We start from the raw sequence: 230,686 nt of genomic DNA on the forward strand, positions 1-230,686 counted from the left end.
GGTTCGATACTAACAGCAGGCCGATAAATGCAAAGATCATCAGAGTGAATAAAGCGGGCTTCATGATCATTTACTTTGTCCTTTCTTCTGATACTGCCAAATTCTCTCAATAAAAAAGAACATAACCGCAAACAAAATAGAAAACATGAACATGTCCAGCAGTGTCACGCCTCTATTTGGGTGCACAAGACCAAACCAAACGAATTGCAGAACAAAAGAAATCACAAAATAAAGAATGGATTTTTTCATTATTGTCCTCTTTTCACTTATTTTTTTGTCCCTTAAGCCACATCAGCCAAATGATGAAGGAACCAATCACACATGAGAGCAAAGTGACAGGCGGCAAGGTGTGCCAGCTAGTCAGCCCCTTTACAAAACACATATAAAAAAAGAAAATGGAAATGGATACGAGTACCCATTGCTTGAACCAGCGAGGGACACGCAGCCAAGCTGCTAGAATGATTGATGATAGCTTATCCAATGAGATAACTCCTTTTTTGAATCTGATTGGATTTTATCGTAAACAACAAAGTTTGTAAAATATGGATTTTAGGGGCTTTGATGGTATTCTTCTAGCATGAAACATTTTCGCTGTACTGACGTATAAGGTAAAGGAACCTCATGAAAGGAAGCGATCAAGTGAAAAGAATACCAGTGATTTTCCTCAGGTATATTGTCTTCTTTATTCCAGCAATCATTCTTAGTTTCTTGGTGTGGAACCACTACCAAGATGATTTGTCAGCAGGGAAAGCGACGCAATATGACGTCAGACGAATATTTACATTTGATGAAGGGAAACGAGTGGTGAGTGCTGTATCAAAAGACCAGCAACTCCATTTTGTAATGTATGATCCTCAATCAGGAAAAATAATCAGTGAATGGTCCACGGAAAGCGATACGTTTAATGAAATGGTGCCATCCATTCAAGGTAACAATCTCTTACTTGCTTTAAAAAATAAAGAGGGGCAGCTTTTGATCGAGAAACTAACGCCTAGCGGAGAAAAGAAAGAGCTCATTAAACAAAACTTGCAGATTCCCTCATTTTTAAAAACGAATACATACCAATGGAATGGACGGCTCGTATTTACAGGAGAAATGGAAGGTGCCGCTACAGTCCTAGGTGAGCTAAAGAATGGTCAGTTTTTTCATGTGCACAATCTCAACAAACTGAAGCTGCCAGCAAGACCCGTTTCCATCGATGCCGTCATGAACTCCTTTAGAGGCCAGACGCCTATACCTATATTTGAATTGACTTTAAAAAATGACCAGAAAGCATATGTCAGCGGAGTCTCAAACGATAAGCATCAGCTTGGGGTCTATGTCTCCAAAAACGCTGAACCGTTTAGCCTCATTAAAGATAAAGTGGAGAAGCAGCTAGCAAAAACAATTGGAACATCCCAAAACTTTGCCGTCGCTGTCGAATCTAACTATCCAAAAAGACCAAGGAAAGTGAATGCAGATGGAGGGCTTGGTGAAGTCGTCCCAACACCAAAACCGATTTATCAAACCTTTATCTACCAGCTTAATGAAGAAGAAGTTCTTCTTGTAGGCTCTACAGCAAAGGACGAAGCAAAAGGCAAGCTGACTGGTTATATTTACAACCACCGCACAAATAAGACGACGTCTGTCAGCAAGCTTTTTCAGTCGTTTTCATATGAAATTTTAAACAGAGAAGGACTATTTTTTCATAAAAATGTGAATAGTGATTGGATCTATTATTCATTCGAAAATCAATTAACGGGTGCATTTGAGACGAAAAGCAAACAGCTAAAGGAATTTCCTTTGCAAAAAGTCATCTCAATCGAAAACGCAAGCCCTGCTCACCAAACATCATTTGACACCTTTATGCAATATGTCATGAAAGGCGGACCGCTCATTCTCAACTGGGCAATATGGCTGTTTATTCCATTGCTGTTATTTGTACTAGCCATCTTCCTGCCGCCGATTTTGAGATTGGTGAGAAACAACAAAATCAAAGACAGTGTCACATTAGAAGCCAATATTGTGTCTGTTAAAGAAACGGGCACCTACATCAACGAACAGCCGATTATCAAAATGCAGCTGCAATTTCAATATGATGGGCAAAATATCGAGAAGACGATTAAAACGGTTGTATCCTATACCCAGATACCACAGCCGGGTCAGCGTATCGCCATTCTCTATAATCCGCAGAAGAAAAAGGCGATGCTCTTAAAAGAAGGTGACTTCTCGCAGCCAAGTCAGCCAAAGTTCATCAAAGGCGCTGTTTTAAGAAATATAGAATCATATGGAACCGTAGGACGAGGCACGGTCTTATCGCTTACATTTGAAGCAGATCAGAAAAGGTATACCATTCCGATGATTCAAGCCGCTGGTTTTGAATTTACAACAGGAGAAAAAGCCGATCTTGTCGACATCAACGGCCAGCTCAAAATGGCAGCCTATGGCCATGAAGTGCGGAATCGATCGGGGAAAGATGTGACGTTAACAGGAACGATCCAGCGTGTGAAGCAATATCCAATTGCCATCCATGAACAAAAGCCTATTCAGCTTGATGTGACGGTTTCAAACGGAGATGAGTCTATCACAAAAACGGTCAGCCAGTTTATCCCTGATCATATGCAGGTCGCAGCGGGCACTCAAATCACGATCCAGACAAAGAAAGAAGAGCTGGATAGAGAAATGGGTCTCATGCAAGAGAAACAAGGAAGTGCAAAAGTGACCAATGTTGAATTTGCGGGCGTCATCGGCAATCTGCCGTTAGCGATCATTCAGGTTGAGAGAAATGGCATGATGTATGAAGTGAAACAGCCAATCGATCCAATCACCAGCGTCTTGCCTGGTGATGAATTATGGGTGGCATATCACGACATGACGCGTCGAGCAGCCATTGTGAAATATGCATCAATATAAAAAAGCGTTCCTTTATCAGGACGCTTCAGCGTAAGGACTAAGGGCTAAAACGAATGTTGTTTTAGCCCTTTTTGATTAAGCTTTTGTATCATATTGGCGGAGCACCTTATCGTAGGCGAAGTTACCGAAAGGAATGAAAGCCGCAAAAAAACCAGCGATGGACCATTTCAAATGCCAGCGAACTTTAAAAGTCACATATGCCAAAATGAGCATATAGATGACAAACAATGCGCCATGAAGAGAGCCTACAATAGTGACTGCCATCGGAATATCCGCAAAATATTTTAGAGGCATGGCAATTAAAAGAAGGGTTAAAAGAGACATACCCTCAATAAAACCCGCCTGTCGAAGACGGCTAATACTTGTATGCATATACAAATCCTCCTGTATAAAAGCTAGTTTCTCATCTTCTAATATAAACGAAAGATCGTCTGGACATGCTGAAATCTACGAAAAATTCAAAATATGTTCATGGAATGCTTAAAAAATGGGAAAAGTCCTTTACTCTTTCTTTGTTTTAGAGAGTACTTGCTTTAAGTGCATGACATCATGTAATAAATGCTCTGTCATTGCTTGAACCGCTTCTGTGGAGCGGCGCTCTTTTATTTCAGAATAGATGGCTGTATGCTCCCTTTGAATGGTTTCAGCACGGGCCCCGCCGCTAAAATGGAAGATGCGGCAATAGTGAATGAGTGCATTCACGTGATTCAATTGTTTGGATAAACGGTCATTGTGACTCGCTAAAATGATTTTTTGGTGAAAGGCTTCATGTAACTGGACGATCTCTTTAGATGGCAGCTGCTGCTTGATCGCTTCATCCGCCTGCGTGAGAACCTTCTCAATTTCATCCATTTCTCTTTGCGAGGCTTCCCTACAGGCAAGCTCAACAGCAAGTGTTTCTAAGGCCACCCGAATTTGATAAAGCTCCTCAACATCTTTTTCTGTTAACGTATAGACGGAATAGCCTGAGCGATGATCCGCGATTAAAAGCTCGTCTTTTTCTAACAGCCTCATGGCCTCTCTTACCGGTGATCGGCTTACGCCAAATTGCTTGGCAAGCTGTGTTTCGTTGATGCGCTCGCCTGGCTGAAACTGGCCATCAAAAATCATTTGCTTCAGCTGTTCATAAAATTGCATGTGATACGGTGCTGGTTTTTCCAACTCGAATGAATTCATTCCATCGTTCCCTCTTTTATACATCATCTTTTGTCTCATGTTATCCAAGTTCTTCCCTCTAGGCAAGCCTGCATCGAAAAGTCAATATCGTACAATCCAAGAGAAAAAGGGTGTGCTACACTTATGATCAGTTCAGTGAAAAGAGGGATCGACATGAACACACAAGAGGAACGAACTGTACATTTTGATCAAAACTTGCAAATAGAAGCGTATCGCTTTCATGGCATCATGCAAAAGTTCCCGAATCATTTTCATACATATTATGTGATTGGATTTATTGAAGATGGTCAAAGACGTTTGATCTGCCAAAATCAAGAATACATCATTGAAAAGGGTGATATCCTTCTTTTCAATCCGTATGATAATCACGCATGTGAACAAATTGATCACAGGACACTCGATTATCGCTGCTTAAATATTGAAGCAGAGGTGCTAGAGAAGGTCTTTCAGCACAAACCGCATTTTAAAGCCCCTGTGTTTTCACAAAGTGAACTAACAAAGCCATTATATGATCTACATCAAATGATCACAGAAGAAGCTCCTGCTTTGAATAAACAGGAAACCTTCTATTTCTTTATGAAACAATTGATTGAAGCCTATGCTCATACATCAGAGGAAAAAGCATCACCCGCACATGCCAACGAACAAAAAGTCCAAGACGTACAGCAATATATCGAAACACACCTCACGGAAAATATCTCGTTAGATGACTTAGGTGAGCTTGTGTCCATGAACAAATATTCATTGCTGCGTGCTTTTACAAAGTTCAGAGGCATCACGCCATATCGTTATTTACAGACAGTCAGGGTGAACTATGCGAAGGAGCTTCTCGCCCAAGGAGTGAAGCCTGTAGATGCGGCTGCGGCCGCTGGATTTTCTGATCAAAGTCATTTGACACATTTCTTTTCGGAATTTATTGGGCTTACGCCAGGGCAGTATCAGCAAATTTTTGTAAAGCAGGTAACTGCTGATGAAAAATAAACAGCTACTTGGTCATTTGGCGGCCATGTTCACCATTTTTTTATGGGGATCTACCTTTATCTCTACCAAAATATTATTAACGGCTTTTTCTCCAACAGAGATTTTATTTTTCCGTTTTTTTATAGGGTACTTGGCTCTGATGATCATCTATCCAGTCACCATGAAGGTGCGAAGTAAAAAGCATGAAGGGATGTTTGCGCTGGCAGGTTTATGCGGTGTGGTCTTATATTACTTTTTAGAAAATGTCGCACTTACTTATACGTTCGCTTCAAATGCAGGTGTCATCAGCTCCGTTGTCCCATTCTTCTCCTTTTTATTGGCTTATTTTTTATTAAAAGATGAGCCGCTGCACAGCCGGTTTTTCATAGGCTTTTTCATCGCAATGACGGGAATCGTGCTGATCAGCATGAATGGAATGACCACGTTTCAATTGAATCCACTCGGTGATGCGTTAGCTTTAACGGCTACCATCGTCTGGGCATTCTATTCCATTTTATCGAAGATGATCAACCAATATGGCTACCATATCATTCAGGTAACAAGGCGTGTCTTCTTTTACGGACTGCTATGGATGATTCCACTGATCTGGCATTTTAAAATTCGTTTAGACTGGGAACGATTGACGAATCCATCGTTTGCCTTCCATTTACTGTTTTTAGGCCTTTTCGCATCTGCCATTTGTTTTCTGACATGGAGCTTTTCTGTGAAAACGCTCGGTGTGGTGAAATCGAGTGTGTATATTTACGGAGTGCCCATTATTACGATGGTCATTTCAATGATCGTTCTTCACGAGAGATTGACCTTCATGTCTGCGCTTGGAACGGCACTGACCTTAGGAGGTTTGCTGCTTTCAGATAAAAAAAGTACGGGAAGAAAGAAACAGAAGCCCCGTGTGCTGATGCAGGATAAAAAGGCGCTTTGATCAAAAAAGCGTCTTTTGTCCATTGTAAGAACAGACACTCTCTAGTAAACTCGAATTAAATGGTCGACGGTCGACTGATGATGAAGGGGGAAAAATCAATGAAGCATGTTTCAATTGCAGCAATACCAGGAGACGGGGTTGGAAAGGAAGTTGTGCCTGAAGCCATTCGAGTTTTGAAAGCGATATCAGAGGTGCATGGCGGTCTGTCTTTCAACTTTCAGGATTTTCCGTGGAGCTGTGAATATTATTTAGAGCATGGCGAAATGATGCCAAAAGATGGATTGGATCAACTGAAAGCCTTTGACAGCATTTTCTTAGGGGCAGTCGGAGATGCCAATTTAGTGCCGGATCATGTATCACTTTGGGGATTGCTCATTAAAATTAGACGTGAATTTGAGCAGGTGATTAACGTTAGACCTGCAAAACAGCTGAGCGGTATTCGCTCCCCGCTTGCTCAGCCAAAGGATTTCGATCTTCTTGTTGTAAGAGAAAACGGTGAAGGTGAATATAGTGAAATCGGAGGCCGCATCTATCAAGGGGAAGATCAGCTTGCCATTCAAAATGCTGTTTTCTCCAGAAAAGGGACAGAGCGAGCCATGCATTTTGCCTTTCAATTAGCAGAAAAAAGACGAAAGCATGTGACAAGTGCAACCAAATCGAATGGAATTGTTCATACAATGCCATTTTGGGATGAAGTGTTTCAAGACGTAGCAAAGGATTATCCAGAGGTGACAGCAGAATCGCAGCACATTGATGCGCTCTCAGCCTTCTTTGTGACAAGACCAGAGAAATTCGATGTGATTGTTGCCAGCAATTTATTTGGCGATATTTTAACTGATCTTGGGGCTGCGATTATGGGAAGTATTGGCGTGGCGCCTGCCGCCAACATCAATGTGAATGGCAAATATCCATCCATGTTTGAGCCTGTACACGGATCAGCCCCAGACATTGCAGGAAAAGGAATCGCCAACCCAATCGGTCAAATTTGGACCGCTAAACTCATGCTTGATCATTTCGGTGAGGAAGAACTGGGTACACACCTGCTCGAAATCATCGAGTCAGTCACAGCAGACGGCTTTTTAACGGCAGACATCGGCGGGGCTTATCAAACACAAGAAATCACAAACGAAATCATCACGCGCTTGAAGAAATAATCCGTCATTAGAACCACTTCTCCACGTCTGCTATAATAAAAGGATGGATAGAAGAAAGAGATGTGAAATCTAGTGTCAAAAACAGTTGTATTAGCAGAGAAACCTTCAGTAGGACGTGACTTAGCACGTGTACTGAAGTGTCATAAAAAAGGAAATGGTTTTTTAGAAGGAGATCAATACATTGTAACGTGGGCCCTTGGCCATTTGGTTACCCTGGCTGATCCAGAAGGCTACGGAAAAGAATTTCAATCCTGGCGTTTAGAGGATTTGCCGATCATTCCAGAGCCGCTAAAGCTTGTCGTCATGAAAAAGACAGGTAAACAATTTCAAGCAGTAAAAGCACAGCTTGCAAGAAAAGATGTAAAAGACATTGTCATCGCAACAGATGCTGGACGTGAAGGGGAGCTTGTCGCAAGATGGATTCTTGAAAAAGCACATGTGAAAAAGCCCCTAAAACGACTATGGATCTCATCTGTTACGGACAAAGCCATTCAAGAAGGCTTCAAACGACTAAAAGACGGCAGAGAATATGATAATCTGTATCGCTCAGCGGTTGCACGTGCAGAGGCAGACTGGATTGTAGGGATCAACGCAACAAGGGCGCTGACGACCAAATTCAATGCACAGCTTTCCTGCGGACGGGTACAAACACCAACGATTGCCATGATCGCCAAACGAGAAGAAGACATTCAGCAATTCCAGCCGAAGCCGTTTTATGGAATGACTGCACAAGTAGATGGACTTACCTTGACGTGGCAGGATGCCAAAACAAAGCAAAACCGCACATTCCAAGAGAATGTCATAAAAGAGCGTTTGGCAGGCTGCAAAGGAAAACCAGCAGTGATCGATGCATTGAAAAAAACAGCGAAAAAAGCTTTTGCCCCAGGGCTGTACGACCTCACTGAATTGCAGCGTGATGCGCATAAACGCTACGGATTCTCAGCGAAAGAAACCTTGTCTACGCTTCAGCGGTTGTATGAGCAGCATAAGCTTGTGACATATCCGCGTACAGATTCACGATTTATTTCAGCGGATATCGTTCCTACATTAAAAGATCGATTAAAAGGAATGAATGTCAGACCGTACGCTCAGCATGTGAACCGCATTTTACAATCAGGTGTGAAAGCGCACAAAGGCTTCGTCAACGATGCAAAAGTGTCAGATCACCATGCGATCATTCCAACCGAAGAAGAGCTGTATCCTGGTGCATTAAGTGATAAAGAGCGTAAATTGTATGATCTTATTGCCAAACGATTCCTTGCTGTACTCATGAATCCTTTTGAATACGAGGAAACAACGGTGATCGCCAAAATAGGCAGTGAAACATTCACAGCAAAAGGAAAAACCGTGCAATCAGCCGGCTGGAAAGCCGTGTATGATGAATCCTATGAAGACGAGGAATCAGCTGAAGCAGATCAGCATCTGCCGGTACTTTCCGAAGGGCAATCACTTGAAGTGCGCCAGCTGAAAGAAACAAAAGGAGAAACGAAACCTCCTGCCCGTTTTAATGAAGCAACCCTGCTATCTGCTATGGAGAACCCTGCGGCATTTATGCAGAATCAGGAAAAGGACTTAGTGAAAACCCTTGGTGAAACAGGCGGACTAGGGACAGTAGCCACAAGAGCCGATATCATTGAAAAACTGTTCAACAGCTTCTTAATCGAGAAAAAGGGCAAAGATATTTTCATCACATCGAAAGGGAAGCAGCTGCTCTCCTTAGTGCCTGAAGACTTAAAGTCTCCAGCATTAACAGCGGAGTGGGAACAAAAGCTTTCTAAAATCGCAAAAGGACAGCTGAAGGCTTCTCAATTCATGAGTGAAATGAAGTCCTATGCAAAACAAGCCGTATCTGAAATCAAACAGACGAACCAAACCTTTAAGCATGACAATGTCACTGGCACCCATTGTCCGGACTGCGGAAAACTTATGCTGAAAGTGAACGGAAAACATGGCACAATGCTCGTGTGCCAAGACCGAGAATGCGGCCACCGTAAAAATGTAGCGAAGAAAACAAACGCACGCTGCCCGAACTGTCATAAAAAGCTCGAGCTGCGCGGAGAAGGCGATGGCAAAATCTTTGCTTGTGTGTGTGGTCATAGAGAAAAACTGTCTGTTTTTGAAAAACGCAAATCACAATCCAATCAAAAGAGAGCCAGTAAGCATGATGTGTCTAAATATATGAAGAAACAAAAGAAAGTGGAAGAACCAATCAATAACGCACTGGCTGAGCAATTAAAGAAATTAAAATTAGATCAATAGTATTATAAAAACCCATGCGGAAACGCATGGGTTTTCCAATGTAATCAAGCATATCGGCATACTGTTTTTCTGAAAATGGGAATGTCTATGCGAAAAGACTCGTAATTTGGTATAAAATATTTATTTAAATTTAAACAGAAACAATCTATAATAAATCGTTGGAATGCTAAGAGAACGGGAGTTGAAAGGGACACGAATGGTTACAGCCATACATCGCACGGCTATTGTTTTACTCATTGTTTTTTTATTAGGCGGATGTACCTGGGAACAGCAGAAGGAATCAGCTGATCCAGTATCTCCACAGCCTGTATTGCCTGGAGAATATTTTATCACTCATCACCTCATGACAGATCAAGGCATGATTCGCACTTCATTTGCAGAGCAGCATATCTACTTATCTGAATCGCTTGGGCTTTGGATGGATTATCTTGTTCGAAAAAAAGACCAAAATTCTTTTGACCAACAATTTGGTGTCCTGCAAGATGAATTTTTACTAGACCATCATCTTCTCAGCTGGCAAATCGAATCTGATCAAAAAAGTAAGGCTAATGCTTTAGTTGATGATTTACGGGTAGTGGCGGCACTTCAAAAGGCAGATCGTTTATGGAAGAATGCAGCGTATCAAACCACAGCAAAAGAAATCGCACAAGCGTTAAAAGACAAGAATATGTATAGGGGCATCTTGTCCGATTATTATGATGCATCAACAAATCGAACTTCACACACAATCACACTCTCATATTTAGACCCAAAAGCAATCAAAGAATTGGAATCCCTCAAAATATTCACGACACAAATGACGAGTAACCAATTGACCATTCTAAAACAAGCACCGAGAAAAAAAGGATTCTTTCCTAAATCCTATGACATAAAGAAAAAAGCCTATTCATTTGATCGAGAAATCAATATGATTGATCAACTCTATACGGCTCTACATGCCGATCGTGCAAAGGTGAATACGTCCGCGATCATGAAATGGCTTAAAACGACTTTTAAAAAAGAAGGAAAGCTGTACGGTAGATATAAACTGAGCACATTGCAGCCATCAGTGACGTATGAATCTCCTTCTGTATATGCGCTAGTCATCTTGTATGCTCTTAAACGAAACGAACCGGAATTCGCAAAAGAGGTGTATGACCGCATGAAAGAATTACAAATTCAAGATCCTCTCGAGGATTATTATGGAGGGTACATGAACGAAAAAGACACACACTCATTTGACAACTTATTGCCTCTCATTGCAGAAAGGGAGCTTTTTAATGAATCGGTTATTCAGTAATACGTATCGTTTATATTATTCTCTGCTCCTCACGTTTGCAGGTCTTATTTTATTTATGGGCTACCTTGGTGTACATGATGCAGAGAGCTTTTTGATGATCACACTGACTTTTGTCGTGTTAGGATGCGGGATTTTATTTGGCATCTTACCAGCATTATTTTTTACTTTGCTGATGTTGTTCTTTATAGGAAGTGCTATGTTCTTTACAGAGCTTGGCCACACAAATCCCTTCTTTTCCAATCAAACATTGCAGGATGTGGTGGTTTGGGGCGCAGCTCTTCTCTTTTTCGCGATTTCAGCAGGAAGCTTGCATGAGCGAATCAAGACGATGCGTCACACCATAGAACAACAAAAGCAGGCGATGAAACAATTTGTGGCGATTGACTCGACAACTGGATTTGACAATGCAGATCGGATGAAGCTGGAATTATCCGAGGAAATGAAACGGGCAGAACGCTACAAACAGCCATTCGTTTTTATCCTTCTTCATATCCATTATGCAGCGGAATTCAAATCATTATATGGAGAAAAAGAAATGCAGCACCTATTTCAGCAATTAAGTATCAAGATTCGCGAAAGTGTCAGAGAAACTGATAAGAAATTTCGATTATCCGAAGAACGAATAGGATTGCTGCTTACTCACACACCAGAAGAGAATGTCTCTGTCGTCCTTGAGAAGCTAAAAGATAAATTGCAAAAGCATGTGCTGTTAAACGGTCGTGAAGTCACCCTAACTTTTCATGTCTGTCATTTAACAAGCAGTTCGGATTATCATACGCCAGAGCAATTTTTAGAAGAACTAGAAAAAGAGATGATGATGAATGAACTTTAATTCTTTGATGAAATGCTGTTTGATGATGGCTCTTTTTTTCATTCTTTCGTTTCAATACATGGCTTCAGCCGACGCTCTTGCCAAGCCAGATACCCTGATCGTTTATTCAACAGAATCGGGAGAAGCGACTCCAGCAGTGCATATGCTGGATCTACTCGCCGGACATTATTCCAAACAGACGACGATTGTATCTGATGAACATTTGGCTGAAAAGAAGATCAGCGAATTTCAGCAAGTCATCTATCTAGGGGAAGTAAAAAGAACCTTACCGAAGCAGACCCTTCGTATGATGAACGAAGCACAGAAGGTAATAGCTATTGGATATAATGCGGAACAGCTTCGCCCATTCTCCAAGCTTACTTTTCACAAACAAGATCATACAAGTCAAATTAAATATACAGATGATCCCACTTACCGTCAGCTAGAGAAAAGAATCAGTGCGTTAACGGTTCAAGGGGCAGACTTGCAAAAGGAATTTTTATTGAAGAAACATAAAGCTGCTCTTCCATTTGTGATTCAAACAAAGGAAGGTGCCGCCTATATTGGAATCTTAAATGTCGTGCAGCACAGCGAGCTACTTGCAGAAGTGCTAGAAAAAAACCTGCCTTCTTCTAATCAGCTGACCATAAAGTACTTAAGGCTTGGGAACATCAGTCCTGTCACTGACGAAAAGAAGCTGCTTGAGCTTGGACAATATGTATCCACTCGGCATATCCCGTTTCTGATAGCGGTAACCCCTGTTTGGGTGGATCGAACAACAGGCGATGAAGTGACACTGAGTGACCGCCCGAAGCTCGTAAAAGTGTTAAAACAATTGCAAAGTAATGGAGCCAGCATTATTCTTCATGGATTTAGCCGTACGTATCGAACAGAGGATTCTGGTCAGGACTTTGAGTTCTGGGATGCAAAGAATGATCAGTCCATTACGTCAAATGACCCAAAAAAAGCCGAGAAGAAGCAAAGTGAAAGCCATTTTTCGAATGAAAAAGACTTCCATGCTTATACGAGATCGAATCAGCAGCAAGAAACCATCTATACAGAAGAAAAACTGACAAAAGGTATTGAGTTTCTTGCGCAGCAAGGTCTCTATCCACTGGCATTCGAGGTGCCGCATGATGCCATATCTCAACAAGGCTATGAAGTGATATCAAGGCATGTGTCCAGTCTGTTTGGACAGGTACAGCTGTCGGACCATACGTGGAAAACAGCCGGTGCTCCGCCACTCGTGACGAAGCCCGCCATCCTTCATGGCATGACCTTATATCCTCAGCAATTAGTAGAGCCAGCATCTGACCAAGAAGGTTCAAATATTTTAACAGAACAAAAGATTCAATCCATCCAGCATCTTCAATCAGCCGCAATCGGGCTGTCCTATGATGTGGAATCCGGAATAACTGGATTGCAGAATCTGATGACGCTGATGGATGCAATTCCTTCTAGTGAATGGCTGGATTTAAAGAAAACAAAACAAACAGTCCAAACATCACATGTACAGATCAAAACATCAGGGAATGGACATATTCAAGTAGAACAATCCAATAGAGCGGAAACCACAACAGTCAAACGAAGCGGCATGGAAAATATGCTGCGAATTCTAACAGTCGTGGTGATGCTGTTTATTGCGGCATTTGCTTTTTACACATTGTATTTAAGGCTGACAATGAAAAAACGAATTTTTAAGGAGAGAAAATTGGGTGGCTGATGTCTTATTTTATCTTTCATTAATATTGATTTGGATCATGCTCCTATACCATATGTTTCTCATGCAGGGCGGCTTTCAGCACTACCTGACCTACGAAAAAGTGCTGCCTGAATGGACGAAACAAGGGAAAGAGCTGCCGACCGTCAGCATTCTAATTCCTGCTCATAATGAAGAAGTTGTCATCCGGCAAACGCTAAAAGCAATGGTCCAGCTATCCTATCCTAAACATTTTCTTGAAATCATTGTGATTAATGACAATTCCTCTGATGGCACAGGGGATATCGTGAAATCATTCAGTGAGCAATATGATCATGTCCATATGATTGAAACGAAGCCGCCATTTGCAGGAAAGGGAAAATCCACTGCACTGAATGAAGGCTTAAAGGCTTCAACAGGAGAAGTCATCTGCGTATACGATGCAGATAACATGCCTGAACAAAAGGCCGTCTATCATTTGGTTCTTGGTTTATTGAATGACCCGAAGGCAGGCGCTGTTGTCGGGAAATTCAGGGTTATCAATGCAGCCAAAAATCTCCTGACCAAATTTATTAATATTGAGACCATCTGCTTCCAATGGATGGCGCAGGGCGGAAGATGGAAGTGGTTTGGTATTGCGACAATACCAGGCACCAACTTCGCCATCCGCCGGCACATTTTAGAAGAGCTTGGCGGCTGGGATGTTCATGCGTTGGCTGAGGACACTGAATTAACGATTCGAGTCTATAACCTTGGCTATGTCATTCGATTTTTCCCGGCTGCGATTACATGGGAACAAGAGCCTGAGACATGGAAGGTCTGGTGGCGGCAAAGAACGCGCTGGGCACGAGGCAATCAATATGTTGTACTCAAATTTTTAAAGCAGTTTATGAAGCTGAAACGAAAACGAATGATTTTCGATTTGTTTTATTTCTTCTTTACGTATTTCTTATTTTTCTTCGGTGTCCTGCTCTCAAATGGCATCTTTATCGTGAACCTATTTGTTGACCTTCACTTATCTGTAGGAGCTGTTGCACTGATCCTGTGGGGATTGGCCTTCTTCCTCTTTCTAACAGAAGTGATGATTACATTAAGCATTGAGAAAACAGAGCTCACCAAACAAAATATACTCATCGTGGCACTCATGTACTTCACTTATTCTCAAGTATGGATTGCGCTAGTCGTGTACTCCTTATGTGTAGAGGCAAAGAGCCGATTATTCAAACAAGAAGTGAAATGGTACAAAACCGAGCGTTACGATCAACAACAAAAGAAAAGCGGGTGACAAATTGAAATCGGTAAAATGGATGATTTTTATATTGGTGATATCCCTTGCCATTCAGCCCTTTTTTATGGCGGGTCAAGCAATGGCGCAATCAAATCGAGTACAAGTGAAAGATGACTGGATTCGCTCATCTAAAGGAAGCCAGACAGAAACGCTGCATTTATCAGAAGATGTAGTGACCTTGTATGGACAAGAAGACGGCACTGAATTTTCCTATCAAATAGAAAAAGAAAAAGTAGAGTCTAGCACCTTTACATTGAATATAGAGGCTTCACCATTACTTATTTCGCCATCTTCGTTCACAGTCATGATCGATGGAGAGATTGAAAAGACCATTCTCGTATCAGGGAAAAACCAAAAGAAATCAATTCAAATCAAATTGAGCAAATCGCAATTGAAAAAAGGTTCTCATCAAATTCAGCTCGCATTTTATGGCGTGTTAAAAGAAGGTGTGTGTATCAACCAAGAGACACCTGCCAACTGGCTGAAAGTATATCCTGAAAGTGAGCTGGCTTTCAAAGGAACCCAAAAGAAAGACGTGACGTTAGACAGCTTCCCTTCACCTTTCATTCAAACAGGTGATCAGAAAGAACAAACAGATATTGTGATTCCAAATTCACCGGAAGCAGCTGAATTAGAAGCGGCTATGAAAATATACCGTACGTTGAAAAACAAAGACCGCCAAGCAGACCTCAAAATTGTCCAAGAAAAGGACATCAAGCAAATCGCGCATCCAACCATTGCTGTGGGAGCAAAAGGAAACTGGGATGGACGAGTAAAATCGATCGAGCAAGCTGCGAAAATGAAAACAGCAAGCAATCAGCTCACATTAGCGGTGAGAACCTTGACAGGAAAGAAAAAAGAACAGCCTATTTTATTTGTCACTGCTAAGCAGCCAAAAACAATTGCTGAAAAAATCAATGTCCTAACTCAACCAGAACTGACTGGTCAGCTCACTGGTAGCGATTTACTGCTTCAAAAGGTTACGGCTAAAGCATCAAAACCATCTCATCAAATTCGTTTAAAAGATTTCGGTGGAGAGGATGTCACAGTTGGAACCAAGAAAACGTCGTCTGAACATTACTATTATCCGAAGGCATTGATCGCTAATCAAAAATCAGGTGCAAAGCTAAATCTATCATTTAAAAAATCTGATATAGCGAACAAAGCGGAACGCTTAACAGTCATGATCAATAACGAACCACACGATGTACCGTTAACAAAACTAGGAAACAAAGATGAGAATGGATTCTATCATGTGTCAATTCCAGTAGATTCACAAGTACTCCAAAAGAACGAATATATTGATTTGCAATTTGTTACTACAGGCTTTAAAAACATGGAATCCTGCAGACATACGGATGAAGAAGGCTGGATTTACATTGATAAGAACAGCTCTCTTCAAATACCAGAAGGTACGACTAGTGATACACCGGATTTAGCCGCATGGCCGCTTCCTTTCACATCAAAAACGCAGCAAGGAAAAACATTGATCGTCATTCCAGATCAAATCAAGCAAGAAACGATCAATCAAACGGCGATGCTGACAGAATCATTTAGTCAGCCGGAAGCTGCCCAATATCATTTGATCAAAGCTTCAAATGTGACAAATGATCAATTGAAAGATCACTCTCTCATTTTCATCGGGGGCATTCAAACATTCTCTCTTTTAAAAGAAAAGGCAGACGATCTCATCGTTCCAGTGAAAAAGGATCAGTATGATGTATCCTCCTTTGGCATGATCAACGAAACGACTGCTCGTATCGTATGGACGCAGCCATCTGTATGGAATAAAGAACAGACAATGACCGTCTTTTCAGGAATGAATGCAGCTGACGCTGATCTTTCACATGAAGTGCTTCATTTCCTGCAAACAAATACGGAAACGGCAACAGTCGCAATCGAGAGCAAAAACAAAGACATGTTCTCTAATCATCAAACGGTCAGCAGCACAACAAATGATCTCCAAAAAGATGAAAAGCAAGGCATCGATGATTCTTGGATTTACTTTGCATGTATCGCTGCGCTGATTATTTTTGTGGTCGGGCTGATTATTTATTTCGTGCGAAAAAACCGCAAAAAGACTGATTGATAAACGATCAAAAGACCTTGAAAAAATGTCTTTACTTTGGTGTCAAACGGGAGTATGATCTCTTTTATAAAAGACCAATCGCTGAATCATTTCAATGAGCGGGGGAACCATTAGTGGTGCAGGACACCACGTGGGGTGAATCCTTTTTAGGTAGGGCAAAGTCTCATGCGCCCGAATCCGTCAGCTAACCTCGTAAGCGTTAAAGAGAGCAAAGACCAACCTGTGATCTAAACAATAGACGCAGGGGCATTCTATTGCCTCTGTGTCTTTTTGGCGATCTATCTTTTGTAACTTAAATCGTTTGACACTAAAGGAGCGGGCATCACATGTACAGTTTGATGAAGCGTATTTTAATTGGGAAACCATTAAAATCACAGGCAGCAGGAGAACAAAAACTATCAAAAATCAAAGCGTTGGCATTATTGTCATCAGATGCATTGTCATCCGTTGCATATGGTACAGAACAAATCTTGATTGTTCTTTCAGTTGTTAGTGCAGCAGCATTTTGGTACTCACTCCCGATTGCAGGTTGTGTATTAATTCTTTTAATGGCGTTAATTTTATCTTACCGTCAAATTATTTATGCTTATCCAGAAGGCGGAGGGGCTTATGTCGTCTCTAGCAGAAACTTAGGTGAAAAGCCAGGACTGGTCGCTGGCGGATCATTGCTTGTAGATTATATTCTGACTGTAGCAGTGAGTATATCAGCGGGTACCGATGCCATCACATCGGCTTTTCCGGCACTATACCCATATCATGTGCTGATTTCAATTATATTGGTCATTTTGATCATGGTGCTTAACCTTCGTGGATTGACAGAATCGGCATCTATTTTGGCTTATCCCGTATACTTGTTTGTCATATCACTCCTTATATTAATTGGAGTCGGCGGCTTTAAATTATTAACAGGAGGTGTGCCTCCAGCACCTGAGCATACAGCGATCGGCACACATGTACCTGGCATTACATTATTTCTTTTATTAAAAGCATTTTCGTCTGGCTGTTCAGCACTGACTGGGGTAGAAGCCATTTCAAATACCATTCCATCCTTTAAAAAACCAGCTGCACAAAATGCAGCGAGAACATTATTGATGATGGGTGGATTACTAGCTGTTTTATTTGTGGGTGTGACATTGCTTGCGTTTGGTTTTGGCATCTCACCAAAGCCAGAAGAAACGGTTGTATCACAAATTGCATCAGATACATTTGGACGTACATTTTTCTATTATGTCATTCAGGCTGTCACAGCTTTAATCTTGATATTAGCGGCAAACACCGGCTTTTCCGCCTTTCCTTTATTGGCGGTCAACTTAGCAAAGGATAAATATATGCCGCGCATGTTTACAGTAAGAGGGGATCGACTCGGTTACTCTAATGGCATTATCTTTTTAGGTGTAGCTTCTATGCTGCTCATTTGGTTGTTTGATGGGAAAACGGAACACCTCATTCCGCTATATGCTGTCGGTGTATTTATTCCATTTACCTTGTCACAGACCGGTATGTGTGTGAAGTGGATTCGTGAAAAACCGCAGGGCTGGAAAACGAAAATGCCTATCAATATAGTCGGAGCACTGATTTCTTTCACGGTTCTCATGATTCTCATTTTGACCAAGTTCCATCTTGTATGGCCAGTATTTGTTTTCATGCCAATTGTGCTATTGATCTTTCATTCCATAAAAAAGCATTATCTGTCTGTCGGAGAACAACTGCGTTTAATGAATGAAACAGAGCCTGTTGAGATTAAAGGAAATGTGGTCATCGTGCCAATAGCAGGAGTAACACGTGTCGTTGAGCAATCTGTTCAATATGCAAAATCCTTATCAGAGCAAGTCATAGCAGTTCATGTATCTTTTGATAAAGAAAAAGATAAGAAAATTGAAGCGGATTGGGAAAAACTGAACAGCGGTGTGCGGCTTGTGATATTGCATTCGTCTTATCGAAGTCTTATTCATCCGCTTGATAAATTTCTTGAAACGGTTGAGGCTAAAGCAAATGCGCATCAATATAAAGTGATGGTGCTTGTGCCTCAATTTATCCCGAAAAAAAGATGGCATACGATCTTGCATAACCAATCTGCCTTTTTATTAAGATTCCGTCTATTATGGAAACGGGATATTGTGGTCGCCACCCTTCCATATCATTTTAAAAAGTAGCAGCAAGTTGAAACGTTTGATCAAAAGGGTGCGGTGGTATGGAGTAAGAAAAAAGGAGTTTTCTCACATGCCGCAAAGAACCGCAGGAAAAGAAGTAACAGCGCTACTGGAAGAGTGGGGCGTAAAACATATTTATGGAATGCCCGGCGACAGCATAAACGAATTGATTGAAGAGCTTAGGCATGAATCAAGCCAAATACAATTTATACAAACGAGACATGAAGAAGTGGCGGCACTCTCAGCGGCGGCTGATGCCAAACTAACAGGTAAGCTCGGTGTCTGCTTATCCATCGCTGGACCGGGTGCTGTCCACTTATTAAATGGACTATACGATGCAAAAGCAGATGGCGCACCCGTTTTAGCAATTGCAGGGCAGGTTGCGTCGAATGAAGTAGGAAGAGACACATTTCAAGAAATCAAATTAGAGCGGATGTTTGACGACGTCGCTGTCTTTAATCAGCAGGTACAAACAGCAGAAGCGCTGCCTGATTTATTGAATCAAGCCATTAAAGCAGCTTATACCCATAAAGGGGTGGCTGTTCTCACCGTATCAGATGACTTATTTTCTCAAAAAATTAAGCGTAAGCCAGTTTATACATCTCCTCTTTATGTTGAGGGAGAAGTACGTCCAAAGAAAGATCAACTGCTAAAGGCAGCACAGCTAATTAACAATGCGAAGAAGCCAGTCATCTTAGCAGGTAAAGGATTACGAAATGCAAAAGAAGAGCTTCTTTCATTTGCAGAAAAGGCTGCTGCACCTATCGTCATCACACTTCCTGCAAAAGGGGTTGTGCCAGACAGGCATCCATACTTTTTAGGAAACCTAGGTCAAATTGGAACGAAGCCAGCTTATGAAGCGATGGAAGAGTGTGATCTCTTAATTATGCTTGGAACTTCCTTTCCATATAGAGACTACTTACCAGAGGACACACCTGCCATTCAACTGGATATTAAACCAGATCAAATCGGTAAAAGATATCCAGTAGACGTAGGGATCGTGAGTGACAGCAAGAGTGGTTTGCAGGAACTGACCTCCTACATTGAATATAAAGAGCAGCGTGGTTTCCTTGAAGCTTGTACAGAGCATATGATGAAATGGCGAGAAGAAATGGATAAGGAAAAATCCGTTGCCACATCACCGCTTAAACCGCAGCAAGTCATTGCTAGACTAGAAGAAGCAGTTGAAGACGACGCCATTCTTTCTGTAGATGTAGGGAATGTAACCGTATGGATGGCCCGCCATTTCGAAATGAAACAGCAGGATTTCATCATCTCCAGCTGGCTTGCCACAATGGGCTGTGGTTTGCCTGGAGCGATCTCTGCTAAGTTAAATGAACCGAATCGTCAAGCGGTTGCTGTCTGCGGTGATGGTGGCTTCACAATGGTCATGCAAGACTTTGTGACAGCGGTAAAATATAAACTGCCAATCGTTGTTGTGATCTTAAACAACAACAACCTTGGAATGATTGAATATGAACAACAGGTAAAAGGAAACATCAATTATGGTATAGAGCTGGAAGATATTGATTTTGCTAAGTTTGCAGAAGCATGCGGCGGCAAAGGAATCTCCGTGTCATCACATGAAGAACTAGCTCCAGCTTTTAGTGAAGCCTTTCAATCTGATAAACCCGTCATTATTGATGTTGCTGTCACCAATGAACCGCCGTTACCTGGGAAAATTACGTACACACAAGCAGCCGGTTTTAGTAAGTACTTACTGAAAAAATTCTTTGAAAAAGGCGAGTTGGATATCCCTCCACTCAAGAAAAGTTTAAAACGCTTTTTCTAAACAAAATGTAGTCGGTCCTCTCAAAAGAGGACTGACTTTTTTTTGCTGAAAGGAAAAAATATTTCAATTATCACTTGTTTTATTCCCTCTAAAAATATTTGGAAATTATTTTTGTAACTTAAAGCCTATTTTTCCAATTCGCTGAGAAAGGTAAAATAGACTTTATGATCAATAATGGAGGGAGTGACTTCTTCTGGGCAAGATACTTGATGCAAAAGCACTAACCAGTGCCATGGACACAAGGGCAAAACACTACCAGGAACTCCGCGAACAAATGGTAGATTTAAAAAAGGCATTACAAGGTGTGGCCAATCTCGGTGATGATTTCACTGGGAAAGGTGCAGATAATATTAAAAGTTTCTATAAAGAGCTTGCTGGAAATGTAGACATGTTTATCAGCTTCATTGATAAACAAAAAGCCTTTCATGAAGGTGTTTCTGGGACACTGGATGATACGAGCTTTGGCGGCGATACCTTTGTAGAAGAACACTTTTTAGATAACGCAGTACATATGGGCATCAAGAATGCCAAAAGCATTGTGAAGGATCAAAAAAAGGCACTCAAAACGATTTTTCAAGACATTGATGACCTCATTTCTCTAGAGGTATTTGATAGTCAAACCTTTGATGAAAAAATAGAGGATGCGGAAGATGAACGAAAAAAGACGGTCAAAGAACTAAGAGAGCTTGATCAAAATTTAAAAGATGAATATGCTTTGTCAGAGACGGAACAGCAAGCTACAATGGCATTGTACGCTGAAATGATGAATGCGACAAATGACGGAAAAGCGATTTCGCCTATGAATTTTGACAAGAAAGCCTATCAAAATAGCGAAATCTACAAGGCAAAAAGCGATATTGAGAAGCAAACTGCTGAATATCTGAAAATCAAAAAAGAACAAGAAGAAGCCCGCGAAATCGCAAAGGAACAAGAAGCACTCGCCAACCGCCCTTGGTATGAAAAAGCCCTCGATTATGGTGGAAACATCGTGAATGAACTGACCGGCGTGAACGATGCAAAACGTGCCGCAACAGGCGTTGATCCAATCACAGGCGAGGAACTCACCGCAGGACAGCGAGTCGCGGCAGGCGGCATGGCAGCAGCCGGCTACATCCCTATCGTGGGTTGGGCAGGCCGCATTTTTAAAGGCGGAAAAGCAGTCTATAAAACCACCCAAGCCACATCAGCCGCAGTCAGGGCAGTCGATATCTACAAGACATCACAAAAATCCTTTGACGCCCTAAAGACATCCCAAAAAGGTTTATACGGCCTCACCGCCACCAACGGCTTCAGCGAAGCAATTACAGGCCGAGACATGTTTGGAAATAAGATCTCGAAAGAACAGCAGGAGGCAAGTATGAACGCGGCGCTTGGAATGCTTTTGCCGTTTGGGGCGAAAGGGTTTCATGGGAAGATGGGGATTAAAGAGAACGCGACAAGTCGAATTGATTATTTGAGAAATAAATATGGAAAGATCGATTCAAAAGAATTAAATGAAAGAATTAATTTACGCGGAGAAACGGTGAAAGAACTAAATAAATTAAAAGAAACTGGCATTAGCAAGAAGAAAATGGGCCCTGCCTTTGCTGGAGTTTATGATAAGCAGACTGGGAAATATTCATATGCAATAAATGATTATGATGGAAAGTTACCAGATTTCCATCCCTTAATAAATGCCAAATATGATAGAATGCCAAAAGAGGTTATAGATTCATATACATTTACAAAAGGTGCGGGGTCACATGCAGAAGTGATCGCCTTAAATAAGGCCTTAAAGGCTAATCCGGATGCTAGTTTGGATAATTTTATTTTGAATGTTGTTAGGACAGGTCAGAGTAGAGTGAAACCGGCTGGAATGATGTTTCCAAGGTGTCCTCATTGTGCTTATCTTACGGATGGATCTAAAATTATCACGGAGGTTCCTAAAAATGTTAAATGATATATTGCAAAAAGAATTTATTTTAGAGAATGGCACTGAGTTTGAAGAATGTTTAGAATATGGAGGCCCTTATGAACTAGCAATAGTGGAAATTACGGAGGATGGTAAAGAAGAACTTTTTACAGGATTAGCATATGATATATATGAAAATGGGAATATTGAGAGTTATTTCTATGTTGAACAAGGAGTTAAACAAGGAAAGTATGTTGAATTCTATTCAAATGGGAATATTAAGAAAATAGGTCATATGAGTAAAAATGCAGCCGACGGCTATCAAGTTGAGTTTTTTGAAAATGGAAAGAAAAAGTATGAATCTGAATGTGTTGCTGGTCGAGAGATGACTTATATAAAGTATGATGAAAGTGGAAATGTTGTAGAGAAAAAGGCAGAACCTAGTGAATCCGACTTAAAATATGCCGAAAAATTCAACAGCTAGTCGTGTGGATCTTATGAATAATGATGAAATAAATGATTTATTAGAAAAATTTAAAAATGAACAAAAAGCGCTCTTGCCTAAAGTGCAATTGAAAAATAATTTTCAACTTGAGAACATAAGGTTTATAGCAGGTGTAGATGTAGCTTATTTTGATATGCATGGAAAAACGAGCGGTGTTTGTTGTATCGTCGTCTATGATTTGATAGAAAAAAAAATCATAGAAAAAGTGCATAGCCATGGAGAAATAAGGATTCCTTATATAGCAGGTTTTCTTGCTTTTCGTGAAATGCCATTAATTAAAGATGCAGTAAAAAAACTGACGAAACAAGCAGATGTCTATATATTTGATGGAAATGGTTATTTACATTATAGACACATGGGCATTGCTACACAGGCGTCTTTCTTCTTAAATAAGCCTACCATTGGAGTCGCAAAAAGTTATTTGAAAATTAATGGTGTAGATTTTACCATGCCCCAAAATAAAACAAATGCATACACAGATATTATTATAAATAACGAAATATATGGAAGAGTCCTCAGAACCAGAGTGAATGTTAAGCCTATTTTTATTTCATGTGGGAATTGGATTGATTTAGATACAACTACAAAAATTATTATGAAACTGATTGATAAAAACAGTAGATTACCAATACCCGTAAGGTTTGCAGATATTGAGACACATGCTATTCGAAAAGATTTATTAACAAAAGAATAGGGAAAGTGTAAAAATAGCACATTTTTTAGCTGTATTGAAAAGGGCTAACGACATTCAATCACCACAAAAAAGGAGCTAAAACCATGCTATGGATTTTCACACAAAACCAGCAAAGTTTCGTTCATGTCCACGAAATCACAGTAGCCGGCAAAAAGATTGAAGGGATGATCGCAGGAAGCGATACTTGGGTCAAGACGCTCGGTAAGTATGACTCAAACGATCGTGCAGCAGAGATCCTTCAAGACATTGTGAAAGTAATTGAAGCCAATCAAGATGCCACTGTGACTTACAGAATGCCAAATCAATAAAAAAGAAACCACCTTTCCATTGCGAAAAGGTGGTTTTTGTTTATGATGGTGTTTTTGTAAAGGCTAAAAATAAAGGGATGCCTGTGCCGACAAGGGTGGTGGCAAATAGGAACATACCGCAAATGAATAGAAAATGACTGGCTGAAAAGACAAGTGCCAGAATAAGAAAAACGATGCTGAGTCCTGCCATGCTATATGATGGGACAAAGCGGCGTTTGTATGTGGCTTTCTTTGTTAAGAATGAGAAGAAAATGCCAAATAATAATGGGACAATCCATAAGTAAAATAAAATAATAAGAGACATACTTCATACCTCGATTTTTCCTTCTATTTTATCAGATGCTGATCGCAATCGATACTACAAAGCTTCACTTTGTAAAATAATTCATGCAATCGACACAATTACGTGGGCTGATTCATAGAATGCGTTTTTTCTTTCATATATTCAGGCTGCAAAAGGGCGTATACACAATGATCCGTAAAGCGGTCGCCCAGCCATTCACATTGTCTCAAAATGCCTTCAAGCGAAAAGGATAATCGCTCTGCGATGCGTCTGCTCTTCAGGTTATCGACAGCAGCCCTGATTTCAATGCGGTGCAGTCCACAATCTTCAAATAAATAATGAATGACTGCTTTGCACGCTTTTGTCATAATGCCTTTTCCTTGATAGCCTTCTCCGAGCCAATAGCCAATTGAAACAGTTCTGTCGATCCAATGAATTTGGTGGGTGCCGATGATCCCGACAAGTTCTCCATGTGACCAGATGCCCGCTTGAAAACCGTTGTTCTGCATGGCTTGCTGCATTGCGCCTTGAATGAACGCCATGCTGTCTTCTTCTGTTTTCGTTGAATCCACCCAAAGCATCCATTCACGTAAATGCTCTCTTGACCGCTGAATGAGCAAATATAGACTTCGTGCGTCTCTTGGCTCAAGCAGCCGCATGGATATCTCTTGATCTTGATAAAAAAACATGTGCCCACATCCTCTCAGGGGAATTTTACCATAACCATATGAAAAGAAAAAGACAGCATCACTACTGTCTTTTACATAAATGTATCCACAATTAAAAAGAGATTGAGTGCGACAACAAGAGCTGCTATCACCCAAGATATTCCTGTTACCCAGCGGGCATTCGTTAATTCGCCCATAATTCGTTTTTTACTTGTAAATAAAATGAGCGGAATTAAAGCAAAGGCAATACCAAAGGATAAGACCACCTGACTCATCACAAGTGCGGATGTCGGATTCACCCCAGATGCAATGATCACAATAGGGGGAATCATGGTAATCAGCCGGCGGACATAAAGTGGAATGCGGTATTGAATAAAACCCTGCATAATGATATCGCCTGACAATGTACCGACAGAAGAGCTGGATAGTCCGGCTACAAGCAGGCCTACACCAAATAAGATAGCTGATACAGGACCTGCGAGTGTGCTAAAATGCTGGAACGCAACATCCAGATCTTCAACAAAGAGACCATTTTTATAAAATAGAGCGGCTGCCACAATCAACATACTGGCATTGATGGCTCCAGCGACTAGCATCGCAATGAGGATATCTAAAAACTCAAAGCGGAAAATCTGTTTTTTCTCCTTTTCCGTTCTGCCGACGACTCTTCTTTGGGTTAATGCTGAATGTAAATAGATCGCGTGCGGCATCACAGTGGCACCTAAAATTCCAGCTGCAAGCAGTACACTATCTGTGCCTTCAAATTTTGGAATGAAAAGCCCGCCTGCGACACTTCCTATATCAGGCTTGGCGACAAAGGTTTGCACAGCGAAAGCGATCACAACAACGAACAGCATGCCGGTGATGCCGGCTTCTAATGCTCGATATCCACGTCTTTGCAATTCTAAAATCGCAAATGATCCGATGGCTGCAATAATAGATGCTTCAAGCAAAGGAATCCGAAAGAGCAAGTATAAACCAAGTGCCGCTCCAATAAACTCAGCTAAATCTGTGGCAATAATAACGAGTTCTCCCTGAATCCATAAACCGATGGAGACGGGTTTTGGAAACTCTTCACGTGCGATTTCAGGTAAGTTTTTCCCTGTCGCTATTCCAAGCTTTGCGGATAAGGATTGGATGAGCAGCGCCATGAGATTTGATATGAGAATGACCCATAAGAGAAGATATCCATATTTAGAGCCAGCCGCAATGTTGGTGGCAAAATTCCCTGGATCAATATATGCAATGGCTGCGATAAAAGCAGGGCCTAGAAAAGGAAGAAGCCTTCTAAATCCTTTGACCTTACCTTCAAGTGCACGCTCAGCTGCCGCTGACATGTGTGCCTGTGCCTCGATGTATTTGTTTGTCATATGTCATCACCTAGATTCTACAAAGTTTTGCTTGGGCACAAAAAGTTTCCTTCATGCAATTTTTAATCATCATATGCCCATCTTCATGAAAAGTCAACTATCTGAACTAATAGGTTTGTTTATCATATGTAAGTGAAAAAAATAGATACCTTGTCAACGCGCAACATAAAAAACACCGTCCCTTAGACGGTGTCCCTACTGCTTCCTCTTTTATTTGTTTTTTTAAGATACCCTTGATCCCACGCTGCGGAAGATCAGGCTTAAAATAATGACAAAGATGGCTGCTCCTAAGATCGCTGGAATGATCGCAAAGCCTGCCAGACTAGGACCCCACGTTCCAAGCAATCCATGACCAATCCAAGCACCTGCAAGTCCTGCAATCATTGAACCGATCCATCCTCCTGGTACACTACCTCCAGCGAGTGCACTCCCAATGAGACCAATGACAATCGCCACAACTAATGAAATTAGAAATCCTAACATGTTGATCACTCCTCTTTTGTTTGTTTATTAAGCAATAACCGTTTTGAAAAAGATTAAAACCTTTCGGAACCGCTTCAATGTTCTATACGTATGATGGACAAGGATTGTGTATAATAACAGACAAATACTTCAGCGGCATCTAAGGAGGCATATGGCATGGAGGAAAGAGAATGGCTAAAAGCACAATTAAAGGAGATCGAAAAGTGGGAGAAAGACCAGCAAAAGGTATGGTTTTGGGAGAAACTCAGCCGCCTTCCATTTCAAATGCTGGACAAGCTGACGCCTGCTTTTATTCAGAAAAAAATCGGTGTGCTACTTGATGAAATGGGTCATTACATTCAATCTGGCGGTGCCTATTTGACATCGGAAAAAGGCATCATTCATCAATTTCAAAAGAAGTGTGAGGGCGAATCCATTCAGCGCATAGAGGATATTGGAAAGGCCCCAATCGAAATGATGGATGCCATTAGTGAACATATGGGGAAAAACAGAACGAATCTCGCGACTGTGCAAGGGGCGACAACTGGTGTCGGCGGAATGTTTACGCTAGCTGCTGATATTCCTGCGGTCCTGGGCCTCTCTCTGAAAACATTACAGGATATTGCCGTCACCTATGGCTATGATCCTAAAAACAAAGAGGAGCGGGTCTTCATCATTAAATGCTTGCAGCTGAACTCTGCGGATGTCGTTGGAAAGAAATCGATTCTAAAAGAACTCAAAAGCTATCATGCATCCGAAGGGAAGCATGAAAACATGATTTCCCAAATCCAAGGGTGGCGTGAGGTCGTCTATAATTACCGGGATTCGTTCGGCTGGAAGAAACTATTTCAGCTTGTTCCCATCGCTGGGATTTTGTTTGGTGCCGTTTCGAACCGCTCACAATTAAAAGGAATTGCCGAAACCGGCATGATGCAATACCGAAAGCGAAGAATTTTAACAAGATTAGAAGAGCTCACGCAGCAAGAACAGAGTGAGTCCGGCGCATAAAAAAATCCCATATCAAAGGGATTTTTTATTTGCTCTCAACCTCTTCCTGAAAAGCATGAATAGGTGAGTGTTCATAACGTGCACGCAGTTCGCGGATCTGTTTGATGAGGGTGGAGCCGATCGTTTTTTCGGCTTCATCATACAAAGGATCAAGGGCTCTCATCCATTTTTGTCTTTCAGCTGGCGTCAATTCATGAATGACAATCGGCGATTCACGTTTAATGTCCTCCAGCTGATCTTTGTTCATCTGTTCTGCATGCTTTTCATTCCAAGCCGTTGTTTCTTCCATGGCTTCAAGTAAAATTCGCTTCGTTTCGGGTGTCTGGCGGTCAAAGAAGGATTGATCTGTTAAGACCACATAGCCTAAATACCCGTGATTGCTGATCGTCATATAGTCTTGTATATGATAGAATTTTTTTGAATAAATATTTGAAATGGTATTTTCTTCACCGTCTACTTTTTTGGTTTCTAATAGCTGAAACGTTGAATTAAATGATTCCTGATAGGGCTTTGCGCCAAGAAGTTTGAATTGTTTTTCAATCATGTCGCTTTGCATAATGCGGAGAGACTGGTTTTTTAAATCAGCCGGCTGTTTGATTGGCCCTTTATTAGAAGTAATTTGCTTAAAGCCATTTGTCCAATAAGCCATTCCCTTTAACCCATCTTTTTGCAGCGTGCCAAACAACCTTTGTCCAATTGCACCTTGCAGGCCTTCTTGAACCGCATTGTAATTTGAAAAAGCAAAGGGAAGATCAAGTGCCAGCCACTCAGGGGACAGCATGCCGAGCTTCGAGGTAGACGGAGCAATAAATTGAACTTGATTCTCTTTAAGTGCATTTATTTCTTCAATATCAGAATAAAGGCTTCCATTGGAGAAAATTTGAATGCTGATCTTTCCATCGGATTTTTCGTGCACGAGCTCAGCAAATTTCTTTGCGGCAAGTCCTTTAGGTGTATTGTCTGCCACGACATGGCTGAATTTGAACACAAGCTGGTCCTTCAGTCCTGTCTGTTCATCATCAAAGGTTGTCGCTGATTTTGGCATCATATGATAAAAACCAAAGTATAAAGCGGTTACAAAACCGATCATGAGCAATAGTGTATAAGCGAGTAAATTCTTCATGCGTCAGATCCCCCTTATGTCAAGCATACTTGACAGAGGAAGAATCCGTAAAGATACAGGTGAAAAAATGATGAGAAATCGATTGAAATTACAACAATTATCTATTAGATGGAAGCTTACCATCCTCACATATTTCGTTGTCATTTTCGCCCTTTTAATCGGAGGGATTGTCCTTGTTGGGGGAATTCAGCAAACAGAGGAACGGGAGCTTCGAAAAAGACTCATGAACACGGCGAGAACCGTGGCTGAGATGAATGAGGTGAAGCAGGCGTTAGCTGATCAGACAAAGGATCGTGATCAATTACAGCATGCAATCGAAGAGATTCGGATTATTCAAGACGCTGACTATATTGTCGTGATGGATATGGATCATGTGAGATTAACGCATCCAGTGAAAACAAGGATTGGCCAGCGCTCAGAAGGAACTGATGAAGAGCCGGCTTTTGCAGAGCATATTTATTTCTCAGAAGCAGAGGGAGAGCTTGGAACAGCCATCAGAGCTTTTTATCCAATCAAGGATGATCAATTTAATCAAACAGGGGTTGTGCTTGTAGGAAGAACTCTGCCAAGTATGGCAGATATATTAGGAGAAATGAAGCAGGATATCCTCATGATCCTCCTGCTGACGCTCAGCTTTGGGCTTGTGGGTTCATTTTTGCTCGCCCGTCATATTAAACAGCAAATGTTTAAGCTGGAGCCGCATGAGATTGTCAGAATGCTAGAGGAACGCACTGCAACCTTTCACTCTATTAATGAAGGGGTCATCGCCATTGATAATCAGCACATGATCACCATTTTTAATGAGAAGGCGAAGCAGATTTTTGGCGTAACAGGTGATGTCGTGGGCCGGAATATTTGGGGTGTGCTGTCTGATACGAGACTTCCTGAGATTATTGATCGCGCACAACCTGTCTACAATGAAGAAATTCATATGAGCGGAAAGCGAATCATGAGCAGCCGGATTCCGATAGTCATGAAAAAGAAGATCATCGGAGCGGTCGCCATTTTTCAAGACCGGACAGAAGCAGCGAAATTGGCGGAGGAGCTCACAGGGGTTAAGAACTTTGTGGACGGTTTGCGGGTGCAAAACCATGAACATATGAATAAGCTTCATACGATTGCCGGGCTGATTCAGCTCGGTAAAGCCGATCAGGCGCTCGATCTAGCCTTTCAAACGACAGAGGAGCAGGAACATGTGACGGACTTTCTTCATCGCGTCATAGAGCATGATGCTGTCGCAGGGTTATTGATGAGCAAAATCAGAAGGGGCAAGGAGCTTGGCATCATGGTCGAAGTAGATGAACATAGCTGTCTGCGTGATTTCCCTGAACGGCTTGATCAGCATGATATGACAAAGCTGCTCGGAAATCTCATTGAGAACGCCTTTGCCTCGTATGATACTGTAGAAAGAGACACAAAAGTCATTTCCATTAGTATCGATCAAACGGAGGATGTCCTCGCGATTTTAATTGAAGACAATGGCTCCGGGATCGAAAAAGAAATGATTCCTTCTATTTTCGATAAAGGCTTCACACATGGCAAAGAGGGCGGAACAGGCTATGGCCTGTATATTGTAAAAACGATTATCGACAAAGGGATGGGAAATGTAGAGGTCACATCAAGCATCGGCATTGGTACCACCTTCTCAATCGAATTCCCAATGACCATAGAGGAGAGAGACAGATGACTCAGATTAAGGTGCTGTTAATTGAAGATGACCCGATGGTGCAAGAAGTGAATAAAGAGTTCATTATGAGTGTTCCTGGCTTTCAAGTAGCAGCTGTCGCTGGGAACGGGGAGCAGGGCATCCAGCTGATCAAAGAAATTCGTCCAGACCTCGTGGTACTTGATGTCTATATGCCAAAAAAGGATGGCGTCAAAACGCTGCAAGACATCAGAAAACAGAAGATGAAAGTGGACGTGATTGTCATTTCTGCAGCGAAGGACAAAGAGACCATCGGCATCATGCTTCAAAATGGTGCGCGGGATTATATTATTAAACCATTCAAATTTGAACGAATGAAAGAATCACTTGAAAGCTATAAGGCGTTTAAATCAAAAATCCAAACTGCAGCAGAATTCTCTCAGGAGATGCTGGATGATATCATACGAAAGCCTGCTGTTAAGCAGGAAGATACTTGGCTTCCTAAAGGGCTGAATGTGCATACGATGAACGAAATTAAAGCGTATATGGGCTTGCAGGAAGGCGCGCAGTCTGCAGAAGAAGTCGCCAATGCACTTGGCATTGCCCGCGTCACGGCACGCCGGTATTTAGACTTTCTCGTTAAAGAAGGCGAGCTGAAATTAGATATGCAATATGGCGGGGTAGGACGGCCTGTGAATAAATATATCGTACATTCTGACTAAAGACCAAAAAGACCAAAATGTACGATATGTCCATAAGCTTCACAGTCTTTGATGAAATCGCTATCATTTATCTACAGATAATAGTTAAGCGTTTACATCAAAGGGTGAGGGAGTTGATTTTTTATGAAAAGGATTTTGAAGAACCTGACATTTCAGGTAATTGCAGCTGTCATTATCGGGATCATTGTCGGGATGGTTTGGCCAAACGTCGGAAAAGAAATGAAGCCGCTTGGTGACACCTTTATCAATGCCGTTAAAATGGTCATTGCACCAATTATTTTCTTAACCATTGTTCTTGGTATTGCCAAGATGGGTGATATGAAAAAGGTTGGGAAAGTTGGGGGAAAAGCATTTATTTATTTTGAAGTTGTCACGACACTTGCTCTAGTCATCGGTCTTTTTGTGGTGAATATCATGAAGCCAGGTGCAGGTCTTGACTATAGCAAGCTTGAAAAAGGGGACGTTTCACAGTATACCCAAAATGGGGGACAGGGTATCGACTGGATGGAATTTGTTACACACATCGTGCCATCTAACATGGTTGATGCTTTCGCAAAGGGTGATATTTTACAGGTCTTATTCTTCTCTATTTTATTCGGTGTTGCGCTCGCTGCTCTTGGCGAGAAGGGGAAAGGCATTATCGAATGGCTTGATAAGCTGTCACTTGTTTTCTTTAAAATCATTGGTTATATCATGCGTGCTGCGCCTCTTGGTGCATTTGGGGCGATGGCTTATACGATCGGACACTTTGGTTTGGCATCGATTAAACCGCTGGCGAGTCTGATGCTCTCCGTTTATATGACCATGTTCTTGTTCATTTTCGTTGTACTGAACATCATTTGTAAAATGTATGGCTTCAGCCTGCTCGGTTATCTGCGATTTATCAAGGATGAAATTTTGATTGTTCTTGGCACAAGTTCTTCAGAATCCGTGCTGCCAAGAATGATGGATAAAATGGAACGCTACGGGTGCTCTAAGTCTGTTGTTGGTCTTGTCATTCCAACAGGTTATTCCTTTAACCTAGACGGAACTTCAATCTATTTATCAATGGCCGTCGTCTTCTTGGCGCAAGTGTTTGGTGTAGACCTGTCGATCGGTCAGCAGATCACTATTATCCTTGTGCTGATGCTTACATCAAAGGGAGCAGCTGGGGTGACAGGAAGCGGATTTATCGTGCTTGCATCTACTCTTGCGGCACTACAGGTCATTCCGTTAGAGGGTCTAGCACTGCTGCTTGGGGTTGACCGCTTCATGAGTGAAGGAAGAGCGATTACAAACCTCATTGGAAATGGAATCGCAACAATTGTTGTCGCGAAGAGTGAAGGTGAATTTGACGAAGCGAAGAGCAAAACAGCACTTCAGGAAATGCGGAATATGAAGCAGGCTGTTTAGTATAAAAACAACCAAAAACCGAAACCTTATGTTCTACATGGGTTCGGTTTTTTTGTGTAAAAAAGAAAAACCAATAAAATTAATACAAATCGTAAGACCTCTTTGACCTTTTATTATATAATTTACAGAAAGATCCGATATAATGTATATCAGATACGATGAAAAATAGACTTTAGTCCTGGCAGGTGTGTAACGTAATGACGGCATTTTTAAAATTGTTCGAAAAACCTGGTGTTAAGCGGTTTTCAGTATTTGTAGTATTAGCCACAGCATTATATCTATTAAGAGGAATGATGAATTTAATTCTTTTGACCTTCATTTTCACCTTTTTGATGAATCGGTTGGAAGAGGTCATTAGAGGCTTTTTAAATCGCTTCCTGAAAATAGGACAGAAATCGGTCATTACCATTTTGTATATTCTTCTGGCTGGTGGATTAACATTTGGCGGATTCGTTTTTGTACCAATCATCGCCAAACAGGTAGAGCAGCTATTCCGTTTAGGAAAGAAAATTGCAGATCACCCACAAGATTTACCCTTCTTTGACGTCATCACGAACGTATTCGGAGATTTCAAAATATCAGCTTTCTTTGAGAAAGGGTTTAATTTCCTCTATACATACATAACCGATTTCAGCACGTTCAGTATCCAGGTCATTATGTCCTTAATATTAAGCATGTTCTTCCTGTTCGAAAAAGAACGCCTCATTCAATTCATGAACAAGTTCAAAACGAGTAAAATCTCCGTGTTCTATCATGAAATTGCCTTCTTTGGACGTAAATTTTCCCGAACGTTTGGAAAAGTACTTGAAGCACAGTTTATTATTGCAACCGTTAACTGTGTGCTAACGACCATTGCGCTAGGCATTATGGGCTTCCCGCAGTTATTTGGATTAGCGGTCATGGTCTTTTTGCTAGGCTTAATCCCAGTAGCGGGTGTGGTTATCTCTCTTATTCCACTCAGCATCATTGCGTATACACTCGGAGGCGGAATGTATGTCCTGTATATTGTGCTGGTGATTGTGATTATCCATGCTATTGAAGCATACTTCTTGAATCCGAAGCTCATGTCAGCTAAAACAGAACTCCCTATTTTCTTCACGTTTATTGTGCTGATCTTCTCTGAACACTATATTGGCATTTGGGGACTTATTATCGGTATCCCAATCTTTGTGTTTATTTTAGATATTCTTGAAGTGACAAATAGGGAAGAAAGTAATTAAAAAGTTCATATGAACCTGTTTACAATTTTCTAAAAATAAGGTATAAATGGTATGAAAATATCATATATCCACACGCTTAATCCTTCTAAAGGAATGGGGGACCCATGTTTTTGGGGTGAATTTTTCTTATCTGAGAAAAAAGGACATCTCTTCGTCCTAACCCGTCAGCTAACCTCATCAGCGTGAAGAGAGTAGACAGTGGTACACGTATGGACACGCAGGCCCACGAGAAAACTCTCTCGTGGGTCTTTTTGACGAGGAAGGGGAGATTTTATTGAAGCTGGCGACAAAAATTATTATTGCCTTGTTTGTAGGTGCAATCACAGGATTGCTGCTTAACCTTTTTGCTCCAAATGTATTCAAAGTGTTAGACCCTTATTTATTTACACCTCTAGGTCAAATCTTCTTAAACCTGATTAAAATGCTGGTTGTACCCATTGTATTCTTTTCGATCACGCTCGGTGTAGCAGGCCTTGGTGATCCGAAGAAGCTAGGCAGAATCGGCGTAAAAACCATTACTTATTTCCTGCTCACTACGACTTTCGCCATTATCATTGGCATTTCATTAGCCTTATTGATTAAACCCGGAGCCTTCGGTAATTTTGATACAAAAGCGGCTGATTATTCCGCAGAGGAAGCCCCATCAATGGCAGAAACACTACTCAACATTATTCCAACCAATCCAGTCCAATCGTTAGTTGAAGGAAACATGCTTCAAATTATCGTCTTCTGCGTATTTTTAGGTCTTGGCATAGCCATGCTTGGTAAAAAAACGGAAGGCTTGCTGAAGCTGTTTGAACAAGGAAATGAATTAATGATGTATCTTGTCGGTGTTGTAATGAAATTTGCACCGTACGGGACATTCGGTTTGATTGCAACCGCGATCGGCAGTCAGGGACTGGATGCCATGAAAGCGATGGGACTTTACTTCTCGGTCGTGTTAATTGCGCTTATCCTGCATTTCTTCCTGACATATGGATCAACCATTGCTATCTTAGCTAAACGAAATCCAATGGCATTCTTTAAAGGATTTTCACCAGCGATGGTTGTTGCGTTTAGTACATCAAGCAGTAACGCAGTACTGCCGGTATCAATGGAAACAGCGCAAAAGCGTTTAAAGGTGCCAGAGCCGATTTCAAGCTTTGTGCAGCCGCTGGGTGCAACCATTAATATGGATGGCACAGCCATTATGCAAGGTGTTGCGACCATTTTTATCGCTCAAGTGTATGGGGTTGAACTGACGCTTGTTCAAATGCTGACGGTTGTCTTAACAGCTGTTTTAGCAAGTGTCGGTACAGCAGGTGTCCCAGGGGTAGGGCTCATCATGCTGGCCATGGTGTTAAATTCCGTGAATCTTCCTGTTGAGGGAATAGCGCTGATCCTTGGCATAGACCGCTTATTAGATATGGCAAGAACCGTAGTGAATATTACAGGTGACGCAGCATGTGCGGTGATTGTTTCTGAAACCGAAAAGAAACACGAGAAAGAAGCGCCGACACCTAACTTATCACTGTAATAAGCAAGAAGGGCTGGCTGGGTCAGTCCTTTTTTTCATGGATTGATTTGTCTCGCGTGATATACTTTTTACAGGATGAGCGGTCATAACTGCCGCCACAGGCTTTACATTAGAAGGAGGAACCACTTTGCAGTCTGCTGTTTTAAAAGTAGAGAAAGTCGATAAACTAATTGGCCGGAAAATGATCTTGCAGGATATTTCTATAGACATTGGGCAAGGAGAAATTGTTGGATTACTTGGACCCAATGGGTCTGGAAAAACAACTTTGATTCGATTGATCGTTGGCTTGATGAAAAAAAACAATGGCAACATCATGATCAATGGATATTCACAAGATGAGGATTTTCTTAAAGCGATGTCATCTGTTGGTGCGATCATAGAAAACCCAGAATTTTATTCGTATTTAACAGGCTTTGAAAACCTTGAGATGTATGCAGCGATGCACGATGGCGTGACGGAGGAACGCATTCAGGAAGTAGTGGAAAGAGTTCGTCTTGAGGATGCCATTCATCAGAAGGTCAAGACGTATTCACTAGGGATGAAACAAAGGCTTGGGATTGCACAAGCTATTTTGCATCGGCCGAACCTGCTCATTTTAGACGAACCGACAAATGGACTGGACCCCGCAGGAATGAAGGAATTCCGGGAGCACTTACAAATGCTTGTAAAGGAAGAAGGAACCTCGGTGCTATTTGCGACGCATTTATTGCATGAGGTAGAAGAGCTATGTGATCGAATGATTATCATTCAAAAGGGACAGATCAAAGCTAGTACTCATCTCCGGGATATGGAGGGGAAAGAGCAGGTGCTGATGAATATTCAGCCAGTAGAAAAGGCGGTCTCATGGCTTGACGCACACGACTATACATATGAACGAAATGGAGCGCGTGTACTGCTTCAACTGAACAAAGAACGTGTGCCAGAGCTGAACAAACAGCTTGTGCTGGCGGGGTTTGATGTACTTGAAATGATGCCTCAAAAGCAGTCAATTGAAGAGGCATTTATGAAATGGACGGAAGGCGGGACGACAGATGCTTAACCTCATCAAGAATGAGCATAAAAAAATCATGAAGAAAAAGATCACATTCATTGCTCTTTTATTGATCGTTGTATTTCAACTGGCCATGGCTCTAACCTTGAAACGAGTCATATCAAGCTTTGGTGGACAAGACACAGTCGCGAACTATTTTGCTTATTCCACGAACGTCGTGTTTATTTTGCAGGTACTTGCTGTTGTTATTGGCGCGACCTTGATCTCAACAGAGTTTCAGAAAAGGACGATCAAATTTCTATTGATCCGGCCAAAAACAAGACTGCACATTTTTCTGTCAAAATACATCACACTTGTGCTGACAGTCATTTATTTGTTTGTTTTTTATTATGTTTTGGCTTTTCTATTTGGTCTTATTTTCTTCGGTACGGATTTTGATGAAAGAACGGGGCAATTATTTCAGCATACGTTTGCCGTCATTGGATCTCAGTGGGTGGAAGTGATCATGATGGCAAGCTTTGCTTTTATGTGTTCCAGTTTGTTTAGAAACAGTCTTGTTGCCCTTGTGACCTCGTTTTTTGTTTTATATGCGGCGAAATCTCTTGTACCCATCATGTCTCTCTTAGAAAATCAGTGGGGGAAAATCCTCCTTTTCGCGAATACGGACTTTACTCAGTACAGCTTTCAAGGACCGCCGCCTTTTCATGGGATGAGCATTTTGTTTTCTCTATTTATAGTAGGGGCGCATTTTGTTTTCTTTATTGGATCGGCTTGGATTCTTTTTTGGAAATGTGATGTAAATGTGTAAAAAATGTGTCAAATAACAAGAAAAATTCGTGACATCTTTGTGAAAACGAGTCTGTATTTCACGATAACCGGCTGATTTTGTCTTATAATAAGAAGGAGTCATGGAGGTGGCACTATCGTGAAAAATTTCATTACGGCTTTACCAATTTTGTTGCTGCTGTCGTTTTCGTTTGTGTCTTTTGCCTTCCAGTTTGATCACCTTGTTTATTTCAGACTAGCGCTGGGGATCTTTTCGTTAGCGGGTCTTTTCTTTCTGTATACACTTAAAAGAAACATGAAATGGTTCATGGTCTATTTATATGCGAGCTGGATCGTTCTTGCTGCCGTCACAACATTTGAGGAACCAGTCTTTTCTCAATTTTTCTTCGGTGGTTTAACGATGACAATGGGTTATCTCACATATATGCTCATTTATTTAGGAATGAAGCAGGACCGTGTAGCGAAAGCAAATTAAAACAAAAGTCGATAAAATCGAATAACAGATTTTATCGGCTTTTTTTATTTTATTGAAGCAGACAAAAGAGCAGCCAGCGATGACTGCTCCTCTTGTGCTTATGATTCACGCCCAGCAGCTGCAAGCTGCTTCTGGTGTTTTTTGTCGATGGTTTCGTATATACTTTCCATCATTTGAGGATCGCGCATGATGGCCTTTTTGTTCTCTTCAATCAATTGCTGGTAGGTTTTAATTTTCTTCTTAGACATGTGACTCATCGCTCCTTAATAAGAATGGACGTCTATAGGATTTCACATAGATGAAATTGATAATCATTTTCAATTAGCAATTCCATTATACAAAGACAAATGTCAGAAGTAAAGATTCAATTCAGAAAATTCACGTAACCGACATATTCCAAGCTGGTTCGACGCTGCATTCTTTCCCAGGAAATAATTTTGTCATGACTTGTCGTAAGTGAAACATCAATTTGAAACGTTTTGGCTGTGCAGCTCGTCTTATGAAGAGATTTAAAAAGAAAAAAGACATCAGCAAGAGTTTGCTGATGTCCTTCGTTTCATCAATTAAGAAACGTGCTCTTGAAGAAATTCTGTCACTTCTTCAGGCGATTTTGCATTTGCACTGTGTAAATGACCTGTTTTTTCACCATTTTTGAAAATTAACAGGCTTGGAATGCCCATTACCTGATACGTTTCAGCTAATTCAGGGAAATCATCTTTATTTATTTCAAACCATTCATGGTGAGCATAAGCTTCTAGGATGTCTGGAATGAACATGTCCATTCTTGTACAGTCAGGACACCATGTTGCAAAGAATTTAACGATGACTTCTTTGTCTGATTGAATAATTTCATTGAATTGTTCAGTACTTGTGATTTTTTTCAATTTGTCACAACTCCTTTTCAATGTCATTTTAATATAAAATAAAGGCGAATGACATACAAATGCTCGGGAGGCGCTTACAACCTTTACAAATCATTTCAATTACGTAACAACAAAAATTAATTAGAGCATTTTTGCTTGAAAGTGATAAGATAGTAAAGATGAATTTTAGTGGGGGGAGTATCCATTGAAAATAAGTTTAGGATTGATTTACGGCGGAAAGTCAGCCGAACATAATGTATCACTGCAAACAGCTCTTGCAGTTACAAAAGCACTTAACACTGAGAAGTTCGATATACATCCAATTTATATTACAGAAGAGGGTGAATGGTTAAGAGGAGAAAAACTCACTGAACCAGTATCAAACGTCAAAATGCTTCAATTTGAACAGACCGCAAAGACGTTTTTACCAACTTCTTTAAATGAAAGCATGTTTCCACAGCCTGCATCGACTGATGAGAAAATTGATGTTGTCTTCCCGTTGCTGCACGGACCAAATGGAGAAGATGGCACAATGCAAGGATTACTTGAACTGTTAAATATCCCGTATGTCGGCAACGGCGTTCTCGCGTCTGCCGCGGGTATGGATAAAGTCATGATGAAAGATGTTTTTGCACAAGCAGGACTTGCACAAGCAAAGCACCTTTCTTTCAATAAAAAAGACTACGAGAAAGCGACACCAGACAGCTTAGAACAGGTTGAAAAAGTACTGGGCTACCCATGCTTTGTGAAACCTGCCAACATGGGATCAAGTGTTGGAATTAGCAAATGCCGCAGCAAAGAAGAACTGCAGACTGCATTTGACCTCGCTTTCCAATATGATCGTCGTGTGGTCGTAGAAGAAGGCGTCGTTGGAAGAGAAATCGAGATTGGTGTATTAGGCAATGATGAGCCGAAATGCTCTGTCGTTGGTGAGATTGCACCTAAAACAGATTTTTATGATTACAAAGCAAAATATGAAGATGGCGATACAGATTTGATCATTCCGGCGAGTGTGTCAGAGGATGAATATAAGACGATTCATGACATGGCAATTAAGGCATTTAAAGCCCTCGATGGATCTGGTCTCGTACGTGCAGACTTCTTCCTTACAGAAAAAGGTGAAGTGTTGATCAATGAAGTGAATACAATGCCTGGATTCACACCATTTAGTATGTTCCCATTACTTTGGAAGCACACTGGTGTAGAGTATCCAGAGTTAATTGAAAAGCTGGTGTCACTTGCAATTGAACGCCATCGAGAAAAACAAACCATTAAAACAACTTTTTAATGTGAGCAGCAAGCAGACACTATCCTTAGGTAGTGTCTCTTTTCCTTCAAACGTGAAATGAGAAAGAGAGGCGAAAAATCATGATCAAACGTACAGTGAAACAAATCGCCCAAATGGCTGGTGGAACCCTATCTAATCAAGCTTTTGGCGAAGAACAGATTCACGGAGTGACAACAGATACACGAAAAGTATCAAACGGCGCCCTGTTTATCCCGCTTATCGGAGAACATTTTAACGGTCACACATTTGCTTCAAAAGCAGTGGAGCTTGGAGCCTCAGCTGTTCTTTGGAATCAAAAAGAAGCCAATCCGCCAGAAGGCGTTCCAGTAATTCTTGTAGAGGATACACTAGCTGCGCTTCAACAGCTGGCGAAATCATACTTAAAAGAAGAAAACCCTCGTGTTGTCGGTATTACAGGAAGTAATGGGAAAACCACAACGAAAGACATGATTCATTCCGTCTTGCAAACAGCGTATCAAGTTCATAAAACAGACGGTAACTTTAATAATCATATCGGGCTTCCGCTTACCATTCTGGCAATGCCTGAAGGAACAGATATTGCGGTTTTGGAGATGGGCATGAGTGCAAAAGGCGAAATCGAATTTTTATCAGACCTCGCTGAGCCGGATGCAGCAGTCATCACAAATATCGGGGAATCACATATGCAAGATTTAGGATCAAGAGAAGCCATTGCTGATGCAAAATGTGAGATCGTAAAAGGGTTAAAAGAAGACGGCATCTTTTATTACTTAGGTGATGAGCCTTTGCTTCGCGAAAGAGCAAGTTCACTTTCTCAGCGTGTAAAAACCTTTGGAGAAGCAGAGGACTGTGATATTAAGGTAACGCACATCAACCAGCTTGCAGAAGGAACAGAATTTCAGGTCGAAGGGTATACCCAAGGTTTTCTCATTCCTGTATTAGGGAAACATAATGTGAAGAATGCACTTGCTGCTATTGCTATAGGCCAGCATTTTGGGCTGAATGAAAGACAAATAGCCCAGGGACTGATGCAAACGAAGTTGACGGGGATGCGTCTTGAGCTGTTTAAAACAGATAAAGGAATCACTGTCATTAATGATGCGTATAATGCAAGTCCTACTTCTATGAAAGCAGCCATTGATCTTGTGGGAGATATGGACGGCTTCGCCAATCGTATTCTTGTACTTGGAGATATGCTCGAAATGGGCAGCGAAGAAGAAACGTATCATTATGAACTTGGCCGTTACATCAAGCCGGAATTTATTGATCATGTCATGACGTATGGCCGACTAGGTGCATTCATTGCTGAAGGAGCGAAAAAATCATTCGGGGCTGAGCACGTATTCTCCTTTATGGACAAAGAGGACCTGAAGAAAAAACTAGCTGAAGTGGCAGGGCCTGACGATGTTGTGCTTGTCAAAGCCTCACGCGGTATGAAATTGGAAGAAGTCATTACTGCACTATAAAAGTGAGAAGGTGACAGAATGATTGGCTGTTTATGTATCCACGGTTTTACGGGTGCCCCTTATGAAGTAGAACCGCTGGCGCAATATTTAAAACAGACGGCAGATTGGGAAGTGCAGTCTGTCACGCTTCCGGGGCATGGGGATGAGCTTCAGTTAAAAGGCATTCTTTATCAAGAATGGATAGCGACAGCTGAACTCGAACTTCTATCCCTTTATCGAACTTGTGACACCGTGTATTTGATCGGCTTTTCTATGGGCGGAATGATTGCTTCTTACTTAGCAGCGAAGTACCCAGTTGCCCGTCTCGTCCTATTAAGTGCTGCGGCTAAATATGTGAACCCAAAACAAATGATGCAAGATACAAGGCAGATGGTGAAGGAGTCCCTGTCAGGGATCATTGATACAAACCCTTTATATGATCGATATCGCCATAAGCTCACAAGCACGCCGCTGTCAGCCGCGATAGAATTTATGAAGCTGGTCAAGCAAACGAAGAATTCGCTTGAGAAGCTTCATCTGCCTGTGTTAATTGTTCAAGGTGAAAGCGACGGAATTGTACCTGCTTCAAGTGCAGAATTTATTTATCATAAAGTCCCGTCTCGCCAGAAAGAAATGTTTTATTTGCCCGATTGTAAACATCATGTTTGTCATGAGCCATGTGCCCAGCAATTGTTTGAGAAAGTAGAACATTTTCTAAAAAAAGCAATTTAATATATAGAAAAGCTAAATTGTGGCTAAACTAATATAAATTGAATCCCACTTGTTAAAATTTGCATCATTTTTGTCGAATGAGTGACAGGCATATGGTACAATAGGAAAGAAAAGGTGGTTGATTCGGTTGTTTCAATATGACGGAAAAACCTTTATCCCGCAGTCTAATTCGAGTAACGGAGAAGTATCAGCAGGAACCATATTTCAATATCGTCAGGACGGGAATATATTAACGGGCACATATCAAGGCGGCAGTATTATATCTGGCGTACTTGTAGGAACTGTGAATGAGGATGGAACACTTCATTTTAGATACCACCATGTAAGCAAGGACGGCAGTATGAGAAGCGGGACTTGCAATTCCACTCCAAAGCAGCTGGATAACGGAAAAATTCAATTGTTAGAAAAGTGGAAATGGATGGACGGAGATCAAAGTGAAGGTGAATCTGTCATTGTAGAACAGTAGATATATCCATTTCTGTCTTGTTGAAAAACAAATAGTGTAATGGTAAGATATAAGGTAGGGTAATTCGGGCTTTGTATATAATGGACCTGTCCTTTCAGAAAAGGGCAGTTTTTAATGATCATTCACGAGATTACTGAAACAGCAATTAGAAGGAGTTTGAATAAATTGACTATAACGTTTCAAGATTTTCAATTAAGCGAAAGTCTCATGAAGGCTATTAACCGCATGGGATTTGAAGAAGCAACACCGATTCAAGCAGAAACGATTCCTCTCGGTCTTCAAAATAAAGATGTCATCGGACAAGCACAAACAGGAACAGGAAAAACTGCAGCATTTGGTATTCCTCTGGTTGAAAAAATCGACCCAGCGTCTCCAAATATCCAAGCGATTATCATTGCGCCAACAAGAGAATTAGCGATTCAAGTATCTGAAGAGCTATATAAAATCGGCCAAGACAAGCGTGCACGCGTACTTCCTATTTACGGTGGACAAGATATCGGCCGTCAAATCCGTTCGCTCAAGAAAAATCCTCATATCATCGTAGGGACTCCAGGACGTTTACTCGATCACATTAACCGTCGTACAATGCGTCTTCAAAACGTTGAAACAGTTGTGCTAGATGAAGCAGACGAAATGCTAAACATGGGTTTCATCGAAGACATTGAAGCGATCCTTTCAAATGTACCAAGTGAACACCAAACACTTTTATTCTCTGCGACAATGCCTGCACCAATTAAGCGCATTGCAGAGCGTTTCATGACAAACCCAGAACACGTAAAAGTAAAAGCGAAAGAAATGACTGTATCTAACATCCAACAGTTCTATTTGGATATTCACGAACGTAAAAAGTTTGATACATTGACTCGTCTTCTTGACATTCAATCACCTGAGCTTTCAATTGTCTTCGGCCGTACGAAACGCCGTGTTGACGAATTGACTGAAGCACTTAACCTTAGAGGGTATACAGCTGAAGGAATTCATGGTGACCTGACTCAAGCAAAACGTATGGTTGCGCTTCGTAAATTCAAAGAGGGTTCAATCGATGTGCTTGTCGCAACAGACGTAGCTGCACGTGGACTTGATATCTCAGGCGTAACACACGTGTATAACTTTGACGTACCGCAAGATCCAGAAAGCTACGTGCACCGTATTGGACGTACAGGACGTGCTGGACGTACAGGTATGGCGATGACATTCATCACACCACGTGAAAAAGATATGCTTCGTGCGATTGAGCAAACGACTAAACGTAAAATGGATCGCATGAAAGAACCTACACTTGATGAGGCGATTGAAGGACAACAGCAAGTAACAGTTGACCGTCTACGCACAATCATCAGTGAAAACAACTTGAACTTCTACATGACAGCTGCTGCTGAATTGTTGGAAGATCATGATTCTGTAACAGTGGTTGCAGCTGCGATCAAAATGATGACAAAAGAGCCGGATGCAACGCCTGTTCGTTTAACAGATGAAGCACCGATGATTTCTAAACGTCATCGTAACAACCGTAGCTCTTCTAAACGCAGAGACGGCGGCGGTGGCGGAGGCTACCGTGGAAAAGGCAAGAACAGCCGTTCATCTTATGGTGATAAAAAGCGTTCTTCAAATGACCGCAATCGTTCTTCTAGCGATCGTCGTCAAAAGAAATCTTATAACAACTAACATACAAGAGCGAATCCTTTGCAGGGTTCGCTTTTTTTTAACAGGCTAAAATTGAAACTTTTTAGGCTTTGTTACGTAATATATTGATAGAAAAGTAAGAGAATGGGGGAAGAATGTGAGAAAACAGCCGCAACGTCAAATTAGTTTAAATGGTTTAAAGGTATGGCGTCTTCAAAATGGAATTATCTCATTGATTTTCTTACTCATCATCATTGGGGTATTTGTTGCTAGCTACTATTTTCAATGGCCATATTGGATTGGAGCGATCCTTTCTGGTTTATGGGTCTTACAGGTCATTTTTGGCATTTGGCTCATACCAAAAATCCGCCACCACATCTGGCGCTACGAAGTATTCGAAAATGAAATTGAAATACAGCATGGACTCATTCGCGTCACACGTGTCATTGTGCCAATGGTTCGTGTTCAGCATGTTGATACATCGCAAGGGCCGCTTTTAAGGCGCTACCGTTTGGCCTCTGTTCAAATTTCGACTGCTGCCACAGTTCATGATATACCGGCGCTAGAATTAGAAGAGGCAGATGAGCTTCGTGATTACATATCTCGTTTAGCAAGGGTGACGGAAGATGATGTCTGAACCAAAACGTGTACATCCCATTTCGATGTTCATTGATTTTATATCAGATGCTGTATCCATGATCAAAAACTTCATTATCCCTTTTTTCGTGTTGATTTTTGTGAACTCGAATTCGAGCATTCGCTTTTATGCATTTATCATTCTTGGTGTGCTTCTTTTGTGGAAAGCCGTTTTTACCATTTTAGAATGGAGACGATTCACTTACCGGATGGAAGACGATGAATTTCGTGTGGAATCGGGTGTGATTACGAAAAAGAAAAAATATATCTCGTTAGAACGAATTCAAACGGTTAATACAAGTGAAGGCATTTTCCAGCGGATTTTCGGTTTAGTGCGGGTTCAAATCGAAACGGCAGGCGGAACGGATGGTCCAGAAGTGAGCCTGACCGCGATTACAAAAGCAGAAGCGGAACAATTAAAGCAGTCGATTTTCAACCGGAAGAAAAGCTTGCAGGAAGAAGAAATGACGGATGAAGCAGGTGATCTGAATGGCCATTTGACTGCGCAAAAACCTATGCAGGAAGAAATCAATGTCTCCTATCGTATGGGTGTGCCAGAATTGCTTTTGGCTGCGACCACTTCAAGCGGTATCGGTGTCATTATCTCAGGGTGTCTCGCCATCTACACGCAAATAGATGAAATTCTCCCTTTGGACGGGTTCTTCAAGCAGTTCTCTTTTTTAAGCCATGCGAGCATTGAAATCTATGCGATTTTGATATTTCTTGCCGTATTGATCGCTTGGATCTTGAGTGTTGGGGTAACAGCACTTCAGTATGCGAATTTTGCTGCAAAACGAAAAGGGAATGACATCATCATTACAAGAGGGCTCATCGAGAGACATCAAATGACCATTCCACTTGCGAGAATTCAAGCAGTGAAAATCAAAGAGAATATTATCCGTGAGCCTTTTGGCTTTGCGACAGTGATGCTTGTTAGTGCAGGAGGTTCGATTACAGAGAAAGAAACCTCTTCCGTCTTATTTCCGCTCATTCGGAAGAAAAAAATAAATGAATTGCTGTCACAATTCACCGATCATTATCATGTAGCACCAGAAACAGAGCTGAAAAAGGTGCCAAAGCGTTCACTCAAACGCTACCTGATCTCATATGGCTTTGTGCCGTTACTTGCAGGTGTCATCCTGTCGGTACGCTTTCCGCCATGGGGGTATTTGGGACTCATTCCGTTACCGCTTGCTCTATTCTTCGGCTACTTAGCTTATAAACAATCAGGATATACAATCAAAGATTCATTGATTCAAATGACATCAAGAGGCATTGGCAAGACCACTGGCATTGTCCTTAGAAAACGAATGCAAAACTATACGATGACGCAATCTTTTTTCCAAAAGAAAGGCCGGGTCGCAAGTATTCACACCTTTGTGAAATCCTCTGCGCTGCTTGATTCCTTTGGTGTGCATCACCTTGAGGAAGAAGATGCGGCACGTGTATTTGATTGGTATTCATATGAAAAAAATCAATCGTCTTAAACGAAAAATGTCGATCAGCTCCAGCTTAAGGAGGATCGACATTTTTTATGAGATTAATAGCGTCTTTTTTTCGAATGGAAAAGCAGCGTAATCGGTGCTAGAAGCATACCGCCGATCAATCCAAATAAGTGAGCCATGATATTGATGTTTGAATTGACGAACGTCATGATGACAGAAACAGCAAGAATCGTTAAAATCACTTGTGAATTCCCGCGGTCCATCATGTGCGGTTTAAACAGGACAAGGTATAGATAAACCCCAAACAAACCGAAGATCGCACCAGAAGCGCCAACATGTACATACTCTAAAGGCTCCACCCAATAGGTTCCGAGATTGCCAATGAATCCTGCACCAAGATAAATGATCAGAAATCGAACCTTCCCAAGCAAATGTTCAAGCGCTGGGGCGAATAAGAAAAGGGACATGGAATTAAATAAAATATGCGTGAGACTTCCGTGAAGAAAAATAGGTGTAACGAGCCGCCACCATTCCCCAGCCGCTACACCATAATTGAAACCGACGAGATGATCCTGTCCAAGCTGTATAAGAGGGATAGGAACCGCAAATATAAGCCACAGGCCAATTTGTAAAGCAAGGATCGCTGTTACGATTGGATACGATCTAATAAATTGTTGAAAGCTCTCCGTTCGAATAAACATAACAAACCCCTTTTGACTAGATAATGGTAAGTTTATAGTAACACGTTTATGAAGCGAACACTTAAATTAGTACGAGTATCATAGGAGGTACCTCATGATTAAAGGAATAGGCATTGATATTGTAGAGATCGACCGTCTTTCGCGAGTGCTCAGCAGACAGCCTCGTTTACCGGAACGCATTTTGACTTTAAGTGAACAGGACGTCTTTCGTACACTGAGTGAAAAAAGACAGCTGGAATTTTTGGCAGGGCGCTTTGCGGCAAAGGAAGCTTTCGCTAAAGCATACGGAACAGGAATCGGTCAGCATTTAAGCTTTCATGACATAGACATTCAAAAAGACGATAAGGGAAAACCCTTCATCAAAAGCAAGAAAGCAGAGGGAGATCAGGTTCATGTGTCCATTACCCATACAAAGGAATATGCTGCTGCACAAGTTTTAATTGAAAGGTTGTCAAGCTAGTCTGCATATTGTTTGTCCCCCCTTCATATATTGGGTAGTGCGATAAGGAAGGGCGAGTTGCTAACAGGCTTTGATGGTTCGCGGTACGCAGTTAACTCTTGAGGCGTACTGTTAAAGTCAAACAAGCGGTTTCTTCCTTTTAACACAATTAACGAAGGGGTTGAAAAGGGTGAGAAAAAGCTTTGTTTTGCTTGTAACGGGAATCCTTTTTGTACTGATTCTCTCCGCATGCGGTCAAAAATCTCAGCAAGATATCGTTGGAGATTTAAACAAAAAGGCAGAGGAAATGACATCATACAAAGCCAAAGCAAAAATGACCATTGAGACAGGAAATGACCCGCAGGAGTACCAGGTAGAAATTTGGTACAAAAAGCCGGAGCTTTACCGTGTCTATTTAGAAAATCCGAAAAAGGATCAGAGTCAAGTCATTTTAAGAAATGGCAATGGTGTGTTTGTGCTGACACCTTCATTGAACAAGAGCTTCCGTTTCCATAGTGATTGGCCGAATAATAGCAGTCAGGTCTATTTATTCGAATCACTTGTGAAGGATATTAAAAATGACAGCGCAGCTCAGTTCAAAGCGAAAGAGTCAAAGTATGTGTTCGAAACGAAGACCAATTATCAGCACAACCAAATGCTGCCTACCCAAGAGATTACCTTTCATAAGAAAACAATGGCGCCTGCCAGTGTGAAAGTGCTGGATAGCGACAAAAAGCCAATGGTGAAAGTGGAATTCTCTCACTTTGAATTCAATAAATCCTTTGACAAAGATGCATTTGATGAGAAGAAAAACATGACACTCTCTCAAATGGATGTTGCCACAAGTGCAGACCCATCTGACAGCTTTGCGGTGAAAACACCAGTTGATATGCCAGAAGGCGTGAAGAAGATGGAAGAGAAAGAAATGACGACAGATGCTGGGAAGCGTTATGTAATTACGTACGGCGGCAAGAAATCCTTCACACTCATTCAGGAAAAAGCGCGAGTAGCTGAAGCATCTACGCCTGTCACGATGAACGGCGAGCCGGTCGATCTTGGTATGACAGTAGGGGTTCTGACAGATCAATCCCTCTCATGGACATCTGACGGAGTTGACTACTTAATTTCCTCAAGTGATCTATCGAAAGAAGAGCTTTTGATGGTCGCAAAGAGTGTAGAAGGCCAGTCAGCTAAATAAATGAGATTCTCAGGCGGAAAGCCTTGATAAATGAAGCATCAGCCCTGTGCAAGGGCTGATTTTCTTTGATTTGTTTCACATTATTCTTGATTTTTAGTATCATATGAAGGGATTGAATCATTCAATAGGGAAGTGTGACTGATGGACACAAATGCCTTTTATAGAGACACATGGGCAGAAATTAATTTAACCGCAATCAAGCACAATGTTTCACATATGAAAGATCATATCGGTCAAAATGTTCAATTGATGGCTGTTGTGAAAGCCAATGCATATGGACATGGAGATATAGAAGTGGCAAGAGCTGCACTCAAAGCAGGAGCAGACTTGTTAGCTGTCGCCTTTTTAGATGAGGCCATTTCTTTAAGAAATCAAGGCATTAAAGCACCGATTCTTGTACTCGGCGCAGTACCGCCGGAGTATGTCAAAACCGCTGTTCGATACAATGTGATCATGACCGCTTACTCCATAGAGTGGCTGAGGGAAGTCACCCATATGGGGCAGATGGGACAACCCATTCGTTTTCATTTGAAAATAGACAGCGGAATGAACCGTTTAGGTGTGAAAACGTTGGAGCAAGTCAGCGAAGTAAAGAAGCTTGTCAGCGAGCATGCTTATTTACAGCTGGAAGGTGTATTTACTCACTTTGCGACCGCGGATGAAAAGGATGAGAACTATTTTGATCGGCAAGTCGACACCTTTCAAACCCTGCTTCAGCCGCTTCATACGGAAAAGCTGCTCGTTCATTGTGCCAATAGTGCAGCGGGTTTAAGGTTTAAAGAAGTGTTGTTTAATATGGTTCGCTTCGGCATCAGTATGTACGGGCTGTCACCATCAGAGGAAATCAAAGATGAACTTCCTTTCAAGCTGGAAGAAGCCATGTCTCTTCATACAAAGCTTGCCCATGTGAAGCTCATTCAAAAGGGTGAGAGTGTCAGCTATGGGGCGACGTATACAGCTAATCAAGATACATGGATCGGTACGGTACCAGTCGGCTATGCAGACGGGTGGATCCGGAAGCTGGCAGGCACGGAAGTACTTGTTGGCGGAAAGCGCCGGAAGATTGCCGGAAGGGTATGTATGGATCAATTCATGGTTGAACTGAAAGAGAACCTTCCAATAGGGGAGCCAGTCGTTTTGATTGGTGGACAAGGTGAAGAAATGGTATCAGTCGATGAAATTGCAAAAAGGCTTGAAACCATTAACTATGAAGTCACATGCTCCATTGGACACCGCGTCCCAAGAGTATATATAGAGGACGGCAAAAGGGTACATGTGCGGAATCCGCTGCTTCAAGGCGGGCCAAGCTTTTTCTAAGCAGCTTTCACAGGAACGATCGTCAAACTGACATCGTTCCTTTTTATTCTACAAAGAAGGGGTAAACATTCTCCCTTTTTTAGAGATTTTGGAAATACCGTATGATTTTCGGAAAAAAGCGTATAATGTGAAAGAGGAACTCCATTATCATCTTTGATTTACGGGTGAACAGCCGCTTCATGTTCTAATAAGAAATCATGAAAAAACAGCTTTGCTTGCGCATTGAATAATGGTATGATTAGTCTTGGAATGGATCGAAACGGTATCCGTAAGTTTTGTGGAGGTGTATGTTTTTTGTCTGAATCCAGCGCAACAAACGAAATGAAGATTCGACTACCGGAGGCTTTGATGTCTGAAATCGAACGAGTAGCAGAGCAGGATAAGGTAACAAGAAATGAATTGATCTACCGAGCGACAAAAACGTATATTCGTGAACGTAATATTCGACAAAATCGTGAATCGATGAGACGCGGCTACATGGAGATGGCGAAAATTAATCTGAATATCTCTTCAGAGGCACAATACGCAGAATTTGAGGCTGAGAATACAGTTGAGCGATTAGTCAGCGGGGGTTAAACATTTGATTGTTAAACGCGGTGATGTTTACTTTGCTGATTTATCTCCTGTTGTTGGCTCCGAGCAGGGCGGGGTTCGCCCAGTATTGGTGATTCAAAATGACATTGGAAATCGCTTCAGCCCGACTGCTATCGTTGCAGCCATAACAGCCCAAATACAAAAAGCGAAATTACCGACTCACGTCGAAATTGATGCAAAGCGCTACGGCTTTGAGCGAGATTCTGTCATTCTCTTGGAGCAGATTCGTACAATCGATAAACAAAGATTGACAGATAAAATCACACATCTTGATGATGAGATGATGGAGAAGGTTGATGAAGCCTTACAAGTTAGTTTGGCTCTTATTGATTTTTAATATGGTGAGATTTGGTTGCTCTCTTGGGAGCAACTTTTTTTTGTGTTCAATTTTTATTAACGTTATAATGAAGAAAGACTAAAAGAAGTGCTGTTTATGTACGTAGGGGGTAAAACATGTCGAATCATATCGTGTTAGCTTTTGCAAGAGAGCATCGAGAGGAATTACAAAAAGAGTGGACGGACATTTTTAGACAACTCGGAGAAAAAGAAACGGACATGATGCTGAACGACAATATGTATGAAACCATCTGTTCGGAATATGTTCAATTAATCATTACATCTCTTTCAGAAGGGTATGCTGAAGATTTTGAAGAAAAAGTGCAAACTTTTGCTTTAAAAATTGTTCAAATGGGTATATCACTTAAGTTACTGGCAAATGGTCTAACAGAAATCCGTTCACATTTATATCAAAAAATGAACGATGACAAAGATACAACAGAAGAAAGTCATGACCTCATCTGGCAAATTGATCGATTCATCACACCTATTCATAACGAGATCTTAAACCAGTATTCCATCTCATGGGAGAAAACAGTCAACCTTCAAAAAATCGCGCTGCAGGAACTTTCTGCCCCGCTGATCCCAGTATTTGAGCACATTACCGTCATGCCGCTTGTTGGAACAATTGACACAGAACGTGCCAAAAAAATTATGGAGAATCTGCTCAACGGTGTCGTTAAACATCGCTCACAAGTCGTCTTAATTGATATTACGGGTGTACCTGTCGTTGACACAATGGTGGCGCATCATATCATTCAAGCATCAGAGGCTGTGAGATTAGTAGGTGCGAAGTGCTTGCTTGTCGGTATTCGTCCAGAAATAGCCCAAACCATTGTGAACCTTGGAATTGATTTATCTCAAGTTACAACAAAGAATACCCTTCAAAAAGGAATTCAAACTGCTTTGGAAATGACAAATCGAAAAATTGTTTCATTGGAGGGATAACCCAGTGAGAAATCACCCGAAGATTCCAATCTTAAAACTATATAACTGTCTTCTGATTTCGATACAGTGGGAGCTTGATGATCAAACAGCTCTCCACTTTCAAGAAGACTTGCTGAATAAAATTCATGAAACAGGAGCAAACGGTGTTGTCATTGACCTCACATCCGTTGACATGATTGATTCCTTTATTGCAAAGGTATTAGGTGATGTGATCACGATGTCCAAGCTCATGGGGGCAAAAGTTGTATTAACAGGAATACAGCCGGCAGTCGCTGTGACGCTGATTGAACTTGGAATATCGCTTGAAGAAATTCAGACAGCACTAGATCTTGAACAAGGGCTTGAGACACTGAAGCGGGAATTGGGGGAATAGATATGAAAGACCAATCCTGTGTAAGAATATTGACGGAATGGGACATAGTCGCAGCAAGACAATTGGGGCGGAATGTTGCAAAAGAACTTGGATTTGGAACAGTTGACCAAGCAAGAATTACGACGGCCATTTCAGAATTAGCTCGAAACATTTATTTATACGCTGGTAAAGGTCAGATTTGTATAGATGAAGTGATGGAGCGCGGAAAGCGTGGACTCAAAGTCATCGCAGCCGATGAGGGGCCAGGTATCATGGATATACGTAAAGTAATGGAAGACGGATTTTCAACATCAGGCGGACTCGGAGCAGGTCTTCCGGGCGTCAGACGACTGATGGATGAATTTAAATTAGATTCTACACCAGAACAAGGAACGGAGATACAAGCTGTTAAGTGGCTTCGCTAGGAGGGAAACCATGGATTTTAAGGAGGTAATGGAGCAGCGGTACCATCAGCTGCTCAGTCGTTATATCAGTGATTTAACTGAAACATCGCTTTATCAAGCTCAAAAATTTAGCCGTAAAACCATTGAGCATCAAATACCTCCTGAAGAAATAGTGAGTGTTCACCGAAAAGTGATTCAGGAGCTTTACCCTGATTTGCCGGAAGATGTTTTTCATTCACTAGACTTCTTAATTGAAGTCATGATTGGGTACGGACTTGCCTACCAAGAACATTTAACACTCAGAGGCATCCAGCAAGAAATAAAATCTGAAATCGAAATTGCTGCAAATGTTCAGCAAACCCTTTTGGAAACGAAAATTCCAGAAGGAGATACCTTTGATATTGGTGCGATTAGTGTACCGGCAAAACAGATGAGTGGAGATTATTACCACTTCGTGACGGATCACGATACAATCAATATCGCGATCGCAGATGTCATTGGAAAGGGAATCCCGGCTGCGCTCTGTATGTCGATGATTAAATATGCGATGGATTCCTTGCCGGAGTCAGGGAGCGGCCCAACAAAGGTGCTGAAAACCTTGAATCGTGTAGTCGAGCAAAACGTAGACCCAAGTATGTTTATCACAATGTTCTATGGCAGCTATAATAAAGAAACGCATGAGTTTAAATACGCATCGGCTGGTCATGAGCCGGGCTTTTTCTATTGCAAAAAAGAGAACACATTTTACGATTTAGATGCAAAAGGGCTTGTCCTTGGGATCGCACCAGACTTTGACTACAGACAGTACGAGAAGCATTTGGACGCAGGAGACATGGTGATCTTATTCTCTGATGGGGTCACAGAATCCAAGTCAGAGGATGGTTTCTTAGAGCGGGAGGACATCAAAACACTCATATCTGAGCACCTATCCTACTCAGCTCAAGAAATGGTGGATGCCATCTACGCCAGCTTACTCAAACTGCAGGATTTTCAGCTGCACGATGACTTTACTTTACTTGTTCTCAAAAGAAAGGTTTAGAAAGTGAACATGCGGGTATATAAAACTTTAGGAAACAAGAATTTCGAGGTGAATGCATAATGAATATGTCTGTAAAAGAGCATCAAATAGATCAAAAAACGAAAATCAGTGTCAGCGGAGAAATTGATGTGTACTCCGCTCCTGAGCTAAGAGAAACGCTCATGCCTAAAGCTGAGGCGGGAGAGCATCTTGAAATCTGTCTAAAGGATGTTACGTATATGGATAGTACAGGTTTAGGTGTATTCGTTGGGCTGTTTAAAGCGGCTCAAAAAGCAGGTGGCACATTAAAGCTTGAGAACTTGTCAGAACGGCTTGTAAGGTTGTTTGAAATCACTGGATTAAAGGACATCATTGACATTTCTGCAAAGTCAGAGGGTGGGGTACAATGAACGAATCAGTAGATCTAATCGAGATGAAAATACCGGCGAAACCAGAATATGTAGGCATCATTCGTTTGACTCTGTCAGGCGTAGCGAGCCGGATGGGCTATGCCTATGAAGAGATAGAGGACTTAAAAATTGCCGTCAGTGAGGCCTGTACAAATGCAGTTCAGCATGCCTACAAAGGTGAAGACGGCGAAGATGGAGAGGTGGCTGTTCGCTTTCTTGTCTACGAGGATCGTCTAGAAATCATTGTCGCTGACAAAGGCGGTAGCTTTGACTTTAAGCAAAAACAGGAAGACCTCGGACCGTACACATCTGCTCATACGGTGGATCAATTGGCAGAAGGAGGTCTTGGTTTATACTTAATGCAAACATTGATGGATGAAGTCGAGGTGCAAGCAAACTCCGGAGTTACCGTAGCGATGACAAAGTTTTTAAACAGGGAGCGAGTTGACCATGACACAACCATCCAAAACTATGAAACTAACTAAAGATGAAGTAGACCGCCTCATCCAAAGCTATCAAACCAATCAAGACGAGCAGGCGCAGCTCACGCTGGTCGAATGCTATACAAACTTGGTTGATATGCTGGCGAAAAAATATTCTAAAGGAAAAAGCTTTCATGAGGACCTTAGACAAGTTGGAATGATAGGTTTACTTGGCGCTATTAAACGATACGACCCGCTCGTCGGTAAATCATTTGAAGCCTTTGCCATTCCAACCATCATCGGGGAAATCAAACGCTTTTTACGAGATAAGACATGGAGTGTCCATGTACCAAGGCGGATTAAAGAGCTTGGACCGAGAATCAAAATGGCAGTTGATCATTTGACAACAGAGACACAGAAATCACCTAAAGTCCAAGAAATTGCAGAATACTTAGATGTAACAGAAGAAGAAGTACTTGAAACCATGGAGATGGGCAAAAGCTATCAAGCGCTGTCTGTTGACCAAGGCGTAGAGGCTGATTCTGAAGGAAGTACTGTGACGATTTTAGACGTTGTCGGCTCACAGGAAGAGGGCTACGAACGTGTGAACCAAAAATTGATGCTTGAGAGTGTGCTTCATGTGCTGTCGGATAGAGAAAAAGAGATTATCAATCTGACTTACTTGCAAAATAAGAGTCAGAAAGAGACAGGCGATTTACTTGGCATATCTCAAATGCATGTATCGAGACTTCAGCGGAAGGCAGTGAAAAAACTGCGAGATGCATTATCAGAAGATGCGTCTATGGAGCTAGGGTAATGAAACAGATTGAACAGCATGAGCATGTAAACGCCATTATCTATCAATCGAATAAAGAAGGGAAGTCATGCTGCGGGGACAGTTTTTTTATTAAAGCAGATGATGAAGAACTAATTTGTGCTGTAGCAGACGGATTAGGCAGCGGCCAGTACGCCAATGAATCATCTTCTTTAGTCAGCGAAATTGTCGAAGAATATGGACATGAGGATGTGGCGGCCCTCATCGACAGATGCAATCAGGCTATGAAAAATAAACGCGGGGCCACTGTGGCCATATTAAAGGTGAATTTTTCCCAGCAGCAATTTACCTATTGTTCAGTTGGTAATATTCGGTTTATCTTGAATGCACCTTCTGGCGATTATATTTATCCATTTCCGACATCAGGATACTTATCAGGGAAACCTAGAAAATATAAAACATACACCTATTCCTACGAAAAAGGATCGATATTCATTATGTATTCAGACGGACTGAATGTGCCAAACATGCGCATGTGTTTAAAGCATGGACATTCAGTTGAAGACATCGCCAAACAGCTTGAAACATACACACAAGACAAAAAGGACGATCTCACCTATGTACTTGGTCAGCTTACGTAAAATAGCTGACCTTTTTTCTGTTTTGCCGGTTTTTTTGATACACTAAAAGAGAAGACACAGTGAGAGGATGCAAAGTATGAAGACATCTGACTTTTTATTGAAACAAATTGCGACAGAATTAAAGCTTTCAACAAAACAAATTGAAAGTGTGATTAAGCTTTTAGAGGATGGCAACACCGTCCCGTTTATTGCCCGTTATCGGAAAGAGCAGACAGGCTCACTGGATGAGGTGCAAATTCAAACCATTTCAGAGCGCTATACATATATCCAAAATGTCACGAACCGAAAAGAAGAAGTCATTCGCTTAATTGCTGAACAAGACAAACTGACTGATGAATTAAAACAGAAAATTGAACAAGCGCATAAACTGCAAGAGGTCGAGGATTTATACCGGCCATTCAAACAAAAGCGCAAAACAAAGGCGAATGTAGCCAAAGCAAAAGGGCTGGAGCCGCTGGCGGAATATTTACTCACGCTGCCAAGCGATCAGATCGAGAAGAAAGCAGCTACTTTTATTAACGAAGAAAAAGAAGTGGCAAATGTAGAAGAGGCACTTGAGGGTGCGCAGCACATCATTGCTGAACAGCTGGCAGATGATCCTGATATGCGAAAATGGATTCGCAGTGAAACGTACCAAAAGGGCAGTCTGGTCACATCAGGAAAAGACGTCGAAAGCGATGAGAAAAACGTCTATGAAATGTATTACGATTATCAAGAGCCAATCAAAAAGATTGTTCCGCACCGTGTACTAGCGGTCAACCGCGGTGAGAAAGAGGGCATTTTAAAGGCAGCCATCGAACCCCCTGCTGAAAATATTCGTTTCTATCTCGACAAACAAGTTCTAAAAGGCAAACAGACGACGGCGAGACCGTTTATTGAAGCGGCAATCGATGATGCGTATAAACGCCTCATTCAGCCTTCCATCGAACGAGAAATACGAAAAGAGCTGACTGAAAAAGCAGAGGAACAAGCGATTCATATTTTTGCTGAAAACTTAAGAAAACTGCTGCTTCAGCCGCCTATGAAAGGGAAGCGTGTACTTGGAGTCGATCCCGCATTTCGGACAGGCTGTAAATTAGCTGTCGTGGATGATACAGGCAAAGTCCATCATATTGGCGTCATTTACCCGCATCCGCCCGTGCAGAAAAAAGCGGAAGCGAAACAAAAAGTCAAAGAGATCATTCAATCATCAAACATCGAAGTCATTGCGATTGGAAACGGAACAGCCTCAAGAGAGACAGAACAATTCATTGCAGACTTGATTCAAGAGCTAGATCAGCCGGTGTCTTATTTGATCGTGAATGAAGCTGGTGCAAGTGTTTACTCCGCATCAGCGCTGGCACGAGAAGAGTTTCCAGATCTGCAAGTCGAAGAGCGAAGCGCCATCTCAATCGCTAGAAGATTACAAGATCCTTTAGCAGAACTTGTGAAAATTGATCCGAAGTCTGTCGGTGTGGGCCAGTACCAGCATGATGTCAGCCAGAAGCAATTAAACAGCTCATTAACCTTTGTGGTAGAAACAGTCGTCAACCAAGTTGGTGTAAACGTCAATACCGCCTCACAGGCGCTGCTGCAATATGTATCAGGCCTTTCAAAAGCCGTCGCAGGGAATATCATTAAACGACGCGAAGAGATTGGGAGATTCACAAGCAGAAAAGAATTGAAGGATATCCCAAGGCTCGGTGCTAAGACATATGAGCAGTGTATCGGTTTCCTTCGCATTACAGATGGACAAGATCCGCTTGACCGTACAGGCATTCACCCTGAGAGCTATAAAGAAACAAAACAGTTTTTACGCATGATCAACATGACACCAGACGATCTTGGCACAGAGCAGTTAAAAGAGAAAATTGCTGAAGTGAAACTGGACGATGCAGCCCAGCAGCTGAACATTGGGACAATTACACTTCAAGATATCATTGATCAGCTGACAAGACCTGAGCGTGATCCGCGGGATGAAGTGCCAAAACCGCTGCTCAAAACAGATGTGTTGAAATTGGAAGACTTGAAGCAAGGAATGGAGCTGCAAGGAACGGTGAGAAACGTTGTGGACTTCGGTGCATTCATTGATATTGGTGTAAAGCAGGATGGGCTTGTGCATATTTCCAAGCTAAGCAATCGTTTTGTGAAGCATCCGCTTGACGTTGTATCAGTTGGTGACATTGTGACCGTATGGGTGGACTCCGTTGACCAGACAAAAGGCCGCGTTGCCCTCTCCATGCTGAAACCAGAGTAACAAAAAAACGAGGCGCACCTTAGGATGGGGTGTGCCTTGATGTGACTGAATGTTTTTTTCTATAAAAGTACCAGCATTGATTCAGCAATTTGATTTGATAATGATTTTTCTCATAAAATGCCTTCTGCATCTGATTTTTCAGCCAGTTGGGCATCGCCCATTCCTCCTTTGATCGAAACAGTGGATGTACCTTCAATGTATGCATAGGGGAAATTGTCCCGTTCGAGGTTTTTATAGAAAGGAACGATCTTGATTGAACGAGAGAGAGTTACAGCAGTTAACAGAGCACATTTCCCAGCAGTTCTTTGGCAAGGCATTCCGCCATCAGGCTGTTTTTAATGACCGTCTAAAAACGACAGGCGGACGATATTTACTTGGTACACACAACATCGAACTGAACCGCCGATACCTAGAGGAGCATGGACGAGAAGAATTAATCGGGATCATCAAGCATGAGCTGTGTCATTATCATCTGCACCTTGAGGGAAAGGGCTATCAGCACCGTGACCGTGATTTTAAAGCGTTATTAAAACAAGTAGGAGCCCCGCGTTTTTGTACACCGCTAAAAACCATACAAAATAAGCGCCGTGCGGAGAAACGCCATGAATATATTTGCACAGGATGCGGCCGGTCTTTTATAAGGAAAAGACGGTTTGATACCTCTCGTTATGTATGCGGCGTCTGCAAAGGGAAATTAAAGTGGCTGCGCACAACCAATTCATTGTGAAAAGCATTCCTCTATGGGGATGCTTTTTTTGTTTCTATAGATGTGTGGACATATTGAGACAAAAAGAGACGCATGTCTCATTTTGTCTCTTTTTTCATCGGTATGATTCGTTCAAATCCTAAGTGTTCATGCGTCGTCATGTTGGCACGATTTTTGCTTGTATAGTAGTGCAAGCAAAAAAGATAGGAGGTTTTACTAAATGGAAATGGCATTGACTAAAGAAAAAGCCGTATGGATGTATCAAAAGATGCAGGAAATCCGCCAATTTGAAGACCGAGTGCACACGCTTTTTACAAAAGGAATCTTGCCGGGGTTTGTCCATCTTTATGCTGGCGAAGAAGCTGTTGCCGTAGGAGTCTGTGCTCATCTGAATGAAAAAGACAGTATTACAAGTACACACCGGGGCCACGGCCACTGTATAGCGAAGGGCTGTGATCTAAAAGGAATGATGGCAGAAATCTATGGGAAAGCAACAGGTCTCTGTAAAGGCAAAGGCGGATCCATGCACATTGCAGATTTTGATAAAGGAATGCTTGGTGCTAACGGAATTGTTGGAGGGGGCTTTCCTCTTGCGTGCGGGGCAGCCCTCACAGCTAAATATAAAAAGACAGAAAATGTAAGCGTTTGCTTTTTTGGGGATGGTGCAAACAATCAAGGGACTTTCCACGAAGGAATCAATCTCGCGGCCATCTGGAAACTGCCCGTCATTTTCATTGCAGAAAACAATGGGTACGGGGAGGCGACACCATTTTCTTATGCTTCAAGCTGCAAATCAATCGTAGATCGAGCCGCCGGTTATGACATTCCTGGGATTCAAGTAGATGGAAAAGATGTGATGGCCGTTTATCAAGCCGCAGAGCAAGCAATTGAACGAGCAAAAAATGGAGAAGGTCCGACATTGATAGAATGCATGACATATCGAAATTATGGCCATTTCGAAGGAGACGCCCAGCGTTACAAAACCAATCAAGAAAAAGCAGAACACCAAGAAGAGAGAGATGCGATCGCTCTTTTTAAAAATGAATTGATCAAGCAGCAGCTGCTGACGAATGGGGAGCTATCAAATATTGAAGCGGCTGTAGCAGAAGCGATAGATGAAGCCGTTACATTCAGTGAAGAAAGTGAATATCCAGATCAGGCCGAATTATTGACCGACGTGTATGTTTCGTATCAATAAATCAAAGGGGGAGAGGAAAATGACAAGAGAAATCAGCATGTCTAGTGCATTAAATGAAGCGATTAAACTTGCCATGAGAAGAGACGAGGATGTCATTTTAATGGGGGAAGATGTTGCTGGAGGCGCTCATGTCGATCACTTACAGGATGATGAAGCATGGGGCGGTGTGCTTGGTGTAACGAAAGGAATCGTTCAGGAGTTTGGACGTGAGCGAGTTCTTGACACACCGATTAGTGAAGCTGGCTATGTAGGTGCGGCCATGGCAGCAGCTTCCACAGGGCTAAGACCAATTGCAGAACTCATGTTTAATGATTTTATCGGCACCTGTCTGGATCAAGTGCTGAATCAAGGAGCAAAATTCCGATATATGTTTGGCGGAAAAGCAGAGGTACCGATCACGATCAGAACGACACATGGGGCGGGTTTTAGAGCAGCTGCTCAGCATTCGCAAAGCTTGTATGCGCTATTTACAAGCATTCCTGGATTGAAAGTAGTGGTGCCTTCTTCACCATACGATGCCAAAGGATTGCTGCTGGCAGCCATCGAGGATCAGGACCCTGTCATCTTTTTTGAAGACAAAACGCTTTACAATATCACAGGAGATGTTCCAGAGCGATACTACACGCTGCCGCTTGGCAAAGCAGATGTGAAAAGAGAAGGCTCAGATGTGACCATTTTTGCAGTAGGTAAACAAGTTCATACAGCACTCGAAGCGGCCGAGCAATTAGCTGCGCAAGGAATTGAAGCAGAGGTGATTGATCCTAGAAGCTTGTCGTTGCTCGATGAAGAAGCCATTCTGACTTCAGTAGAGAAAACAAATCGGCTTGTCATTGTGGATGAAGCAAATCCAAGATGCGGAATTGCCGCAGATATTTCTTCTCTGGTTGCGGATAAAGGATTCGATTTACTCGACGCACCAATCAAAAAAGTGACGGCTCCTCATACACCGGTCCCATTTTCACCACCGCTTGAAGATATATATTTGCCGACACCTGATAAGGTTGTGAACACTGTCTTAGAGATGGTTGGAAAAAGTCATGACAAGATCTTGAACTAAAGAAAGGAGAGAGGGAGATGGCTGTCGAGGTTGTGATGCCGAAATTGGGCATGTCAATGAAAGAAGGAACGGTATCTGTCTGGAATAAAGAGATCGGAGAGACCGTGAATAAAGGGGAAAGCATTGCAAGCATCAACTCTGAAAAAATTGAAATGGAGATCGAATCACCTGCAGAAGGAACCATATTGGATATAAAAGTGTCTGAGGGAGAAGGTGTACCGCCTGGCACGGTCATCTGCTATATCGGTGAAGGAAATGAACAGGTCGAGGAAAAGAAAGAAAAAGACCTGCCGCCAAAACAAAAGAAAGAGAGAATAAAAATCTCCCCTGTGGCACGTAAGATTGCTCAAAGCGCTAATCTGGACATTCATACTTTAGTGGGAACAGGACCAGATGGGAGAATCACGAAAGCGGATGTGCTTCGGGCACTTCCTGATGAAAAAGAAAACCAACAAAATGAACCAAAGCATCAGCCAGTCAGCATGATGCGGAAAACCATTGCTTCGCGAATGATGGAGAGCCTGCAAACAAGCGCACAATTAACAATAACGATGAAAGCGGATGTGACAAAGCTGACAGCATTACAGTCTGAGTTGAACGAAACAGCCGCAGCACGACACGATATGAAATTAACCCTGACCGATTTTGTAGCCAAAGCAGTAGTTCTTTCCCTGCTAGAGCATCCTGCAATGAACAGTCAATATCAGAATGATAGAGTCGAAACTTTTGAGTATGTTCATCTTGGAATCGCTGCTGCTTTAGATCACGGTCTGGCAGTGCCTGTTATTCGGCACGCGGAAAAACTTTCACTTATTGAGCTGGCGAAGAGCATCAAATCGTATGGCAAAAAAGCACGTGAAGGCAGACTTCTCCACGATGAAATTGAAGGCTCTACCTTTACAATCACTAACCTAGGCGCCTATGGTGTGGAACATTTTACACCGATTTTGAATCCGCCGGAAGCAGGTATTCTTGGCGTTGGCAAAGCGGATCACATGCCTGTATATCATGGGAATGAATTATGTAAAGGGACGATCCTGCCACTTAGTCTGACATTTGACCATCGCGTGCTGGACGGGGCGCCGGCATCACAATTTTTATCAACTGTTAAAGCGTATTTAGAAAATCCAGTATCCATTCTTTTATAGGAAGAAGGTGAAATGAATGACGCTTGTCATTATAGGAGGCGGGCCAGCAGGATATGTGGCGGCAATAACAGCCGCCCGTTTTGACAGAGAGGTTGTACTAATCGACCAAGGCCTGTTAGGAGGTACCTGCCTGAATGAAGGCTGTATTCCAACGAAAGCACTTTTGCAAAGCGCTGATATGTACGAGCATGTGAAATCAGCTGGACACTTTGGAATTGAGCTTCCAGGGAAGGAGCTTGTCATTCATTGGGATGCCGTTCAAAAGCGGAAGCGGTCAGTCGTCAAGCAGCTGACTGATGGTGTTCGTTATTTGATGAATAAAAACAAAATCAGCGTGTTAAATGGGAAGGCATCATTTCTTTCAGCACATGAGCTATTGATAGAAAGTGAAGGGAAATCAGACATCATTCAGGCAAAACAAATCATTATTGCTTCAGGATCAGAACCTGCTGCTTTACCTTTCGCCCCATTTGACAGAGAGTGGATCATTGATAGTAAGGATGCGATGACGCTCCCTTCAATACCAGATTCGCTTTGTATCATTGGTGGAGGGGTGATCGGCTGTGAGTTTGCAAGCATCTTTAGCCGAATGGGATCAAAGGTTGTCATGGTGGAACAGGCAGCACACATTTTACCTGAAGAAGATTACGATACGGCTAAATGTCTTCACGATCAGCTTCAAAAAGCAGGTGTGGAGATTTTGACATCAACCGTAGTCAAACAGCTTGATGCAATTTCAAAAAAAGTGGTCATTGAGAAGGATCATGGGGAGCGCTGTGACATCCAGTCTGATCATTGTTTAGTCGCCATTGGCAGAAAGCCGAGGCTGGGAGAGCTGAATCTTGAGCAGATCGGCATTGAATTTGACAGGAACGGCATCTGCGTGAATGAGCATATGCAAACCAATCTCCCGCATATCTATGCGTGCGGTGATGTGACAGGCGGCGTTCAGCTTGCTCATGCTGCTTTTCATGAAGGAACGATTGCGGCATCACATGCATCAGGTGAAGATGTAAAGGTCAATGAACAAGTGATTCCAAGGTGCATCTACACGTCTCCAGAAATCGCTAGTGTCGGTTTAAATGAAGAGAATGCTAGAAAACAATATGGGGAGATTCGAATAGGGAAATTCGCATTTTCTGCAAATGGAAAAGCATTAATTTTAAATCAGCCAGCTGGTCAAGTAAAGGTCATTGTCGAACCGCAATATCAAGAAATTTTAGGTGTATCCATTATCGGGCCGAATGCAACAGAACTGATTGGACAAGCGGCGGTGATGATGCATACAGAGCTGACAGCTGATACATTAGAGCAGTTTATTGCGGCACATCCGACACTCTCTGAGGCGATACACGAAGCCTTGCTGCAAACAAATGGACGAGCGGTGCACTGCTGATAGATAAACCTTCTATCCGAATGAATTCCTGGGTCAGCCAATAATTGAAAGCGCTTTTATAATTATCTATAATGGATAAAAAGCCCCCAGAGGAGAGGATGGAATGAATCCGACGCCTTGTTATTTAAATACTTGGAAACGTTTTGTTCATGAAGGTTTGCTTGATAGGTCTCGTCTGGATAAGAGAGTGATGGAGTCATGGCACAGATGTAAACAGGCAAATGTGAACCCGTATTTAGATAAAGGACAGTCGTTGTTAGAAAAGGAGTTATTCAGTGTTCAAAAAAAGAAGTACTCACTATTCCTAAATGCAGCTCTTCCTTACTTAAATAAAATCAGTCAGCAATTAAAAGAATCTGACATGATGGCATTACTTATCGATGCAGATGGTTATGTGCTAAGTCTGACAGGAAGTCAAAGGACGCTGGTAGAAGCGAAAAAAATAAATTTTATGGAGGGCGCGCGCTGGACCGAAGCCGATGTGGGAACGAACGCTATTGGAACGGCACTGGTCATTGGGGAAGCCGTAGCGATCAACGGAACTGAGCATTTTTCAGTCGCTTCCCACCATTGGAGTTGTTCAGCGGCCCCTATTCGTGATGCAGACGGCACGATCATAGGAGTCATTGATATCTCCTGTATGGCGGATCAAAGGCATCCTTTTATGCTTGGGATGGCTTCAACAGTTGCATATGCCATAGAGAGAGAAATTCAGGTCCAGCAAAAAAGGAAAGAGATGGAGCTGATCAGTCATTGTCTCCAGCAGGTAGAAGCGGACGAGCCGTATGTTGTCTGTAATGAGAAAAAGCAGATTGTTTTGGCAAGTAAGCCGATTAGAGACCGATTTTCAGACTGGTACGGAATGGATGTTGAGCTGCTCATGGACGATACATTTGTTACACGGGACAAGCAGATCATTCAGTCAGAACAAGACGGAAAGCTGCTTGGGATGTCTTTTTCTCTTGAAGAAGCAGCGAAGAGCAATATAACTGTTTCTTTTGCTCAATTTCCCGGGGAATCTGGAACAAGTACGGTATTTCAGCAGACGCTCAGCGAATTGAAACGAGCGGCACAAACAGATGCAAATGTCTATATTTGGGGAGAAACAGGTACAGGAAAAGAACTGGCCGCTCGAGCGATTCACTTAGCTAGTGAAAGACATAAAGGACCGTTTATTGCCGTGAATTGTGGAGCCATACCTGAAAGCCTGTTAGAAAGCGAACTATTTGGTTATGCTGAAGGGGCTTTTACAGGGGCAAAACGTCATGGAGCAAAGGGGAAATTTGAACAGGCGCATAAAGGAACGCTCTTTTTAGACGAAATTGGCGAAATCCCTTATGCGATGCAAGTGGCGCTTCTTAGGGTCATTGAAGAAAGGAAAGTCGTACCGCTCGGCGGGACACACGAAATCCCTTTGGATATTAGAATCATTACAGCGACACACCGGAATATGAACGAACTGCTGAGGGAAGGTAAAATACGAGAAGATTTGTATTACCGTCTTCATGTCTATCCAATCAACATCCCGCCGCTTAGGGAAAGAAAAGAAGACATTGTTGCTTTATATCGTTATTACCAAAAGAAACACCAATGGAATGCGACATTTCCTGAATCTTTTTTTCGTAAGCTGGAAGCGTACCATTGGCCTGGAAACATACGAGAGCTTTTTAATCTGTTTGAACATATAAGGGTTCTGTTTCCTAAAGGAGGATGGATTGGTGAATCGCAATATACGGCGGTATTAGAGACGATGGATCAGAAAAAGCAGAAGCTGCCTCCAGTAGAATGTACCGAGATTCCAAAAGAGCTCACGTTTAGGGAACGCATTCAAAAGCAAACAGTGATAGAAGCACTGCACAAAACAAAAGGTCATGTGTCAGAAGCAGCGAGGTCAGCAGGGGTGCCAAGAAGCACCTTTTATAAGTGGATGCGAAAGTATAAGCTGTCATGAACCTATAGGGAGCGCAGCAGCAAGGAGACCTTGGTCTTTCAGTTAGAGGTCGGGGTCTTTCTGTCATGTCTAAACAGAAAACAAAAAGGAAGGAAGAAAGGCTTGACTGTTATATTAGTATATGTTAAATTATAAAAGCCGTCGCTAATGAGACAGGAATGAAACACTTAAAAATTCTTGACACATTTTTCTGGCATAGATATAATGAAACATGTCTTATTATTCCGCAGTAGCTCAGTGGTAGAGCTATCGGCTGTTAACCGATCGGTCGTAGGTTCGAGTCCTACCTGCGGAGCCATAATGGAGAAGTACTCAAGTGGCTGAAGAGGCGCCCCTGCTAAGGGTGTAGGTCGCGTAAGCGGCGCGAGGGTTCAAATCCCTCCTTCTCCGCCATTATTGTATGGCCCGTTGGTCAAGCGGTTAAGACACCGCCCTTTCACGGCGGTAACACGGGTTCGAATCCCGTACGGGTCATGTTTTGTTTTTTGATTCGTTGGGCTATAGCCAAGCGGTAAGGCAACGGACTTTGACTCCGTCATGCGTTGGTTCGAATCCAGCTAGCCCAGCCATTTTTTATATATGTTTTTCTGCATAGCAGATGAGCCATTAGCTCAGTTGGTAGAGCATCTGACTTTTAATCAGAGGGTCGAAGGTTCGAGTCCTTCATGGCTCACCATTGTCACGCGGGTGTGGCGGAATTGGCAGACGCGCTAGACTTAGGATCTAGTGTCTTTATGACGTGGGGGTTCAAGTCCCTTCACCCGCATTGTTTTTCCAAACAGTGCACTTATGAATATATGAGCACATCATACACGCGGTCGTGGCGGAATGGCAGACGCGCTAGGTTGAGGGCCTAGTGGGTGAATAACCCGTGGAGGTTCAAGTCCTCTCGGCCGCATCTAAAAAACCAAAGGTGGTAGACCTTTGGTTTTTTTATTTTTTATAACTTCTAAATGAATCTGTCCACTGATCTTAAGTAAGTGGGCTTTTTTTGTTTGAGGTTGATATTTTTATATAATGTCATCCAATTTTTCTTCAGCCATAGCCTTTTGTTTGTTAGGAAATAAGTGAACATATACGTCTATTGTTGTCCGAATAGAGGCATGTCCTCTTTCTTTGATTGTATAATATTCTTCTTCTTGAAATTAATAAAGCAACATGAGAGAGCCTAAGATCATGCAGCCTAGCCTTATTTTCTTTGTTTTGGGCTCTATTAGTACATGATGTTCTCCATTAATAAATGTTGAGGCTTTGTTGACATCAATTTCTTTCTTATATCTATCGTGGTCTATTTTGTCACAAGAGTTTGCTGAATATCGTTACACATTTTACAAGACAAGTTATTTGCTGGATGGTCTAATGACGAGCTTAAAAATTTATATTGAGAAGCAAAAGATAAAAGGGTGTTACTTCGTGTAGCGTCCTTTTTATCTTGGAAAGAATGAAACAAATTGAAAAGAAGAAGAGTGGAAAAGATTTTAATTGTATTAGGGGACTTTGATAATAAATATTTATGATAAACTGATGTCATCAAAATTTTCTAATTGAAATGAATCTTAACGTAGGAGCAGTTGCTAGATAATGGAGGTATAACATGAAACAGATAGAAGCAATTTTTTTAGATAGAGATGGAACAATTGGTGGTGATGATACTATTCATTATCCCGGAAAATTTGAACTCTTTCCTTATACAGCAATTCAAATCAATAAACTAAAAAAAGATAATGTGAAAATATTCTCTTTTACAAATCAACCTGGTATATCAAGTGGATTTGCTAAAGTAGAAGATTTTAAAGAGGAATTGAAAGGTTTTGGTTTTGATGAAGTATATATATGTCCACACGGTCATAATGATGGATGCTCTTGTAGGAAGCCTGGCATAGGAATGTTAATGGAAGCTCAACAAAAACACGATTTAACTCTCGAAAATTGCGTCGTAATTGGGGACCGTTGGAGTGATATTGTTGCAGCTGATAAAGTAGGAAGTATTAAAATTTTGGTTAGAACTGGGGCTGGTGAATATTCACTTCGTGAACACTTTGATAAATTAAGTGGGATTAAAATAGATTATATAGCCAATGACCTTAATGATGCTATAAACTGGTTGTATAAAAATTCTTGTTTAAATAATCAAGTGTAATATTACCCTGCTAATGAGAGCTGTCAATACAAACAAGGTGTTTCAACATGTAGCATCTTTTTTTGAAATAAAAAGGTTACGAGTCCTTTCATAAACAGAGTGTTGAGGTCGTTGGAATTAAGGTAAACCAGTAGAAGTGATGGTGACGGAATTAAAACAGACCGAACTATGAAAAATGACAAGAAACATGAAAGCTAACCAGGGGGAAATTGCTTAGAAATCTATGAATGGAGAGTGAATCGAATTGCTCCATAAAAGAAAAACAAAAAGCACCTCGTGACCGGTCGAAGCTGATTGCAGTTACATTGTGGTCTTGTGTTGGGAGCCTGCTGCTGAAAACTTTCTGTCAGAGTTTATTAATGAAAACACCAGATTATGAAGAAGTAAAGGCAATAAGGACAAAGTTAGAGGAGTAGACCCACTTATCAAGGCCAAAATTAAAAAACATAGCATATAATTAATATGCTATGTTTTTTCTTGTTACACTAATGCACCCATTACTTTAATTGCTACATAAGGTTATCTTATGATGGAATAAAAACAAGTGTCAGTCAGCTTGTTGCCATCTGCGGATAAATCATCATTTCTTAAAGTGCCTTCAAATACAAAGCCAAGTTTTTCTGGGATAGCCCGACTTTTAAGGTTTGTAGATTCACACCTTATTTCAATTCTTCTAAATTTGATATTGTTTAATCCGAAGTCAGCTAATTTCTCCACTGCTTCTGTCATATATCCATTCCCACTAAATTTAGTATTTACCCAATACCCAATCTCACATTTAGGAATGGTCCAGTCAATCCTCTGAAGGCTAGTTGTCCCAATGAAGTGATTGCTGTTTTTATCAAAAATAAGAAAACGGAAACTTTCCCTCTTTAAAAAATTGATATGAGCATTTCTTAAATTGATCTCTGTTTCTTCAGCAGTAGGAAGTTTTTGAGCGAATGGCAACCACGCTTTTAATTCAGAAAAGGAATCCTTTATTGCTTGGTTTACAATTTTCCCGTCTCCTGTTTGGTGTGGTGCTCGAAGAATGAGTCTTTCTGTTTCTAACTGTAAAGGAATATCTAACAATAAAGGGTTCATTTCATTTCTCCTCTCGGAATTTTATATTTTAGCGTGTATGGAGAGTATTTAGTTCATACTGTTCGTTGTCAATTTATTGTAGCAGATACTTGATCGATTCTTTAGAATATGAAGGTGCATCTTAAGTAAGTGGAATTTTTGTTTGAGATTGTTCTCTGTTTAGTTATTTAAAATTTCCAACTGAACAACAAAATCATAAAGTGGGGTTGAGTAAATGCTTGGATTACCAAGAGGGGAAGTTTTTTTAGTTCCTTGGTTTGCTGAATGGGTCAAAGAATTTGATATGGAAAAGAAACGAATAGTAGAAGTTATCGGTCAGTACATAGTGAATGTCCACCATATAGGAAGTACAGCAGTAAATGGTTTGAGTGCGAAACCCATTATTGATATAGCGATCGAAATCAATCATTTTCTTGACGGAGAACAGTGCGTAACAGCTTTGCAAGGGCTGGGTTATTCTTATAGAGGGATCAATGTGTTACCTGAAAGACACTATTTCAGTAAAGGAGAACCACGTACACATCAAATCCATATGTATCAAACGGGCAATAGATATCTACTCGAACAAATAAATTTTAGGGATTACCTGAGAAGTAACGAACTAGCAAGAAGTGAGTACCAACAGCTTAAACTTAACCTAGCAAATGTAAATAAAAATGACAAACACAAATATGCAGAGGGAAAAACAGAATTTGTTAAGTCGATTTTAGATAAAGGTTCTCTTTAGGTGCTGAAAAAATTGATTTTATGCACAAGAAAAATCGCTGCAAAGAAGAGTTTCTTCTTTCTAATCAACAAATTGCAATTATTACCGATTCATGCTATAATGAAAAGTAATTATTTTTGTTCGGCGTAAAGGATAGTATGAAGATTGACTTTTCGTCTTGAGGGTACTTTGGGCAAGGATAGTATAATACATTGTGTGGTAAACGCACGAGGAGGCAACAATCATGGAACAAGGTACAGTAAAATGGTTTAACGCAGAAAAAGGTTTTGGATTTATCGAACGTGAAGAAGGCGACGATGTATTCGTACATTTCTCAGCTATCCAAGGCGACGGATTCAAATCTTTAGACGAAGGTCAAAAAGTATCATTTGACGTAGAGCAAGGTTCTCGTGGAGCTCAAGCTGCTAACGTTCAAAAAATTGCTTAATCTTCATTCTTTTAAAACAGGTTCTCTACGGAGAGCCTGTTTTTTTTGCATGAAAAAACCCTACTCAACGTACAAGTAGGGAGATGGTACAAGGTATTCGTAAAAATTTCATGCTTCAAAGGTTAGTTTAGTATAACATACTGGATTGACAATATGCGGAATTTCCATAAATTAATTTCTTTTATTTTCTTTATAAAGCGGACTGTTCAGTCATTCTGTTATTAAGAAAGATTGAAATGAAGTCATAATTTACTTATTAATCAATTAAATGAATATTTTTCCGGAGTGGAATATGGTAAAATCATTATGTTCTTTCTATAAAAATTGGAAATGTGGTGAATATATTGAAACGTATTTTGGGATCTTTTGTTTTTATATTTATCTTCAGTTTTTCTTTTGTTTTATTCGCAAGTGCAGAAGAGGTGAACATGTCATCTGGAGTCTCCATAAATGGAGAATTGAAATCCAAAAGTTCAATGAACCGATACAATTTTACAACGAATGCTGATGGAGAAGTATACATCAGGCTAGATAAGGCATCTGCCTCTTTTAGTATTACTCTATATGATTCGAAAGGGAATAAGATAGATTCTAATGAATCTTCATTTCCTGGTGAAGCTCTGGTTATCGATAATAAATTGAAAAAAGGGAATTATTATATTGAAGTTATGCCCAGTGAATGGGAAGGCGTAACTAAAGGTACATATCAACTAAAGGCGACATATCCAGGTGCTTTTAAGCGTAATTTAACAACCTTTGAACCAAACGACACTTTTGAAACAAGCATGAAGGTATCTAATGGTACCTATTATAAATCAACGATTGATAGTGAAATTGATAAGGATGTTTATCAGTTCACTTCCAACAAAGATGGTGAGTTATATCTTACTTTAGATCAGGAAACATCTGAATTAGAAGTCACTGTCTATAATGAGAACAAAAATGAAATTGTATTTGACTATACGTGGAATGCTGGAGAGAATATTGTCATTCACGAAAATATAAAAAAAGGAACCTATTATGTCAAAATAAAACCATACACCTCTAATTGGGAAGGAATATCAAATGCTAAGTACCGACTTAAAGTGACGTATCCAGGTTCTTTTAAAAGAGATTTAAATACTTACGAACCAAACGACACGTTTGAAACAGCAAGTCCGCTCATCTCAAATCAATATTACAAATCAAAGCACGAATCGGATTTGGATAGAGACGTATATCAATTTTCAACAGTGAAAGATGGAAAAGTGAAGATTAATCTAGATAAAATAACAGAAGGAGCCTCTATCGCTTTATACGACAAGAACGGTAATGAAATCACTAGGGAATATTTACCTGATATCTTTGGGACAAGTCCAGTTATTGATTTAAATCTAAAAAAGGGCAAATACTATATTGTTGTTGAGCCTAGACATTGGGATGGTGTATCCAGTCAAACATATCGTTTAAAAGCATCTTATCCAGATAAAACACCAAGCATAAACACAGTAACTGATCAATCAACAAATATCGTAGGTAATGCGGAAACGAATGCCAAAGTTTTCGCATATATTGGTCAGAAAAAATTAGGCTCTACAAATGCAAAAAAAGGGAAATATTCAATCAAAATTCCTAAACAAAAAGCTGGAACTTTAATCACTGTGTATTTAGTAGATTCTAATGGAGCGAGAAGTGGCAGTAAAACAATAAAAGTGTTAGATAGAACGCCTCCCGCTATACCAAGTGTTAATAAAATCACAAAAAATACAACGGTTATAACAGGTAAAGGTGAAAAATATGCTACAGTGTACGTTTATCATAAAAACAAGAAGTTAGGAACTGCAAAATTAAATAAAAATGGACAATTTAAAGTGAAAATAAAAAAACAGAAGAAAAATGCATTGATAACCGTTTATTTAAAGGATGCTGCCGGAAATAAGAGCAAATCTAAAGTGGTAAAGGTTTATTAGTGGACAATGTAAGACAACTTAAGGAGATATTGAAATGCTAAAACGATTCTTATTTATTTTTTCAACGCTCCTCATGGCGATTGCAGTATTGTTCATCGCCGCAAAGGATTCACCGGGTAGGAACACGATTTCGTTAGAGGACCCATTACCATTTATGCTGTCAGTAGGGATGGTGGTTTTCTTATTTATTCCTCCTTTGGTGATGTCGTTTTTTGATCATATTGTGGTTAGAGTAATATCTGGAATCTATCAATGTTTTATTGTGTTCTCATTCCTTGTCTTAATCCCTATAGGCTTTTTTATTCCGAACGGGGGAATGACTATTTTGATTTCAATTTTAGGCTTTTTGGTTAGCTTGTCCAGTATGGTCGTTACATTTATGCGAGGTCATCATAAAGAAAAAGGAGTTAGCATATAGCGATCCATAAAAAAGCCACGACTCAATAGAGAAGTGGCTTTTTTTACGTTTGATAAAAAATCATAGAATTCTCTTCGGTCAGTCATAAAGTAATAAAATACTGCCATTTCAAAGAATATCAATCATAACGTCGAAATATCAATCACAAACCGGTAACGCACATCACTTTTCAGCACCCGTTCATACGCTTCATCAACTTGATTAGCGTTGATGACTTCAATTTGTGGTGCGATGTTGTGAGCAGCTGCGAAATCGAGCATTTCTTGTGTTTCTTGGATGCCGCCAACGAGTGAACCAGCAATGCTGCGGCGGCCGGAAATTAATGAAAAGACGTGGAATTGATCCGGCTTAGGCGGTGCACCGACGTTCACCAAGGTTCCATCTACACGGAGTAAGGACAAATAGGCATCCACATTAATGTTGGCAGAGACCGTATTGAGAATAAGGTCGTACTGACCGGCTAGTGTCTGAAACGTATCAGGATCACTTGTAGCAAAGTAGTCTTTTGCGCCAAATGACAGTGCTTCTTCTTTTTTATTCAAAGAGCGGCTCAACACCGTCACTTCAGCACCTAGAGCGCTCGCGAATTGAATGGCGACATGACCGAAGCATCTTGCTTTCTTTTTCAAAATGGAGATGATGAGGAAAGGGAGATCGGAAGGTAAGAGAAAGAAGGAGAGTACAATGAAAATAGCACAAGCAGCAAAACAGCTCGATTTATCCACTGCGACACTTAGATATTACGAAAATATTGGTTTGATTAGGGAAATCAAACGTGACGATCATGGGATTCGTGATTATACAGAGGATGATCTTCAATGGATTGAATTTATCAAGTGTATGAGAAATGCAGGGCTCTCGATTGATGCGCTTAGAGAATATACAGCCTTATTTTTTGAGGATGATGATCATACGTTATCTTCGCGAAAAAACATTTTGGTCAATGAACGAGAAAGACTCGTCCAAAAACAAAAGGAAATCGAAGAGACCATTAAACGGTTGGATTTCAAAATAGAAAGTTATGAAGATATTATCCACAATCATGAGAAAAAACTCGCTCATCAGCTGAAAACTCATTCTAATTAAACGAAGAAAAACCTGTGACTTGTCACAGGTTTTTTTGATAGAGTTATCTTTTTGTGTAACGCACCCAGTTATAATGTGCGTGGAGCGGGGTAACACCGTTGTAGGAGCCAAGCCATTCATCGACACCTGCACCATTCCACAGGTTCATCATAATTTTCCCTGGTGTTTGAGGAATTTGAGTGGTGGCGGTATGTTTTAATTGTCCATCGACATACCATTTGATAGAGTTTGGCTGCCAGTCAAATGCATACGTGTGATAAGAGTTCGCTGCATCGAAACCAAGGTTGACGATCTTTTCATGATTTCCTACACCATTGGTATAGTAGTTAAACTGTACCTTTGTCGTATCTTTTCCTAGAAATTCAATGTCAATCTCATCCCAAGGCGTACCATCAGTCGGTCCCGTATAAGTGAAGAAAGAAGAGACGATCCCCACATTTTTGGCGGGCTTCATGTTGACTTCATATAGCCCATAGCCGTACGTTTGAACGGAGCGGTTTTCTCCGCAGTCAAACTTGTTATAGGCAGGACTTGTGAGCGATAAACGCATTTCACCTGATGATGTCATCGACACGTTATTTGCACGCCACGTACAGTTAAACATGTTTCCATTCGAGTATCCATCGGCTTTTTGCCATAACCCCGTATTATAGTTATTAAAAGGTTCATAAAACGATCCACCCGTTTGTGCCGAGGCACTCGCTGTAAAAGTGGACAAACTCAAGACTAATCCAGTGGCAACCAGCATCAACATTCGTTTCATACGGTACATATTCGCATTCTCCTCTCCTTTTATGGAAGCGCTTTCTTTATTGATCATACATGATTCTTTCAAAAGGGAAAATCGGTCTAATATATGATATTAAAAGAGACTTTTTGATAGATTCTTCTCTTCTTTCATGAGAAGTTATGAAAGAGAATGGTATAAACAGAAAAAGGCCAAAAACTCATAAAGGATAGTTGAGTTTTTGGCCTTTTTTATTTTAAAAAACTTTTGCTTTTTCTTTAGCTTGATCAACTGCCGCTGTTTTAATCTCTTCGGCTAAATGGGGTGTGTAAGACATGCCTTCTACTAAGATCTTGTCAAAGGAAGTTACACCGATGAAGTTTAAAACGGTTTGTAAGTGTCTGCTGCCAATTTCCTTGTCCTGCTGGGGTCCGGTCGTATAGATGCCCCCGCATGCCTGAATGTGAATTGCTTTTTTGTTATTTAATAGTCCAATAGGTCCATGTTCCGTATATTGAAAGGTTTTACCACGCATACAAATGGCATCAATGTAGGCTTTCATGACAGGTGGATGTGAAAAATTCCACATAGGATTGACGAACACGTACTTATCGGCCTGACAGAATTGATCAAGCAAATGTGCAAGGGCCTCTAGTTTTTTCTGATGATTTGGCTGTAATTCGTCAAATGATTGTCCAGATTGCAGCTTTGCCCAAGATTCAATCACATCTTGATCAATTTGCGGGATGTCTGTTTTATATAAATCAAGTCGAACCACTCGATCTTCTGGATGTGCTTCTTGATAGGCGCTGATGAATGCTTCTCCAACAGTTAAGCTGTATGATTCAGAAGGACTGCTTGGGTGTGCGGTAATATATAAAAGGGTACTCATAATGTTTCTCTTCCTTTCAAATGTAGTTTAAAGAGCAAATTGTGCAATTCCGTCTCCATAAGACCAGTTATCCTGGGTTACTTCGATCAAATTGATAAATAGATCTTCTGTTCTTACGTTGGCGGATTGGTGCAATTGTTTGCTTAATTCTTTATAAAATTCTTTTTTCATTTCTGTTGGACGGCCAATATTTAAAAATATTTGTACGATCAACAATTCGTCAGATCGTTCAATTTCTAAACAAGTCGGATGAAAATTGAAGTTTTCTTTCTCGAGTTCCTCTATAATTAAAAAACGATCATCACTAGGAACCTTTAGATGGTCAACAATGACCTGTCCAATTATGTCTCTTATTTCGTTTTTAGCCTCAAGGGAACGACCTTTGATCATAGATACACGGGTTAAAGGCATATTCATCACTCCTATTTGTTTGATGGGTACATGATGATGTTACCGCTAGAGAGGAATTTTAAGAATGTAGGTTAGTTCGTGTTTGTTCGTCTGAATAAAAGAAAATTGAATCTGGGTGATAAAATGACAAACCATGAAGCTTGGATTGATCAACTCATAAAACAATTAAGGACAAGACCGGCCCGTAATGCCAGTACAAAAATGAGGCAGATCGATTTAGCAAGGTTGATCGGTGTAGATACTAGAACTGTACAGTTATGGGAAAACGGTGACCGTATGCCAAGTGTAACGAACTTAAAAAAGCTCATTTATACCTTTTTGATAGAAGAAAAGTTTATAGAGGGTCAAGAAAAACAAGAAGCTCAACACCTTTGGGGAGCAGCAAAACGAGCGTTTGAGGCAAATTCTTTATCAAACCGCTCCTTTCCTTCATTCGATGATGTTTGGTTTGATCATCTGCTCACTCAGCCTGAGATAAGTGATCTGAACCTGATTGACACGCCAACGGAGACTTTACATACAGCTTCATTACAAACTGTGATGGGAAAAAGAATGGACCACTTTATCGGCAGAAACAAGGAAATAGAGGATCTACATCGTTTTCTAGCGACGCCTCAATGTGTAACGATTGTAGGTCCTGGAGGAATTGGCAAGACATCTTTAGCGATGAAAACAGCACAAACTCTGTCAAATCTATATGAAGATGGTATGTATGTATTGGAGCTCTCCTCACTTCAAGATGCAGCTTTATTCACACATTTCCTTTATTCACAGCTTGAAATAAAAGAAAGATCCAATCAGCCAGAATTACAATCAATCCTCGAGTTTATCGGGCATAAGAAACTATTGTTCATTTTTGATAATTGTGAACACCTGATTCAAAAATGTGCGGAACTCATTGATCAGCTTCTGTCTGCTGCACCAAATATCAGTATTATCGCAACGAGCCAGGAGCCGTTAAATATTCAGGGAGAGCGGGTATATCGGCTTTCTCCATTAACAAAACCAAAGAAAGATGAAAGCTATCAGATGGAACATCTACTAGAATTTGAAGCGGTTCGTCTTTTTATTGAACGTGCGAAATCCATTGTTCCTGATCTCGTTATCTCTCAACACAATATACAACTCATCGCTGATATATGTACTAGGCTGGACGGGATACCATTAGCTATTGAATTAGCTGCTTCCCGTCTGAATATTTTGACACTAGAACAGATCCTAGAGAGGTTAGATCAATTGCTCTCCTTCCTAACACAAGGAAAACGAACGGCAGCCCCGCGTCAACAGACTTTAAAGGCTGCGATTGAATGGAGTTATCAATTGCTGACACAAGAGGAGCAAAAATTACTTAGAAAAATAAGTGTGTTTGTAGGTAGTTTTACTTTAGAGGCCGTTGAAGAGGTTTGCGGATCATCTTCTCTAATAGAGGGAAAGAGTGACGAAGTGTTACATTTGGTTTCTAGCTTAGTGAATAAGTCATTGCTTTCGATTGAACAGTCAATTGACGGTCGTCGAGTGAGGTACTTTTTATTAGAAGGAATTAAACAATATGCACAAGAGCAGTTCAATGCATTAGAAAGTGAGGAATGTAGAAAAGTCATTCGTTTTCAATATGTGACGTACTATCAACAGTTTGTTCTTGAAATGGATAAGAAGTTTAGAACATCAAGCCGAGATATTATTCTAGCATCCATCAGAGATGAATATGCTCATGTTCTTCATATCCTCACATCCTGCTATGCACAGACTAATGAACAAGAGAAGAGAATAGGTTTGAGTATAATTGGGGCGATGTATTGGTTTTGGGTGCATGAAGGCAGCACAGATGAAGGAGCCCTTTGGTTTGAGCGTTTTCTTAGTGTACTGCCAGCAGGTGATGGGCATGATTCATTGCTGGCAAAAGTATATCATGGACAAGGCGTCCTGCTCTTTATTTTGGGGCAGGATCATCAGTCACTGATCAGTGCATCTAAAAGTTTAAAAATAGCCCGGAAATATAAAATGTCTTCTTATATTTCATCTTCTCTGCGCTTAATGACCTATATATCTTTAAAGACTCACTCCTTAGAGACAGCCGAACGTTATATTAAAGAAAGCATAGAGGTAGCTACAAGGGCAAAGGATGTATGGAATTTAGCTAGTTCTTATAATGCGTATGGTTTGATTCAAATGAAGCAAGGAAATGATGAGCAAGCAGCTAAACTGTTCAAGAGCAGTATTGAGTACTTTGAAGAAGTAAACGATAAGTGGGAGCTGTCAGCACCATATGAGAACCTAGGTTATCTAGCTTTGAAACAAGGTCATACTAAACAATCTATTTTGTATTTTAAAAAGGTCCTGATGCTGGGATTAATGTATCAAGGTGCGTGGATTTTCACTCGTGGATTAATAGGAATCATTCTTTCATTAGTGGCAAGACAATGCTATCACGAAGCAAGTATCATGATTGGCGTGTTTCAAAAAATAAATAGAGCTTCATTTCAACAGCCTGTGACTGAAGATTATCAACAGGCACTCATTCTTATCAGACAGAACCATGATCACCATCTGATAGAAGAAGCAGTAAGGTATGGGGAACAGCTTCATAAGGAGGAGCTCATCACATGGTTGGTTGAATATGAGAATAAGACAAAGGGCTAAAATAAAGATCATTTAGCCCTTCATCAAATATCTGAAAAGGTCATTGTCTAAGGCCTTTTTTGTATGCTATTTCATGTTTTACTGTGGCTGGGCAATGTCAACTAGGCACTCCACAAACTCTTTCTTTCGCGAGTAGAAAGGAAAATGATCAGCATCAAGGGTATAAATACGTTCAAAAGATCTAGTGGCATACATCTGTCTTTGCAAGTCAATCGGAATGGAGCGGTCTTTTGTTGTTTCAATATATACGCTAGGCACATGTCCAAAGCGTATATTTGTTAGAGAGACCTTATCTTCAAAAGGCTGAACAGGCTGTGGGCGTATATTCCTTTTGAACAATCGCAGATCTTCCTCCGAACTTTCGTTGAGCATATCCTCTGCAATGAATTCTTCTATTAATGTAAGGGTCTGATCCTTTTCGTTCAACGCTGCTTTAGGACCACCTGATGCAATATCACTGACGGCTTGTCCATTCTCTGGGACAAAGGCGCAGACGTATACAAGTTTTTTGATCTTCTCTGGTATTTCCTCTGCTGCTTGTGATATGACCATTCCGCTCATACTGTGTCCTACTAAAATGACAGGCTGGTCTATTTTTTCAATTGTTGAAACAACTTTTTTTACATAGCTTTTTAGTGATACGTCCTGTGGAGGCGTAACATCTTCGCCGCTGCCAGGTAAATCAATAGCAACTACTTTATGACCTTTTTGTTGAAGAGCAGGTGTTATTTGGTCCCAGCACCAGCCACCTTGAAATGCACCATGAACGAATAGGAATGTATTCAATGAGATCACCTCTATTGTTTGATGTAACTATTATAGTTACACTTAGAAATACAGTCAAATGATATCGATTAAAAAAGAATGATTGACAAAGCGGACAGTTGTCCGTAAGATAATACCGTTACAATTGTCCTAAAGAGAAGCAAAGAAATTTGATTTAACACATAGAGATAAGTGTCATGTGGATGAAGGTAAAGAAGGTGAGCATGGTGGAAAAGGATATTGGGGAGGAAATTGAAGAGATCGCATTCTCCTTGTTTCAAGAATTTGGTGTAGAAAATGTCAGCATGCATAAAATTGCGAAAACAGCTGGTGTTGGGCAGGGCACTTTATACCGCCGCTACGCCAATAAAAGTGATTTGTGCCTTTCTATCCTTGGGGAGAGATTTGAACAGCTGATCCCAGCTTTGCATCTTTACTTGAGCAAAATAAGTGATCAGCCGGTCCGTGAACGTTTGCGCTACGTTCTCGAAGAAATTCATCTGATCGTCGGTCACCATTTAGACTGGATTCGAATGCTCACAATCTCTGGGAATTTAGAGCAGACAAGTAAAGTGTATGAGAGTCATTACAGTCAATCACTTAGACAAATCATTCGTGATTTGCTTGAAGAAGCGAGAGAAAAGGGAGAAGCGAACATACAGGATATAGAACTGACAACGTTATGTATGTCCTCTCCAATGACGCCTGAGCTCATGTTTTATATACATGAATCTGGCTATTCAATCGAAAAAATTGCTCAATTTGCTGCAGAAAAACAGATTTTATCTGTCTTTCAATAGACATGAAAGTGGCTCATTTCTGACCACCCTGACTTCCTAAGGTTCATCTAAATTGAAAAAGAAAAGGAGCCAACTTAATATGAACAAACAGAAAGCAGTAGCTTCTGAAATTCGGACGCTGCCCATTATTATTTCTTTTATCACGGCTGGATTTATTGGCCTGTTCAGTGAAACGGCATTAAACATGGCGCTGAGAAGTTTAACGTTAGACTTTGGAATTGAAGCGACGACTGCTCAGTGGCTGACAACAGGATATTTATTAACACTTGGTATTCTCGTACCGATTTCAGGACTCATTCTTCAATGGTTTACGACAAGACAGCTTTTCATTACATCGCTCGTCTTTTCAATCATCGGAACATTTATTGCAGCGGTGGCGCCGGTCTTTAGTGTTTTAATGGTAGCACGTGTCGTGCAGGCAGTCGGCACAGCATTGCTTCTGCCATTGATGTTTAATACGATTTTGGTCATCATCCCGCCTCATAAACGAGGCAGATCGATGGGGATTATTGGTCTTGTGATCATGTTTGCACCAGCTGTCGGTCCAACCGTCTCTGGTCTTATTCTGAAATCGCTGACGTGGCATTGGATTTTCTGGATTTCACTTCCTTTATTAATTGCTGCACTCGTATTTGGTTATATCTTTATGCAAAATATTACAGAACCAACAAGACCGAAAATCGATATCTTATCAATTGTGCTTTCAACCATTGGTTTTGGCGGAATTGTGTATGGCTTTAGCAGTGCCGGAGAAGGCGGCGGCTGGAGCAGTATGCATGTCATCGTTGCAATTGTAGTTGGTGTCATAGGGATTCTCGTGTTCTCCTTAAGACAGTTGAACATGAAAGAACCAATGCTGAACTTAAGCCCGTTTAAATATCCGATGTTTGTCATTGGGTTACTTTTGATTTTAGTGTGTATGATGGTGATGCTGTCTGCTATGATGATTTTGCCATTGTATCTGCAAACGTCCTTGGCGCTTTCTACATTTACAGCAGGTTTAATGCTATTGCCAGGTGGAATTATCAACGGACTGCTATCCCCAATCATGGGTGGTCTATTTGATAAGTTTGGTCCAAAATGGCTTGTCATTCCAGGTCTTGTCATTGTCGCAGCGACGATGTTTGGCTTTACGAATCTAAGTGTGAATACGTCGATTGGATTCATTGTAACCCTTCATATTACATTAATGATCGGAATCGCGATGATCATGATGCCTGCTCAAACAAATGGATTGAATCAGCTGCCGCCAGAGCTATATCCGCATGGTACAGCGATTATGAATACATTGCAGCAGGTGGCAGGAGCCATTGGTACTGCGATCGGTATCTCGATCCTTTCATCAGGAGCCCGCAGCTTTATGGAAAATGTGTCTGATCCCGCAAATCCGATGAATCAACTGCTTGCCTTTACAAATGGCGTCCAGCATGCATTTATCTTTGCAGTGATCATGACGATCATCGGTTTGATTATTGCCTTCTTCATTAAACGAGTGAAGGTAGAACAGCAAGTATCATAAGAGAAATGAAAAGCACTGTGGACATAGCGTCGCAGTGCTTTTTTATTTGCTCAATGCTTGTTTCAAAGAGAGAGAAAAAGGGGAGATAGGTAAAAAGTGAACCAATGAAAATTGCTGCTGATTCAGTAGAAGGAAAAGAGGAAAAAGGAACGAATGAGTTAAGAAGGAATGAATAAGATAGGAGTCTGAGATCATGAACTTAGAAGAACAAATCAAAATCGCTGCTTCATTACGCCAGCCATCTGAAGATTCATTAGCGAGTCAATCGGAACTAAAGCCAGTACATCCTCCTGAAGTGAACAAAATGGAATATGATATTCCAACAAGTGCTGGCGAAACAAAGGTGTGGGTATTTAAGCCAGTGAACGCATCCAAACAGCTGCTTCCTGTTTTTGTGAATTTACATGGCGGCGGATTTATCATGGGCAGTGCTGAAATGGATAATCCATGGTGTCCAGTCATTGCAGACCGGGCGCAATGTATCGTTGTCAATGTCGAGTATCAGCTTGCACCCGAGCACCCTTTCCCAGCCGCTCTTCATGAATGCTACGATGTACTGAAGTGGCTGTATGAACATCCTGATGAGCTTCAAATCGATCGGAATGCATTAGCCATTGGTGGACATAGCGCAGGAGGAAATTTGGCAACGGCTGCTTGTCTATTGAATATTCAAAAAGGAAATACACTCCCAATTGCCTATCAAGTGCTTGATTATCCGCCGCTTGATCTTGCCACTGATCCAGCACAAAAACCAGCGTTTGAAGAAGCGATCCCAGTTGAATTGGCGAGACTCTTTAATTCCTTCTATCTGCAAGGTCAAGATCCGCACAATCCGCTCGTTTCGCCGGTTTTTGCAGATCGTTCATCCTTAGCACAAATGCCTCCAGCTCTCGTCATCACAGCAGAGAGGGATTCGCTGGCTGAAGAAGCCGAGCAATATGCTGCCAAGTTAAAAGAAGCTGGAGTAGACGTCACGTACAAACAATTTAAAGGTGTCCCTCACGGCTTCACGCATGCCGGAGATTTAGCTATAGCTGAAGAAGCTTGGCATCTGATGGGGGATCAATTAAAGAAGGCGTTCGAATAAGAAAAGCAGAGTGATTCAAAAGCACAGGAGACAATGGGCCTGTGCTTTTATTACTATTTCTGAAAAAGAAAAGTGAATGTAAAAAGGGTCAGATATCTTTCCTCAAGGAATTATCCCTGGCTACTATATGAATAAGACTCATTGGAATTCCATTTACCTTGATGCAGACATTTGTAGAGGAGTTAATTGAACATTCCTACCAATTGGTTTTTCAAAAATGAACAAAAAATTTCAACATGACATCCTCCAAAATGATTCAAAAGGAAGTGACTGCGGAGTTGTATGTAAGTTAGACATAATGCCATCATTTGACTCTCTTCAAAATTGACTTGAGCGAAACGCTGTCGTTATAATTTAACCAGTTAGAAGACGCGAATAGGGGGATATAAAATGGGCTATACAGTCATTACAGGAGCAAGCTCAGGTATTGGATATGAGGCGGCTCTCGCCTTTGCAGCAAGAGGGAAAAATCTTATATTAGCTGCACGCCGGCTCGATAAACTCCAAGAATTGAAGAAGAAGATTCATGATCAATATCCCGATATCAAAGTAGTCATACAGTCAGTCGATTTAACAAACATAGAGCAAGTGTATTCATTTTATGAGTCATTGTCAGATTATGAGCTGGATACGTTCATTAATAATGCAGGGTTTGGCCACTTTGGCTCTATAGGAGAACAAGATTTAAGTAAAATTGGGAATATGCTTCATCTGAATATCGAAGCATTAACGATTCTATCCACCTTATTTGTTCGTGATTATGAGCAAGTAGAGGGGGCTCAGCTCATTAACATTTCTTCACGAGCAGGCTATACAGTCGTTGGCAATGCGGTCACCTATTCAGCAACGAAGTTTTACGTGAGCGCCTTTACAGAAGGGCTGGCCCTAGAGTTGAAAGGAAAAGGAGCCAAATTACAGGCAAAAGTATTAGCGCCATCCGCGACAGAATCAGAATTTGCAAAGCGTTCATTGGATGTAGACGAATTTGAATATGAAGGCAATTTCAAGAAATATCATACATCAAAAGAAATGGCAGCTTGTATGCTTGAGCTTTATGACAGTGAAAAAACAGTCGGTATTGTGGACGGAAAGACATTCGAATTTGAATTAAAAGATCCGATCTTTTCACATGCTGGTACAGTTATGAAATAAAGATTCCATCACTGAGGGAGATATCCTCAGTGATTTTTTTATGGCATGATTGACTGTGTGGTGAAGCATAGGAGGAATGTACAAGTGAAGGCTATTAAGCAACACAAAATTTGCCCTTCGCCACTATACAGAAGAGGATTTTGTACGTCCTAGGAAGATCGCTCAAAATGGATACCGATTATTTGATGAGAAAAATGTTTTAAAGAAACTAATGAAAAAACACCTTCGCATTAGGTGTTTTTTTCATACATTCTTTGATAAAACAAAGAATCACAAGTCCAGTAGATAAGACTGCTCATGATGATGATGGGTAAAGACGCCTTACTCCCAATACCATCGATGAAAAAGAGCATGACAACCATTGCAATCAGTAAGTACGCAGCTAAATAAAGAGGATGGAAAGCCTTTGGCTGAAAAGAAAACAATAACTGCAAAGGAACCGCAAAGACGAAATAAAAAACAAAAAAGATAGGAATATAAAATATCAGAAACGCAGGCTCAGCTTGAATAGGTGGAAATAAGCAGACAAACAAGCCGAGTAAAATAGAGCTGATGAATAGTGTGATTAGGATTTTGTAAAAGGCTTGAAGCGAATGCAAAATGTATACTCCTTTTTTGTAAAATTTACTATATTTTATCATAAATTCATTATCAAGCGTCGGTTATTTTTAAAATACGGCACCTTCAATACTCAACTTAATTACAGCAAATTTAGGTAATAAGAATTGAATAAATCATTAATATAACGCCCTTTTTACCTTTATTTGGTTCTATATCTTTGGCCTCATGTCGATGAATGAAGGTATGGTATAAAGTAAAGCCTATAGAAAGAGATTTAGCCATGAAATCCATCAAATGAGGAAAAGAGATGATCCAATGAACATGACAAAATGGTTAGGTGCTGTCCTTCTTTCTGTTTTATTATTGGTGACAGCAGCCTGTGCGAACACAGGCACTCAAGAGAATACTCAAAGCGAAAAAGAAAACGTATCCAATGAAACAAAAGAGAAAAACAAGGCGGTTGAAACAGGGAATAAGTCCTTATCAAATATTAAGGTATTAGCCACGGGCGGGACGATTGCTGGCAGTTCAAACAGTGATACAGATACGACGGGTTATAAATCTGGTTCACTCGGCATTGATAAAGTCATTGCTTCCGTTCCACAGCTGAAGGATATTGCAAATGTCACGGGTGAGCAGGTTGTGAATGTCGGCAGTGAAAATGTTGATAACGCTCTTCTTTTAAAATTAGCCAAGCGAGTGAATGAACTATTAAAAGATGATCAAGTAGATGGCATTGTCATCACGCATGGAACAGATACACTTGAAGAAACAGCTTACTTTTTACATCTGGTTGTTAAAAGTGATAAGCCTGTGGTGGTCGTTGGCTCAATGAGACCAGCATCGGCAATCAGTGCGGATGGTCCGCTGAACTTGTATCATGCGGTGAAAATTGCATCAACCAAAGAAGCAAAGGGCAAGGGGGTCATGGTCACATTAAATGATCGAATTGCTTCGGCTCGATTTATTACGAAAACAAACACGACCACAACCGATGCCTTCAAGTCTCTTGAACATGGCTATATTGGAGAAGTTGCGGGTGAAGTGGTTTCCTTTTATAACGAACCGATCAGAAAACATACATCAGAAAGTGAATTTGATGTTTCAAACATAAAAGAATTGCCACAAGTTGATATTTTATACGGCTATCAAAATGACCAAAAATATCTGTATGATGCAGCAGTAAAAGCAGGTGCGAAAGGAATTGTTGTAGCCGCAGCAGGAAATGGAACGATGTCAACAGAAGCCATCAAAGGAGCAACAGATGCAGTGAAAAAAGATGTGGTTCTTGTGAGATCAAGCCGCACGGGTAATGGAATTGTCACCCACGAAAAAACGGATGATGAACATCACTTTGTGTCGTCTGATTCATTAAACCCGCAAAAAGCACGTATTCTGCTCATGCTGGCACTGACGAAGACAAAAGATCCAGTTAAAGTGCAAAGGTATTATGAACAATACTAATGAAGAAAAAGACCCGAGTAAAGGGTCTTTTTTTATGCATGTTCCTGATGTTCAGCACGCTCCTTTAAAGAGAGTAAAATATCTCGCCAAATATCGTCTACATCAGTAAGAAAGTGCCCTGCTTGATCTATATAATGGGTTTTGACGTTTGGAATCGCCTGAGCTATTTTTTCTATTTCTACAAATGGAGCCATTGTATCTTCTTTTCCGTGCCAGACATCAACAGGGATTTGAATATCTTTCATAGCGAATGCCCATGGTTTCGAGAGTAAAATGGGTTCACGAATACATTCATCCACCGATTGACGAGTCGCTTCGTATAAATGTGTCATCATCATCTCTAACTGCTCATCGGTTTGAAGGAATTGCCGATCCCACGGATGTAAATGCTTGTTCCCGTTTTTGGCCAGCTTCTTAAATTTCTCTGGTTTGTTCTCAATCATTTTCTTCTGGGAACGATAGCTTGCTTTCAATAGCCAAGGAAACTTCTTACTAAGGAAAAAAGCCAATTTGTTTTCTTTCAGCATGCTTTTCGGCGGTTTTCCGCCCTGAAAAGGGGTTGTACTTGAGATCAGAGCGGCTGAAAGGACGCGATCCGGCAATTGATAGGCACAACCAGCAGCGAATGCGCCGCCTCCAGATACACCCATCACTGAAAAATGTTGAATACCAAGATCATCTGCCACTTCCAGCACGTCTTTTGCCCAGTCTAAAATTGTACGGTCAGGTAGAGGGGTAGATAAACCAAATCCAGGTCGATCCAAACAGATGAGTCGAATGCCGATTTCTTGAGAGATTGGATCATCATCTAAAAACATCACTCTTGATCCAGGTGTACCATGAAAAAAGAATACTGGAAATCCCTCAAGATTACCGTATTGAGTCAAACCGATGTGACGTCCATCTTGTAAATGAATGCTTTGCATATTTTCATCCCCTTAATAGTTTAGGTAACTTAAATGTTAATGAGAGAAACACCGTATTAAGGCGCTTCTTTTGCAATCTGATAGATTTTTTCGTATAGAGATAGTAATGTTTTTAAATCTTCTTGTGGAAGCTTTGCATAGTATTTTTGTATAAGGTGCAGTTGAATGTCTTCCGTATTCTTGTGATAGTCATGGCCCTTTTGAGCACAATCAACAATGATTTCTCTTCGGTTATGTGGATTAATTTCTCGTTTGACATAGCCGAGTTTCTCAAGCTTTGATACAAGCTGGCTAGCTGCGCTGGCAGAAATCGAAAAGTAATCAGCTAATTCATTGATTGTTCTCGTTTTCGTGCGCAATAGCTCAAGTGTCAGCTCTTGTTTGGCTGATAAATCTGCATACTCATGTTTTAAAAATCGCTGATACTCTTCTACATAAATTGAGCCTAGAGCATTCGAGTATTCAATGATCTTTTTACCGTAATGAATGATTTCCTCATCCAATGACATCACCTCTCTTCTATTATAGGCAATCTTTATATTTAAGTGAATTTAAATATAAAGAAAAGTTAAATGAATGACGGATATACTGAAAGGGAGATCATCGGTATATCCACTTTTTCATCAAAAAGGGACAAAGAATACTTCCCATGATTCCCGCACATTCATAAAATGTCGTTGGCTTGAATTTGAACACGTAGTACGCCAAAGTAGCCATGAAAAGGTCGCAGAAGAAAAATACGTATAAGTCCTTTTTGGTGATAGTGCAAATGACTGTTCTGTTTGTTTTCACATGAATCACTCCTTATGAAGTCGATGCCTTTTTCATTGTATTATGATAAAAATCCATTTATAATAAAAAAATAAACCAACTGGTCGGTTTTATTTTGTCCGCATGAAGAAATGCAGGGTAGAAAGGGATTGTGACACATGACAAATACACAAAGCGGGACTGGAAAGAGTGAGAAGACGAAGCAAAAAATCGTCACCGCTTCTCGTGATTTATTTGCAAAAAAAGGATATTCAGAAACATCCGTGCGCGATATTTTAGAGGCTGCTGAGGTGAGTAAAGGCAATCTCTATCATCATTTCAAAGGAAAAGAGTTTTTGTTTCTTCATATTATGGAAGAGGATCACCGTTTGATGATGGAAACATGGCATGAGGAGAAGAAAACACAGCACCGGGCTGTCGATAAGCTCGCTGCATTTGCAGAGATGCTCAGTCAAATGGGCATTAACTACCCATTAATGAGAGCGAGTGAGGAATTTTGTGCCAGTGCCTTTACATCAGACGAAGTCATGGAGCGGCTGAACAAGATTGATGTCGATTTTGATGATGTGATGAGAGATATCTTACTTGAAGGAAACAAAGATGGCAGCTGGTCGATCCAGCATGTGGAGTCAAAAGTGAAAATATTACTTTCCGTTTTTTATGGATTAGACGTGTTATATAAAAATGACACCATTGAGCAGAAGAAAGAGTTACAAAAAGAGGCGATCTCATTGTTTATTCACGGAATCAACCATCATGAGTAACAAGTGAGTCAGTAAAGGGGAAACAAACATCATGCAAAAACCGATTCGTGAGCAAAAAGCAGTACTCGTGATTTTATTAAGTAATATATTTATTGCGTTTTTAGGCATCGGTCTCATTATTCCTGTCATGCCGCTATTCATGAATGTCATGCATCTAACAGGGAGTACAATGGGATACCTTGTGGCGGCGTTTGCCGTTGCCCAGCTCATCGCATCACCTATTGCAGGGAGATGGGTAGACCGCTACGGAAGAAAGATTATGATTGTGTCTGGGCTGTTTCTATTCGCGTTATCAGAACTCGTTTTTGGTCTTGGTACACACGTGTATGTTCTGTATTTTGCAAGGCTTCTAGGCGGTATTAGTGCGGCATTTATTATGCCGGCTGTCACTGCATATGTCGCAGATATTACGACCGTTCAAGAAAGATCAAAGGCGATGGGCTATGTCTCTGCGGCCATTAGTACCGGTTTTATCATCGGCCCGGGAATTGGCGGGTTTATAGCAGAATACGGCGTACGCCTGCCATTCTTCTTTGCGGCAGGAATTGCGTTTATTGCCGTCATTTCGTCTATGTTTATGCTGAAGGAGCCTTTAACAAAAGAAGAGCGAGAGAAGCAAATGAATGAAGTGAAAGAATCGACTTTCTTTAAAGATTTGAAAAAATCAATTCATCCAAGCTACCTCATCGCCTTTATCATTGTGTTTGTCCTCGCATTTGGACTATCTGCATATGAAACAGTCTTTAGCTTGTTCACAAATCATAAGTTTGGATTTGGTCCAAAAGATATTGCCGTCATCATTACCGTCAGTTCGATTGTGGCAGTCATCATCCAAGTACTTGTGTTTGGTAAACTGGTAAATGCCCTAGGAGAAAAAAGAGTCATTCAGCTATGTCTGATTATCGGGGCTGTCCTTGCTTTCGTTTCAACCGTTGTTTCAGGCTTTTTGGTTGTTCTGATTGTCACATGTGTCATTTTCCTTGCGTTTGATTTATTGCGTCCAGCATTAACGACCTTCTTATCCAAAATCGCTGGCAACCAGCAAGGATTTGTCGCAGGGATGAACTCTACCTACACAAGCCTAGGTACGATTTTCGGGCCGGCACTTGGCGGCATTTTATTCGATCAAAATATTCATTTCCCATTTTTATTCGCAGGTGTTGTCTTATTTCTTGGATTAGGCTTAACCCTGATATGGAAGGGGAAAGTGACAGAAGAAGCATCAGTAGAATAATATCATCCAGAATGTAAGAGACCTTTTAAATGAGGTCTCTTTTTTTTAAAAATTGCGCCTTTGATGCAAAATCCCTTTTTTGGCAAAGAATTCTCTATGTCAGCAGCTTTTTCTTTATAATGGAAGGAAAGGAGGAGAAATCGTGCATCTATTGAAGCAGCAAATGACACCATTAATGAAAAAAGGAATTCGGCAGATTGATCCGGCATATCCAGTGTTTGTAGATGCGGTCATGGATGGCATGATACAAGGACATCTTTATGTAGATGATGAAGCGCATCCGCTTGTTTATTTTCTCGAAGCTTCATGCGGCATTTATTATGTGGCAGGAAGGAGTGAAGCGGAGCTGTTGCGCTGTTCAGACTTCATTGTGGATGTGTACGAAAGGCAGAAAAGACAAAACGGCCGATTCACCTTATTTTCAGCAAATCCATTCACAGATGCGATGATGAAAAAATGTCTTGGGTTACATCTGAATGAAATGGAAAGACATGCGTACGTTTATTCACAGGCATATTCTCATGCCACTCAGCCTCATCCTGGCTATAGAGTAGAGCGGACAAATGAGCAGGTGATGACTGCAAGCAGTGCTTTCCCTCCTAGCTATTACGAAGCCTATTGGGGAGAAACAGCTCGTTTTCTATCAAAGGGAATCGGGATTGCCATTTTAGATAGAGAGAACGTGGTCAGTGAATGCGTCTCTATTTTTTCAAGTATGGATCGTGCGGAGATAGATATTTGGACAGATGAGTCTTATCGCGGAAAAGGTTTGGCGCTGCTGGCAGCTCAGCATATGATCAGCACCTGTCTTGAAAAAAAGAGGACACCGCATTGGGATTGCGATGTCCATCACCTAGCTTCAATCAAACTGGCAGAGAAGTTAGGCTTTCAGAGGCTCAAAACCTATCGATTGTTTTATGGTTCAAGATGAGAAGGTTTTGAGATACCAAGCATCCATTGCAGAATGCTCAGAGCCTTCAAGCGGTTCTGAAAGAAGAGAAAAGCCATATCGCTGATAAAGGCCTATAGCTGCTGTTAATTCCCGGCGGGTTTCTAAATAACACGCTTCGTAGTATGTAGAGGCATATTCCAGCGCCGTATCCATCAGTTTTTTGCCCGCACCTTTTCCTTGTGCTTTTGGACTTAAATAAAGCTTTTGTAATTCACATACTCCCTTTGTAAATGGAGCAATCCCTACACCGCCCACAATCTCACCCTGCTCTTCAGCAATCCAATAGGCTGCATGAGTCAATGATTGATAGTATTCGAAAAGCTGGTCAAGTTGGGGATCAGTGTAGGCTGTTCCTTCAATCGCTAGATTCGCTGATTCTAGTGACTGGCGGATAATCGCTGCGATATACGGGTTGTCTTTTTGCTCAATGGGTCTAATGTTCATTTGAAGTACCTCCATTGTTATAGGTTAGGAGTTGATATCACATGTTCTGGCTGCAAACCGCCTTTTTTACAATCGTTGTCTTGTGTCTCTCATGGTGGGCAGGGAAAAGAAGCCGGCAGCGCCATGCGGGGTTCATTGTTCCAATATGCTTGATTTTATTTGGTTTGGTTTTATTGATTGTCAGTTTTTTTATTGGCAGATGGGAAGGCATGGTGCTTAGTCTAGCGAGTATCTCTATCGTTCTCTCTTCCATCATTTGTTTAATCATCGTCACTGGGATTCAATTTTTTAAAAAAGACGCCTTTTCTTAAGCAGGAGCATCTGTATTCATCATGTGGTTATATTCTTCACGAAGGATGCCCATGATGATGACATCTGAGTATGTACCGTTGAAATAGAGCGCTTGGCGTCTTTTTCCTTCATATTGAAATCCGGCTTTCTCATAGCTTCGAAAGGCTCTTGGATTGTGGGAAAAGACTTCAAGCTCTAGACGGTTGAGTTCTAATGTGTCAAAGGCAAATGCTTGAACCATCCGAACAGCTTCAGTGCCATAGCCTTTTTGAAAATGCTCTGGCCCGTGAAGCGCAATGCGGAAGCTTGCCGTATGATTGATTGGATCAATGTCCACAATCGCCGCATCTCCAATCATCTCTTTCGTGTTTAGCAGACAAATGGCAAAATCTCGTCTGCTGTCATCTTGCAAAAAGCGGGTATAGGCGGAGCGAATTTCTTCTAGTGTGAACGTTTTGCGTGTGCCAGTCATATAAAGTGTTTCTGCATGCTGGCATCCTCTTTGAATACCAGGATAATCTTGTTCTTCAATCGGTCTCAAAAATATACGAGTCATGACGGATCACCCTCCTCTATATATCGAGAGATTTCAATTAAATTCAGATCAGGATCACGGATATAAACAGATTCAATTGGACCTAATGTACCGGTGCGTCTGACCGGCCCCTCTTCAATGGGGATCACTTGCTTCCGGAGGTGCAGCAGCAAACTGTCCATGTCTAAATCGGTGATAAAGCACAAATCATGAGATCCAGGAAGAGGATGAGCCGCTTTTGGCTCAAATTCATGACCAGCTTCATGGAGGTTGATCTTCTGTAAACCAAAACGAAGCGCTTTACGGCCTTCACCAAAAGTTTCTTCCTTCATCCCTAATACGTTTGTATAAAAGCGAATGGTGTCCTCCATATGTTGTACAGTCAACACGATATGATCAAGTCGTCGTATCATCAGTCTCTCCTCCAAGTATGATCATTGATTGAACTGACTCTATTATATCATCACCTGAAGAGGATACCTTATTTAATCACGGTTTTATAGCTCCAGCTTTCCAAGGACATTTCCTTTCCGCGCAGTACCCTTTCATCAAACTCCATCCAGCCATTTTTTCGGTAGAAATGACGATTGGCCTCGTTGTGTGTCATCAGTGTAAACAGTCCGCCGCCTTGCCGGGCGATAAAGGGAAAAAGGCATTGCTTTAACATGCGGCTTCCGAGTTTTTTTCCTTGCTGGTCTTTTGCCACGACAAGTGCTTCTAAATACCAGTAAGGCTGCTTTAAGGAAGAACATGCTTTTTTAGCCTCCTTTAACACACGGAACACATGCTGAACCGCCGATATACCGCCAATGAAGAGCAGCTTTAACCCACCTGATAACACATAATCCATGAAGCTTGGTTCAGGAAGACGCGGATGCTTTAAAAGGGCAGCAGACACAATGTTCTCGTTTTCAACCCCGACCAAACAGATTTGATGCTGAAAATACACCTTTGTATTGACCAAATGCAGCTGACGAGCGAAAGCAGAACGGTTTGAGACCTTTTCACATAATAGGTCAAAAAATGAATAGTCCTGAAACGAATCATCTAACAACTCTGCCACTTGAGGTAGTTCATCCTCTCTAGCAAGTCTAAAATGAAACATATAATGGTCCTCCTTTACTGAACACATATAGATTATTGAACATGTGTTGATTATAATAAGAAGTAAACCAATCGAACATCGGCAATGGATGAGATCCTGTTCATAAATAGACATTTGGCGCCTGATTGTTCAGCAATGGAGGGGATGTCATGAAGGACAGACGAACAATCAAAACAAAAAAAGCCATTCGGGAAAGCTTCCTTGAGCTGTTAAAGGAAAAGGAAGTGCAGCAGATTACGGTATCAGAGCTATCAAGGAAAGCGGATTTAGGCAGGGGAACCTTTTATTTGCACTATCAAGATGTGTTTGATTTATATGAACAGCTTGAGAAAGAACTATTCGATCAGCTCGGGGGATTATATGATGAAACCTTTCCGAGTCAGGACCCTCTTGATATGCTTTCCTTTTTAAACAAAACGACCGAGTACTTGAAAGAGAATCAATATATGTTGACGTTATTTGTAAAACCAAATGGCCCAACGACCAATCAATTCAAAGCGTTTTTCAAAGAAAAAATCATGAAAGAGTGGCAGCTTGATCAGCGGCCGATTACAGAGAATGAGCAAATAGAGGCCTCTTTTGTCGTGTCTGGTGTCGTGGGTGTACTCGAGGAATGGATTCACGAAGAAATGACCATTGATGCCGGCAAGCTCGCGCATAAATTATACGAGCTTCTCGTCAAGGTGGAACAGGAATCGTAAAAAGGGAGAACGCTATGTAGCCTTTGTCTTTCCTTTTTGATAAAATAGAATATATGTTCTTATTTGAAGTAAGGGAGTGGTGGGAGTGAGTGAGAAAAGGAAGCTGCTTTTTTATGGGGCGATGAGTATCGATGGATATTTAGCGAGAGAGGATCACAGGCTCGATTGGCTGATAGGGACAGAGGGCGAAGAAGAAACGAGCTACGACACTTTTTATGCGTCAGTCGATACGCTGATCATGGGGCGCAATACATATGAACAAGTTCTTCAGCTGTCACCAGATGGGTTTCCTTATGAAGGAAAGACTTGTTATATCATGTCACGTACGTTACAAGACAGTCTGGAAGGAACCCATATCATTCGCGAAGATGTCTTATCATTTGTGAAAAAATTAAAGAATGAAACAGGCCGGAATATTTGGATTGTCGGCGGCGGGGGACTGCTTCAATCTTTCATAAAAGAAAGATTGGTTGATGAGCTTTTTCTTCAAATCGTACCTGTCATGATTGGAAGAGGAATTCCTCTCTTTTCGCCGGCGGATCTGGAATCTAGGTTCTCATTACAGGAAGTACATCAATATAAACAAATTGCTGAAATGCATTTTATCTTAAAAGAAGAGGATCACTGAACCAAGGTGGTCTTTTTTTTATGAAATAAACTCGTTGACAAGAAAATATCCTAGTGTTAGGATAAATTTACCCTAGTTTTAGGATTTCTTGAAAAAGGAGTAGTTGCCATGGTGCAGCATGATCATGAATTAGATTTAAGGCTATTCCGCGTGTGGATGAAAGCCTATCAAGCCCTTTTTACAAATATCCAAAAAGACATTGAACGTTATGATATCGGATTTGAGAACTTTCAGATCCTTGAATTGCTCTACAGTAAAGGGCCTCAGCCTGTTCAAAAAATTAGCGATATCCTCTCAATCCCAAGTGGAAGCATGACATATGTCGTGAACAAACTAGAAAAACAAGAACTGGTGAAAAGGCAATGTGCGCCTTCAGATAAGCGGGTATTTCATGTATGGCTGACGGAAAAAGGGAAGCAATTGTTTGACGATATTTTCCCTAAACACACAGAGGTCATTTCGCAAAATCTAGCCTTTATTGAAAAAGAAGAAAAAGAGCAGCTCATTGAATTACTGAAAAAAATCGGTTTAGGTGCAAAACAACTTCGCGAAAAGGGGAAACAAGATGACACTCAGCTTTGATACGTTGGTACGTGAAAGACGATCCGCATCAAATTTTTTGCCAAATATCTCGATTTCGAGAGAAGAGCTTAACAGCATATTTGAAGAGGTCAAGCTGGCACCATCCGCTTTTAACTTGCAGCATACACAATATGTTGTCGTCCAAACAGAAGAGCTGAAAGAACAAGTAAGAGAAGCGGCATTTGGACAATATAAAGTGCACTCTGCTTCAGCAGCGATCATCGTACTCGGAGATCCAAAAGCTTATGAGCACGCAGGGAACATATATGAAGGCCTAAAAATGCTAGGCATTATCAATGCGCAGCAATATGAAGAAATGGTCAGAGACACCATGAGCTTTTATGTGCAGAGAGGAGCCGATTTCCAGAAGGAAGAGGCGATCCGCAATGCTTCCTTATCTGCCATGCTGTTTATGCTTGCCGCTAAAAATAAAGGCTGGGATACTTGCCCGATGATCGGTTTTGATCCCGAAGCAATGAAAAAGGTATTAAACATTCAATCAGATTTGGTTCCTGTGTTAATGATTACACTCGGAAAAGAAAAAGTAGAGAGCAGACAAGCGAGAGGCTATAGAAAGCCAGTTTCTGAATTTGTGACATATTTATAAGACAGGGGGTTCCCATCATGGAACTAGGAATTAGTACATTTGTTGAAACAACACCCGATTTTCAAACAGGAAAAACAGTCAGTCACGCACAGCGTATTCGAGAAGTAGTAGAAGAAATTATTTTAGCAGATCAAGTCGGTCTCGATGTATTTGGCGTAGGTGAGCATCACCGTGAGGATTTCGCCGCATCGAATCCAGCTGTCGTCTTAGCGGCTGCAGCCACACAAACAAAAAATATTCGTCTGACAAGTGCAGTGACAGTCCTTTCATCAGCAGATCCTGTTCGTGTATTTCAGGATTTTGCAACGCTGGATGGACTATCAAACGGACGTGCAGAAATTATGGCAGGCCGTGGTTCATTTATTGAATCATTCCCGCTCTTTGGCTATGACCTGGATGACTATGAAGAATTATTTGAAGAAAAGCTTGATTTGCTGTTGAAATTACAGCAGTCAGAGCGTGTAACATGGAGCGGAAAGCATCGCCCATCCATTCAGGATGTTGGGGTGTACCCAAGACCTGTTCAAGATCCGCTTCCAATCTGGATCGGCAGTGGAGGAAACCGTGAATCGGTCGTACGTGCTGGATTACTAGGGTTACCGCTTGTACTTGCCATCATTGGCGGAAGTCCTAGACAGTTCGCACCGCTCGTTCAGCTGTACAAGCAAGCGGCAGTGCACGCTGGACATGACCCTGAGAAATTAACTGTAGCATCACATTCTCATGGATTTGTTGCGGCAGAAACAGACCTGGCAGCAGATCAATTCTTCCCATCTACACAGCATGTGATGAACACATTAGCGAGAGAGCGCGGCTGGGGACCTTATACTCGTTCTACGTTTGATGCAGCGAGAACTTTAGAAGGCGCGCTGTATGTAGGAGATCCAGATACAGTGGCAGAGAAAGTCATTCACCTTAGAAAAAATGTAGGCATCACACGTTTTATGCTTCATGTACCGGTTGGTTCAATGCCGCATGATCAAGTGCTGAAAGCCATTGAGCTATTTGGAAAAGAAGTGGCTCCTAAAGTAAGAGAAGAGGTTGCCCGCTGGGAAGCAGAGCAAAAATAAATAAAAAGGCCGATCAAGAGAATAGGCTTGATCGGCCTTTTCTTATGCTTAAGGATCAATAACACATGGTTTCACTGTAGGGCATGAAGCAGCAGAAGCAAATGGTGTGATCGCCAAGGAGAAGAGGAAAACAAGTTGAAAACAGATGAGCCATTTTTTCATGAAATCACCTCCGTTCACAATTGTTTCACTAGGTTGAGATGAGGATAAAAGCATAGAAGTATGTAACACACTCTATCCAGCATAAGACAATGATATCATAATTTTCAAAAAAATGAAAAAATAAACTTACAAAAGTTCTAAATTATGGTATAGTTTATATGTTCAACAAAAAAGGGAGGGATTTTTTTGTGAAAAAGGTCATGTCTTCTGTTTTGGTTGGAGCAATTGTCTTAACGGGTGCTGGGATCACAACTGCTCCAGTGGAAGCAAAGGAGCAAACAAACAGTGAAGTAACGGCTCAGGCCAGTCGAACTGTTTCAGTAACAAGAACATATACGACATCAAACATCCCAGAAAGTATTGTATATGCAGAGGATGGCTGGGTAGGGATTTTAAAACAAACCTCTATTGAAGAATTAGGATTAGGAAAATATAGAGTCACATTTACTGGAACAGTGGTACGCGATCCGGGATTTAATTAAATAAACGTAAAGCTGACAGGTGGACAAGCCTGTCAGCTTTTTTCATGAGGATAATAAAGAATCATTTGCATCCGTACCATTTGTTCTCCGGTTTGTTTATACGTGTGCGTCCGGTCCGCTTTAAAACGAATAGAGTCTCCGGCTTTTAAGGTGTATTGTTCATCACCAATGGATAAATCAAGGACTCCCTCAAAAACAGTGATCAATTCCTCTGTTCCCCCAATGTGTTCACTCGCACGAAGCGACCCGCCTCGATCAATTTCCACTCGGTACATTTCAAATTTCCCCCGGTCGTCAAAAGGGAAAGTCGTGTATACACGATATTTTCCATCATCTTCAGTTAAAACCTGTGCATCTTCCTTGCGTACTACCTTGATTTCAGGCTGTGGTGCGTGAATGAGCTCACTAAAAGATACCTTTAATCCGTTGGCGATTTTCCACAAAGTCGTGATGGTAGGGGTTGATTCTCCTCTTTCAATTTGTCCAATCATCGTCTTGCTGACACCAGTTAATTCTGCCATCTTTTCGAGGCTTAATTTTTTTTGATCTCTCAGAAGCCTCACATTTTTAGAAATAATCGATTGTACGTCTTCCATGAAAAAAGCTCCTTTCTCTATTTACTTTATAAAGACCGAACGTTACAATAAAACGTAATGTACGCAATAAAGTAATTAAAGTCTAAATAACGTATAAGGGAGGCGGCATTTTGATTGTATCCATGTTGATCTATGCTTTTGTTAGCAGCTTTACCCCAGGGCCCAACAACATCATGGCCATGGTCTTTACAAATAAATATGGGGTCAAGCAAACATTTCGATTTTGTTTAGGTGTAGGTATCGGATTTCTCGTCATTTTGTGTTTGAGCTGCTTCTTTAATCTCATCCTTTATCAAGTGATGCCGAAAATAGGATGGGTCATGGCGTTCATCGGAGCTGCATACATGATTTATTTAGCGGTCAAAATCATGAAAAGTAAAGGCGGGGATGACGAAACACTTGATCGCTACAATCATTTTATCCCTGGTATGATGCTGCAATTTATCAACCCAAAAGCGATTTTGTATGGATTGACTGTGATTTCAACATTTGTTTTGCCATATGGACAATCTAATATGCAGTATGTCATATGGACGCTGATTCTCGCACTCATTGGCTTTCTTGGTACATTCAGCTGGAGCTTATTTGGCTCTTTGTATAAGCGTTTTTTGACTGCTTACGAAAAACCGTTCCAGTATGTGATGGGGCTGCTTCTGATATACAGTGCGATTTCGATGATATGGGGCTATGTGATGTAAGTAGTCAGGAGCTTGGCAGCTGTCTGCCCATCACAACAGTATCATAATATAATCCGTCACTCAGCCGTTTATCGTTTTTTAATACGCCTTCAATCAAAAAGCCGTGGTTCTCATATAACCGAATAGCTTTTTTGTTCGTTTCCAGCACTTGAAGTGACATCTTCTGTATACCCTGCTGATCTGCCCAGTCGATTGAAGCGGCTAAAAGCTCTTTCCCGATGTGATAGCCCCAAGCATCTTTCTGGATGGCGACGCCAAATGTCACTTTGTGAGCAAATCGCTTGAGTGAATGGCCCTCGCATCTTGAAAAACCGACAATTTTTCTTTCAATAGCAGCGACCAAAAATAAATGCCGGCTTTGCTTGCTATCCTCTTGAATCAAAGCCTCAAATGCTTTTTCATCAAGAAAGGCTTCGCCCGGTTCACGGTCTAAATACTCTGTTTCACCATCGATTTTCAGTCTGAGAGCTGATAACTGTTTGGCATCGGCCGCTGAAGCGGACCGAATATGATAGGTCAACCCACGAACTGTGAATATTTTTTCAGAGACGATCATGAAATAGAACACCAACCCTTCTTCTAATGTCTATCATACCTGAAACGTGTACATCGCACACTCAGATGTTTTGTATCTTTCAAAAAGGCTAAATGAATAGTATCAAACGTGGAGGTGGAACAAATGAGTAAAGAAAAAGGACATATGGATAAAGCGAAAGGAAAAACAAATCAAGTCAAAGGTCAAGTCAAAGAAAAGCTTGGTGAAGCAACCGATCATCAAAACTTGAAAGCAGAAGGGAAAAAGGATCAAGCAAAAGGAAAGCTTCAAGATAAAAAAGGGGATGTCAAAAATAAGCTGAACGAGTAGAACCGAAACAAGTGCGTTGCTTCATGTATTCCTCATCACATGTCTTTCATCAAAAAAATGAATAGATGTGTGAAAAGAATTGATTATACGTTCTCACGATCATCATGTAGACTTGAGAGAGAAGACATGATCAAGGGAGATGGATAAAATGGAGCACGTGTGGGGAAAAGTTGACGAGTATATCACAGACAAGTTGATTCCTAAAGATGATGTATTGGAGCAAACCCTTACTCATAATAAGCAAGCGGGTCTGCCAGAAATTGATGTGTCACCAGCCCAAGGGAAAATGCTTTATTTATTAGCAAAAACGAAGAATGCAAAGCGCATTTTAGAAATCGGGACACTCGGTGGATACAGTACTATTTGGCTGGCTCGTGCTCTTGAAGAGGATGGGGAACTCATCACATTAGAGGCTGTCAGCCATCATGTACAGATCGCACAGCAAAACATTAGCAGAGCGGGCTTATCAGAACGGGTGAGCATTTTGGAAGGAAAGGCATTAGATACGTTATCTCAGTTAAAAGAGAAGGCTGCGCTTCCATTCGATTTCATTTTCATTGATGCAGATAAACCGAACAATCCGAAATATCTGAAGTGGGCGTTACATTTCTCGAAAAAGGGAACAGTCATTATTGCAGACAATGTCGTCAGAAATGGTGCAGTCCTTCATGACTCTGATGAGGATGAACGAGTACAAGGAACTCGTGAATTTTTCGATTTACTCAAACAAGAGCCGAGAATAGAGGCAACAGCGATTCAAACTGTTGGGGAAAAAGGTTATGATGGATTTGTATACGGAATCGTCAAATGAAACAAAGCTTAACCACATGTGGTTAAGCTTTTTCTTTTAGAAAAACCATCTAGCAGTGCCCATCAGCATGACGCCGGCAAGAACAGTAAGTGACAGGCTTTTTGTCCAAACAGCAATGAGTACAGTAGGAGTCAAGACAACAAGATACATCCAGTGAATGGTGACGCCTGTGCCTGTTGATGTATGGATGAAGAGATGCTCTGCAATCAAAGCTGTAAAGATACAAATAGGAATAAACGATAACCATTTCAGCACCACTTCAGGCAGCTGAATACTCCGTACAAATATAAAGGGTACGACTCTCGGAATGACGGTGACGATCATACAACCAACAATGAGCCATAACATAAAGCTGCTAATCATTTATCTGTCACCACCCCAATAGTTGCGACAAGTACAGTTGCTATGAGAACAGCCACATGTGATGGAACAAAATGAAGCAGAACAAACATAGCAATGACCATATACAACACAAGCGACAGGCGATGAGTTAACTTATTTTTGGGTACTGTCTGTAACGAAAGGACTAACAGTGCAGCAAACATCGCTGATAAAGCAAAATCAAGACCAAGCGCTTCAGGATTTGAAATCCAATGTCCAAAAATGCCGCCAAGTATGCAGGCCGCAATCCAGCATAAATACGCCGTTAAGTTCAGTCCGTGCATCCACCTGTTATTCAGCTTTCCTTGCTGCGCTAATTTATTTATTGCTACACCGAAGGATTCATCAGTCAGCAATAGACCGAATCCTATATTTTGTTTCACAGAGTAGCGTGTGAAATGAGGAGCAAGCGTCAGGCTGAGCAATAAATGCCGCAGATTGACAATAAATGTGGTGAAAATAATAGCGGAAAGGGGACTCCCTGTCACAAGCAGTGCACAGATAATAAACTGTGAAGCACCTGCGTAAATAAAAATTGATAAAAGCGCAATATCCCATATACTTAACTGTGCGCTAATTCCAACAATTCCGAAGGCAAACCCAATACTCATATAACCGAGCAGGGTTGGCACACAATCTTTTATTCCCTCGAGAAACGGTTCATGTTCCGTGCTGGGAATGTGTTTTCTCGCTTCAATATCCAACGTCCTCTACTCCTTTTCTCCGTGGCCACCTATAGTTTTACTTACTATATGAAAACGAATTCAGCATGTCAATACCCGTTTATCTTCTATTATATGAAGAAAAATGGTGACAAAAAAGGATTGAAGTCAACCAGAATTTGTTATAAAGTAGTCTGAAAATAAAAATAAATGAGGTGACGACAATGCTATGGAAGCCTTTATTTGAACATGATGTACCAAACACCCTCCGTCCATAAAGGAGAGTGATCTCCGTTTGTGGATATGGCGATCAATATATCCAGTAACGGAGGGGAAAAGATGAAGGAAAAATATATAGGCGCCCTTTACCTAGCAATCGCTGCAAGTATTTGGGGCGGCATGTACGTTGTTGTCAAAGTAACAGTAGCGGTGGTTCCGCCGCTTGAGCTAGTATGGATGAGATATGCTGTAGCAGGAATCGTGCTGGTATGCACCATTTGGCGCTTGGGCTATTCCTTTCGATTAGATAAAAAAGATATCCCGCTTGTTGTCATGATCGGATTGATCGGAAATTTCCTATCAATTGTGACCCAAGAAATTGGCACCATGTATACGTCGGCACAAATGGGGGCTGTGATCACATCTGCGACCCCTGCTTTTATGGTGCTGTTTGCGTTCTTTCTATTAAAAGAAGCCATGACTGTTCGAAAGTGCGCATCCATCCTGCTTGCGACAGCAGGTGTATGGCTCATGATTGGACCAGTCGCAGTGCAAACAGATGAATTTGTTGGCGGTCTTTCATTAGTTTTCGCTGCTTTAACTTGGGCACTGATGTCTGTTTTGCTGAAACGAGTTCCAGGAAAATACCCTCAAGTCGTGACGACCACATATGCGATCATCATTGCATTCATTGTCTTAACACCAGCTGTTTTATTTCGCCTGCCTCATCTAGATGTGGAGCAGATGGCAAGGCCAGAGATTTGGGGCGGCATTCTCTATCTAGGCGTCATCTCAACAGCTCTAGCATTCTTTTTGTGGAATAGAGGGCTTCAATTGATGGATGCCTCGAGCGGCGGTCTGTTCTTTTTCTTTCAACCGATCGTAGGGGCAGCTCTCGGCTGGCTGCTTTTAGGTGAAGAGATGGGGATACGCTCATTCATTGGGATTCTATGTATCTTTGCAGGAGTCTATACTGTACTGCGTCAAAAGGAATAAGAAGAGATGTCCCTTATAAAAGGGGCATTTTCTTTAAAATGGACAGGGAAGAGAGTAGAGGTTGGGGGGAAGCAGAATGATACAATTTCCGCATTTGCAAAAAGGACAAACAATTGGCGTCACAGCACCTTCCTCAGGTGTACAGCCATCTTTGCATGACATGTTTCAGCTTTCATGTGAACGAATGAAACATAGAGGCTACGATGTCATATGTGGAGAGACGGTCTGGCAGCAGGAAAAGGCAAAATCTGCGCCTGCGATAGAACGAGCAAACGAACTTCAGTACATGATGACATGTGAGGAGATTGATCACATCATCCCGCCATGGGGAGGACAGCTGCTTATGGAAGTGCTAGAGCATCTCGATTTCTCATCGATGAAAAAAAAGTGGATTCTTGGTTACTCAGATACGAGTGCACTTCTGCTGGCGTTAACATTAAAAACAGGCATTGCCACAGCGCATGGACCGAACTTAGTAGATCTTCAGGGAGAAGAGCTTGATCAAACGACTGTTATGTGGGAAGAAGTACTTTCAACAAAAGAAGAAATGGACATAAGCCAGTTTTCTTCATCTATGTATCAAAAGGAATGGAAGCGTGACGATCCGATTAAACATGTCTTTCATTTAACAGAACCGACTGCATGGCATACGGTTGATCAACAAGAAAAGATGGTAAAGGGAAGACTGATGGGTGGCTGCATTGATGTCATACGTCATTTAGCAGGGACACCTTATGGGGACGTCAAAACTTTTCAGAAAACATTCATAAAAGATGAACCAATTCTCTGGTATTTCGAAAACTGCGAATTAAATGCTGCAAGCGTGAAGAGATCGCTTGTTCAATTAAAACTAGCAGGTTGGTTTGATCACTGTTCAGGTATCATGTTTGGGCGTAGTGCAGTAAATGTGCCTGTTGAAGGGTATCAGTATCAGGATGTATATGAAGAATTACAAAAGGAATTACAAATCCCGATTTTTTACGACATAGATTGTGGGCATGTCCCGCCGCAAATGACGCTGATTAATGGGGCATATGCAGAAGTACAGCTGCATCCTCAAGGAAAAGCCGTACTAAAGCAAACATTTTTAGCATAAAAAAGGAAAGGGCGAACCCTTTCCTTCATATCACATTACATCCCTTTTGTTTCTTCACCTGCTTTTGGAACTTCCCACGCCGACTCACGGAATACTTTTTCCCATTTAGATACGACAATACATGCAACGGCATGCCCTGGAACATTCACGCCTGTTCGTGCCATATCCATAATTCGGTCAACACCGGCTATGATGGCAACGCCTTCTGCGGGAAGACCGACTGCATGAGCGGTTGCCAAAAGAACAACGAGTGAACCGGATGGCACAGCTGCAATACCTTTACTCGTTAACACAAGAACAAGCATCATTAAAACCTGCTGTGACAGACTCATGTCGACACCAAACGCTTGTGCAAGAAATACGCAGGCAACCGATAAATATAAACTTGATCCGTCACAATTGAGAGAAAGACCAGATGGAATCACAAAGGAAACGATTCTTTTTGGACACCCGTATTTCTCCATTCGTTCCATCAATTGAGGAAGGACAGTTTCAGTACTCGTAGTAGAGAAGGCAACAAGGAACAAATCCCAAATCATTTTTAATACTTCGAAGTAGTTAAAACGGAAGATCAGTGCGACCAGAGGGAATAAAGCAAAGAGAATAATGAATAATCCTAAAAATACTGTTCCGACAAGCTTCATCATTGGGATTAATAAAACAATGCCATATTGGCCGACAGAAGCAGCCATTAATGCAAGAACCCCAATAGGTGCTGTCACCATCACCATCTGTGTGAGCTTAAACATAATTTGTGCCACTGATTCAAAGAAGGCGAGAACAGGAGCAGAAGCTTTACCGATGCCGCTTGCCGCTACACCAAATAAGATGGCGAAGAAAATGACAGCAAGTAAATCATTCTGAGCCATAACATCGACGATATTGGTTGGAATGATATCTAATACCATTTGTTTAAAGTCAACGACCTTCTCCGTATAACCATCTAATTCCCCAATATCTTTCTTAGCTAATTTAGAGAAATCGAGGCCAACGCCAGGCTTTAGCCCATTTGCCAATAATAGACCGATCCCAAGAACAATGGTTGTGATGACCTCAAACCAAATGATCGTTTTTAATCCAAGGCTGCCCATTTTCTTCATGCCGCCGCTGCCGGCTGCACCAATAACAATCGTAGAGAACACGATTGGAACAACGATCATTTTAATCAGCCTGATGAATCCATCTCCAATTGGCCTGAGGGCCATTCCGAAGTCAGGGAAGAAATGGCCGATAAGAGCTCCTATCACCAAAGCGATCATGATTTGAAAAGCGATAAACTTTTTCATCATCTCCTACCTCCTTTAAATGATTGGAAAAATATTGAGAATTTTCCAATAAATAAAAATTCTATGTGGCCATGTTTTGTCCTCCTTTGTATTTAGAAAGATTTTATTTAAGAATCATTGGAATTATGAAGAAAGAGAAGAAAATAGGGCTATTACATGTCTATTGATCTAAGAAAAAATCAATTTTAAAAAACATGAAACTTTTTTAGAAAAATGTATTGACCCTTTTATGTGATTCATGGTATATTTTTATTCGTCGCTGATGACGTTTCTGAAACACAAACGTTCACACGCATGCGGCAAACAAATTTTAAAAAGATGTTGACTTAATAAAAACGATATGTTAAGATAATTAAGTCGCCTGATTAAGCGCCCGTAGCTCAATTGGATAGAGCGTTTGACTACGGATCAAAAGGTTAGGGGTTCGACTCCTCTCGGGCGCGCCAATACAAACCACGCGGGTGTAGTTTAGTGGTAAAACCTCAGCCTTCCAAGCTGATGTCGTGAGTTCGATTCTCATCACCCGCTCCATTTTTGAACATGATCTTTGAAAATTAAACAAGACAAAACGTACCTGTTAATTCGAGTTTTTATAAAAAAATCCTATGATACTTCATAGGTAGTCAGTCAAACGCTGATGAAAAACAAAACTTCGGTTTTGTACTTTTTCGGAGAGTTTGATCCTGGCTCAGGACGAACGCTGGCGGCGTGCCTAATACATGCAAGTCGAGCGGACAGAAGGGAGCTTGCTCCCGGATGTTAGCGGCGGACGGGTGAGTAACACGTGGGTAACCTGCCTGTAAGACTGGGATAACTCCGGGAAACCGGAGCTAATACCGGATAGTTCCTTGAACCGCATGGTTCAAGGATGAAAGACGGTTTCGGCTGTCACTTACAGATGGACCCGCGGCGCATTAGCTAGTTGGTGGGGTAATGGCTCACCAAGGCGACGATGCGTAGCCGACCTGAGAGGGTGATCGGCCACACTGGGACTGAGACACGGCCCAGACTCCTACGGGAGGCAGCAGTAGGGAATCTTCCGCAATGGACGAAAGTCTGACGGAGCAACGCCGCGTGAGTGATGAAGGTTTTCGGATCGTAAAGCTCTGTTGTTAGGGAAGAACAAGTGCGAGAGTAACTGCTCGCACCTTGACGGTACCTAACCAGAAAGCCACGGCTAACTACGTGCCAGCAGCCGCGGTAATACGTAGGTGGCAAGCGTTGTCCGGAATTATTGGGCGTAAAGGGCTCGCAGGCGGTTTCTTAAGTCTGATGTGAAAGCCCCCGGCTCAACCGGGGAGGGTCATTGGAAACTGGGAAACTTGAGTGCAGAAGAGGAGAGTGGAATTCCACGTGTAGCGGTGAAATGCGTAGAGATGTGGAGGAACACCAGTGGCGAAGGCGACTCTCTGGTCTGTAACTGACGCTGAGGAGCGAAAGCGTGGGGAGCGAACAGGATTAGATACCCTGGTAGTCCACGCCGTAAACGATGAGTGCTAAGTGTTAGGGGGTTTCCGCCCCTTAGTGCTGCAGCTAACGCATTAAGCACTCCGCCTGGGGAGTACGGTCGCAAGACTGAAACTCAAAGGAATTGACGGGGGCCCGCACAAGCGGTGGAGCATGTGGTTTAATTCGAAGCAACGCGAAGAACCTTACCAGGTCTTGACATCCTCTGACAACCCTAGAGATAGGGCTTTCCCTTCGGGGACAGAGTGACAGGTGGTGCATGGTTGTCGTCAGCTCGTGTCGTGAGATGTTGGGTTAAGTCCCGCAACGAGCGCAACCCTTGATCTTAGTTGCCAGCATTCAGTTGGGCACTCTAAGGTGACTGCCGGTGACAAACCGGAGGAAGGTGGGGATGACGTCAAATCATCATGCCCCTTATGACCTGGGCTACACACGTGCTACAATGGACAGAACAAAGGGCTGCAAGACCGCAAGGTTTAGCCAATCCCATAAATCTGTTCTCAGTTCGGATCGCAGTCTGCAACTCGACTGCGTGAAGCTGGAATCGCTAGTAATCGCGGATCAGCATGCCGCGGTGAATACGTTCCCGGGCCTTGTACACACCGCCCGTCACACCACGAGAGTTTGCAACACCCGAAGTCGGTGAGGTAACCTTTATGGAGCCAGCCGCCGAAGGTGGGGCAGATGATTGGGGTGAAGTCGTAACAAGGTAGCCGTATCGGAAGGTGCGGCTGGATCACCTCCTTTCTAAGGATATATGGAGCAGCGTGCGTTTTCGTCTTGTTTAGTTTTGAAGGATCATTCCTTCAAAACATGTCTCTAGCGAGACAGGATTGTTCTTTGAAAACTAGATAACAATAAGTAATACATTCACATTGAATGCAATGCAAAGTTCATCACACATAGTGATTCTTTCTAAAGTAAGAAATGGTTAAGTTAGAAAGGGCGCACGGTGGATGCCTTGGCACTAGGAGCCGATGAAGGACGGGACGAACACCGATATGCTTCGGGGAGCTGTAAGCAAGCTTTGATCCGGAGATTTCCGAATGGGGAAACCCACTGCTCGTAATGGAGTAGTATCCATACTTGAATACATAGAGTATGAGAAGGCATACCCGGGGAACTGAAACATCTAAGTACCCGGAGGAAGAGAAAGCAAATGCGATTCCCTGAGTAGCGGCGAGCGAAACGGGAACAGCCCAAACCAAGAGGCTTGCCTCTTGGGGTTGTAGGACACTCTATACGGAGTTACAAAGGAACGATATAAGCGAAGAGGTCTGGAAAGGCCCGCCAAAGAAGGTAACAGCCCTGTAACTGAAATGTTGTTCTCTCCAGAGTGGATCCTGAGTACGGCGGAACACGTGAAATTCCGTCGGAATCCGGGAGGACCATCTCCCAAGGCTAAATACTCCCTAGTGACCGATAGTGAACCAGTACCGTGAGGGAAAGGTGAAAAGCACCCCGGAAGGGGAGTGAAATAGATCCTGAAACCGTGTGCCTACAAGTAGTCAGAGCCCGTTAACGGGTGATGGCGTGCCTTTTGTAGAATGAACCGGCGAGTTACGATCCCGTGCAAGGTTAAGCAGAAGATGCGGAGCCGCAGCGAAAGCGAGTCTGAATAGGGCGCATGAGTACGTGGTCGTAGACCCGAAACCAGGTGATCTACCCATGTCCAGGGTGAAGTTCAGGTAACACTGAATGGAGGCCCGAACCCACGCACGTTGAAAAGTGCGGGGATGAGGTGTGGGTAGGGGTGAAATGCCAATCGAACCTGGAGATAGCTGGTTCTCTCCGAAATAGCTTTAGGGCTAGCCTCAAGGTAAGAGTCTCGGAGGTAGAGCACTGATTGGACTAGGGGCCCCTACCGGGTTACCGAATTCAGTCAAACTCCGAATGCCGATGACTTATCCTTGGGAGTCAGACTGCGAGTGATAAGATCCGTAGTCGAAAGGGAAACAGCCCAGACCGCCAGCTAAGGTCCCAAAGTATACGTTAAGTGGAAAAGGATGTGGAGTTGCTTAGACAACCAGGATGTTGGCTTAGAAGCAGCCACCATTTAAAGAGTGCGTAATAGCTCACTGGTCGAGTGACTCTGCGCCGAAAATGTACCGGGGCTAAACGTATCACCGAAGCTGCGGACTGTTCTTACGAACAGTGGTAGGAGAGCGTTCTAAGGGCTGTGAAGCCAGACCGGAAGGACTGGTGGAGCGCTTAGAAGTGAGAATGCCGGTATGAGTAGCGAAAGACGGGTGAGAATCCCGTCCACCGAATGCCTAAGGTTTCCTGAGGAAGGCTCGTCCGCTCAGGGTTAGTCGGGACCTAAGCCGAGGCCGAAAGGCGTAGGCGATGGACAACAGGTTGATATTCCTGTACCACCTCCTCACCATTTGAGCAATGGGGGGACGCAGGAGGATAGGGTAAGCGCGGTATTGGATATCCGCGTCCAAGCAGTTAGGCTGGGAAATAGGCAAATCCGTTTCCCGTAAAGGCTGAGCTGTGATGGCGAGCGAAATTTAGTAGCGAAGTTCCTGATTCCACACTGCCAAGAAAAGCCTCTAGCGAGGTGAGAGGTGCCCGTACCGCAAACCGACACAGGTAGGCGAGGAGAGAATCCTAAGGTGATCGAGAGAACTCTCGTTAAGGAACTCGGCAAAATGACCCCGTAACTTCGGGAGAAGGGGTGCTTCTTAGGGTGTTAAAGCCCCGAGAAGCCGCAGTGAATAGGCCCAGGCGACTGTTTAGCAAAAACACAGGTCTCTGCGAAGCCGTAAGGCGAAGTATAGGGGCTGACGCCTGCCCGGTGCTGGAAGGTTAAGAGGAGCGCTTAGCGTAAGCGAAGGTGCGAATTGAAGCCCCAGTAAACGGCGGCCGTAACTATAACGGTCCTAAGGTAGCGAAATTCCTTGTCGGGTAAGTTCCGACCCGCACGAAAGGCGCAACGATCTGGGCACTGTCTCAACGAGAGACTCGGTGAAATTATAGTACCTGTGAAGATGCAGGTTACCCGCGACAGGACGGAAAGACCCCGTGGAGCTTTACTGCAGCCTGATATTGAATGTTGGTACAGCTTGTACAGGATAGGTAGGAGCCTTGGAAACCGGAGCGCTAGCTTCGGTGGAGGCATCGGTGGGATACTACCCTGGCTGTATTGACCTTCTAACCCGCTGCCCTTATCGGGCAGGGAGACAGTGTCAGGTGGGCAGTTTGACTGGGGCGGTCGCCTCCTAAAATGTAACGGAGGCGCCCAAAGGTTCCCTCAGAATGGTTGGAAATCATTCGTAGAGTGTAAAGGCACAAGGGAGCTTGACTGCGAGACCTACAAGTCGAGCAGGGACGAAAGTCGGGCTTAGTGATCCGGTGGTTCCGCATGGAAGGGCCATCGCTCAACGGATAAAAGCTACCCCGGGGATAACAGGCTTATCTCCCCCAAGAGTCCACATCGACGGGGAGGTTTGGCACCTCGATGTCGGCTCATCGCATCCTGGGGCTGTAGTCGGTCCCAAGGGTTGGGCTGTTCGCCCATTAAAGCGGTACGCGAGCTGGGTTCAGAACGTCGTGAGACAGTTCGGTCCCTATCCGTCGCGGGCGCAGGAAATTTGAGAGGAGCTGTCCTTAGTACGAGAGGACCGGGATGGACGCACCGCTGGTGTACCAGTTGTTCTGCCAAGGGCATCGCTGGGTAGCTATGTGCGGACGGGATAAGTGCTGAAAGCATCTAAGCATGAAGCCCCCCTCAAGATGAGATTTCCCATTCCGCAAGGAAGTAAGATCCCTGAAAGATGATCAGGTTGATAGGTCTGAGGTGGAAGCGTGGTGACACGTGGAGCTGACAGATACTAATAGATCGAGGACTTAACCTATATTCTATTGTGAAGCATGAACATTGTTATCTAGTTTTGAGAGAACATTCTCTCCATCAGGTTTGGTGGCGATAGCGAAGAGGTCACACCCGTTCCCATACCGAACACGGAAGTTAAGCTCTTCAGCGCCGATGGTAGTTGGGGGTTTCCCCCTGTGAGAGTAGGACGCCGCCAAGCTTGTAATATTTATATCATCGCGGGGTGGAGCAGTTCGGTAGCTCGTCGGGCTCATAACCCGAAGGTCGCAGGTTCAAATCCTGCCCCCGCAACCAAAATGGTCCGGTAGTTCAGTTGGTTAGAATGCCTGCCTGTCACGCAGGAGGTCGCGGGTTCGAGTCCCGTCCGGACCGCCATTTTTATAACTTGTAAACGAAAACGTATAGTTTCGTTTTTTTTTATGTCTTTTTCTTTCTATAAGTACCCACGATGCAATGAAATGATTTGTGTTTGGCTACACTATATGAAAGAATAGATAGATTACTTCAACCCAGCCTGGTTTTTACACACCAGGCTTTCTTTATATCATTTTTAGTTGGAACTGAGACTTATATTCGCTACACTAATACTAACTGTGTTTGACCTCATGTCTACTTAACCAATTGATTGCAAGAAGGGGCTGTCTTTTTATGGATGAATTTGATCTTATTCGCCGAATCACACCAAAAGATACATATCAGCGCTCTTTGATCATGGGCATCGGTGATGATGCAAGTGTTTATCAACCTCATTCACATTGTGAAGAGGTCGTTTGTGTTGATACAATGGTGGAGCATGTTCATTTTCGTTTTGACTTTTCCACACCTTTTGAAGTTGGCTTTAAGGCACTGGCAGTCAATGTCAGTGATATCGCTGCAATGGGAGGCACCCCAAAGTATTATCTTGTTTCAATTGCAATCCCGCCTCATGGTGATGAAACAATCGTCACGGCTCTTTATGAGGGAATGAAAGCGTTGGCTGACACCTATCGTATGGATTTGATTGGTGGAGATACAGTAGCCACCCGCAGTGACTTTGTCATTACCGTGACGGTCATTGGTGAGGTGTCAAAGGGAACGGCTTGTTATCGTCACAGTGCTCAAACTGGAGACGTCGTCTTTGTCACAGGTGAACTCGGTTCGTCGGCTGCTGGGTTATCAATCTTAATGAACGAAGCAGTCCCTTCTAAGGCGGTCGACGCTGATTTCTTTCTTAAGCGTCATAAAATGCCTCAGCCTCATATTGCTGCTGGTCACATTTGTTCAAGTTTCCCGCGGGTCACCTTGAATGATGTGAGTGATGGATTAGCGAGTGAGTTGAATGAGATAGCTGAAGCGAGCGGTGTGAGGATCGAGATAGAAGCTGATAAGCTTCCAATTCATCCAGATTTACAGGTGCTGCGCAAAGACTGGCTTGAATGGGTGTTATTTGGGGGAGAAGACTTTGTTTTAACTGGTACGATACCAGAATCTGATTGGGAAAGCTTTGAATCTCAATGTCAAAAAGAAGGCATTCAGATCACACGTATTGGACAAGTCAAGGATGATCAAGCAGCTAGTGTTATGTTAAAAGACAATGATCAACAAACAATGTTAATGAAAAAAGGATATAATCATTTTAAGAAATGAGGTGACATCAACGGTGAAATTAACATGGACAACAAAAGGTGCGGATGAGACGAAACGAATTGCCGCTGCTTTGGCCAAACTTGTGATGCCAGGCGATGTATTGACATTAGAAGGAGATTTAGGCGCAGGCAAAACCACTTTTTCAAAAGGTTTTGCGGAAGGCTTAGGAATTACCCGTATCGTCAACAGCCCCACCTTTACAATTATTAAAGAATATACCGATGGCAGACTGCCACTTTACCATATGGACGTGTACCGCATGGAAGATGCGGAAGAAGACATCGGACTAGAAGAATATTTTGAGGGTGAAGGTGTATGCTTGGTTGAATGGGCACATCTGATTGAACCTCAATTGCCTTCTTCCTATTTAAAAATTGAAATGCTGAGAACAGAACGTGAAGAAGAACGGCATCTCACGTTTGATGCAAAAGGGGAGCGTTATGAGTCCCTTTGTAAGGAGATGAAAGAATTTGACCATACTGGCCATTGATACATCAAACCATACACTAGGAATTGCTCTTGTAAGAGATCTCACTGTGATTGGCGAGAGCATTACGTATTTAAAAAAGAACCATTCCGTCCGAGCGATGCCCACTGTTGAAGCATTGATGAAAGAATGTGGTGTAGCACCAAGCGAACTAAGTAAAATCGTTGTGGCAAAAGGACCTGGATCTTACACTGGCGTCAGAATTGGTGTTACCATAGCAAAAACACTTGCGTGGACGCTGTCTATCCCGATATCGGCTGTTTCGAGTTTAGAAGCGCTTGCGGCAAATGGCCAATATTTTGATGGGTATATCTCACCTCTATTTGATGCGAGAAGAGGACAAGTTTATACTGGGCTATATACGTTTGAAAAAGGTAAGATCAAAGAGGTCGAACCAGATCAAAATATCCTGCTCACGGATTGGCTTCATGAGCTGAAGAAGACAGGAAAACCTGTTCTATTTCTTGGACAAGATGTGCACCTTCATGAAGAGAGCATTCGCTCCATTTTAGGAGAAACGGCTGTACTGGCAGAGGGGACATTTCATAACCCAAGACCTTCAGTGCTTGCATTTTTAGGCGCAGATCGTCCTGCTGAAGATGTTCATCAGCTTGTTCCTAACTATATTCGTTTGGCAGAAGCGGAAGTGAAATGGCTTGAAGGACAAAAATAACCTTAACATAGCAGAAATACGACAAATGACAGTAGCGGACATTCCAGAGGTGTATACGATTGAAGTGCATTCGTTTACAGCGCCTTGGAAAAAGGAATCGTTTGTCTATGAGATTCTTCATAACCAATACAGCCATTATTTCCTCATTGAAGAAGATAAGCAGCCTGTTGGATATTGCGGGGTCTGGATTGTCATGGACGATGCACAAATTACGAACATTGCGATTCTCCCTGAGCATAGAGGAAAAGGCTACGGGGAAGCATTGCTTCGATATGTCATGGAATTTTGCAAAGAAAAAAAGACAGATCATCTTTCTTTAGAGGTGCGGGTTTCGAATACACCAGCACAATCCCTCTATGAAAAGCTCGGTTTCAGACCAGCTTCTATTCGAAAGAATTATTATACGGATAATGGAGAAGATGCGTTAGTCATGTGGGTGAATATAAATGAGTGAACAAACAGATCGATTCATATTAGGAATAGAAACAAGCTGTGATGAAACAGCTGCGTCCATTGTGAAAAATGGAAAGAAAATCGTGGCGAATGTAGTGGCCTCGCAAATAGACAGTCATAAACGATTTGGCGGTGTTGTACCTGAAATTGCTTCGAGGCATCACGTGGAGCAAGTCACCATCGTATTAGAAGAAGTGATGACACAGGCGGGTATGAGCTTTAAGGATTTGGATGCGATTGCTGTTACGGAAGGGCCCGGTCTCGTCGGTGCCCTGCTGATTGGCGTCAATGCAGCAAAGGCACTGAGCTTTGCCCATCAAATTCCTCTTGTTGGTGTTCATCATATTGCAGGGCATATTTATGCCAACCAGCTTGTTGATGAATTGGAGTTTCCATGTTTAGCTCTTGTTGTCTCTGGCGGACATACTGAGCTTGTTTTAATGAAGGAGCACGGATCTTTTGAGGTCATCGGAGAAACATTAGATGATGCAGCTGGAGAAGCCTACGATAAAGTGGCCCGGACGATGGGTCTCCCGTACCCAGGCGGACCTCATATTGATCGGTTAGCACATGAAGGAGAGCCGACAATTAAGCTTCCTCGTGCATGGCTTGAAGAAGGGTCTTATCACTTTAGCTTCAGTGGTTTAAAATCAGCTGTGATCAACACCTTACACAATGCGTCACAAAAGGGAGAAACGATTGCCCCAGAGAATTTGGCCGCAAGTTTTCAAGCAAGCGTCATTGAGGTGCTTGTTGGTAAAACATTGAAAGCGGCTGAAGCCTATGGTGTGAAGCAGGTTGTTCTAGCTGGAGGAGTCGCTGCCAATAAAGGACTAAGAGAAGCTTTAACTTCAGCATTCACGAAACTACCAGATGTGAAGGTCATTATTCCACCATTATCACTTTGCACAGACAATGCAGCCATGATCGCTGCCGCTGGAACCATTGCGTTTGAAAAAGGAATCAGAGGCGATATGGTGATGAATGGCCAGCCAGGATTGCCGCTAGTCTCATATGATTAAAAACTCCTGTGGATTACAGGGGTTTTTATTTTTCTATGAAAGCGATTTATTCACATGTAAACGTTATATATCCACAATTGTTAGAAAATTTTGTTTTAAAATGAAGAGGATGTGTATAATTACGAACTTTTTTGTGGATATGTGATTAAAAACTTGTGGATAAAGTGGATAAGTCCAAAGTATTTAAGAATAATCAAGAAGTTGTTGTGGGTATCGTTGTGGATAATGAGTTTTCATTGAAAGAAAAAAGAGTACCCTTTAGGGCACTCTTTAAGAATCTGACAGCTCTTCCCACTCCGCAAAAAGTGATTCTAACTCTTGATTGAGCGTATCATTTTCTGTTTGAATGGCTTGAACCTTCTCGTGATCTTGAAAAATATCAGGATCACATAACAGCTCTTCATTTTCGCCGAGCTTGTCTTCAATGACAGCAATCCGTTTTTCAATTTCTTCAATCCTGCGCTGCTTTTGTCTTTCTTTCTTTTTCAGTTCTTTTTCTTCCGCATAAGAAAGCTTTGTTGTTTCTGCTGGCTGTGCAGCTTGTTTTTTAACAGGTTCATTTTCTTGAAGTGCCTTCAGCTCTAGTTGTTCATTTTTCTTTTCAAGGTAGTAGTCATAGTCGCCGAGATATTCTTTAGTTTCTGTAGGCGACAGCTCAAATACTTTCGTTGCCAGACGATTGATGAAATAACGATCATGCGAAACAAATAAGATGGTTCCTGGATAATCGATCAGTGCATTCTCTAAAATTTCCTTACTATCTAAGTCCAGATGGTTTGTAGGTTCATCGAGAATAAGGAAATTGGCTTTTTGAAGCATCAGCTTTGCCAGCGCAAGGCGTGCTTTTTCCCCACCGCTTAATGCATGGACAGGCTTTAAAACGTCATCCCCTGAAAAGAGGAAGTTTCCTAAACATGTCCGAATTTCTTTTTCATTCATATGAGGATAATCATCCCAAAGCTCATTTAGCACTTTTTTCGAGGATGTCAGTTTGGCTTGCTCTTGGTCATAGTAGCCGATCGTGACATGAGATCCAAAAGTGATGTCGCCTTTTACTGGTGTTAATGTGTTCGTTAACGTTTTTAAAAGGGTTGATTTCCCGATCCCGTTAGGACCAATGAGTGCCACACTATCCTCGCGTTTAATCTGAAAAGAAAGAGAGGATAGGAGCGGTGTTTTTTCATCATAACTAATATCGAGATCATGTACCTTCAGTACATCATTGCCGCTTTGTCTCGTAATATCAAAATGAAAGTTTGCAGATTTTTCATCTCCTAAAGGCTTATCTAAACGATCCATCCGTTCGAGCTGTTTGCGTCTGCTTTGAGCGCGCTTTGTGGTGGAGGCTCTTGCCAGGTTGCGGTCCACGAAATCCTGGAGCTTTGAGATCTCTTCTTGCTGCTTTTCGTATAGTTTCATATCCCGCTCGAGCTGCTCTGCTTTCAGATCCAGATACTTACTATAGTTCCCTGCAAACTTTTTCATCGAAGTTCTTGAGACTTCATAGACGTGGTTTACGACTTTGTCTAAGAAATAGCGGTCATGGGACACGATGAGAATGGCACCTGTATAATTTTGCAAATACTGCTCAAGCCATGATAAGGTATCAATATCTAAATGGTTTGTCGGCTCATCCAGAATTAAGAGTTCTGGTTTCATTAACAAGAGCTTTCCAAGTGCTAAACGGGTTTTCTGGCCGCCGCTTAAAGATTGGACGGTTGTCTCATCTTCAAAATGACTAAAGCCGAGTCCATGAAGAATGGAGCGGACATCTGCTTCATATTGATAGCCGCCTTGATCTTTAAATTCCTGCTGAAGCCTGTCATAGGTTTTCATCAGGGCTTCCAGCTCAGAACCTGTGGAAGAAGCCATTTTCTCCTCAATGGTTCTCATCTCTTGTTCCATCTCTTTTAAATGATCAAAAACCGATAATAATTCGTCTTTTAGCGTACGTGTAGACGTCACATCGGTATGCTGTGCTAAATAGCCGATCGATAGGTCTTTTGGTTTGATGATCTCACCTTGCTCGTAAGACATTTGACCGGCAATGATTTTCAAAAGCGTGGATTTGCCTGCGCCGTTACGACCTACAATGGCAATTCGATCCCTTGCTTTGACTTCCAATTTTATATTCGTTAAAACGGTATCAGCGCCAAACGATTTGGACAGCTGATTCACTTGTAGAATCATCATGTAACTTCACCTCTGCTATAATATGTTAAGTGTAGCTTATCAGCAGTAAACCGGCAAATGTTACATACAATCGCCATATTCAAATGAAAGACAGATAGGAAAAAATAGTGTATCATTTGAGTGAGGGAGCGTTGAAAGATGAGTCAATTTAGCCACTTTAACGAACAGGGGAGAGCAAAGATGGTCGACATTAGTGACAAATCGTCTACAGTGAGAACCGCCGTTGCTGTTTCAAGTGTTCGTATGATAAAAGAAGTGTTTCATAAAATACAACAGCATGAAATTGGAAAAGGGGATGTGCTGTCTGTTGCACAGGTTGCTGGCATCATGGCAGCAAAGCAAACATCTACCATCATTCCAATGTGTCATCCGCTTGCACTAAAAGGCGTGGATATCTCCTTTAATTGGGAGGAAGACGGAAATGCGCACATCCTGAACATACAAGTACAGGTGAAAACAAAAGGAAGTACGGGTGTGGAGATGGAAGCGCTCACTTCTGCTTCAGTATGTGCACTGACCGTTTACGATATGTGCAAAGCGATTGATAAAGGCATGATCATCGGTCCAACCTATCTAATTGAAAAGACAGGCGGGAAAAACGGTGATTTTCACAGAGCATCTGATATTTAAGTTGGAGGACCTTATATGAATATAGATCAGTCAAAAATTCCACAAGCGACAGCCAAACGTTTGCCGCTTTACTACCGTTTTTTAAAAAATTTGCATGCATCAGGAAAACAAAGGGTGTCATCAGCTGAGCTTAGTGATGCAGTCAAAGTGGATTCTGCTACCATTCGCCGAGATTTTTCGTACTTTGGTGCACTTGGGAAGAAAGGGTATGGCTATAATGTCGATTATCTCTTGACCTTCTTCAGAAAGACCCTTGACCAAGATGAAATGACCAATGTCATGCTCATCGGTGTCGGGAATTTAGGGACTGCTTTTTTACACTATAATTTCATAAAAAATAATAATACAAAAATTTCAATGGCTTTTGACGTCAATGAGAGTAAAATAGGAAGTGAGATAGGCGGCGTGCCTGTCTATGATTTGGATAAGCTTGAAGAGCATGTTCAAGAGGTAGGAGATATCCCTGTTGCAATTTTGACAGTACCTGCCGTAGCAGCTCAATCCATTACAGATCGTTTGATTGCCCTTGGCATCAAAGGAATCCTTAACTTTACGCCGGCTCGATTGAATGTGCCGGAACACATTCGAATTCATCATATAGATTTGGCGGTTGAACTTCAGTCTCTTGTGTATTTCTTAAAGCATTACTCTGTTACGCAGGAGGACTGACGAAAAGGGGTAAAGGGGGTGGAGCAAATGGGTCCGATCGGTCCTGGGAGTTTGATTCTGATTGCGATTGTAGCGCTCATTATTTTTGGGCCGAAAAAGCTTCCTGAATTAGGAAGAGCAGCAGGAGATACATTACGTGAATTCAAAAATGCCACAAAAGGCTTAGCTGATGATCAGGAAGAAAAAAAGAAAAAAGAAGATCAGTAGAATAGGATGAGCTTCATGAATGTCAAAGATATGCCGCTTATGGAGCATATTGTGGAACTGCGAAAACGCCTAGTGATCATTGCGATGTTTTTTGTCGCCTTTATGGTGGCTGGTTTTTTTCTCGCTAAGCCGGTCATTGTGTATTTACAAAATACCGATGAAGCGGCAACACTGACGCTGAATGCATTTAAACTTACAGATCCACTGTACGTGTTTATGCAGTTCGCATTTGTCATTGCTTTGGTTTTGACGTGTCCCGTTATTTTATATCAGCTGTGGGCGTTTGTGAGTCCTGGCTTATATGAGAAAGAAAGAAAGGTGACACTTGCTTACATTCCGATTGCACTGCTTTTATTTTTGAGCGGTGTGGCTTTCTCTTACTTTATTTTATTTCCGTTTGTCGTCGATTTTATGATGCGAATGTCGAATGATTTAAATGTAGAGCAAGTCATTGGGATTCATGAGTATTTTACATTTCTAATGCAGCTAACACTTCCATTTGGCTTTTTGTTTCAGATGCCCGTCGTGTTGATGTTTCTCACCAGACTCGGCATCATCACACCGATGTTTTTATCAAAAATACGGAAGTATGCCTATTTTGTCCTCCTTGTCATTGCCGCACTCATTACACCGCCAGAGCTTGTTTCTCACCTCATGGTCACCTTGCCAATGCTCGTTTTATACGAAGTGAGCATTATCATTTCAAGAGTGACCTATCGCAAAATGCAGCAAACAGAGGAGAAAGAAAAACATTATGTTTCATAAAAAAGCATCATGATCCAATAAGGGATCATGATGCTTTTTCTATTGTGTAAATTGATTGATCGCGTGAAAGAGGTGCTCATAATAGGCAGGCTCATGCGGGACAAAATTATGAATACCCACTTCGATGCTTTCCTCACGTCGTTCTCCGTTTGCATCAACTATAAAGCCCTCGATACGAATTCTTTCACATGATCCTGTTAAAAGCTGCTGTGCATCAGGCAGCTTTGCTCTGTACAGACCAGCGACTTCTTCTTTCTGTAGATGAACTTCCATGTGCTTTTCTTCATTCATATAAAGATACACATGACAGAACTCACGGTCGATGAAAGAAGGCAGGTGAATTTCATCTTTTATGATTCCTGTATAAGTAAGGTCCTCAAAAAGGATAGAAAGACCAAGTTCTTCTTCTACCTCTCTTAAGCCATCAGAAGGCTGTTCATCTGCGAGAAGGTGACCTGCTGCGGTGATATCAAACAGTGAAGGAAAATCCTTTTTTGCAGGACTCCTTAGCTGAAAATAGAGATACACGGTGCCAAGCTCCTTTTTAAGAAGCCAGAAATGAAATGTTTCATGCCAAAGACCTTGGGCGTGGACATCTGAACGAGCGGCAGCTCCAATGGTTTCATGCTGATCATTGAAGAAACGAAGTTTTTCATGTTCCATGAAGTTACATCCTCCATAAAAAAACCATTTTCCAAACGCGGAAAATGGTTTTTGATTTATTTTTGCTGCTGTTTTTTGAGTTTGACAGAGAAGGCAAACATTTTAAGCGCGATATTGATATTATAGGCCGCAAACACCATCAGCAAAATGCTGTAAAATGACCACATGTCACCTGGATTTTGAATGGCCATATAGGTGAAAGCCACACCTACGGCAAAATAAATGATGCCCCATACGACTGGGTTTCTCATGAGAAAAAGCCTCCAATAATCATTTGCATGGTTTGAGATTGTTCTTCAATCATTTTTTTCACTGGCTCAATCTGCACAAGAACGACAAGTGAGTTCATCAGCATATGAGCGCCGATTGGGACAATGATTCGTTTTGTTTTCGCATATAAAAAGGCAAAGGTAAAGCCCATTGCGGTATAGAGCAAGATATGGGGAAAATCATAATGTACAGCAGCGAAAACCACTGAACTGGCAAGTGCTCCAATGAAGAAATTCGTTTTTTCATAAATCACACCAAAGATGATTTTACGGAAAATGATTTCCTCTAATATCGGTCCAATCAGGGCGATGACGATCACAAGCCAAGGAACGGCATCCATAATGGATAAAATGTTTTGGGTATTTTCAGATTCTCGTCCAATGCCAAATGCATATTGTTCAATCGCCCCCGCAATTGATTGTGCAAAGAGAGAAAGAAAGAAACCGCCAATGATCCATGCGATAGCAGAACCGATTGAAGCTGGCGCTTCATTTCGCAGTGAAGCTTTTGGGACGGTTCGAAGGATGAGCAGAATAATGATCAATCCGATACAGAAACTGATGATTGTCCACGTTCCTGATAATTTTGAAAGCTCTGTTTGAGTCATCGGTGATTGAATGAATCCCAGCCATTTCATTATGAGAAAATAAGGAAACGCAGATACCTGTACCAATATATACGTTAAGATGATGTACCAATATTGTTTTTTCAAGTAACGAAAACCCCTTTACTAAAAGAACTAAATTTATTGTAACACAAGTCTTCTTTTACGATGAAAAGGAAAGAATCTGAGATTCAAAAAGATCGTGAAAGCGTAAAAATTTTTAAAGGTTTTCACTTGAAATTGCAGAAGACATTCTTTATTATAATAAATGTGTTAGCACTCACTGGTGATGAGTGCTAAAAAAGACTACATATAAAAATTGAGGAGGTTGTTTCTTATGTTAAAGCCATTAGGCGATCGCGTAATCATTGAACTCGTTGAATCTGAGGAAAAAACCGCTAGCGGTATTGTGTTACCGGATTCTGCAAAAGAAAAACCGCAAGAAGGTAAAATTGTTGCAGCAGGTTCAGGGCGTGTACTTGAAAGTGGTGAGCGCGTTGCGTTAGAAGTAAGCACAGGCGACCGCATTATCTTCTCAAAATATGCAGGCACTGAAGTGAAATATGAAGGAAAAGAATATTTAATCCTTCGTGAGAGCGACATTTTAGCTGTTATTGGTTAATCACATAAAAACATTGAGATAAATTTTTAAAAAGACTGAGGAGGTTTCGTTATTATGGCAAAAGATATTAAGTTCAGTGAAGAAGCACGTCGCGCAATGTTACGTGGTGTAGATGCACTTGCAGATGCTGTAAAAGTAACTTTAGGACCTAAAGGACGTAACGTGGTTCTTGAGAAAAAATTCGGTTCTCCACTTATCACAAATGATGGTGTAACGATTGCAAAAGAAATCGAATTAGAAGATGCATTTGAAAACATGGGTGCAAAACTTGTGGCTGAAGTTGCAAGCAAAACAAACGACGTAGCTGGTGACGGTACAACGACTGCAACAGTTCTAGCTCAAGCGATGATCCGTGAAGGTCTTAAAAACGTAACAGCTGGTGCAAACCCTGTTGGCGTTCGTAAAGGGATCGAAGAAGCAGTGAAAGTAGCACTTGAAGGCTTGCACGAGATTTCTAAACCAATCGAAGGCAAAGAATCAATTGCTCAAGTTGCGGCTATTTCTGCAGCAGACGAGGAAGTCGGCAGCCTAATCGCTGAAGCGATGGAACGCGTAGGTAACGACGGTGTCATCACAATTGAAGAATCTAAAGGATTCACAACTGAGCTTGAAGTGGTTGAAGGTATGCAATTTGACCGCGGATATGCTTCACCATACATGGTGACGGATTCTGATAAGATGGAAGCAGTTCTTGAAAATCCTTACATCTTAATCACTGATAAAAAAATCACAAACATTCAAGAAATCCTTCCTGTACTTGAGCAAGTTGTACAACAAGGAAAACCATTATTGCTTATTGCTGAAGATGTAGAAGGCGAAGCACTTGCAACTCTTGTTGTGAACAAACTTCGTGGTACATTCAACGCAGTAGCAGTAAAAGCACCTGGATTCGGTGATCGTCGTAAAGCAATGCTTGAAGACATCTCTGTTTTAACTGGCGGAGAATTAATTACAGAAGACCTAGGACTTGACCTGAAATCAACTGAAATCGGTCAGCTTGGCCGCGCGTCTAAAGTTGTTGTGACAAAAGAAAACACAACAATCGTAGAGGGCTCAGGAGATTCTGCTCAAATCGCAGCACGTGTGAACCAAATCCGTGCTCAAGTAGAAGAAACAACTTCTGAATTCGATAAAGAAAAATTACAAGAACGTCTTGCAAAACTAGCTGGCGGCGTCGCTGTCATCAAAGTTGGTGCTGCAACTGAAACAGAACTAAAAGAGCGTAAACTACGCATCGAGGATGCACTGAACTCAACTCGTGCAGCAGTTGAAGAAGGTATCGTATCTGGTGGTGGTACAGCACTTGTGAATGTATACAACAAAGTCGCTTCAATTGAAGCTGATGGTGACGTTCAAACAGGTGTAAACATCGTTCTACGTTCTCTTGAAGAGCCAATTCGTCAAATCGCTCACAACGCAGGTCTTGAAGGATCCGTTATCGTTGAGCGCTTGAAAAACGAAGAAATTGGCGTAGGCTTCAACGCAGCAACAAACGAATGGGTAAACATGATCGAAAAAGGAATCGTTGACCCAACAAAAGTAACTCGCTCTGCACTTCAAAACGCAGCTTCTGTAGCAGCAATGCTTCTAACAACTGAAGCAGTCGTTGCTGACAAACCAGAAGAAGGCGGCTCAGGCGGCGGAATGCCAGATATGAGCGGCATGGGTGGAATGGGCGGCATGATGTAATAAGCATCATAAAGCCTTGATATATCGGGGGTTTAAAGTTGAATAAAGGTAAATGCTCATACTTTTGCTCATATTAAGCAAAAAAAGCTCACTTTTTTCACAAAAACCATCTTATCAGAGAAGGTCTTTCATCAGTTTACTGAACTGGTGGGAGGCCTTTTCTTCCATATTTGCGGTCATATGAGCGTAAATATTCATGGTTGTATTGATGTCTGTATGTCCTAAACGCTGCTGAATCTCCTTCACTCCAACACCCGCTTCGATCAAAAGGGAAGTATGGGTAAGAAAGAAAATTTCCCTACCCAATGCTCATACTTTTGCTAATAGTAGCAAGAATAATCATGTACGTATTTATTCGTCCATCGGACCGACTACATTGGTGAATTAATTCTTCCTGCCCATGAGAACTACCGTCATACTAATTCTCGAGTAATCCGTCCGATTGTCCCCAGTGCTTTGTTGTTAAAAAAAAAGTGACCGTTTCTCAGTGGATACCGAAAAACGGTCTCATAGTAGTCGATTGCGTCAGTCGTGCAAACCCGAAGAAGAACATGCGCTCACTTCAGCGACAATAACGATCGAGGAGCGAGGATAAGTTATATCATGGACGTTCATGATTCTATAATTGTCCACTCTTTCATCAAATTGAAACACATCTACCATTAGTCGCATAAAGGCAATGTGCTGAATAGCTGCAACCACAAGAACTACTACCACAGTGACAAACCAATCTATCAACCAGCTTAGGATTTGGTTTAACTCGCGGGGAAGCGGAGTCTCTAACTGGACATCAATCTTTTGAGGATCAATGTATACGGTTGGTATAAGCATCACGCTGGATTGCCCTTCGCTTGGGGAATCGGAAAGTACGTTAATACTCCATTCTGTATGCGCGTCCATGATCGAAATAGAATACCCTACCGTTTCTTTAATAATCGTGTTTTTCAAGATAGGATCTCGAAGCCCCGCAGTTAAGCTGCCCCCTCCGCCAACGTTGACCGGAGCCCCAATACCGTTTCGCACGACTTGAATATCTCCGATTTCCGTTTTGAAGTAATTTTCAATACTTGCGTATAACGAGCCTCCCTTGGATTTTCTAGACTTTCCCCCCGATCTCCGGTGAGGAGTAGCCAGGACATTCAAGGCCGTCTCGCTGAAGGCGAGGGAAATCCAGCGTCGAGCATCCGGTATCGTTGTTTTCATCCGGGGAGGAAAGGTAATATCCTCCTTACATATACACGGCGGTGGGAAATCATGCGATACAAGCGTGAACAAAGGGAGTAGATAACCGACTACCTCTGAACCAGCGTCTGTATCTACAGTTACCGATCTATACTCGAACCTGCGGAAGATAAGCTCATACCCTTCAGACCGATTCCAAGAATTGGTCATAGGCGCCTCAAGGACTAAAGAGGAGAAGTATTGAGATATCCCTTTACCGGTGCCCACCATCATGTTCTCAATGGTTTTCTCCAAAAACTGAATTAAGACTTCATTAGTTCCGAAATGTTCAATTACTGACTCCGGATGAATGATACGTGTATCCATGCCAGGTTCCAACATGCTTTCATCAAGTTTTAACTGAAAGTATGGTGTAACATCCGACCGTCCCACAGCCATGTGTGGATCTGCCAATATTTTAAAAGAAACACGTGTACGGCTGATTCGATGTTCTGTTGTCCCGCTACCTTTGTATATATCCAGAAAAAGGTCTACGTTGACACGAATTTTCTTCTTCGATACATCGACAAACACTTCCATCGGTACGTGGTGAGACGGTGTAACCCCGTAATAAAGCTCCTCCTGCGTTTCGATCGGATATCTTGAATCGATTTTATTGTAAAGCCCCATCGCAATGCCATCCGCAATACAATACTCGCTAATCCCGACACAGACGGGGGCCTCCACTTTAGCTGAGGAAAGCAATTCATTCGTAACCTCACCCAAGTTCGAAGAAGTTAATAATTTTGATATCGTATTACTCGATTGTAGTTTATCCAAAAGAGTGTGCTTATTTACCTCTTTATCTTCTAGTTGGGACTTACGGGTCTGAACTAGAAGAAGTTTGCCATCGGGGGAAATATGGGAATTGTCTCCAGTATCCTCAGGTGATAGTTTCACTTGGTGAACCGTCCTTGAGGTCGTTTTATCCCATATTAACACGACGGCACTCTCGGTTTGAGTTGAAACGAACCAGTTATCGCCAATACTAGAGGGATGAGAATTGTGGTAAAAATTGTAACCTATCTTTCCCTCGTATATCTCACCTATCCTTCCCCCTGTGTCCGCAGACCACCGAATAGTGTCGATTTGCGACTCACCGTATTGAAGACATTCCAATAAGGGGGTCTGAATGTATGAAGCTAATATCTCTTGATTATCCTGATCGAACATCATTTTGGTTAAATTCTGTCCTTGCGGACTTGGAATTGAAACGATCTGTCTGCCTGAGTCGACCTCGTACACCTCAATGGGGCGATCCAATTTTTTGCTATAAGCGAGTTTCTTCCCATCGAACGAAATCGCAGGGGCTAGATTTAAATCAGCTCCCTGAAATCTTGGTCCGATCGCTTCCCCATTTCTTGCATCCCAAACTTGAATGTTCCCCTCCGAAGAAGTTGACATCAAACGAGATCCATCCGTTTGATTGAATACAATGCTAGTAATGCCGCTTTCATCTGCCTTCCATCGAAGGCTTGTCGGCTGCCCCTTCTTAAGGTCCCATATTTGAATATATCCCTTTTGATCTCCAACGGCTAGCTCATGGTTGTTCAGCGGGCTTATGGCAATGGATTTAACCAAATAAGGGGGATGAATGACTCGTATCGTATTTCCATTCTCATCGCAATATTGAATCGAGTATGTACTAGGAATAATAATATGTCCATCATTCGTAATTGCCGACTCGCCAAAGTACTCTAGTTCATCCCCATCTCGATCAAATTGTGTTTTGATATTTCTGTTCTCTAAATCTACGACCGTGATTCGGATTTTCTTTGCCAAAAACAGCACTCCTTTTTCGGAAACGTAATAAGATACTTGTTAACATTTTCTTAATACAACATCCTTATTCAGGATTTGTTTTATTTTCTGAGACACCTAAAGGGTAGGTGTCTTTATCTATTGATACAACCTACATGTCCGAGATGAAAATCGCTTTGAAGCCGTATGTAATGAATATTTTTTATTATAAACGCCAAGATAAAATATGTAATAAATAATTAGGAGGAATAAAAATGTCAGAACTTAAAGGTTTAGGAGTAGTTCCCTCTCCCCTAGATAAACGGGATATTCCCATGTCAGCCGTGCTACCTATTTTCACTGCCCCTGAGAAATTTGAAGTTGAAAACATTACACCCGTAAGAGATCAAAAAAATGAAGGTACGTGTGTTGGGTTTGCTTGCGCAGTAGGAATCAAGGAATGGCAGGAACAAAAAGAGCGTAATAATTTTATACAGCTTTCACCTAGATATTTATATGAAAAATCAAAAAGTGAAGATGAATTTCCAGATGATAGTCCAAGGTGTTCGCCTTTTGGTGACGGTACTTCAGTTAGAGTAGCTATGGACATGCTTAAAAAATATGGGGTATGTGAAGAAAGATATTGGCCTTATGTACCATGTGAACCTGGAAGCCCGACCTCAGAGGCAGAAGATAATGCCAAACACTATAGAATAAAAGCTTATGCAAGTCTTAACTCAATCGAAACCATGAAAAGAAGTCTGATAGTTAATGGTCCTTTTGTTGTTGGAACTTCTGTTTATGAAAACTGGAGTGAACCAGAGGTTTGGACAACAGGTAAAATTCCATTACCAAATGGACGATTTGAAGGTGGCCATGCAATATGTATCGTTGGATATGATGACACTGCCCAACTTTTAAAATTCAAAAATTCTTGGGGCAATGAGTGGGGAGACAATGGCTTTGGCTACTTACCTTACCAATATAAAGATTCACAGGCGGATCGTTTATTCTTTGAAGCATATGGTGCAACAGACCTAATTAACGATGTTGATGATTTAGTAAGAAGTAGAGAAAAGATATTAGAACAAATGAATGAGAACTTTAAAGAAGATGTAAAATTCGATTCTTGGGAAAACCAAGTTATTAAATATCACTAAAGTTACGACTTATGATGTATTTAATTGAGGAAAAAGATAGTGGTAGGGATTTCCATGTGAATATCGGTGATATATTACAGTTGAATTTGGAGGAAAATCCATCAACAGGATATATATGGTTAGAAGAGTTTCAGGCACATAAAATTGTATTGCTAAAGAAAGAGGAGCGAGTACTTGATACAATTTCAATCGGAGGAACAAATAAACATATATGGCTATACGAAGTTATAAAGGATGGTCAGGGAATGTTAAAACTACATTATCAAAGACCTTGGCTAAATGAACCTATAAAAAGCTTTAAAGTTACCATTACTGTCATATAGAACCCACATATTGGAGAAGCTGCTTGCTTTAAAGAAAAAAAAAGGGTGCTCTCGTCTCTGGAGCATCCCTTTTTGGATAAAGGGGGAAGAAAAAGACATGTCTTTTTTCTGATTTAATAAGCTCTATTCTTTAACCAAAAACCCTTTTCCAGCTTATACTTTTTTAAACATGTATCTACCATTTATAAATACAAACTTGATCTGTATTTACAAATGGTCCAATCGTCGATAAACACAATTGTTGTTTTCAAAAAAGGGGTCCCATAAACCATATTTAAGGACAAAGTAATAGCCGTTAGTCTTTTTATAGACTTAATAGCTGAATTAAAAATGCTCATATTTTTGCTCATAGTATTACTATATTGTATTTAAGATTATTTAATAAATTATAATGAAAAGCGGTAACTTCAAGATTATTTCATAATCATTTTTTTGTATTAGGCCCCTTCATGAATGTGGGACACGATGTGATAAACGTTTGAAACCATTGACACACAAGGTTTTCATCTGAAATCAAAGCAAAATAAATGATAAAAGAGGCTTCTCATTAATTCAACGAATTTTTGAGAAGCCTCTTTTTATTGATTCGTTGGTAATCTACTTTGTAATGGGACAAGGTACTGTCCTTGTGTCCCATTTAAATGTTTTTGCATTCATACATTCTACTTAGATTAGATAGCAAATAATGGATTTTTTAGTTGAGCCATGAGAAAGGTGAAATTTAAAATGGAATTATTTAGAGACCGAAAACGTGATAAATTTATTCTCATTTATAACTATTTATTTATAATAATTAGTAGAAGGAGATTAGTATTTTTATAAGATTTAAAAATAATCATAGGGAAAGGAATGCTTTTTTTGAAAGTTAGAAGGAAAACATGGGCTCAAATAATAGGCTTACTAATGATTTTTTCATTATTATCACTGCCTACAAAGGGATTTGCACAGGTTGATAACACACCACCAACATTGAACAGTTTAGACATTTCAACCAAAAGTGCAAAACTAGGGGATACGGTTTTAGTAACAGCAAATATTACAGATGACCTTTCGGGTGTTAATTATGTCGTTGTTGACATTACGGCAGGAGGAAGGGATAAGGATGTAACTTTATCTTATAACCCTGGTACAGGAAAATATGAAGGAAGTTTCATAGTTGGACAATATGATCCACCTGGGACCTGGGTAATTAGTTACATAACGATAGGAGATAACCAGCAAAATTATTTTTATTATTACAATTCGAACGTTTACACTTGGAATCCTTGTGTAACTAATTGTGAAATGAAGGATATGAGTCAATATAATCTTGATGTAACAGGGACTACCTTAGATAGCACTCCGCCAGCGTTAAACAGGTTGGACATTTCACCTAAGAGTGCTAAAGCGGGTAATACTGTTTTAATATCAGCAAATATAACAGATGGCCAATCAGGCGTGGGTCATGTTAACGTAGGTCTTGCACCACCATCAGGAAGATACAAATATGTAACTTTAACTTATAACTCTAGTACGGGAAATTACGAAGGGACCTACAATATTGGACAATATGGTGAAGTGGGACTTGGAAACTTGCTTTTATAGATATGTTTGATAATCGACAAAATGAATTTACTTATTACAATACGGATGTATACAAGTGGGCTCCGGAAAAAGAACAATACTACGAAAGAAAGGATATGAGTGAGTACAATTTTGATGTTTCAGGGACAATTTCCGATATCAGATCACCAAGGTTAAACAGCCTAGACGTTTCACCGAAGAGGGCTAAAGTCGGCGATACTGTTTTTATTTCAGGAAATGTTGAAGATGACCTTTCAGGCGTGAATTCAGTAAGAGTAGTTTTTATGCCGCCGAAAGGAAATGCGAAAGACATCGATTTATCCTATAATTCTAGTACCGGAAAATATGAAGGAAGTTTCACTATCGGACAATACGATGCAGCAGGGACATGGAAACCTGCAAATGTAACTCTTATAGATAACCAACAAAATACTTTTACTTACTATAATACCGATGTATATCACCGTTCTCCGGCTAGTGGATATTTTTACCAATATAAGGATATGAGTCAAAATAATTTTGAAGTAGTAATTGATGAGGTAAAACCTATAACAAATATCATATTAGACTCTTCTACTCCTATGAAAGGTGAATGGTACCACTCAAATGTTACGGCCACCTTGGTTGCAACCGATGATAATACTGGTGTTTCCAAAACAGTTTATCGAATTAATGGTGGCCATTGGATCACATATAAAGATTCTATTACTTTGACAGATGAAGGAACATTTAATCTTGAATATAAAAGTATTGATAAAGCAGGTAATGAAGAAGCTGTAAAGAATTCTATGATAAAAATTGATAAAACAAGTCCAGTAACAACATCTAGTTCAGTAAATGATAATTGGACAAATTCGGACGTCACAGTGACTTTAAACGCCAGTGATGAGTTATCAAAAGTTGCTCGTACTGAGTATCGCATTAACAATGGAGATTGGCAGGAATACACTACTCCAATCCATGTAATCCAAGAAAGTCAAAATAAAGTCGAGTATAGAAGTATTGATTATGCTGGTAATATTGAAGAACCAAAAAGCATTGTGGTAAAACTTGATAAAAAGCCACCGTTAACTTCCGTTTCATCTGTAAAAGATAGCTGGTATAATTCAGATGTAACATTGGAATTACAGTCAAGCGATTTACTATCAGGGGTGGCGAACACTGAATATAAGATTAATAATGGTGATTGGAAAGAATACAAAGATTCAATTGTGCTTACTAATGAGGGAATCAATAAAGTTCAATATAGAAGCATGGATCATGCCGGTAACGTTGAAGATGCTAAATCTGTTGAAGTTAAAATCGACAAAACAGCACCTAAGTTAAATGTTTTGTTTGATCAAACCGTCCTAACTGATAAAAATCATAAGCTTGTTCCAATAAAAGCTTTTGTAGGAACTGATGATAGCTTATCTGGCGTTGCTTCATTTGAATTGGTATCGATTATAAGCAATCAACCAGATAACACAAAAGGTGATGGAAATACGACTCAAGATATCCAAGGATCTGAATTTGGTACATCTGATACTGACTTCTTACTACGAGCCGAAAGAAGTGGAAGTGGAGACCGTATTTATACAGTTACTTATAAAGCTATGGACAATGCTGGAAACTCTGTTGCTATTTCTAAAGATATTATGGTAAAACATGATAACTCCAAATTTTAGAGGTTCCTGACCTAAATGGATACGGTTAAAAGAGGGATTGTTTGGGAAAGGGTAAGGAAATGCTCCCTTACCCAATGCTCATAATTTTGCTCATAGACTTTTTTTCTTCTGTTTTGAAATATTATAAGTGAAAGATGAAATCCTTATAATATCAATGATTCTATAAAATTATTATATGCCTTGATGAATGGGCGGCATGATGTAATCATGCTTCCTGAATCCCATTAAAATTGGGATCAGACCTATATTACTCTTAAGGTAACCAGGATAACGAAAGAGTAACATTAACTTCAATACAGGTCTAAATTAGAGGTTTTCCATAAGTTCTTTGAACTTTTGGGAAGCCTCTTTTTCATTTTTTTGTGACTTGTAAATAAACATTTCTTTATGACTAATGTCTTTTTGATTTATTGGATTCAGTATAATAAGTGGGAGTTATTTTGTTTCTAAAAGAGAAAAATTCATGTTGAGGTTTATGGAGAAAAACTGGTATGATGATTATATTATTCTGATTGAGGTGATTGATGTGGCAGCGTTTAATGAGTGTTTAGGGTCTGTTATACGTTTTTATAGAGAATCAAAAGGGCTAACGTTGAGAGAATTGGCTGGAGATTTAGCTGTTCCTTTTACATCTCTTTCAAAGATGGAAAGTGGAGATCAGAAAATAGACAGTGAATTTCTGGTGAAGGTAGCTGACTATTTTGGAGTATCAATTGATGCAATGCTTAATCGATCATTAGAAGATACAGAAAAAAATACCTACCAAAGAGAAGGTGAGCTAAGCATTCGAGAGGCACTAAAATATATACTCGATAATTACCAAGAAGCAAGATCTGAATCGTTCAAGAATCATGAAATGGGTAACCATGTACGGAATATCATTAAGAACACGATTGCTAACGAGGCAGAATTAGATGAAAATCAATTCTTTATAGTGGGTTCAGTTGGACAAGGACAATGGGCGGAAATACCATGGATTTCAATATTTATTAGAGATATCACCTCAACAGCTAAAAGAGGTTATTACATTGTTTACTTGTTCAAAGCAGATATGAGCGGTGTATATATATCCTTGAACCAAGGATGGACTTATTTTAAGAACAAGTATGGTACTAAATGGGGTCGTGAAAAAATACGGTCGACTGCAAATATCATTAAGAAAAAATTAAATATTGCACCAGTTAATATGACTGCAACAGCAATTACTTTAGGAGGACGAGGGGACCTAGCGCAAGGTTACGAAAATGGCCATATTTTCGGGCGTCTATATAGTGCAAATAATTTGCCTAGTTCAAAGGAACTTATCAGTGACCTTAAAGAATTGCTGACTTCTTACAAAGAAATTGAATATATGATGGGGGAAAGATCTGTAGATCAATTTAATGACTATTTGTTGTTAAGTGATGATGGTCACTATTTAGAAGAGGACCAATATCAAGAAGAGGATTTTCAAGATAGTGTGCAGTCAACCCTTGATAAAAAGGTAAAGGAAGCAGAAAAGAATTCAATGGCAGAATTGGAGACTGAGGATATTCCTTTGCCAAAACCAAATCCTGTTTTTGATAAATCAAGAAAGGAACGTTGGCCAAGAGATGCTCAAGTTGCAGCAAGAGCGCTTCGTTTATCCGAATATAAGTGTGCCTTCGATGATTCGCATACTTCATTTACTTCGAAAGTTACTGGGAAAAGATATTTGGAAATGCATCATCTAGTGCCAATGAAGTATCAGGGAGAGTTTGATGTAAATTTGGATAGGGAATCGCAACTTTTAGCCTTATGTCCTACGTGTCATCGTCAGATTCATCATGGTACAGATGAAGAAAAAGAGAACATACTAAGAAAGCTATTTTATGAACGACGTGAGAAATTAGAGGCAATAGGTATTGAGATAGGTTTTAAAGAACTACGTAAAATGTATGGTATCGGGAACTAAGTATAGGCGGAGAGGAGTTTATAATAATGGAAAATTTGAAAAAAGCTGTATTGCATTTTCGGAATGAGAGAGATTGGGGGAAGTTTCACAATGCAAAGGATTTAGTAATTTCCTTAAACCTAGAAGCAGCAGAATTACTTGAAAATTTCCAATGGAAGTCCAGCGTAGAAGCAACTGAAACTAAAATCGAGGAAATCAGAGAAGAAGTTGCTGATGTCATGATATATTTGCTCCTCCTATGTGACAGGTTGGATATTGATTTAGAAGATGCAGTTCATTCGAAATTAAAAATGAATGCGAAAAAATATCCAGTGGAAAAATCCTTCGGGAGAAAAACAAAATATAACGAATTGTAGGAGAGATTTGTTACATTTTTAAACAGAGTACGCAGCAATGTTATTCAAGAAGTTAATTATGAAAGTGAGTCGTTGATCCTGATGTTATTCCCGACAAAATTATCTTCATTTGAAGTGGTTAAGAAATCACGCAAGGAATTTGAACAAATTGATTTTAAAGACTTTGATATAGATACTGTGCCAGTGGTTTATATTCAACGTGATAAGAAAAATCTATATGTAGGAAAGTCTACAGACATATACGGTCGCTTTTCTGCACATTTAAAAGATATTAGTAAAACATTTACTGAGATCATTATTATTAAAAGTGAACTGTTTAACGAAAGCTCAATTAAACACATCGAAACTCTTTTAATCGATTATTTATTAGCTGATGGTAAGTTTAATCTACTTAACAAAATTAAAGGGCAGAATATTCATTCTTACAACGGCATTGAAGATGTAAATAACATGTTCGTGAAAATTTGGGATAAGCTTATTCAAGAAGGAATTGCTAGTGAACAGCTAAAGGAAATTCATAATAAATTTATCTATAAATACTCACCCTTTAAGGTGCTCTCAGCTAATCAAATTGAAGTCTGCCAAGACATCATAGAAGCAATGCTTACTACATCAGAAAGTCGACATCTGATTACCGGAGATCCAGGCACAGGTAAAACAATAGTATTGACGAATATTTTATATGCACTCATTTATGACCAAACAACTGGTAAGGATCGTGAAGATCTAGATCGTGAAGATGTGGCACTTGTGATTCCTCAAAACCATTCATTAGGTTTATATAAAGACTTAATTCGAAAAGTTGGTTTGCATGGTATTACCGTACTATCGCCTTCACAATTTATTAAAAAGGCAAAAGGTAAAGATGATAAATATAAATATGTTTTTGTAGATGAAGCGCATCGTCTAAAGCAATATTTCGGTAAGCAAGCTCGAGATTTGAAACATTTGATCACTGCTGATGGTCATAAAACGGAGTTAGAATTGATTTCAGACTATTCATATCATTTAACGGTTGTGTATGATCAGTATCAAACTATTCGACCAGCGGATATAGATACCGCTCGCTTTAAACAAATGACAGCTGATTATAAAAATTATATTTTACGTAAACAGTTTCGTTTGAAGTCTGGAGATCAATATTTAGCATGGTTGCGTAAATATCTACAGATTGCTAATGATGTCGGTGTTTATGAAAAAGGGTTGCTGAAGGGCTATGACTTTAAGGTAATGGACTCCATTTCAGAATTGTACGCAGCAGTAAAGAAACTGAATAATGAACATGAACTGTGTCGTGTTGTTGCAGGTTACTCTTGGAAATGGGCTACACAGAAGGATAAGAATCTACATGATATTACAGATCCTACTACAGGTGAAGGATTTAAATGGAATTCCAAAACAAAAGGTTGGATTAATCAAGAAAATAGCGTAGAGGAGATAGGTTGTATTCATACAACCCAAGGTGCAGATCTGAATTATGTTGGAGTTATTTTGGGGGAGGAAATTGATTGCGATTATGCTGGCGAAGAAGATGGGGGCTATGATTTAAACAAAGCAAAAATTATAGTCAATCCGGAAAAGTATAAGGATCGAAATGGTCTCCCAATTAAAGGTACTGACTTAAATAACGAGGAATTAAAATCTTATATAAAACGCATCTATTATGTGTTGTTATCACGTGGTATAAACGGTTGTTATGTATTCGCAACAAACCCAAATATGCATAAGTACCTGCAGGAGGTTGTTAGGAAAAGCCAATAAAGTTAGCTATAGGAAGAGGGTTGCAAATAGAGGATTTTCATAGAAGAGTAATAAAAAATATATATGATCTTTGGTGAAGTAGGCTTATACAGTATGTAATTATATAGGTCTTTTTGAGAAAGGAGAGCAGAATGGAATTTTTAAAAGTGGATAACGTCGATATAGAAAAATTATCGGACCGACAACTAACAGAATTGTTATCAATGTTGTTATATTTTGAGGCGGAAAAATGGGAGATTTCGACTAATTCAGTTGGAGTGGCTCTTAATATTACTGTCCCAGACGGTGGAGAAGATGGAAGGATAAAATGGGAGGGAGGAGTTAATAAAACAAATTGGCTGCCAAACCGTTTTACAATGTTTCAATGTAAAGCTACAGATATGCCTCCATCAAAATGCAAAGATGAAATTCTCTCAGATGATCAAGAACTTAAACCAATGGTTAAAGAAGTCATCGAGAATGTTGGAGCATATATTCTTTTTCATAATCGTACTCTAAATGAACAACAGCAAAAAGCGAGAATTAAGTCATTTAGAGAAGCAATTGGTAATTCTTCATTTGAAGGAGATGGCAAATCTGTGTCTATTCACATTTATGATGCAGGGAAAATAGCTAATTGGGCTAACGAGTCCATTTCAGCTGTTGTTGCTGTTTGGAAATGGGTAGGCAAATACTTGCCAAATGGTGCGAAGACATGGAAAGACTGGAGTGGTTATCAAGAAAATAGCTACACATATGTAGTAGATGATTCGAATGAGTCCAATATTTCTCAAATAAGAAGCCACTTTGTAGGTGTTAGAAAGATTGCGCGCATTATAGGTTTATCAGGTTTAGGTAAAACGAGATTGGCCTTTGAAGCATTTCGCCCGCCAGAGGATTCAAGTAATGTAGAACAACTGTCAAGAAGTAATCAAGTCATATACTTGGATGCAGCCGTTAATTCTGTTGGATTACCTGCTATTATTGCAACTTGGAGAACACAAGGCTTGAGGGGCACTGTTATTGTTGATAATTGCAATCCTGAAATGCATAGCATGTTAAAGGAAGAAATAGAGCACTCAGAAAGCCAATTGAATTTACTAACATTAGATTTTAATCCTGAGAGACATAATTCTGACCATCCTTATATTGAATTGAAACAGGTATCAAATGAAATAATTAAGGGGATCATTTCTCAAGGTTATCCCGGTATATCTCCAGAGGATATTGAACGAATTGTTGATTTTGCTCAAGGTTTCCCTAAAATTGCTGTGCTCTTAGCAAGAGCTAGACTTAACAAAGATGACGATATTGGGAGCTTAAGAGACGATGTTTTAATAGATAAACTGCTATGGGGTAGAAACGGCAAGGACCCTGTAAAACATAAAGCTATATCGGCCTGTGCCCTGTTTGAATACGTGGGGTTTGATGGTGAGGTTACATCACAACGTAAGTTTATAACAGAAAATATATGTAAAATTACTGATGAAGAATTCTATAGTGCTTGTCAGTATTTTATTGACAGGGGAATATTAGACGTAAGGGGAAGATACATCAGAGTTACCCCGCAACCGTTAGCTATACGCTTAGCTACGGATTGGTGGAAAAACTGTCCACCCGAAAGGGCATATCAAATTGTTACAGCAGATATGCCGAATGGAATGTCTGAAACCCTCTGTGATCAGATGGCAAAACTCCACTTTCTACCTAAAGCGCAGGAATTAACATCGAGTTTATGTGGAGAGCGAGCCCCTTTTGGCCAAGCGGAAGTTCTAAATTCTGAAAATGGTTCCCGTCTCTTCCGCTCTTTAGTAGAGGTGAACCCCGTAGCTACAACAAGAGCACTTAATAGAGTTTTTGGATCAATGAGTATTGAAGACTTATTACAAGTAGGCCCGGGAAGAAGAAATATAATCTGGGCATTAGAAAAATTATGTTTTTGGGAAGAAACATTTGAATCAGCATCAAGGGTATTATTACTATTTGCTGCAGCAGAAAATGAAAGTTGGGGTAACAACGCAACAGCACAGTTTCTACAGCTATTTCATTATGTTTTATCGGGGACACAAGCCCATCCCGATGTAAGAATAAAGATAATAGATTATGCCTTAGAATCTAAATCGCCTGAAGTACAGCTATTAGGAGTCGAAGCATTGGGACATGCTTTGCAAACCCAGCATTTTAATCGGATGGTGGGAGTTGAAAAACAAGGGAGTAGACCAGTACAACAGGAGTGGAGACCCAAGACTTGGAATGAAGTGTTTGAGTATTGGAAGAGCGCTCTCGAAAGGCTAACTCGAATAGCAATAGAAAGTGAAGAAATGTCTGAGAAGGCATGTGAATTAATAGCAAAAAGCATTCGGGGTTTAGTTTCTTATGGAAGAGTAGAAGAGATTGAAATTGCTTTACAAGCAATAATTGATAAAAGAGGACCTTTTTGGCCAAGTGCATTAGGAGCTATAACGGATACTATTAAGTATGAAGGACTTAAAATTCCAAAGGAGGAATTAGAACGTCTTAAAAAATGGTCTAAATGGTTACAACCAGATGATTTTTTAGATCAATTGAAATTAGTTGTAAGCATTCCACCATGGTCTCATGAAAAAGATGATACAGGAAAATACATTGATAAGGCAGCTGAAAAAGCAAAAGAGCTTGCCTTACACACTGTTCAGAATCACTATAATGAGTTATTAGATAATTTACAGTTGATTTTAATTGGAGAACAAAGAAAAGCATACATCTTTGGTTATGAAATCAGTAATTTAGTTGAAGATCCTGAATACCTCCTCTCTAAGATAATAAGTACTTTAAAAGAGACAGTTAATATGAAAATCGAAAATGTTAACTTATCTTTTGTCGGTGGGGTATTAGCAGCCTTGCAAATTAAAGAACCTGAATTAGTAAATAATCTGTTAGATGAGATGTCACAATGTTTGGATTTTAGCCAATTCACTGTAGAACTAACGCGATTCATTAAAATTGCTGAACAAGATCTAATTAGAATTATGGAATTATTAAGAGCGGGAAAAATTAATGTTAATACATTGAACATTTTTTCGTACGGAAGCGTGTTAGATCATTTAGCTCCAGATATTGTGTTAAGGTTTATCTCTGAAGTGATTGAGCATCGAGATGAAGGCTTTTCAGTCGGTTGGCGTATTCTTTATATGTACACTTACGGAGATGTTGAAAAATTCCGAGCGTTAGCAAGTACATTTAAAGAATTGCTTCTTTCACCAGGTGTCTTTATCAATGGGAAAATTGATAGCTACGAAATTGGTGATGTTGCTAAAAAGTTTGTTCAATACAATGAAGATGAAATAGAAAGTTTTAATTCTTCTATTGCTAAAGAAATAGTTGAATCACTAAGAGAAAGGTTGAATTTTGATCAGATTCAGAATCTAAGGAGTTATATTAATATCCTAATGGAATCAGGATGGCATTACTGTTGGCCAGTGTTAAGTGAAGCGTTGCTCTCTGATGATAACATAGTAGTATATAATACGATTGATATATTAGAGCCAGGTATGTTGGATGAAAGATTTTGGTTATTGGAAAGAGTTCCATATGAAGTTTTAAAAAATTGGTGTGAAGAACATGAAAAGGGCCCTGAGTTACTTTCAACAGTTGTACCTGTGCTGGGAGATAACGATGAAAAAATAAACCCGATCGCATACTATTTAGTCTCTGAGCATGGTGATAATGAAAAAGTGTTAAGAAATATCAGCAGGCGTCTAAATACATTCGGTTGGTCTGGCTCTCTGATCCCGTACTATCAAGAACAGATGTCTATTTTCAAGTCATTTGAAAAGCATAAACTGTCAAAGGTGAGGGATTGGGCTTGTACCCATATAGAGAGATTAATCAGCGCAATCGATAGAGAGAAGCAACGAGAAGAGGAAAATGATCTAAGGTATTAATCCTACTATGATTGAGAAAGTAACACTTCTGTTATAGGAAAGTAGCTCCCAATAAAAAGGGGAGCTATTTTTTTGTGAAAATTTTTCTGTTAACAATGTGCTTTTCGTATTTCTGGTTTTTTCATTTGTTATCTTCCTTAACATAAAATTAGCCTTTAATAATTCCAAATGGTTACATAACTATCCAGGTTATGGTTGATTATTTTCATAATTCAGTTAATAATTACTCTTACAGAGTTATGTGAATTAATAGGCTAAGTGGAGAAAGAATAATAGATAATAAATAAAAAGAAGGTATCATAATGAGTACAGATGTCATTGATGAATTAGTAACAAATTTTAGACGAAATGAAACAATTATGAAAGCTGTGTATTTTTTATTTTCAATGAGGTTCGCCTATTATGAGGTTTGGAAAATAGAAAATATTTTGGAAGAAAATAGTCACCGAGATATAATATTACCTGCATTAGCTGAAATTGAAGCAACGAGGAAGCAATGTAAAATTGATAGGAAAGAACTTATAAAGTATTTATGGGAAGTAGAGCCTTATTTAGCTTACTTGTTAGATGAGACAGAGGTAGAAACACCTCTAGTTATTTTAAGCTTTTTACAAAAAGAGCTAGATATAGTAACGATTTTTACTGTTCCATTAGAAAACCTCCCTGAATTTGCTGATGAGAAGTACGGTATTGTTTTGTTGAATGACGAATGTACTGCTAATCATCAGGGGATTTTCTTCGATCATAAATTTTATTACTATAGCCCTTTAGTGGTAACAAAAAGAGATGCCAAATTCCCTCCGGAATTGATAAATTTACTTCTTGGCCAATTGGAAAATAATAACTCAGTATTTTATCGGCTAGATAACAACCTTAGTATTGATAAGCATAGTTATAAGCCGTTTTATAGAGAACTTTCCGAAGTTTATCAGGGAAGAGAGATTAATCTCGATAATATTAACTTTCCGCTTCATACAGGAAAGAACGAATACTTTTGCGTTTATAATCCAAAGACAATGAAAAAAATTCAATTTAAAATATCATATAGGAAAGATGAGGAGCGGTGGATTGAGGTTGAGGAACTTTGGGATATTCACGGTAGAGATGAACAAGAATATTTTGTTACGAGATATTTGCACTCCATATATGAACCAACTTTAAATGCGTTTGTTCATGTTGATGGATCTATCAACATTTATAGGAATGAAAGTTATAAATTAAGAATTAGTCAGCAAATAAGTGCTCATGCAGACTGGCATATAAAACAATGGCTAGTGGAGGGAGAAATTAAGGTGTTAGATTGGGCAAAACTAATTCTTCACTTTTTTAATGATCCTGATCTCATTCTAGATGCTTTTCGAGGAGACTTAATCGAAGAGGTGTTTAAAGAATAACAGTTATAACTACCACTTATATTTCTTTAGTAATAAATATTGACTGTTTTTAGCCACTTTAAAAAGATCCGAATACAGTTCCTATATGGCCTATTTAATTTTTAACAATTAACAAGGTAATATCTGATATACAACTGTACTATTAATTAAAAACGGAGTAACAAAAGGGTAACATAACCCTGTGTTACTACGTTAATTAATGTTAAAGTTGTTACACTATTACCTTCAATAAAGCCTTTAATAGCGCGGATTATTTAACTTTCGTCAACTCATATTAAACATGTTACAAAGCAGTGGAGATATGGGCGGCATGATGTAATTACGGAATTAAACCCTTGATTAATAAGGGTTTATCCGTAAGTCACACTCATTTTGGTGCCATTTTGATGCCACATAGATAAATTAGAGGCTTTTCATTAGTTCTCCGAACTTTTGAGAAGCTTCTTTTTTCATTTATTCTTTCTTTGTGACCAAGACGGTTCAAAATTTGTTCAAGAGAAACACGGGTTTTGCAAGAAGTTATACATGGTTTTTATTTTAAACTGTGCTAAGTCAAACCCTCATTGAGGTTGTTTATTTTAGTAGCCTTTTCATTCGCTCTCTCGCATATTTTTAATCATGATGGGATATCCATATTATTGTGCATCTTAGCTGAACTAAAATAATGGTATAGGAAACATCTCCTAACAGCTTGTTGATCTTATCTTGCAATCTTATATGCTCCTTCAAAGCATAGATGAAATCTAGTTCTACCATGTCATCCCTTCATATTTGTCTTTTCTTTGGATTATCCATTTGTTATCGGAAATTCTCAAATTTATTCAAACTATTCAAAAACCTGATTATTTTTTCCGGAAATATTAGAATTTTATAATTCATTAGTTTTATAAAGTAAATCTTAAAGTGAAAAGTTGATTACCTTATAAATAAGAAACACAAAAAGGCAATTCTTTTTTTCTCACCAATGGTTTTCACAACATTTATATTTTCTATAGGTTTATTTCCTAAAAAATGTGTGAATTGAAATACTTTTAATTCCAGGAATCTTATTGGGGAAAACAACAACATAAAGATAAATATGTTATAATTGTTAAAATATATTAATTCGTGGTGATATTATGAATAGATCTATAAACGATGCAACTCTGGTGAAAGCTGGTGATATTTTTCAATATTACATTGCTTTACGTGATTGCTTTAAATTAAATAATGGGGATAAACTGCAAATTGAGGTAAATGGTGATGTTAGCCTTGTTACGGCGACAACAAAGAAATCGTATCAGAGAGAGGTGAAGCATCATTTTGGTGAAAAAAGACTTTCTGTTAGAGATATAGATTTTTGGAAAACTTTATCTAATTGGTATATAGAATATGATAGAATTACAAGTTTCTCAAGTTTAATTTTATACACAACAGCTACAATATCTTCTGATTCTCCTTTTTGTAATTGGAATACTAAAGAACCTAATGATAAAATCGCGGTTCTGCAATCAATTGGACAATTTACTAGAAAAAGAGAAGAGACTTTTAGAAAGTATTACAATAAAATTTTTGCAAAAGGAATATATGATGAGGTTAAATTATTAGATATATTATCAAGATTCACTATAGAAGCCTCTCAAAATAAAATTTCAGGTGTTTCAAAAGAATTTAGTTCCTATATAGGACATATTCCAGAAGAAAATCGCGATTATTATATTGGGGCATTACTTGGACGAATTGTTTCTATAGTTAAAGACCCCCCGCACCGTTGGGAGGTTACTAGAGAGGAATTTGATAAAATGTTACAGCAAGAATCACCTGCTTACTCAATTCCAAGTGAACAACCGTTACCGAGTGATTTTGCAGAGGTAAATATTTCTGAACAAACCGTACAATCACTACTAAATAAGGAATTTGTAGAGGCCATTCGAAAAATTGAATATGATAAACAAATTCCATATGCGGTTTCCGATTATTGGAAAGCTGAAATGACAGTTATGAGATATTTTAAAGATGACTTTTTATATCTCAAAAGTTTGCCACTATATAAAAATGAGTTGGAAGAACAATTAAAATATATAAAAGAAAGTAAAGTTATTGAGACTGAGGGGAGAAATAGGAATATCAAGATTAAACATTCAAAACTAATGTACACAGAGGTTATGAGATGGGATGCAAAAGATATTGGATCAATAGTTAGAAATCAGGGCTACTTTCAGAGAGGTATTATTCATACTATTGTTGACGATAAAAAGTTCAGCTGGGATGTAGGTGAAGAAGATGAGTATTGAGAGTATACAGGCTTTATCAATGAATGCTCATTTTTATAGTGTACTCTTGCAAGGCTTTTTATCAGGATATAATAAGCCTTGTGAGGTAAGATTAGTATTTATGGCGTTACCTATTCTATTAAATTCTGAATCAAGAAAAAAATTAGATTCTGCAAGAAGTAATAGTAAAATGGAAACTTTATTTAATAAACCAGAAACATTTAATGAAGATACTAAAGTTTCAGGGAAAGTGTCGCTTTCAGGATATTTAAGTCGATTCAATGAACTTAAACCTTTTTCGAAAAAGGCGGTAGTGATTTTGTACTCGAAAAAGAAGATTGTAATAAATGAAAAAAAAATAATACTTTTAGAGCCAATAAGTTATTTGAATTTTGATAGTCCATCAAGACAGTGGATTAGGGCAGCACATTATTTAGGCGTTGTTTTTGCTAAGACTAATGAAGATCATTTAAATTACTTCTTGGGGGTGGGAAGAGAATGAAAAGCTACTTAAAGGCTATTATGATGTTTAATGAATCAGGAGAATTACGTAGTGTTCCGTTACAACCGGGAGTCAATATTGTAACGGGAGAATCTAAAACTGGTAAAAGTGCTCTAGTCGAAATAATAGATTATTGTTTATGCAGTTCAAGATCGACCATACCAAAAGGAAAAATAACAGATTTTTCATATCTTTATGTCATGCCTATACTAATCAACAAAAGTACATATGTAGTTGCTAGATATAATTCAGAAAATGGAGGGAAAATGTATGTTTTAAAAGAATCCTCAGATTTTCCAATAGATAATATAACATTAGAATACTTTGAGAATAAGCCCATGTTATCCGTAAAGGATGCACAATATGCTATTGAATCTGCATTGGGATTATATGTAACAAATATTGTTACTGAGAGTGAAAAGCATGGTAAAAAAGCATCATTAAGAAATATGGTATCATATCTTTTTCAACATCAAAATTTAATGGCAAGTAAATTTGCATTATTTTATAGATTCTCTGACTATTATAAAAGAAAAGATATTATAGAGCAATTCCCTGTTTTTGCAGGAATGATTGGACAACAATATTATAGCGAATTAATCCAACTAAATAATTTAAAGGCTCAATTGAAGAAAAAACAAAAGACCCAAAAGGCAAACAAGAAAAGTTCAACATATATTAAAGAGCATTTAAAACCTCTGTTAAAAGATTATTACGCTTTGTTAGATTTGCCATTTAACTCAAATATCACGATGCAAAAAATGCTTAAACTCGCTTCGAATTTACCTGAATTTGACAATAATCAACTTTTCAATGAGAATGGAATCGCCAAAAGATACCGTCAGCTTAATAATGAGTTAGATGAATTAAGGGATCAAGAGAGAGAAGCTTTGCTTAGAATTGATAATTTAGATAATGCAAGCCAAAATGGTAAAAACTTCACGGGAATGTTACAGGAATTGAAAGATCAGACTAGTATTTCTGGAGGCTTCGTAAACGAATATTCATGTCCTTTATGTGGAGGTATTTGTGAAGAAATTTCTGAGGATGACGCTACACTCTTAGAAGCTTCTGTATGGCTTGATAAGGAATTGATGATTACTAGTAAGTTCACGAATGATTTCTCAGAGGATATTCGAAAGCTTAAAGATGCACATGGGGTAATAGAAAATAGAATAAAAGATGTATGGCAGCAGATTAAAAACATTGAACGAAAATTTATCAATTCAAAAGAGCTTGTTTCAAAAAGAGAAAAAGTTAATTATGCGAAAGCCAGAATTGAATTATATTCAGAGATGGCCAATTCAGGCTTGTTGGACACTGTAGATGAGGATATAGAAGATTTGAAAACGAAAATTTCTCAATTAGAAGTTAAGATAAGTGGGTTTAATTTAGATAATAAGAAGGCAAAAGCGCAAACCTTCCTATCTGATAATATGAATCGTTTATCTTTTACTTTAGATTTTGAAGAAGAATATCGCCCTTTAAATTTACACTTTGGACTTATGGATGAAACTTTCGACGTTTATCAACTGCAAAAAAATGATAAAATTCACCTTTATGAAATGGGGAGTGGAGCAAACTGGGTATCGTGCCATATCGCGCTATTTTTAAGTTTTTTAAGATATTTCGCTACTCAAGAGCATTCACCGATGCCGTTAATAATGTTTTTTGATCAACCTAGCCAAGTTTACTTTCCACAAGGGGCATTTGAAAAGAATAAAAGGAATGAATTATCAGACTCTGATTTAAAAGCAGTTAATCAAATGTATAAAACTATATTTGAAGAAATCAATTCCATTGGTGAAGATACTGGTATTGTTCCACAAATATTGATAGTTGATCACGTTGATGGACAAGATTTAGAAGTTAAAGATGAATTTGCTTCTTATGTAAGGGGAGATTGGAGAAACGGGAAAGCTTTAATATAAATTTATATTTTTTCCTAAAGTGGGTTTCCTCTTTACCCAATATGAAGAGAATGGGTGATTTTAAAAAGAAAAGCGGTGATCGTATGGGCTTGACGACTTTGGTGGCGATTATTGTTGTACTGGCTGTCGTGTTTGGATTGTTTGGATCAAAAAATCGTGATAAATAAGAGGTTGAAACCCACTTCCACAGAGGAAGTGGGTTTTTTATTGCAAATACAACATTAATGCAATATACTAATTTTAATAATTTGTTGTAAATGCAACAAAGAGGAGTCGTGATAAATGAGAGAGATTTTGCAGGAGATTGGCGTCATTGCTCGGGCGCTTGATTCCATTAGTAATATTGAATTTAAAGAGTACGATTTAACGAAGGGGCAGTATTTGTATCTTGTGCGTATTTGTGAGGAGCCTGGTATCATTCAGGAAAAGTTGGCGGAAATGATTAAGGTGGATCGAACTACGGCTGCTCGGGCTATCAAAAAGCTAGAACTGCATGGGTTTATTGAGAAAAAGAATGATCGTGTGAATAAAAAAATCAAAAAGCTGTTTCCAACTAAAAAAGGGGAAGCGGTCTACCCAATGATTAAACGAGAACATGATTATTCGAATCAAGTGGCGCTGGATGGGTTTTCTAAGGAAGAAGCGGAACAGATTTATGAGTATCTTCTCAGGGTGCGAAAGAATATAGAAAAGGACTGGGAAGGTGTGAAAAAAGGGATAAAGAGAGACTACTAATTAATAAGGAGGGACGACTTTATGACCGTCACTTTCATTCGGTGCAATGAACAACATGTAAAGGAGCTTCAGAAAATTGGAACCGATACGTTTAAAGAAACCTTTCTGGATCAAAACAAAGTGGAACATATCGAAGCGTATGTGAAGACAGCTTTTCACCTAAACCAGCTGTTAAAGGAATTACAGCATCCTTCATCACAGTTTTATTTTGTTCAAGTGAATGGGGAAGTAGCTGGTTATTTGAAGATCAATATGAATGATGCCCAATCAGAAGAGATGGGCAATGACGCGTTAGAGATTGAAAGAATTTATATCAAGCAGTCCTTTCAAAAGCAAGGGTTAGGCAGATATTTAATCGATCAAGCCATTGAAATTGCGAAAAATCATCATAAACGGGATGTTTGGCTTGGGGTGTGGGAGCACAATAGAGCGGCCATTGCTTTCTATCAAAAGCTTGGGTTTGTTCGAACAGGGGTGCACGCCTTTCTCATGGGGGACGAAGAGCAAATGGATTACATTATGACCAAAACATTGAGCTGATCAAAAAGGAGGAAGGGTACATGCATATCCCATCATTTTTTCGAGTGAAAGATATGGAGAAAATCAAATCATTTATTCAATCTCATTCATTTGCTACAGTTGTGACGACAATGAATGAAAAGCCCATTGCGACACATATTCCAGTGAGTTTTCATCAAGTTGGAGATTCGTATGTGATCTCAGGGCATATGGCGATTGGGAATCCTCAGTGGAAAACGTTTGAAGAGAGCGAGAAGACGCTCGTCATCTTTCAAGGGCCGCATGCCTACATATCTTCTTCATGGTATGAAAAAGAAGCAGTACCAACATGGAATTACCAGGCTGTTCATGTTTATGGAAAGGCGGAACTGCTTGAAAAATCGGAACTGGTTAAGGAATTAACCACAATGCTGGAGACATACGAAAGTCACAGAGAACAGCCGGTGCTATGGGATACGTTGTCTGAGGAACTGTTAGAGAAGCAAATGAAAGGCATTGTAGGCTTTAAGATCATCATTGATGAAGTTCAGGCTGCTTTTAAATTAAGCCAAAATCGCCACGAAAGGGATTATATCCGCATCATTGAACAGCTGGAAGCAGAGGGTGAAGTGGAAATGGCTGAGGAGATGAAAAAGAGTTCCATTTAAGAGACTTCTCGAAAGATTAGTTATCCTTATGGAGTAATAAAAAGAATGAAACGTTACTTATAAACAAAAACACTTTCTTCTAGGAAAGTGTTTTTTAGTGGTGATAAAAAAAGCCCTCATCATTCAAGGGCATTAGTGAAAGTTTATTTTACTTTAACTGTGAATGTCACGTCTTTACTATTCATGTAATCGTCAGTTGTGACATTTCCAAATTTCAGCTTTAATTCTTTGATGTTTTTAATGTTGATCTCTTTGCCTTCGGGAGCTAAGAATTGAATAACACCATCTTGTTTAACGCCACCTTCAACTTCGCCACCAATATCACCATCAGTCATAAACATATTCGCATCTAGTTGCATGCTTCCTGCTACAGCTTTACCTTGATCTGGATAGAAGTTTAGAACTTTATCTGTCGTATTTTCAATATTCATTCCAACATTGATTCTATCCTTCATAATTTTAATTTCGCCAAGGTTTACTTTCATTCCTTGAGCAGTTGTTTTGTGTTTGCTCGCATTTATTTTCTTTGAACCATCATCTTTTTTGTTTTTTGATTGTGTTTTTGTGCTTGTAGACTCTTTTTCTTTAGACGCACCTGTAGACACATCTTCTGTTGAGCCGCAAGCAGCAAGTGTAAATGTTAGCCCTAAAGCTAAAAATAAAGCATAGAATTTCTTCAAAATGAAAATCCCCTTTTGTTTAATTTATATAAGCGTCTTTTGCTTATACATTGACTATGACTATTATAATAGGATAAAAGAACCTACAAATCAACAAAAAATGATAAAAATAGAAAATAATTGTTTTTAAGTGTTTTTTGATAAACCAGTTAGCTTAAAATTACTTAAAATCCACTTCTGATGACTTAAAACGAACTTGAATTTCCTTATAATAGAATTATTATAAGGGATTGGGAGTGATTGAAATGGATGGTTCGTCAATCAAGACGGTTAATAGAGAGGATCAACATGAATTCTTGTTTCTGAATATATCTTCAAATACAATTGGGGCTCTTTCAAAGGAATCAGCTGAGAGGATTCTAAAGGTAAGGAACATCGATGAAATTCACCAATTGATGTATGTTCCTATTGAAAATCATGAAGACCTCAAATGGCTGATCCACTCTTTGCATAAAGCCATCATGAATGAAAAAGATGTACGTGTCGTTCTTGAATTGGCTGATCTACTCTATTTCTTTGTTGTCCCTGCTTACAAAGAAGAATTGATGAGCCAAGAAGATTTGTCACACATGGTGAATGATATATTATTTATGTTGGATCTTTGGACAGATGAAAACATAATAGAGTTAGTTGATGCGATTCAATATGAATTACAAAGAGTAGAGAGAAAAGGCTTGTAGAGCAATCTCTACAAGCTTTATTCTCTATTCTTATGCAGTTGTGTTATTGACGACAGGCTCTTTTCTAAACACACCCATGCAGCCTGCAATGATGATTAATACAGCTGGAAGGATGAAGAACATAGAAATAGAAATAATGCCGCCTACAGCAGATACTAATAATAAAATTCCACCAAGCTTTGCTTTTTTCTTTACGATGACAGATGCGACAATGGCAAGAATAGAGAAAAGCATTGCTGCCCAGCCTAATCCTGTAATTTCACTCGTACCTGAATCGCTAAATGCTGCATCGATTCCTCCGAAAGCAAGAGCAAACATTGCGCCGAAAAATCCAAAAATACCTCCAATTAAACCTAAAACAAATTCTGTTGTTCTTTTCATAATACTTTCCTCCGATATGTAAATAAGAATTATTGGTACTTAAGAACCAACACAATCTTACTAATCGGCATTCTTTTCATAAAGTTAATAGTTTTGTTAAAAAAAACAAGAAAATCCATAAAGGATTTTCTTGTCCAATTATTGGGCTCTTTCCCAAGTGATTTTTGTTTCATTTGTTGTTTTCTTACCTTTTGCTAGTACCTTACCGTTTTCTTGTTTCACGGTGATGTTTAGGTCATAAAAGGAATAGAGGGCGCCGAGGCTGTCATTTTCCGGTTTATGAAGATTGTTTTCTTTTTCAGTTGATGCTCCAATGGCCAGCGTTTTTGCAAAGTTTAAACCGATGACTTCAGCGTAATCACTATTGGTATCAGAGGAAGCCGTTACGTTTAAAGAAATGACTTTTTTCTTTTGATCAACGGTGATGTCAGTGTCTTTGATGAGCTTAGACTGCTCCATCACTTCTTTCGTTTCCTTTTGAATGCGTTCATTAATCGTTGGAAGTGCCTTAGATTCTGGTTTTTGTTCTTTTGTCGTATTTGAGCAAGCTGCTAGAATGGAGAGACTTGCAACTAGACTCATGAAAACAAGTAGACTTTTTTTCACGTTCGTTCTCCTTTTTTCGTCGAATGTTGTATGTTTATGTTACCACGAATCGTTGTTTTGATTAAAAGAGAAGTGTTGATAAGCTGTGAACAATAAAAAGCACCCAATGGAGGGTGCTTTTTTCTTATTGTGCTGAAAGGCTTGTACTTAATGGGATAGAAGAAATGACGGTGAATTTAGGAGCTGCGGCACCAGATTCTAAATTTTTACGTAAAAGTGACGATTTGATTGACCCGTCCCAATTTTTATAGATACTTCCTGATGTATTTGCACGAAGCTGTACATTCGAAAAGCTTGCTTGTGAATAGCTGTTTGCTCCATTATCCTGTACGCCATGTACCATTTTGACAACATCAAGGTTTTTCAGACGGCTAGGGTTGTAAACAGGCTGCTTATAGCGCAATTTCCCATTGACATATAGTGACACCGTGCCATCACCATTGTTGATGAGCTTTAAGTTGACACGTGCGCCATCTTTAATACTTGTATCGTATTCGCTGTTCCAGTATTTACTGCCGCCTTGTGAGCCGCTGCCTAGAAACACCTTATAGCCAGAAGACGTTTTTGAGATACCGCTCTCTACTACAGCAGAGCCGAGACCGAGATACCAGTCCGCATAGCCGTTTTTAATGGTGGCTGTTTTCGGCAGGACAATATCAGCAGAGATACCTGACCATTTGGCGTCATCTGTTTGCGTCACAATGGCGCCGTGACGAGGACTAGCCGCTGAGGCAGGAAGACTTGAAAACATCAAAACGAAGGCCAAACTTACAATCAAAACGGTGAAACACTTTTTCATGAAAATTCCCCCTTAAATTTGATTCACTTTTATTATATAAAATGAAAGAGGGGGGCTGCTTACCATGTTCTGACTGTTTATGGTAGTATTTATGAACTTTATCGGTCATAAAGTGGTCAACTTGTATTTGAATTGTAATGTGTCTGTAAAATAACTGGGTTCATCTTCATGTATAATGAGTGCAGAAACCAAAAACGGAGGATTTCTTAATGAATAAAAAGCTTATCACGACAATCGTAACAGTAGCTAGTTTATTTTTAGCATTCAGTTTCTCACATGGAGCAAGTGCAAAAAAAGTAAGCGGCAATATTACTTGGTATAATGGTGTCGGCAAAAAAGGCGCAGATGGAAAAAAACTCGGTCATTGGGATGCAGCAACTAAAATGGGCTTTGACGTACCGAAAAAAGGTACAAAACTAAGAGTGACAACAAAAGCGAAACCACATAAAGTGATTACAGTATATAAATATGATGTAGGCAGAATGCCAAATGCTGTATTAGACGTAAGTCCAAAAGCATTCAAAGCACTTGGGTATAAAACAAGTAAAGGTGTCGTAAAAGGGCATTACACTTATTAATACATAGGCATGCAAAGAAGCGGGAAAAGTTCATTTTCTGGCTTCTTTTCTTGTAGAGAGGGTCTGAAAGGCAATGAAAAAATCAACATGGTGGATCATCACAGTCATTGGCGTCGCAGTGATTGCGGCAGTTATTTTCTTCATGATGAAGCCTGATCAAGAGGCGAAACATACAGGAAAAGTTAAAACAAATCAAGATGCAAAAGACGAATTGCTCGTTTCATTTACAGATCAAAAGTTAAACAATACTTATTACTTGCATGATCGGGCGCTTCATACGGAGAAACTGACAGCATATCCTTCGATTGCTTATGATTCTACGAAACAGGTTTTATATTACACGTATACGGATGAAGACACGCAAAAGGTGAGTATTCGGGAATTAAATGTGAAATCTGACGAAGAAAAAACACTGTTTACGAGTGACGATTCTATCGACAGTATGAGGCTGTCTGGTGACGGAAAGAAGTTATTTCTAAGGTATAACAAGGATTCTGGAGAGCAATTTTATGTCGCATCTTTTGATTTGAAAACACACAAAATGAAAGAGCTGTATCCGGAAAAAAGCAAGGATGATACGGTGAGTTCATTTGCATATGATCCGACTTCAAATGATTTGGCGATCCAGCATTATTCTTTAAAAGAAGATTATCAAAAAACCGATGAAGCGAATGAAAAGGGCAGAGATCCTGAACCAACAACCATGAAAATCACCCTTCAAACAGGTGAGAAGGGAAAACGCATTGCACGTATCTCACAAACGATCAATGATATTTCATTTTCTCCAGATCATAAGAAATTGATTTATACAGAAGTAAAGGTTCGTAAAGAAAAAGAAATATCCTCGATTAAGTTGCTTGATGTAGAAACTGGAAAAACGACGACACTCGTTAAAAACAGCCAGGATGTTCATATTTTAAGTGCTGCACAGCCGCAATTTTCTACTGACGGGTCGTCTGTTTATTTCTTAGGTGTTGCAAAAAACGCAGAAGAATTAAAGGATGACACCGGACGAAAGGCGAAGGTAAGAACGATTTTTGAATACAATATGAAGAAGAAAACGGTGGAAGCCGCTTGGGAGAAGGATGGCGGAATTGTTAACAATTTCACTGTCAATCGATAAAGAAAACGTTCAGTTATTTATATAACTGGACGTTTTTTTATTTTGTCACTTGAAATGCTGGAGAAATGGTGGATTTATAGATGGAAAATCAATTTTTAAGCAGTGATACGAGGGCTATTTTCATATTTTGCTTATGTGACAGAGGAAAAGAAAAAGAGTAATATGAGTGAACATAAAAAAACGAGAGGACTGATGACATCTCGTTTTCTCTGTTTTATTTGTTTTCATCTAATAAGTTTTGAAAGATAAACAGGGCATTAATGGAGTGAGGGAAGCCAGCAACCTTTGTACAGTGTTTAATAATCTCCATAATCTCTATAACAGAAAGTCCGATATGTAATGCTTGTTCAAAATGAGTCTTTAACTCTTTATCACAATTGCCTTTTGTGATAAGGGAAGATAATGTGCTGATGGCCTTTTGTTTTTCATCTAATATGAAGTGATTGAATTCTTTTTGTTCACTGAGTTCAATGGTTAGTTGTTCAATGTTTGACCGAATGCTCTCGTTTTCATAAATTGAAAGCTTCTCTCTGTTACCTGCCGCTGTTTCTTGTTTGACCTGGCAAGTCTCTTTTTCTTCATTCAAATTGAACTCCTCCGTTTTTTATCGCAATTTTCCATTTGTTCGTTCATTATGGCTTATGTGCCTTTTGATAGATGTAATGGGTATATAGTAGTATTATCGGTTGCTGCGTCAACATTTTAAGTATGGAATGCTCCTCAAAGGAATGATTCATGCGATTTATTTTTCCATTTTGAAATGGATCATAAAAGGGCTAATGACTGGATGTCCGTTAGCCCCTTTGTAATCAGCAGTTTCATACAAGTTATACGCATTTGGCGGAAGAGTGGTTTCATTTTTACTGAATGATATCCATCGGCCTCATCATGTCATAATCTTCATGTTCTAAAATATGACAATGCCACACATATCGGCCGCTGTATGGAACAAATCGAGCAACGATCCGAATGACTTCACCTGCATGCGCCTGAATGGTGTCCTTGTAGCCTTGTTCATGTAAAGGAGGCGCTTCGTTTGGTCCTGTATATACGATTTCTCCTGTCGATTGATAGACTTCTGTATCAAATGGTCTTCTGTCTAAAACCCTAAATTGAACAAGGTGCAAATGAATAGGGTGTGTCCCTCTGGTTGGGTTGACGATAGACCATACCTCTAGACTGCCAAGACGAGGATTTTCAGTGACAGGATCATTCCAAAAATGGTTATCGAGCAATAGGATAGGGCGGCCGTATTTATCCTGTGTGCCGGTAAGTGTGAGTGTACGCTCTCTATCAGCTCGACTTGGCCGAAGCGGTGGCAGCGGTTTAAAAATCGGACGTAATGTTTTAGGTACTCTCCCTTTTAGTGGACGTGTGACTTTGAATTGCATAATGTTCGCATCTGTTTCAGGGTTCACATCCTGTCCGCAGCCGGCTGTATTTTTGAGAGTGATCGTTTTGTTTTCGTAAGCTGAAAAGTCGATGATGACATCGAAACGTTCAGCAGGCGCGATGCTAAAGGATTGATGGCGAACGGGTCTTGGCAAAAAGCCCCCATCGGAACCAATTTGCAAGATTGTAGCGTCATTATCTAGATGCAGCTCGTAAGTTCTAGTATTGGACGCATTTAAAATACGAAAACGGTATTTTCGCGGCTCTACTTCTAAATAGGGCCATACTTTTCCATTGACTAAGATCGTTTCTCCACAAAAAAAGGGCACGATGGATGGGTCTGGTATGTCACTGTCCTCTGGCGTATCGTTTGGTCTGCTAGGATAAAACAGTGAGCCATCCTCCTGAAACGTCCGGTCCATAATCATTAAAGGAATGTCATAGTCATCTTTCGGAAGCTCTAAAGACTTTTCAAATGCATCTGAGATCAAATAAAACCCAGCTAAACCGGCGTACACATTTAGTCGTGTCAATGCCATCGCATGATCGTGATACCACAATGTGCAGGCTTGCTGATGATTTGGGTAGACGTAAGTCTCTCTTTCAAAAAAAGGGCCGGTTGCTTCAAAGTCCCGTGAAAACCAGGCCTCTGGGTAGCCGTCACTGCTTGCTGGCGTGACGCCGCCATGCAGATGAACGACTGTTTTGACCTCTGGTTCATCGTGATGACCGGAGTGGATGGTGTGATCGACAGGCAGAAAATGTTTCAATGGCAATTTGTTCATCCATTTCACTTTGACCTTTTCATTTCGATTGGCTTTAATGGTTGGTCCAGGCAAGCTGCCATTATAGGTCCATAGCTTGGTTGGGGGCAGGTCTCTATGAACTTTTAAGAATACCTCCTCCATAGCAATTTCATAATACGTTTGTCTTGGGTTCTTTTTGACGGGCTCCGCGACTTCTGGAATTGGAAGCTCGTCAACAAATTTTTCTAGGTTCATGTTGACTAATCCTCACTTAAATTCAATTTGATACAGTATAAGTGCGGACATCCAAATAGGTGAATAAAATAAAAAAACCCGCTTTTCAGCGGGAGAATTACGGGTGTTTATTTTCAAGCGCCGCATTTGCAGGCACTTTTTTATTCGGTTTAAAGATGAAATAAGCAGCCAGTACGCCAAAGGTAATGATACTCGTCAAAATGAGCTGTGGCCGCATGGATTCGATAAACAGCATCGATGCCAAGATGGCGCAAATGACCAAAATGGTAAAGTACGTGAGGTATGGGAACAGCCACATTTTGATTTTGAGCTGTTCTGGATTTTCTTTTTCGATTTTGCGTCGCATTCTTAATTGTGAAACGGCAATGACCAAGTAAACAAGAAGGGCAATGGCACCAGATGCGTTGACTAAGAACAAAAAGATGGTTTCAGGATAAAAGTAGTTCATCATGACGGCAATGTAGGAAAAGAAGGTACCTGCGACTGTAGCCGCTACAGGAACACCACGTTTGCTGATTTTCATAAAGCGTTTTGGCGCTTCGCCTCTTTCTGCTAATGAATAAAGCATTCTGGACGTTGTGTACAAACCGGAGTTTAAACAAGATAGAACAGCTGTTAAGACAATGACGTTCATGACTTGAGCGGCTGATGGAACACCAATGTATTCTAATACCGCAACGAACGGGCTTGTTAAAATACTTGCGGAATTCCAAGGAAGCAAGGTGACAACGACAGCAATTGATCCAACATAGAATACGATAATACGCCATACAACAGAGCGGGTGGCTGTCGTCACAGATTTGACTGGGTCTGCTGATTCACCGGCCGCTATGGCCACAATCTCCGTTCCCATGAAGGAAAAGATGACGACGACGATTCCGAGTAACACAGAGCTGAATCCATTTGGAAGAAAACCGCCGTTCCCTGTTAGATTGGCAAGACCTGAAGTATGATGACCGCCAAAACCAAAGATAAATGCAAAACCAATGAGTAGAAAGAGAATGATGCTGACGACTTTAATTAATGAAAACCAATATTCAAATTCGCCAAAAGATTTAACAGAAAAGATATTTGTTAATGTTAAGAGGATTGTGAGGATAAGACTTGTGAGCCAAACAGGTGCATCTCCATACCAATATTGAATAATGGCAGCACCGGCAATGGCTTCAATGGCGATGACGATCACCCAGAAGAACCAGTAAAGCCAGCCGATTGTAAACCCGGCCCATGGACCGATGGCATCGCTCGCATATTGTGAGAAAGAACCGCTTGTCGGATAGGCACATGCCATTTCTCCAAGCATTCTCATAATAAAGATCACCAGAAGTCCGGCAAAAGAATAGGAAAGAATGGATCCAGGCCCTGCAGAATGAATGACAGCGCCACTACCAACAAATAGCCCTGCCCCAATGACCCCAGCAATGGAGATCATCGAAATATGTCTTGTTTTAAGGTTTTTTTGAAGACCGTTTGTCATGTTGGACATTTCTTTACCTCCAAACATTTCTCATGAATAGAGAATTTGTTTTTAGAATATTTTAAATTTTATCATACTGAATTGTCATTCAGCATTGGACAGGTTATCAAACTGACATTTCAAACCTCTTAACATGATGTTAAAAAGTAGAAAGGATTTGAGAGATTATGTTCCCTCTTTTCCCTCTGTTTATTTTTAAAATAGCATAAAAAAGGAAGGAGGGAAGTTGTGTCTCAAAATAAAATTATTCTGATAATTTACCAGAGAAGAGTGATTTGACGATATGTCCATTTCGAAGAGAATTGGAAAAAGGTTGATGGGAGTAGGTCTTGAGGTCATTTGACCTTGTAAAAATAAGTTTACTTAGGTCAACACATTTCTATTTATCCTATTTTGCTGACATAAGCGAATCATGTTGCTGTAGACCCACACGGGCTTTGCTTTGTAAGATAAATAATAGAAAAGTGATGTGTGAGGAGGCGCGGTTCAACATGGAGCGCTATAACGAATTAAGACAAGGTGAAACAGGTGCTTGGGTCAGCATCATTGCCTATGTGATCTTATCTGCGGTCAAACTCATTATTGGGTATGTGTTTCATTCAGAGGCTCTTTCAGCAGATGGATTGAATAACACGACGGATATTATTGCATCCCTTGCTGTGTTGATTGGGCTGCGTATTTCTCAAAAGCCGCCTGATGAAGATCATCCGTATGGTCATTTTAGAGCGGAAAATATTGCGTCTCTTGTGGCTTCCTTTATCATGATGCTTGTTGGACTTCAGGTTTTGCTGAGTGCAGGCCAGTCGTTCTTCTCATCTGAGCATCAAACGCCGGATATGATCGCGGCTTGGACAGCAGCAGGAAGTGCTGTTGTGATGTACGGTGTGTATATTTATAACCGCAATCTGTCCAAACGAATTAATAGCCAGGCTCTCCATGCGGCAGCTGCTGATAATAAATCAGATGCGTATGTGAGTATTGGAACATTTGTAGGAATTATGGCCTCTCAATTTCAGCTGGCATGGATTGATACGCTAGCAGCCTTTGTCATTGGCTTAATTATTTGTAAAACTGCGTGGGAGATTTTCAGAGATGCCTCTCATTCGTTAACAGACGGTTTTCATATCAAAGATATGTCTAAATATAAAGAGACCATTGAAGCAACACCAGGAGTAGGCGATTTAAAGGATATAAAAGCGCGTTATCTTGGAAGTACAGTCCATGTGGATGTAGTGGTTGAGGTCGAGCCTAACTTGAACATAGCAGAAAGCCATGATATTGCAGATGAAATTGAACGCAGAATGAAACAGGAGCATGATATTTTACACTCTCATGTTCATATGGAGCCAGCAAGTAAGTCAAAAGAAGAGAAGAAGTCTTTCCCATCGTGAGAAGGCTTCTTTTTTATACGTGCTGATGTTATATGCAAATGCGCGTTGTATGGTAAAGTTAGACTATATGAAATTTGACAGAAACGTGATAGGAGGATCAGGATGGCATTTGATGAACCGATGCATTCAGATTTACAAAAAATCGTAGATAACATCAATAAAGTCATGGTTGGGAAAAAAGACATTGCGATATTAAGCCTTGTTGCGATTTTGGCGAAGGGGCATGTGCTGCTCGAGGATGTGCCTGGTGTAGGGAAGACGATGATGGTTCGTGCTTTGGCAAAATCCATTGGCTGTGAGTTTAAGAGAATCCAATTCACTCCTGACCTTTTGCCTTCAGATGTAACAGGCGTGTCGATTTACAATAAAAAGACGAATGAATTTGAATTTAGGCAAGGACCGATCATGGGGCAGATTATTTTAGCTGATGAGATCAACCGGACTTCTCCTAAAACACAATCAGCATTGCTTGAAGCGATGGAGGAAGGCAGTGTCACAGTGGACGGAGAAACGATGCCGCTTGCGGATCCTTTTTTCGTCATGGCGACACAAAACCCAGTGGAATATGAAGGGACTTATCCGCTGCCAGAAGCGCAAATGGACCGGTTTTTATTCAAACTGCAGATGGGATATCCGACCATGCTCGAGGAGCTGGAGGTGCTCAACTTGCAGGAGAAGCAATCCCCGATTGATACGCTCCAAGCTGTCATGACAAAGGAACATATCCATGCGTTGCAGCAGGCTGTTCAGACCATTCATGTGGATGCATCCATTAAAGAATATATTGTTGAAATTGCTCAAGCGACGCGTAAACACCCATCTGTTTATCTAGGTGTGAGTCCAAGGGGATCGATCGCCTTGATGAAAGCGGCACAGGCGTATGCACTTTTGAATCAGCGCGATTATGTGATTCCTGATGATGTACAGTATTTGGCGCCTTATACATTACCGCATCGTATGATTTTGACATCAGAAGCGACATATGAAGGGAAGAAGGCGGAGACACTGCTGCGGCAAATGCTTGAGCAAATTGGCGTGCCAGTTCAAAAGTCGATGACTCAATGAAGTCACGTCATCGTGTAGCAATTTCATTATGGTTAAGGGTGATGATGCTCATCATACTCACTGCGGCAGCCTTTTGTTATGCCATGTTTCAGGGAGGGTTTGTGAGTTGGTTCCTTTTTTATGCATTTTTACCATATGCTTTGTATGCTTTGCTGTTTGCACTTGTTCCGCTTCGCGCGACAGCCAAGAGGACAATACAGCAAACACGCTTAAAGGCGGGGGATGTGCTGTCCGTTGACCTTGAAATCAAGCGGACACATCCATTTCCGTACGTTTACGTCATGATAGAGGATGCTCCGCCAGATACCTTTCACTTACAGGAACAGATTGAAATGAAGCAAATGCTTTTTCCTTGGTTTCGGAAAACTTGGCGATTTTCCTATCAATTGAATGATGTCATGCGAGGAGAGCATCATTTGACAGCGGTTAGAATCAAAACGGGTGATATGTTTGGGTTTGTTGAAAAAGAAATCATCATTCCGTTAGAGAAAAAGCTGCTTGTCTACCCAAAAGTGCTGGATATCCCTGTAGAGCCTGCTGAGTCAGTGAGTGAAAATGGAGGCAAAGCGGTTCACTCGTGGTTCAATGAACCGGCCCATGTGACAACAGGCGTACGGGAATATCAGCAAGGAGACCGTTTTGCTTGGGTGGACTGGAAGACGACGGCCAGAAGAGGCCAGCTGATGACGAAGGAATTTGAACAGAATCAAGCAAAGGACCTTGTTGTGTTTGCTGATTTTACTGATCAAGCTGTTTTTGAAACAGTCGTTTCTATTGCGGCATCTGTTCTTCAAACGGCTGTGAAAAAAGGCGTGCCGTCAGGTCTTGTCCCTCTAGGAGATCTGCATGCCTTTCGAGTCGATCAAGGAGAACTTCATTTACAGGACATGCTTTATTATTTAACAAGGGTGCAGCATCAGCCTTCCCGCGCACTAGAATATAAACCGTTAGCAGCGAGTGAGTACCAGCACTCAGGAAAATATGTCGTCACGGGTCAGCTGCAGGAGGAGCTTGCGGCAAGTCTCTTTGGAAATCGAAACAGAAAGAACATCACCGTGCTTTTAGTGAAGAAAGCCGTTGACCATTTCACGACAAAAGAAAAACAGCTTGTAGACCGGCTCAAGGCCTCTGGAATACGCATCACCCTTTTATTTGAAGACCGGCTGCACGAAAGAACTGTGAGGTGACAAACATTTATGCTGCATTCGCATCTGCGGCAAAGCCGTTTTGAATTGTTCATCTATTATGCTGTAGCTTTTCTGCTGCTATGGGAGTGGCTTCGTCCGCTTCAAGATTTTACAGAGACGAGCCATACGTCTTATTTCATCATTTTTATCGGGCTTACGTGTTTGTTTACGTTCTTTCGTCTGAAGTGGTATGTGACGTTTCCTATTTGTGTTGGACTGATTTTGCTTGCTTTATATTTGATCTTTTATCAATCAGCGTCAGGCTATCCGGCAGCTTTGTTTGCTGATATCAAGGATAATATCACGTTAATGAGCATGGGCATGTGGAGTGATATGTATCCGTCTTTCCGCACATTGTTGTTTTATATTTTGCTGTGGCTGCTTGTCTACTTGCTACATTATTGGGTGGTCTATCAGCAGCGAATCTTTTTCTTTTTACTGATGACGATTGTATATGTCACGATTCTTGATACGTTTACGCCATATGATGCGACCTTTGCGATCGTTCGTATTATGGTATTTGGCTTTTGTTTGCTTGGATTGCTGTATTTCGATCGACTGCGTTCAGCTGAGGGCGTTCAGGTGTCACAGAAAGCACGTCTAAAGTGGTTTTTGCCCATGCTGGCGCTTGTCCTTCTATCAGCGTCACTCGGGGCTTCTTTGCCAAAGTCTGATCCGAAATGGCCCGACCCTGTTCCGTTTTTTAAGGCGGTCACGAATCAAGATGGGACAGCCGGGCAGAATAAAGTGGGATATAGTGCAGATGATTCGGCGCTAGGCGGACCGTTTAGTGAGGACCGCACACCTGTTTTTAAATGGAGCGGAAAGGAGCCATCTTACTTTCGTGTAGAAACAAAAAGTATTTACACAGGAAAGGGCTGGGAGGATGCTTCAAATGATACGAAGCCTACTCGGCTAAAGGACGACACTGTGCCGAATCGGTGGTTTACTGAGCGAGTGAAAACAGAGGAGCATGAAACAAGAATTGATATAGAATCGGATTATCGATTTAATCATGCTGTTTATCCTATTGGAACGATCATGCTGACGCCAATGGAAAACATTCCGCTGCAAATCATGGGCAAAACGGAGAAAATTGTCCCGTCTATGCAAAACCCACCCAAAAATTTAGGGAACTATCAAGTCAGCTTTTTATCTCCTACATTTATCCTGGAGGATTTGCAGAGAATCAAAGTACCGACAAAGAAGCAGGTGAATCAGCAGGTTGGCCGTGAATACTTGCAGCTTCCATCGTCACTTCCAGAGCGTGTGAAAACTTTGGCAAACAGCTTAACGGAAACGAAGGACAATATGTATGATAAAGCGAAAGCCATCGAGGATTATTTAGGATCTGCGAAGTTTTCATATGAAACGCAGAATGTCGCTGTGCCTGGTCGTAATGAAGATTATGTGGATCAATTTTTATTTGATACGATGATCGGCTATTGTGATAATTTTTCAACCTCTATGATTGTGATGCTTCGTTCGATCGGAATTCCGGCGAGATGGGTGAAAGGGTATACGTCTGGCCAGTTATATGAAACACAAATGGATGGAAACAATGTGTATGAAGTGACCAATAACAATGCGCATTCATGGGTAGAGGTTTATTTTCCAAACAGAGGCTGGGTCACCTTTGAACCGACAAAAGGATTTACAAACCCAGAGACTTTTACGAATGAAGCTGTTTCAAGCGATCAAACGGATGATCAAAAGGAAGAAGAAGATCAGTCTAGTTCTGATGCAAGTGAAGAAAAGCAGCAAGACCAGCCGCAGCAGCAGGAGACAGAGCAGCCGGCACAACCAAAGGAGCGAGCAGCGCAGGCAAAGCCAAATATGGTGCATGTTGGTTGGGTTATAGGTTATGTGGCAGTAGCTATTGTCCTGCTTGGTTTCATCAGCTGGATGCTTTATCGATTTAGAACAAGATGGCTGCCATTCTTTATTGTAAGAAAGGTGAAACGTCTGCCAGAGGATGAAGCATTCTTCTATGCGTATGCTGCTCTATTAAAGCAGCTAGGGCGCAGAGGAATCGAGAAAAAGCCAGGTATGACGCTAAGAGAATTCGCTTCGTTGATTGATGAGAAGAATGGAGATCATCATATGTCAGAGCTGACCCAGCTTTATGAACGTGCGCTCTACCGGCGAGAGGATGCCTCGGCGCTTTGGCAGCAATCGGCAAAGTTATGGGAAAATTTAATAAACAGGAGATAGTCTTGACCGCGTACCTTCCTGTTGTTAGAATAGGTGAATATTAAAACCTTCTAAAATACATGAAATTGAAGCGTTCGGATGTGAGTCTGGGCGCTTCAAAAGCGTGATTCACACTGAGAGCAGGTTTTCTCCTCTCATTTTTTCTGTGCGTTTATAAAAAACTATATTGGACATAGAGGTGACACCATGACAAATTTAGTAAATGAAATGATTTTGGTTCTCGATTTCGGCAGTCAGTACAATCAGCTGATCACACGCCGTATTCGTGAATTTGGTGTGTACAGTGAGCTTCATCCGCACACTTTAACTGCTGAAGAAATTAAAGAAATGGCACCTAAAGGAATCATCCTTTCTGGTGGACCAAACAGTGTTTATGATGAAGGATCTTTCCGCTGTGATGAAAAGATCTTTGATCTGGACATTCCGGTTCTAGGCATTTGCTACGGCATGCAGCTCATGACTCACTATTTAGGCGGGAAAGTAGAAGCGGCCAGCCAGCGTGAATATGGAAAAGCAGATATCCATATTAACGGAACACCTGCTTTATTCAAAGACCTTCCAACTGATCAAGTCGTTTGGATGAGCCATGGTGACCTCGTTGTTGAAGTACCAGAAGGCTTTACAGTCGATGCAACAAGTGCACATTGTCCAAACTCAGCCATGAGCTTAGCTGAGAAGAATTTCTATGGCGTTCAATTCCATCCAGAGGTTCGTCACTCTGAGTACGGAAATGACCTATTGAAAAACTTTGTCTTCGGCGTGTGTGATTGTGATGGCAAATGGTCAATGGAGAACTTTATTGAAATCGAAATGCAGAAAATCCGTGAAACAGTAGGCGACAAGCAAGTATTGTGCGCACTAAGCGGCGGTGTGGATTCATCTGTTGTGGCGGTATTGATCCACAAAGCCATCGGCGATCAGCTGACATGTATTTTCGTTGACCACGGTCTTCTTCGCAAAGGCGAAGCAGAAGGGGTTATGAAAACATTTAGCGAAGGTTTCAACATGAACGTGATTAAAGTAGATGCGAAAGATCGTTTCTTAAACAAGCTAAAAGGTGTGTCTGATCCTGAGCAAAAACGTAAAATCATCGGTAACGAATTCATCTATGTATTCGATGACGAAGCGGACAAGCTAAAAGGAATCGACTACTTAGCACAAGGAACACTTTACACAGACATCATTGAGAGCGGAACAGCAACGGCACAAACAATCAAATCTCACCACAACGTAGGCGGTCTTCCAGAAGACATGCAGTTCGAATTGATTGAGCCACTCAATACGCTATTCAAGGATGAAGTCCGTGCCTTAGGTTCAGAGCTTGGCATTCCTGATGACATCGTCTGGAGACAGCCATTCCCAGGTCCAGGACTAGGTATCCGTGTACTAGGTGAAATTTCTGAAGAAAAACTAGAAATCGTCCGTGAATCGGATGCGATTCTACGCGAAGAAATTGCCAACTTCGGCCTTGAGCGCGACATCTGGCAATACTTCACGGTTCTCCCAGACATCCGCAGCGTAGGTGTTATGGGTGACGCAAGAACATACGACTACACAATCGGCATCCGTGCTGTTACATCTATTGATGGTATGACGAGTGACTGGGCAAGAATCCCTTGGGACGTGCTTGAAAAGATCTCAACTCGTATCGTCAATGAAGTGAAGCATATTAACCGCGTGGTGTATGATATTACGAGTAAGCCGCCTGCTACGATAGAGTGGGAATAAATGTAAAAGAGCTAAAAACCTTTGTGTATCAAGGGTTTCTAGCTCTTTTTTATTTTTAACTGCACTTTTCCCCTTCCGTTTTAATGTGTTAATGAATCATTCCATCCCTTACACACATCAATCCATTGTGAATAACCAGAGTGTTTTTCTAATTGTTTTATTGTGAGTTCAATGGCACTGTTACTGCTCCCGCAGGCTGGATAGACTGTCTCAAAACGTTTGAGTGAAATATCTAAATAAACAGAAACGCCATTCTTTATAGCAAAAGGACATACTCCGCCAATTTCATGACCGACCAAGTCAACGACCTCATGAGGAGAAAGCATTTTAGCTTTTGTTTTAAAATATTCCTTGAATTTTTTGTTATCAACTTTTGCATCGCCAGAGGTCACAATTAAAATAGCTTGTCCATTTACTAGAAAGGAGAGTGTTTTTGCGATTCTTTCAGGTTCACAGCCCAATGCAGAAGCAGCCAAGTCTACGGTGGCACTAGACACTGAAAATTCTTGAATTCGAGTATCCATATCATATTGTTTAAAATAATCTTTTACTTGTTTGATGGACATTATCATTTCTCCTCTTTATTATCTATTATTTAATCGATATTGATGTGGTGTTAGGTGATACTTTCTCTTAAATAAACGAATGAAATGCTCTACATTTTGATAACCTACGGCTGCCGCAATATGATCTACTTGTGAATTGCTGCCAGTGAGCATTTCGCAGGCTTTTTCCAATCTTATTTCTTGTCGAATCTCACGAAATGATTTGCCAAGCTTACGAGCTATATATTTTGACAGGTAAGACTGTGAAAGGTTAAATTCCTCTGCCATCTCCTGGATGGTGATATGCTCACAACATTGCTGAATATATTGGAGCATTTGAATCATACGTATATCACGATATTGTTTGACCTGATTTACATTCATTTGACTTGGTTTGAATCTTAATAAGAGACATAATAATATCTCAAACAAATTATTCATAATCAACTGGTAACTAGGAAACCGATTATAATTTTCTGTAAATAGTTGAAGAGAGCAGTCTAGCAAATGTTTATCCAAGTGACTATGGAAAATAAGAATATTTTTATTTTCTTTTATATACAATGCATTCAAAAAGAACTCTGAAATGACATTATTTCCTTTTAACATTTTAAAAAACACTTTTTGAAAAGTACTCTTACGGATCATGATTTGCATGGCGATTGTATTCTCCATTACAATTGGCTTGTGTATGGTGTCAGGTGGAATAAAGGCAATATCTCCTGATTTTAAAGTCATTTTTTTATCTTCCACTTCTACATACATCTCATTTTCCAGAACATAGATTATTTCAAAGAAATCATGGATAGCCGACAATTGAGGCATAAAACGGCTATACTTTCTCACTTCGATATCTTTCTCCTGACCTAACCACATGGTATCTTCCTTTTCAAATTCGTTCTGCCCTTTTTGCAAAAATTCTTCTATATATATTTGTTTATGCATTAAATTGTGTTTATCATAATCCTTCAAAAATAATTGCAATGATTGATTGTCGTGCTTTTTCTGTTGGTATTGTTGATAAAAGATTTCTTGCTCGTTATATTCTCTTAAATATTGCATCACTTCATGTTTTTCAAGTTTATCTTTTTCCATCTACATCCAAACCTCTAGTTTATTTACTGCAACCACCAGGGCTTTCACTGTTGCTTCTATAATATCTTTATCAATTCCAGCACCCCAATGCATGTTTCCTTGATATGAAATTCCAATCTGTGCACAGGCTTTTGCTTGGGAATCCTTGCCCAAAGAATTCTGTTCATAGACTTCCAAAACATATTCGAGATGAAAATATGCTTTTAATGCATTACTGATGGCATCTAAACTTCCAGTGCCAGTTCCTTGTATTTCAATTTGTTGATCATCTCTCAGCAAAGTTAAGGTAACTTCCTGCTTCTCTCCTTTATGAAATTGATAATCAAGCAGCTGGAAATGAGGGTGATAAACAACATACTGTTCTTTAAAAACATGATATATTTCTTCGACAGACAATTCCCTACTTGTCTGATCAGATACTTTCTTCGCTTCATAACCCATGGCTTCATTCATTTGATAAGGAAGTTGAATGCCATAGTTTGTTTCTAGTATATAGCCTATGCCGCCTTTTCCAGACTGGCTGTTGATTCGAATCACATCTGTTTGATAATTCCTTCCCAAGTCAACTGGATCTACTGGGATATAAGGAACGTCCCATTTATCAACATTATTTTCCTTTCTATATTTCATACCCTTAGATATAGCATCTTGATGTGACCCAGAGAATGCGGTGAAAACCATCTCGCCAGAATATGGCTGTCTCTCAGGAACAGTGATTCTTGTTAGTTTTTCATATTTTTTACGAATCGCTTCTAGGTTATTGAAATTCAATTTTGGATCATAACCTTGTGAATACATATTCATCGCCAAGGTAATCAAGTCAACGTTCCCTGTACGTTCACCGATACCAAATAATGTACCTTCGACTCTTTCTGCGCCAGCCAGAACACCAAATTCTGCATCACTCACCCCAGAGCCGCGGTCATTATGAGGATGAACAGATAATGTCACACTGTCTCGGTAAGACAGATTTTTGTGGATATACTCAATCTGACTTGCAAAGATATGAGGCATTGAATATTCAACTGTTGTCGGAATATTGATGATGGCTTTATGAGCTCGTGTCGGTTTCCAAATATCTAAAACACTATTACAAATATCTAACGCATAATCAACTTCTGTTCCTGGAAAGCTTTCTGGACTATATTGAAAATAAATATCACTATTTGTTTTTTCGGCAAGTTCTTTTACTAAAATAGCTCCATCAATGGCAATTTGTTTAATTTCATCTTTTGTTTTCTTAAATACCTGTCTGCGCTGCGCTTCTGAAGTCGAATTATATAAATGAACAATTGCTTTCGGTACTCCCTTAATGGCTTCGAAGGTTCGGCGGATAATATGCTCTCTCGCTTGTGTGATCACCATAATCGTGACATCGTCTGGAATCATATGATGATCAATCAGTGTCCGTAACAGCCTAAACTCCGTATCAGAAGCAGCTGGAAATGCGATTTCAATTTCTTTAAAACCTATCTCTACTAGTAACTGAAACATTTCTAATTTTTCTTCTAAGTTCATAGGAATAGGTAATGCTTGATTACCATCTCGCAAGTCCACACTGCACCATATCGGAGCACTTTCTAATGTTTCTTTCTTCACCCAATCATAAGTAAGGTTCGGTGGCAAAAAGTATTTCTTTTCGTATTTTTTGTGGTTAAACATCATCGATTCCTCCTAGAAAATAGAATATAAAAAAAGCCTTTCATCCCCAATATTTACCTTGGAGACGAAAGACTTCTTCTTACGCGGTACCACCCCTGTTTCATGATAACCATACATTATCATGCCCTTATTCGGATACAGATTGTTTAATCTTATATCCTTCCCATATAACGGTGGGGGGCCGTCCTTAACTACATTGATACTTTTCATTTCACTAAGGCTACTCTAAGGTGAGTTCCCTGCCTTTTTGTTATTGCTTCTCATCAGCCAGCAACTTTCTGAAAACATTTCGGCAAGTACTATTCCTTATCATCGCATTCTCATTTTTCTGATTTTTTCTATTATACCAAGTCTACAAAAAAGAGATAGTGATAGGGATATCTTTTTTAATTGATTTTTTTTGTTCTATGGGTGCTTATCTTTAATCCTCTTCACCAAATAAAATTCCAAGGCCACAAATAAAGGTGAGTGAATTCATAGCGAACAATAAAATCGCACCAATTTTTTTCATGGCAATGAACCTCCTCTTAAATTCAGTCTGCTAGCCTTCAAAATTTAAATTCACTGGTTCATCCTCTAAATGATCCACAGTATTTTGTTCTGTCACTGGCACACTTTCATCTACAATTTTAAAACTAAGTTCGTCCATCCAAATGTGACCTTGTCCATGTAGTAATATGCCAAACGCAATGACTTCACTTTTGACTGGAACATCCAATACTACACTAAAATGATTCCAGCCGTTTGTTCCTGTAATGGGGCGGTTCATCATGTTGTCAAACGCAAGAACTTCACCTGAAGAATGGTCAATCCTCATCCATAAACCAGCTGAACCTTTCACATCTTCGCTTTTGACAAAAGCAGAAAATTGAAGGCGTTCTCCACGGTAACGATCAGACTTAATTTGCTGCATCAAGGTCGCGAATCCTCGTGCTTTTTCATCCTTGGATTTCAGGTAAGCTGAGGTAGTACCACTGTGTACAATTCTGTTATCCAGACCTGTTTCATAATCAGATGGTGTTTCTCCCGTCATAATCCAGCCGGTAGGTGTGTTCTTATTTGCAGCCATATTCGTTTCCTCCTTATCAATGACATTCCTTAGTAATCTCCGATAACGTGCGGGTGACATGTCATATATCTTCTTAAAGGCTCTAGTGAAGGATTCCTGTGAACCAAAACGATACTGCAATGCGATATCAATCGCCCTTTGGTCCGTATGAATTAAATCCTTCGCCGCTTGGGTCATTCGACGTTCCCGTATATAATCAACAACTGACTTCTTAATCACTTTTTTGAACATACGGTGAAAGTGAAACCTAGAATAACCAGCGTGTTTCGCTAGAGTTTGAAGCGGTAAATCATCTTTCAGATGCTGTTCAATATAATTTAATGTTTCTTGAATCGTTTTCTCATGTTCTTGATAGGACAATCGAGCACCTCCTTGCCTTACGAGTTTAGTATAGCGGAAATGCTCTTTAGGAAACTTGACTTTTTGTGCTGTGTTGCAATTATAGAATGGACCTTTTAGTCCTAGGTTCAGGACTGGGTATCCGTGTACTGGGTGGAGTTTCTGAAGAAAATCTAGAAATCATCCGGGAATAAGATTTAATTCTACTCGAAGAAATTGCCACCTTGGGCTTTGAGTGAGACATCTGACAATATTTTAAGGTTCTCCCAGACATCCGCAACAAAGGTGCCATGGATGACGCCAGAATATACGACTAAACAATTGGATCGGTGCTATCACTTTGATTAATTACAGTTTCAGCAGAACTGCAAAAAATATTTAATTAGATAAATGTAGGTTGAGGGATATTGAAGGAAAATCAGATGTGAAGGGGATACAATGAATGAACAACTTAAAATTATTATTGATCTCATAATTAAAGCAGATAATACAATTGAAAAGAATATCATATTCGAAAAATTTTTTAATAAATCAGATCATATAAAAATAATCAAATATTAATGAAAGTTTTAAAAATAGGGAAATTAACGGTTATAAAATATTTCTCCTGACTATACAAAAATGTGGATTCTTGATAGTAATTATATTGGAGGGGATTACCGAAAATAAAAGTTGGTAAAGTTGTACATTTTGATTTGAATATTTTGACGTATTTAAACAGGTTATTAAATGATTATAGACAAAATATTCAGAAGAATGAATTTCTCGATTATCTAAATTTTTTTAAAAATAATCAATTCAATTATAATATTACTACTGCATTAATGGAACGCTCAATGTCCGATATAAGTGGTGTTGATAAGAATATTTGGAGGGTACTCTAAAAAAACTGTTGAGCCCATTTTAAATACAGTTTGGGATATTTACCATGTAAGATTAATAGAACAATCTTTTTTTATAGATAATAGTAATAAGGAAGAGATATTTTTATCATAATTTCAGTTCAAGAGATGATGCTTTTAATGAGTTATCTAAAATAAATCAAATAAAGGTTTTTGTAATTAATGATGGAAGACCGCTTGCAATTCGAGATATAGGTATAAAAGATATTTGTAACGACGAATTTTACAATGAGCTTTCATTCTTCATTTTTATTGCTATTTTGGGCATTCTTCTCTGTTTTGATTTATTAGCCATATCGATCCTACAAATATAGACATCCCAAACATCTTTAAAATAAAACTTGTCAAAAATGTATATCCTTCAATTTCAATACCTAGCATAATTGTGGCTATTATGATTCCTATAAAACCAGCTAAGAAATATAAAATCAAAAATACACCTCCTCTAAAAACATCCTACTAAAACATTGAAAAGAACCCCTAACCAGGAGTTCCTTTCTCTATTCAATATTTTCTTAATGGGATATTTCCAATAAAGTTTTTTAGTGAAATTTTATAATGTTGTTCAATGTCACGTCCAAGGTTTTCATGTAATACCTTCATTTGTTCAATTATATAATTAAGATCGAATACATTATATAACTGTTGAGTTTCCCAAATAGTGGTGAGTCGAGCCTTATTATCAAATGGTATTACTGAAATAATGGGGTCGTCTTCCTCATACTCCATTGTGTAATATCTATACTCTGTAACTTTGTTTTTTTTCTTTATCTTTTTAATCCAGTCGTGCAAAGATGCATAAAATTCTAATAAGGCGATATTTTCTTCAAAATATACTTCGCCATTTATAACTATTTTAAACTCTCCCTCTACTCTTAGAGCTGTTGATGGATCTTTCTTCATGTTCTTTGGAATATCTTTCTCATCAGATGTGAACATATAATCAAATTCTACTTGATTGGATAAGCTGTCCATATTTTACCATCCCAACCTATAACTATTTTTATTTTTGTCTCACCTTTTGTTCCGATTTTCTTTTTCAGATTTGCAGTGATGACAAAGGATAGTTTTTTATTATTGTTTATAGTAAACGAAACATTTTTAGATTGTAAAGCTTCTTTTATCCATTTATTTACTGTGCTCTTGCTTTTGGTATCAAATTTTCTGTATCTACCTTTTGCATTACTAAGATGTTTGTTGCTAACAGAAAACTTAGAAACTTTTTTTATACCTTGTTTAATTACCTGTTTTTTAAAAGTTTTTATTATTAGCTTCTTTCCGTATTTTTTAATAGCATATTGAATACCAAACCTAGAAACAATTCCAACTATTATTGCTGGAACAATTGATGACTGAGCTTCTATGGTGCTAACTTTATACTCTTTTCCTGTTTCATCATCCACAAAGGTTGCTGTAAAATCATTTCCTTCAATCTCTTCAATTAACACGTTGAATTTGTTAGTTTCTTTTTCCCCATTTTCTAACTCTGTAATACCATCAACTGTGATTTCACCTGTCTCATGATTAATTTTCATGTCAGTTTGGACATTCATACTCTCAGCTTCAAGCTGAGTAGATACATTAACTTCATCTAGGCTTTCCTTAACTTCCATTAACATATCTTGTTCTAGCTCTATCCCCAATTCTTTTTCAACATTCACTTCATATTCTTTACTAGCATTCTCTTCTATTCTTAAAGCATCAGAATCAATTTCGCCTGATTTTGCACTTGCAAATTCAGGAACAACTCCACACAAAAACAATGTTAACACAAGAATTTTTATTAAAACCTTTTTCAATCTAATTCTCTCCCTTGTTACAAATAATCATCCCATTGCCATACTCTCTGTCATAACCTAGCTTTCCAAGATCAACTGTATTTTTCTTGAGTGTTTGATGAACATTCTCTTTAGATTTGTATTTTTTAGAATACAAACAGCCTATAGCACCTGTTGCAAACGCAGTTGCAAAGGATGTACCTTTTACCTTTGTATATCCTCCGTGTATATCAGTTGTTTTAATATTTACTCCAGGCGCAGAAAAGTCAATTTTTCCTTTTGCTGAAATTGGATCAATTTTTAGTTTTTCGTTAAGTGAGGATATCGATAAGACGCCTTCATATTTTGCAGGGTATTCAACAGTTAGACCTAATGTATTTCCAGAAGCAGCTGTAATTGTTATATTGTTATCTAAAGCAATTTTTATAACATTTCGTAATTCATCGTAGTCTTTTCCAAATCCGAAACTTATATTAATTATGTCTACCTTTTGCTCAATACACCATTTAATCCCTTTGACAACATCTTCAACTTTTCCTTTGCCATTTTTATTTAGTACCTTGACATCATAAATAATGGGATTCTGTGAAATACCTTTTATTTCTTCACCAGTTGCAGCGATTATTCCGGCAATTGCTGTACCATGACCATAGTCATCTTCGATAGATTTTTTTGGTTTAATAGCATTGTACTCATAAAAAGTTAAATCTTTAAACTCTTTATGTGACTTATTAATACCGCTATCAAGGATAGCAATTTTGACATAATTCTTATGATTATTAGGTTTTTCATGACCTATAACTTTATATCCCCATAGCAGGTCTTTTTCCTTCTCTGTCTTGTATGATTTACTATTATCCTCAGAAACATCGCCAGATAGTCCCCAACATAATACAATTGCAAGAATCACTAGGCACGAAACAAATAGTAATAAGGCTTTTGACTTTTTCATTCAAGCTTCCTTCTCACATGCAGTATTTAGAATTAATACAGAATATACCTCCCTTCCCTTTTTATGAAATACAAGAATATATTAACCTATATTTATTTTGATGTAAATGTTATTTAAGGTAATATATCCTTATATATTTAAAATTTCCCATGCGTGTACTACTGTAAATATGCCAGTTCTTCTTCTTGACTCGTTTACTTAATAATTATCTATGATTTTTTGATTAAAAATGTTTTGCCACTGCCAACTATGACCTGATAACACAATGAGTTTATTCATTACTTGTTGTAACCTCACTCCAACTCCACATGTCCAACGTTCTCCAAAATTGAAAGCGAAACAAGTAAACGTAAAAATAATGTCACTAAAATAGATTTTGAAAATGAAAAATCTAAATTAATCAGTGAAATTGCAAATGGACAAAAGCTCTTTTTTTGGAATATGAATTATTCCAACTAAAACAGATTAAAGAATAGGCTATTTTTATTTGAATCTTGTACTTAGAAAAGAAAAGTAAGTGAAATAGTGTAATTACTTAAGTGTGGATCTGCATTTTGTTCAAAAATTTTTACTATTACTGATACTATAATTATAGAAAGGGTGTTGAATATTGCTGGAATTGTAAGTAAATTAGAAGGGTTACCATGCAAAGAAACTCTAGTCATAAACTTGACTAGAGGTTTCTTACTGGGTAATTGTGCAATTTTAATTCATTCACTTTAACGCTTCTGTTTAAAAATCATTCAGTTTATTTGAAATCCCTCTTCAAAATCGAATAAATAAACACATCATCAAACCCATTCTGACCAAGATCATACTCCCTCAATAAACCCTCTCGTACAAAATTAACCTTCTCCAATAATTGAACAGAAGACGTGTTTGCTGGATCAATAATCGCTTCAATCCGATTCAGGTTCATTTCCTGAAACCCGTATCGTAACACCGCTGCAATCGCTTCGCTCATGATGCCTTTTCTCCAATGATCGTGATGCAATTCATAGCCAATTTCCGTGCGGCAGTGCTGTTTTTCCAAGTTAAGAAATCCACAGCTGCCGATGATCGCAGGATCATCTTTTAAAGAAATGCCCCAGCGGATGCCTGTTTGTTCTTTGAAGATATTGTCATACCACTTGATTTCTCCTTTTGTGTCTTCAATTGTTTCATGAGCATCAATTCCCATGTAGCGGCACACGGTTTCATTGGATAAATAGATGTGCATATCCTCAGCGTCTTCGATCGTCGCTTGTTTTAAGATTAGTCTTTCGGTATGTATTGTTGGAAATGATTGCGGGAATATCAGTTTACGTCTAGTCATATTTTTCTCCTTGTGCAATTTTATTTAAATTATACCTGTACTGGTCGATTTTGTGTAATGCTTTGGTATAATATGAGAATATGATTGTGGGAATAATTCACATACAGAATTCGATTAAAAGCAAAAGAGGATAATTGAAATGGGCATTTTTCTAATTATGATCGTCATCGTGATGATCATCGTATCTTTAGCGATCTATTTGTTTAAAAAGGGAATCATCCATTCTAAAGTGTTAGTGATTGTAGGTTCTGTTTTAGGAGGAACCGCACTATTTGTTTGGGTGGCTATGTTTTTTAATTTTCACTCTGTATCTTTAACAAATGAATCGCTAGGTCATTTTAAGATCGGTGAAAAATTTGAGAGAGATCATACTTTTGTGGAGAATACTCAATTCTCTCATCCTAAACAGAGGGTCTATATGGAAAAAGAAAATCAAGATTTTGTAGTTTCAGCTGATCAATATCATCGAATTACATCTATTTACAATCAGTCAAAACAGAAAAAACTCAAAACATCTAAGGGAATCACTATTGGAGACGATTATTCATCTGTGATACAAACATATGGAGATCAATTCAAGAAGCTCTGGTTTGTCGAAGGGTATAGCAAAGGTATACAATATCAAGATCAATCAAACGGTATCATTCTAGAGTTCTTTTTCAATGACAATAAACTAGCACTCATTGAACTTCGTAGTAAACGGAAATAAAAAAGTAGAAAGTAAAAACAAGCATTTCAATTGAAATGCTTGTTTTTATGTTTCTTTTCCATAACATGTCTTACAATAAAAAACCCCTTCATTCCTGAGCCAAGCCTTTACCTCTGTCATTCCTTTTCTTTTTGGATAGACCAGCTTGACGTACACTTCTTCGTTTCCTTCTATCTTTTTCTGACAGCTAGCACACGTGGGTTTTTCGGATGGAAATAAGTGAAAAACCCTTTTAACTCAGTTTCTTCCATCATACCAAAAATTGAAATGTTTTCTATTGGTTTTCCGGTGTCTTTCGTTGGGCACGTTTGTGTAAATAAAAAGAATACCGAATCAACATCAACGCCACAAAACTAGCTAATCCGCCAATCCAACTTAAATTAGTCACATTTGTATACTGAATAATCACGCCGCCCATAGACGATCCAAGCATCATGCCGATGTTCATAATCGCTGTATTAAAGCTCAGCACGGTTTCTGATGCTTGGGGTTTAAGGGAGATCAGATAGTATTGCTTCGCTGGTGTTGTTGTCCATGTGGCGATGCCCCAAATGGCGAGTGTGATCAAGACGCTAATTGTAGAGAATTGCGTAAAGAATAAGGCAAAGAGAGCGAACATCTGGATCATGATGCTGATCGAGATGGTTCGGTTTGGTCCCCATTGATCGACGGCGAAGCCGCCAAAGCGTGAGCCAATAAAAGCAGAAATGCCTAAGACGAGCAAGGCCATGCTTGTCATTTCAAGTGAAAAGCCGGCGGTCTGTCGTAATAAAGGAGAGATATAAGCAAAGACCATCGTGTAGCCTAAGATCCAAAAGACCGTCGTGGCTAATCCGCTGATCACTCTGCGGTCTTGAAGGATGTGTAATTGCTGCTTCAATGGCAGATGAGAATGTCCCTCTATGCGTGGCAGCAATTGATAAAGAAGCAAGAAGAGACAAGCAGTACCTAGTGCAATGATGAGAAAAATATAGTGCCAATCCACATGGCCTGATAGAAATGTTCCAATCGGCACACCAAGTACGAGTGAAACGGTGAATCCAGTGATGACCGTCGCCATTGCACTTCCCTTTTTTTCTGGCGGGGCGATCTGCGCTGCATAATTCGTGGCGACGACAATATATAAGCCGCCGCTCATGGCCATGATGACGCGAGATAGCAGGAGCAGCACAAAATGATGGCTGAAAAAGGCGAGCATATTGCCTAAAATAAACACAAAAATAGCTGATAACAAAACCTTTTTTCGGTTCAGCTTCGACGTTGCCATGACTAAAAAGAGAGCGCCTACTGCATAAAAAAGAGAATAGACGGTGATGAGCTGTCCGGCAGCAGGAATAGAGATGTGTAAATCAACAGCAATGATATCTAGAATGCCTGACACAACGAATTCTGACGTGCCTGTGACAAATGAACCGACAGCTAAAAGAATGATCAATAGCTGATGAGATGTGTTTTTCATTTTGAACCCTTCCTTCATGTTGATACGTTGTCTTTAGTTTAAATTCCGTGCTAACATAAGTAAAATTGATGTTTTTCATGAAGGAGATGAGTAAATACTCATGAGCTTTGTTCGCTTTGATATTATCGCAAAAGTTGTGGAGCTTGGCAGTTTTACAGCAGCAGCTGAAGCATTAAATATGACGCAGTCAGCTGTCAGTCATGCAGTGGCAAATTTAGAGTCAGAGTGGGGCGTGTCTTTATTCATTCGTGACCGAAAGAAGGGCATTATGCTGACGGACATTGGTCAAACGCTTCTCCCGCATATTAGAGAAGTGTTAAATAGAGTGGAGAAAATCCAGCAAGAAATTGCGTTAACGAAAAATATTGAAACAGGTATGATTCGTATCGGCACATTTGCCAGTGCCTCTGCTTGTTTATTGCCTAAACTGCTTGTAAGCTATCAGAAAAAACATCAGAAAATCGAATTTAAATTTTATGAGGGAACGTATGAAGAAATATTGGAGTGGCTGGATTCTGGCATCATTGATGTTGGATTTGTTGTAAAAGGCCATGCGGATGAAGCCTTTGATTTACTGCCGCTTATGAAAGATGAGATGGTCGTCGCCTATCACCCAAATCATCGATATGAGCAGCAGCCCATTGTAGATATAACAGATTTGGCAGATGAACCATTTATTATGCCGACTGGCATGTATCAATCACATGTAGAGGATATTTTTTCGGAGGCGCAAATGAAGCCAGCTGTTTTATTTGAAGTTCATGATTGTACGACCATTGCCCGTATGGTCGGGGAAGGACTTGGCGTCACAATAGGCCCTGAGTTATTTTTAAAAACGCAGCATCTTGTGCATATTCGCCAGCTGAATGTCTCTCATCATCGTGAGGTTGCGCTTGCCTGTCCGTCGCTCTCTCAAGCTTCTCCGGCAGTGAAAGAGTTTTTCCATGTAGCCGAAGCGGTTTTTGCAAAAGAGAAGGATTTGGGGAAGGGTGTATAAAGAACTAGATGTGAATTTCCAAATTCGTGTAATAAGACGAATGAAGCGGACATTTCTTTGAAAAATGTTCGCTTTTCGTATTGTGTTTTAAAAATGAAGTTGGTACAATAGACACAGAAATCAAATAGATAGAAGTCGTATAATCGCGGGGATATGGCCCGCAAGTTTCTACCAAGCTACCGTAAATGGCTTGACTACGTCAATTCACACTCGTTTGATATAAATCATGCATTGTTCTTGTTTTATGTCACAGTCTGAATTCACATATGTAGTCAAGCGTCCCAAAATTGTTGGGGCGTTTTTTATTTGACTAGTGAATGGGGCAGGCTAAAGCAAAAGGACATGAAGGGAGTCAGTTGGCTTGAAACAGTTTTTTCAGTTTGATGAATTAGGTACGAATTACCGCAGAGAGATCATCGGTGGTTTAACCACATTTTTGTCGATGGCTTACATTCTGTTTGTTAATCCGATCACACTTGCATTAGTGTCTGTGCCGGATTTTCCAGATAAATTACGAATTGATCAGGGGGCAGTCTTTACAGCGACGGCGTTAGCTTCTGCTGCAGGGTGTATCCTGATGGGATTGATCGCCAGGTATCCGATTGCGATAGCACCCGGTATGGGTCTGAATGCGTTCTTCGCCTTTTCGGTTGTGCTTGGTATGGGAATCAAATGGGAAGCAGCACTTTCAGGTGTGTTTGTTTCAGGCTTGATTTTCGTTGCTCTTTCTTTAACAGGTTTCCGTGAAAAAATCATCAATGCCATTCCGGCTGAGCTGAAGCTGGCAGTTGGTGCAGGTATTGGTTTGTTCATTACGTTTGTCGGCCTTCAAGGCTCTGGGATTATCGCCAATAATGATAATACGCTCGTTTCGCTTGGAAATATTCATAGTGGTCCTGTTCTGTTAACGGTATTTGGTATCGTTGTGACGGTCATTTTAATGGTACTTCGAGTGAATGCAGGTGTCTTCATTGGGATGCTTGTGACAGCTATTGCCGGGATGATTTTTGGTCTTGTGCCAGTACCATCTCAAATTGTGGGAAGTATTCCAAGCTTGTCTCCAACCTTTGGTCAAGCCTTGATTCACTTGCCAGAAATTTTCTCCATTCAAATGCTTGTCGTGATTTTAACGTTCCTATTCGTTGGGTTCTTTGATACAGCTGGTACACTTGTGGCTGTGGCAACACAGGCTGGTTTAATGAAAAATAATGAGCTGCCTCGTGCAGGAAGAGCACTTCTGGCGGATTCTTCTTCTATTGTTGTAGGTTCTATTCTTGGTACATCTACAACAACATCTTATGTTGAATCTAGCTCAGGTGTTGCTGCTGGTGCGCGTTCTGGTTTTGCAGCTGTTGTCACAGGGATTTTCTTCTTGCTTGCGATGTTCTTCTCACCGCTTTTATCCATCGTTACATCGAATGTAACAGCACCTGCTTTAATCATTGTCGGTGCACTGATGGTCGCTCCGCTGGCGAAGATTGCATGGGATCGTTTTGAAATTGCGGTACCAGCTTTCTTAACGATGATTATGATGCCACTGACTTACAGTATTGCAACAGGGATTGCGGTTGGCTTTATTTTCTACCCGATTACGATGATCTTTAAAGGAAAAGCGAAAGAAGTGCATCCAATTATGTACGGATTGTTTGTCATCTTTATTCTATATTTTGCTTTCTTAAATCATTAATTGAACATCCGAAACAGCAGCTCATGGAAGCTGCTGTTTTTTTGTTAAAAAAATCAAAACATAGTTGACTTATAGGAATTATGTGTTTATGATAAAAAGACATAATTCGCTGATTGGATCACCAAAGGCGCTTTGATTTCCTTTTTTAAGAGAAGGTTTCAGGGTGCCTTTTTTTCTTGCAGACATTCAAAAGGGGAGGAGATGTCTTTTGTCACGCTGGCTTCGACAGGTGATTGAACGAAAAAAGCAGGTGCTGATTCAAAAGCTCCTTTTATGGGGGCATGAAGAAGGGCAGGAAGCACTCATGCATTACACGATTCATGAGCTGGAAAATGAGGTTCTCTATTTAAAAGAGCGAAAACAAAAATAGGGGGATGAGCGATGGATGAACAAAAGCTGAATTATATTTTATCTGCCTTAAAAGGGATCGACTATGGATCAGTGGTCATCACCATTCATAATGGACATATTACACAGGTTGATACGACCAAAAAGACTCGGTTCCCCGCTCATCAGGAGAATCTCCGGGTCCAGCAAGGAAAGCGGAGTCAATATCGTTGACCATGAATTTCAACATTGATAAAAAGCTGATGGAGGCCGTCAGCTTTTTTGTTTTGTCTTATTTTCTCTCCATTTTAAAACCTCTGCTGCCTTTTATCCGTCTATTCGTATGAACGTCAAGGAATCTTGACTGAATAGAGAGACTCCGCTACTTTAAGAGGAGTCATCCGAACAGTTCATGCACTTTTAGCACTGTAAGGATTGGATAGGAGTTGATATGAGATGTTAGAGAAAGATCAAGATCAGGGGACATCTGAAAAGAAAAACGAAGAGTCATCAATAGATCAAGAAACAAGGCAATCCCGCCTCAGCCGCAGCGCTGCAAAACGAGGAAGAACCTCAAAAACTGCGGATGATGAGCGTTCAGCTATCCAGCGTATACTGCAAGGTGTAGGAGGCGCGTTTAAGCGTTATGGTTCATATGGACTGGCGATGTTAAAATCACCGAGCCGGGCCATTAATCAAGCGGAAACATTGCGTATGAAGTACGCCTGGATCTCGATTGTGTTATTCAGCGTGTTTTTTGCTTTAGGCAACTATGTTCAATTAAAGGCGTCAAAGACCCGTTTATTAGGCTTTGGCATTCATTATTCTTTTGGTGACGCCTTTTTGAGAGTGGCAGTCTTTACACTCATTGTGTTGACATTGATGATGCTTACCGTCTGGCTCCTCGGAAAGTACATGCTAAAAGGAAACATATCACTGAAAGAAGTGATCATGAAGTTTGGTGCTGCGCTTGTGCCGGTGTTGGTTTTATCCATCCTTTGGCTTGTATTTGCCATGCTGAATATTCCATATGTGACCGTCATAATATCTGTGATGATGTTTGTCGGCCTCCAGTTGATTGCGGTCGTGCTCTTTCGCTCGATTCAATCGGAGCATGATGCCGTACGTGGAGATTTGATGTATGCAGGCTGGGTCTTTTTATTGGTTGAGCTTGTCATCATTGCGCTGCTCTGGGGCATAGTCGGGGAGTATTTGATTCCATCACTTGTTCCTGTTCGATTCGGATAAAACACACTGAAAACCTCCTTTTTTGAAAAAGGGGGTTTTCATGTTGAGAAAAGAAAAAAACGGGTAAACTCTTGGTAACAAACACCATCCTTGTTGTCGAAAGATATATGTGTTTTGATCGCGTAAATTTGATTGTATCAAGGTATGTTCTCTAGTAGAATATGGGGTGCTTTATTTGATTTTTTAGTGCAGGGGGTTCGAATCGTGCTTCAACAACTTTTATCCAATGCGTTCACCATGGTTTTAATCATTTTAGTGATTAATATTGTTTATGTTTCTTTTTCCACCATGCGTTTGATTTTAACGATGAAAGGCAGACGGTACGCAGCTGCTTTTGCGGGTACGATCGAAATGCTCATTTATGTCATTGGGCTAAGTATCGTTTTAGATAACTTAGATCAAATACAAAATGTCATTGCGTATGCGCTAGGTTATGGGATGGGGATCATTGTCGGGATGAAAATTGAAGAGAAGCTGGCACTTGGCTACACAACTGTTAACGTGATCACAAAAGAATTGGATGTCGATCTCCCAAGACAATTGAGAGAAAAAGGATATGGTGTCACCAGCTGGGTAGCAGGCGGTCTTGAAGGAGACCGGACAGCATTGCAAATTTTAACACCGAGAAAATATGAACTGCAATTATATGAAACGATTAAGACGCTGGATTCAAAGGCGTTTATCATTTCATATGAGCCCAAATCGATTCACGGCGGCTTCTGGGTGAAGGCTGTGAAGAAAAGGAGAATTAAAGAATGACCGCAAAACCAAAGAAGAAAAAATTCTATGTGGAAGACAACATGACGATTGATCAAGTGTTGTCCCAGATGGCAGCGGAAGGCTACTCGCCTGTCCGTCGAATGGAGGAACCGATTTTTCAAGAAAAGAAGGAAAATGGGTCGATTCAGATCATTCCGATTGGGAAAAAAATCGTATTTGAAGGAAAAATAGTCTAAATCCGAACATTAAAACGACGACTTCATAGATTGTTCGATAAATCCGTTGACATCATGAACATCCGTTGTTAAGATAAACATGAAATCAAAACACGAGCCTCATATAATCTTGGGAATATGGCCCATAAGTTTCTACCCAGTTACCGTAAATGACTGGACTATGCAGGATAGTGAACAAAACTGACATGGCAATTCAAAAGCGAACAGCGCTTACCATGGCCCGGTTTGTGTTGCTTCCTAACAATGCAATGCAAATCGGGCCTTTTTGTTCGGCGTTTGACAAGCTGCTTAGGTTTGGGAAGCGTGTCAAACGATACAAAATCGAATATCAGCTTAAAGGTGGGGACAAAATGAAGCCGCTTGTAGGTGTCATCATGGGAAGTACATCTGATTGGGAAACAATGAAAAATGCGTGCGACATCTTAGAGGAATTAAACATTCCGTACGAAAAACAGGTAGTATCCGCACACCGGACACCTGACTTGATGTTTGAATATGCGACTGAAGCAAGAGGTAAAGGACTAAAGGTCATCATTGCCGGTGCTGGAGGCGCAGCACATTTACCGGGGATGGTCGCAGCAAAAACGACACTGCCGGTCATTGGTGTGCCTGTACAATCAAAGGCACTAAACGGGCTGGATTCCTTATTATCCATTGTTCAAATGCCAGGCGGTGTACCAGTTGCTACAGTAGCCATTGGCAAAGCCGGTGCAACAAATGCAGGCCTTCTTGCCGCACAAATGATTTCAGCATTTGATGAAAAGGTCGCAGCTCGCCTTGAAGAAAGAAGAGAGCAGACAAAACAGACTGTACTAGAAAGCAGTGATCAGCTTGGCTAAGCAGACCATTTTTCCAAACGCAACCATCGGGATCATTGGCGGCGGACAGCTTGGCAGATATATGGCTGTCAGCGCAAAGCAAATGGGGTACCGGGCAGCAGTTCTAGACCCAGTTGCACAATCTCCTTGCGGACAGGTTGCCGATAAAGAAATCACAGCCGCATATAGTGACCTTGAAGCGATTCGAAAGCTGGCAGACATCAGCGATGTGGTGACTTATGAGTTTGAAAATATTGATTATGATGCACTCAATCAGCTGAAGGAAGAAGCCTATTTACCACAAGGAAGCGACCTTCTCCTTTTAACTCAAAATCGTGAGACCGAGAAAAAAGGAATTGTAGACGCAGGCTGTGAAGTAGCGCCTTACCGCATCATTCATGATGAAAAAGAGCTGGAAGACGCAGTGGACGTGCTTGGTTTGCCAGCCGTGCTGAAAACATGCAGAGGCGGCTACGACGGAAAAGGACAGTACGTCATTAAAGAAAAAGGACAGCTTCAGGAAGCAGCTGCACTGCTCACACATGGAACTTGTATTTTAGAAAGCTGGGTTCCATTCCAAATGGAGCTATCAGTGATCGTCACTCGTTCTGTTCATGGAGAGATTGCAGTATTCCCAGTCGCTGAGAACATTCATAAGCATAATATTTTGTTCCAAAGCATTGTGCCTGCAAGGGTAGAGAGCCGCATTCAGGAGAAGGCGAAAGAACTGGCAACAACACTGGCTGAAAAGCTGGGGCTGGTTGGTACTCTTGCTGTAGAACTGTTCCTGACAAATGACGGAAAGCTGCTCGTCAATGAACTGGCACCGCGCCCGCATAATTCTGGTCATTATACACTCGATTTATGTGAGACAAGTCAGTTTGAACAGCACGTCCGCGCTATATGTGGTTTGCCGCTTGGCGGTACAGCCCTTTTATCAGAGGGAATGATGGTGAATTTATTAGGCGATGAAGTGGACATTCCAAAAGAGCATCCTGAGCTTCTCAAAGAAGCGAAGCTTTATCTATATGGAAAGCATGAAGTAAAAGCCGGCCGCAAAATGGGGCATATGACGTTTATGAAACAGCTCGATGATGAGTGGATGACAAACATCACAAAGATATGGACTGAAAGAGATGGAGGAAACGGGAAATGATCGAACGTTACGCACGACCAGAAATGTCAGCAATCTGGACAGAGGAAAACAAATTTAATGCATGGCTTGAAGTAGAAATTCTCGCTTGTGAAGCTTGGGCAGAGCTTGGCGTCATTCCGAAAGAAGACGTTGTGACAATGCGCAAAAATGCAAGCTTTGATATTGGACGTATTTTAGAGATTGAACAAGACACGCGCCACGACGTGGTTGCCTTTACGCGTGCTGTCTCTGAATCTCTAGGAGAAGAAAGAAAGTGGGTTCATTACGGATTAACATCGACAGACGTAGTGGATACGGCGCTTTCATATCTATTAAAACAGGCGAACGATATCCTGCTCAAGGACATTGAGAGATTTGTTGACATACTAAAAGAAAAAGCAAAAGAGCACAAATATACGGTCATGATGGGCCGTACACACGGTGTACACGCTGAACCGACAACATTTGGCCTGAAGCTTGCTCTTTGGTACGAAGAAATGAAGCGTAACCTAGAACGTTTTAAACAAGCAAAAGATGGCATTGAATATGGCAAAATCTCTGGAGCTGTTGGCACATATGCGAACATCGACCCGTTTGTTGAGCAATATGTATGTGAGAAGCTTGGCATCAAAGCTGCACCAATTTCAACCCAAACCTTGCAGCGTGACCGCCATGCAGATTACATGGCTACTCTTGCTTTAGTCGCAACGAGCATTGAGAAATTTGCTGTTGAAATTCGTGGTCTTCAAAAGAGTGAAACACGTGAAGTAGAAGAGTTCTTTGCCAAAGGACAAAAAGGGTCATCAGCGATGCCGCATAAGCGTAACCCAATCGGTTCTGAGAATATGACGGGAATTGCCCGCGTGATCCGTGGATATATGCTGACAGCTTATGAAAATGTACCGCTTTGGCATGAGCGTGATATTTCTCATTCATCTGCTGAGCGCATCATTTTACCAGATGCCACGATTGCACTGAACTATATGCTCAACCGTTTCTCAAACATCGTGAAAAACTTAACGGTTTTCCCTGAGAACATGAAACGCAACATGGACCGCACACTTGGCTTAATTTACTCACAGCGCGTTCTTCTTGCATTAATCGATACAGGCATGGCACGTGAAGAGGCATATGACACAGTTCAGCCAAAGGCGATGGAAGCGTGGGAGAAACAAGTGCCGTTCCGTTCATTAGTAGAAGCAGAAGAAAAAATCACGTCACGCTTAACACCTGAACAAATCGCTGACTGCTTCGATTACAACTATCATTTGAAAAATGTCGATATGATTTTCGAACGTCTAGGTCTTGCGTAAGAAATGGGCCGCCTGCTTGCCAGGCGCCCAATCCTGAAAATTGCCAACATTCAAATTAGGAGGCCAACCTGAATGACTGTGAAACAAGAACTTCTCTACGAAGGCAAAGCGAAAAAAATCTATCAGACCGATGACGAGCATATTTTATATGTCGAATATAAAGACTCAGCTACAGCATTTAACGGCGAAAAGAAAGCCGAAATCGAAGGCAAAGGCAGACTGAACAACGAAATTTCGAGCTTAATCTTTCAAATGCTGCATGAGAAAGGAATCAACAATCACTTTGTGAAACGCCTTTCTGAAACAGAGCAGCTCATTCAAAAGGTGCAGATTGTTCCGCTTGAAGTGGTTGTACGAAATGTAGTGGCAGGCAGTATGTCAAAACGCCTCGGCATTCCAGAGGGAACGAAACTGGACACACCTTTGATTGAGTTTTACTACAAAGATGATGCGCTCGGCGATCCGCTCATTACAGAAGATCATATCCGCATTTTAGATGCAGCGACACCAGAGCAGGTCGAGGAAATGAAACAAATCACAAGACAAGTGAATGAAGAGTTAAAACAAATCTTCTCAGACTGCCATGTGAATTTAATTGATTTCAAGCTTGAATTCGGAATAGATCACGAGAATCGTATTTTGCTAGCTGATGAGATTTCACCTGATACGTGCAGGCTTTGGGACAAAGATACAAACGAAAAGCTTGATAAAGACGTGTTCAGACGAAACCTGGGCGGCTTAACGAATGCATACGAAGAAATTTTCAAAAGACTTGGAGGCCATAAACATGTATAAAGTGAAAATTTTTGTCAGCTTAAAAGAGAGCGTTCTTGATCCACAAGGAAGTGCCGTGCAGCACGCTTTGCACAGCATGTCTTATCAGGAAGTAAAGGATGTCCGTATCGGGAAATACATGGAGCTTGTCATTGAAAAATCAGATCGTGATTTAGACACAGTCGTCAAAGAAATGTGCGAAAAATTACTTGCCAACACGGTGATTGAAGATTACCGCTATGAGGTGGAGGAGGTTGTCGCACAGTGAAGTTTGCAGTGATCGTCTTGCCTGGCTCTAACTGTGATATCGATATGTACCATGCGATTCAAGATGAGTTAGGTGAACAAGTTGAATATGTATGGCACGACGAAACAAGTCTTGACGGATTTGACGGTGTACTCGTACCAGGCGGTTTCTCTTATGGGGATTACTTAAGATGTGGTGCGATCGCCCGCTTCTCAAACATCATGCCGGCGGTGAAAAAAGCAGCTGAGGAAGGAAAACCTGTTCTTGGTGTATGTAACGGGTTCCAAATTCTTCAGGAGCTTGGCATTCTTCCGGGTGCGATGAGACGAAATAAAGACTTGAAATTTATCTGTCGTCCAGTTGAACTCATTGTAGAAAACAACGAAACGCAATTTACAAGCGGTTATCAAAAAGGCGAATCCATTACGATTCCTGTAGCGCACGGTGAAGGCAACTTCTACTGTGATGAAGAAACTTTAGCGAAGCTCATTGAACGCGGCCAAATCGCTTTCACTTACGGAGACGATATTAACGGCAGTGTGAATCGTATTGCAGGTGTAACGAATGAAGAGGGCAATGTACTCGGCATGATGCCGCACCCTGAGCGCGCGGTTGATTCATTACTAGGCAGCGCAGACGGACTTAAATTGTTTCAATCTATCGTGAAAAATTGGAGGGACACTCATGTCACTACTGCTTGAACCAAGTCACAAGCAAATTAAAGAAGAGAAATTGTATCAGCAAATGGGATTGAGTGATGAAGAATTCGCTTTAATCGAATCCATTATTGGCAGGCTGCCAAACTACACAGAAACGGGCATTTTTTCTGTCATGTGGTCAGAGCATTGCAGTTATAAAAACTCAAAGCCTGTTTTAAGCAAATTCCCGACAAAAGGAGAGCACGTCCTTCAAGGTCCTGGGGAAGGCGCTGGAATCGTTGATATTGGAGACAACCAAGCGGTTGTATTTAAAATCGAATCACATAACCATCCATCTGCGATTGAACCGTATCAAGGAGCGGCGACAGGTGTCGGCGGAATTATCCGTGATGTATTCTCCATGGGTGCGCGTCCAATTGCTGTATTAAACTCTCTTCGTTTTGGTGAACTGACTTCACCGCGCGTGAAGTACTTGTTTGAAGAAGTAGTGGCAGGGATCGCAGGCTATGGAAACTGTATCGGAATTCCAACAGTCGGCGGAGAGGTTCATTTCGATCAAAGCTATGAAGGCAACCCGCTCGTAAATGCAATGTGTGTTGGATTAATCAACCATGAAGACATCAAAAAAGGGCAGGCAAAAGGTGTCGGCAACACGGTCATGTACGTTGGTGCCAAAACGGGACGTGACGGAATTCACGGTGCAACATTTGCATCTGAGGAATTTTCTGATGAATCAGAAGAAAAACGCTCAGCAGTTCAAGTCGGTGATCCATTCATGGAAAAACTGCTGCTTGAAGCGTGCCTTGAAGTCATCAAAAACGATGCACTCGTTGGAATTCAGGATATGGGAGCGGCTGGCTTAACAAGCTCAAGTGCGGAAATGGCGAGTAAAGCAGGTTCTGGTATCGAGATGAATCTAGACCTTATCCCGCAGCGTGAAACAGGCATGTCAGCATACGAAATGATGCTGTCTGAATCTCAAGAGAGAATGCTTCTGGTCATTGAAAAAGGCCGTGAACAAGAAATCATTGATATTTTTGAAAAATACGATCTTGAAGCGGTATCAGTCGGTCATGTGACAGACGATAAAATGCTTCGTTTACTTCATCAAGGTGAAGTAGTATGTGAGCTTCCTGTTGATGCACTTGCAGAAGAAGCGCCGGTTTATCACAAGCCATCAAGTGAGCCTGCATACTATCGTGAGTTTTTAGAAACAAAAGTTGAAGCACCTGCTATCACAGATGCAGCCGACACGTTAAAGCAGCTTCTCCAGCAGCCGACAATTGCAAGTAAAGAATGGGTTTATGATCAATATGACTACATGGTTCGGACAAATACAGTCGTTGCACCAGGCTCTGATGCGGGCGTTTTAAGAATCCGCGGAACGAAAAAAGCCCTTGCGATGACAACCGATTGTAACGCACGTTATCTCTACCTTGATCCAGAGGTCGGCGGGAAAATCGCAGTCGCAGAAGCAGCACGTAACATTGTGTGCTCAGGCGCTCGTCCGCTTGCAGTAACAGATAACCTGAACTTCGGTAACCCAGAAAAACCAGAAATTTTCTGGCAAATTGAAAAATCTGCTGACGGTATTAGTGAAGCGTGCCGCAAGCTAAGCACACCAGTTATCGGTGGTAACGTCTCTTTATATAACGAATCAAATGGTACAGCGATTTACCCAACACCAGTCATTGGGATGGTTGGTTTGGTTGAAGATACAACTCATATTACGACGCAGTCGTTCCAGCAGGCTGGCGATGTGATTTTCGTCATTGGTGAGACGAAGGAAGAATTCGCAGGCAGTGAGCTTCAAAAGATGACAGAAGGCCGTATTTACGGAAAAGCACCAGAAATTGATTTGGATGTAGAGCTCACTCGTCAGGAAGCCCTTCTTGCTGCGATTCAAAACGGACTTGTTCAATCAGCACACGATGTGTCTGAAGGCGGTCTTGGTGTTGCACTTGCTGAAAGTACATTTGGAACAGACGGTCTTGGCGCTCATATCCAAATTGATCTAAACAGCAAAGCTTCATTATTCAGTGAAACACAGTCACGTTTTGTCGTCACAGTAAAACCAGAGCACCGCGAAGCGTTTTCTGCGGCTGTCAAAGATGCGAAAGAAGTTGGAACGGTCACAAATGATGGGGTATTCACTGTCAAAAATCAAGAAGGACAACAATGGATTCATGCAGCGGTCAACGAGCTTGAACGCGCATGGAAAGGAGCGATCCCATGCTTGCTGAAATCAGAGGCTTAAACGAAGAGTGTGGCGTCTTTGGGGTTTGGGGACACGAAGAAGCCCCGCAAATCACATATTACGGATTGCATAGTCTTCAGCACCGAGGACAAGAGGGTGCGGGAATCATTGCAACAGATGGTGAAAACCTGACGGCACATAAAGGCCTTGGACTGATTACGGAAGTCTTTCAAAACGGTGAGCTAAAGGATTTGAAAGGAAAAGGTGCGATCGGACACGTTCGGTATGCGACAGCAGGCGGAGGCGGCTTTGAAAATGTGCAGCCCCTCTTCTTCCGCTCGCAAAACAACGGCAGTCTTGCCCTTGCTCATAATGGGAACTTAGTGAATGCAACGCAATTAAAGCAGCAGCTAGAGAACCAGGGGAGTATATTCCAAACATCTTCTGACACTGAGGTGCTTGCTCATTTAATTAAGCGCAGCGGCTATGTTGAATTGAAAGAGCAGATCAAAAATGCCCTGTCCATGCTTAAAGGCGCATATGCTTTCTTAATTATGACGGAAACAGAAATGATTGTGGCTCTTGATCCGAACGGCTTACGTCCGCTTTCACTTGGTATGCTTGGGGACGCATATGTTGTTGCTTCTGAAACATGTGCATTTGATGTTGTCGGTGCCACGTATTTACGAGATGTGGAGCCTGGAGAAATGCTGATCATTAATGATGAAGGCCTGAAATCTGAACGCTTCTCCATGAACATTAACCGCAGCATGTGCAGCATGGAATACATTTATTTCTCAAGACCTGACAGCAATATCAATGGCATCAACGTGCATAGTGCGAGAAAGAACCTTGGCAAAAAGCTTGCCGAGGAAGCGCATGTCGAAGCGGATGTCGTGACAGGTGTACCAGATTCGAGTATTTCTGCAGCGATTGGATATGCCGAAGCAACAGGTATTCCATATGAGCTCGGTTTAATTAAAAACCGTTATGTCGGACGGACTTTTATTCAGCCGTCTCAAGCATTGCGTGAGCAGGGCGTGCGCATGAAGCTGTCTGCTGTGCGCGGGGTCGTCGAAGGAAAACGTGTCGTGATGGTCGATGATTCCATCGTACGCGGAACTACGAGCCGCCGTATTGTGACGATGCTAAGAGAAGCGGGTGCGACGGAAGTCCATGTACGCATTAGTTCACCGCCTATCGCACATCCATGTTTTTATGGAATTGATACGTCCACACATGAAGAGCTGATTGCTTCTTCTCATTCAGTGGAAGAAATTAGACAGGAAATCGGTGCAGACTCCATTGCATTTTTATCCGTAGACGGTTTAATGGACGGGATTGGCAGGAAGTATGATGATCCGCAGCGCGGTCAATGTTTAGCATGCTTTACTGGGAAATATCCGACTGAAATTTATGAAGATACTGTTCTTCCGCATGTGAAGGAAACAGCACTGACGAAATAATCGAATAAAGGAGCAGCAGTCAAGATGATTTGATATGCTGCTCTTTCATTCTGCTGAAAATAAATGGAAGAGAAGCAGCTAAAAGGAGTGAATGGGATGTCAGAAGCATATAAAAACGCCGGTGTCGACATCGAAGCAGGATACGAAGCCGTCAAACGAATGAAAACACACGTGGAACGTACAAAAAGAGCAGGCGTCATGGGTGCTCTAGGCGGATTTGGCGGTATGTTTGATTTATCTGAGCTGCCATACAAAAAGCCCGTTCTTGTCTCAGGAACAGATGGTGTCGGAACAAAATTAAAGCTTGCCTTTTTAATGGATCAACACGATACGATCGGTGTTGATGCCGTGGCAATGTGTGTGAACGATGTGCTGGCACAAGGGGCAGAGCCGCTCTTTTTCTTAGATTACTTAGCAGTTGGTAAAGCAGATCCGATAAAAATTGAATCAATCGTCAAAGGTGTGGCTGACGGCTGTGAGCAGTCTGGTTCAGCGCTTGTCGGCGGAGAAACAGCAGAGATGCCGGGTCTTTACACAGAAGATGAATATGATATTGCTGGTTTTTCAGTAGGCGTCGTTGAAAAGGATGAAATTGTGACAGGAGAGAGCATCAAAGAGGGGCACTTGCTTATTGGACTCAGCTCAAGCGGAATTCATAGCAATGGGTACTCTCTTGTTCGTAAAGTATTGCTGGAAGACGCTGGTCTGGATCTGCATCAAACGTATGAACCTTTTACAAGACCGCTTGGAGAAGAGCTTCTTGAACCGACCAAAATTTATGTGAAGCCTGTTCTTAAACAAGTGAAAGCCGGCAAGATTGACGGCATGGCACATGTGACAGGCGGCGGCTTTATTGAAAATTTACCGCGTATGCTGCCTGAAGGGCTTGGCGTTGAGATTGATAACGGCTCATGGCCAGTACCGCCAATTTTCTCCTTTATTCAAGAAAAAGGACAGTTAAAGGCAGAAGAAATGTTCAACGTGTTTAATATGGGCATTGGTTTTGTCTTAGCGGTAAAAGAAGATGACCTTGTCGAAGTGATCAGAGGACTTGAAGAAGACGGAGAGAAAGCATTTCTCATCGGCCGTGTTCAAAAAGGAGAAGGTGTCACATTCGGCGGTGGAAGCCTCTCATGAAGAAGTTTGCGATCTTCGCCTCTGGAAGCGGGACGAATTTTCAAGCCATTATGGATACATTAAAAAAAGAACAGTGGCAGGCAGAGGCCGCCATTGTGATTTGTGATAAACCGGGTGCAAAGGTGCTGGAGCGTGCTGAGAAAGAGGGCATTCCCTCCTTTGCCTTTACCCCGAAGGCTTTTCCGAATAAAGCCGCTTTTGAACAAACGATCATTGAACAGCTTAGGCTGCATGAAGTGGAATGGATTTTCCTTGCTGGGTATATGAGACTGATTGGTCCAACATTACTTGAAGCATTCAGAGGGAAAATTGTCAATATCCACCCGTCCTTGCTGCCAGCCTTCCCAGGGCTGGATGCCATTGGACAAGCCTATCAAGCAGGCGTCAAAGTGGCGGGTATCACCGTCCATTTTGTCGATGAAGGCATGGATACAGGTCCGATCATTGACCAAGCGTCGATTTACATCGAACAAGGGGAAGAGCTTGAATCGATTGAAAAAAGAATGCATGAACTAGAACACACACTATATCCAAAAGTGATCAAATCACTTTTAGAATTATCTTAATGAGGTGACGAAGGCATGACGATCAAACGCGCATTAATCAGTGTTTCCGATAAAACGAATCTTGTACCTTTTGTGAAAGAATTAACAGAACTTGGCGTTGAAGTGATTTCAACTGGAGGTACACATAAGCTTCTTCAAGAGAACGGCATTGATGTCATTGGAATTTCAGAAGTCACTGGATTCCCTGAAATCATGGACGGACGACTCAAAACACTTCACCCGAACATTCATGGCGGGCTTTTAGCAGTGAGAGAAAACGATGAGCATATGGCACAGATTGAGAAGCATGGCATTCAGCCGATTGATCTTGTTGTCGTGAATCTCTATCCATTCAAAGAGACGATCTCAAAAGACGATGTGACGTATGAAGAAGCGATTGAAAACATTGATATTGGCGGACCGGGAATGCTTCGTGCAGCATCAAAAAACCACCAAGACGTCACAGTGATTGTCGATCCTCGTGACTATGATACAGTCATCCAGCAAATCAAAGAAGGCGGCGTGTCACTCGAGAAAAAACGTGAGCTCGCTGCAAAGGTATTCCGTCATACGGCTGCTTACGATGCTCTGATTGCGGATTACTTAACAAACTTTGTGGGCGAAACAGAGCCAGAACAGTTCACTGTCACGTTTGAGAAAAAACAATCCCTTCGTTATGGAGAAAACCCGCACCAAGCGGCGACTTTCTATGAAAATGCTCTTCCAGCCAAAGGTTCTTTGGCTACTGCAAAGCAATTACATGGAAAAGAACTTTCCTACAACAATATCAAAGATGCAGATGCCGCTCTTCAAATTGTACGTGAATTCACGGAGCCAGCAGCTGTTGCTGTGAAGCATATGAACCCGTGCGGCGTTGGTACAGGAGAAACGATTGCAGAAGCATTTGACCGAGCATTCAAAGCAGATGAGACGTCTATTTTTGGCGGCATTGTGGCACTTAACCGTGAAGTAGACAAACAAACGGCTGAGGTGCTGCATACGATTTTCTTAGAAATTGTCATCGCCCCATCGTTCAGCCAAGAAGCACTTGACGTGTTAACAGCGAAAAAGAATCTTCGTCTATTAACATTAGATGTAGAAGCGGATCTCGGGAAAAAGGAAAAGCAGCTGACAAGTGTCCATGGCGGACTGCTTGTTCAGGATATTGACACGTACGGCTTAGAGGAAGCAACGATTTCTATTCCAACGAAAAGAGAACCAACAGAAGACGAATGGAAAGACTTAAAGCTTGCTTGGAAAGTAGTCAAGCATGTGAAATCAAATGCTATTGTCCTTGCGAAAGATCAAATGACAGCAGGAATCGGTGCTGGTCAAATGAACCGCGTGGGCTCAGCTAACATTGCAATTGAGCAAGCTGGTGAAAAGGCAAAAGGAAGCGCACTAGGCTCTGATGCATTCTTCCCAATGGGCGATACAGTGGAAGCTGCTGCAAAGGCAGGCGTCACAGCGATCATTCAGCCAGGCGGATCTATTCGTGATGAAGAATCGATTCAAAAAGCAGATGAATACGGCATCGCCATGGTCTTCACTGGCGTTAGACATTTCAAACATTAAGGGGATGACAGTGTGAACGTATTAATTATCGGCAGAGGCGGAAGAGAGCATACCATCGCATGGAAAGTGAATCAAAGTGAACTTGTCAGCCAAGTATTTGTCGCACCCGGCAATGATGGAATGACAGATGCTGCGAAGCTTGTACCAATCGACGAAGGCGATCATGAGGCGTTAATTCGTTTTGCAAAAGAAAACGAAATCGGCTTAACCATTGTCGGTCCAGAGGTCCCTTTAATCGCAGGTATCGTTGATGCATTTGAAGAAGCAGGTCTAAAAGTATTTGGACCGAATGCAAAAGCTGCGGTCATTGAAGGCTCAAAGGAATTTGCAAAAGACTTAATGAAGAACTACGATATCCCAACAGCCGCTTACGCTGCTTTTACATCGTTTGAAGAAGCAAAAGCATATGTAGAAGAAAAGGGTGCGCCGATTGTCATTAAAGCAGACGGGCTTGCCGCAGGAAAAGGCGTCACAGTGGCCATGACGCTGGAAGAGGCCGTCGATTGTCTGCATGATTTCTTAGAGGATGAAAAGTTTGGCGATGCAAGTGCATCTGTTGTCATCGAAGAATTTTTAACAGGCGAAGAATTTTCACTCATGGCCTTTGTCAACGGAGAAAAGGTGTACCCGATGGTGATTGCGCAGGATCACAAACGGGCCTTTGAAGATGACAAAGGGCCGAACACTGGCGGAATGGGCGCTTATTCACCAGTTCCGCAAATTTCAGATGAAGTGGTTCAGAAAGCCGTGGAAGATGTTGTGAAACCGGCAGCTCGCGCGATGGTGCAGGAAGGGCGTCCATTTACAGGCATTTTATATGCAGGTTTAATGCTGACACCAGAAGGCTCAAAGGTGATTGAATTCAATGCACGCTTTGGCGACCCTGAAACGCAGGTGGTTCTCCCTCGTCTTGAATCAGATTTAGTCCAAGTATTCCTCGATATTCTTGATGGAAAAGATGTGGACTTACAGTGGAAAGACACTGCGGCTGTCAGTGTGGTTCTTGCATCAGAAGGATACCCAGAAGACTATGCAAAAGGCACACCGATCGGTGCCTTGCAAACGACTGTCTCTGATGTCGTGACCTTCCATGCAGGAACAAAAAAAGAAAACGATCAATTCGTCACAAATGGCGGACGTGTAGCGAATGTGACCGCATTTGACGACACATTTGAAGCGGCAAGATCAAGAGTGTATGAAGCGGTTGAAGAAATCATACAGCCAGGTCTATTTTATCGCCGTGACATCGGTGCCCGTGCACTGAAGGCTGCGGGGAAAAACGTTTAATCAAAACACCTTTCTATCTGATGAGATGGAAAGGTGTTTTTTGTTCATGAGAAGGGATGCCGGCGGAATATGAAGAAGTAGTATGGGATGACGAGTTTATGAGGAGGCAGCATGGTCATTCAAGGAATTATTCTATTTGCAATCGTGTTACTTATTTTATTTATACTGTTCTCAAATCTCATCATGTATGAAGCGAGAAAGCAAAACAAAGCCAAAAAAGGCTCAGCCATTCGGTATATGATCATGTCGATTTTTTCTGGTATCGTCATTGTTTCATTTTCCATTTGGATTTTTTTTATTAGCTGATTTATAAGAGAGGATGAGTATATGGTGCAATTGAAGGAACTTGCGAACAAGCGTTTTTCTGCCTCGATCTGTATTGATTCATTTAATGAGCGAATCCGTTTGGATGACTACAGCGGCAGGGTGCGGGATGTGATTCAGTCGGTTCTTCAGGAAGCGGCAGACTCCAAGGCTTCTAAGGTCATTGTGAAAGTCAGGCGTGAGCATATGCCTCTTTTTTTAGAAAAAGGCTTTCGGCTTGAAGGCGTGTTTTCTCATTATTTTCTTGGAAGTGATGCGTACGGCATGTCGCTCTTTCTGACGGAGGATCGAATGAACAGCCCGTATTGGCTGAAGGAAGATGAAATTGTTGCGTCTATTCAGGAAAAGCCTCTCAAAAAAGACCAAGGCACGTGGCAGGATGAGTATGTGATGCGGAAAGCGGATACGCAGGATATTCACAAGCTGGCAAAGCTCTATGATGCCGTTTTTGAAACGTATCCTACGCCAATGAATGAGCCAGATTACATCCAAAAGGTGATGGAGGAAGGGACCGTCTTTTATGCCGTTGAACATGACGGTCACATTGTGAGTGCAGCATCCGCTGAAATCAATGCGCCGTATGGTCATGCGGAATTAACAGATTGTGCGACCCTTCCATCATACAGAAAACTAGGATTCATGCATCATTTGATTCTAGCACTCGAAAAAGAACTTCAATCCATGCACATCTATGTCTTTTATTCTCTCGCACGTGCACTGTCCTATGGAATGAACCAAGTGTTTTATCAGCTCGGCTATACGTATACCGGGCGTTTCCAAAACAACTGCTATATTTTTGACAAAATTGAAGATATGAATCTATGGGTGAAAACGCCGAATGAATCATGAAATGGTTCTCATCTGATCAAGCAGACCAGATAGGCGGTACGCCATGATACTGAGCTGCAGCTTCATCCGATCATCTGTTGATTTGAGGCTGCAGCCTGTTCTCGTTTCAATTTGTTTCAGCCGGTAGCTTAATGTATGCCTGTGAATAAACAATTCTCCCGCAGATTTTTGAATATTTTCATTGTGTGCCAAATACACTTCGAGTGTATGGATCAGGTCAGCGCCCTGTTTTTTCGTATAAAGCAAGGGACTTAACAGCTCCACGTAAAAGTCATGCAAATTCATACCCGCTTCATTCATTTCAAGCAGCATCCCGTATAAGCCGAGCTTTTGATAATGAATGATGCATTCGTCTGTCTTTAAAAGCGGAAGAAGCCTTGCTGCATACTGCGCTTCCTTCGCGCTTTTTGAAAAGAGACCGATCTGGTCATAGGCTCTCCCAATGCCAATCACAATCGGGTGGACGGGAAAAAAATAAGACCAAGTGCTTCGGCACTCTTCTGCTGCACGATACCACTCCGCTTCTTGAAACGCTTTTTTTCCTGCTGGTGTAAGAACAAAAATGGAATCGAGCCTTGTCTTAAGTAAAAAAGGAATATGTCTGCGTTCAAATATCGACGTGAGTAATTGAGATAGGCGCTGCATCATTTGGTGATCGAGCTGTGTGTGCTGATGCTGAAATTGAAAGTAGATGACCACCTGCTCATCGCTCATATCGTATTGCAGCTTTGTTGCCTGTTCGACCACATAGCTTTCTTCTGTGTATTGCTGCTGCAAAATATCATCTAACAAATGACCTTGCATTTGGTTTTCTGTATCTTGAATGGCTTTTTGCTTCAGCCATTCAATCGCATACACCGCCCCGGCATGCTCGATGGCAATCGCGTCGAGATGATGCCACGCATCCTTTTTCTTTAAAGATACAATAAATCCGAAAATATCGCCCATCGCAATTACTGGGCATGCAGCGAGGACAAACGCACCGCACGTGTCATAAACGAGCCTTCCTTTCTCCTCAGCCTGCTTGAGAAGAGGCGTCGTTTCGATTGGTTCATGATCTGTCAAAAAGCCAAAAGCAGGAGAGTACGTCACTTCATCTTTGATGAGATGAGCTGCTGTTTGCTGTAAAAAAACATCAAGCACAACGATGTTCGCCGAAGTGAGATGTGCCAGCTCATCTGTAATTTGGGTGACATTTTTATTGCTGACATTTAAATGGGTTAGTCTTTGGTGAATGGCTGAAGAATATTTAAGCTGATGGAGCTGGCTGCTGACGATTTGCTCTAGAACGGCTTTTGTAATGTCTGAGAAGTTGACATGTGAAGGAATCTCGATGAGTGGAATGCCGCTGTTTTTGGCAGCTTCGATCAGTGATGCCGGAATTTCCGTTAAGTATACGCCTTTATAAATCGCAATGGCCGATAGACGTTGAGATTGAATCAGCTCCTCAAGCCGGGCACGCCTTTCTAGATTGTCTGCAAGCCCAAAGCCGGTTGTGACGAGCAGCTCCCCTTCTGAAAGCCTTGAAGTATCTTCGATAATTTCCACGATGGTCACCCACTGAATGAGGCGGTCCAGTCCATTTTCCCCAGCAAGCAGCTTTGTTTCCTTCATGATATCGAGCGAGAGTGCATCTTTGACGAGAATCGCCATAGACTCATGACCTCCTTTTGAACACTCTTATACACGATGTATAAAAAATGCGTGTGAAATTCGGGCATGTGGCGAATGGAGGATGACTGCCCTCTTGATTAAGCTAATCTTATAACAAGTATACAAAATTTTCTTGCGATTCATGAAAAAAGAAAGATGCAGCTGCTGACGAGAGAGGGAGGAATGACAAAGTGGAGACCCGGGATTACTTAATCAAACCAATGTTGAATCAGCATTATCCTGTGGCTGTGAAAGGAGAGGGGATTTATTTATATGATCGGGACGGGAAAAAATATTTAGACGGCTCATCGGGTGCTGTCACGGCGAGTATTGGACATGGCATACGAGACATCATTGATGCCATGACAGAGCAAGCGGAAAAGGTGAGCTTTACGTACAGGTCACAATTCACAAATGAACCAGCAGAAGAACTTGCCTATGAATTGAGTACACTCTGCCCAGGGAACCTGAACTGGTCTTTTTTTGTCGGAAGCGGATCAGAGGCAACAGAAACCGCCATGAAAATAGCCATTCAGCATTGGCAGGAGCAGGGGAAGGCTGAGAAGAATCACATCATCTCAAGATGGATGAGTTATCACGGCATCACACTCGGTGCGCTGTCGATGTCAGGACATATTGCAAGGAGAGAGCGCTTTGAACCACTGCTCGAAAAACACCCGGTGCTGTCTCCGCCATACAGCTATCGTTCGTGGCTGCCAAAGGAAGAAAGCAAGCAGGTCGAATGGTATGTACAGGAATTTAAAACCGTCATCCAGCGTATAGGAAAAGAGAGGATTGCGGCTTTTATTGCAGAGCCGATTGTTGGAGCAGCGGGCGCGGCGCTTGTTCCGCCAGATGGATATTTTGCGGCGATGAAGCGAGTTTGTGAGGAAAACGATATTTTAATGATTGCAGATGAAGTCATGACAGGCTTTGGACGAACTGGGAAAATGTTTGCCATGGAACATTGGGGCGTCGTACCAGATATTATGGTACTCGGAAAAGGCATGAGCGCCGGCTATTCACCGATTGCGGCAGCTGTCTCAGCGGATCATGTGATTGCACCGATTCTCAGCGGTTCGGGCTCTGTGATGGCAGGCCACACTTATAGCGGCAATCCGCTTTCAGCAGCCGTCTCACTGGCTGTCATTCGATATATGAAAAAACACCAGCTTTCAGAACGGGCTGATCTGTCTGGCCGATATTTAATGAATGCTTTAAAGGATTTGCAAACAAATCATTCCATCATAGGAGATGTGAGAGGAAAGGGGCTGCTCATTGGCATTGAATTTGTCGCAGACCGATTATCGAAAACACCATTTCCTGCTCATGCTCAAATGACACATTTAGTTGTGGAGACGGCCAAGCAAAATGGTTTGCTTGTTTACCCAGCAAGCGCTGGAGAGGATGGTGTAGGAGGTGCAGCGGTCATGATCGCACCGCCGCTTTCCATTACGCAGCAGGAGATGGATGAACTGATTCATTTATTCGGGCAGACAATGACGCAGGTCGAGCAAGAAGTCATCAATCGAGGGTTTTTCCCATCTGCCATGTAGGGAGGAAAGATGATGAACAAAACAGCGAACTTAGATCAAGTCATCACGCATTTTAGAGACGGAATGACCATTATGTTTGGCGGGTTTGGCGGTGTGGGGTCCCCGCCATCATTGATCGATGCCATCCTAGAAGCCAATATTAAAGACCTGACATTGATCGGAAACGATGCAGGCTTCCCGCAAATCGGTGTTGGCAGGCTGATCACAGAAGGAAGAGTGAAGAAAATCATTGCCTCTCATATTGGCTCAAATCCAATTGCCGGGCAGAAAATGCAGGCAGATACACTAGACGTTCTTTTTTACCCGCAGGGCATCCTAGCAGAAAAGATCAGGGCAGGGGGGATGGGTTTAGCGGGCATTGTGACAGATGTCGGCATGGATAGCCTCAATCTTGATGAGAAACAATTGGTTCAGCTGGATGGAAAGAAGTATATTCTTGAGCCTGCACTGACCGCGGATATCGCGATTGTGAATGCCCTCAAAGCAGATGAAGCAGGCAACCTGATTTTTGATAAAAGTGCACGGAATACAAACCCGATTGTGGCGATGGCAGGAGACTGGACCATTGCGGAAGTAGAAGAGATTGTGCCTGTGGGCGGGCTTCATCCAGAGGAAATCGTCACACCAGGCGTATTTGTGAACCAGATCGTGCAATCAAAAGGAGTGAACTGGACATGGGCATGGGAGACATCGATTTAAGACACCGCATAGCCAAACGCGCGGCACAGGAAATTGAAGATGGCATGATTGTGAATCTTGGGATCGGAATCCCAACCCTTGCGGCTGATTACATTCCAGCGCATTACAACGTTTGGCTGCATGCAGAAAACGGCATTATGGGGGCAGGCGCTTCACCAGCACAAGGGGAAGAAGATCCGAATTTGTGCAATGCCGGGGGTTTTCCCATTACGTTAACAAAAGGCGGATCATATATGGACAGCACAACCGCTTTTGGCATCATTCGCAAAGGGATGCTGGATATGACCATTTTAGGTGCACTTGAAGTCAGCAGTCATGGGGATCTTGCCAATTGGATTGTGCCAGGGAAACGAGTGCCGGGTATGGGTGGAGCCATTGAACTTGCGCAAAAAGCGAAAAAGGTGGTGGTCGTGATGAGCCACCTTGATAAACATGGACAATCTAAGATAAAAGCAGCCTGCACGCTGCCCTTAACTGCTAAGTCTTGTGTAGATCTGATTATTACGGATATGGCAGTCATTGAGGTCAAATCACAGCTACTCATTTTGCGTGAAGTCATGCCGCCGTTTCAGCCGGAAGATGTCATGAGGGCGACAGAGGCGCCGCTCATTTTAGCGCCTGATGTCAAATCTGTTGTGTAGAAAGGATGACCGACTTTGCAGCCAACCACACGTATCAGAAACTGGATGAAAGAACATAAGGAGGAAGCCGTGACGCTTCTTCAGCAAATGGTGCAATGTGACAGCACACAAGGAAATGAGCAAGAAGTACAGCAAATCGTAGCAAATAAGCTTTCTGCCATTGGCTTTGATGTTGACGTATGGGACATTGGCGGGGATGACTTGCTGAACCACCCGTATTTTTATTCCCCGAGACGTTCCTTTAAAGGAAGTCCTAATGTCGCCGGACGATTGAAAGGAAAAGGGGGCGGCAAATCTATTTTATTAAATGGGCATGTCGATGTTGTCCCGGCAGGTGATCACAAACAATGGACATATCCGCCCTACAGCGGGCATATCATAAACGGGAGACTTTATGGACGCGGGGCAACAGATATGAAAGGTGGAAACGTTTCTTTACTCTTTGCACTTGAAGCACTGCATGCGCTTCAGATTCCGCTGAAGGGAGATGTCGTGTTTCATAGTGTTGTCGAAGAAGAGAGCGGCGGCGCAGGCACCCTTGCAGCCATACTGAGAGGATATACAGCAGATGCAGCCATCATTCCAGAGCCAAGTCATATGAAAATCTTTCCGATTCAGCAAGGATCTAAATGGTTCAGACTGCATATTAAAGGAAGGGCTGCTCATGGCGGAACAAGATATCACGGCGTTTCTGCTATTGAAAAGAGCACGATGGTCCTTTCACATATAGCGGCACTTGAAGAAGAAAGAAATCAGCGAATCACTGAGCCGCTGTTTCAGCATATCCCAATCCCGATCCCAATCAATATCGGGAAAATTCAAGGCGGTGATTGGCCATCCTCCGTAGCAGACCTTGTCACAATGGAAGGCAGGCTCGGGGTGATGCCGGGTGAAACGGTAGAACAGGCAGAGAAGGAATTAGAAAATTGGATGGCAGGACTCGGAGAAAAAGATGAATGGTTTCAAGAGCATCCTGTTGAGGTCGAATGGTTTGGTGCAAGATGGCTTCCGGGTTCAATCGATACGGATCATCCGCTTTTAGGTTTATTGAAGGAACAATATGAAGCGGTCATGAAGCAGCCGCCGAAGATCGAAGCCGCCCCTTGGGGAACGGACGGCGGATTACTGTCACAGGCGGCTGGTATTCCGATCATCGTGTTTGGACCTGGAACAACGGAGCTTGCCCATTTTCCGAATGAATCCATCGACATTGAACATGTGATTGAAGCAGCAGAAATTATTGCAGGTACAATTGTAGAATGGTGTGAAGCAGCGGAATGAGATGAAAATGATCACAAAAAAAGAAGGCTGCCTACTCAGCCTTCTCTTTATGTGTGTCCTGCTGCTCACACATGTATGTCACTGGACAAAAACGAAGAATGCCAGATCCCAGTTTCATACCGCCAAACATGATGCCCAAAAGCAGCATTTTACTCCATGGTTTTCTAGCATATAAGGATCCAGCCACAGTACATATTGTCATTCCGCAGGCAATTCTAATGAGCGCTTCCATTAAGCCGAGATTAGGTTTCATTGAAGGTGAATCTCCTTTTTTAAATTATTTTAAGTGTGATTTCAAGAAATTGTAACGTTTCATTAATGCGTAACGTAGTTCGTTATGTTACGATAGGGCTAATACAAATGAAGGAGAGTATGTGAATGTCCGAACGTACTTTTAATTGGAGAAACAATGACATCCGCACACAAATCGATGTAGTCGACTCAAAAATAGTTCCAACACTCCTTTTAACGAATGGACTCGTGCTTAACCCGTTTTTAAAGCAATGGGTGAAGGCAAATATTTGGATACATGATGATCGAATTGTTTATGTCGGAGCAGAGCTTCCTCAAAATAAATCAGCTAAACGTGTGATTGATTGTGAAGGGAAATACATTGTGCCTGGGTATATAGAGCCTCACGCGCATCCGTTCCATATTTATAATCCCCAATCACTTGCAGAATATGTGTCTCAATTTGGCACAACAACGATGGTCAGCGATAACTTATTTCTTCTTTTGCAAAGCAATGAAAAGAAAGCGCTTTCCACTCTATGTGAATTAAAAAAGCAGCCATTTCAGTATTTCTGGTGGTCCAGATACGATCTTCAAACGGAAGTCAGATATGAAGATGAGATGCTGCCAGTCAACTACCGGAAGGAATGGATTGATCATCCTGACGTCCTCCAAGGCGGCGAATTAACAAGCTGGCCAAGATTGATGGACGGTGATGATCTCATTTTATATTGCATGCAAGAAACGAAGAAGCAGAGAAAACGAATTGAAGGGCATTTCCCAGGAGCTTCTGAGAAAACGCTAACAAAAATGAAGCTGTTTGGCGCGGACAGTGATCATGAAGCGATGAATGCGGACGATGTGTTAAAACGCTTGTCCCTTGGCTATCATGTTTCATTGCGGCATTCTTCCATCCGCCCAGATTTAGTGAATATTTTAAGAGAATTGCATGAGCGTGATTTTAGACACTATGACCACTTTTTCTATACAACAGATGGTGCTGCTCCTCACTTTTATGAGGAAGGCATGATTAACCGCTTGATTTCGATCGCCCTTGAAGAAGGCGTGCCGATCATTGATGCGTATAATATGGCGACATTTAACATTGCAAAATACCATCAAATTGATGACTTATTAGGCGTTGTCGGCCCAGGCCGGCTGGCTTCTATAAATATTTTAGACGATCCAATGAACCCAAATCCTGAAACGGTGATATCTAAAGGGGTTATTCTCAAATTAGATGGCGAGAACCAGCATCAATTCCAAGAAACAAAATGGGAAAATGGCGGGCTTCTTCCATTAGATTTAAGCTACGACCTCACGATGAGTGATTTGCAATTCTCTATGCCGCTAGGTGTGAAGATGAGAAATGCCGTTATTATGGAGCCTTATACAGTGGAAATTGATAACTCAATCAACCAGCTGTCATGTGACCATGATCAAAGCTTCTTTAGCCTGATTGACCGAAAAGGCGAGTGGCGTGTGAATACGATGCTAAAAGGGTTCGCAAATAAAGTGCAGGGCTTTGTCAGCTCATTTTCGCTCACGGGTGACATTTTAGTGATCGGGAAAAATAAAGAAGATATGATGCTGGCACATAAGCGGATGAAAGAAATTGGCGGGGGAATCGTCCTCACAGAGAACGGGAAAATTTTGCACGAAATCCCGCTGCAATTATCAGGCTGTGCATCGGCTGAACCGTTTGAGACTGTTCTTCAGCAGGAACAAACATTACGCGAGCTGCTCATTGAGCGCGGCTATCCATTTGACTGTCCAATTGATACACTTGTCTTTTTCCAAAGTACACATTTGCCGTATATTCGAGTGACACCAAGAGGAATATTTGATGTCATGAAAAAAACTGTACTCTTTCCGTCTATAATGCGTTAAAATATAACAGAGTGGAGCTGTATCATCTTTGCCGCATTTCTGACTGCTGTTATAGGGCAGAAGTGAGCCAGTGGTTCTCTTCACTGCCATGTAAGTGATCATGATCTTATGTGGAGCTGTTGACAAAGCAGAGGGCTTTGACATGACGAATGAAGTACTCTAATTGTAAAATGAATTTGCCGGTTACGCTGACCGGCCAACATATTTTGAATAACCCGAGCAAGGCGGGGCGCATATTTGTGGTCTCGCCGAGCTTTCTGCAAAGCCTGTATATGAGGGCAGAAGACCTAACCAAGCAGAAGTCATCTTTATACCGAAAGCAAACAAGTTTGTCAGATTGTCATACAAGGAAAATGACAGAACTTGTCGAATTTGTTTACGATAAAGAAGCTTCGGCTTACGAAAGAACCTGACGGCATTTTCAGCGTAGAACCAAACCTGTCAAGATCTGTTCAAAGCTCATTGCTAAGGTTTAAAAAAAATTAGTCAGGAAAGATACCGCTTTCTTAGAAGAAGATCGTGCGAAGCGGTGTGGCAATAGTAAAGGAGAAGATGTATTAAGATGCAAATTGATAAATTAAGGGGCAAAAGCTTAGATCAGTTATTCAACTCCATCTTATCCCTTAAAGACCTGGAAGAATGTTATCGATTCTTTGATGATTTATGTACCATCAATGAAATCCAATCTTTATCACAGCGTCTTGAAGTAGCGCGTATGCTTCGCGAGGGAAACACGTATCATAAAATTGAGACGGAAACAGGTGCAAGCACTGCAACTATCTCACGTGTTAAACGCTGCTTGAACTACGGAAACGATGCCTATACGATGGCTCTTGACCGCGTAGCAGAACAGCAGGAAAATAACGAAACAAAATAAAGCAGCTTTCACTGTAAACAATCCTTTTTACGAAAAATGGACTTGTTTGCAGTTTTTTTATGAAAAGGCGGGCAGGGGCTGATAAAGTGCCCCTGTTTTTTACTTTAGCTCGCCCATAAACCATCTTTTCTCCCTCATAGGAAATGCCATCTTCGCTTGAGATGATTTCCTTAAACTCTACTGCTTGCTTACTTTATACGAAAATGTCAATAAAAAAAGGTGCGTTTCCGCACCTTTTCGAGCTAGACAGATGGCTGTGTGCCTGAGAACATCGGCACTTCGCTTGTTTCACCATTCTCTTGTCTAAAAATAATATGTTTTTCATTAAAATGAATAGGCGATTCTATTCCCGCAGCTGCGGATAAGTTAAACAAACCTTCTCTAAGAGACAGGATATAATTGCACACTCGGTATTTTTTTTCTTCAATTGATAAACCCTTTTGCAGCTTTGGATCAGTCGTGGCGACCCCGACTGGGCATTTATTCGTGTGGCAGACTTGGGCGCGAATACATCCAACTGAAAACATGAGACCTCTGGCAATATTCACAAAGTCAGCTCCCATTGAAAGGGCAATCGCAATTTTATCAGGCGAGAGAAGCTTGCCAGAAGCAAAGAGCTTCACTTGATCTCTGACACCGTATTCTTTCAATATTTGATGAACCATGGGGAGTGCCGTGAAAATCGGAAGCCCTGCGGAATCTGCCAATTCATGAAAGGACGCCCCTGTACCGCCTTCTCCGCCATCCACTGTAATGAAATCAGGGTGTTTTCCGCTTTTTTTCATATAGCTGGCAAGCTCTTCAATATTTTCTTTATGTCCGACAACAAGTTTGATTCCAACTGGCTTTCCGCCTATGCTTCGCAGCTGTTCAATGAAATCAAACATGTCAGGAATGGAGTGAAACATCTCAAAGCGGTTTGGGCTGTCAATGGATTGGTGAGGCGGTAATTTACGGATATTCGCTATTTCTTCCGTCACCTTTTCGCCGTCAATATGACCGCCGCGTGTTTTTGCTCCTTGTGCCAGCTTGAGTTCAAAGGCTTTGACTTCCTCGTGTTCGCTTTTTTTCTTGAATTCTTCAAAGGAAAATGCGCCATCCTCTGTTCTAACGCCAAATAAACCGGGCCCAATCTGGCAAATGATATCTGCGCCGCCTTTGAGGTGATAAGGAGAAAGCCCGCCTTCACCTGTGTTCATCCACGTCCCGCCGGCCATTTTTAATCCTGAGGATAGAGCTGTAATCGCCCTGTCGCCTAAGGAGCCGTAGCTCATGGCAGATTGACCGATCAGTCCTTTCACATGAAAAGGCTTTTGACATGTGTGTTCGCCAATGACTTGTACATCCTCTTGATGGAGAAAGTAAGGATTTGCTTCGACTTCTTTGAAATGTTCACTTCTTCGCAGTAAATTGTCTTGATCAATCTGATACACTTTTGTTTTGATTTTTTCTGATTGATCGATTCGTAGTTCATCTCGCTGCTTTGGAAACAGGACGTTTCGAATGTAATAGCCTGGCTTGTCAAAATCACGTTTTGATCCAAAGCCCATCGTCCGGCTTTTGTACTTCCCAGACATGACCGCCTGCTCGTATTCTCTTCTTGAGAAGGGCAGCTCCTCTCGGTCATTCAGAAACAGATATTGGCGAAGCTCAGGTCCTATTTTTTCAAAGATAAACCGCAGCTTTCCAATGACCGGATAATTTCGCAGAACTGAATGTTCCTCTTGTTTTTCATCCCTCATCCAAATCCAGATCAATAGAATGATTGGGATGATCAAACAAATGACTAGCAATGCGCCGATGACAATTAAAGTTGTTGTCACGAAGATCCCCTCTTTTCTCTTTCATTGCTGTTGTTATTCCACTTTTTAATGAAAGAGAAACCACACCAGCATATTGTGACGTTTAGAAATGAAAAGGCGGGGTAACTTACAAATAAGATCATAAGGGGAGGGAACATACATGAATAAGCGTCCAAATGCGTATGTACTTGCAGGATTAGGGGTTGGAGGAGCTGTGTTATTAGCGGTAAAAAATAAACAGCATCTGAAAAAATGGGCAAGCATGTTCCGGTCAGATGAAAAGATTCCTGAAAAAGCCGGCCACCCAGATCCATTAGATATCCAAGACAACAAAATGGTCGACGAAGGGGCCATGACATCCGTCCATTATTTTAATGAAGTGAGACAATAGTTTGAAAAAACCGTTTTGAAAGATCAAAACGGTTTTTTTCTTGTGATGTTATAGCGAAGAGGATCGACAATAGTAAAACCGATCAGCTCATTGTGATCAGGTGTTGAGAATTGGAATTCAACGCCTGACAGTTGATAGGTTGAGAGAATTTCCTGATCCGTCAAACGTAAAGAAAGCTCATCCTCATAAACCGGTACGTTCCGCAGCACTTCGGATTCTTGTGCAAATAACTCCAAGCCAGCCACTCGGCCCTCTTGATCGATATCTACATTGACACATTCATTGACATCTAATTCAATGGTTTCTTTGATTTTCATATGCTCCGCTTGCGGGGTGATATAGATGTATCCGATGTCTATATTTTGTTCATATGTAATCGTTCTTTTCAACTGAATCACCTCTGCTCAATAGATGGTTTTTAAATCTATAGTAAAATATTCCTTTATTGTATAATAGCATGTGACAAAGTGCCAAAATATCAACCTCTTTCAGCTCCTCTTCTAGTGGATTTTTTATCTATTCTCCAGCAATTTTATGTAAAGTCACAATCACCCATTTTCAAAAGAATGAAACTTTTAGCTAAAGGAGGTTACCCATTTTTTGCAGACACTGATTTTGTTATAATATTTAAATGGAATGAAACGAATGGAGGAACGTTTTTCATGTATGATGTTACCGAGTGGAAGCATGTCTTTAAACTCGATCCAAATAAAGAAATTTCTGATGAACAGCTAGAAGCGATTTGCGAATCTGGGACGGATGCCATATTGATTGGCGGAAGTGATCATGTGACAGAGGACAACGTGCTTCAATTGATGTCAAAAGTCCGCCGGTTTCTAGTGCCATGTGTGCTCGAAATCTCTACACATGAGATGATTGTGCCTGGCTTTGATCTGTATTTCATCCCAACCGTCTTAAACAGCTCTCACCCTGACTGGATTGTTGGGCTTCATAAAGACGCGATGAAGGAATTCGGTGATTTGATGTCAATGGAAGAGATTGTGCCTGAAGGTTATGTCATCTTAAATGAAGATTGTAAAGCGGCCAAGCTCACAGAGGCAAATACAGCGCTGGATATCGATGACGTCAGGGCATATGCAAGAGTGGCAGAGCATTTGATGAAGCTGCCCATTTTTTATCTGGAATACAGCGGAACGCTTGGAGACATAGAGCTTGTCAAAGAAACAAAAGCAGTGCTTGATGAAACAGTTCTTTTTTATGGCGGCGGCATTAAGAACGCTAAGCAGGCAAAAGACTTCTCCCAGCATGCAGACGTCGTGGTTGTAGGAAACGTCATTTATGACAATTTCAAAGAAGCATTAAAGACAGTCGAAGCAGTCAAAAAGTCATCATAGTCAAATAAGACGAAACGGGTTAAAATAGAACATAAGTTCGAATTGGCGGTGAATGGAATGAATGAAATATCGAATCATCTATTAGAAGGGCTGAATGACGCACAGAAAGAAGCAGTCAAAGCAACAGACGGTCCTTTATTGTTGATGGCAGGAGCAGGAAGCGGGAAGACACGGGTGCTCACACATCGAATTGCCTACTTAATGGCAGAAAAGCATGTGGCTCCGTGGAACATTTTAGCGATTACATTTACAAATAAAGCAGCACGTGAAATGCGTGAACGTGTCCAAGCTATTTTAGGGCCTGGCGCTGATGACATCTGGATCTCTACGTTCCACAGCATGTGTGTCCGCATTTTAAGACGTGATATTGACCGCATTGGTGTAAATCGCAACTTCTCTATTTTAGACACATCTGACCAGCTTTCAGTCATCAAAAACATTTTAAAAGAACGGAATATCGATCCTAAAAAGTTCGACCCGCGCAGTATTTTAGGATCAATCAGCAGTGCAAAAAATGAACTCATTGACGCAGAGGAATACGCCAAAACAGCTGGTGATTTCTATGATCAAGTGGTCAGCGATGTCTATACAGATTATCAAAAGCGTTTACTCAAAAACCAATCACTCGACTTTGATGATTTAATTATGATGACAATTCGTCTGTTTGAGCGCATTCCTGAAGTGTTAGAGCACTATCAGCGGAAATTCCAATACATTCATGTGGATGAGTATCAGGATACGAACAGAGCACAGTACATGCTTGTGAAACTGCTCGCGCAGCGCTTTCAAAATATATGTGTTGTCGGTGACTCGGATCAGTCTATTTATCGCTGGCGCGGAGCGGATATTACAAACATTCTCTCCTTTGAAAAAGATTATCCATCCAGTGAAGTGATTCTGCTTGAGCAAAATTACAGATCGACGAAACGCATTTTGCATGCCGCAAATACGGTCATTCAAAACAATGCAAACCGGAAGCCGAAAAATCTTTGGACAGAAAATGATGAAGGAGCGAAGATTGCCTATTATCGTGCAGATAATGAATTTGGTGAGGGTCAATTTGTCGCAGGAAAGATTCGTCAGCTTCATCAGAGCGGAAAGCGCAAATTATCCGATTTTGCGATCCTTTACCGGACAAATGCCCAGTCTCGTGTCATAGAGGAAACGTTAATGAAAGCCAACATTCAATACAACATTGTCGGCGGCACGAAGTTCTATGACAGAAAAGAGATCAAGGACATTTTGGCATACTTACGCCTAGTGGCAAACCCAGATGACGATATTAGTTTTGCGCGAATTGTCAACGTACCAAAGCGCGGAATCGGTGCGACATCTGTTGATAAAATTGCAGCATATGCGGAGATGAATGACCTGTCTATGTTTGAAGCACTTGGTCAGGTGGATTTCATTGGACTGAGTGCACGGGCAGCCAATGCGCTTGATGAATTCAAACAGCTCATTGATCAAATGACGAACATGCAGGACTATTTATCTGTCACTGAATTAACAGAAGAAATTCTAGAGAAAACAGGCTATCGTGAAGCGCTGAAGCTCGAAAAAACGATTGAAGCACAAAGCCGCTTAGAAAATATTGACGAGTTTTTATCCGTCACTAAGAACTTTGAAGAACAAAATGAAGACAAGTCACTTGTGACCTTCCTAACAGATCTCGCCCTCGTCGCAGACATTGATAAGCTGGATGAGAATGAAGAAGAAGATCAGGATGCTGTCATCTTAATGACACTTCACGCCGCAAAAGGTCTAGAATTCCCTGTTGTTTTCTTAATGGGAATGGAGGAAGGTGTCTTCCCGCACAGCCGTTCATTAATGGAAGATGCAGAGATGGAAGAAGAGCGCCGCCTCGCTTACGTAGGCATCACACGGGCTGAAGAAGAGCTTTATTTATCAAGTGCAAAAATGAGAACACTTTTCGGCCGGACAAACATGAACCTTGAATCTAGATTCATTCGAGAAATACCAGCCGATTTATTGGACAACCTAAATGAGAAAAAAGAAACAAAAACACCGTTTGGCCAAACAAGAGAAAGACCGCAAAGACGGGGACCTGTCTCACGTCCGCAAACACAAACGATTCAAAACACAGGCGGCGGCAGTATTGGCTGGGCTGTGGGCGATAAAGCGGCCCATAAAAAATGGGGCGTTGGTACGGTTGTCAGTGTGAAAGGCAGCGGAGACAGCACAGAGCTTGATATTGCGTTCCCAAGCCCTACAGGCATTAAGCGTCTTCTCGCAGCATTTGCACCAATCGAGAAGCAATAAACTGATAGGACAAAACGGATGAATTGAAAGGAAGAAGCAGATGGATAAAGAAGCAGCGAAACGCCGGATCGAGGAACTGCACCAGATTTTGAATCAATACAACTACGAATATCATACACTTGATCGTCCAAGTGTTCCTGACGCTGAATATGATGCGCGGATGCGTGAGCTGATCTCTCTGGAGGAAGAACACCCTGACTTAAAAGCAGCGGATTCTCCTTCACAAAGAGTAGGCGGCGCTGTTTTAGACGCCTTCCAAAAAGTGCGTCACGGCACACCGATGCTCAGCCTTGGGAATGCGTTTAATGAACAGGACCTTCTTGATTTTGACCGCCGGGTTCGTCAAGCAGTCGGTGACGATATCGCATACAATGTCGAGCTGAAAATTGATGGACTCGCTGTTTCTCTCCGTTATGAAAATGGCGTGTTTGTCCGAGGAGCGACACGCGGAGATGGAACAACGGGGGAGGATATTACTGAAAACCTCAAAACGATTCGTTCCATCCCGCTTAAAATCAAACGCCCTCTGTCGATTGAAGTGAGAGGCGAGGCATTTATGCCAAAACCTTCTTTTGAAGCATTAAATGAAAAAAGAATACAAAACGAAGAAGAGCCGTTTGCAAACCCGCGTAATGCGGCTGCAGGTTCACTTCGTCAGCTTGATACGAAAATTGCAGCGAAACGAAACCTTGATATATTCGTCTACAGTATAGCGGAGCTTGATGAAATTGGTGTTGAAACGCAAAGCGCAGGACTTGATCTTCTCGACGAACTTGGCTTTAAAACAAACAAAGAAAGACGGATGTGCCAAACGATCGAAGAAGTCATCGACCTTATTGAAACATTAAAAGTAAAGCGTGCCGATTTTTCATATGAAATCGATGGAATTGTCATTAAAGTCGATTCACTGGCTCAGCAGGAAGAACTCGGCTTTACAGCAAAAAGCCCGCGCTGGGCGGTTGCGTACAAGTTTCCGGCTGAAGAGGTCGTAACGAAGCTGCTTGATATTGAACTAAGCGTCGGGCGAACAGGCGTGATTACACCAACAGCGATTCTTGAGCCTGTCAAAGTAGCAGGGACGACAGTGCAGCGTGCATCTCTTCATAATGAAGATTTGATCAAAGAAAAGGATATTCGCTTGTTTGATCAAGTGATTGTGAAAAAAGCCGGCGATATTATTCCTGAAGTCGCAGGTGTCCTTGTCGATCAGCGTACAGGCGAAGAAAAGCCGTTTCACATGCCAACTGAATGTCCAGAGTGTCGTAGTGAGCTGGTGCGAATCGAAGGCGAAGTGGCCTTGCGATGCATCAATCCAGAATGTCCTGCCCAAATACGTGAGGGACTCATTCACTTCGTTTCCCGTAATGCAATGAATATTGATGGGCTTGGCGAGCGGGTCATTACACAGCTCTTCAAGGAACAGCTAGTCTCTCGTGTGTCCGACCTTTACCGTTTAACGAAAGAAGAGCTCATTCAGCTTGAACGAATGGGCGAAAAATCTGTCGACAATTTACTGCGTTCAATTGAGCAGTCGAAAGAAAACTCTCTTGAGCGTTTACTATTTGGACTCGGCATTCGATTTATTGGATCAAAAGCGGCAAAGACCTTGGCGATGCATTTCGAAAACATCGATCAATTAAAGCAAGCAACGAAAGAACAATTACTTGAAGTCGACGAAATTGGTGAAAAAATGGCTGATGCCGTCGTCACGTACTTTGAGAAAGAAGAAATACTCGATCTGCTGAACGAACTAAAAGAGCTTGGAGTCAATATGACCTATACAGGACCGAAGCCGGTAAAAGCAGAAGAAAGTGATTCCTACTTTGCAGGAAAAACCATTGTGCTGACAGGAAAGTTAGAAGAAATGGCGCGAAACGATGCAAAAGCAGCGATCGAAGCGTTAGGCGGCAAACTGGCAGGCAGTGTGAGTAAAAAAACAGACCTAGTCATTGCCGGAGAAGCAGCGGGGAGTAAGCTGACAAAGGCAGAAGAACTCAATATTGAAATTTGGGACGAAGCTAAAATGCTCGAGGAGCTAAAGAAATAAGAGGAGTGTTTTCTATTGAAAAAGTTGTTATTGCTGCTGACAATGCTCACACTGGTATTGTCAGCGTGTGCACCTTTTGGGGGAAAGGAAGAGGAAGAGGTCACACAAAAAACGGATGAAACGAAGGAAACAAAGGAAACAGCCATCATCCCGATGTACAATATCTCAGACTCCTATTACAAAATGGTGCTGCCGTTTAAACAAGGAGCTGCGAGAGGTTTAACAGCGGAGCGTCTCAACACACGCTTGGACATTGATGAATTTGAAACAGGACTCATGCGTCTTGCAACAGAGTCATTTAATACAAACGACTATCTTTTCCAAGAAGGACAGCATTTAGATGAGGACACCGTTCTCAGCTGGCTGGCACGCAAAAAAACAGGCAGTGATCTGAAAAAGGCAGAAAAAGATGATAAAGACTTTAAGAATCTAGGCTTGAATCCTGCTCTTCCAAACTCAGGTTCAACAAAGTCTAAAAATGAAAATAGTCCCATCTACTTAGCTTCGATGCTAGAGCATAATTACTTAATTAGAAAAGATAAAAACAGCTTACAGCTTGGCGGAGTTGTCATTGGTCTTGCACTGAACTCTGTTTATTATTACCGTGAAAAGATCGGTGACCCGCAGCAAGAGGTGACCATCGATTCATCGAAAAATTCAAAGAAACTTTTGGCAGAGGGTGAAAAAATCGCTGAACAAGTGATCAAGCGCATTCGTCAAATGGACGGTCTGCAAAAAGTGCCTGTCATGATTGCCCTTTATAAGCAAGCACCAAAATCATCTATCGTTCCAGGTAACTTTATCGCCAAAACGGATGTGAAAGCAGGCTCCGCTGATATCGGAAATTGGGATACGATCGATGAGGAGAATGTATTCTTCCCTTCAGATAATGCGAAAAGCAGCTACAAAGATGATTCAGAGCGATTTGACCGCTTCAAGACAAAGGTCGAAGACTACTTCCCGAATTACACTGGTGTTGTAGGAAAAGGCTTTTACAAAAACGGCAACCTGCAAAAAATGAAAATCGAAATTCCAATGCAGTTCTATGGAAAAACGGAAGTCGTAGCCTTCACACAATATTTAACCGGTGAAGTCATGGATTACTACAAGAGTACCAATATTGAAATCAACATTACATCTTCTGATCAACAAGAAGCCTTGATTACGAAAAATGCTGAAGACAAAGAACCGACTGTTCATATATATGACTAAATAAAAACCGCCTTTTGGCGGTTTTTTAAATTAGTAAAAATGTATCAAATTATGAAAATATTGTTATAAAAAGTAGAAGTGTAGAAAATAATGTATTATTATGGGTGATAATGAAGAGAAAATGGAGATAAATATGAAAAACAAATCATTTTACTTTTTATTAGGGGGACAATCCCTAGCTAATTTCGGGGATTCACTATATGTCCTCGTTCTGACCATCCTGACATACCAATTAACAAATTCTACACTAATTGCTTCAATGGTGGCTGTCTCCCAGTTTGTTGGACAAGCACTTGGAGCGGTACTCATTCCTTTCTTTATGTATCAATTTAAGCTGAAAAGACTCATTATCTATTTGCAAATGTGTCAAATTGCTTTCTTCGGTTGCTTGATTTTCATTTATATTTTACAACTATCAACATTTACTATTCCTCTCTTTTTTATCATTGTATTTTTCCTTTCTTTGATAGATGGGGGAACCATTCCTGTTCGAAATTCGATGATCCCGCGTTTAGTAGAAAAGAACTTTTTACTAAAAGCCAATAGCTATATCTTAACTTCTGACCAAATTGTCCTTTTACTAGGATGGCTTTTAGGAGGGCTGTTTATTGGCATTCTTGGACCGCAGTTTCTCCTCATTACGACACTTGTTTTATATAGTTTGTCGCTCATATCTATGCTCTTTATCATTGATACTGGGGCTGCAGCTAAACAAGAGCAACAGTCTGAATCATTTGGTACACGAATCTTTTCAGGCTGGAAGATCATGTATGAAAAGCCAACCATTCGAACATTAACGATTTTAGAAATGCTGTCCATGAGCGGCAGAAGTATCTGGACTGGTGCTATTATTCTTGTGTATGTCACTGAAGTCTTACACCAGCCTGAAACATGGTGGGGCTTTATTAACGCAAGCTATTTTGGCGGAACCATTCTAGGCGGTCTGCTCGTGCTGCGGTTCGCAAAGCATGTGGAACAGCGTTTGTTTGATCACATTTTTTACAGCTCGGTGATCGTAGCTCTGCTAACCCTTTGCTTAGGGTTGAATCATTCAGCATGGATGAGTTTATTGTTTGTCTTTTTATTAGGGCCGGCTTTTCAGCTTCGCAGTATTTCTATTCGTACCTATGTACAAGATACACTGAGTCAAATTGAATTGCCTAAAATACTATCAGCTCAACATACACTATCGACTTTTATATATGGAATGTCCATCCTCGTTATGAGCACCATGACCGATCTCTTTGGGGCAAGAGTCGTCTTTTTTATCAACGTTGTCCTGTTTACTGTGTCGGCTTTCCTAGCGTCTAGATTAAAAAATGAACAAATTTAGACAGTTTATCTCAATTATTTACAAAAATACCATTATGTGATTTAATAAGTTCGTAGAAATGTTAACTATATGAAAAGTAGAGGTGGCGTAATTGACTAGTAGTTTAGTATATTGGCCATTAACACATCCGCAGCGGCGCGTGATGAACATGGAAACATTTTATCCAGAAACACCAATTAATCATATTGGCGGTATTATTTTCGTCAATGGGCCGTTGCAGCTCGATAAACTGAAGCAGGCCATTGCAACATGTATCATGACGACAGAATCTCTTCGTCTCAAGCTAGTAGAGAAAGATGATGAGATGCTTCAATACGTTGATCCAAACGCCGATCATCATATTCCTGCCTATGAGTTTTCCACACATAAAGACATGCTGGAATGGGCTGAAAAAGCCTTCAAAACACCATTTCAATTACTAGAAACCTCTCTCGCCGAATTTGCTGTATTAAAAATCGGTGAACAACAATCCGGTTATTTCATCAAATGCCATCATACAGTAGCAGATGGATGGTCGATGAAAGTAATCATCGATAAAATTAGCCAGCTTTACACTGCTCTTACACAAAGCTCCTCTATTGAACAAGAAGCAGACAATCATTCTGTTTTTATTGATAAAGAATCAAAATATATGAACTCCCCAAGATTTAAAAAAGATCAGCAATTTTGGAAAGAAACATTATCTGATGTGTCTGACAGTTATTTGGTACAGGGAACTGACCAAATCAAAGGCCATCGGCAGAGCCATTACCTTGATCGACAACTCTCAGAACGAATCTATGAATTTATAGATACCCATCATTGTTCAATCAACTCTTTATTTACTTTAGGACTCTTCGTTTACTTGCATAAAAGATACCAGCAAAAAGATTTTATTATTGGGACGCCAGTTCTCAATCGTTCCGGGCAAAAGGAAAAAGCCACGTCCGGTATGACCGTTAGCACAATGCCATATCGAATGAAGATGAACCCTCATTTATCTCTATTAGAAAGTTTGTCAGACGTTCAAAAAAGCTATAAGACTTACTTCCTGCATCAGCGTTATCCCTATGATGCACTTGTCAAGGATTTAGAGCTTGCAAAGGCAGGATATGATCAGCTTTTTCAAATCTATATCAACTCCTACAGCACAAATATGGTGCAGGAGATGGAAGGATACAAAGTGGAATACATGGAGCTTTACAATGGATTCCAGCCATATGGCTTGCAAGTAGCTGTGAAAGAATGGGATGAAAAAGGGCAAATCGAGCTGCAATATGACTACAAAATCTCAGATTACAGCAATGAAGACATCAACTTTCTACATAAAAGGATGCTTCTCTTTGTCGAGAACATACTTACCCAGCCCAAGCAGCTCTTAAAAGACGTACTGCTTATGACAGAGGAAGAGGAACATCGAGAGCTATATCAATGGAACGACACAGGCGTGCTATTCCCACAAAAGCAAAAAATTCATGAATTAATCACAGACATGTCAAAGACTTCTCCTGATCGAATCGCGATTCAGGACGGCTCTCATATCATGACATACGGTGAACTTGAGAGAAAAACCAACCAAATGGCGCATTTCCTGCAAACACATGGCTTACAGAGACATGACTTTGTTGCAATATGTATGAATCATTCACCAGAACTGATTGTACTATTGCTGGGGATTTTAAAGGCTGGAGGTGCATATGTACCGATTGATCCTGAGTATCCGCAGGAACGCATTCAGTTTATTTTGGATGACAGTCAGGCAAAGCTGTTTTTTACAGATCATGCATCTGCATACCATTTTAATGGTGATACGTACAATATCTACAACGTGTGGGATCAGTTGGATCCGTATGATGTGGAACATTCATTCATTGGAGATGATGAAGACGTCGCATACATGATTTATACGTCTGGTTCTACAGGACAGCCAAAGGGAGTGATGATTGAGCATCAAAGCTTAGTGAACTATATCATGTCTGCCAAAACAAACTATACAGATTCAGAAGATGACCATTTTGCTCTGTATTCGTCCATTGCATTTGATCTAACCATTACCTCCATTTATACGCCATTGGTTATTGGCAGTACAGTAGTCATCTATCGTCAAGAGGATCAGCCAGGCTTTTTATTAGAACATATTTTGTTTGATCAAAAAGCAAAGGTGATCAAGCTGACACCAGCTCATATGGCACTGTTAACAGATGCTGCACTGTCTCAGTCAGTGGTTAAACGGATGATAGTAGGAGGAGAACAATTATCGACTTCTTTGGCTAAAAGAATTACTGAGGCAAGTGATGGAAGGATATCCATCTTTAATGAATATGGACCAACTGAAGCAACCGTTGGCTGTATGATCCATCAGTTCCATCAAGATGATGGCGGCACATCGGTGTCAATTGGAGTGCCGATGCCGAATACAGAGATTTACCTTTTAGATGAAAATCAGCAAGTGGTGCTGCCAGGGACGATAGGAGAAATATATATTTCAGGCGCGGGTGTTGGAAGAGGATACTGGCAAAGACCTGATTTGCAGAAATCACGCTTTCTGCCCAATCCATTTGTAAGTCATCGCCGCATGTACCGAACCGGTGACATTGCGAAACGTGCAAGTGATGGAAAGATTGAATACATTGGCCGGATTGACCATCAAATCAAGCTTCGGGGCTACCGGATAGAGCTGGGTGAAATCGAACTTGCGCTTATGGCAATCGATGAAGTGGATAAAGCAGCTGTCATTGATCTAACTGATGAATCTGGAGAAAAACAGATGGCTGCTTATATTGAATTGAAAGATGAAGAGCTAACCTCCTTTTTACTAAGGAAGAAATTATCAGATCAGCTGCCAGCTTATATGGTACCTGCCTATTTTGTTGTATTAAAAGAACTCCCGCTTACCCAAAATGGAAAAATCAATCGGGCAGCACTGCCTGATCCATTGTTGTCTCAAGTGGAAACAGCTGTTGAATGGTCGAAGGAAACAGCGGACATTGAAGGGATCATAGTAGACACAGCAAAAGCCATCTTAGGGCATGAAAAGGTCGAACCGGCTGATCATTTTTATCAGCTTGGCGGCGATTCCATAAAGGCGATTCAATTTATTGCGAAGTTAAAAGACAAAGGACTCTATTTAAAAACCAAAGATCTATTTACTTATCCCATTTTTAGAGAAATGGCACAAGTTGTTCAGCAGGAACCAGTCTTACATATCTCACAAGAACAGGCTGTGGGCGATGTGAAATCGATCCCAATCATCGAATGGTTTTGGTCCCAGCGGTTAAAAGATAAACATTTCTGGCATCAATCTATCATTGTTCATTCAAAGAAAAAGATGGATGAAAGAATCGTGCAGAGTGCTTTAAAAGAGCTGGTCATTCATCACGACGGATTAAGGTTAAAAGTACATGAGGCGACAAACACCCTCTATTATGATGAAAACATTCAGGATATCCCGCTGACGATACACGATTTTACGGCATTGTCAGAAGAGAATGTGGAAGAAGCGCTGCAAGAAGTAGGATGTCAGATCAAGCAAAGGACTCATCTTTATCAAGGACCATTGATTCAGGCAGCGCTTTGTCAAACTGATTCTCAATCACATCTCATTTTTGCCGCCCATCATCTTTTAGTTGATGGTATGTCTTGGCAAATTCTTGTGGAGGATTTGATTCAATTATTTCATGCAGAGAAGGGATCAGCAGAAGTGCTTCCGCCAAAAACTCATTCATATCAAACATTTACAGAGCGGGTTAACGAGTATGCAGTATCAGAAGATGTAAAAGAGGCGTTCAATTATTGGAAAAATGTGGTTCAAGGTATTCAGCCTCTGTATCAAGTTTCTTCTAATGAGGGATATGTCAAAGACGTAGTCAAATTAACGAAGGCTTTATCAGTGGAGCTCACGGATCAATTGACCAATCAAGCGAATAAAGCGTACCAAACGCAGCCTCACGAACTGTTAATTTCAGCCTTAACGCAAGCCTGTTATCAGCAAACGAATCAAAAACGGATTTCTTTGGAATTAGAAGGTCATGGCAGAGATGCTGTGGAGGAAAATATTGATGTATCTAGAACGTGCGGCTGGTTCACCACCATGTATCCTGTGAATGTTCATGTTTCTGAATCTCTCTCAGATCACATACGGGCTGTCAAAGAAACGATACGTGAGGTGCCGAATAAAGGTGCAGAATATGGGCTGTTGTCATTCATCAATAGGCAGCTTCCTGATCATTCAGCGCCGCAATTACGGTTTAATTATTTAGGTGAAATCGATCAGGTGCTTAAACAATCATCTGATTATGAGATGTCTTACTTTACATCGGGGATAGATTCGTCATTGGATAACCCGTTAACAACCGTCATCGATATGGTCGCTACCATCAAGGGCGGTCAGCTGATTTTCCATCTTTCTTTCAGCGAAAAACAGCTGTGTGAAACAGATATGATGCAGCTATTGCAAGAGATAGAACAGCAAATTGAGCGTATGGTACAGCATTGCTTAGAACAAGAAGGGATCGAATTTACACCGTCTGATTTTGAAACAGTTGATATGTCTCTTGAAGAAATGGATTCATTATTTACATGAGGAAAAATCAGCATGTTATCTACATTTCATTTTTGTTAGCTGTCTTATGGATAAGCGGCTTTGCCGGGGGGACACATGCAAAAGCAGTGATTTCATCTAAAGCCATTGATCAAGTGATAGAGGAACAGATGGAGCTTGGGCGCATTCCCGGCATGTCCGTTGTGGTTGTGAAAAAAGACGAAGTGGTGTACCAAAAAGGGTTTGGCTATGCGGATCAAAAGAAAATGAAGAAAGTGACAGCCAGTACTTTCTTTGAAATTGGTTCTACATCAAAGGCGTTTACCGCTCTTGCTATTGTGGAGTTAGAAAAGCAAGGGAAACTTCATTTGAAAGAACCGGTGAGCAGCTATATTCCAGGCTTTTTTCCAACATACCATGGAAAGCCTCAGCGTTTGACGGTGGAGCAATTAATGCATCACACAAGCGGCATCCCCTTTCAATCCATTGCGCTTATCCAGCCAGATCATGCAAAAGATGCGCTAAAGAAAACAGTCCATCAACTGAAATCAATTGAGCTCCATCACAAGCCTGGTAGCTCCTTTGAATATGCCACCATCAACTATGATGTTCTTGGTCTCATCATTGAAAATGTGACAGGAACGTCATATGAGGCATATATGAAAGGACTGTTTAAAACGCATCATCTTAACCAAACAGAAGCTGGGCTAAAACGCATGAAATCTGGTGTTGTTTCAGAAGGATTTAAACTGCATTTCCTTGCTCCACATGCTTATGAAGCACCAGAATATCGTGGCAACACCCCTGCAGGCTATATTGTGATGAATAATCAGGATGTGGGGACTTGGCTGCAATATCAATTGACCGATTCAACTTGGTCTCGTTTTGTAAAAAATCCTGATCAGTTAACTGTGAAAGTCCCAGAAGAAGGGGAGCATGTCTATTACAATGCCGGCTGGTATATAGAAAAAACACATGGGCAGGTGGAATCACTATTTCATGCTGGATCTAATCCGAATTATTCATCATTTTTTCTGATCCAGCCAAAAGAAGACGTTGCTATCGGAGTGTTAGCCAACATGAATAGCAGCTACACAGAGAAAACGGCACGTCTTATTGCCAAAACGATGACTGGTACAAATGAAGAAGCAGAGTCATCCATGGATCCATTTCAGCTCATTGATCAATTGAGTGTGGCAGCCACATGTCTTTTTATTTTGCTGCAAATAGTGTCAGTCGTTCGTTTTATCAAATGGAGGAAACGTGTAAGAAATGGCGTTCTGGTTCGCAGGCACATTTCACTTGGCGTATGGCTGAAAAGTATCGGCTGGGTACTGCTCCTAATTGGGATATTGCTTCTGCCAATGATTCTTTCGCAACTAGCCTTTAAGGGACTGCCTTGGAAAATGACTTTTGTATGGGGACCTTTTTCTCTCATTGAATTAGCGATTTCTTATTATTTGTTTTTCATTTGGTTTTGTACGATTGGTTTCATCAAAGGATTTATGGTGACATCTACTGCTGGAAAGAGAGGACAAGAAGATGACCGTCAAACAGATTTCAGGCATTCATCCTTATAATGATTTGTTTTATCGCAGCTGTTTCTTCAATTGCTTTTTTCCAATTGTGAAGCTGAATGGTCAAGAAGTCGCTCCATATTTATTAAATGATCAATTTGCATATGGACTTACAGAAGACGGTTTGCTGCAGATTGACTGGATGTCGGCACACGATCCAGAAAAGATTATGAATTTACAGGGCATTCAAGTTGAAAAAATGACGCATTGTACCAATCTCATTGAAAAGGTCAAACAAGATGTGAGGCGTGACCGCCCGGTGATTGTATGGGTAGACCCTTACGTTCAGCGAGGTAGAAAAGAGTATTTGACAACACATAGCCGTCATTCGATTTTAATCACGGGTTTTCATGAAAATCAGCAAACCTTTCAGGTATTAGAGAATCGTCATTTAGATAATTTGTCGTATGAGCATCAAGTGCTGTCATATGGAGATGTGCAGAAAGGGTATGATACCTTTCATGATCATTTTCAGCCGAATGATCAATTCCATTCCTATGCGGCCTTCCACTTTGATCCGGTCAAGGTCTCGACTGAATTATTTGATCAAAAAACGGCTTATTTCCTGAGAAATATGCATGGTCAGATTGACGCAATCGAAAAAGGAATTACAGCTCTTGAAACATTTTATGAACAGTTTCCTCAATGGGATGATATCGAGAAGCTCGTAGCATCTTTCAATCAGATCATCAATACGAAGAAAGTAGAGATGTATCGACTGAGACTCATAAAAGGCGATCTACCTGAGCTGTTTCAATGGATGGAAAGTATTTTAGCAGAATGGGAGAAAGCGAGGCACCAGGCAGCAAAACTCTTTTTTTCAGGGGAAATGTCTAGTCGGTACCAAGCCAACATTAAAGCTTCCTTACTACAAATCATCCAAGATGAAAAAAAATGGCTGGAAATGTTGAAAATCAAATGCAAAAGGGAGTGTGGCGTGTCGTGAAGTTATTTTGCTTACCGTACGCAGGTGGAGCAAGTACCGTATTCAGTAAGTGGAAATCATATATAGACCGGTCTATAGAAATTCATGCCCTTGAACTCCCTGGGCACGGGACAAGAATGACAGAGCCTGTGCTGACAAATTTACAGCAGGTCGCAGATGATCTTTATCTACAGGCGTCCTCTTCCTTAAAAGAAGGAGAACCCTATGCCATTTTCGGTCATAGCATGGGAGCTGTACTTGCATACGAATTACAAAAAAGAATGAAAACAAGATTAAACAAAGAGCCTTGCCATGTCTTTTATTCTGGACGCTTTCCACCACATATTCCAGAGAAGAAAGTCTATCATCAGCTGTCAGATGCCAAATTAAAAGAGGCGATTATTGCGATGGGGGGCGTTCCTGAGGAACTTGCCGATAACCATGCAGTGCTTGATTTCTTTCTGCCGATTTTAAGAGCAGATTTTCAGCTTTTGGAGACTTATCAGTGTGATGAAGTCGTTCCAGCTGCTTGCCCAATTTCTATTTTTTATGGTACTCGTGATCTGCCTTCTGTGCTGTTTGATTTAGACGATTGGGATCAATATACAAGCAAAGATTGTGCGTTTTTTGAATTCGATGGAGATCACTTTTTTATTCATTCATTAACAAATGAAGTCGTAGAAAAAATCAATGTTATTTTAAAGCGAATTGGAGTGTTGGAGAAATGAACACGAAGCACGTAGGCGTGATTGGAGCAGGTGTGATGGGGGCTGATATGGCATTAGACCTTTCAGCAAATGGCTATCAAGTCACATTGGTTGATGTCACAGAAGAAAAACTAAACGAAGCACTAGAAAAGATCAAGAAAACCTATCAATTGGTGCAATTTGTGAGAAAAAAGAAAATCTCATTGTCCTTAGAAGACGTATTGTCTCAAATTCAGCTATCGACTTCATTTGAAGGCTTACATGACGCACATATCGTCATTGAAAATGTGACGGAAGATTGGGAGATAAAAAAACCCATTTATGAAGAGCTGCGAGATATCTGTTCGAAAGAAACCATCTATTTTGTAAACACGAGCTGCATTTCCATTACAAAGGTAGGGTCCCTTATGCATCATCCTGAAAAAGTTATTGGTGCACATTTTATGAACCCTGTTCCTCTTAAAGCGTTAGTTGAGGTGATTAGAGGAAAAGCAACTTCTGATGAAACAGTTGAAACGGCAAAAGGTTTCTTGAAATCCTTTGATAAAACACCTGTTGTGGTGCATGATCTTCCAGGGTTTGTTTCCAACCGTGTGCTCATGCTGACAATCAATGAAGCGATTTGGGCGGTGCAAGATCAAGTCGCGACACCAGCTGATGTCGATAAAATTTTCCGCGGGGGCTTCGGCCATAAAATGGGGCCGCTTGCGACAGGAGACTTAATTGGGCTTGATACGATTTTGAATTCATTGCTTGTTTTATACGAGAGCTACAAAGATCCGAAATTCCGCCCATGTCCTCTGCTTGTCAAAATGGTGGATGCTGGTGAGTATGGCAAAAAATCAGGTAAAGGCTTTTTCCAATATGACATGTGAGAGGAGAAAAACAAATGGCTAAACAAATCAAGTGTGTTGTCTGGGATTTAGATCATACATTATGGGATGGAATTTTACTTGAATCAGATGAAGTGACGTTAAAGCCATCGATGAAGGAAGTGCTAACAGAGCTAGATGAGCGCGGGATCCTTTTATCCATTGCAAGCCGGAATGATGAAGCTGCTGTGAGGGAAAAGCTCTCCGCCTTTGGGATCGAACATTTCTTTCTCTATCCAGAGATTCATTGGAATGCCAAATCTAGTTCATTAGAGAGAATCAGTGAGCGTTTAAATATTCATAAAGATACCATTCTCTTTATCGATGATCAGCCATTTGAACGAGAAGAAGTGAAGGCAGTTCATCCAGAGATTACTTGCTGGGATGCGGTGGATTATATGACATTGCTCACAGATGATCGACTGCGACCAGCTTTTATCACAGAGGATGCAAAACGGCGCAGAGAAATGTACATGGAAGCAGATCAAAGGCAGCAGGAAGAAGAGAAATATGAAGGGCCGCCTGAAAAATTTTTGGCCTCTTTAAATATGAAATTCGTTATATCAGAAGCAGGAGAACAAGATCTCCAGCGAGCCGAAGAACTTACCGTTCGAACCAATCAATTAAATGCAAGCGGGAAAACCTACGATTATGCAGAGCTTGATTATTTCCGTCAATCAGACAATCACTTGCTTCTCGTCTGTGAACTTGAAGATAAATTCGGTTCATATGGAAAAATAGGACTCTCTTTAATAGAAGAAACAGGTGATACATGGCATGTCAAACTACTGCTTATGTCTTGCCGTGTTATGTCACGTGGAGTCGGGACCATTTTACTGACAACGATTTTGCAAGAGGCAAAAAAGAGAGGAAAACGGCTTGTAGCTGATTTTAAACAAACCGATCGAAACCGCATGATGTATATCACTTATAAGTTTGCGAATTTCAAAGAAATCGAGAATGGGGAAGATGGCTATATTTTGTTCGAAAACGATTTAAGCATGATTCAGCCTTTCCCAGAATACGTAGATGTCAACATTGAGATAAAGCAGAAGGACCCTGCCAAATAAAAAAGCGAAAAGCGAGGAGATTGAATGATGAACCTACACGAACAAGTAAGAGCATATATCGAGCAAAACCTAGTGGTATTTGATGAGGAAATGGAGCTTGGAAATGATGATCATATTTTTGAACAAGGCTTTGTCAATTCACTATTTGCGATGAAACTAGTGAACTATATTGAACATGACTTTCACTTCCAATTAGACAATGAAGACCTCGACATTGCTAATTTTAGTACGGTCAACCGTATTGTCGCCTTAATTGAGAAAAAACAACAGGGGGCGGCTCTTCATGAAAACAGCTGAACAAACAATCGATGCTATTGAAGAAATACGACAATATTGCAATGAACATATCCGTCCATTTGCCAATGAATTCGATGAGACAGAACATTTGCCGGAGTCGCTGATTCGAGATATGGCGAAAAGAGGCTATTTGGCGGCAGGTATCCCATCCTCCTATCAAGGATTGGGGCTTGATCCGATTGCATATGGACAATTCACGGAACAAGTGGGGAAAGCTTGCTGTAACGTACGGACATTATTAACAGTGAATTCACTCGTAGGGGAAGCCATTCTTCGTTATGGAACAGAAGAACAAAAACAAGGCTGGCTCGTTGAATTAGCTAAAGGGGAAAAAATCGGTGCCTTTGCTTTGTCAGAGCCGAATATTGGCTCAGATGCCAATCATGTTGAAACTAGCTATCAAAAAAAAGGACAGTCCTATGTATTAAATGGAAAGAAAAAGTGGATTTCCTTCGGAGCGATTGCAGATTTCTTTATTGTGATTGCACGAGACGGCGAACAAGTCACGGCATTCCTTGTCGATCGAGATCAGACGGGTGTAGAGATTGAGAGAATTACTGGAATGATGGCAAATCGAGCGTCTTATTTAGCAGAAATCACTCTTGATCATGTGCAGGTACACGAAGACTGTGTCTTAGGGCCAGTTGGGGGCGGTTTTAACCACGTAGTGTCTCTGGCTTTAGACCATGGACGATACAGTGTTGCCTGGGCAGGGCTTGCCATTGCACAAGAAGCCGTTGATTCTCTCGTTACGTATTCGCGCAAAAGAACTCAGTTTAATGAAAAACTGTACAAGCATCAAATGATCAAAGGAATGATCGGAGATGCAGTCACTCAGCTCCATGCAGCGAGAGCTTTATGCCTAAAGGCTGGAGAAATGCGAGAAGCGAATCATCCTGATGCAATCACAGAAACATCCATTGCAAAATATTTTACCTCCAAAATTGCTGTCGACATTACAAATACAAATGTCCAAATCCATGGTGGGAGTGGATTTAGCCGGGAAAACTCAGCTTCAAGATTATATCGTGAAGCGAAGGTACTTGAAATTATTGAAGGGACTTCGCAAATTCAGCAGCAGGTCATTGCTAACTATGGTTTACGCCATTATTTCGTGAAACATTCTTAGAAAGAAAGGAGATGATCCCATGGCATTACAGCCGAAGAAGCTGGATAAACAGAACATTGAAAATATGTTAGGTATCACTACGATCCAAGAAGGACTGCTTTTTCATCATTTAATGCAACCGGACGGAACGGCTTATTTTGAACAACTGCTGATCCAAATAGACGGGCCGGTTGATCGAGATCTCTTTGCACATTCATGGACGCATGTCACCAAACAGCATGAAATGCTTAGAACATTGTTTAGATGGCAGGAACTCGCAAGGCCAGTACAAATTGTGCTGAAGCAGCATCAGCCTGACATTCGATACCGTGATTTGACCCAAGCTGAGGAGCCTCTTCATTTGCTGAAAGAGGAAATAACAGCAAAGGATCGAGAGGAACGATTTGATCTACAGGAAGTTCCATTTCGCTTGACATTATGTGAAGTAAATGAAGAAGTCAGCTGGGTTCTCATTAGCTTTCATCACATTTTATTGGACGGGTGGAGTCTTGGGATTGTATTAAGTGATTGGATGAATGCATATGAGCGCTTATCAAATGAAGACAAACCTCTTCTTGAAAAAAGACCGTCCTATCAATCATTTGTTAAATGGCAGCAGCAAAATCTTCAACAGACAGAAGCACAAGCTGTCTACTGGAAAAATGTTTTCGATGGCTGGAGTTATGCAGAACTGCTTCCAAAGTCAGGCGGCGCATATGAAGATTCAGGTGCTTTTCATCAATATGAACATCAAGTGGATGCTTCTATTGCGGAGAGGCTAAGCAAATTTACGAATCAACATGATGTGACATTGGCATCTGTCATGTATACGCTGTGGGGAGTTTTGCTATCTAAGTACGCCAACCAAGATGATATTGTCTTTGGAACAACAGTATCAGGAAGAAATGCGGATGTTCCTCAAATTGAAAAGATGACAGGTTTGTTTATTAACACATTACCGCTGCGTGTCTCATTCGAACAGGAACGGCCGATTGTTGAACAGATGCAGGAAGTGAGCCGGGAAATCGCAGTGAGAAATGAATATGAACATACTCCGCTATCCGACTTAAAGAAATATGCAGGAATGACGGCTGAGCAATCATTATTTGATTCAATCGTCGTCATTGAAAACTATCCACTAGATCGAATGCTCACGAAAAGCGATCAGCCTGTGCGTATTCGCAGATTTGAGATGAAAGAACAGACGGAATTCGATCTCACGCTTAGTGTACAGGCGTTTGATGAACAGCTGCATTTTTCATTGGTGTATAACCCCGTCAGCTTTTCTGCTGAACAAATTGAAAAGTGGTGTCAGCATTTTCTTCATCTCCTGTCTGATGCTTGTGCTCACCCACAAAAATCTGCTGCTCAGTTACAGCTGCTATCAGAAGAAGAGATAGAAAAGCAGTTAACAGTTTTTCAGCAATATGGCGGGGCAACGTCTATCAATGAACCAACGGTGATTGACCTATTTGAAGAGCAAGTGGAGCGAACGCCAACGGCAGCCGCAGTTGAGTTTGGCGGTACGACGGTTACATATGAACAACTCAACAAGAGAGTGAATCAGCTCGCACGCTATTTACAAAATAAAGGGGTCAAACAGGAGCAGCGTGTCGGCATTTTAGCAGAGCATTCCATTGAAATGGTGATAGCATGCTTAGCTATTTTAAAAGCTGGCGGGGCTTACGTGCCAATTGATCCTGAATACCCGCAGGAACGAATAGAGTATTTACTAGAAGACAGCGGAGTAGAATGGCTCCTAACTCATCCGATTAAAGGACTCACCTATGCCTATAACGGAGAAAAAATTGATATCACACAGCCGGATCTATATACCGGATCATCAGATAACTTGGCAGAAGCCATCACCTCAGACCAAACAGCCTACTGCATTTATACATCAGGAACGACAGGAAGACCTAAAGGTGTACTCATTCATCATCTTGGTTTAGCCAACTATATTGATTGGGCGAAACAAGTATATGTTCGAGGAGAAACAAGGCATTTTGCTTTGTACACATCATTGTCATTTGACCTGACAGTTACTTCAATTTTCACACCGCTCATTTCAGGAAATACCATCATGATTTATCACCATGAAAACCGGCAGCTACTTGTCGAAGATATCATAAAAGATAATCGCGTACATGTGATGAAACTAACACCATCTCATTTACAGTTTATTAAGCACCTGTCTTTCCCGGAAAGCCAAATGAAATGTTTTATTTTAGGCGGAGAACAGTTGGAAACATCTTTAGCGAAATCCATTCAGCAGTCATTCCCGCAGCCTATAGAAATTGTGAATGAATATGGACCAACTGAAACAGTGGTTGGCTGCATGATTCATCGATATGACCAGGACCTTGATCAAGACGTGTATGTACCGATCGGAAAACCTGCACAGCATACAGATATTCTTCTTTTTGACAGACATATGAATCTTATGCCGGAAGGAACCATTGGTGAATTATATATTGGGGGGAAAGGTGTTGCAAAAGGGTATTTGAATCGTCCAGAACTGACCGAAGAGCGGTTTGTCGATCATCCTTTCCAGCCAGGTGAAAAAATTTATAAAACAGGTGATGCTGCCCGCATTCTGCCTAATGGGCTCATTCAGTTTTTAGGCCGAAATGATGATCAAGTGAAGCTGAGAGGCTATCGTATTGAAACAGGTGAGATTGAATTTTGGCTGAATGAACAGCCAGGGGTCAAAGCAGCAGCTGTTGCTGTAAAGCCAGATGTTTCTGGTACACCATGTTTAGCCGCATATGTTGTCACGACAGCCATACTCGATCAAGCTGCAATGAAACAAGCACTAGCCGATCAGCTGCCAGATTATATGATTCCAACTCACTTTGTTCAATTGGATGATATGCCGCTGACTGCCAACGGCAAATTAGATAAACGGGCTTTACCTGCTTTGAAACAGGGGCAACAAATGAAAAAGCAGGCGGGCTCTGACAATCTTTCTGATACTGAGAAAGTCATTCAAGACATCTGGAAAAAAGTCCTCGGCTTAGATGAGGTAAGTGTTCATGACAAATTCTTTGACATTGGCGGGCATTCTCTAAACCTGATTCATGTCAATCAACAGCTCGCTAAGCAATTGAATCAAAGCATTCCAATGGTCGAAATGTTCCGCCGTCCAACGATTAGAGAGCTAGCTGCATATTTAAGCGGTGCAACAGAGCAGAAGGGATCTGGCACACAGCCTGCGAACCAAAAGAAAAGAAAAGCCAACGAGCCGATTGCGATTATTGGAATGGCAGGTAAATTCCCTGGTGCAGAAAATGTTGAGGCATTTTGGCGAAATTTGAAGAATGGAGAAGAATCGATTTCATTCTTTTCCGATGAAGAATTGCTAGAGGCTGGAATTGACCGCCAAACCTTTGAGCGTTCCGATTATGTAAGAGCAAAAGGTGTGATTGATGGACCTGATTTATTTGATGCATCCTTCTTCGGCTATTCACCAGGTCAGGCAGAAATGATGGATCCTCAAATACGGCTGCTGCATGAATACGCCTATAAGGCGCTGGAAGATGCGGGGTATGTGCAGGAAGATTATCAAGGTAAGGTCGGTTTGTTTACTGGGTCCACATCCAACTTTCAATGGATTCAGCGTTTTGCATCTTCGCTTGATAGCAGCATGTCAGAGCTGTTTGAAGTGGGCTCGCTCAATGATACGTATACCGTGAGTACAAGAATTGCCCATAAATTGAATTTGAAAGGACCAGCGCTTACATTGCAAACCGCTTGTTCGACTTCTTTGGTCGCCTTGCATTTGGCCTGTCAATCCATTGCAAATGGTGATTCAGATGTAGCGCTTGCGGGAGGCGTGTCGATTTTACACCCAGTGAAATCAGGCTACATTTATCAGCAGAACATGGTGAAATCAAGCGATGGTCATTGTCGTGCCTTTGACGATCAAGCAGATGGAACTGTTGGCGGAGATGGTGTGGGTCTTGTTGCTTTAAAAGCACTTAGTGAAGCCATAGAAGATGGTGACCATATTTATGCGGTCATTAAGGGCTCTGCCATCAACAATGATGGTGATCAAAAGGTTGGCTTCAATGCTCCAAGTGTTGAAGGTCAGACAAGGGTCATCCAGGATGCCTTACATCAAGCAGATGTTTCACCAGATACGATTGAATATATAGAAACACACGGAACTGGAACGTCACTTGGAGATCCGATTGAAATAGAGGCGCTCACAAAAGCTTTCGACACAGACAAAAAACAATTTTGCCGCATTGGGTCTGTGAAATCAAATATTGGACATTTGGATGCAGCGGCAGGAGCAGCTGGCTTGATTAAAGCTGTGCTTTCTCTTCAGCATCACACATTTGTGCCTAGTCTTCACTTCAAAAAAGCCAATGAAAACATTGCATTTGAGCATAGTCCTTTCTTTGTAAACACTGAGCTGACCGACTGGAAGCAGCCAGTATCACATTTGCGGAGGGCTGGTGTGAGCTCATTTGGAATGGGCGGAACCAATGCGCATGTCATATTAGAAGAAGCGCCGCAAAGGGATCGTCAGCAAATGCCTCGTTCGGCTGAGCTGCTTGTCCTTTCAGCAAAGAGCAAAACGAGTTTGGAACGAATGAAAGACAACCTTGTGAATCAGTTGGAAAACACGCCTTCTCTCAATTTGGCAGACGCAGCTTATACCTTGCAAACAGGCAGGCAGTCCTTTGGATTCCGTCAAGCCTTTGTTGCGGCCAGCAGAGAAGATGCATTGCGTGTATTAACAGAAAAGCAAGGCAAGGGTATTGGGAAGCTCATGCATTCACATGTGGAGAAACAAAAGATTATTTTTATGTTTTCTGGACAAGGCAATCAATACCTCAATATGGGATTAGATTTGTACCGGGAGGAGCCGTACTTTAAGAAGCAAATGGATGCTTGTTTTCAAGCATATGAAGAAGCAACAGGGCAAAGTCTTGCCCGCATTCTTTATCCATTAGCGGCTGAAACAGAAAAGGCACGCGAAAAATTGGCAAGCACTCAATATGCACAGCCAGCCATTTTTGCCATTGAATATGCCCTTTCCATGCTCTTCATTGAATGGGGGATTCGTCCTGATGCAATGATCGGCTATAGCTTTGGCGAATTAACGGCAGCCGCTATATCAGGCCTTTTCAACTTAAAGGAAGCGATGTCGATGGTCGCCTGCCGGGCGGATGCGATGCAGTCGTCGCCAGCTGGCATCATGATGAGTGTTCCATTACCTGAAGCAGAGTTAAAACCGATGCTTCCAAAAGATATTTCTCTCGCTGTTGTCAATGATTCCTCATGTATCGTGTCAGGTCTTGAAGCAGCGATAAGTGAATTTGAACAAGAGCTGAAGAATAACAGATTGATGTGTATGCGATTAGGTGGAACCATTGCTGCTCACTCACATGTCATGAAGGAAGCAGCGGAGCAATTTGGTGAAAAATTAAAGGATATTAAAGCCAAGCAGCTACGTATTCCATTCATTTCGAATTTGACAGGAGACTGGATGACAAATACGAGTGCTCAGGATATGTCCTATTGGAAAAGGCATATGACCGATACGGTTCGTTTTGCTGAAGGCATCACAAATATTTTACAGCAGAACAATATTCAATTAATTGAGATTGGACCGGGTCAAGATTTAAGCGTGATGGTCAACCGGTCACTGAACGGCATGAATCAGCATGTATGTCATGTGCTCAGACATGCAAAACAAGATGTGACGGATACTGAATTTTTACTTGGACAGATTGGACGTCTCTGGACACACGGAATAACCATCGACTGGAACAGGTTCCATCTAAACCGTCAGCCGCAGAAAATGCCGCTGCCAACGTATGCGTTTGATCAAACCTCCTATTGGTATGATGCATCAGACCGTGTAAAACGCGATAAACCTAAGCAGTCTGGACGAAAGGAGCAAATGGATGAATGGTTCTATACCCCTTATTGGGAGGCGGACCTTTCCCCTTATGTGTCATCAGATGATTCCTCTTTTGGAGCCTTGCTTTTGTTTGCGGATTCATCTGCCTTCGGAGAGAAGGTTGCAGCCGAGCTTCTGACGAAACGGAACAAGTTCGTAGTGGTTCAGAAAGGAAATGAATTTACGAAGCATGATGAAAAAAGCTACACCATTCGGTCACATAAGCCATCTGATTATGAAAAGCTCATATCAAATCTGGCAGATGACCAAATCAACGTGTCAGAAGTTTGTCATCTATGGGGGCTTTCAGAACGACAGCCGTCTCAATCGGAAGAAGAATGGGTGAAACAAACGCAGCAAGATGCTTATTACTCCTTGCTTTATATCGGACAGGCTTTGAAAAAATCTGTTTTGGACCAAAAAGTATCCATTACAGTTCTTTCCTCATTGACGTATGCCGTTGGCGGTGAGTCTATCCTTTATCCTGAAAAAGCAATCCATCTTGGACCTGCCATGGTTATTTCACAAGAAACACCGAACTTGCGTTACCGCATTCTTGATGTCGATCGCCCGGTGGCAAATGGGGTGCAGGAAAAGAGGTTGCTGAAACAAATTAGCGATGAGTTAGATCGAACATCTGGACAGCTTCTCACGGTCTATCGAAGAAATAAGCGATATGTGAAAAAGTATGCCAAAGCTATAGTTCCCGAAACAGGACATACTCAGTTGGCTAAAAAAGATGGTGTATACATTTTAATTGGCGGTCTTGGGTTTATTGGATTGAATATTGCACAGTCTTTGACCGAGCAAACGAAGGGAACGTTGATCTTAACGAGCAGGTCTGGACTGCCTGATAGAAGCAAGTGGCAAGAGTGGCTTGCTACGCACGATGAACAGGATCCAACTAAGAAAAAAATACAAAAGGTAATGGCACTTGAAGAGGCTGGTGCAGAAGTTCTCATAAAGAAAGTAGATGTTCGCCACAGGGAAGATATCCAGCAATTGATCAACACGGTGGATGCGGCCTACGGACAGATTGACGGTGTGATCTATGCAGCTGGAGTGACGGGTGATCAATCCTTCAGAGTGATGGAGCAAACAGATGTCACATTCTCAGAATCCCACTTTGAAGCGAAGATGAATGGTGTACTTCATCTTGATGCCGCCTTAGGTGACCGATCACTTGATTTCTGTTTTGTACTGTCATCTTTGTCACCGATCTTAGGCGGACTCGGTTTCACAGCCTATACAGCTGTGAATCATTTCATCGATGCGTACGTGTATGAACGAAATCTTCGTTCAGAAAT

At 41.1% G+C, this 230,686-nt stretch carries 212 protein-coding genes, 11 tRNA genes, 3 rRNA genes, 7 pseudogenes, 4 riboswitches and 1 other annotated feature (2 of these 238 running past the window's edge); of the genes and pseudogenes, 173 read left to right on the forward strand and 60 right to left on the reverse strand.

Going from position 1 to position 230,686, the window contains the following annotated elements; genetic code table 11:
- The 3 genes in view from H7F25_RS00635 to H7F25_RS00645 are tightly spaced (at most 13 nt apart) and all read right to left on the reverse strand, a layout consistent with a single transcriptional unit that may run on beyond the window.
- Positions 1-70, reverse strand: the start of a protein-coding gene (locus H7F25_RS00635) for a hypothetical protein (RefSeq protein ID WP_103132435.1). It extends 110 nt beyond the left edge of the window; 70 of the gene's 180 nt are visible here — the first part of the coding sequence; it begins with the start codon at positions 68-70; its stop codon lies off the left edge, out of view.
- Complete coding sequence (locus H7F25_RS00640; protein WP_172881211.1) at positions 67-249, reverse strand: hypothetical protein; 183 nt, start codon at positions 247-249, stop codon at positions 67-69. The genes H7F25_RS00635 and H7F25_RS00640 overlap by 4 nt, the downstream gene beginning before the upstream one ends.
- A gap of 13 nt (positions 250-262) precedes the next feature.
- Positions 263-481: a hypothetical protein gene (locus H7F25_RS00645; protein WP_034283837.1), complete on the reverse strand. Its 219-nt coding sequence runs from the start codon at positions 479-481 to the stop codon at positions 263-265.
- Positions 482-639: 158 nt separating this feature from the next.
- Here H7F25_RS00645 and H7F25_RS00650 point away from each other — a divergent pair, with 158 nt between their 5' ends.
- Positions 640-2,892, forward strand: coding sequence for a hypothetical protein (locus H7F25_RS00650; RefSeq protein ID WP_243837432.1), 2,253 nt, complete (start codon positions 640-642; stop codon positions 2,890-2,892).
- Between the two features lie 75 nt (positions 2,893-2,967).
- Here the strand turns inward: H7F25_RS00650 and H7F25_RS00655 are convergent, their stop codons facing one another.
- Together H7F25_RS00655 and H7F25_RS00660 are read right to left on the reverse strand one after the other, a co-directional pair.
- Positions 2,968-3,264: a DUF3817 domain-containing protein gene (locus tag H7F25_RS00655; RefSeq protein ID WP_008347156.1), complete on the reverse strand. Its 297-nt coding sequence runs from the start codon at positions 3,262-3,264 to the stop codon at positions 2,968-2,970.
- 129 nt (positions 3,265-3,393) lie between these two features.
- Entirely contained in the window at positions 3,394-4,068 is a 675-nt protein-coding gene (locus tag H7F25_RS00660; RefSeq protein ID WP_185854105.1) for a GntR family transcriptional regulator, read from the reverse strand.
- 153 nt (positions 4,069-4,221) lie between these two features.
- Between H7F25_RS00660 and H7F25_RS00665 the strand changes: the two genes are divergently transcribed.
- From H7F25_RS00665 to H7F25_RS00735, 15 genes are all read left to right on the forward strand, one after another.
- Positions 4,222-5,049 (forward strand): AraC family ligand binding domain-containing protein, encoded by an 828-nt coding sequence (locus tag H7F25_RS00665; protein WP_185854106.1) that lies wholly within the window; start codon positions 4,222-4,224, stop codon positions 5,047-5,049.
- Positions 5,039-5,971 (forward strand): DMT family transporter, encoded by a 933-nt coding sequence (locus tag H7F25_RS00670; RefSeq protein ID WP_185854107.1) that lies wholly within the window; start codon positions 5,039-5,041, stop codon positions 5,969-5,971. The genes H7F25_RS00665 and H7F25_RS00670 overlap by 11 nt, the downstream gene beginning before the upstream one ends.
- Positions 5,972-6,069: 98 nt before the next feature.
- Entirely contained in the window at positions 6,070-7,125 is a 1,056-nt protein-coding gene (locus H7F25_RS00675) for a tartrate dehydrogenase (RefSeq protein ID WP_185854108.1), read from the forward strand.
- A gap of 72 nt (positions 7,126-7,197) precedes the next feature.
- On the forward strand, positions 7,198-9,384 hold the full coding sequence (locus H7F25_RS00680) for a DNA topoisomerase III (protein WP_024427348.1): 2,187 nt from the start codon (positions 7,198-7,200) through the stop codon (positions 9,382-9,384).
- 196 nt (positions 9,385-9,580) lie between these two features.
- Positions 9,581-10,663, forward strand: a complete 1,083-nt coding sequence (locus H7F25_RS00685) for a glycosyl hydrolase family 8 (RefSeq protein ID WP_185854109.1) — start codon at positions 9,581-9,583, stop codon at positions 10,661-10,663.
- Positions 10,644-11,495 (forward strand): GGDEF domain-containing protein, encoded by an 852-nt coding sequence (locus tag H7F25_RS00690; protein ID WP_185854110.1) that lies wholly within the window; start codon positions 10,644-10,646, stop codon positions 11,493-11,495. Before H7F25_RS00685 ends, H7F25_RS00690 begins: the two co-directional genes overlap by 20 nt.
- Complete coding sequence (locus H7F25_RS00695; RefSeq protein WP_185854111.1) at positions 11,485-13,197, forward strand: DUF2334 domain-containing protein; 1,713 nt, start codon at positions 11,485-11,487, stop codon at positions 13,195-13,197. Before H7F25_RS00690 ends, H7F25_RS00695 begins: the two co-directional genes overlap by 11 nt.
- Before the next feature lie 37 nt (positions 13,198-13,234).
- A complete protein-coding gene (locus tag H7F25_RS00700) occupies positions 13,235-14,458 on the forward strand; it encodes a glycosyltransferase family 2 protein (RefSeq protein WP_249117556.1) in 1,224 nt (407 codons plus the stop codon).
- A gap of 4 nt (positions 14,459-14,462) precedes the next feature.
- Positions 14,463-16,550: a cellulose biosynthesis cyclic di-GMP-binding regulatory protein BcsB gene (locus H7F25_RS00705; protein ID WP_185854113.1), complete on the forward strand. Its 2,088-nt coding sequence runs from the start codon at positions 14,463-14,465 to the stop codon at positions 16,548-16,550.
- A 69-nt stretch (positions 16,551-16,619) separates the two neighbouring features.
- Positions 16,620-16,764, forward strand: a riboswitch (cyclic di-AMP (ydaO/yuaA leader).
- A gap of 112 nt (positions 16,765-16,876) precedes the next feature.
- Positions 16,877-18,703 carry an APC family permease gene (locus H7F25_RS00710; RefSeq protein WP_185854114.1) on the forward strand — a complete coding sequence of 609 codons (1,827 nt, stop codon included), beginning with the start codon at positions 16,877-16,879 and terminating at the stop codon, positions 18,701-18,703.
- A 67-nt stretch (positions 18,704-18,770) separates the two neighbouring features.
- On the forward strand, positions 18,771-20,492 hold the full coding sequence (locus H7F25_RS00715; RefSeq protein WP_185854115.1) for a pyruvate oxidase: 1,722 nt from the start codon (positions 18,771-18,773) through the stop codon (positions 20,490-20,492).
- A gap of 232 nt (positions 20,493-20,724) precedes the next feature.
- Positions 20,725-22,431 (forward strand): T7SS effector LXG polymorphic toxin, encoded by a 1,707-nt coding sequence (locus H7F25_RS00720; protein WP_260627227.1) that lies wholly within the window; start codon positions 20,725-20,727, stop codon positions 22,429-22,431.
- Positions 22,421-22,867, forward strand: a complete 447-nt coding sequence (locus H7F25_RS00725) for a toxin-antitoxin system YwqK family antitoxin (protein ID WP_122631452.1) — start codon at positions 22,421-22,423, stop codon at positions 22,865-22,867. Before H7F25_RS00720 ends, H7F25_RS00725 begins: the two co-directional genes overlap by 11 nt.
- Positions 22,868-22,880: 13 nt before the next feature.
- Entirely contained in the window at positions 22,881-23,582 is a 702-nt protein-coding gene (locus tag H7F25_RS00730) for an endonuclease V (RefSeq protein ID WP_122631582.1), read from the forward strand.
- A gap of 83 nt (positions 23,583-23,665) precedes the next feature.
- The gene (locus H7F25_RS00735) at positions 23,666-23,890 is read left to right on the forward strand and encodes a hypothetical protein (RefSeq protein WP_024425367.1); all 225 of its coding nucleotides are present in this window, start codon (positions 23,666-23,668) and stop codon (positions 23,888-23,890) included.
- Between the two features lie 40 nt (positions 23,891-23,930).
- Here the strand turns inward: H7F25_RS00735 and H7F25_RS00740 are convergent, their stop codons facing one another.
- The 4 genes from H7F25_RS00740 to H7F25_RS00755 form a co-directional block, all read right to left on the reverse strand.
- Positions 23,931-24,194, reverse strand: a complete 264-nt coding sequence (locus H7F25_RS00740) for a hypothetical protein (RefSeq protein WP_008346966.1) — start codon at positions 24,192-24,194, stop codon at positions 23,931-23,933.
- Positions 24,195-24,292: 98 nt separating this feature from the next.
- Positions 24,293-24,862: a GNAT family N-acetyltransferase gene (locus tag H7F25_RS00745; RefSeq protein ID WP_024427358.1), complete on the reverse strand. Its 570-nt coding sequence runs from the start codon at positions 24,860-24,862 to the stop codon at positions 24,293-24,295.
- Between the two features lie 71 nt (positions 24,863-24,933).
- Complete coding sequence (locus tag H7F25_RS00750; RefSeq protein ID WP_073203919.1) at positions 24,934-26,211, reverse strand: Nramp family divalent metal transporter; 1,278 nt, start codon at positions 26,209-26,211, stop codon at positions 24,934-24,936.
- Positions 26,212-26,433: 222 nt separating this feature from the next.
- Positions 26,434-26,694 (reverse strand): GlsB/YeaQ/YmgE family stress response membrane protein, encoded by a 261-nt coding sequence (locus H7F25_RS00755; protein WP_003214275.1) that lies wholly within the window; start codon positions 26,692-26,694, stop codon positions 26,434-26,436.
- A 156-nt stretch (positions 26,695-26,850) separates the two neighbouring features.
- Here H7F25_RS00755 and H7F25_RS00760 point away from each other — a divergent pair, with 156 nt between their 5' ends.
- Positions 26,851-27,681 carry an EcsC family protein gene (locus H7F25_RS00760; protein WP_073203922.1) on the forward strand — a complete coding sequence of 277 codons (831 nt, stop codon included), beginning with the start codon at positions 26,851-26,853 and terminating at the stop codon, positions 27,679-27,681.
- A 25-nt stretch (positions 27,682-27,706) separates the two neighbouring features.
- On the opposite strand, the gene H7F25_RS00765 is transcribed toward H7F25_RS00760, so the two are convergent.
- On the reverse strand, positions 27,707-28,804 hold the full coding sequence (locus H7F25_RS00765; protein ID WP_185854116.1) for a DctP family TRAP transporter solute-binding subunit: 1,098 nt from the start codon (positions 28,802-28,804) through the stop codon (positions 27,707-27,709).
- 67 nt (positions 28,805-28,871) lie between these two features.
- Here H7F25_RS00765 and H7F25_RS00770 point away from each other — a divergent pair, with 67 nt between their 5' ends.
- The 8 genes from H7F25_RS00770 to H7F25_RS00805 all read left to right on the forward strand — a co-directional run bounded on the left by H7F25_RS00770 (position 28,872) and on the right by H7F25_RS00805 (position 37,551).
- Positions 28,872-30,491: an ATP-binding protein gene (locus tag H7F25_RS00770; protein ID WP_395960180.1), complete on the forward strand. Its 1,620-nt coding sequence runs from the start codon at positions 28,872-28,874 to the stop codon at positions 30,489-30,491.
- Positions 30,488-31,171 (forward strand): response regulator, encoded by a 684-nt coding sequence (locus H7F25_RS00775; protein ID WP_024425373.1) that lies wholly within the window; start codon positions 30,488-30,490, stop codon positions 31,169-31,171. Before H7F25_RS00770 ends, H7F25_RS00775 begins: the two co-directional genes overlap by 4 nt.
- Before the next feature lie 123 nt (positions 31,172-31,294).
- Positions 31,295-32,563 carry a C4-dicarboxylate transporter DctP gene (dctP, locus tag H7F25_RS00780; protein ID WP_133744976.1) on the forward strand — a complete coding sequence of 423 codons (1,269 nt, stop codon included), beginning with the start codon at positions 31,295-31,297 and terminating at the stop codon, positions 32,561-32,563.
- 197 nt (positions 32,564-32,760) lie between these two features.
- Positions 32,761-33,783 carry an AI-2E family transporter gene (locus H7F25_RS00785; protein ID WP_041107476.1) on the forward strand — a complete coding sequence of 341 codons (1,023 nt, stop codon included), beginning with the start codon at positions 32,761-32,763 and terminating at the stop codon, positions 33,781-33,783.
- Positions 33,784-33,846: 63 nt separating this feature from the next.
- Positions 33,847-33,980: riboswitch (cyclic di-AMP (ydaO/yuaA leader) on the forward strand.
- Positions 33,981-34,057: 77 nt separating this feature from the next.
- Positions 34,058-35,299, forward strand: coding sequence for a dicarboxylate/amino acid:cation symporter (locus tag H7F25_RS00790; protein WP_166644710.1), 1,242 nt, complete (start codon positions 34,058-34,060; stop codon positions 35,297-35,299).
- 127 nt (positions 35,300-35,426) lie between these two features.
- Positions 35,427-36,338, forward strand: a complete 912-nt coding sequence (locus H7F25_RS00795) for an ABC transporter ATP-binding protein (RefSeq protein ID WP_024427364.1) — start codon at positions 35,427-35,429, stop codon at positions 36,336-36,338.
- On the forward strand, positions 36,331-37,098 hold the full coding sequence (locus tag H7F25_RS00800) for an ABC transporter permease (protein WP_185854117.1): 768 nt from the start codon (positions 36,331-36,333) through the stop codon (positions 37,096-37,098). The genes H7F25_RS00795 and H7F25_RS00800 overlap by 8 nt, the downstream gene beginning before the upstream one ends.
- 117 nt (positions 37,099-37,215) lie before the next feature.
- Positions 37,216-37,551, forward strand: a complete 336-nt coding sequence (locus H7F25_RS00805) for a hypothetical protein (protein ID WP_024427366.1) — start codon at positions 37,216-37,218, stop codon at positions 37,549-37,551.
- A gap of 98 nt (positions 37,552-37,649) precedes the next feature.
- Here the strand turns inward: H7F25_RS00805 and fbpB are convergent, their stop codons facing one another.
- On the reverse strand, positions 37,650-37,799 hold the full coding sequence (gene fbpB, locus H7F25_RS00810) for a Fur-regulated basic protein FbpB (protein WP_065215285.1): 150 nt from the start codon (positions 37,797-37,799) through the stop codon (positions 37,650-37,652).
- Between the two features lie 315 nt (positions 37,800-38,114).
- Positions 38,115-38,435, reverse strand: a complete 321-nt coding sequence (locus H7F25_RS00815; protein ID WP_012008983.1) for a thioredoxin family protein — start codon at positions 38,433-38,435, stop codon at positions 38,115-38,117.
- 184 nt (positions 38,436-38,619) lie between these two features.
- On the opposite strand from H7F25_RS00815, the gene H7F25_RS00820 reads away from it, so the two are divergent.
- The 7 genes from H7F25_RS00820 to H7F25_RS00850 all read left to right on the forward strand — a co-directional run bounded on the left by H7F25_RS00820 (position 38,620) and on the right by H7F25_RS00850 (position 46,070).
- Positions 38,620-39,702, forward strand: coding sequence for a D-alanine--D-alanine ligase (locus tag H7F25_RS00820; protein ID WP_185854118.1), 1,083 nt, complete (start codon positions 38,620-38,622; stop codon positions 39,700-39,702).
- Between the two features lie 80 nt (positions 39,703-39,782).
- Positions 39,783-41,147 (forward strand): UDP-N-acetylmuramoyl-tripeptide--D-alanyl-D-alanine ligase, encoded by a 1,365-nt coding sequence (gene murF, locus H7F25_RS00825; protein ID WP_024425380.1) that lies wholly within the window; start codon positions 39,783-39,785, stop codon positions 41,145-41,147.
- 18 nt (positions 41,148-41,165) lie between these two features.
- A complete protein-coding gene (locus H7F25_RS00830; RefSeq protein ID WP_024427369.1) occupies positions 41,166-41,858 on the forward strand; it encodes an alpha/beta hydrolase in 693 nt (230 codons plus the stop codon).
- A gap of 127 nt (positions 41,859-41,985) precedes the next feature.
- Positions 41,986-42,324, forward strand: coding sequence for an avidin-fold protein (locus tag H7F25_RS00835; RefSeq protein WP_103132678.1), 339 nt, complete (start codon positions 41,986-41,988; stop codon positions 42,322-42,324).
- Between the two features lie 165 nt (positions 42,325-42,489).
- Positions 42,490-43,989: a degradosome RNA helicase CshA gene (gene cshA / locus H7F25_RS00840; protein WP_024425382.1), complete on the forward strand. Its 1,500-nt coding sequence runs from the start codon at positions 42,490-42,492 to the stop codon at positions 43,987-43,989.
- Between the two features lie 115 nt (positions 43,990-44,104).
- Positions 44,105-44,584 (forward strand): PH domain-containing protein, encoded by a 480-nt coding sequence (locus tag H7F25_RS00845; RefSeq protein WP_024425383.1) that lies wholly within the window; start codon positions 44,105-44,107, stop codon positions 44,582-44,584.
- Positions 44,574-46,070: a PH domain-containing protein gene (locus tag H7F25_RS00850; protein ID WP_034622599.1), complete on the forward strand. Its 1,497-nt coding sequence runs from the start codon at positions 44,574-44,576 to the stop codon at positions 46,068-46,070. The genes H7F25_RS00845 and H7F25_RS00850 overlap by 11 nt, the downstream gene beginning before the upstream one ends.
- Before the next feature lie 53 nt (positions 46,071-46,123).
- Here the strand turns inward: H7F25_RS00850 and H7F25_RS00855 are convergent, their stop codons facing one another.
- Positions 46,124-46,729, reverse strand: coding sequence for a rhomboid family intramembrane serine protease (locus tag H7F25_RS00855; protein ID WP_103132679.1), 606 nt, complete (start codon positions 46,727-46,729; stop codon positions 46,124-46,126).
- Positions 46,730-46,823: 94 nt separating this feature from the next.
- Between H7F25_RS00855 and acpS the strand changes: the two genes are divergently transcribed.
- From acpS to H7F25_RS00925, 14 genes are all read left to right on the forward strand, one after another.
- Positions 46,824-47,189, forward strand: coding sequence for a holo-ACP synthase (acpS, locus tag H7F25_RS00860; RefSeq protein ID WP_041089202.1), 366 nt, complete (start codon positions 46,824-46,826; stop codon positions 47,187-47,189).
- A 160-nt stretch (positions 47,190-47,349) separates the two neighbouring features.
- Entirely contained in the window at positions 47,350-48,366 is a 1,017-nt protein-coding gene (locus H7F25_RS00865; protein WP_087975235.1) for an outer membrane lipoprotein-sorting protein, read from the forward strand.
- 141 nt (positions 48,367-48,507) lie between these two features.
- Complete coding sequence (gene alr, locus H7F25_RS00870) at positions 48,508-49,683, forward strand: alanine racemase (RefSeq protein ID WP_103132680.1); 1,176 nt, start codon at positions 48,508-48,510, stop codon at positions 49,681-49,683.
- A 294-nt stretch (positions 49,684-49,977) separates the two neighbouring features.
- Complete coding sequence (locus tag H7F25_RS00875; protein ID WP_003214273.1) at positions 49,978-50,259, forward strand: hypothetical protein; 282 nt, start codon at positions 49,978-49,980, stop codon at positions 50,257-50,259.
- A 4-nt stretch (positions 50,260-50,263) separates the two neighbouring features.
- A complete protein-coding gene (gene ndoA, locus H7F25_RS00880) occupies positions 50,264-50,614 on the forward strand; it encodes a type II toxin-antitoxin system endoribonuclease NdoA (protein WP_024425388.1) in 351 nt (116 codons plus the stop codon).
- A gap of 116 nt (positions 50,615-50,730) precedes the next feature.
- Positions 50,731-51,561, forward strand: coding sequence for an RsbT co-antagonist protein RsbRA (locus tag H7F25_RS00885; protein ID WP_044334717.1), 831 nt, complete (start codon positions 50,731-50,733; stop codon positions 51,559-51,561).
- A gap of 4 nt (positions 51,562-51,565) precedes the next feature.
- The gene (gene rsbS, locus H7F25_RS00890; RefSeq protein ID WP_003214235.1) at positions 51,566-51,934 is read left to right on the forward strand and encodes an RsbT antagonist protein RsbS; all 369 of its coding nucleotides are present in this window, start codon (positions 51,566-51,568) and stop codon (positions 51,932-51,934) included.
- 2 nt (positions 51,935-51,936) lie between these two features.
- Complete coding sequence (locus H7F25_RS00895) at positions 51,937-52,338, forward strand: anti-sigma regulatory factor (protein WP_073203956.1); 402 nt, start codon at positions 51,937-51,939, stop codon at positions 52,336-52,338.
- Positions 52,339-52,348: 10 nt separating this feature from the next.
- Positions 52,349-53,356 carry a PP2C family protein-serine/threonine phosphatase gene (locus H7F25_RS00900; protein WP_024425391.1) on the forward strand — a complete coding sequence of 336 codons (1,008 nt, stop codon included), beginning with the start codon at positions 52,349-52,351 and terminating at the stop codon, positions 53,354-53,356.
- A 59-nt stretch (positions 53,357-53,415) separates the two neighbouring features.
- Positions 53,416-53,745 (forward strand): anti-sigma factor antagonist, encoded by a 330-nt coding sequence (locus tag H7F25_RS00905; RefSeq protein ID WP_024425392.1) that lies wholly within the window; start codon positions 53,416-53,418, stop codon positions 53,743-53,745.
- Positions 53,742-54,230, forward strand: a complete 489-nt coding sequence (gene rsbW / locus H7F25_RS00910) for an anti-sigma B factor RsbW (RefSeq protein WP_024425393.1) — start codon at positions 53,742-53,744, stop codon at positions 54,228-54,230. The genes H7F25_RS00905 and rsbW overlap by 4 nt, the downstream gene beginning before the upstream one ends.
- Positions 54,196-54,984, forward strand: a complete 789-nt coding sequence (gene sigB / locus H7F25_RS00915; protein WP_024425394.1) for an RNA polymerase sigma factor SigB — start codon at positions 54,196-54,198, stop codon at positions 54,982-54,984. The genes rsbW and sigB overlap by 35 nt, the downstream gene beginning before the upstream one ends.
- Positions 54,984-55,583: a PP2C family serine/threonine-protein phosphatase gene (locus H7F25_RS00920; RefSeq protein ID WP_024425395.1), complete on the forward strand. Its 600-nt coding sequence runs from the start codon at positions 54,984-54,986 to the stop codon at positions 55,581-55,583. Before sigB ends, H7F25_RS00920 begins: the two co-directional genes overlap by 1 nt.
- A gap of 76 nt (positions 55,584-55,659) precedes the next feature.
- Complete coding sequence (locus H7F25_RS00925; RefSeq protein ID WP_103132681.1) at positions 55,660-57,819, forward strand: Tex family protein; 2,160 nt, start codon at positions 55,660-55,662, stop codon at positions 57,817-57,819.
- Positions 57,820-57,838: 19 nt separating this feature from the next.
- On the opposite strand, the gene cmpA is transcribed toward H7F25_RS00925, so the two are convergent.
- The gene (gene cmpA / locus H7F25_RS00930; protein WP_008346893.1) at positions 57,839-57,973 is read right to left on the reverse strand and encodes a cortex morphogenetic protein CmpA; all 135 of its coding nucleotides are present in this window, start codon (positions 57,971-57,973) and stop codon (positions 57,839-57,841) included.
- Positions 57,974-58,072: 99 nt separating this feature from the next.
- Between cmpA and H7F25_RS00935 the strand changes: the two genes are divergently transcribed.
- The 13 genes from H7F25_RS00935 to H7F25_RS00995 all read left to right on the forward strand — a co-directional run bounded on the left by H7F25_RS00935 (position 58,073) and on the right by H7F25_RS00995 (position 66,173).
- The gene (locus H7F25_RS00935) at positions 58,073-58,546 is read left to right on the forward strand and encodes a SprT family protein (protein WP_073203962.1); all 474 of its coding nucleotides are present in this window, start codon (positions 58,073-58,075) and stop codon (positions 58,544-58,546) included.
- Positions 58,547-58,745: 199 nt separating this feature from the next.
- The gene (locus H7F25_RS00940; protein ID WP_073203964.1) at positions 58,746-59,723 is read left to right on the forward strand and encodes a thiamine pyrophosphate-dependent dehydrogenase E1 component subunit alpha; all 978 of its coding nucleotides are present in this window, start codon (positions 58,746-58,748) and stop codon (positions 59,721-59,723) included.
- A 19-nt stretch (positions 59,724-59,742) separates the two neighbouring features.
- The gene (locus tag H7F25_RS00945; protein WP_185854119.1) at positions 59,743-60,780 is read left to right on the forward strand and encodes an alpha-ketoacid dehydrogenase subunit beta; all 1,038 of its coding nucleotides are present in this window, start codon (positions 59,743-59,745) and stop codon (positions 60,778-60,780) included.
- Positions 60,781-60,797: 17 nt separating this feature from the next.
- Positions 60,798-61,928 carry a dihydrolipoamide acetyltransferase family protein gene (locus H7F25_RS00950; RefSeq protein WP_185854120.1) on the forward strand — a complete coding sequence of 377 codons (1,131 nt, stop codon included), beginning with the start codon at positions 60,798-60,800 and terminating at the stop codon, positions 61,926-61,928.
- A gap of 16 nt (positions 61,929-61,944) precedes the next feature.
- Entirely contained in the window at positions 61,945-63,324 is a 1,380-nt protein-coding gene (lpdA, locus tag H7F25_RS00955; protein ID WP_185854121.1) for a dihydrolipoyl dehydrogenase, read from the forward strand.
- 103 nt (positions 63,325-63,427) lie between these two features.
- Complete coding sequence (locus tag H7F25_RS00960) at positions 63,428-65,275, forward strand: sigma-54-dependent Fis family transcriptional regulator (RefSeq protein WP_185854122.1); 1,848 nt, start codon at positions 63,428-63,430, stop codon at positions 65,273-65,275.
- A gap of 223 nt (positions 65,276-65,498) precedes the next feature.
- Positions 65,499-65,573: transfer RNA gene (locus H7F25_RS00965), tRNA-Asn, on the forward strand.
- A gap of 4 nt (positions 65,574-65,577) precedes the next feature.
- Positions 65,578-65,668: transfer RNA gene (locus H7F25_RS00970), tRNA-Ser, on the forward strand.
- A gap of 9 nt (positions 65,669-65,677) precedes the next feature.
- Positions 65,678-65,749: transfer RNA gene (locus tag H7F25_RS00975), tRNA-Glu, on the forward strand.
- A 20-nt stretch (positions 65,750-65,769) separates the two neighbouring features.
- Positions 65,770-65,844, forward strand: a tRNA-Gln gene (locus H7F25_RS00980).
- Positions 65,845-65,875: 31 nt separating this feature from the next.
- A tRNA-Lys gene (locus H7F25_RS00985) sits at positions 65,876-65,951 on the forward strand.
- Positions 65,952-65,958: 7 nt separating this feature from the next.
- Positions 65,959-66,041 (forward strand) — tRNA-Leu (locus H7F25_RS00990).
- A 48-nt stretch (positions 66,042-66,089) separates the two neighbouring features.
- A tRNA-Leu gene (locus H7F25_RS00995) sits at positions 66,090-66,173 on the forward strand.
- A gap of 112 nt (positions 66,174-66,285) precedes the next feature.
- Here the strand turns inward: H7F25_RS00995 and H7F25_RS19450 are convergent.
- A pseudogene (locus H7F25_RS19450) lies at positions 66,286-66,460 on the reverse strand (site-specific integrase); the annotation flags it as partial.
- A gap of 120 nt (positions 66,461-66,580) precedes the next feature.
- On the opposite strand from H7F25_RS19450, the pseudogene H7F25_RS19455 reads away from it, so the two are divergent.
- The 3 genes and pseudogenes from H7F25_RS19455 to H7F25_RS19250 form a co-directional block, all read left to right on the forward strand.
- A pseudogene (locus tag H7F25_RS19455) lies at positions 66,581-66,720 on the forward strand (hypothetical protein); the annotation flags it as partial.
- Between the two features lie 149 nt (positions 66,721-66,869).
- Positions 66,870-67,415 carry an HAD-IIIA family hydrolase gene (locus tag H7F25_RS01000; RefSeq protein WP_008346879.1) on the forward strand — a complete coding sequence of 182 codons (546 nt, stop codon included), beginning with the start codon at positions 66,870-66,872 and terminating at the stop codon, positions 67,413-67,415.
- Between the two features lie 254 nt (positions 67,416-67,669).
- A pseudogene (locus tag H7F25_RS19250) lies at positions 67,670-67,747 on the forward strand (hypothetical protein); the annotation flags it as partial.
- Positions 67,748-67,934: 187 nt separating this feature from the next.
- Here the strand turns inward: H7F25_RS19250 and H7F25_RS01010 are convergent.
- A complete protein-coding gene (locus H7F25_RS01010; RefSeq protein ID WP_008346769.1) occupies positions 67,935-68,498 on the reverse strand; it encodes a GNAT family N-acetyltransferase in 564 nt (187 codons plus the stop codon).
- A 214-nt stretch (positions 68,499-68,712) separates the two neighbouring features.
- On the opposite strand from H7F25_RS01010, the gene H7F25_RS01015 reads away from it, so the two are divergent.
- From H7F25_RS01015 to H7F25_RS01030, 4 genes are all read left to right on the forward strand, one after another.
- Positions 68,713-69,225, forward strand: a complete 513-nt coding sequence (locus H7F25_RS01015; protein WP_008346767.1) for a GrpB family protein — start codon at positions 68,713-68,715, stop codon at positions 69,223-69,225.
- 223 nt (positions 69,226-69,448) lie between these two features.
- Positions 69,449-69,652, forward strand: a complete 204-nt coding sequence (gene cspC, locus H7F25_RS01020; protein WP_008346765.1) for a cold shock protein CspC — start codon at positions 69,449-69,451, stop codon at positions 69,650-69,652.
- A 335-nt stretch (positions 69,653-69,987) separates the two neighbouring features.
- Positions 69,988-71,601, forward strand: a complete 1,614-nt coding sequence (locus H7F25_RS01025; RefSeq protein WP_247721759.1) for a PPC domain-containing protein — start codon at positions 69,988-69,990, stop codon at positions 71,599-71,601.
- Between the two features lie 34 nt (positions 71,602-71,635).
- The gene (locus tag H7F25_RS01030; RefSeq protein WP_008346761.1) at positions 71,636-72,019 is read left to right on the forward strand and encodes a hypothetical protein; all 384 of its coding nucleotides are present in this window, start codon (positions 71,636-71,638) and stop codon (positions 72,017-72,019) included.
- 122 nt (positions 72,020-72,141) lie between these two features.
- Here the strand turns inward: H7F25_RS01030 and H7F25_RS01035 are convergent.
- A pseudogene (locus tag H7F25_RS01035) lies at positions 72,142-72,624 on the reverse strand (zinc-binding dehydrogenase); the annotation flags it as partial.
- Positions 72,625-72,703: 79 nt separating this feature from the next.
- Here H7F25_RS01035 and H7F25_RS01040 point away from each other — a divergent pair.
- Complete coding sequence (locus H7F25_RS01040) at positions 72,704-73,105, forward strand: MerR family transcriptional regulator (RefSeq protein WP_008346757.1); 402 nt, start codon at positions 72,704-72,706, stop codon at positions 73,103-73,105.
- Between the two features lie 43 nt (positions 73,106-73,148).
- Here H7F25_RS01040 and H7F25_RS01045 read toward each other — a convergent pair whose 3' ends face one another.
- The 3 genes from H7F25_RS01045 to H7F25_RS01055 form a co-directional block, all read right to left on the reverse strand.
- Positions 73,149-73,877 (reverse strand): beta-glucanase, encoded by a 729-nt coding sequence (locus tag H7F25_RS01045; RefSeq protein ID WP_008346755.1) that lies wholly within the window; start codon positions 73,875-73,877, stop codon positions 73,149-73,151.
- Positions 73,878-74,088: 211 nt separating this feature from the next.
- Positions 74,089-74,724, reverse strand: coding sequence for an FMN-dependent NADH-azoreductase (locus H7F25_RS01050; RefSeq protein ID WP_008346753.1), 636 nt, complete (start codon positions 74,722-74,724; stop codon positions 74,089-74,091).
- Positions 74,725-74,751: 27 nt separating this feature from the next.
- Positions 74,752-75,135, reverse strand: a complete 384-nt coding sequence (locus H7F25_RS01055; RefSeq protein WP_008346751.1) for a tautomerase family protein — start codon at positions 75,133-75,135, stop codon at positions 74,752-74,754.
- A 123-nt stretch (positions 75,136-75,258) separates the two neighbouring features.
- On the opposite strand from H7F25_RS01055, the gene H7F25_RS01060 reads away from it, so the two are divergent.
- Positions 75,259-77,775 (forward strand): helix-turn-helix domain-containing protein, encoded by a 2,517-nt coding sequence (locus H7F25_RS01060; RefSeq protein WP_247721760.1) that lies wholly within the window; start codon positions 75,259-75,261, stop codon positions 77,773-77,775.
- 78 nt (positions 77,776-77,853) lie between these two features.
- On the opposite strand, the gene H7F25_RS01065 is transcribed toward H7F25_RS01060, so the two are convergent.
- Positions 77,854-78,561, reverse strand: coding sequence for an alpha/beta fold hydrolase (locus tag H7F25_RS01065; protein ID WP_024425405.1), 708 nt, complete (start codon positions 78,559-78,561; stop codon positions 77,854-77,856).
- 203 nt (positions 78,562-78,764) lie between these two features.
- On the opposite strand from H7F25_RS01065, the gene H7F25_RS01070 reads away from it, so the two are divergent.
- From H7F25_RS01070 to H7F25_RS01085, 4 genes are all read left to right on the forward strand, one after another.
- Positions 78,765-79,340: a TetR/AcrR family transcriptional regulator gene (locus H7F25_RS01070; protein ID WP_206698596.1), complete on the forward strand. Its 576-nt coding sequence runs from the start codon at positions 78,765-78,767 to the stop codon at positions 79,338-79,340.
- Between the two features lie 79 nt (positions 79,341-79,419).
- Positions 79,420-80,859, forward strand: a complete 1,440-nt coding sequence (locus H7F25_RS01075) for a DHA2 family efflux MFS transporter permease subunit (RefSeq protein ID WP_151040807.1) — start codon at positions 79,420-79,422, stop codon at positions 80,857-80,859.
- Positions 80,860-81,052: 193 nt separating this feature from the next.
- On the forward strand, positions 81,053-81,946 hold the full coding sequence (locus tag H7F25_RS01080; RefSeq protein WP_024425408.1) for an alpha/beta hydrolase: 894 nt from the start codon (positions 81,053-81,055) through the stop codon (positions 81,944-81,946).
- Between the two features lie 390 nt (positions 81,947-82,336).
- A complete protein-coding gene (locus tag H7F25_RS01085; RefSeq protein ID WP_185854125.1) occupies positions 82,337-83,098 on the forward strand; it encodes an SDR family NAD(P)-dependent oxidoreductase in 762 nt (253 codons plus the stop codon).
- Positions 83,099-83,328: 230 nt separating this feature from the next.
- Here the strand turns inward: H7F25_RS01085 and H7F25_RS01090 are convergent, their stop codons facing one another.
- Complete coding sequence (locus tag H7F25_RS01090) at positions 83,329-83,697, reverse strand: hypothetical protein (protein WP_185854126.1); 369 nt, start codon at positions 83,695-83,697, stop codon at positions 83,329-83,331.
- Positions 83,698-83,974: 277 nt separating this feature from the next.
- Between H7F25_RS01090 and H7F25_RS01095 the strand changes: the two genes are divergently transcribed.
- Positions 83,975-85,123 carry a type II asparaginase gene (locus tag H7F25_RS01095; RefSeq protein ID WP_073204005.1) on the forward strand — a complete coding sequence of 383 codons (1,149 nt, stop codon included), beginning with the start codon at positions 83,975-83,977 and terminating at the stop codon, positions 85,121-85,123.
- 32 nt (positions 85,124-85,155) lie between these two features.
- Here the strand turns inward: H7F25_RS01095 and H7F25_RS01100 are convergent, their stop codons facing one another.
- On the reverse strand, positions 85,156-86,049 hold the full coding sequence (locus H7F25_RS01100; RefSeq protein WP_185854127.1) for an alpha/beta fold hydrolase: 894 nt from the start codon (positions 86,047-86,049) through the stop codon (positions 85,156-85,158).
- Between the two features lie 56 nt (positions 86,050-86,105).
- A complete protein-coding gene (locus H7F25_RS01105; RefSeq protein WP_185854128.1) occupies positions 86,106-86,558 on the reverse strand; it encodes a MarR family winged helix-turn-helix transcriptional regulator in 453 nt (150 codons plus the stop codon).
- A 420-nt stretch (positions 86,559-86,978) separates the two neighbouring features.
- Here H7F25_RS01105 and H7F25_RS01110 point away from each other — a divergent pair, with 420 nt between their 5' ends.
- The 3 genes from H7F25_RS01110 (at position 86,979) to H7F25_RS01120 (ending at position 89,749) form a co-directional block, all read left to right on the forward strand.
- Entirely contained in the window at positions 86,979-87,584 is a 606-nt protein-coding gene (locus H7F25_RS01110; protein WP_185854129.1) for a TetR/AcrR family transcriptional regulator, read from the forward strand.
- Between the two features lie 31 nt (positions 87,585-87,615).
- Positions 87,616-88,818 carry an MFS transporter gene (locus H7F25_RS01115; protein WP_044335126.1) on the forward strand — a complete coding sequence of 401 codons (1,203 nt, stop codon included), beginning with the start codon at positions 87,616-87,618 and terminating at the stop codon, positions 88,816-88,818.
- Between the two features lie 142 nt (positions 88,819-88,960).
- Entirely contained in the window at positions 88,961-89,749 is a 789-nt protein-coding gene (locus tag H7F25_RS01120) for a GNAT family N-acetyltransferase (RefSeq protein WP_185854130.1), read from the forward strand.
- On the opposite strand, the gene H7F25_RS01125 is transcribed toward H7F25_RS01120, so the two are convergent.
- Positions 89,741-90,214, reverse strand: coding sequence for a GNAT family N-acetyltransferase (locus tag H7F25_RS01125; protein WP_024427799.1), 474 nt, complete (start codon positions 90,212-90,214; stop codon positions 89,741-89,743). The two genes, H7F25_RS01120 and H7F25_RS01125, sit on opposite strands and share 9 nt — an antisense overlap.
- Positions 90,215-90,255: 41 nt before the next feature.
- Between H7F25_RS01125 and H7F25_RS01130 the strand changes: the two genes are divergently transcribed.
- Positions 90,256-90,525 carry a YesK family protein gene (locus tag H7F25_RS01130; RefSeq protein ID WP_185854131.1) on the forward strand — a complete coding sequence of 90 codons (270 nt, stop codon included), beginning with the start codon at positions 90,256-90,258 and terminating at the stop codon, positions 90,523-90,525.
- Here H7F25_RS01130 and H7F25_RS01135 read toward each other — a convergent pair.
- From H7F25_RS01135 to H7F25_RS01145, 3 genes are all read right to left on the reverse strand, one after another.
- The gene (locus H7F25_RS01135; RefSeq protein ID WP_185854132.1) at positions 90,522-91,061 is read right to left on the reverse strand and encodes a GNAT family N-acetyltransferase; all 540 of its coding nucleotides are present in this window, start codon (positions 91,059-91,061) and stop codon (positions 90,522-90,524) included. The two genes, H7F25_RS01130 and H7F25_RS01135, sit on opposite strands and share 4 nt — an antisense overlap.
- Positions 91,058-91,453, reverse strand: a complete 396-nt coding sequence (locus H7F25_RS01140; protein WP_122631429.1) for a VOC family protein — start codon at positions 91,451-91,453, stop codon at positions 91,058-91,060. Before H7F25_RS01140 ends, H7F25_RS01135 begins: the two co-directional genes overlap by 4 nt.
- A gap of 68 nt (positions 91,454-91,521) precedes the next feature.
- Positions 91,522-92,145 (reverse strand): GNAT family N-acetyltransferase, encoded by a 624-nt coding sequence (locus tag H7F25_RS01145; RefSeq protein ID WP_103132694.1) that lies wholly within the window; start codon positions 92,143-92,145, stop codon positions 91,522-91,524.
- Positions 92,146-92,294: 149 nt separating this feature from the next.
- On the opposite strand from H7F25_RS01145, the gene H7F25_RS01150 reads away from it, so the two are divergent.
- From H7F25_RS01150 to H7F25_RS01175, 6 genes are all read left to right on the forward strand, one after another.
- A complete protein-coding gene (locus H7F25_RS01150) occupies positions 92,295-92,846 on the forward strand; it encodes a TetR/AcrR family transcriptional regulator (protein WP_044335136.1) in 552 nt (183 codons plus the stop codon).
- A gap of 85 nt (positions 92,847-92,931) precedes the next feature.
- Positions 92,932-93,474, forward strand: a complete 543-nt coding sequence (locus H7F25_RS01155) for a dihydrofolate reductase family protein (protein WP_052503029.1) — start codon at positions 92,932-92,934, stop codon at positions 93,472-93,474.
- A 108-nt stretch (positions 93,475-93,582) separates the two neighbouring features.
- Positions 93,583-94,056, forward strand: coding sequence for a MarR family winged helix-turn-helix transcriptional regulator (locus H7F25_RS01160; protein WP_025093552.1), 474 nt, complete (start codon positions 93,583-93,585; stop codon positions 94,054-94,056).
- Positions 94,040-94,663, forward strand: a complete 624-nt coding sequence (locus H7F25_RS01165) for a nitroreductase family protein (protein WP_185854133.1) — start codon at positions 94,040-94,042, stop codon at positions 94,661-94,663. Before H7F25_RS01160 ends, H7F25_RS01165 begins: the two co-directional genes overlap by 17 nt.
- Before the next feature lie 17 nt (positions 94,664-94,680).
- Positions 94,681-95,733 (forward strand): LLM class flavin-dependent oxidoreductase, encoded by a 1,053-nt coding sequence (locus tag H7F25_RS01170; RefSeq protein WP_024425426.1) that lies wholly within the window; start codon positions 94,681-94,683, stop codon positions 95,731-95,733.
- A 350-nt stretch (positions 95,734-96,083) separates the two neighbouring features.
- On the forward strand, positions 96,084-96,377 hold the full coding sequence (locus H7F25_RS01175) for a hypothetical protein (protein WP_103132697.1): 294 nt from the start codon (positions 96,084-96,086) through the stop codon (positions 96,375-96,377).
- Positions 96,378-96,409: 32 nt separating this feature from the next.
- On the opposite strand, the gene H7F25_RS01180 is transcribed toward H7F25_RS01175, so the two are convergent.
- A complete protein-coding gene (locus H7F25_RS01180; protein WP_024425428.1) occupies positions 96,410-96,973 on the reverse strand; it encodes a helix-turn-helix domain-containing protein in 564 nt (187 codons plus the stop codon).
- Positions 96,974-97,083: 110 nt separating this feature from the next.
- On the opposite strand from H7F25_RS01180, the gene H7F25_RS01185 reads away from it, so the two are divergent.
- Positions 97,084-97,671: a LysE family transporter gene (locus tag H7F25_RS01185; protein ID WP_024425429.1), complete on the forward strand. Its 588-nt coding sequence runs from the start codon at positions 97,084-97,086 to the stop codon at positions 97,669-97,671.
- A gap of 4 nt (positions 97,672-97,675) precedes the next feature.
- Here the strand turns inward: H7F25_RS01185 and H7F25_RS01190 are convergent, their stop codons facing one another.
- Positions 97,676-98,227 (reverse strand): GNAT family N-acetyltransferase, encoded by a 552-nt coding sequence (locus H7F25_RS01190; RefSeq protein WP_024427791.1) that lies wholly within the window; start codon positions 98,225-98,227, stop codon positions 97,676-97,678.
- Between the two features lie 123 nt (positions 98,228-98,350).
- Between H7F25_RS01190 and H7F25_RS01195 the strand changes: the two genes are divergently transcribed.
- On the forward strand, positions 98,351-98,536 hold the full coding sequence (locus H7F25_RS01195) for a CsbD family protein (RefSeq protein WP_024427790.1): 186 nt from the start codon (positions 98,351-98,353) through the stop codon (positions 98,534-98,536).
- Between the two features lie 148 nt (positions 98,537-98,684).
- Complete coding sequence (locus H7F25_RS01200; RefSeq protein ID WP_024425432.1) at positions 98,685-99,347, forward strand: O-methyltransferase; 663 nt, start codon at positions 98,685-98,687, stop codon at positions 99,345-99,347.
- Between the two features lie 36 nt (positions 99,348-99,383).
- Here H7F25_RS01200 and H7F25_RS01205 read toward each other — a convergent pair whose 3' ends face one another.
- Positions 99,384-99,710: an AzlD domain-containing protein gene (locus H7F25_RS01205; protein ID WP_024427789.1), complete on the reverse strand. Its 327-nt coding sequence runs from the start codon at positions 99,708-99,710 to the stop codon at positions 99,384-99,386.
- Positions 99,707-100,432 carry an AzlC family ABC transporter permease gene (locus H7F25_RS01210; protein ID WP_024427788.1) on the reverse strand — a complete coding sequence of 242 codons (726 nt, stop codon included), beginning with the start codon at positions 100,430-100,432 and terminating at the stop codon, positions 99,707-99,709. The genes H7F25_RS01205 and H7F25_RS01210 overlap by 4 nt, the downstream gene beginning before the upstream one ends.
- Before the next feature lie 297 nt (positions 100,433-100,729).
- Between H7F25_RS01210 and H7F25_RS01215 the strand changes: the two genes are divergently transcribed.
- The gene (locus H7F25_RS01215) at positions 100,730-101,605 is read left to right on the forward strand and encodes a DMT family transporter (protein WP_025093546.1); all 876 of its coding nucleotides are present in this window, start codon (positions 100,730-100,732) and stop codon (positions 101,603-101,605) included.
- Positions 101,606-101,681: 76 nt separating this feature from the next.
- Positions 101,682-102,701 (forward strand): S66 family peptidase, encoded by a 1,020-nt coding sequence (locus H7F25_RS01220; RefSeq protein WP_185854134.1) that lies wholly within the window; start codon positions 101,682-101,684, stop codon positions 102,699-102,701.
- Between the two features lie 35 nt (positions 102,702-102,736).
- Here H7F25_RS01220 and gltP read toward each other — a convergent pair whose 3' ends face one another.
- Positions 102,737-103,987 (reverse strand): glutamate-aspartate/proton symporter GltP, encoded by a 1,251-nt coding sequence (gene gltP / locus H7F25_RS01225; protein ID WP_185854135.1) that lies wholly within the window; start codon positions 103,985-103,987, stop codon positions 102,737-102,739.
- Positions 103,988-104,356: 369 nt separating this feature from the next.
- Here gltP and H7F25_RS01230 point away from each other — a divergent pair.
- The 12 genes from H7F25_RS01230 to tsaD all read left to right on the forward strand — a co-directional run bounded on the left by H7F25_RS01230 (position 104,357) and on the right by tsaD (position 113,553).
- Positions 104,357-104,433, forward strand: a tRNA-Arg gene (locus H7F25_RS01230).
- 11 nt (positions 104,434-104,444) lie between these two features.
- Positions 104,445-104,518, forward strand: a tRNA-Gly gene (locus H7F25_RS01235).
- 134 nt (positions 104,519-104,652) lie between these two features.
- A 16S ribosomal RNA gene (locus H7F25_RS01240) occupies positions 104,653-106,201 on the forward strand.
- 182 nt (positions 106,202-106,383) lie between these two features.
- Positions 106,384-109,314: ribosomal RNA gene (locus H7F25_RS01245) — 23S ribosomal RNA — on the forward strand.
- A 61-nt stretch (positions 109,315-109,375) separates the two neighbouring features.
- Positions 109,376-109,491: ribosomal RNA gene (gene rrf, locus H7F25_RS01250) — 5S ribosomal RNA — on the forward strand.
- The 16S, 23S and 5S rRNA genes sit together here with 4 tRNA genes alongside, the layout of an rRNA operon.
- 18 nt (positions 109,492-109,509) lie before the next feature.
- Positions 109,510-109,586: transfer RNA gene (locus H7F25_RS01255), tRNA-Met, on the forward strand.
- A gap of 4 nt (positions 109,587-109,590) precedes the next feature.
- Positions 109,591-109,667 (forward strand) — tRNA-Asp (locus tag H7F25_RS01260).
- Between the two features lie 273 nt (positions 109,668-109,940).
- The gene (gene thiL / locus H7F25_RS01265; protein WP_185854136.1) at positions 109,941-110,918 is read left to right on the forward strand and encodes a thiamine-phosphate kinase; all 978 of its coding nucleotides are present in this window, start codon (positions 109,941-109,943) and stop codon (positions 110,916-110,918) included.
- 13 nt (positions 110,919-110,931) lie between these two features.
- Complete coding sequence (gene tsaE / locus H7F25_RS01270; RefSeq protein ID WP_059376127.1) at positions 110,932-111,408, forward strand: tRNA (adenosine(37)-N6)-threonylcarbamoyltransferase complex ATPase subunit type 1 TsaE; 477 nt, start codon at positions 110,932-110,934, stop codon at positions 111,406-111,408.
- Positions 111,389-112,078, forward strand: coding sequence for a tRNA (adenosine(37)-N6)-threonylcarbamoyltransferase complex dimerization subunit type 1 TsaB (gene tsaB / locus H7F25_RS01275; RefSeq protein WP_185854137.1), 690 nt, complete (start codon positions 111,389-111,391; stop codon positions 112,076-112,078). Before tsaE ends, tsaB begins: the two co-directional genes overlap by 20 nt.
- A 25-nt stretch (positions 112,079-112,103) precedes the next feature.
- Entirely contained in the window at positions 112,104-112,532 is a 429-nt protein-coding gene (rimI, locus tag H7F25_RS01280) for a ribosomal protein S18-alanine N-acetyltransferase (protein WP_024424460.1), read from the forward strand.
- Positions 112,525-113,553 carry a tRNA (adenosine(37)-N6)-threonylcarbamoyltransferase complex transferase subunit TsaD gene (gene tsaD, locus H7F25_RS01285; RefSeq protein ID WP_185854138.1) on the forward strand — a complete coding sequence of 343 codons (1,029 nt, stop codon included), beginning with the start codon at positions 112,525-112,527 and terminating at the stop codon, positions 113,551-113,553. Before rimI ends, tsaD begins: the two co-directional genes overlap by 8 nt.
- A gap of 270 nt (positions 113,554-113,823) precedes the next feature.
- Here tsaD and H7F25_RS01290 read toward each other — a convergent pair whose 3' ends face one another.
- On the reverse strand, positions 113,824-115,746 hold the full coding sequence (locus H7F25_RS01290) for an ABC-F family ATP-binding cassette domain-containing protein (RefSeq protein ID WP_041086992.1): 1,923 nt from the start codon (positions 115,744-115,746) through the stop codon (positions 113,824-113,826).
- A 138-nt stretch (positions 115,747-115,884) separates the two neighbouring features.
- On the opposite strand from H7F25_RS01290, the gene moaC reads away from it, so the two are divergent.
- From moaC to tatC, 4 genes are read left to right on the forward strand one after another with little or no spacing between them, the layout of a single operon-like run.
- A complete protein-coding gene (gene moaC / locus H7F25_RS01295; protein WP_039176857.1) occupies positions 115,885-116,376 on the forward strand; it encodes a cyclic pyranopterin monophosphate synthase MoaC in 492 nt (163 codons plus the stop codon).
- Between the two features lie 15 nt (positions 116,377-116,391).
- Positions 116,392-117,045 carry a redox-sensing transcriptional repressor Rex gene (locus H7F25_RS01300; RefSeq protein WP_008355687.1) on the forward strand — a complete coding sequence of 218 codons (654 nt, stop codon included), beginning with the start codon at positions 116,392-116,394 and terminating at the stop codon, positions 117,043-117,045.
- A 27-nt stretch (positions 117,046-117,072) separates the two neighbouring features.
- The gene (locus tag H7F25_RS01305) at positions 117,073-117,252 is read left to right on the forward strand and encodes a twin-arginine translocase TatA/TatE family subunit (RefSeq protein ID WP_008355689.1); all 180 of its coding nucleotides are present in this window, start codon (positions 117,073-117,075) and stop codon (positions 117,250-117,252) included.
- Between the two features lie 6 nt (positions 117,253-117,258).
- On the forward strand, positions 117,259-118,017 hold the full coding sequence (gene tatC / locus H7F25_RS01310; protein ID WP_098676753.1) for a twin-arginine translocase subunit TatC: 759 nt from the start codon (positions 117,259-117,261) through the stop codon (positions 118,015-118,017).
- A 39-nt stretch (positions 118,018-118,056) separates the two neighbouring features.
- Here the strand turns inward: tatC and H7F25_RS01315 are convergent, their stop codons facing one another.
- Genes H7F25_RS01315 through H7F25_RS01325 form a run of 3 tightly spaced genes read right to left on the reverse strand, consistent with a single transcriptional unit; the run spans position 118,057 to position 119,662 of the window.
- Positions 118,057-118,680, reverse strand: a complete 624-nt coding sequence (locus tag H7F25_RS01315) for an NUDIX hydrolase (RefSeq protein WP_059376132.1) — start codon at positions 118,678-118,680, stop codon at positions 118,057-118,059.
- Positions 118,681-118,736: 56 nt separating this feature from the next.
- Entirely contained in the window at positions 118,737-118,931 is a 195-nt protein-coding gene (locus H7F25_RS01320) for a YdiK family protein (RefSeq protein ID WP_003213897.1), read from the reverse strand.
- Entirely contained in the window at positions 118,928-119,662 is a 735-nt protein-coding gene (locus tag H7F25_RS01325) for a CPBP family intramembrane glutamic endopeptidase (RefSeq protein ID WP_058837872.1), read from the reverse strand. Before H7F25_RS01325 ends, H7F25_RS01320 begins: the two co-directional genes overlap by 4 nt.
- A gap of 229 nt (positions 119,663-119,891) precedes the next feature.
- On the opposite strand from H7F25_RS01325, the gene groES reads away from it, so the two are divergent.
- Together groES and groL are read left to right on the forward strand one after the other, a co-directional pair.
- Entirely contained in the window at positions 119,892-120,176 is a 285-nt protein-coding gene (gene groES / locus H7F25_RS01330) for a co-chaperone GroES (protein WP_024426730.1), read from the forward strand.
- Between the two features lie 54 nt (positions 120,177-120,230).
- On the forward strand, positions 120,231-121,865 hold the full coding sequence (gene groL, locus H7F25_RS01335; protein WP_185854139.1) for a chaperonin GroEL: 1,635 nt from the start codon (positions 120,231-120,233) through the stop codon (positions 121,863-121,865).
- A gap of 114 nt (positions 121,866-121,979) precedes the next feature.
- Here groL and H7F25_RS01340 read toward each other — a convergent pair.
- Both H7F25_RS01340 and H7F25_RS01345 read right to left on the reverse strand, forming a co-directional pair.
- Positions 121,980-122,147 (reverse strand): annotated as a pseudogene (locus H7F25_RS01340) (tyrosine-type recombinase/integrase); the annotation flags it as partial.
- A 243-nt stretch (positions 122,148-122,390) separates the two neighbouring features.
- Positions 122,391-124,868, reverse strand: coding sequence for a WD40 repeat domain-containing protein (locus tag H7F25_RS01345; RefSeq protein WP_185854140.1), 2,478 nt, complete (start codon positions 124,866-124,868; stop codon positions 122,391-122,393).
- A 233-nt stretch (positions 124,869-125,101) separates the two neighbouring features.
- Here H7F25_RS01345 and H7F25_RS01350 point away from each other — a divergent pair, with 233 nt between their 5' ends.
- The 15 genes from H7F25_RS01350 to H7F25_RS01420 all read left to right on the forward strand — a co-directional run bounded on the left by H7F25_RS01350 (position 125,102) and on the right by H7F25_RS01420 (position 145,471).
- Positions 125,102-125,986: a C1 family peptidase gene (locus H7F25_RS01350; RefSeq protein WP_185854141.1), complete on the forward strand. Its 885-nt coding sequence runs from the start codon at positions 125,102-125,104 to the stop codon at positions 125,984-125,986.
- Between the two features lie 11 nt (positions 125,987-125,997).
- Entirely contained in the window at positions 125,998-126,309 is a 312-nt protein-coding gene (locus H7F25_RS01355; RefSeq protein ID WP_185854142.1) for a protease inhibitor I42 family protein, read from the forward strand.
- 858 nt (positions 126,310-127,167) lie between these two features.
- A complete protein-coding gene (locus tag H7F25_RS01360) occupies positions 127,168-127,893 on the forward strand; it encodes a DUF7743 domain-containing protein (RefSeq protein WP_185854143.1) in 726 nt (241 codons plus the stop codon).
- A gap of 2 nt (positions 127,894-127,895) precedes the next feature.
- Entirely contained in the window at positions 127,896-129,539 is a 1,644-nt protein-coding gene (locus H7F25_RS01365; protein ID WP_185854144.1) for an OmpL47-type beta-barrel domain-containing protein, read from the forward strand.
- A gap of 463 nt (positions 129,540-130,002) precedes the next feature.
- Complete coding sequence (locus tag H7F25_RS01370; RefSeq protein ID WP_228280408.1) at positions 130,003-131,472, forward strand: MrcB family domain-containing protein; 1,470 nt, start codon at positions 130,003-130,005, stop codon at positions 131,470-131,472.
- Positions 131,473-131,498: 26 nt separating this feature from the next.
- Positions 131,499-131,828 (forward strand): nucleotide pyrophosphohydrolase, encoded by a 330-nt coding sequence (locus H7F25_RS01375; RefSeq protein WP_047202830.1) that lies wholly within the window; start codon positions 131,499-131,501, stop codon positions 131,826-131,828.
- Positions 131,829-131,909: 81 nt separating this feature from the next.
- Positions 131,910-133,589 carry a DUF2075 domain-containing protein gene (locus tag H7F25_RS01380; RefSeq protein WP_260627228.1) on the forward strand — a complete coding sequence of 560 codons (1,680 nt, stop codon included), beginning with the start codon at positions 131,910-131,912 and terminating at the stop codon, positions 133,587-133,589.
- A gap of 131 nt (positions 133,590-133,720) precedes the next feature.
- Positions 133,721-137,491, forward strand: a complete 3,771-nt coding sequence (locus H7F25_RS01385) for a hypothetical protein (RefSeq protein ID WP_144490755.1) — start codon at positions 133,721-133,723, stop codon at positions 137,489-137,491.
- A gap of 302 nt (positions 137,492-137,793) precedes the next feature.
- Positions 137,794-138,885: a hypothetical protein gene (locus H7F25_RS01390; RefSeq protein ID WP_144490756.1), complete on the forward strand. Its 1,092-nt coding sequence runs from the start codon at positions 137,794-137,796 to the stop codon at positions 138,883-138,885.
- A 1,118-nt stretch (positions 138,886-140,003) separates the two neighbouring features.
- The gene (locus H7F25_RS01395) at positions 140,004-141,158 is read left to right on the forward strand and encodes an ABC-three component system protein (protein WP_144490757.1); all 1,155 of its coding nucleotides are present in this window, start codon (positions 140,004-140,006) and stop codon (positions 141,156-141,158) included.
- Entirely contained in the window at positions 141,148-141,639 is a 492-nt protein-coding gene (locus H7F25_RS01400; protein WP_144490758.1) for a three component ABC system middle component, read from the forward strand. Before H7F25_RS01395 ends, H7F25_RS01400 begins: the two co-directional genes overlap by 11 nt.
- Positions 141,636-143,570, forward strand: coding sequence for a DUF3732 domain-containing protein (locus H7F25_RS01405; protein WP_144490759.1), 1,935 nt, complete (start codon positions 141,636-141,638; stop codon positions 143,568-143,570). Before H7F25_RS01400 ends, H7F25_RS01405 begins: the two co-directional genes overlap by 4 nt.
- Positions 143,571-143,852: 282 nt before the next feature.
- Positions 143,853-144,305: a MarR family winged helix-turn-helix transcriptional regulator gene (locus H7F25_RS01410; protein ID WP_144490760.1), complete on the forward strand. Its 453-nt coding sequence runs from the start codon at positions 143,853-143,855 to the stop codon at positions 144,303-144,305.
- 21 nt (positions 144,306-144,326) lie between these two features.
- Positions 144,327-144,845 (forward strand): spermidine/spermine N(1)-acetyltransferase, encoded by a 519-nt coding sequence (locus H7F25_RS01415; RefSeq protein ID WP_144490761.1) that lies wholly within the window; start codon positions 144,327-144,329, stop codon positions 144,843-144,845.
- A gap of 20 nt (positions 144,846-144,865) precedes the next feature.
- Positions 144,866-145,471 carry an FMN-binding negative transcriptional regulator gene (locus H7F25_RS01420; protein ID WP_087976359.1) on the forward strand — a complete coding sequence of 202 codons (606 nt, stop codon included), beginning with the start codon at positions 144,866-144,868 and terminating at the stop codon, positions 145,469-145,471.
- 143 nt (positions 145,472-145,614) lie between these two features.
- Here the strand turns inward: H7F25_RS01420 and H7F25_RS01425 are convergent, their stop codons facing one another.
- Positions 145,615-146,151, reverse strand: a complete 537-nt coding sequence (locus H7F25_RS01425) for an LptM family lipoprotein (RefSeq protein ID WP_126681416.1) — start codon at positions 146,149-146,151, stop codon at positions 145,615-145,617.
- Between the two features lie 236 nt (positions 146,152-146,387).
- Here H7F25_RS01425 and H7F25_RS01430 point away from each other — a divergent pair, with 236 nt between their 5' ends.
- On the forward strand, positions 146,388-146,831 hold the full coding sequence (locus H7F25_RS01430; RefSeq protein WP_185854145.1) for a hypothetical protein: 444 nt from the start codon (positions 146,388-146,390) through the stop codon (positions 146,829-146,831).
- A 30-nt stretch (positions 146,832-146,861) separates the two neighbouring features.
- Here H7F25_RS01430 and H7F25_RS01435 read toward each other — a convergent pair whose 3' ends face one another.
- From H7F25_RS01435 to H7F25_RS01445, 3 genes are all read right to left on the reverse strand, one after another.
- The gene (locus H7F25_RS01435) at positions 146,862-147,212 is read right to left on the reverse strand and encodes a DUF4064 domain-containing protein (RefSeq protein ID WP_024424475.1); all 351 of its coding nucleotides are present in this window, start codon (positions 147,210-147,212) and stop codon (positions 146,862-146,864) included.
- Between the two features lie 138 nt (positions 147,213-147,350).
- On the reverse strand, positions 147,351-147,818 hold the full coding sequence (locus H7F25_RS01440) for a hypothetical protein (protein WP_024424476.1): 468 nt from the start codon (positions 147,816-147,818) through the stop codon (positions 147,351-147,353).
- Between the two features lie 124 nt (positions 147,819-147,942).
- Positions 147,943-148,617 carry a hypothetical protein gene (locus H7F25_RS01445; RefSeq protein WP_149125937.1) on the reverse strand — a complete coding sequence of 225 codons (675 nt, stop codon included), beginning with the start codon at positions 148,615-148,617 and terminating at the stop codon, positions 147,943-147,945.
- Between the two features lie 209 nt (positions 148,618-148,826).
- Here H7F25_RS01445 and H7F25_RS01450 point away from each other — a divergent pair, with 209 nt between their 5' ends.
- On the forward strand, positions 148,827-149,195 hold the full coding sequence (locus H7F25_RS01450) for an RlpA-like double-psi beta-barrel domain-containing protein (RefSeq protein ID WP_024424478.1): 369 nt from the start codon (positions 148,827-148,829) through the stop codon (positions 149,193-149,195).
- Positions 149,196-149,268: 73 nt separating this feature from the next.
- On the forward strand, positions 149,269-150,318 hold the full coding sequence (locus H7F25_RS01455) for a hypothetical protein (protein ID WP_024424479.1): 1,050 nt from the start codon (positions 149,269-149,271) through the stop codon (positions 150,316-150,318).
- A 214-nt stretch (positions 150,319-150,532) separates the two neighbouring features.
- Here the strand turns inward: H7F25_RS01455 and H7F25_RS01460 are convergent, their stop codons facing one another.
- The 3 genes and pseudogenes from H7F25_RS01460 to gabP all read right to left on the reverse strand — a co-directional run.
- Positions 150,533-150,904 (reverse strand): carboxymuconolactone decarboxylase family protein, encoded by a 372-nt coding sequence (locus H7F25_RS01460; protein WP_024424480.1) that lies wholly within the window; start codon positions 150,902-150,904, stop codon positions 150,533-150,535.
- Between the two features lie 274 nt (positions 150,905-151,178).
- Complete coding sequence (locus tag H7F25_RS01465; RefSeq protein WP_024424481.1) at positions 151,179-152,711, reverse strand: multicopper oxidase family protein; 1,533 nt, start codon at positions 152,709-152,711, stop codon at positions 151,179-151,181.
- 89 nt (positions 152,712-152,800) lie between these two features.
- A pseudogene (gene gabP / locus H7F25_RS01470) lies at positions 152,801-154,197 on the reverse strand (GABA permease); the annotation flags it as partial.
- 482 nt (positions 154,198-154,679) lie between these two features.
- On the opposite strand from gabP, the gene H7F25_RS01475 reads away from it, so the two are divergent.
- The 5 genes from H7F25_RS01475 to guaA all read left to right on the forward strand — a co-directional run bounded on the left by H7F25_RS01475 (position 154,680) and on the right by guaA (position 161,773).
- Complete coding sequence (locus tag H7F25_RS01475; protein WP_024426719.1) at positions 154,680-155,579, forward strand: cation diffusion facilitator family transporter; 900 nt, start codon at positions 154,680-154,682, stop codon at positions 155,577-155,579.
- 102 nt (positions 155,580-155,681) lie between these two features.
- Positions 155,682-156,644: an AAA family ATPase gene (locus H7F25_RS01480; protein ID WP_024426718.1), complete on the forward strand. Its 963-nt coding sequence runs from the start codon at positions 155,682-155,684 to the stop codon at positions 156,642-156,644.
- Positions 156,645-156,745: 101 nt separating this feature from the next.
- On the forward strand, positions 156,746-157,831 hold the full coding sequence (locus H7F25_RS01485; protein WP_253207504.1) for a DUF58 domain-containing protein: 1,086 nt from the start codon (positions 156,746-156,748) through the stop codon (positions 157,829-157,831).
- Positions 157,832-157,840: 9 nt separating this feature from the next.
- On the forward strand, positions 157,841-160,045 hold the full coding sequence (locus H7F25_RS01490; protein ID WP_185854146.1) for a DUF4129 domain-containing transglutaminase family protein: 2,205 nt from the start codon (positions 157,841-157,843) through the stop codon (positions 160,043-160,045).
- A 186-nt stretch (positions 160,046-160,231) separates the two neighbouring features.
- A complete protein-coding gene (guaA, locus tag H7F25_RS01495; RefSeq protein WP_024424487.1) occupies positions 160,232-161,773 on the forward strand; it encodes a glutamine-hydrolyzing GMP synthase in 1,542 nt (513 codons plus the stop codon).
- An 80-nt stretch (positions 161,774-161,853) separates the two neighbouring features.
- Here guaA and H7F25_RS01500 read toward each other — a convergent pair whose 3' ends face one another.
- From H7F25_RS01500 to H7F25_RS01515, 4 genes are all read right to left on the reverse strand, one after another.
- On the reverse strand, positions 161,854-162,339 hold the full coding sequence (locus H7F25_RS01500) for a YbaK/EbsC family protein (protein WP_149125932.1): 486 nt from the start codon (positions 162,337-162,339) through the stop codon (positions 161,854-161,856).
- A gap of 18 nt (positions 162,340-162,357) precedes the next feature.
- Positions 162,358-163,413, reverse strand: a complete 1,056-nt coding sequence (locus H7F25_RS01505; protein ID WP_185854147.1) for a helix-turn-helix domain-containing protein — start codon at positions 163,411-163,413, stop codon at positions 162,358-162,360.
- Positions 163,414-165,075 (reverse strand): 2-isopropylmalate synthase, encoded by a 1,662-nt coding sequence (locus H7F25_RS01510; RefSeq protein WP_122631716.1) that lies wholly within the window; start codon positions 165,073-165,075, stop codon positions 163,414-163,416.
- A gap of 57 nt (positions 165,076-165,132) precedes the next feature.
- Positions 165,133-165,397: a binding site (T-box leader), on the reverse strand.
- Between the two features lie 219 nt (positions 165,398-165,616).
- On the reverse strand, positions 165,617-166,504 hold the full coding sequence (locus H7F25_RS01515; RefSeq protein WP_122631718.1) for a helix-turn-helix domain-containing protein: 888 nt from the start codon (positions 166,502-166,504) through the stop codon (positions 165,617-165,619).
- A gap of 104 nt (positions 166,505-166,608) precedes the next feature.
- Here H7F25_RS01515 and H7F25_RS19255 point away from each other — a divergent pair.
- Positions 166,609-166,800, forward strand: a pseudogene (locus H7F25_RS19255) (GMP synthase (glutamine-hydrolyzing)); the annotation flags it as partial.
- 1,089 nt (positions 166,801-167,889) lie between these two features.
- Here H7F25_RS19255 and H7F25_RS01520 read toward each other — a convergent pair.
- The 4 genes from H7F25_RS01520 to H7F25_RS01535 form a co-directional block, all read right to left on the reverse strand.
- Entirely contained in the window at positions 167,890-168,360 is a 471-nt protein-coding gene (locus H7F25_RS01520) for a DUF7878 domain-containing protein (protein WP_024424493.1), read from the reverse strand.
- Positions 168,336-169,184 carry an SAR2788 family putative toxin gene (locus H7F25_RS01525; RefSeq protein WP_073204090.1) on the reverse strand — a complete coding sequence of 283 codons (849 nt, stop codon included), beginning with the start codon at positions 169,182-169,184 and terminating at the stop codon, positions 168,336-168,338. Before H7F25_RS01525 ends, H7F25_RS01520 begins: the two co-directional genes overlap by 25 nt.
- 1 nt (position 169,185) lies before the next feature.
- The gene (locus H7F25_RS01530) at positions 169,186-170,115 is read right to left on the reverse strand and encodes a S8 family peptidase (protein WP_024424495.1); all 930 of its coding nucleotides are present in this window, start codon (positions 170,113-170,115) and stop codon (positions 169,186-169,188) included.
- Between the two features lie 748 nt (positions 170,116-170,863).
- The gene (locus H7F25_RS01535; protein WP_185854148.1) at positions 170,864-171,430 is read right to left on the reverse strand and encodes a GNAT family N-acetyltransferase; all 567 of its coding nucleotides are present in this window, start codon (positions 171,428-171,430) and stop codon (positions 170,864-170,866) included.
- Positions 171,431-171,569: 139 nt separating this feature from the next.
- On the opposite strand from H7F25_RS01535, the gene H7F25_RS01540 reads away from it, so the two are divergent.
- Positions 171,570-172,139 carry a hypothetical protein gene (locus tag H7F25_RS01540; RefSeq protein ID WP_185854149.1) on the forward strand — a complete coding sequence of 190 codons (570 nt, stop codon included), beginning with the start codon at positions 171,570-171,572 and terminating at the stop codon, positions 172,137-172,139.
- A 45-nt stretch (positions 172,140-172,184) separates the two neighbouring features.
- On the opposite strand, the gene H7F25_RS19260 is transcribed toward H7F25_RS01540, so the two are convergent.
- Both H7F25_RS19260 and H7F25_RS01545 read right to left on the reverse strand, forming a co-directional pair.
- Positions 172,185-172,313: a Fe3+ hydroxamate ABC transporter substrate-binding protein gene (locus H7F25_RS19260; protein WP_253207512.1), complete on the reverse strand. Its 129-nt coding sequence runs from the start codon at positions 172,311-172,313 to the stop codon at positions 172,185-172,187.
- 100 nt (positions 172,314-172,413) lie between these two features.
- Complete coding sequence (locus H7F25_RS01545) at positions 172,414-173,598, reverse strand: MFS transporter (protein ID WP_185854150.1); 1,185 nt, start codon at positions 173,596-173,598, stop codon at positions 172,414-172,416.
- 100 nt (positions 173,599-173,698) lie between these two features.
- On the opposite strand from H7F25_RS01545, the gene H7F25_RS01550 reads away from it, so the two are divergent.
- The 21 genes from H7F25_RS01550 (at position 173,699) to ablB (ending at position 193,139) form a co-directional block, all read left to right on the forward strand.
- Positions 173,699-174,595 carry a LysR family transcriptional regulator gene (locus H7F25_RS01550; RefSeq protein ID WP_185854151.1) on the forward strand — a complete coding sequence of 299 codons (897 nt, stop codon included), beginning with the start codon at positions 173,699-173,701 and terminating at the stop codon, positions 174,593-174,595.
- Positions 174,596-174,710: 115 nt separating this feature from the next.
- Positions 174,711-174,812: riboswitch (purine riboswitch) on the forward strand.
- A gap of 144 nt (positions 174,813-174,956) precedes the next feature.
- Positions 174,957-176,282, forward strand: coding sequence for an NCS2 family permease (locus H7F25_RS01555; RefSeq protein ID WP_024424502.1), 1,326 nt, complete (start codon positions 174,957-174,959; stop codon positions 176,280-176,282).
- 208 nt (positions 176,283-176,490) lie between these two features.
- Entirely contained in the window at positions 176,491-176,652 is a 162-nt protein-coding gene (locus tag H7F25_RS01560; protein ID WP_162860200.1) for a hypothetical protein, read from the forward strand.
- 11 nt (positions 176,653-176,663) lie between these two features.
- Entirely contained in the window at positions 176,664-176,843 is a 180-nt protein-coding gene (locus H7F25_RS01565) for a YezD family protein (protein ID WP_024424503.1), read from the forward strand.
- 222 nt (positions 176,844-177,065) lie between these two features.
- The gene (locus H7F25_RS01570) at positions 177,066-177,857 is read left to right on the forward strand and encodes a hypothetical protein (RefSeq protein ID WP_034623017.1); all 792 of its coding nucleotides are present in this window, start codon (positions 177,066-177,068) and stop codon (positions 177,855-177,857) included.
- Between the two features lie 204 nt (positions 177,858-178,061).
- The gene (locus H7F25_RS01575) at positions 178,062-178,616 is read left to right on the forward strand and encodes a DUF2179 domain-containing protein (RefSeq protein ID WP_024424505.1); all 555 of its coding nucleotides are present in this window, start codon (positions 178,062-178,064) and stop codon (positions 178,614-178,616) included.
- Complete coding sequence (locus tag H7F25_RS01580) at positions 178,613-178,813, forward strand: NETI motif-containing protein (protein ID WP_012009137.1); 201 nt, start codon at positions 178,613-178,615, stop codon at positions 178,811-178,813. Before H7F25_RS01575 ends, H7F25_RS01580 begins: the two co-directional genes overlap by 4 nt.
- Positions 178,814-178,892: 79 nt before the next feature.
- Positions 178,893-178,994, forward strand: a riboswitch (purine riboswitch).
- 169 nt (positions 178,995-179,163) lie between these two features.
- Positions 179,164-179,652 carry a 5-(carboxyamino)imidazole ribonucleotide mutase gene (purE, locus tag H7F25_RS01585; protein WP_024424506.1) on the forward strand — a complete coding sequence of 163 codons (489 nt, stop codon included), beginning with the start codon at positions 179,164-179,166 and terminating at the stop codon, positions 179,650-179,652.
- Positions 179,645-180,787, forward strand: coding sequence for a 5-(carboxyamino)imidazole ribonucleotide synthase (gene purK / locus H7F25_RS01590; RefSeq protein WP_056767523.1), 1,143 nt, complete (start codon positions 179,645-179,647; stop codon positions 180,785-180,787). The genes purE and purK overlap by 8 nt, the downstream gene beginning before the upstream one ends.
- Entirely contained in the window at positions 180,784-182,079 is a 1,296-nt protein-coding gene (gene purB, locus H7F25_RS01595) for an adenylosuccinate lyase (protein WP_024719396.1), read from the forward strand. Before purK ends, purB begins: the two co-directional genes overlap by 4 nt.
- Before the next feature lie 72 nt (positions 182,080-182,151).
- Positions 182,152-182,874, forward strand: coding sequence for a phosphoribosylaminoimidazolesuccinocarboxamide synthase (gene purC, locus H7F25_RS01600; RefSeq protein ID WP_106051973.1), 723 nt, complete (start codon positions 182,152-182,154; stop codon positions 182,872-182,874).
- On the forward strand, positions 182,867-183,121 hold the full coding sequence (purS, locus tag H7F25_RS01605; protein ID WP_003214349.1) for a phosphoribosylformylglycinamidine synthase subunit PurS: 255 nt from the start codon (positions 182,867-182,869) through the stop codon (positions 183,119-183,121). Before purC ends, purS begins: the two co-directional genes overlap by 8 nt.
- Positions 183,118-183,801, forward strand: coding sequence for a phosphoribosylformylglycinamidine synthase subunit PurQ (gene purQ / locus H7F25_RS01610; protein ID WP_185854152.1), 684 nt, complete (start codon positions 183,118-183,120; stop codon positions 183,799-183,801). Before purS ends, purQ begins: the two co-directional genes overlap by 4 nt.
- Positions 183,785-186,016, forward strand: a complete 2,232-nt coding sequence (gene purL / locus H7F25_RS01615) for a phosphoribosylformylglycinamidine synthase subunit PurL (RefSeq protein WP_185854153.1) — start codon at positions 183,785-183,787, stop codon at positions 186,014-186,016. Before purQ ends, purL begins: the two co-directional genes overlap by 17 nt.
- The gene (gene purF / locus H7F25_RS01620) at positions 185,992-187,422 is read left to right on the forward strand and encodes an amidophosphoribosyltransferase (RefSeq protein ID WP_024424615.1); all 1,431 of its coding nucleotides are present in this window, start codon (positions 185,992-185,994) and stop codon (positions 187,420-187,422) included. Before purL ends, purF begins: the two co-directional genes overlap by 25 nt.
- A gap of 96 nt (positions 187,423-187,518) precedes the next feature.
- Entirely contained in the window at positions 187,519-188,559 is a 1,041-nt protein-coding gene (gene purM / locus H7F25_RS01625) for a phosphoribosylformylglycinamidine cyclo-ligase (RefSeq protein ID WP_024424511.1), read from the forward strand.
- Positions 188,556-189,125, forward strand: coding sequence for a phosphoribosylglycinamide formyltransferase (purN, locus tag H7F25_RS01630; protein WP_041108687.1), 570 nt, complete (start codon positions 188,556-188,558; stop codon positions 189,123-189,125). Before purM ends, purN begins: the two co-directional genes overlap by 4 nt.
- A gap of 15 nt (positions 189,126-189,140) precedes the next feature.
- Positions 189,141-190,679: a bifunctional phosphoribosylaminoimidazolecarboxamide formyltransferase/IMP cyclohydrolase gene (gene purH / locus H7F25_RS01635; RefSeq protein ID WP_025092624.1), complete on the forward strand. Its 1,539-nt coding sequence runs from the start codon at positions 189,141-189,143 to the stop codon at positions 190,677-190,679.
- 12 nt (positions 190,680-190,691) lie between these two features.
- Positions 190,692-191,966 (forward strand): phosphoribosylamine--glycine ligase, encoded by a 1,275-nt coding sequence (gene purD, locus H7F25_RS01640; protein WP_025092625.1) that lies wholly within the window; start codon positions 190,692-190,694, stop codon positions 191,964-191,966.
- Between the two features lie 111 nt (positions 191,967-192,077).
- The gene (locus tag H7F25_RS01645) at positions 192,078-192,272 is read left to right on the forward strand and encodes a hypothetical protein (protein ID WP_024424515.1); all 195 of its coding nucleotides are present in this window, start codon (positions 192,078-192,080) and stop codon (positions 192,270-192,272) included.
- Positions 192,273-192,293: 21 nt separating this feature from the next.
- On the forward strand, positions 192,294-193,139 hold the full coding sequence (ablB, locus tag H7F25_RS01650; RefSeq protein WP_056767534.1) for a putative beta-lysine N-acetyltransferase: 846 nt from the start codon (positions 192,294-192,296) through the stop codon (positions 193,137-193,139).
- Here ablB and H7F25_RS01655 read toward each other — a convergent pair.
- On the reverse strand, positions 193,134-194,792 hold the full coding sequence (locus H7F25_RS01655; RefSeq protein WP_185854154.1) for a PucR family transcriptional regulator: 1,659 nt from the start codon (positions 194,790-194,792) through the stop codon (positions 193,134-193,136). The genes ablB and H7F25_RS01655 overlap by 6 nt on opposite strands.
- Before the next feature lie 191 nt (positions 194,793-194,983).
- Here H7F25_RS01655 and H7F25_RS01660 point away from each other — a divergent pair, with 191 nt between their 5' ends.
- From H7F25_RS01660 to H7F25_RS01675, 4 genes are read left to right on the forward strand one after another with little or no spacing between them, the layout of a single operon-like run.
- Positions 194,984-196,348 carry an aspartate aminotransferase family protein gene (locus H7F25_RS01660; RefSeq protein WP_039176960.1) on the forward strand — a complete coding sequence of 455 codons (1,365 nt, stop codon included), beginning with the start codon at positions 194,984-194,986 and terminating at the stop codon, positions 196,346-196,348.
- Positions 196,349-196,360: 12 nt separating this feature from the next.
- Positions 196,361-197,047 (forward strand): CoA transferase subunit A, encoded by a 687-nt coding sequence (locus tag H7F25_RS01665; RefSeq protein WP_084096353.1) that lies wholly within the window; start codon positions 196,361-196,363, stop codon positions 197,045-197,047.
- Complete coding sequence (locus H7F25_RS01670; protein WP_024424520.1) at positions 197,023-197,688, forward strand: 3-oxoacid CoA-transferase subunit B; 666 nt, start codon at positions 197,023-197,025, stop codon at positions 197,686-197,688. The genes H7F25_RS01665 and H7F25_RS01670 overlap by 25 nt, the downstream gene beginning before the upstream one ends.
- A gap of 15 nt (positions 197,689-197,703) precedes the next feature.
- A complete protein-coding gene (locus H7F25_RS01675) occupies positions 197,704-198,969 on the forward strand; it encodes a peptidase (protein ID WP_185854155.1) in 1,266 nt (421 codons plus the stop codon).
- Between the two features lie 31 nt (positions 198,970-199,000).
- Here H7F25_RS01675 and H7F25_RS01680 read toward each other — a convergent pair whose 3' ends face one another.
- The gene (locus H7F25_RS01680; protein ID WP_024424522.1) at positions 199,001-199,222 is read right to left on the reverse strand and encodes a YgaP family membrane protein; all 222 of its coding nucleotides are present in this window, start codon (positions 199,220-199,222) and stop codon (positions 199,001-199,003) included.
- A 125-nt stretch (positions 199,223-199,347) separates the two neighbouring features.
- Between H7F25_RS01680 and H7F25_RS01685 the strand changes: the two genes are divergently transcribed.
- The gene (locus H7F25_RS01685) at positions 199,348-201,090 is read left to right on the forward strand and encodes an adenine deaminase C-terminal domain-containing protein (protein ID WP_025092632.1); all 1,743 of its coding nucleotides are present in this window, start codon (positions 199,348-199,350) and stop codon (positions 201,088-201,090) included.
- 562 nt (positions 201,091-201,652) lie between these two features.
- Positions 201,653-201,967, forward strand: coding sequence for a YerC/YecD family TrpR-related protein (locus H7F25_RS01690; protein ID WP_024424524.1), 315 nt, complete (start codon positions 201,653-201,655; stop codon positions 201,965-201,967).
- A 242-nt stretch (positions 201,968-202,209) separates the two neighbouring features.
- Here the strand turns inward: H7F25_RS01690 and H7F25_RS01695 are convergent, their stop codons facing one another.
- Positions 202,210-203,790: an FMN-binding glutamate synthase family protein gene (locus H7F25_RS01695; RefSeq protein ID WP_024426687.1), complete on the reverse strand. Its 1,581-nt coding sequence runs from the start codon at positions 203,788-203,790 to the stop codon at positions 202,210-202,212.
- A 139-nt stretch (positions 203,791-203,929) separates the two neighbouring features.
- Here H7F25_RS01695 and H7F25_RS01700 point away from each other — a divergent pair, with 139 nt between their 5' ends.
- Entirely contained in the window at positions 203,930-204,160 is a 231-nt protein-coding gene (locus tag H7F25_RS01700) for a hypothetical protein (protein WP_003214314.1), read from the forward strand.
- A gap of 23 nt (positions 204,161-204,183) precedes the next feature.
- Here H7F25_RS01700 and H7F25_RS01705 read toward each other — a convergent pair whose 3' ends face one another.
- Complete coding sequence (locus tag H7F25_RS01705) at positions 204,184-204,549, reverse strand: DUF2283 domain-containing protein (RefSeq protein WP_034667492.1); 366 nt, start codon at positions 204,547-204,549, stop codon at positions 204,184-204,186.
- Positions 204,550-204,822: 273 nt separating this feature from the next.
- Here H7F25_RS01705 and H7F25_RS01710 point away from each other — a divergent pair, with 273 nt between their 5' ends.
- From H7F25_RS01710 to H7F25_RS01775, 14 genes are all read left to right on the forward strand, one after another.
- The gene (locus H7F25_RS01710; protein WP_044335900.1) at positions 204,823-205,515 is read left to right on the forward strand and encodes a heptaprenylglyceryl phosphate synthase; all 693 of its coding nucleotides are present in this window, start codon (positions 204,823-204,825) and stop codon (positions 205,513-205,515) included.
- A 57-nt stretch (positions 205,516-205,572) separates the two neighbouring features.
- Positions 205,573-207,795, forward strand: a complete 2,223-nt coding sequence (pcrA, locus tag H7F25_RS01715) for a DNA helicase PcrA (protein WP_024426683.1) — start codon at positions 205,573-205,575, stop codon at positions 207,793-207,795.
- Between the two features lie 40 nt (positions 207,796-207,835).
- Entirely contained in the window at positions 207,836-209,842 is a 2,007-nt protein-coding gene (gene ligA / locus H7F25_RS01720) for an NAD-dependent DNA ligase LigA (protein WP_025092635.1), read from the forward strand.
- Positions 209,843-209,884: 42 nt separating this feature from the next.
- Positions 209,885-211,054 carry a CamS family sex pheromone protein gene (locus H7F25_RS01725; RefSeq protein WP_224427106.1) on the forward strand — a complete coding sequence of 390 codons (1,170 nt, stop codon included), beginning with the start codon at positions 209,885-209,887 and terminating at the stop codon, positions 211,052-211,054.
- A gap of 133 nt (positions 211,055-211,187) precedes the next feature.
- Positions 211,188-212,387, forward strand: coding sequence for an MFS transporter (locus H7F25_RS01730; protein WP_024424533.1), 1,200 nt, complete (start codon positions 211,188-211,190; stop codon positions 212,385-212,387).
- 91 nt (positions 212,388-212,478) lie between these two features.
- Positions 212,479-216,948 carry a non-ribosomal peptide synthetase gene (locus H7F25_RS01735; RefSeq protein WP_185854156.1) on the forward strand — a complete coding sequence of 1,490 codons (4,470 nt, stop codon included), beginning with the start codon at positions 212,479-212,481 and terminating at the stop codon, positions 216,946-216,948.
- Positions 216,945-218,486 (forward strand): serine hydrolase domain-containing protein, encoded by a 1,542-nt coding sequence (locus tag H7F25_RS01740; RefSeq protein WP_185854157.1) that lies wholly within the window; start codon positions 216,945-216,947, stop codon positions 218,484-218,486. The genes H7F25_RS01735 and H7F25_RS01740 overlap by 4 nt, the downstream gene beginning before the upstream one ends.
- Complete coding sequence (locus H7F25_RS01745; protein ID WP_151040292.1) at positions 218,449-219,429, forward strand: C39 family peptidase; 981 nt, start codon at positions 218,449-218,451, stop codon at positions 219,427-219,429. Before H7F25_RS01740 ends, H7F25_RS01745 begins: the two co-directional genes overlap by 38 nt.
- Positions 219,426-220,136, forward strand: a complete 711-nt coding sequence (locus tag H7F25_RS01750; protein ID WP_056767853.1) for a thioesterase II family protein — start codon at positions 219,426-219,428, stop codon at positions 220,134-220,136. Before H7F25_RS01745 ends, H7F25_RS01750 begins: the two co-directional genes overlap by 4 nt.
- Complete coding sequence (locus H7F25_RS01755) at positions 220,133-220,990, forward strand: 3-hydroxyacyl-CoA dehydrogenase family protein (RefSeq protein ID WP_024424537.1); 858 nt, start codon at positions 220,133-220,135, stop codon at positions 220,988-220,990. The genes H7F25_RS01750 and H7F25_RS01755 overlap by 4 nt, the downstream gene beginning before the upstream one ends.
- Positions 220,991-221,004: 14 nt before the next feature.
- The gene (locus H7F25_RS01760) at positions 221,005-222,057 is read left to right on the forward strand and encodes an HAD-IIIC family phosphatase (protein WP_025092642.1); all 1,053 of its coding nucleotides are present in this window, start codon (positions 221,005-221,007) and stop codon (positions 222,055-222,057) included.
- 27 nt (positions 222,058-222,084) lie between these two features.
- Positions 222,085-222,354, forward strand: a complete 270-nt coding sequence (locus tag H7F25_RS01765) for an acyl carrier protein (RefSeq protein WP_024424539.1) — start codon at positions 222,085-222,087, stop codon at positions 222,352-222,354.
- Complete coding sequence (locus H7F25_RS01770) at positions 222,341-223,483, forward strand: acyl-CoA dehydrogenase family protein (protein WP_103132282.1); 1,143 nt, start codon at positions 222,341-222,343, stop codon at positions 223,481-223,483. Before H7F25_RS01765 ends, H7F25_RS01770 begins: the two co-directional genes overlap by 14 nt.
- 19 nt (positions 223,484-223,502) lie before the next feature.
- Positions 223,503-230,686: the 5' portion of a non-ribosomal peptide synthetase/type I polyketide synthase gene (locus tag H7F25_RS01775; RefSeq protein ID WP_185854158.1), read on the forward strand. Its footprint extends 1,906 nt past the window's final position; 7,184 of the gene's 9,090 nt are visible here — the first part of the coding sequence; its start codon is at positions 223,503-223,505; the stop codon falls past the right edge of the window.

It is taken from the genome of Bacillus sp. PAMC28571 (assembly GCF_014250435.1).
Taxonomy (GTDB): domain Bacteria; phylum Bacillota; class Bacilli; order Bacillales; family Bacillaceae; genus Bacillus; species Bacillus safensis.

What these genes read in the sequence shown, in the direction of transcription:
- H7F25_RS00740 (WP_008346966.1), bottom strand. Translation starts at nt 24,194, where the DNA reads ATGTCTCTTATTATTTTATTTTACTTATGGATTGTCCCATTATTATTT.
- H7F25_RS00770 (WP_395960180.1), top strand. Translation starts at nt 28,872, where the DNA reads ATGATGAGAAATCGATTGAAATTACAACAATTATCTATTAGATGGAAG.
- tsaD (WP_185854138.1), top strand. Translation starts at nt 112,525, where the DNA reads ATGAGTGAACAAACAGATCGATTCATATTAGGAATAGAAACAAGCTGT.
- H7F25_RS01145 (WP_103132694.1), bottom strand. Translation starts at nt 92,145, where the DNA reads ATGTTTCATTTTAGACTTGCTAGAGAGGATGAACTACCTCAAGTGGCA.
- H7F25_RS01450 (WP_024424478.1), top strand. Translation starts at nt 148,827, where the DNA reads ATGAATAAAAAGCTTATCACGACAATCGTAACAGTAGCTAGTTTATTT.
- H7F25_RS01490 (WP_185854146.1), top strand. Translation starts at nt 157,841, where the DNA reads ATGCTGCATTCGCATCTGCGGCAAAGCCGTTTTGAATTGTTCATCTAT.
- H7F25_RS00700 (WP_249117556.1), top strand. Translation starts at nt 13,235, where the DNA reads ATGCTCCTATACCATATGTTTCTCATGCAGGGCGGCTTTCAGCACTAC.
- H7F25_RS01465 (WP_024424481.1), bottom strand. Translation starts at nt 152,711, where the DNA reads ATGAACCTAGAAAAATTTGTTGACGAGCTTCCAATTCCAGAAGTCGCG.
- H7F25_RS01510 (WP_122631716.1), bottom strand. Translation starts at nt 165,075, where the DNA reads ATGTTTAACCACAAAAAATACGAAAAGAAATACTTTTTGCCACCGAAC.
- purS (WP_003214349.1), top strand. Translation starts at nt 182,867, where the DNA reads ATGTATAAAGTGAAAATTTTTGTCAGCTTAAAAGAGAGCGTTCTTGAT.
- H7F25_RS01010 (WP_008346769.1), bottom strand. Translation starts at nt 68,498, where the DNA reads ATGAACCCTTTATTGTTAGATATTCCTTTACAGTTAGAAACAGAAAGA.
- H7F25_RS01380 (WP_260627228.1), top strand. Translation starts at nt 131,910, where the DNA reads ATGTTATTCCCGACAAAATTATCTTCATTTGAAGTGGTTAAGAAATCA.
- H7F25_RS00800 (WP_185854117.1), top strand. Translation starts at nt 36,331, where the DNA reads ATGCTTAACCTCATCAAGAATGAGCATAAAAAAATCATGAAGAAAAAG.
- H7F25_RS00755 (WP_003214275.1), bottom strand. Translation starts at nt 26,694, where the DNA reads ATGTTAGGATTTCTAATTTCATTAGTTGTGGCGATTGTCATTGGTCTC.
- cmpA (WP_008346893.1), bottom strand. Translation starts at nt 57,973, where the DNA reads ATGCCCAACTGGCTGAAAAATCAGATGCAGAAGGCATTTTATGAGAAA.
- H7F25_RS00920 (WP_024425395.1), top strand. Translation starts at nt 54,984, where the DNA reads ATGAAACAGATTGAACAGCATGAGCATGTAAACGCCATTATCTATCAA.
- fbpB (WP_065215285.1), bottom strand. Translation starts at nt 37,799, where the DNA reads ATGTCTAAGAAGAAAATTAAAACCTACCAGCAATTGATTGAAGAGAAC.
- H7F25_RS01125 (WP_024427799.1), bottom strand. Translation starts at nt 90,214, where the DNA reads ATGAACATTAGACCCATTGAGCAAAAAGACAACCCGTATATCGCAGCG.
- H7F25_RS01710 (WP_044335900.1), top strand. Translation starts at nt 204,823, where the DNA reads ATGTATGATGTTACCGAGTGGAAGCATGTCTTTAAACTCGATCCAAAT.
- ligA (WP_025092635.1), top strand. Translation starts at nt 207,836, where the DNA reads ATGGATAAAGAAGCAGCGAAACGCCGGATCGAGGAACTGCACCAGATT.
- H7F25_RS00830 (WP_024427369.1), top strand. Translation starts at nt 41,166, where the DNA reads ATGATTGGCTGTTTATGTATCCACGGTTTTACGGGTGCCCCTTATGAA.
- H7F25_RS01050 (WP_008346753.1), bottom strand. Translation starts at nt 74,724, where the DNA reads ATGAGTACCCTTTTATATATTACCGCACACCCAAGCAGTCCTTCTGAA.
- H7F25_RS00945 (WP_185854119.1), top strand. Translation starts at nt 59,743, where the DNA reads ATGACAAGAGAAATCAGCATGTCTAGTGCATTAAATGAAGCGATTAAA.
- H7F25_RS01520 (WP_024424493.1), bottom strand. Translation starts at nt 168,360, where the DNA reads ATGGACAGCTTATCCAATCAAGTAGAATTTGATTATATGTTCACATCT.
- H7F25_RS01755 (WP_024424537.1), top strand. Translation starts at nt 220,133, where the DNA reads ATGAACACGAAGCACGTAGGCGTGATTGGAGCAGGTGTGATGGGGGCT.
- H7F25_RS01200 (WP_024425432.1), top strand. Translation starts at nt 98,685, where the DNA reads ATGGAGCACGTGTGGGGAAAAGTTGACGAGTATATCACAGACAAGTTG.
- H7F25_RS01740 (WP_185854157.1), top strand. Translation starts at nt 216,945, where the DNA reads ATGAGGAAAAATCAGCATGTTATCTACATTTCATTTTTGTTAGCTGTC.
- H7F25_RS01095 (WP_073204005.1), top strand. Translation starts at nt 83,975, where the DNA reads ATGAACATGACAAAATGGTTAGGTGCTGTCCTTCTTTCTGTTTTATTA.
- H7F25_RS01060 (WP_247721760.1), top strand. Translation starts at nt 75,259, where the DNA reads ATGACAAACCATGAAGCTTGGATTGATCAACTCATAAAACAATTAAGG.
- rimI (WP_024424460.1), top strand. Translation starts at nt 112,104, where the DNA reads ATGACAGTAGCGGACATTCCAGAGGTGTATACGATTGAAGTGCATTCG.
- H7F25_RS01070 (WP_206698596.1), top strand. Translation starts at nt 78,765, where the DNA reads ATGGTGGAAAAGGATATTGGGGAGGAAATTGAAGAGATCGCATTCTCC.
- H7F25_RS00940 (WP_073203964.1), top strand. Translation starts at nt 58,746, where the DNA reads ATGGAAATGGCATTGACTAAAGAAAAAGCCGTATGGATGTATCAAAAG.
- H7F25_RS01690 (WP_024424524.1), top strand. Translation starts at nt 201,653, where the DNA reads ATGCAAATTGATAAATTAAGGGGCAAAAGCTTAGATCAGTTATTCAAC.
- H7F25_RS01480 (WP_024426718.1), top strand. Translation starts at nt 155,682, where the DNA reads ATGGCATTTGATGAACCGATGCATTCAGATTTACAAAAAATCGTAGAT.
- H7F25_RS01300 (WP_008355687.1), top strand. Translation starts at nt 116,392, where the DNA reads ATGAATATAGATCAGTCAAAAATTCCACAAGCGACAGCCAAACGTTTG.
- H7F25_RS01400 (WP_144490758.1), top strand. Translation starts at nt 141,148, where the DNA reads ATGAGTATTGAGAGTATACAGGCTTTATCAATGAATGCTCATTTTTAT.
- dctP (WP_133744976.1), top strand. Translation starts at nt 31,295, where the DNA reads ATGAAAAGGATTTTGAAGAACCTGACATTTCAGGTAATTGCAGCTGTC.
- H7F25_RS00950 (WP_185854120.1), top strand. Translation starts at nt 60,798, where the DNA reads ATGGCTGTCGAGGTTGTGATGCCGAAATTGGGCATGTCAATGAAAGAA.
- H7F25_RS01320 (WP_003213897.1), bottom strand. Translation starts at nt 118,931, where the DNA reads ATGAGAAACCCAGTCGTATGGGGCATCATTTATTTTGCCGTAGGTGTG.
- H7F25_RS01315 (WP_059376132.1), bottom strand. Translation starts at nt 118,680, where the DNA reads ATGGAACATGAAAAACTTCGTTTCTTCAATGATCAGCATGAAACCATT.
- H7F25_RS00715 (WP_185854115.1), top strand. Translation starts at nt 18,771, where the DNA reads ATGCCGCAAAGAACCGCAGGAAAAGAAGTAACAGCGCTACTGGAAGAG.
- H7F25_RS01770 (WP_103132282.1), top strand. Translation starts at nt 222,341, where the DNA reads ATGAAAACAGCTGAACAAACAATCGATGCTATTGAAGAAATACGACAA.
- guaA (WP_024424487.1), top strand. Translation starts at nt 160,232, where the DNA reads ATGACAAATTTAGTAAATGAAATGATTTTGGTTCTCGATTTCGGCAGT.
- H7F25_RS00925 (WP_103132681.1), top strand. Translation starts at nt 55,660, where the DNA reads ATGAAGACATCTGACTTTTTATTGAAACAAATTGCGACAGAATTAAAG.
- H7F25_RS00730 (WP_122631582.1), top strand. Translation starts at nt 22,881, where the DNA reads ATGAATAATGATGAAATAAATGATTTATTAGAAAAATTTAAAAATGAA.
- H7F25_RS01130 (WP_185854131.1), top strand. Translation starts at nt 90,256, where the DNA reads ATGTTCTGGCTGCAAACCGCCTTTTTTACAATCGTTGTCTTGTGTCTC.
- H7F25_RS00745 (WP_024427358.1), bottom strand. Translation starts at nt 24,862, where the DNA reads ATGTTTTTTTATCAAGATCAAGAGATATCCATGCGGCTGCTTGAGCCA.
- H7F25_RS01115 (WP_044335126.1), top strand. Translation starts at nt 87,616, where the DNA reads ATGCAAAAACCGATTCGTGAGCAAAAAGCAGTACTCGTGATTTTATTA.
- H7F25_RS01655 (WP_185854154.1), bottom strand. Translation starts at nt 194,792, where the DNA reads ATGGCGATTCTCGTCAAAGATGCACTCTCGCTCGATATCATGAAGGAA.
- H7F25_RS01350 (WP_185854141.1), top strand. Translation starts at nt 125,102, where the DNA reads ATGTCAGAACTTAAAGGTTTAGGAGTAGTTCCCTCTCCCCTAGATAAA.
- H7F25_RS00760 (WP_073203922.1), top strand. Translation starts at nt 26,851, where the DNA reads ATGGAGGAAAGAGAATGGCTAAAAGCACAATTAAAGGAGATCGAAAAG.
- H7F25_RS01385 (WP_144490755.1), top strand. Translation starts at nt 133,721, where the DNA reads ATGGAATTTTTAAAAGTGGATAACGTCGATATAGAAAAATTATCGGAC.
- groL (WP_185854139.1), top strand. Translation starts at nt 120,231, where the DNA reads ATGGCAAAAGATATTAAGTTCAGTGAAGAAGCACGTCGCGCAATGTTA.
- H7F25_RS01530 (WP_024424495.1), bottom strand. Translation starts at nt 170,115, where the DNA reads ATGAAAAAGTCAAAAGCCTTATTACTATTTGTTTCGTGCCTAGTGATT.
- H7F25_RS00895 (WP_073203956.1), top strand. Translation starts at nt 51,937, where the DNA reads ATGAAAGACCAATCCTGTGTAAGAATATTGACGGAATGGGACATAGTC.
- H7F25_RS01410 (WP_144490760.1), top strand. Translation starts at nt 143,853, where the DNA reads ATGAGAGAGATTTTGCAGGAGATTGGCGTCATTGCTCGGGCGCTTGAT.
- H7F25_RS00785 (WP_041107476.1), top strand. Translation starts at nt 32,761, where the DNA reads ATGACGGCATTTTTAAAATTGTTCGAAAAACCTGGTGTTAAGCGGTTT.
- purE (WP_024424506.1), top strand. Translation starts at nt 179,164, where the DNA reads ATGAAGCCGCTTGTAGGTGTCATCATGGGAAGTACATCTGATTGGGAA.
- H7F25_RS01665 (WP_084096353.1), top strand. Translation starts at nt 196,361, where the DNA reads ATGAACAAAACAGCGAACTTAGATCAAGTCATCACGCATTTTAGAGAC.
- H7F25_RS01670 (WP_024424520.1), top strand. Translation starts at nt 197,023, where the DNA reads ATGGGCATGGGAGACATCGATTTAAGACACCGCATAGCCAAACGCGCG.
- groES (WP_024426730.1), top strand. Translation starts at nt 119,892, where the DNA reads ATGTTAAAGCCATTAGGCGATCGCGTAATCATTGAACTCGTTGAATCT.
- purH (WP_025092624.1), top strand. Translation starts at nt 189,141, where the DNA reads ATGACGATCAAACGCGCATTAATCAGTGTTTCCGATAAAACGAATCTT.
- H7F25_RS01415 (WP_144490761.1), top strand. Translation starts at nt 144,327, where the DNA reads ATGACCGTCACTTTCATTCGGTGCAATGAACAACATGTAAAGGAGCTT.
- H7F25_RS00660 (WP_185854105.1), bottom strand. Translation starts at nt 4,068, where the DNA reads ATGAATTCATTCGAGTTGGAAAAACCAGCACCGTATCACATGCAATTT.
- H7F25_RS01395 (WP_144490757.1), top strand. Translation starts at nt 140,004, where the DNA reads ATGAATAGATCTATAAACGATGCAACTCTGGTGAAAGCTGGTGATATT.
- cspC (WP_008346765.1), top strand. Translation starts at nt 69,449, where the DNA reads ATGGAACAAGGTACAGTAAAATGGTTTAACGCAGAAAAAGGTTTTGGA.
- H7F25_RS01080 (WP_024425408.1), top strand. Translation starts at nt 81,053, where the DNA reads ATGAACTTAGAAGAACAAATCAAAATCGCTGCTTCATTACGCCAGCCA.
- murF (WP_024425380.1), top strand. Translation starts at nt 39,783, where the DNA reads ATGATCAAACGTACAGTGAAACAAATCGCCCAAATGGCTGGTGGAACC.
- H7F25_RS01140 (WP_122631429.1), bottom strand. Translation starts at nt 91,453, where the DNA reads ATGATACGACGACTTGATCATATCGTGTTGACTGTACAACATATGGAG.
- H7F25_RS00885 (WP_044334717.1), top strand. Translation starts at nt 50,731, where the DNA reads ATGTCGAATCATATCGTGTTAGCTTTTGCAAGAGAGCATCGAGAGGAA.
- gltP (WP_185854135.1), bottom strand. Translation starts at nt 103,987, where the DNA reads ATGAAAAAGTTTATCGCTTTTCAAATCATGATCGCTTTGGTGATAGGA.
- H7F25_RS00710 (WP_185854114.1), top strand. Translation starts at nt 16,877, where the DNA reads ATGTACAGTTTGATGAAGCGTATTTTAATTGGGAAACCATTAAAATCA.
- purC (WP_106051973.1), top strand. Translation starts at nt 182,152, where the DNA reads ATGACTGTGAAACAAGAACTTCTCTACGAAGGCAAAGCGAAAAAAATC.
- H7F25_RS01370 (WP_228280408.1), top strand. Translation starts at nt 130,003, where the DNA reads ATGTTGAGGTTTATGGAGAAAAACTGGTATGATGATTATATTATTCTG.
- H7F25_RS00720 (WP_260627227.1), top strand. Translation starts at nt 20,725, where the DNA reads ATGGACACAAGGGCAAAACACTACCAGGAACTCCGCGAACAAATGGTA.
- H7F25_RS00735 (WP_024425367.1), top strand. Translation starts at nt 23,666, where the DNA reads ATGCTATGGATTTTCACACAAAACCAGCAAAGTTTCGTTCATGTCCAC.
- tatC (WP_098676753.1), top strand. Translation starts at nt 117,259, where the DNA reads ATGAGCTTCATGAATGTCAAAGATATGCCGCTTATGGAGCATATTGTG.
- H7F25_RS00640 (WP_172881211.1), bottom strand. Translation starts at nt 249, where the DNA reads ATGAAAAAATCCATTCTTTATTTTGTGATTTCTTTTGTTCTGCAATTC.
- H7F25_RS01180 (WP_024425428.1), bottom strand. Translation starts at nt 96,973, where the DNA reads ATGGAAGACGTACAATCGATTATTTCTAAAAATGTGAGGCTTCTGAGA.
- H7F25_RS01150 (WP_044335136.1), top strand. Translation starts at nt 92,295, where the DNA reads ATGAAGGACAGACGAACAATCAAAACAAAAAAAGCCATTCGGGAAAGC.
- purN (WP_041108687.1), top strand. Translation starts at nt 188,556, where the DNA reads ATGAAGAAGTTTGCGATCTTCGCCTCTGGAAGCGGGACGAATTTTCAA.
- H7F25_RS00725 (WP_122631452.1), top strand. Translation starts at nt 22,421, where the DNA reads ATGTTAAATGATATATTGCAAAAAGAATTTATTTTAGAGAATGGCACT.
- moaC (WP_039176857.1), top strand. Translation starts at nt 115,885, where the DNA reads ATGAGTCAATTTAGCCACTTTAACGAACAGGGGAGAGCAAAGATGGTC.
- H7F25_RS01680 (WP_024424522.1), bottom strand. Translation starts at nt 199,222, where the DNA reads ATGAAACCTAATCTCGGCTTAATGGAAGCGCTCATTAGAATTGCCTGC.
- H7F25_RS01135 (WP_185854132.1), bottom strand. Translation starts at nt 91,061, where the DNA reads ATGACTCGTATATTTTTGAGACCGATTGAAGAACAAGATTATCCTGGT.
- H7F25_RS00695 (WP_185854111.1), top strand. Translation starts at nt 11,485, where the DNA reads ATGAACTTTAATTCTTTGATGAAATGCTGTTTGATGATGGCTCTTTTT.
- H7F25_RS01165 (WP_185854133.1), top strand. Translation starts at nt 94,040, where the DNA reads ATGACACTCAGCTTTGATACGTTGGTACGTGAAAGACGATCCGCATCA.
- acpS (WP_041089202.1), top strand. Translation starts at nt 46,824, where the DNA reads ATGATTAAAGGAATAGGCATTGATATTGTAGAGATCGACCGTCTTTCG.
- pcrA (WP_024426683.1), top strand. Translation starts at nt 205,573, where the DNA reads ATGAATGAAATATCGAATCATCTATTAGAAGGGCTGAATGACGCACAG.
- H7F25_RS01040 (WP_008346757.1), top strand. Translation starts at nt 72,704, where the DNA reads ATGAAAATAGCACAAGCAGCAAAACAGCTCGATTTATCCACTGCGACA.
- thiL (WP_185854136.1), top strand. Translation starts at nt 109,941, where the DNA reads ATGGATGAATTTGATCTTATTCGCCGAATCACACCAAAAGATACATAT.
- H7F25_RS01760 (WP_025092642.1), top strand. Translation starts at nt 221,005, where the DNA reads ATGGCTAAACAAATCAAGTGTGTTGTCTGGGATTTAGATCATACATTA.
- H7F25_RS00665 (WP_185854106.1), top strand. Translation starts at nt 4,222, where the DNA reads ATGAACACACAAGAGGAACGAACTGTACATTTTGATCAAAACTTGCAA.
- H7F25_RS01405 (WP_144490759.1), top strand. Translation starts at nt 141,636, where the DNA reads ATGAAAAGCTACTTAAAGGCTATTATGATGTTTAATGAATCAGGAGAA.
- H7F25_RS00960 (WP_185854122.1), top strand. Translation starts at nt 63,428, where the DNA reads ATGAATCCGACGCCTTGTTATTTAAATACTTGGAAACGTTTTGTTCAT.
- H7F25_RS01075 (WP_151040807.1), top strand. Translation starts at nt 79,420, where the DNA reads ATGAACAAACAGAAAGCAGTAGCTTCTGAAATTCGGACGCTGCCCATT.
- H7F25_RS00750 (WP_073203919.1), bottom strand. Translation starts at nt 26,211, where the DNA reads ATGACAAACAAATACATCGAGGCACAGGCACACATGTCAGCGGCAGCT.
- H7F25_RS01420 (WP_087976359.1), top strand. Translation starts at nt 144,866, where the DNA reads ATGCATATCCCATCATTTTTTCGAGTGAAAGATATGGAGAAAATCAAA.
- H7F25_RS00655 (WP_008347156.1), bottom strand. Translation starts at nt 3,264, where the DNA reads ATGCATACAAGTATTAGCCGTCTTCGACAGGCGGGTTTTATTGAGGGT.
- H7F25_RS00690 (WP_185854110.1), top strand. Translation starts at nt 10,644, where the DNA reads ATGAATCGGTTATTCAGTAATACGTATCGTTTATATTATTCTCTGCTC.
- H7F25_RS01365 (WP_185854144.1), top strand. Translation starts at nt 127,896, where the DNA reads ATGTTTGATAATCGACAAAATGAATTTACTTATTACAATACGGATGTA.
- purF (WP_024424615.1), top strand. Translation starts at nt 185,992, where the DNA reads ATGCTTGCTGAAATCAGAGGCTTAAACGAAGAGTGTGGCGTCTTTGGG.
- H7F25_RS00900 (WP_024425391.1), top strand. Translation starts at nt 52,349, where the DNA reads ATGGATTTTAAGGAGGTAATGGAGCAGCGGTACCATCAGCTGCTCAGT.
- H7F25_RS00855 (WP_103132679.1), bottom strand. Translation starts at nt 46,729, where the DNA reads ATGTTTATTCGAACGGAGAGCTTTCAACAATTTATTAGATCGTATCCA.
- H7F25_RS01290 (WP_041086992.1), bottom strand. Translation starts at nt 115,746, where the DNA reads ATGATGATTCTACAAGTGAATCAGCTGTCCAAATCGTTTGGCGCTGAT.
- H7F25_RS01580 (WP_012009137.1), top strand. Translation starts at nt 178,613, where the DNA reads ATGACCGCAAAACCAAAGAAGAAAAAATTCTATGTGGAAGACAACATG.
- H7F25_RS01170 (WP_024425426.1), top strand. Translation starts at nt 94,681, where the DNA reads ATGGAACTAGGAATTAGTACATTTGTTGAAACAACACCCGATTTTCAA.
- purL (WP_185854153.1), top strand. Translation starts at nt 183,785, where the DNA reads ATGTCACTACTGCTTGAACCAAGTCACAAGCAAATTAAAGAAGAGAAA.
- H7F25_RS01045 (WP_008346755.1), bottom strand. Translation starts at nt 73,877, where the DNA reads ATGTACCGTATGAAACGAATGTTGATGCTGGTTGCCACTGGATTAGTC.
- H7F25_RS01305 (WP_008355689.1), top strand. Translation starts at nt 117,073, where the DNA reads ATGGGTCCGATCGGTCCTGGGAGTTTGATTCTGATTGCGATTGTAGCG.
- H7F25_RS01030 (WP_008346761.1), top strand. Translation starts at nt 71,636, where the DNA reads ATGCTAAAACGATTCTTATTTATTTTTTCAACGCTCCTCATGGCGATT.
- H7F25_RS01105 (WP_185854128.1), bottom strand. Translation starts at nt 86,558, where the DNA reads ATGTCATTGGATGAGGAAATCATTCATTACGGTAAAAAGATCATTGAA.
- H7F25_RS01545 (WP_185854150.1), bottom strand. Translation starts at nt 173,598, where the DNA reads ATGAAAAACACATCTCATCAGCTATTGATCATTCTTTTAGCTGTCGGT.
- H7F25_RS01765 (WP_024424539.1), top strand. Translation starts at nt 222,085, where the DNA reads ATGAACCTACACGAACAAGTAAGAGCATATATCGAGCAAAACCTAGTG.
- H7F25_RS01570 (WP_034623017.1), top strand. Translation starts at nt 177,066, where the DNA reads ATGTTAGAGAAAGATCAAGATCAGGGGACATCTGAAAAGAAAAACGAA.
- H7F25_RS01220 (WP_185854134.1), top strand. Translation starts at nt 101,682, where the DNA reads ATGATACAATTTCCGCATTTGCAAAAAGGACAAACAATTGGCGTCACA.
- H7F25_RS01375 (WP_047202830.1), top strand. Translation starts at nt 131,499, where the DNA reads ATGGAAAATTTGAAAAAAGCTGTATTGCATTTTCGGAATGAGAGAGAT.
- H7F25_RS01550 (WP_185854151.1), top strand. Translation starts at nt 173,699, where the DNA reads ATGAGCTTTGTTCGCTTTGATATTATCGCAAAAGTTGTGGAGCTTGGC.
- H7F25_RS01700 (WP_003214314.1), top strand. Translation starts at nt 203,930, where the DNA reads ATGAATAAGCGTCCAAATGCGTATGTACTTGCAGGATTAGGGGTTGGA.
- H7F25_RS01160 (WP_025093552.1), top strand. Translation starts at nt 93,583, where the DNA reads ATGGTGCAGCATGATCATGAATTAGATTTAAGGCTATTCCGCGTGTGG.
- H7F25_RS01500 (WP_149125932.1), bottom strand. Translation starts at nt 162,339, where the DNA reads ATGTCCATCAAACAAGTAAAAGATTATTTTAAACAATATGATATGGAT.
- H7F25_RS01645 (WP_024424515.1), top strand. Translation starts at nt 192,078, where the DNA reads ATGGTCATTCAAGGAATTATTCTATTTGCAATCGTGTTACTTATTTTA.
- H7F25_RS01540 (WP_185854149.1), top strand. Translation starts at nt 171,570, where the DNA reads ATGGGCATTTTTCTAATTATGATCGTCATCGTGATGATCATCGTATCT.
- H7F25_RS00905 (WP_024425392.1), top strand. Translation starts at nt 53,416, where the DNA reads ATGAATATGTCTGTAAAAGAGCATCAAATAGATCAAAAAACGAAAATC.
- H7F25_RS01435 (WP_024424475.1), bottom strand. Translation starts at nt 147,212, where the DNA reads ATGAAAAGAACAACAGAATTTGTTTTAGGTTTAATTGGAGGTATTTTT.
- H7F25_RS01055 (WP_008346751.1), bottom strand. Translation starts at nt 75,135, where the DNA reads ATGCCTTTAACCCGTGTATCTATGATCAAAGGTCGTTCCCTTGAGGCT.
- H7F25_RS00850 (WP_034622599.1), top strand. Translation starts at nt 44,574, where the DNA reads ATGATGTCTGAACCAAAACGTGTACATCCCATTTCGATGTTCATTGAT.
- purM (WP_024424511.1), top strand. Translation starts at nt 187,519, where the DNA reads ATGTCAGAAGCATATAAAAACGCCGGTGTCGACATCGAAGCAGGATAC.
- H7F25_RS00765 (WP_185854116.1), bottom strand. Translation starts at nt 28,804, where the DNA reads ATGAAGAATTTACTCGCTTATACACTATTGCTCATGATCGGTTTTGTA.
- H7F25_RS00775 (WP_024425373.1), top strand. Translation starts at nt 30,488, where the DNA reads ATGACTCAGATTAAGGTGCTGTTAATTGAAGATGACCCGATGGTGCAA.
- H7F25_RS01195 (WP_024427790.1), top strand. Translation starts at nt 98,351, where the DNA reads ATGAGTAAAGAAAAAGGACATATGGATAAAGCGAAAGGAAAAACAAAT.
- rsbW (WP_024425393.1), top strand. Translation starts at nt 53,742, where the DNA reads ATGAACGAATCAGTAGATCTAATCGAGATGAAAATACCGGCGAAACCA.
- H7F25_RS01745 (WP_151040292.1), top strand. Translation starts at nt 218,449, where the DNA reads ATGACCGTCAAACAGATTTCAGGCATTCATCCTTATAATGATTTGTTT.
- H7F25_RS00670 (WP_185854107.1), top strand. Translation starts at nt 5,039, where the DNA reads ATGAAAAATAAACAGCTACTTGGTCATTTGGCGGCCATGTTCACCATT.
- H7F25_RS01100 (WP_185854127.1), bottom strand. Translation starts at nt 86,049, where the DNA reads ATGCAAAGCATTCATTTACAAGATGGACGTCACATCGGTTTGACTCAA.
- purB (WP_024719396.1), top strand. Translation starts at nt 180,784, where the DNA reads ATGATCGAACGTTACGCACGACCAGAAATGTCAGCAATCTGGACAGAG.
- H7F25_RS01190 (WP_024427791.1), bottom strand. Translation starts at nt 98,227, where the DNA reads ATGATCGTCTCTGAAAAAATATTCACAGTTCGTGGGTTGACCTATCAT.
- H7F25_RS01015 (WP_008346767.1), top strand. Translation starts at nt 68,713, where the DNA reads ATGCTTGGATTACCAAGAGGGGAAGTTTTTTTAGTTCCTTGGTTTGCT.
- H7F25_RS01565 (WP_024424503.1), top strand. Translation starts at nt 176,664, where the DNA reads ATGGATGAACAAAAGCTGAATTATATTTTATCTGCCTTAAAAGGGATC.
- alr (WP_103132680.1), top strand. Translation starts at nt 48,508, where the DNA reads ATGGACACAAATGCCTTTTATAGAGACACATGGGCAGAAATTAATTTA.
- sigB (WP_024425394.1), top strand. Translation starts at nt 54,196, where the DNA reads ATGACACAACCATCCAAAACTATGAAACTAACTAAAGATGAAGTAGAC.
- H7F25_RS01085 (WP_185854125.1), top strand. Translation starts at nt 82,337, where the DNA reads ATGGGCTATACAGTCATTACAGGAGCAAGCTCAGGTATTGGATATGAG.
- H7F25_RS01725 (WP_224427106.1), top strand. Translation starts at nt 209,885, where the DNA reads ATGCTCACACTGGTATTGTCAGCGTGTGCACCTTTTGGGGGAAAGGAA.
- H7F25_RS01355 (WP_185854142.1), top strand. Translation starts at nt 125,998, where the DNA reads ATGATGTATTTAATTGAGGAAAAAGATAGTGGTAGGGATTTCCATGTG.
- H7F25_RS01730 (WP_024424533.1), top strand. Translation starts at nt 211,188, where the DNA reads ATGAAAAACAAATCATTTTACTTTTTATTAGGGGGACAATCCCTAGCT.
- H7F25_RS01535 (WP_185854148.1), bottom strand. Translation starts at nt 171,430, where the DNA reads ATGACTAGACGTAAACTGATATTCCCGCAATCATTTCCAACAATACAT.
- H7F25_RS01215 (WP_025093546.1), top strand. Translation starts at nt 100,730, where the DNA reads ATGAAGGAAAAATATATAGGCGCCCTTTACCTAGCAATCGCTGCAAGT.
- H7F25_RS00675 (WP_185854108.1), top strand. Translation starts at nt 6,070, where the DNA reads ATGAAGCATGTTTCAATTGCAGCAATACCAGGAGACGGGGTTGGAAAG.
- H7F25_RS01505 (WP_185854147.1), bottom strand. Translation starts at nt 163,413, where the DNA reads ATGGAAAAAGATAAACTTGAAAAACATGAAGTGATGCAATATTTAAGA.
- H7F25_RS01455 (WP_024424479.1), top strand. Translation starts at nt 149,269, where the DNA reads ATGAAAAAATCAACATGGTGGATCATCACAGTCATTGGCGTCGCAGTG.
- H7F25_RS01205 (WP_024427789.1), bottom strand. Translation starts at nt 99,710, where the DNA reads ATGATTAGCAGCTTTATGTTATGGCTCATTGTTGGTTGTATGATCGTC.
- H7F25_RS01475 (WP_024426719.1), top strand. Translation starts at nt 154,680, where the DNA reads ATGGAGCGCTATAACGAATTAAGACAAGGTGAAACAGGTGCTTGGGTC.
- H7F25_RS00685 (WP_185854109.1), top strand. Translation starts at nt 9,581, where the DNA reads ATGGTTACAGCCATACATCGCACGGCTATTGTTTTACTCATTGTTTTT.
- H7F25_RS01110 (WP_185854129.1), top strand. Translation starts at nt 86,979, where the DNA reads ATGACAAATACACAAAGCGGGACTGGAAAGAGTGAGAAGACGAAGCAA.
- H7F25_RS01685 (WP_025092632.1), top strand. Translation starts at nt 199,348, where the DNA reads ATGTCCGAACGTACTTTTAATTGGAGAAACAATGACATCCGCACACAA.
- H7F25_RS01390 (WP_144490756.1), top strand. Translation starts at nt 137,794, where the DNA reads ATGAGTACAGATGTCATTGATGAATTAGTAACAAATTTTAGACGAAAT.
- H7F25_RS01445 (WP_149125937.1), bottom strand. Translation starts at nt 148,617, where the DNA reads ATGAAAAAGTGTTTCACCGTTTTGATTGTAAGTTTGGCCTTCGTTTTG.
- ablB (WP_056767534.1), top strand. Translation starts at nt 192,294, where the DNA reads ATGGTGCAATTGAAGGAACTTGCGAACAAGCGTTTTTCTGCCTCGATC.
- H7F25_RS01000 (WP_008346879.1), top strand. Translation starts at nt 66,870, where the DNA reads ATGAAACAGATAGAAGCAATTTTTTTAGATAGAGATGGAACAATTGGT.
- lpdA (WP_185854121.1), top strand. Translation starts at nt 61,945, where the DNA reads ATGACGCTTGTCATTATAGGAGGCGGGCCAGCAGGATATGTGGCGGCA.